A 230,686-nucleotide genomic window follows, 5' to 3' on the forward strand; every position below is an offset into this window, starting at 1 on the left:
TCTTTCTATAATCAGTAAAAAAAATCATGGTAATCAGTATAATCAGCCTAATTCTGGGAAAAACAAAAAGACCGTTTCGAAGTAAATCGAAACGGTCTTTTAATTATTTCTCGGCGGTTACTGCTGTTCCTTTGCTACAAAACTTTCTTTGATCTTCTCCAGCAGTTTGCTTTCTATCATTTGTTGAGCGAGCAATACCATGTTTTTAAAGGCTGTGCTCTGGGAGATACCATGACCAATAATAACTGGTTTGGAAACGCCTAAAACAGGTGTGCCGCCATATGATTCTGAATCAAATTTCTTCATGTAATCATCCTGAATATTACGTCTTAACGCCATTTCATGGAATGATTCGGCCATCTTAAGCACAATGTTACCAGTAAAGCCTTCACATACAATTACATCTGATTTTTCAGTGAGGATATCTCTACCTTCAATATTACCGATGAAATTAATTTGTTTGCTTTCTTTTAACAGGGGATAAGTTGCCTGCGCCAGTAAATTACCTTTACCTTCTTCTTCGCCGATATTCAGTAAGCCTACTTTCGGATTATCAATCTTCAGGATATACTTAGAATATAGGGAACCAAGAATAGCAAATTGCGCAAGGTTTTCAGGTTTGCAGTCGGCGTTGATACCTACGTCAAGCAAGAGGCCGTACGTGCCGTTTTCACGGGGTACCAGAGTAGATATAGTAGGACGTTGCACTCCTTCTATGGCTTTAATGGAATAATAGGTGCCCACCATCATGGCGCCGGTGTTACCTGCGCTGATGAATGCATCTATTTTTTCATTTTTCAATAAATGAAAACCAATAGAAATGGAGGATTGTGGCTTCTCTTTCAGTGCCTTGGTAGGATGTTCATCCATCCCAATAATCTGGGATGAATGAACAACTGAATATTTTGATTGGTCCAGCTGTGCCGCGGCCAATAGCGGAGTTAACTGTTGTTCATCTCCGATAAGGACCAGGTGCACATCAGATGCAACAGTATCTAAATATAATTTTACTCCTTTTACTGCTTCTGTGGGCGCGAAGTCGCCACCCATCATATCAAGCCCGATTCTCATGTAACTCAAGTTTGTTCTTGTTAGCTCGGGTAAAAATAGTAAAATAAATTATTTAGCGCTGCTCTGTTTTTCCAACACTACTTTTCCTTTGTAGTACAGTTTGTTTTCCACCCAATGAGCACGGTGTCTCAGGTGCACTTCACCGGTTGCGCTGTCTGTGCTTAAAGTATCCGCTACCGCCTTATAATGCGTTCTTCTCTTTGCTGATCTTTGCTGAGAATGTCTGCGTTTAGGATTTGGCATTTTATTTAATTTTTAATTGTCCTTAAATTGATCCAATCCTTTCCAGATTGGGTTATCGTTTTCTTTAGCCTGCTGATTCATTCGTTCCAGCATTTCAATCACCTTGGGATTACATCCGCTTTTGCCTTCGGCATTATCCGGATGTATACGTTGCATTGGGATGCTCAGATGGATGAATTCATATATCCAGTCCGCCACATTCATATGGCTTTCTGTTTTTAATATATATGCTACATCTGGATCTTCTTCATCATTATCCAGCTCTTCCGGATTATCTACCAGTTTCACAATCTGGTTGAAGTCATCCCATAACTGCATTTCAAAGGGTTCGCCGCATCGGTCACACGTAACTGTGGCCTTTCCGCCTATCTCAAACTTCAGCAGGAAGAAATTAACCTTCTTGTCCATCGTGAGATTTACGCTCACTTCACAATTACTGAAATCCTTGGGCCCTTCAAAATTATCAAAGAAACTATCTCCGATTGCATACTGAAATGAATGCACCCCTGGTTTTAACCCTACAAAGGCAATATCAAATTCGCGGAGTGGTTTCATATCAATGTCCTCACTTTTAGAGGGATGCAAAGGTAATTAAATATTTGCAATTGCAAAAATTTCATAAATTTGTTCACTATTGATATCCTATTTATATATATATTTATATAGTAAAATATCAGCCATATTGATCTTGTAGCAAACAGGTACGAGCCGCAAAGGTAATCAATTCAACTTTTATCTCATACCTGTTTTTTGCAATGCAACGATAAATTTGAAAACCATATTCCCCATTCCATCAAAAAAGATGAAGGCCACAGGAGAGAACAGCAGGAAAATAATTGCCACTGAGCATACGGGTATGCCACCAAATGGCGCTCCGGACATCTTTTCCTTACCCATCACCGTCTGGCTTAATAATACCAGCGCAGGTATGCTGGTAACGGATGAAAGGCACCGCTGCATTTGGGTTAATGACGTATTTTCAAAATATATGAACGGGATATCCCCCATTCATCTTTCTTATACCGAACTGATCCGCTTTTTTAAACCCATGATCGCCGAACACGTGCCGCTGGAAGAAAAAATGAAGGCACTTCGACAGGAGAAAAAACCCTGGTTTGGTTGGGAAGTACCCTTTGTAAACGGTCAGATCTGGGAAATCAACTACCTCCCGGTGTTCGACGGACGACGTTTTAAAGGCAGCATCTGGCAGGCAATAGACATTACCCGCCGGCATCATGTGCAGGAAGAAATAAAACGCAATGAGGAAAAATTCCGGGTAATCCTCAATAATCTCAACGCGGCCATGTGCGAAACAGACGTAAACGGCAATATCACCCGCGTATACGAAAGCTTCTGCCGCCTCTCAGGATATAATGAGAAAGAACTCATTGGTAAAAATATTACGGATGTGTTTGTACCGGAAGAAAACCGCAAATTCGCCCGGGCCCTGCGTAAACGTCGCCTCGATGAAAATGTGCCGCTGGTGTACGACATGGAAATAGTACTGAAAGATGGCTCCCGCCGCTGGGTACTGGCCAGCTCAGCCAACGTATATGACCGCAACGGCCATATTACAGGCGGTGCCGGTATCCACATGGATATCACCGGGCAGAAAAAGCTGCAAAAGGAGCTGGAAGAAGCCCGGAAACTGGCGGAAGAGGCCCAGCATGCACAAAAGGACTTTCTCGCCAGCATGAGCCACGAAATCAGGACACCCCTCAATGCCATTATCGGCATGGCACACCTGCTGGAAGAAACTACCCTGGATGCGCAGCAAAAGGAATATGTCAACATTCTTAAGCACTCCTCCGGCATACTGCTGGGGATAGTCAGTGATATTCTCGATATTTCCCGGATAGAAGCCGGTGAACTACAGGTAAATCAGCGGGAATTTAACCTCCGGGAACTTATCCAATCCCTGCGGCATACCTTCGAACTGAAGCTGGGCCGGCGCCCTGTTAAAATCATAGCAGAATTGGAGGCCTCTCTCAACACCTGGCTCATTGGCGATGATGTGCTATTGAACCAAATACTACTCAATTTGTTAGGAAATGCAGAGAAGTTTACCAATGAAGGTGAAATTGCTATCAAAGCCATGCAGGAAAGCTGGCAGGATAATAAACTCTGGATCCGCTTTCGTGTGTGTGATACTGGTATAGGTATCAAGAAAGATAAACTGGAGCTCATCTTCCGGAATTATAAACAGGCAGAAGGAGATATTCGTGAAAAATATGGTGGCACCGGACTGGGTTTAGCCATCGCTAAACAACTGGTAGAACTCCAGGGCGGTACTATTGTTGTGGAAGAAATCATAGGATTCAATACCTGTTTTAGCTTTAACCTTCCTTTTATGGACAGCCGTAAGCCTTTATCCGCAATAGGAGGAAAGCAGAGCCGGAAGCTGAAGCAAAGATCATTTGAAGATGCCAGGGTGCTGGTAGTGGAAGATAACCCGATGAACCTCCGCTACATGATGAGCCTCCTGGAAAAATATAAAATCAATTATCAGCTGGCTACTAACGGCCCGGATGCTACCTACTTCCTGGAGTCCCGTCAATACGATCTTATCCTCATGGATATCCGTATTCCCGGTATGAACGGATTGGAACTTGCACAAAAGATCAGGGCCGATGAAAATCAGCCTAATGTAGCCACACCGGTAATAGCCACTACGGCAGTGGCAATGGAAAGTACTGCTACGATGGCAAGAGCCGCCGGTATCACCGATATCCTGACTAAACCTTATACGCCAGATCAGCTATTGCAAATTTTTAACAAATATCTCAACGAAGACGAAATAGAAATAATAATGGAAGAAGTGCAGAACTTAAGCGGATTTGAATTTAATAACGATTTGGATGTACAGTATCTCACAGATCTCTATGAGAATAATATCTCCTATGCTGCCGACCTGTTTGAAATCTTTATCAGAACGATCCGCGATGAAGTGGAAAAATTAAGTGTGCTGGTAGATAACCACGAATGGGAACAGATCAAATTCCAGGTACACAAACTTAAGCCCAACTTCGCCATGGTGGGCCTTACCTGGATCAGTACAAAAATGCAGGAACTGGAAAACTACCTCCGCGTAAACCAGGAATTGCACAGCAACGATATCTCGCGGCTTTTCAATGAAATAAGAGAAGAAGTATATAAATTTTATCCTGTGGTAGAAGAAGAATACAGGAAAATGCAAGGCTTTATAGATGCACCCCATGAAGGTGGTAATGATTAATAAGACTGTAACACTTCCTTGATACTGTTATAATAATTGCCGCCAAATAACAGCATATGCACCAGTAAAGGATATAACTGACAAACACCTATCCGCTGCTGCCAACCCGGGGCCAGTGGATAGGCGTTATGATAAGCATAATAAAACCGCGTATCAAAGCCACCAAAAAGCCTTGTCATGGCCAGATCCATCTCCCTGTGCCCAAAGTACACCGCCGGATCAAAAATACTGGCTTTCCCGTTTGCACCTACAATAAAATTTCCTGACCACAGATCACCATGCAATAAAGCTGGTGGCTCCGCCGGAAACAACTGCGGCAGCTGCCTGCAAAGTGCTTCTACCTGCTGTACCATACCCTTTTCCACTATCTGTTTATCATAAGCCATTTTGATCAGTGGAATCAGCCGGTTGAAGGCGTAAAACACCGCCCAGCTGCTATATGGTGTATTGTACTGTTTTAAGGAACCAATGTAATTAGGAATGGCATACCCGAAATGTTTATTTGTAACACGATGCTGACGGGCCAGTCCGGCAGCAAAATTATCCCAGAAGTCCGGCACTGCCTGCCCCTTGGTCATGAATTCCATGACCAGATAGGAGGTGCCATTCAAACTCCCGTATGCCAGGGGTTTAGGCACATGGAGGGCCTGTACAGACCGCAGTTCCTCGAGTCCGGCAAATTCCTGGGCAAACATATCAGGGTAGCGTGCAGCGTTATTCAGTTTCAGGAAATAATATCCTTCGTTGGTGGCTATACGAAAAGTTTTATTTATATCGCCACCATGCACGCTTTTTGCCTCATTAATATGTATTTTCACTTTAAATTGTTCGGAAAGCGCCGCACTCAATTGTTTTTGTAAAATTTCATCTATCATGTTTCGCCACTTATATGGAAACGAAAGCCCAAATTAAAAAGAAAATAGTCCGTATAGTACTAACACTTACGGCTATACTGTTGTTAAAAGGATTATTTGCCTGGAGTAACCGCTTTAGCGATTTCTACTTTCATAGGTGGTATGATTGGAGTAGTCTGGCTTTTCGACAAATAACAGGTATAGTACCATTTAGTGTTGGCGATGTAATATATACTGCCTGGATTGTTAGCGGGATATTTTATTTGTTAAAACTATGTTATAAACTCATCCGCCTGTCGTGGCAGGATGCTGGTCTGCAAGTCTTGCGGGGCATACATTTTCTGCTCAAAGTATATCTTGCCTTTCTCATTCTCTGGGGATTCAATTACGAACGTAACCCGCTTACAATAGATACAGGTCTGGTATCAGGGCCCTATAATACGCAGCAATTATATCAGCTCTCCGATACATTGCTGCAGCTGGTAAACAAGGACAAAGCCAATACAGGCGATACTTTGGGCGCAATGGTGGCAGATACTTCCGGGGCGCCTATGTTTCAGAAAGCGGTGGGCGCTTATGCGGTTGCGGCTAAAACCTGGCCCGCACTACGTTACAGAGGGGTGAGTGTAAAACCTGCTATGTTTGGCAATTGGCTTAACTATACCGGAACTACCGGCTACCTCAATCCATTTACCAATGAAGCACAGATAAATACTACCGTACCTGCCGTGCTGCAGCCTTTTATTACATGTCATGAAATAGCCCACCAGCTGGGATATGCGCCGGAGGAAGATGCTAATTTTGTAGGCTATCTCGCTGCTACCAGCATTCCGGATAGCCATTTCCGTTATGCAGCCAATTTTGATATGTTTATGTATAGCGTGCGGCAATTAGGGCACCAGGATACTACCCTCGCCAAAGCCATATGGAACAAAACGCTCCCTGGCGTGAAAGCGGATTATAAATCCATTATCACTTTTTATGAGGCATATACCGGTAAAGTAGATGATTATTCCGCCATGCTGTACGACCGCTATCTGAAAGCTAATAAGCAGGAAAAAGGAATCCGCAGCTATAGCGAGGTAACAGGTTGGTTAATTGCTTACTTTAAAATAAAATAGAGCGCTTATAAAATAAAGCGCTTAGCTTTTAGTATTTAGCTTTTAGTGCTGTTGTAAATGGACTTCTTTTGAATAACTAAATGCTAAATGCTAACAGCTAAATGCTAATAGCTCTTACCTAGTTCATCATCAGTACATTCACACTCCGCTGTAAAATATTAAACGCAATCTCTGCCATCAGGTTTTCACGATCCAGTGTGGGGTTTACTTCTGTGATCTCAAAACAACAGATCTTGCGGTGTTGCATGAATTTGGCAATAAGATCTTCTGCCTCGCGTTCGCGCAAACCGTTGCTCACCGGCGTACCGGTACCTTTTGAAATAGAGGCATCCAGGCTGTCTACATCAAAAGAAACGTAGATATACTCACAATCACTGAGATAACGGAATACAGAGCGGGAAATGTTTTCAGGTCCCTTACGGCGTACTTCGCTGGTGGTGATCACCTTCATGCCGTAATGCTTAATGAGATGTTCTTCTTCTTTTTCAAAATCTCTCAGGGAGATGAACACAATATCTTCCGGCAATACTTTAGGAGCTATTTTACCGATGTTTTTCAGGGCGTTCCACATTTTGGTGGTATTCTCATCCACATCGTGCACTTTGCAGTCCATATTATCTTCTGCAATAGCGGTGGCCAAAGGCATGCCATGCATGTTCCCGGAAGGAGTGGTGTAAGGAGTGTGCAGATCTGCGTGTGCGTCTATCCATATTACTCCCAGCTTGGATTTTGGATGTGCCATCTTCAGTCCTGCAATGGTAGCGCCGGCAGTACTGTGATCGCCGGAAAGCAGCACCGGAAACCAGTTAGCCTTTACCGTTTCACAAACACTCTTGCTGATACGCTCATACATATTGAAAGTGCCTTTAATCCTTTTGGCATAGGGCGATTCAATAGGTTCAAACAAAAGTTTGTTCTCCGTTTCAATTGCTTCGGTGGGGAAGTGTACAAAAAAGTTGCTCATGAAGTCCAGCGCCGCAATTTTAATCGCATCTACACCTAAACTGGCGCCACGGGTTCCTGCTCCTATTTCTGATTTAACTTCTATTATTTTAATATTCTTCATAAACACGTCATTATAGGCAAGCTACAGGATTTTATGTGAATGCCCAAAGCAGCAGACCCTGTAATGGTGAAAAAGTTGTATATAATACATAAACCAAATCCAATACAGTAGCGTTATTGTAACGATTTATTCAATAATTTGTCTATTCTGGTGGAGAACGTTGAATTTTAGTAGCACCATTTTTTTAGGTCCTTATTTATAAATAATTTGGGGCTATTACTTTTAAAATTATAACCATGGATTATCAACTTACGGAAGAGCATCTGATGATACAAAAGGCGGCACGTGATTTTGCTATCAGTGAGCTATTGCCTGGCGTAATAGAGAGGGATGAACACCAGAAATTTCCTGCAGAACAGATCAAAAAGCTGGGAGAACTGGGTTTTTTGGGAATGATGGTAAGTCCGAAGTATGGAGGGGCAGGGCTGGATACAATTTCTTATGTACTGGCAATGGAAGAGATATCTAAAATAGATGCATCCGCCTCTGTGGTGATGAGCGTAAATAATTCACTCGTTTGCTGGGGACTGGAAGCATTTGGTACAGAAGAACAAAAACAGAAATACCTGGTGCCGCTGGCATCCGGACAAGTGATAGGCGCCTTTTTGTTAAGTGAGCCGGAAGCCGGTTCAGATGCCACTTCCCAACGCACGGTGGCAGAAGATAAAGGAGATCATTACCTGGTAAACGGTACCAAAAACTGGATCACCAACGGTAACTCGGCCAGTATCTACCTGGTAATCACACAAACGCATCCGGAAAAAGGCAGTAAAGGCATCAACGCCCTGATTGTAGAAAAAAACAGCCCTGGCATTACCATAGGGGCCAAAGAAAATAAATTAGGCATTCGGGGTAGTGATACCCACAGCATCATGTTCCAGGATGTGAAAGTACCCAAGGAAAACAGGATCGGAGAAGATGGCTTCGGGTTTAAGTTTGCCATGAAAACTCTCTCCGGTGGTCGTATTGGTATTGCGTCCCAGGCATTGGGTATTGCCAGTGGCGCTTATGAGCTGGCATTGAAATATTCCAAGCAGAGAAAAGCATTTGGAAAAGAAATATCCCAGCACCAGGCTATCCAGTTCAAACTGGCAGATATGGCTACCCGCATAGAAGCTTCCCGCTTAATGTGCCTGAAAGCCGCCTGGGAGAAGGATATGGGCATAGACTATACACTTAGTGGCTCCATGGCCAAGGTATTTGCTTCTGAAACTGCGATGTGGGTAACCACAGAAGCAGTACAGGTGCACGGTGGATACGGCTATGTAAAAGAATATCACGTAGAACGCCTTATGCGCGATGCTAAAATCACACAGATCTACGAAGGTACCTCTGAAGTACAGCGCATCGTGATCAGCAGGGCGATATTATCATAATATAAGGCCTTCGGCCTTTGTCTTTTCTTTTCCAGGATTAGGCTGATTAGAATGATTTTTCTGATTTTATTTTTTACTTAACAGTATATGCCTCTTTATTCAGTAATGACTGATAAATCAGAGAAAGTTATCATTTAGCAAAAAATAAAATCAGAAAAATCATTCTAATCAGCCTAATCCTGGTAAAGACAAAAGCCGAAGGCTTTCTCCTCCGCACTAATTCGCAATTCATGGTTATCTTTGCCGGATGGCAATAAACATTGACGCATATAAAGGAGTACTCGCTCAACTGTCGCCTTATCACGCAAAACTGGTAGCCGTTTCCAAAACCAAACCGGTAGCCGATATTGAAGCGTTTTATGCAGCAGGACAGCGGATCTTCGGAGAAAATTACGTACAGGAATTAACAGATAAACAGGCTGTTTTGCCGGCAGATATTGAATGGCATTTCATTGGTCATTTGCAATCCAATAAGGTAAAATACATTGCTCCCTTTGTACATACCATTCATGCAGTAGATAGCCTGAAATTGCTGCAGGAGATCAATAAACAGGCAGCCAAACAGCAAAGGGTCATACATTGTCTGTTACAGGTACACATAGCAGCAGAAGAAACTAAATTTGGTATGGACGAGCAGGAGTTACAGCAACTGCTACAAACATATGCCGCTAACCCACTTGATTTTTCACAGGTACGCATTGCCGGTATGATGGGCATGGCTACCAACACCACCAACGAAATACAGGTCCGTAAAGAGTTCCACCAGCTCCGCCAATTATTCGGATCAGTTAAAACAACTTATTTTAACAAGGAAGATTATTTTAAAGAACTGTCCATCGGTATGAGCGCAGATTACACCATGGCCCTGGAAGAAGGGAGTACCATGGTACGTATTGGCAGCCTGCTGTTTGGCGAAAGGAACTATTCACAAATGTAGACTTATGAAAAAACTATTGATCTATTGCCTGGCAGGCATCGGCATGGCCGCCTGCAATGCCGGCAACACTAAAAAAGACCTGGCAAATGGTGTATGGCAGGCAAAGCTGCACCGCAAAGATGGCGCAGACATCGTTTTCAACTTTGAAGTAAAAGATACAGCCGGCAAAAAAGTGCTGTATGTATTGAATGCAACCGATAAGCTATTGGTAGATGATGTAAAGGTAACTGGTGATTCTCTTTTCATTAAAATGCCATTCTTCGATTCTGAATTCAAAGCAAAATTTGCATCAGATAGTGCAGTAGAAGGGCAGTGGATCAGGCATCTGGCAGATAAAGATGTAAGCGTTCCGTTTTCTGCAGTGGCCAATACACCAGAGCGCTTTAAGGTAAATACACCGGCTAAGGGTAATGTTACCGGCCGCTGGGTAACGCTGTTTTCTTCTCCAAAAGAGAAAGACAAAGCGCCATCAGAAGCGATCGGCGAGTTTAAGCAGGATGGAAATGTGGTACACGGTACCTTCTTAACCACTACCGGCGACTACCGCTTCCTGGATGGAGTAGTGGACGGCGATACGCTACGCCTCTCTACATTTGACGGCTCACATGCCTACCTGTTCACCGCTGTTGTAAGTAAAGACTCCATTGCAAATGGCCGTTTCTATGCCGGCATTGGTGATGGCCTGGAAAACTGGACAGCCGTTAAAAATGATACCGCAGCTTTGCCGGACGAAAGAACGATTGCTACTATGAAGCCCGGTCAGCAGCAGCTGGATTTCACCTTCCCCGACATGAACGGAAAGAAGGTTAGTATCAAAGATGACCGCTTCAAAAACAAGGTAGTCGTGATCACACTGATGGGATCCTGGTGTCCTAACTGTATGGACGAAACCGGTTTCCTGAACGGCTGGTACAAAAAGAACAAAGACCGTGGGGTAGAAGTAATAGGACTGGCCTATGAGCGTACAACAGATTTTGAGAAGTCTAAGAAAAGCCTGACTGGCTTCCTTCAACGTTTCGATGTTCAGTATCCGGTGCTTATCACCGGTGTAACGCCCGCTGATCCTGAAAAAGGTGAAAAAACATTACCGCAGCTCACAGCTATCAAGGGTTTCCCTACTACTATCTTCATCGATAAAAAAGGAAATGTGAAAGAAGTACATACCGGCTTCTCCGGTCCGGGCACTGGCGGACACTATCAACAATTTCAGGCAGACTTTAACCGTCTCGTGACTGAAATGCTGGATGCAAAGTAAAATTTAATAATATATTAAAAATAACGCAGATCCTTTCTGGTATTCATTTACGAGAGAGGGTCTTACTTTTTAATAAAATTTATTATTTCATATCTTTCAAAAAGGTTTGAAAAATACCAGAATGTATTTATTTTACTGCTCCGTTTGACTTTTATAAATTCCATTATCTAATACGCTTATCTTATCCACCTGCCGGGGCAATATCAATTCTGATGTTGTCCTGGATAGCGTCTCTCTTAATTTTACATTACTTCCTCCAATCTTCTGCAGGTATTTTTTCCATTTTATACAATAACATTTCTTTAAGAATAACAGCATTATTATCCTGTTATGCAAGCTATTACTGGCCTGATATTTGGAAAATCTGAGAGGCAGGTGCGGATGAACTACGCACACGTATCATTGTTAAACCATAAAACTCCAGTAATTATGTCTACTACCAAATTTTTAGCAGGTGCTATAGCCGGATTAACTACCGGACTAGTAATTGGTTTATTAACAGCGCCTGATAGTGGCGATAAAACCCGCAAAAAAATCAAATCCAAGACAGACGATTGGCGTCATAAAGTAAATGGATTAATAGGACGCAGCAACGAAGATTTGACAGAACTGAAAGAAGTATTTGAGCATGAAATCAGTGGGCTGGGAGATGATGTTCGCGAACGTGTACTGAAACTGATCAATAAAAGTCAGGGTACATTTAACAGGTTTAGAAGAGAAGCATTGTCATAAAGTAATTAGCTATTAGCTATTAGCAGTTAGCTATTAGCAAAATGCAGCGGAGATATTAACGGATGATTGTATTATCCGCTTATATCTCCGCTGCATTTTGCTAATAGCTAACTACTAATTAAGTATTTCCCCTGTTTCCATATAAACTTTGAATCGTTTGATATCCTTGATGATCATATTTTCAAAAGCAGGATTCAGTAACCAGGCCATTCCGGTACCTACATAGCCTGCTGGTGGGCGATATGTAATCATTACATCTATTTCAGTGTCTCCATTAACCGTTTCCCGGAAGGTAACCCTGCATGCCGTGGCAATCGATGATCCGGGTAATGAACGCCATCCAAGCAGTTCTCCGGGTATTTCTTTTACTATTTCAGCATCCCATTCCAGGGTACCTATGCGACCAGGTCCCTTTACAATCCAGTGCGAATGAAAAGGATCCAGCTCTTCTACAGACTGTAAGTGTTTCATAAACACGGGCAGATTATTAAGCTGCCGCCAGAAATAATACACTTCTTCTTTGGGATTATTGATGATTAAAGATGTTCTTATATTCACCGCAGCAGTGTGTTTGTCGACTTTTCTTTTACCAGTAAACCCATTAATAATACAATTGCCAGAGATACCGCGGTAAAGTAAATAGCCAGCTCCTAATAGCTTTAAAAGGCTGCTGACAGGCTTTTTGTCCACCTGGCTAATGGCATTACCCAGTGCCCAGGCGCCGGTAAAAATAGATACAATTCTGCCTTCCGGTGTTACATTAATGATATTGGAGCTTTCATATAATGGCCCTGCTTTAGGTTGATCAGGATGGTGACCGTTTAGTTGTTGTGTTAAGGTATTCATATATACAGTTTGGGGAATAAGCAGCGAAAACCCTGCACTTTTCTGAAAATGTAGTAAATGATTGATTTTTATAAAGATAAATGTTAGGATTCCATTTATATTCCTGTGGCAGGATGGATACGGTGCGTAATTTCTTACACACTATTTGTAGGATGCCATTCATACATCAAATTGTAAAGCTATGTATAGGCATATTGTATTTCTCTCCCTGATTAACTATCTTAACCGGTTAAATAAACGAACACATGAAAAAAGTATTGACCGCGTTATTACTCCTGGCTGGCCTTCACAGTTCAGCACAAAAAGAGGTTGCCCCAAATAAATGGCTGAAACTCTTTAATGGTAAAAATCTCAAAGGCTGGGATGTCAAAATAACCGGGCATGAGCTGAATGATAATTTTGGTAATACCTTCCGTGTAGACAGTGGCATGCTGAAAGTTAGCTATGATCATTACGATGAATTCAAGGAACAATTCGGGCATATCTTCTATAAAAAGAATTTCTCCGCGTATCTCGTGGTAGTGGAATACAAATTTACCGGCGACCAGGTGAAAGGCGGCCCGGGATGGGCTTATCGCAATAGCGGTGTAATGTTGCACGGGCAAACAGCAGCCAGTATGACCAAAGACCAGGACTTCCCCATTTCACTGGAAGACCAGTTACTGGGTGGTAACGGCAAGGACGACCGCAGTACTTCCAATCTCTGTACACCCGGCACCAACGTGGTGATGCACGATAAATTAATCACAGATCATTGTATCAGCTCCACTTCCAAAACTTTTCACGGCGATGTATGGGTACATGCAGAAGCCCTGGTACTGCGTGATTCCGTAATTAAATATATAGTAGATAAAGACACCGTGCTGGTATTTGAAAAACCACAGATTGGTGGCGGCAACGTATCTCATGCTGATCCGGCAGTGAAACAGGATGGAAAATTATTATCATCAGGATCTATTTCGCTGCAGAGCGAAAGTCACCCGGTGGCCTTCAGAAAGGTAGAACTCTTCGATTTATCTCCATATATCAATGATCCCGTGAAGTTGAATAAAATTTTGCTGCTGCTGCAAAAACGTGACTCCTTTGGGCTACCTTTGGCCCCTCGAAAAAAATAGCATGGAAAATTGTACGCTCTATACGCATGAGATAGATATGGGCAAAGTGGTGGCTCGTATGCGCGCTCACTTTGGAGAATCGGCAGTAAACATAACAGGACAGGACAACAACTGGGAGCGTATTACCATCATATCGGGTAAAAAACTATTACGTAAAGGCAGTACACTCTCTATTACTTATCGCCAACGCTCAGTGCCAGGTTATACGCTGATGCACAGTGAGGAACCCATTATCGCCAACCTGTTGGGTATGTACGCTTTTGTACAACAACTACCGGCCGATAATCCAGCACTGAAGGACCTGCTGCTGGCAAAAATCACGACTATCAATACGGAAGTGGTGATATTGGCAGAACCTTCTTTTAACGGAGATTTCCGTGCCGCTGTAATGGAAATGGCGCATGAGCTGGATGGCATCTTCTTCTGCGAAAACAACTTTATCTTCAAAACAGAAGTGCAAGGTTTCTGGGATAAATCCGGTGCTTTATTGCTGGATGTAAACGGTCATTCTACTGCTACCAACCTGGTGGTGAATATCCAGTCCGGTTATTTCGATAGTCCTGCTGAAGCATCCGACGAAGCAGCCACCAGGAGGGATCGTAGTATACAGCAACTGAATGAAATGAGTGTGAAAACCAGTGCCAATCTCCCTGTAATAGCGGATGAAAGCACAGTGGTGATCCGCTCTGCTGCTGAAATAGCTACCAGAACAGCGATACTCTCCGCTGTAAATACAGTAGCTTTTGGCTATCTCGATGGACCTGCTGTAACTACTTATCTACAGCAACACAATCTTTGGGATAGCACAACCGATGCGGAAAAAGCTTTTTTGCAAGACCCGCAGGAGGAACTGAAAACAAAGGAAACCTGGAAGTGTGAAGATATCTGGGTATTGCTATGGGCATTGAATAAGGTGCCTGCATTGGGTTATATGAACGACCTGTGTAACCTGGACATGGTACCGGAAGAGGCTTTCCCTTTCCGCGGACCTGCTTCTGATCCTGCTGTATTTCTTGCAGGTGCCACGCAACTGCGTTCCGCTGCTGAAATCCTCGATGCCAACGATTTGTATTACCGGGCGCATTGGGCTTGTGTAGATGCGCGTATAAAAGGAGAAAAAGAACCCATTCACCCGGGTATTGTATACGAAAGACATTATGCGCTTAACTGGTTGATTAATTATCGTGACCAGCCATGGGATGAGGTTACATGTGATACGTGATAGGAGCATTTAGCCATTGGCTTTTAGCTTTTAGTAAAAATGCAGCGGAGATCAGGCATAATACCTGATCTCCGCTGCATTTTTACTAAAAGCTAAATACTAAAATCTAAAAGCTTATTTCAGCATCAGTTGTTGAATGTACTTGACCGGTGCGCTGCCATAACTCAGGAATTTTTCATGAAATGCTTTCAGGCTGAAACCCTTTCCCAGCTTCTGTTTATAAGCTTCGCGGAGATCAATGATTTCTTTGTAACCGGTAAAATAGCTGGTTAACTGCACACTGGTTACACTTACTCTTTTCCATTTTCCTTCTGCCTCTGCCTGTTGCTGGAATGCTTCTTTTGTCAGCAAACGGATCGCATCTTCTTTGCTCATATCCTTTGCGTGTACGCTGTAATCCAGGATGGTATTGCATACAGCACGAAGGTTCCATTTGTACCACATCAGCCACATTTCAGGAGCATTGTTGCCATAGCCGTTTTCCAGCATCATCTGTTCAGTATATACTGCCCATCCTTCAATCATAGCACCGTTGCCCATCAATGATTTGATCAGGCTGGGCGATTGATTGGAGTATACCAACTGGGTATAATGTCCGGGAATGGCTTCATGGATATCCAGTATCTGAAGGATATACTGATTGTATTCGCGCAGATAGCTTTCGGCTTTTTCTTTAGACCATCCGTCCAGGCTGCCTACATTGTAATAAGTATTGCCACCTTTATCATAGGGGCCAGGGGCGCTGATAGATGCACCGGCCACGCCAGCCATATATGCCGGCTCTTTACGCACTACCAGTGGTTTGGAAGGATCAATATATACCAGGTCTTTTTCTTTGATAAAAGTAATCAGCGATGGTAATAGTTTTTCGATAGCAGATTGAAATTCTTCCGGCTTTACATGTTGCACAGAAAGTGTATCAATCATACGGCCAACCAGTTCCAGTGAATCCGTGGGCATAGGTTTATTACCAAAATATTTAGGCCATAGCTGCTTACTGATCTTTAGCATTTCGCCATGTACAAAACTTTTACGTGCTACTGCTGAATCATAAATTTGAGATGCCGTAAAAGAAGACTGTATGTTGTAGTTAAATTTCTGATCGTATAAAGCTTTTCCAAGGCGGAAGCTGCGTGGGTGCGCGGGTTTCAGCGCTTTTAACCAGGCAGCATAATCTTTGATAGCTTTTGCAGCTGTTTGTGCCTGTGCAGTCATGGCTGCTTTTTCTGCCGCCGGAATACTGGTTTTATGGAGAGAATCAACAAAGTCCTTTTCAAAAACAGACAAGCCACCAGTGTTCTGATCTATCGCCAGTGAGGTGAGCTCAGGAACAGGGTCTTTCACTTGTTTTTTAGCTGCTTCGTAATAAGCAGGAACACGTTGCAACCGGCTGGCAAAGCTGCGCAGCCTGGATTCCAGCGGTGCATAGTTTTCATTCAATATAAAAGCGCAGGTGTTGCTCACATTGAAACCAGATGGATCCCATTCATTGCTTTTCAACTCATTGATGCCCCACCGGGTAGATTGCAGGTAGTTTTCTATCAGTTGAAAATCGATCTTGTTGGCATCAGTAAGATCGGCCAGCTTAAATGACTTAAGTGAGTCCAGCTGTTGTTTGGCAAAAGTAAGTGAAGCCTGTGTGGCAGCGCTATCGGGTACTATCAGTACGGAATCATATTTATGATATCCTACAGAGGTGGCCCAATCCGGATTCTCTTTCCATAAGGCATCAATAAAGCGTTGCTCATAATTGCTGAAAGCATTATTCAGCGTGCTGTCTGAGCCACTACTTTTATTACCGGTGCTGTTGCTGTTACAGGCAGCCAATGCTGCAGCAGCAGTTGCGTAAAGGAGGATTTTTTTCATAACAATAGATTGTTGTTGTTTTCAAAAGCTTGCGTAAGATACTATTTAATTATTTTCTTTACTTTTGCCCTTCATTAATAAAAACTGCAAAATCTTGCGCCATGTAATGTCACAGGCATATTAATTTATTCCTTTCGCCGTTCCTTCCCGGAACCGGCCTGTGATAGTATTGTTTAACTTAAACCCTGATAACATGGCAGTTTCTCAAAAATATGGCCGTACGTATCATTATCCGTTTTCGCCGGGCAATACCAGCGATGACCGCATTCAGCATGAATATTGGCAGGAGCTGACAAAGATCCCGTTGCTGATTCATACAGAAAAGCTGGACGGAGAAAATAATTGTCTTTCGAAACATGGCGTGTTTGCGCGTTCTCATGCCGCACCCACTACTTCTGCATGGACGGAAAGCATACGCCGCTACTGGCAAAGTATAAAGAATGATCTCGGCAACCTGGAAGTATTCCTGGAAAACGTATACGCTGTACATTCTATTGAATATAAAAACCTGGACCATCATTTTTATGTATTTGGTATCCGGGAAGATGATCGCTGGCTGAGCTGGGAAGAAACCCGCTTTTATGCTGCCATACTGGATTTACCAATGGTGCCGGAAATTAAGTGTATAACGCCACCGGCTACACGTCAGGAATTTGAACAGGATACACTGGCGTTGGTAAATGCCCGCGGCACTTTTGAACCGCATGACGTGCATACGGGTGCGCCTACGATAATAGAAGGTATTGTTTCCCGCAACGCAGCTGCTTATGCGGTCAATGATTTTGCTAACAATGTGTTTAAATATGTTCGCAAGGGGCATGTGAAAACAGACCAGCACTGGACCCGCCACTGGCGCCGTGCACGGTTAAATAATGAAGGAGGTAACTATGTGGCAGCTTACTGAAAATAAAGACTGGGCCTACCTGGAAAATACATTTGATTGGGTGCGGGTTATGAAAGATATACCGCAGGATACACAACATCATGCAGAAGGTAACGTGGCTGTACATACGCAGTTGGTATTGCAGGAGCTTGCGGGATTGCCGGCATTTCAGGAGCTATCGTTACCCTTGCAGGAGGTCCTGTGGGCGGCCGCTTTACTCCACGATGCAGAGAAATACAGCACTACTGTTTTACAACCGGATGGCTCCATTACTTCTGCAGGGCATGCGCGTAAAGGAGAAATGAAAGTACGGCAGATCCTGTACCGCGATGTGCCCGCACCATTTTTGATACGTGAACAGATTGCCAAACTGGTGAAATATCATGGTCTTCCGCTATGGGTATTCGATAAACCTGATCCGCGGAAAGCCCTTATCATAGCCAGCCTGGAGGTAGATACAAAATTATTGGCTTTACTGGCGCGTGCTGATGCATTGGGCCGCAGCTGTGCAGATCAGGCGGAGTTGCTATATCGGTTGGATTGTTTTGAAGAGCTGTGCCGCGAAAACGAATGCTGGGGCATACCCCGTGCATTTGCTACTGCAGATGCACGCATACAGTACCTGTTGAAAGAAGACAATGCACCGGATTATGTGCCCTTTGAACAGCCGCTTATGCATGTAATAATGATGAGCGGGTTGCCAGGCGCGGGGAAAGATACTTACGTGCGTCAGCATTATCAACAACTGCCGGTCATCTCCCTGGATGATATCAGAAAGGAAATGAAAATTAGTCCTGCTGATAAAAGTGGCAATGGTAAGGTGATACAGGCGGCTAAAGAGCAGGCCAGGGTGTATTTGCGCAAACAACAATCTTTCATCTGGAATGCAACCAACATCACCAGGCAGATGCGGGAACAGTTGATCAGTTTGTTCTTTACCTATCGTGCTGCTGTAACAATTGTTTATGTAGAAGTACCCGTAGGTAAGCTACTGTATCAGAATAAACAACGGGAAGATATTGTTCCCGCTGCTGCAATGGAGCGTATGATCAGTAAGCTTGAAGTGCCTGTGATCACAGAAGCACACGAAGTGATATACTTTGTCTGAAGAAGATCACAATTTTATTACCTTCGGTAAAGAGAAAAACCTCCTCTCATGGAACCATCTCTTACTTTTGGTCTTACTCATCTCGCGCTCCTGGTAAAACGTATAGACGTCAGCGTCCGTTTTTACCAACAGGTATTTGATATGCAACTAACTTATCGTCATGAAGGTTTTGCCCAACTGGAAACGCCTGGTATGAAAGATGTGTTGGTGCTGGAAGAAAAGGAGAGTACGGAACTCACCGGGAAACGCAGTGGTATTCAGCATTTCGGCTTTCGGTTGAAAAAACCATCAGACATCAGCATCATAAAAGAAAGGGTAATAGCCGCGGGAGGGAGTATTAAAGAGGAGGGCAACTTTTCACCGGAAGAACCTTATCTCTTCCTGCTGGACCCCGATGGATATGAGGTAGAAGTATGGTATGAATAATTTTTATTTAGATATTTTGTTTCAGAAATGGCTTGCCATTGAAACAAAATATCTAAATAAAAAAATAGCTTTAAAACTCATTGCGCCACATCATACTCTCTACAGGCTTGATGGTGCGACCATTATATTTGGCATTTCCTTTTTTATTATAGAGTATTTCCACTTCACCTTCTACTACAAAATAGATCAGCTGGCCAATAGGCATACCTGCGTATATGCGTACAGGTTGTGCGCAGGAAATTTCCAGTGTCCAGGTATTACAAAATCCTACATCTCCTTTACCGGCAGTAGCGTGAATGTCTATACCGAGGCGGCCGGTACTGGACTTTCCTTCCAGGAAGGGAACATGTGCATGTGTTTCCGTGTATTCTTCCGTAACGCCCAGGTACAGGGTGCCGGGATGTAATACATAACCTTCTTCCGGAATTTCAAAATGCTCAATCTCATTGTGTTTGCGCGCATCGAGGATGCGGTCTTTGTAAGTAGCAAGGTACCTGCCCAGGTGTACATCATAGGAGTTGGTTCCCAGATACTTCCGGTCGTAAGGCGCAATCACGATCGTGCCTTTGTCAATTTCCTCCAGTATCCGTTTGTCTGACAGAATCATGATCGGGTGTCGTTTAGTTTTAGTGAGCTGTTTCTTAGCTTTTAGCGGTTAGCATTTAGGTATTAGTAATTAGTTTTTGCTAATACCTAAATGCTAACTGCTAAAAGCTAAAAAAGCTGTTTTTCTGCTTTTTTGCTTTAATTTGGCAAGATATGCCATTAATACGAACGATACAAATTGATCCGGAAACGAGACTGGGAGTGTGGAAGATTACGGAAGAAGAAGCCTTTTTCCGTACCAAAGTAAACATCAGCCCGGATATTCATCACCCGCACAAACGGTTGCAGCATTTTGCAGGCAGATACTTGCTGGTAACACTGTTTCCTGAATTTCCCATACATCAGATTATGGTAACGAACACACGCAAGCCAATACTGGAGTGCGATAGCTACCATTTTTCCATCTCACATTGTGGTGATTATGCGGCGGCTATTGTGAGCACCAAAGCTGCTGTGGGTATAGATATTGAAGAAGTAAAAATGAAGATAGAACTGGTGTCGCATAAGTTCCTGGCGCCGCCGGAACAATCATTTATAGACCCCGTGCATACCCTGCCACATAAAACTATTTGCTGGAGCGCCAAAGAAGCTATGTTTAAATGGTACGGACTTGGAAAGGTTGATTTTAAGGATAATATGCGGCTGCATCCCTTCATTTTTCAACAGGCAGGTTTTATTATGGCCGATTTTAACAAACAGGATTCAAATACCCGGCTATATTTGCAATACATAATGGAGAACGACCTATGCCTGGCATGGACGCATCCTGCGTGAGGAAAGGAATTATTACTAACTGTTAAGTTATTTATGAAAATATTCTTACTCGGCTTTATGGGTGCCGGAAAATCCTATTGGGGCAAACAACTGGCCGACCACTGGAAGCTGCCTTATTACGATCTTGATGAAGTGATCGTTGCAGAAGAAGAGATGGCGATCAGCGATATTTTTGCTACCAAAGGAGAAGACTATTTCAGAGAGAAAGAGAGTATGCTCCTCCGCGAATTATCCCGTCAGGAAAATTTCCTGATTTCCTGCGGCGGCGGTACTCCCTGCTTTCAGGAAAACATGGACTTTATGAACGAACATGGCACTACTATTTGGATCAATCCTTCTGTGGAAGCCATGGTAGAAAGGTTGCAACGCAAAAAGTCTAAACGGCCGCTGATTTCAGAACTGGAAGATGAAGACCTGATGGGATTTGTAGAAAAGAAGATGGCGGAACGCCTGCCTTTTTATCAACAATCCAGGCATATAATTTCATCAGATAATATTTCATTGGATACCTTTACGCAAAATTTCTAGTATGCATAAAAGTTTTTTAGTCTGGGCAGCAGTATTAGGCGCATTGGCAGTGGTTTTAGGTGCATTTGGTGCACATAAACTGAAAGAACTGGTGGACAGTACAGGCATTGAAACATTTAAGACAGGCGTTACTTACCAGTTCTATCACGTATTTGCATTGATTGCTACCGGCATCCTCTTTGCATATGCTCCTGGTAGCCAGTTAGAGTGGGCTGGCAGATGTTTTATTATCGGTATCATTCTTTTCTCCGGTTCCCTGTATCTGATGACCATGCTGAATGTCACTGGTAATGTAGGTTTAAAAGGTATTGGTATCATTACACCTATTGGTGGCGTATTTTTCATAGCTGGCTGGATTTGCCTGCTGATGGGAATTCTAAAGATAAAAGCATAAAGCACATTTCGTATGTATAAAGGATTTTTGGTGTTGTTGGTGAGTGTTTGTCTTTGCACAATGGCTGGGGCACAGGATAAAGCCGGTATTACCGGTAAGTGGTACGGTGTAGCCAAATCTTATTACGGCGAAAAGCAGCGCCTGATAGTAGTGTTGGAGAAAGATGGGGATGGTTATAAAGGAGAAATGCAGAGCCCCGATCAAACAAACGAATCTATCAGCTTTGACAACGTGGTATACCGCAAGGATACCCTGTTGCTGCGTATAGACGAAATTAAATTTACATACACGGGTGTGTGGGACCAGGCTACTGCGCAGTTCAAAGGATTGTTTACCTGGAACGGACAACAAAGTGAATTTGATCTGTCTAAAAAGGTGGTCAATAAAGAAGACCTGTTCAAACGGCCACAGGAGCCTAAACCGCCATACCCCTATTATACAGAGGAAGTAAAATTCGACAATAAAAAAGATAGTGTAACCCTGGCTGGTACGTTTACCCGTCCTGCTACTATGGGTAAATACCCGGTGGTGGTGATGATCACGGGCTCTGGTCCGCAGGATCGTAATGAGGAGATGGCTTCCCATAAAACGTTCCTGGTGCTGGCAGATTATTTTGCCCGCAATGGCATTGCTTCACTAAGATATGATGATCGTGGCGTAGCCGCTTCCACTGGCAATTATGGTGATGCCGGTATCTATGATTTTGCCGACGATACCCGCGCTGCAGTTACGTTTTTGCAGAAACGAAAAGATGTGGATGTACATAGCATAGGTTTGTTAGGCCACAGCGAGGGCGCTGTGATAGCACAGATTGTGGCAGCAAACAATCCAACGATTGCATTTGTAGTATCTATGGCCGGTGTTGGCTTGCCCGGTCGTGAGATAGTAGATCAGAAAATGTTCATGGAAGGTAAAATGGCTGGCGAGTCTGATAGCCTGATCAATGCACGTATAGTACGTCTCAAAAATTACTGGGATGCATTGGCGGGCGACAGCAACCTTACTTCGGCAAAGGCTTCTGCAACAGCAGCATTGCAGGAGGTTTACCGTACTTCTTCTGAAGCGGTTAAACAACATGTTACAGAAGAGGCTTTTGTAGGAGATGTGAGCTTCAGTAAGGAGCAGTCTTCTCTTTTGCGCTACCAGCCTTTAAAGTATCTGAAGCAGATCAAATGTCCGTTTATGGCGATTAACGGGTCCAGGGATATACAGGTGAATGCAGCCACTAATCTGAGTGCCATTGAACGCAGTTTGCGCGAAAATGGAAATTTCCTCATAACAATCCGTAAGTTTGACGGGTTGAATCACCTGTTCCAACGTTGCCAATCCTGTACAGTAGAGGAGTACGGAGAACTGGAACAAACCATTGATCCCCTGGTGCCGGAATTTATAATGCACTGGATTTTACAGTTGCCGCCGACCGCCAGGTAGTCCCAATTTTGAAGCTATATTATGTCCAAGAATAAACTGAAAACCGAAAAACCGGAAAGCAAGAAACCGAAAGGCGTTACACCCAATCCAGACGTACTAAAGAAAGACAGGGAGCCTGAGGTAAAAGTGAAAGAGCTCGTAAAAGATGAACGCACCCATAAAGTATTGGGCGTGGTTTTTCTTTTACTGTCTGTTTATTGCTTTATTGCTTTCACCTCCTATTTGTTCACCTGGGAAGATGACCAGGATAAAGTATTTCGTTACTCCACCAAAGAATTACTCATCGGCGATGTTAAAGTAGATAACCTGCTGGGCCGCCTGGGAGCCTTTGTTTCACATAATTTCTTTTTCAACGGTGTAGGCATCGCTGCTTACCTGTTTTGTTATTTCTTTTTTATAATCGGTATCAATTTTATTGTTGGTCGCCGCGTTTTCCGGATATGGCGCAATGTAAAGTATATCCTCTTTGGATTAGTTTTCATTAGTATGACCATGGCGTTTCTGGCCTACAATGCAGACTTCCCGTGGGGAGGCGCTTTAGGCAATGCATTGAATAAATGGACATCGGGTTTTATTGGTAAAACCGGTACTGCTTTGCTCTTGCTGGTAGCGGGTTTTTCCTGGCTCATCTGGAAATTTAATTTCAATTTCAAATGGCCGGAGAAAAAAATAAAACCACCTAAACCCATTTCTGCAGTAGCGCCTGTGGTAGCTGCACAAACAGCTGCTGGTACACCAGTGGCTGCAAAGGACATTACACCCGCTGCCCGCAAAAACGGATTAAAAGAAGATAACGGCGTAGTGGTGATACCTCCAGCCATGTATAATGAGGAGGAAGAAGAGGACATGCCACCAATGCACCTCGTAGAACGTGATGAGATCTCTGTAATCCCTTCCCACGCGGCGTATATGCCACCTGCAGTGGCGCCGGTAAATATGGCGGGATCAGCAGAAGAGGAAGATGAATTGTCTGAAGAAGAGGAGGAGGAAGACCCTGGTCCATTATTATATATTGAAGAAAGACCGGAGGAAAAACCTGTTAATAAAAAGAAGACTGGTGTAGAAGAAGTAGCATTTGAAATTAAACCTACTTTTAAAGATGAGGAAGAAGAAATAGAAGAAATAGCCGCCATAAGGCCAGTGGGGCCGGTAGATCCTTATGATCCTTCACTGGACCTGCGTGACTATAAGTTTCCTACACTCGATTTACTCGAAAACCACAGTGCAGATAAAGTAATTGTACAGGATACCACAGAACTGGAAAAAAATAAAAACCAGATCATCGATACCCTCAAAAACTACGATATCTCTATACAAAAAATCAGTGCTACAGTAGGGCCTACCGTTACTTTGTATGAAATTGTACCGGCAGCAGGTGTTCGTATCTCCCGTATTAAAAATCTGGAAGATGATATCGCATTGAGCCTGTCGGCTTTGGGCATCCGTATTATCGCGCCCATACCTGGTAAGGGCACTATCGGTATCGAAGTACCTAATGTGAAGAAGTCTATTGTTTCGTTGAAAGCTTTGCTGGCATCAGAGAAGTTCCAGAACAGCACTATGGACCTGCCTATTGCGTTGGGTAAAAAGATCGACAATGAAAACTTCATTGCCGATCTGGCCAAGATGCCTCACTTGCTCATGGCAGGGGCCACAGGTCAGGGTAAATCTGTTGGTATCAATGCTTTGCTGGTGTCATTATTATATAAGAAGCACCCTTCTCAGCTGAAGTTTGTATTGGTAGATCCCAAGAAAGTAGAATTATCACTCTATAAACTCATTGAAAAACATTTCCTCGCCAAATTACCAGGCGAAGACGATGCAATTATCACGGATACTAAAAAAGTGATCCATACCCTCAATGCCCTGTGTATTGAAATGGATTTGCGGTATGATTTGCTGAAAGAAGCCGGCACGCGTAATATCCGTGAGTACAATGTTAAATTCACCCAGCGTCGGTTGAATCCGCTTAAAGGGCATCGTTACCTGCCATTTATAGTGCTGGTAGTAGATGAATTTGCCGATCTGATTATGACAGCAGGTAAAGAGGTGGAAATGCCGATTGCCCGTTTGGCTCAGCTGGCCCGTGCGGTAGGTATTCACCTGATTATTGCCACACAACGTCCGTCAGTAAACATTATTACCGGTACTATTAAGGCCAACTTCCCGGCTCGCGTGGCCTTTAAGGTGTCTTCCAAAATAGATTCCCGTACCATCCTGGATATCGGAGGAGCGGAGCAGCTCATCGGCCAGGGGGATATGCTGGTATCCTTTAACGGGGAGCTGGTGCGCCTGCAATGTGCCTTTGTGGATACCCCTGAAGTGGAAAATGTGGCAGAGTTCATTGGCAACCAGAAAGGTTATCCGGACGCGTTCCTGCTGCCCGAATATGTGGACGACAAGGATGTGGATGGCAAAGAGCTGACCCTGGCAGATCGTGACCCTTTATTTGAAGAGGCCGCTCAGGTAATAGTAACTGCTCAGCAGGGATCTACATCTTTGCTGCAACGTCGTATGAAACTGGGCTATAACCGCGCCGGACGCCTCATGGATCAGCTGGAAGCTGCCAGTATAGTGGGTCCTAATATGGGTAGCAAGGCCAGGGATGTACTGGTAAAAACGGAGAGTGAGCTACAGGAGATCCTTAATAATTTGTTATAATGTGAGGTTATTTGCAAAATTTGCTACACATTTTCGTGAAATATCCGATTTTTGCATACTGTAAAAACCGACTTAGTCATACCGGCATGGCATTTGTCATTTGCCGGTTAAGAAAACAAAAAAAAACTACAATGAAGAAATTTGTATTAACAGGAATGTTGTTGAGTGGCGTTATTTTCAGCGGCATGGCGCAAACGAGGGGTGCCACGGACCCTAAAGCAAAAACAGTACTCGATGGTGTTAGTAATAAATTCAAGTCATTAAAGACAGTAGTAGCTAATTTTATATTAAAGGTAGAAGGCGCAAATAACAGTGTAACGGATTCAAAAAAAGGAGTCGTTTATCTGAAAGGCTCTAAATATAAAGTAACGCTGCCCGGACAGGAAATTATCAGCGATAACAAAACTTCCTGGACATATGCGAAAGATGTGAATGAAGTAACTATCAATAACGTAGATCAAAGTAGCGGCGCTATGACACCCGCCAAACTTTTCACTAATTTCTATGATAAAGATTATCTGTATAAAATGAACGCCGACAGCAACGAAAAAGGCAAAGTTTTACAGAACATCGAACTGACACCTACCGATAAGTCTAAGAATATTTTCAAAGTGATTGTTTCCGTTGATAAGAAGAGCCAGAGCATCGCTAAGATGAAAGTGTTCGAGAAAAATGGTAACCACTACACTTACGAGATCACCACTTTTACACCTAATACTGATCTGAGTGACGCCACCTTTACTTTTGACGCCAAAAAATATCCTGGTGTAGAGGTAGTAGACCTGAGATAAAATAATTACGAATTGCGAATTACGAATTACGGAGTTGTGGGTACATTGGGGTGGATATTTCCACTTTTATCAGCCTGCAACTCCGTAATTCGTAATTCGCAATTCGTAATTATTTATCTACCTTTGGCAAGTTTCAATTAAAATAAAACAATATGGCATACGACGTAATCGTAATTGGTAGTGGGCCCGGCGGATATGTGGCTGCTATTCGTGCTTCTCAGCTGGGATTTAAAACCGCAGTCGTGGAAAGAGAAAGCCTGGGTGGTATCTGTTTGAACTGGGGCTGCATTCCAACCAAAGCTTTATTAAAAACTGCACAGGTATTTGAATATACGCAGCATTCTAAAGATTACGGTATCACTGTAAGTGATGCTAAAGTAGAATTTGATGCAGTGATCAAACGTAGCCGCGGTGTTGCTGATAAAATGAGCAGGGGCGTACAGTTCCTGATGAAAAAGAATAAGATCGATGTATTAATGGGCCATGGTAAAGTAAAAACCAAAGGCCAGGTAGAAGTAACCGATAAAGACGGGAAAGCTACTGTATACGATGCAAAACACATCATTCTGGCTACAGGTGCACGTTCACGTGAATTGCCTAACCTGAAAATTGATGGTAAAAATGTGATCGGTTACCGCGAAGCAATGAACTTGCCGCAGCAGCCTAAATCCATGATCGTAGTTGGTTCCGGTGCAATTGGTGTGGAATTCGCTTACTTCTATGCTACTATCGGCACTAAAGTAACAATCGTTGAATTCCTGCCCCGCATTGTTCCGGTAGAAGATGAAGATATCTCCAAAGAGCTGGAAAAAATATACAAAAAGAAAGGCATCGAAATCATGACCAACGCTTCTGTAGAAGCAGTTGAAGCAACTGGTAATGGTGTTAAAGCTAAAGTGAAAACACAAACCGGCGAAATCACCCTGGAAGCAGACGTGGTACTGAGCGCGGTAGGTATTGCAGCTAATATCGAAAATATCGGTCTGGAAGGAATGGGTATTAAAACCGATAAAGGCCGCGTACTGGTGGATAAATACTATCAAACCAACATCCCGGGCGTTTACGCTATCGGCGACATGGTTCCTGGTCAGGCCCTGGCGCACGTTGCTTCTAAAGAAGCGATTGTTTGCGTGGAAGCCATCGCATACGGCGAAAAGAAATATGCACACAAACCTGAAACTATCGACTACATGAACATTCCGGGTTGTACTTATTGTGCACCTGAAATCGCTTCTGTAGGTTATACTGAGAAAGCTGCTAAAGAAGCTGGTTACGAAGTGAAAGTGGGTAAATTCCCATTCTCTGCTTCCGGTAAGGCTTCTGCTGCCGGTGCTCCTGAAGGCTTCGTAAAAGTGATCTTTGACGCTAAATACGGCGAATGGTTAGGTACCCATATGATTGGTGCTAACGTAACTGAGATCATCGCAGAAACAGTAGTAGCGCGTAAACTGGAAACTACTTACCAGGAAGTGCTGGATTCTATCCACCCGCATCCAACTATGAGCGAAGCTGTAAAAGACGCCATAGAAGTAGCTTACGGCGAAGCAATTCACCTGTAATAACATTTTATTGTAAATACGGCAACAGCCGTTCTGATGTACATCAGAACGGCTGTTTGTTTTATAGCTGTTGAATAACCTGTTATTGCTGTTTTACAAACTGTTTAGAGTAGATCCGTGTTCCTTCCAGGTAAATACTGCAATTGTATATCCCATTAGCCAATTGCTGCAGTGATACTACCTCCTGCATATCTTCCAGGGCGCGCTGCAATACAATACGTCCGTTCATATCCGTTATCAGCATTTTCCTGCTGCGAATTTGCGTATCTAAAATGGTCAGCTGCGTGCTCACCGGGTTAGGGAATAGCAGTATATGGTTATTGAATAATATTTGTACAGATACCGGATCTGAATAAATATTTATACCATCTATTGTTTCGAGGCGTACGCGGTAATAAACGATGCCTTCCCAGGGGCTATTATCGAGGTAATTAAAATGCATCGCATCACCTACCGGCTGTGTGGAGAGCGTTGCCCAGTTTTTTCCGGAAATCCGCTCCCAATAAACGTTTTTGAGATGATAGGTACTCCCCAGAGAGAGCGATAACAATACTTTGTTATCCGTTGTTTTATCTGCCAGCAAATTCTGAATATAACAACCTACGCCTTGCAGGGTATAATTCACGGCATAGCTGCGGGCGCCTGTCCAGCCGGCAGCAGCAACAGGACTCACCGCAAAGTACAACGAGGCCACCTGCGCTTTAGGAACAAAAAGAAAGGTATCACGGGGCTGACTATACGGAATTAAGGTGCTGTTGCCCAGTGTATAAACCTGGTAGGCTGCTGCGCCGGGCTGTGCATTCCAGTAAAGAAGGGCAGTATCGTTACAGTTAAAACCAGTATGTATAGTGAGCATCGGGGAAATGTAACAGGGTGCGCTCACAAACGAAGTATCCGTTAACGTTAGTTTTAATAATATTTTATGGAAGATGTCTGGTACCGGCCAGTTGTACATGCTTTGCGCTATCGCTATATTTTGTGCAACAGGTAACCATGTACTGCCACTGTCCAGGCTATACGAAAGGTCACCGTTACCACTATACGAAGTTTGCCATTGCAGCGGCGTATTCTGCGAAGCATTCAGGATACTGCCTGCTACAGGGTTTTGCCACTGGAAAGTTTGCAGCGGGGTGAATTCATACGCCAGGTAAAAGGATTGGGCCTGCGTTGACAGGCGTGTTCCGCGGATACTGATGTGCAGTTTCCCGGCGATGGGGTGATCTATGCTGATCTGCTCTATGTTATTAAGGCTATCCACACCGCGCCGTGCGATCATTTTAAGAGAGTCTGCTGCCGGGTAGCTGCTGAGCACCCAGGGCAGGTACTGTTTATTGTCGCTGGTAGTTACCACCATGTCCAGGTCATTTACCAGTGCGGAAGGGGCGTTTACAGCCGCTGCCGGGTCGTTCCAGCACAGGGTTACTTTTACCTGCTGCATACCTGCGGGTATGGTAATGTCGAAGGCGGCAGGCGTAGCGGGACTAACAACACCGCTGCGGTAGCGACTTTCCTGCATAGTTTGCAAAGCACCCAGTGCATGCAAACTGCCAAAGCCATGATCATAGCCTGGGAGTACGCCGCGGGGGAGTGAAGCACTGTTAATGATAATGGCTTTGATGAGGGCCGAAGATGCAGGGGTGTTAAACCGTTGCCGCCAGGCGTCCTGCAACAGGGCTGCTACGCCGGAAGTAAGCGCGGCCGCACCGGAGGTTCCATCTTGCCCGTAGACTACTATTTCAGGCTTTATACGGCCATCATAAGCGGGGCCTTTGGAACTCAGTGCCATCACCTGAGCTGCGCCATCGGTGCCCCCTGTAACAATTATATTTTTTGCCTGCTTAAAATTACCGGATAGGTTTGCATAACCACCGATCCCCTGATAGCGGCCACTGGTTGATGTTTGCGTGCCAATATTGCCGGAAGAAAACACATGCAGGATGGTGTCTGCTTCCAAAACATGCTGATCATAAGCAGCTGCTTCTGCACCATAGTAATTCTCAATACCGGTGCCGTAAGAATGATTTTGTACCGTGATAGCATACTGCCTGTAATAGGCATTGTCATCCGGGAACAGGCTAACATTATAATCCGCTGAACTGAATAATACTTCCGGTGCCACACCCAGGCCGTTACTTCCGCTGTTACCGGCGCCACCTATCAATGTAGCCATTATAGTAGCATGCGAACTATTGATGGAAGAAACTCCCGGTGACGGAACATACCTGCCTTTGAGGTCAATATCAGTGGTGTCAAATAAATCTTCCTTAACGGAAACGGTGATGTTTTTTCCACGTATCGCAGGAAATTGTTGTTGTGCTATATTGATACGATTAACAAAAGGATTGATGGTGTTAATAATAATTTCGGGAGAAGGATGTCGCAAAACGTCTGCAATGCGTATGGCTGGTTGATTGATAAAAGCAGTCCAGTCCTGTTTTTTAATGCGTACTACTGCGGCAGCATAGTGAGGCAGCGTAGTTACTATGTTTGCATAGGCAAGTGGTTGTAACAGATCGCCATAAGATACTTGCATAGTAATACTATCGCTGTCGGATAATTTTTCCAGTTGTTGTAGTAACAGCGTAGTTGCTTTCCAGTTAGTATTAGCTGTATAACAGTATACTATTTTTTTCAGAGAAATGCTATCTGTAGGTAACTGCCGTAATATATAATGGTGACTGGTTAGCGCCTTTATTAACCCCCATTCACGCAATGATTTTTCAGTAGGTGCATTGGTGAATTTTATCAACAATGGAGCTGTGGAATGTGTACGTGAAAAAGTATCTGTTGCATATCTCAGTAGAAGAGAATCGGTATAGATTTTTTTTTGTGCAGCCGTTTCGTTGCGGCAGAGTAGCAGCAAAAGTAATAGGGGCCAAATTTTTAAGATGTTTTGCTTCATGTAGGAATGCGGCACAGATAAATGATATTGGGTTTACGATGCTACTTAAAGCTACAGCAATTAATTTTTCAGCGCAATTTTTATATGAATTAAAACAAAATATTTTTTTTAAGTAAAACGAAAGTTGTAATATTGAAAAGAGAAAATCTGAATTGTAGAAGTCAACAAAGTCTGAGCAACGATACGAAAAGCCATTTTACTATTTATTAATCTGAAGAGCAAGTCTGAGTCACCGGAAACTACCGGTATTACTGAATCATAGCCAATCCATTAGAATTTTATGTAATGCTGTAACAAGCATTCGAGCTGTTGTATGTCTTCAAAAACGAGAGCACAGATTTACTGTTGTTTTTGGGCAGAAAAGCATTAGCTGAAGCTATTGTATTTATAATATTATCATTATAAATCAATGCTTGCATTAACTATTGTTAACAGTTGCTTGTTCGCAGGAACAAGCGATAGGGATACCTTTTTCTTAAACCAAAAAACCAAAATCTGAATTATGAAAAAACAAGTATTAAGCGTCATTTGCTGCCTGGCAGTCGCTTTTATGTTCGCTTCCTGTAGTAATAAGAGCGACGAACAAAAAGCAGTTACCCCAGATCCCATTTCAGCAGACGTGTTAGCTCAAATCAAAGCTAATGGCTTCATTACCGATAATGTTGTGAAAACAGAAGATGGTTACCTGGTAGAAGGTGATATTCTGCTTACTGCTGATCAGTTGAAAGAAAAAGTTAGCAGCCCTACTCTTCGCATTGCAAACGATGAACAGTACCGTACCAATTACCTGGTAACTGCTTTACCCCGTGTTATTACAATTAAAGTTACCAACCTGGGATCTGCTTTTATTGCAGGTGCGGATACGGCTATTGCCCGTTATAACAGACTGGGACTGCGTATTACATTCAAACGTATTACCAGTGGTACTCCTAACATTACTATCAAGGGCTTCAACCAGGGACCAAGCGGTGGTTACATCACTTTGGGCTCTTCCGGTTTCCCTACCAGTAGCGGAAATCCTTACAGCACAGTTAAAATGAATACCAACCCGGCAGCGTATGGTAGCAACCCCAACGTGTTGTATGTAGGATCTGTTATCCAGCATGAAGTTGGTCACTGTATTGGTATGCGTCATACAGATTATATGAACCGCGCCTATAGCTGCGGCGGTAGCGCTATAAACGAAGGCAATGGCGGTGTAGGTGCCGTATGGATTCCAGGTACTCCTACCGGTCCTGATGCGAACTCCTGGATGCTGGCCTGCTCCAATGGTGGCAACCGTACCTTTAATGCCAATGATATCATTGCTTTAAAATACCTCTATCATTAAACCCTAAAGAAAACATAGCATGTTGAACTGAATGCAGCAGGTTGCTACTTGGTCAGCGTAAATCTATCTGTCTGATATATCAATTGCTGTATTTCAGTTCATCATCTTACTTCTTCCGGATACATTATTCTATGCAGATATATCGTCTGTTCACCTTCTGTTGCGGTAAGCTACACCGCGATACAGCCATTCTTTACTCTAAACTCAAACAAAAAACCCAAACAAAAAATCCAAACCGATGAGAAAACAAACCCTTAGCGTCCTCTGTTGCCTGGCGGTCGCTTTCACAATTGCTTCCTGTCAGAAAAACAATGCACCAAAGGAAGCACAACCAAATCCTATTGCAGCAGATGTGTTAGCCCAAATCAAAGCCAATGGCTTTAGTACACAGAATGTTGTGAAAACAGACGAAGGTTACCTCGTGGAAGGTGACATCCTGCTCACAGCAGATCAGCTGAAAGCAGGAAAAGTTAAAAGCCCTGTTCTTCGTATCGCAAAAACAGAACAGTACAGTACCAATTATGTGGTAACCGCTTTACCCCGTGTGATCACAATAAAAGTAGTCAATCTGGGAACTGCGTTCATCAATGGAGCAGACCTCGCTATCCAGCGTTATAACGCCCTTGGATTGCGGGTAACTTTCCAGCGTATTACAAGCGGTACCCCAAACATCACTATCAAAGGGTTCAATCAGGGACCTAGTGGTGGTTACATTACCCTGGGTTCTTCCGGCTTCCCTACCAGCAGCGGAAACCCTTACAGCACAGTTAAAATGAATACCAATGCTGCAGCTTATGGCAGTAATCCTGACGTGTTGTATGTAGGCTCTGTTATCCAACATGAAATTGGTCACTGTATCGGTATGCGTCATACTGATTACATGGATCGTTCTTACAGTTGCGGTGGCAGTGCTATTGATGAAGGCAGTGGCGGTGTTGGTGCAGTATGGATTCCTGGTACTCCCAGCGGTCCTGATGCTGACTCCTGGATGCTGGCCTGCTCCAATGGTGGCGACCGTACCTTTAATGCCAATGATATCATTGCTTTGAATTACCTCTACCAGTAAGCAGTAAAAGAAATTAGCATGATGGACTGAATGCAGCGGTTTGTTTATATTAAGCTGAGCAAATCTGTCGTATATAGCAATCGCTGTATTTCAGTTTATCATATTGCTGTTTGTAATCCCCCATTTAATCTCCATCAGCTATACCTGTAATTGTAAGAAAATGGTATAAGCTCCGTTATCTTCATTAATACGCAGCTCATATTTGTCGGGATATAAATGATCAAGCCGTTGCCGTGTATTGGTAATGCCAATACCGGTGTGGGTGGTATCGGGTGGGAAATGAAACAGCTTATTGCTGCAAAAAAAATCGATATGATCTTCCAGTGTATCCAGCTGAATAATAATATCCGATGGCTCATGATTGCTTACCCCGTATTTAAAGGCATTTTCCAGGAAAGGCAATAGCACCAATGGTGCAATACATTTGATGCCAGGGTTGCCGGTAACAGAAAACCTCACTTTTGTTTTAGTGGTCAGCCTTAATTTTTGCAGATCAATATAATCACGCAAACAATCAATTTCACTGTCCAGCAGCACATAATCATCTCTTGTATCCTCTGTTACATAGCGCAGTATATTAGATAACTTCATGATGCTGGCAGCTGTATATTCATGGCGGGTCATAGCCAGCGAATAAATATTATTGAGGGTATTAAACAGGAAATGCGGATTGATCTGTGCTTTTAAAAACGATAATTCCGCCTGCGTTTTACGGGTTTCTGCGTATAGCGCTCTTTTCTCCGTTTGCCGCCACCGGTGTGTAGTTTCAATGGCTATGCTCAATGCAATAGTCAGTAAAAAGAGGAATATGCTTACAATATCTATCCGTACAGACTGGCCTCCCGAAGGCTGCATACCATTCGGGCCTCCGGGGCCTGGAGCCATATGAGGATGCCACCTGCTGTCGGGCAGATGATGTGATAATCGTGTAAACAGATGGTCAAATGGTCGCATATAATTGACCATCAATAGTAACAGGAAAACAGACAGGAAATACAACACATACTGTTTCCGGAAATATAATTGAGGGAAAAGAAAATTAGTATGAAAATAAAAGAGTGATACGTAGGTAACCAGGAATACCAGGTAATCTACTGATAACAGAATAGCGATGGCCTTGTGGTCGCCGGTTTGCCCACTGATAAATAACAGCGGTAAACTCAGGCATATAAGCCACCCCGTGATATGAGCTATGACTACCGAAGATTTGAAGCGGAACATGCAAGACAGATATAGTTATGAAATTCAGGCAATCCAACCGAATAAACACCGGCATCTCTGTAAACAGCTCGTTTATGTCGATGAATGATCAGAAACACCGGCTTATCTTTCCCTGCCTCCTGTAATTGTAGTAAATTGCTGGTTTTATAAAAAGAATATCAGATATGTTGCAACGAATCGTGAAGCCACTGCTGCTGCTAGTACTCATTGTGCAGACAGGGCGCACCTATGCTACGGAAGGAATGTGGCTACCCCAGCTACTCTCCACTCTTAATGAGAAAGAGATGAAAGGAATGGGCATGAAAATTAATGCCTCGGATATTTATAATATCAACAAAGGCAGCCTGAAAGATGCGATTGTGAGCTTCGGCGGCTTTTGTACTGCGGAGGTGATCTCTAACCAGGGGCTGCTCCTCACTAACCATCACTGCGGTTATGATGCAATCCAGAAACATTCCACCCTGCAGAATAATTTCCTGGAGAATGGCTTCTGGGCAAAATCGGCAGTGGAAGAACTGCCTAACCCCGGTCTTACCGCCACTTTCATCGTGCGTATAGATGATGTTACCAAATCTGCCCTGCAGGATGTGAAAGGGGGAATGAGTGAAAAAGAGCGGCAGTCGGCTATAGATAAGCGTTTGAACGAAATTAAACAGACAGTCCGCAAAGAAAGCTGGCAGGATGTAATGGTAAAGCCATTTTTTGAAGGCAACCAGTATTTCCTGTTTGTGACGGAAACATATAAAGATGTACGTTTGGTAGGAGCGCCACCTTCTTCTATCGGTAAGTTCGGCTCTGATACGGATAACTGGGTTTGGCCGCGTCATACAGGCGATTTCTCCATGTTTCGCATCTACGCCGGTAAAGATGGTCGCCCGGCACCTTACTCGGGCGATAATGTGCCTTTAAAGCCTAAATATGCGTTGCCTATCTCCATGAAAGGAGTGAAGCAGAATGATTTTACGATGGTACTGGGTTTTCCGGGCCGTACTAATGAATACCTGCCCTCGGAAGGTGTAAAACAAACCGTGGAAGTATTGGATGCTGCCAAAGTGGAAATGCGTGATGCTGCCCTGAAAATCATGGATGGTTACATGCGCAAAGACGCACAGATCAAAATTCAATATGCTGCTAAATATGCAGGTACCGCCAATTACTGGAAAAAGTGGATGGGTGAGATGCAGGGAGTTAAACAAACCAATGGCATCGGTAAAAAGCAGCAATATGAAGCGGAATACAAGCAGCTGTTGCAAGCCAATCCGGTTTGGAAACAACAATATGCCGGCACACTGGATTCCTTAAATGGCTACTACCGCCAGATACAGCCTTATGCACAAGCCCGCGACTACTACAGTGAGCTCGTGAAAAACGTAGAGCTATTCACTGCAAGCGACCGCCTGATCAGCTTCCTCAACGATGTACACGAAAGAGGAGAAGGCCAGTTTGAAACACTGCGCCAGCAATTCCTTGAATCAATGCAGCCGTTTTATCAGAACTATAATGCTAAAGTGGATCACGATATTTGCATAAGCCTGATGGATATCTACGCGAAAGGTGTACCTAAACAATATGCCGGTAATGAATACCAGCAGATCTGGATAGAAAACAATAAGGACGGCCGTACACTGGCTGATCAACTGTATGCATCATCCGGTCTGACATCTATGGATAAACTGAAATCTTTTATACAACAGCCTTATAATACTGTGGTAGCGCAGATGTGGAAAGATCCTGCTACCCACCTGGTAATGGCTATGCGCAAAGGTTTTGTAGAAAATGTAAGCAAACCCCTCAGCGATATACAATCCAGCATCAATAACCTGCAACGTACTTACATGCAGGCGCAGATGGACGTAATGGCAGGCAAAAAACGCTTCTATCCTGATGCCAACAGTACCCTGCGTGTAACGTATGGCAAGGTAGATGGCTACAATCCGCGGGATGCCATTCATTACGACTTCTACACCTACCTCGACGGGGTAATGGAAAAATATATTCCGGGTGATTATGAATTTGATGTACCGGCCAAACTGATTGAACTCTATAAGAAAAAGGACTACGGCCGCTATGGTGTAAATGGCAAAATGCCTGTATGCTTCATTGGTTCCAATCATAGTACCGGCGGTAATTCCGGCAGTCCTGCACTGGATGCTTATGGCCATTTGGTGGGCCTTAACTTTGACCGTACCTGGGAAGGTACTATGAGTGATATCAATTATGATCCTTCTATCTGCCGTAATATTATGGTAGACATCAGATACGTATTATTTATTGTAGATAAATATGCAGGATGTACGAGATTGATTGATGAAATGAAATTGGTGAATTAAGCGATTAGCTTTTAGTAGTTAGCTTTTAGATAAATGCAGCGGAGATGATGTTATGTGCATCATCTCCGCTGCATTTATCTAAAAGCTAATCGCTAACAACTAAAAGCTATCCGATGATATACTTGCTCATCGGCAAATACGACAGCGCTTTCACAATAATATACGACAATACAAAGGATACCACCGCCACCAAAGGAATTTTAAGCCCCGTAGAAATAGCCAGGGTATTGATCGCAGGGTGCACCAGGCTTTTCACGATCATAGCATGCACCAGGAAGATCCCGAAACTCAGCACTGATACATCTGCCACCACTTTCTGCATAGTATTACTTTTTATGGTCGCAGGCTGAAATAGCAAAAACATACCCACAGTCATCAATACTACATTGATAGTAAGATAACCCCAGCATAATTCCTGCGGCACACCATGTACCCTGGTGGTATAATTAAATCCGTAAAAAGTAGTCAGGAATCCTACTGAAAATAAAACCGCACACAACACGATACGTTGTACGCCGGAGAGTTTTGGTGGATACTGCTGGAGGTAATTACCGAGTAGCAGATATCCGGTAAAACCGGTGAAGTAGTAGAATGTACCAATCGGGTTCCAGTCGCACTCACCGAGGATTTGCGGAAAATAAGTTTTTACATAGGGAAGAAATAAAGTAATGCCCCATATCAGCAGAAAATATTCTTTCATTTTACGGGAAGCTGTTTGCACCCAGGGCGAAAAAATGGGAATGTACAGATAGAGGCCTATCAGCATGTAAATGTACCAGAAATGTTCATTCTTGCTGTTGAAATTCAGCGGAATGTGTGTGAAATTATGCCACATATCCGCTACGCCAAATTCACCGAACAGATAAGGCAATACTGCGTATAATACAGACCAGATCAGGAACGGGATGAGTATGCGGGAAAATCTTTTTGTAAGAAATACGCGGGGTGTATCTCTCATTGGCAGCAGCAAACAGCCGGAGAGCATCACAAATAATGGTACGCAGGGTCGTACCAGCGAGCCGTAAAAGGAACTCCAGAAAGCATCCTCCGGGATGTTCAGGTTACCAATAAAAGCATCGCAGCAATGGGCTATTACTACCATGAAGCAGGCAGTAATACGGACAATATCCATCCAGTAAATATGGTGGGAGAGTGGTTTCATTGTTCGTGGATTTTTTTCACGCAAAGGTGCAAAGCAGCAAAGGCGCAAAGAATGGTTTAATGATATTTGATTAAAGTATTTCTTTGCGCCTTTGCGTGAAAAAACTATATTTTACATTCGTACACAATAGAACTGCAGCGGTCTACCTGTTTCAATCCTTTGCGATAGGAGCGGAAGCCATGGAAGAAACCTGCCAACAGCCGGCTTTTACCGGTTTTATACTTTTCACTGAGCAGGCTTACGTAGAAGCCATCAAACACCATAGGGTGTTTTTTTATCAGCCTGATATGGTGTTGAGATAATAATTTTTCCATAGATGCCGGCGAGAAATGGTAGAGATGACGGGGCACATCATAAGCGGCCCAGTATTCACCATAGTGTGCTGCATCGGAAGAAGTATAGTTAGGAACCGCTATAAGCAGGGATCCGCCGGGTTTCAGCAAAATACGGATATGATCCAGGTATCTGTGCAGGTCGTGCACATGTTCCAGTACATGCCACATGGTAACTGCATCATATTGTTGTGGTGGCAGTGAATACAGCTGCTCAATCGGCAGTGCATCTATATTGTAAATATCCTTTGCATTACGACGTGCATTTTCGTCTGGTTCCAGGCCGGTAACAGTCCAGCCACCGGTTTGCATATAGTGAAGGAAGGCACCGGTGCCACTACCAATATCCAGTAATGCACCCTGTTTAATACCAGCAGCATTACGCACCCAGTTTTGTTTGGAGCGCAGCGTGATCTTTCTAACACTGTGGTATAAGCGGTTGATCAGCCCTTTTTTAGTTTCGGAATGGGAAATATATTCCTGCGACTGATAGTAGCGGCCAATTTGCTCATTGTCCGGCACATCTTGTGTAAAACGGCCTTCGCAGCCACCGCAATGGAATATGGCGAATGGTTTTTTTGATACAGTATAGTCTTTCGCAGTGAGTGCTTCATGTATTTGCGATGAACCACAAAGCGGACAGTTGTTGTAGTGAATTAAACTCATTTGAATGTTGAATACGCTTAGAATTATTTATACTCTCCCCATACATCTCTTAATGCATCGGCTATTTCACCCAGTGTACACAGATGCTCCACCGCTTCCACTACCAATGGCATAAGGTTTTCGGTGGTGCCGGCAGCTGTTGTAATGCGCTGCAGGATAGCCTGTACGGCCACATTGTCGCGACGTTCGCGCAGTGATTGCAGTCGATCTGATTGTATTTTACGGATACTGTCATCAATACGAAAAACCTCCGGAGCAGCCTGCTGCGCGGAAGTAAATTTGTTCACTCCTATGATGATCTTCTCATTATTTTCTATCTCTTGCTGGTATTTATAAGCACTGCGGGCAATTTCATCCTGTACAAAACCTTGTTCAATGGCGCTTACTGCGCCACCCATGGCATCAATTTTATGAATCAGCTCCCAGGCTTTGTTTTCTACTTCGTTGGTGAGGGCTTCTACATAAAAGGAGCCTGCCAGCGGATCTACTGTATCAGCAATACCACTTTCATAGCCTACTATCTGTTGTGTGCGCAGTGCAATACGGGCTGCTTCTTCGGTTGGTAATGATAAAGCTTCGTCGTAGCCGTTGGTATGCAGGGATTGCGTGCCGCCTAAAGTGGCCGCCATGGTTTGAATGGCTACGCGTACAATATTGTTCTGTGGCTGCTGTGCTGTTAATGTGCTGCCTCCTGTTTGTGTATGAAAGCGCAGCATCTGTGCTTTTGGGTCTGTTGCGCCCAGCTCTTTCGTAATACTGGCCCACATGCGTCTGGCAGCACGGAATTTGGCTACTTCTTCAAACAGGTGATTATGAGCATTGAAAAAGAAGGAAAGTCGTTTTGCAAATACATTGATGTCCAATTCTTTTTCCAGGGCTGCTTTCAGATATGCTTTCCCGTTAGCCAGGGTGAAGGCGAGCTCCTGTACTGCATTGGCGCCTGCTTCGCGTATATGGTAGCCGGAAATGGAGATGGTATTCCACTTGGGTACTTCCTTACTGCAGTATGCAAAAATATCTGTGATGAGGCGCATGGAAGGTTTCGGCGGATATATGAAAGTGCCTCTGGCGGCATATTCTTTCAGGATATCATTTTGTATGGTGCCGGAAATCTTTTTCAGATCTGCGCCCTGCCTTTTGGCGAGTGCAATGTAAAATGCCAGCAGTATGAATCCTGTGGCGTTGATAGTCATAGAGGTAGAGATCTTTTCCAGGGAAATATCTTTGAACAATATTTCCATATCTTCCAATGAATCAATAGCCACCCCTACTTTACCTACTTCACCTTCAGACATAGGGTGATCGGAATCGTAACCAATTTGCGTTGGCAGGTCAAATGCAACGCTGAGGCCCATTACGCCCTGACTCAGCAGGTAGTGGTATCGTTTATTGGATTCTTCTGCCGTGCTGAAACCCGCATACTGCCGCATCGTCCACAGTTTATCGCGGTACATAGTGGCGTGTATACCCCTTGTGAAGGGAAAGGTACCGGGTTGTTCTTCCATAGCCACTGGCTGGGTGTACAGCGGAGCTATAGTGATGCCCGAATCGGTTTGAATAATCTTTTCCATGTTGTCTAAAACTAGCGTTGCAATGTTACATAATTATTACGGTACTTCGCCGCAGAGAAAAATATTGATATTTTGTGTTAAAGTTTGACAGGCTATTATGATCATTTATTCCCTATTAGGCATTACACTGGCATTGGCAGTATATAGTTTATATCTCGTGTGGAAAGCCGGGAGCAGGCCGTTGACGGCTACCTTTACCTGGTTGCTGATGGGGCTCTCACTGGGTGTATTCGACTATTTATATGGTACGTGGGTATATCTTTCCATTTATTCCAAATACATTTTTGGTGGACTGCTGGTATTATTTATTGCCGGCTACTTTTTCCGTAAACATAATAAAGTAGCGGCGCCCACCCCAAAATGGAAGCGCGTCAGTAATGGTATAATGACTACTTTTTTTGTATTGGCTACTGCGCTATATTTTGAGGGCACCACTGGTAAACCCCATACAGTGGAGCTTTCTTTTCCCTTTAAATCAGGTAAATACTTTGTATTACAGGGAGGTAAAGGACTTCCTACCAATTTATTTCATTTTAGTTTGCGTGGTGCCGTTTACGCCATGGATATTGTAAAACTCAATAGCTGGGGAGGTCGTGCTAATACCGTGTTTTCACGTAAGCTCGATGATTATGCGATCTTCAATGATACCGTGTATGCACCCTGCGATGGCTTGGTGAAAAGGGCTTACAGCAATAACCCGGATAACATTCCGCCGGCTATGGACCGCGGACCTAAGAATACCAACCAGGTACTGTTGGAAACTGCCAACTATTATGTGTTTATGGGACACCTGAAACAGGGTAGCGTGGTGGTACATGAAGGCCAGTACGTAAAAAAGGGAGATGCCCTTGGCTGTGTAGGCAATTCCGGCTTCAGTACAGAACCACACCTGCACATGCAGGCACACGTAAAACAAGCCGGCATTCCCTGGTATCAGGGAACGCCGCTGTATATGTTGTTTAACGGTAAAGGTTATCTGTTAAATGAAGTCATTAATGCCCGGTAATTATCTCATCAGCCTTTTTGCTTCTGCATTGATAATCTGAGCGGTCAGCTCGGCAGGAGATTCGCCGGCCTGCATAAATACTTCGAGAATTTGTTTATTCAGCTCCATTGCCGGTGCATCCGGTGGCAATTGTATCGCTACCTGGTTGATCACGGAAATGGTTTGCTCTTTCAATGTTTTTACTGCTTCCCAGGTAGTGGCAGATACATAGATCTGCTGCGTTACATTATGCTCATATTCCGCTTTGATATTTTGTACCATCGATATCTGCATATCCACAGCAGAAAATCCTGGCTGATAGATACGCCCGATCAGGCTTTGCGGTGTAATACGATCTGTATACAAAGCCATTCGCTCATATGCCTGTAACTGTAACGGAAGGATAGCAGCATTCACAGGTGCGGGCTTTTCCTCATCAGGCATGGCTTTCGCCTTAGGCTTCTTAAAAAGATCTTTAATTGTTGGATACACAATTGCTATTGCGCCCACCGCAAGAGCAATATACAAGAGGTTCTGCATATTCACATCCATCTTATTCTAAAGGTTTTATGCGCACAAATATATAATAATATTTTATATGTAGGTTACGCAAGTTTCCCTAACCAGGTCCGCAATCTTTCCACACCTTTTTCCAGTTTGTCCATACTTACCGCATAAGATAAACGGATACAGTTTGGCTGCTCGAAAGCAACGCCTGTAACAGCGGATACATTAGCTTTATGAAGGAGATACATACAAAGATCATCTGCATCTTTGATATGAGAATCTTCAAATGATTTGTTGAAGAAAGCACTTACGTCCGGGAACATATAAAAAGCACCTTCGGGATCATTTACTTTCAAGCCTGGAATGGTTTTCAGGGCTTCGTGTATATAAGCACGGCGTTTTTTAAACTCAGCTACCATGGCTACGGCAGTAGTTAATTCGCCTGTGAGGGCGGTAATGGCAGCACGTTGCGTGATAGAGCAGGTGGCAGAAGTAAACTGACTTTGAATTTTATCACATGCTTTAGCTACATCCAGTGGTGCGGCGAGGTAGCCCAGGCGCCAGCCGGTCATAGCAAAGCCTTTACTCAAACCGTTAATGATGATGGTGCGGTTTATCAGATCGCCAAACTGTGCGATGCTTTCATGTTTTCCTTCGTAATTGATATACTCATATATCTCATCAGAAATAATGAAGATCTGCGGATGTTTTGAAAATACCGCAGCGAGGCCTTCCAGCTCTGTTTTGGAATATACAGAACCGGTAGGGTTGCAGGGAGATGAAAACATAAACAGCCTGGTTTTGGGCGTAATAGCCGCTTCCAGTTGTGCTGGTGTGATCTTGTAATTATTTTCAATGCTGCAGGGAACAAATACAACTACACCCTGGCAAAGTCTTACCTGTTCTGAATAAGTTACCCAGTAAGGCGTAGGGATGATCACTTCATCACCCGGATCAACAATGCTCAGTACTGCATTGGCCAAACTCTGTTTGGCACCGGTAGATACTACAATTTGTTCCGGCGTATAGTCAAGACCGTTATCTCTTTTTAATTTGTGTACTACTGCCTGTCTTACATCCGCATAGCCTGCCACAGGAGTATAGTGTGTGTAGCCTTCGTCAATTGCCTTTTTGGCTGCTTCCCGGATATGTACCGGGGTATCAAAGTCTGGTTCTCCAATACTAAGGTCTACAATGTCTATTCCCTGGGCTTTCAACTCGCGGCCGAGTTTCGCCATTTTAATTGTTTGAGGCTCGGAAATCCGTGTCAGCCTTTCTGCTAGTTGATTCATATCTTAACTATTGACCAGAACAAACCTACAGAAAAAAAGTAGAAAAGAGCGGGAAAGATATATCGTTGCTGCTATACAAACGCAGAACGGACCGGCAATACCGGTCCGTTCTGCGTTTGTATAATTTAATGATTTTAGTTGTAGTAACTGTAAAAAGCATCTACCATTAAGGAGTCGCCTGCAGGGCTGCCTGGTTTGCCAGCCATATAAACAGTATACACATTACCCTGCTGGAAGGAAGTTACTTTCAGCTTATTGTTGCTAACCAGTACAGAATCCTTGCCAGCGCGCTTTATAGTCACCACACCATTCATGTTTAAGCTTGGCAGCGGAGAGAATGAGCTGGAAAACGCAGGCGTGAATATCCTGTTACTGTCAACTTTGGTATTACCGATGAATACATCTACCAGACCGGCTTCTTTGCTGAGATTTAAAAAGCGGAAATAGACTTTATCCTGTGTGTAATTGCTGAGATCACTATAAACAGTAGCTGCTTTTATCGGGTTATCATACAGTAAAAAGGTATAAAATTTAGTAGAATCATATGGATAATCCGGGGTGCTGAGAACGAGACTGTCGGCACCCGCTTTCTTAAATGTAAAGTTATGCGGACCGCCATACACAGAATATCTTGCCTGGAAGTTGAAACCGATAGCACTGTTGCTTGTAACTTTGGTACCGTTGTCATAAAAGTCGAGGCCTATACCGTTGGTAGAGGTGTTCAGAAACCATATGCTGGCCTGTGGTCTTGGCGGAGTGCTGATCGTATCGTTTTTCAAGCAGGAAGAAAATCCGATTACTCCGGTTAACAGGGCTACTACGGCCCATACGCGATTTTTCTTGGTAAGCATTTGCTCTCAGTTTTTAATAGTGTGTTATATGACTGTTTGTGTTTTTATAATTTAGTTTGAAACGGGAAAGGTCCGGTTGATATTTTTTATTACGTTGTTGTTCTGCAGTGTAAATAATCTCTCCCAGTGTTTTGAGAAAGGGTTTGCCGATTTCATCAAATACCTGTTGGTCATCTCCTAAAATCCCATCTTTATTCACAAATATGCTGGCTGATAATAAGAACTCTATATTATTGGCGAAATCCACAATATAAGCTGTATCAGTTAAAAAGCCGTATGCCCATCCCGGTTTGTTGAATATCCGGATATTGGCCGGTATCTGCTGATCACCCATTCCCCCGAAAAGCAACAGCTTTGCATAAGTTTGCGGAAAGTGTGCCGGATCATACAAAGGATCAATAGATTCTTCCGGATATTGCGACATGCAACGATACAAAAACTGGTAATCGTCCTCAGTTAAACGGAAACGTTGTTGTTTTGTTACAGCCTCCGGAAAAATTATACTGCGAAGGATATCATGCAAATGGGTGAGAGGTAGCTTGTTACGATAGGAAAAGTCCATGGGCTTGCGTTCCAGCTGCCCCTGGTGGTTGTAATGTGCCTGTCCTGCAAAATCCTGCCGGGCAGGAAATACCAGGTTACTACGAATTGCCGGCTGCTGGTACAGTAAATGTTTACCCTGTTGCAGCCGTATACCGTTGGTATACTTATTTGCTTCCTCATGTAAGGGAAGCCCTACCCGGTGCCTGATATGGGCCTGCTGATAGCCCATTTCCCACAGCCGTCGGTTAAAATGCTCCTGTCCCACAAATTCATAAAGGCGGTTAAAGGCATCGTTATCGCTGACCAGAAATATTTTTTTAATATAATGCGCCACAGATGGTACTTTGTCTGCCGCCGAATAATCGTGTAATACACCCGGATTAACACCCGGCAGGGGCGCTGTAAACATCGGGGTATTGCGGGTGGCACCGGCAATCTGCAGATCATACAGTTTTTCCAGTGCCAGTATAGCACCCGGGAGTTTTACGGTAGAAGCTGGGTAATAATAGGTGCCTGGCGAAACACCGTAGGAATAATCCGTAAAATGCGGATGCTGGCGTGCGTCCCGGTCAATCCGGGTAAAAATAATCTGTAAACGGTAGGCAGCAGGATCGCTGAAAACGGCGCCTAAACGGCTTTTTTGACCTTTCAGCAAAGCATCCAGGAAATTATCTGTTGCCGGATAATGTTGGGTTTGCATATATTTGTCGCTGTTATGAACTGTAAAGCAAAGAAATAATATTAAAAACTAACACCAACCAGGATCGCAGATTTAGAAAAAAGTATGTCAACAAGCCCGCAAACTCAGGCGTAGATTGATTTTGCACCTCTTTTAACAAGGGCTTTAATATATCGATTTTAATTCTATCTTTGCAACTCTTAAAAATTTTTTTTATAAACCCGAAACAAACAGTATGCAACTTAAAGGACTGGTAAGATTTTTTGCCATCGCACTGATCCTTATCTCTTTGTACCAATTGTCCTTCACGTTTTTGGTGCGGAACTATGAGAAGAAGATAGAGCAGCAGGCCGAGAACGATGTGGCCAAACAATACCCTACACCTGAAAAGAAATATCCAGGCAGCCAGGAACTGCAGGGCTTCTACTCAGATACGCTGAAAGGGTTTATTAAACAAAGGAGACAGGAGATCGTGGACAGTACCAGCAGCAAGCAAATTGCAGGTTTCCCATGGTATATCACCTACACTAAGGCCAAAGAGAAAGAACTGAATCTCGGTCTGGACCTGGTGGGTGGTATGAACGTAGTACTGGAAGTAAACGTGGAAGATGTAATCCGCGCTTTATCCGGTCAATCCAAGGATCCTGCTTTTAACAAAGCGCTGGAGAGGGCAAATGAGCTGAGAAAGACAAGCCAGGCCGATTTTGTTACTTTATTCGGACAAGCGTACACCGAAATAGCTCCCCAGGGTAAACTGGCTTCTATTTTCGCGAATGCTTATCAAAAAGACATCACTTTCAATTCCTCCAATCAGCAGGTGCTGGACATGATTCGTAAAGCATCACGTGTTGCCATCAAAAACACCTTTACGGTACTGAGAAAACGTATTGATAAGTTTGGTGTGGCACAACCCAACATCAGCCTGGACGAAAATAAAGGCCTCATTTCTGTGGAACTCGCCGGCGTTGATAACGCTGCCCGTGTACACAAATATCTGCAGGCAACTGCTAAGCTGGAATTCAGAGAGGTATATAAGAACAGTCCGGAATTTTTCCAGAATGTGCTGACCCCGATGAATGAAGCTATCAGAAACTCACTGGGCGGCGCATCTGCTACACCAGCTGTAGATACTGCTAAAGCTAAAATAGCCGCTGCTACACCAACAGATACCAGCAAAACCGGTAGCCTGAGCGATTACCTGGCAAAAGACAGTGGTAAAGGCGCTAAAGCTGATACCGGTAAAAACGCTACCAAAGAACTGCAGATTAAAGAACAGCAGAAACAAAATCCGCTGTTCATGGTATTATTCCCGAACATTGATCCACAATCAGGTACCATCTACCCTGGATCTTCTATCGGTAGAATTTTACCTAAAGATACTGCTACCTTCAGCCGTTACCTGAATTTACCAGCTGTACAAAGCATTTTGCCTAAAGACGCGGTATTTGCATTCGGTCCTGAAAATAAAACAGACAAACACGGCCCAATGGCTGTATACGTCCTGAAAGTGAATCCAACTAATCCTGAACCACGTGTAAGTGGCGATAGGATCATTGATGCACGTCAGGATATGGACCAGAACAACCAACCGGAAATCAGCATGACCATGGACAACGTTGGTGCCCATGAGTGGAAAAAACTGACCGGCGAACTGGCTCCTACCAATCCAAAAGATCCTGCTACCCTGAACTACGTTGCCGTAGTACTGGATAACATCGTTTATTCCGCACCTTCTATCATGGGAGAAATTGCCGGCGGCCGTTCTTCTATCAGTGGTAGCTTTACCATTGAAGAAGCCAATGACCTCGCAAATACCTTGATGTCCGGTAAAATGCCTGCCCGTGCACAAATTGTACAGGAACAGATCGTTGGACCTACCCTCGGTGCTGAATCTATCGCTGCAGGTGCTAAATCATTCATGATCTCCTTCGGAATCATATTCGTACTCATGCTGGTGTATTATAACTCCGCCGGCTGGGTAGCTAACGTTGCACTGGTGCTTAACCTGCTGTTTACATTCGGTATCCTGGCTTCTATGGGCGCTACGTTAACAATGGCTGGTATTGCCGGTATGGTACTGACAATCGGTATGGCCGTGGATACCAACGTAATCATCTTCGAAAGAATCAAGGATGAACTCACGCATGGTAAATCCTACCCGGATGCGGTGGCAGATGGTTACAAACGTTCCTATGCACCGGTATTGGATGGTCACGTTACCTCCTTGCTCACGGCTTTCATCTTATTCTACTTCGGTTTAGGTCCTGTACTGGGCTTTGCTACCACGCAGATCATAGGTTTGTTCCTGTCGCTGTTCTGTGGTATCCTGGTTTCCCGTATGGTTACTGACTTCTGGCTGAAAAGGAAAAAACACTTTGAATACTTTACCCCAATTTCCCGTAAAGTATTTAAACATGCCGCTTTTGATTTCGTAGGTAAACGTAAATACGCTTATATCATCTCTGCTTTCGTAATGGTAGCAGGTGTGTCTTCCTACTTCCATGGCTTTGATCACGGTATTGATTTCTCCGGTGGCCGTAGCTTCACTGTTCGTTTTGAACACCCGATGAACAGAGAGAATGTAGCTACTGAGCTGAAGAAAGAATTCAACTCTGAAGTATTTGTAAAAACAATTGGTTCTACCAACCAATTGAACATTACTACTTCTTACAAAGTTGAACAGCAGAACCTGGCCGTTGATAAAGAAGTAGCTGACAAACTGTATAACGGTTTGAAGAAATTCTACGATGCGTCTGTAACACCTGAAGTGTTTGCATCCCGCTTTGTGATCGGTTCTCAAACAGTATCACCAACTATCTCTGATGATTTACGCGCAGGTGCTGTAAAAGCAACCGTGTTCTCTCTGATAGTGATCTTCCTGTACATCCTGTTGCGTTTCAGCAAATGGCAGTACTCTATCGGTACTATCTTCTCCCTGTTGCATGACGTGTTGGTAACACTGGCCGTATTCTCCTGGTGCAGAAGCTGGGTACCTTTCACACTGGAAATTGATCAGCACTTTATTGCTGCGATCCTCACCGTGATAGGGTTCTCCATGAACGATACCGTGATTGTATTTGACCGTATCCGTGAATACTTCAGAACAGGTAAACATGGCCGCGACAGAAATACTGTTATCAATAAAGCGATTAACGATACCCTGAGCCGTACTATCATGACGTCACTCACGGTATTCCTGACAATCCTGATATTGTTTATATTCGGTGGTGAAGTAACCCGCGGTTTCGCATTTGCGATGCTGGTGGGTGTGATCACCGGTACATACTCTTCTATCTTCGTTGCTGCCCCGGTATTGGTTGACTTTGACAAAAAGAACCAACTGTCCAATGAAGGCGATGCGGTAGCAGTAACTGCTCCAAAAGCAGCTCCCGCTACTAAATAAAGTGAGATAACTGAAAGAATGTTTGATAAATCAGAACCTCCCGGCTTAGCCGGGAGGTTTTTTTATTATAACATGCCACAAGGACAATCGAACGATAGTTTATTTGCTTTAGTGCGGCTGCAACGCAACCGAAAGTTATTTCTTTGCCAATGAAAATAATATGTAAAAACATCATCATGAAAAGAAGCCATGTTCTGCTGTTGTCGTCTGCTATCTTCCTGCTGTGGTTTGCCTGTAAACCAGTTGCCCCGGTTGTATCTGATACCTATACCATCAATGGTAAAATGGACGGATTAAAAGATCCGGTCATTTATTTATCTTATAGTAAAGGAGATTCCAGTATCATTGACACCGCTGTGGTAAAAGACGGAAGTTTTACTTTTACAGGACGCGTAAAAGAGCCTGTAAAGGCGCAGATCTTCCTGAAAGATTATGCGGGTTATTTATCGCTGTACCTGGAAGATACTATCATTGGTATTGCCGGTAAAGCAGACTCGATGAAAGACGCATATATTACCGGCGGACAGGTGCAGCGGGATGCGGCAGCATTGAATGAGCAAAAGAAGCGTATTAACGCGAAGGGAAATGCATTGTACGAGGTTTATAAACTGGCAAAAAATAAAAATGATCAGCCAGGGATGGATAGCCTCACTGCTATATTTGATATGTTGGCAGAACAGGAAGCTACTATTAATAAGGCATTCATCACTGCCAACCCGCACAGCTTTATAAGCCTCAGTAGCCTGCATACTATGACTTATAGCGGCACTTATAATGAAATACACGATCTGTTTATCAAGCTGGATACAACACTGCAAAATTCAGGTGCCGGTAAAAAGCTGGCGGCGAAACTGGTGATCATGGAAAAAGTAGCTATTGGTAAACCAGCTATTGAGTTTACACAAAATGATGTGAATGGTAAACCGGTTAAATTAAGCGATTTTAAGGGAAAATATGTATTGCTTGATTTCTGGGCGAGCTGGTGCGGTCCTTGTCGCGGTGAAAATCCCAGTGTGGTAAAAGCGTATAACAAATTCAAAAATAAAAACTTTACTATACTAAGCGTGTCGCTGGACGAAAGTGAAAGTGCGTGGAAAGCAGCTATCAAAGAGGATGGACTTACCTGGGCACAGGTATCAAGCCTCAAAGGATGGAAAAACGAAGTATCAAAGGAGTATGGAGTAGAAGGTATTCCCACCAATTTCCTGTTAAGCCCTGAAGGAACGATATTGGCTAAAAACCTGCGTGGATTGGCGCTGGAGAAGAAACTCGCTGCAATAGTAAAATAGGTTCAGTACCTCTTTTCTATTATCCCGCAGTTGTCTTGTCATTAAAATACTATCTGATCTAAGCAAAATAACATTTGTTTTGCATATGTTATTTTGCTATTTTAGATATAGTAGTTAATGTAGTATGTTTATTATAATGAGATAAAAATGCTTGATTAACCAATTTTGATTAATTCTACGTCTGAGAGTGAACAGGAAAATCCCATTTTTGAAAGTAAAATTCAATAGTCAATTACGCGTTTCCCAATTAGTATTCCTGGTGTAACAATGCCTTAATTACTGCATAATGCTGTGCTGCATGCAGATTTGATAAATCTGTCGATATCGTGGACTACCCGCTGTTATAAGCTCTGACGATCACCGGTGAGAACTCATCGTCATGCCTTTGTATTTATTAGTTAACCAATATAAATATTACAGGAATGAAAAAATTCAATCTCAGTCAGATCATCCTTATTGCTGTTTTTTTTGCCCTTGCTGTTTCCTGTTCAAAGGAAGTCAGGCAGAACGCGTTACAAAAGCTTTCCACGAAAACATCATCCGTTGTAAACAAAGTTTTGCAGGGCAGCTTCGACAGTTTGATTGCTTATAAAAAGCGCCCGCATCAGTTAATGGCAGGATATTATCGTACCTGGGGAGATCATGTAACAGATAGTAATTATAAAACAAGGATGACAGACCTTCCGGATAGTGTGGATCTTGTAAGTGTTTTTACAGATTATACACCGGTTGGTAATCCATACTGGGATACACTGAAGTATACCTATGTACCTTATCTGCATGCAAGAGGAACAAAAGTGTTTTTTACAGGGGGATACTATGCTAATGCTTCAACAGATGCGGCCGGTTTGAATACCTGGGTACAGGGGATCATGAGTAAAATCAATGAGTATAATTATGATGGTTATGATATAGATATAGAAAGTACTGCCAGTGGAAAAACACTGAAGGACCAAATAGCTACTTTTAAAGCGTTATCGCAATACCTGGGGCCAAAGTCGGGAACAGGAAAGCTGCTTATTTATGATACGAATCAGAATGGCAATGCTTTGATGGCCGGTATTAAAAGTTATGTCAATTATGTTTTTCAGCAGGCATATTGGAGAACTGCCAGCAGTTTAACCGGTACATTTAATACATATGCACCTTACATTAGCCCAAATCAATATTTAGTAGGTGTAAGTTATGAAGACGGTACTGGTTATCAGGCGGGTCAGATGCCTGCTTATGCAAGCTGGCAGCCAACTCAGGGGACTAAGGGGGGCGTTTTTGCTTATGGTATTGATATGGAAGGTCCTAATAGTGGCCGAAATTATGTAACTACCAGGGCTGCCATACAAACAATGAATCCTGCTCACTAGTTGAGCCCTGATAATTAAAAACGAGGCTGACCTTTTGGGTCAGCCTCGTTTTTATCAAAATATTTTATACACCAAACGAACTGCCGCAGCCACAGGTAGAGGTGGCATCGGGGTTTCTGAATACAAAGCCCCGTGCGTTTAATCCATCCTGGTAATCAATCTCCATTCCCATCAGGTACATGCCATGTGCTTTTTTCATAATCACCGGTACTCCGGACACATCAAAAACTTCATCATCTTCCATGAGTGCATCAAAGCCAAGCATATAGGACATTCCCGAACAGCCTCCGCCTTTAACACCTACACGCAGGTAGGGCGCTTCTGTAGCACCCTGCAGCAGCCTTTTCAGTTCTTCCACAGCACCGGCTGTCAGTTGTATGGGTGAATTAATAACGGTATCCATAATCCATCTTTTTATCAAAGTTAGGCAAAACAGTATTTAGTTGAAGGAGTCGCTATACCGGAGGTAACCTTACTGCTCATTTGCCATTTTCAGCAATTGCTGGTGCAATTCCAGTACCTGGGGAATCACCAGTTGCTGTTCATCGTTATGTATAACGTAATCGCATAAACGCATTTTGATCCTTTCATCAATTTGCTTGTGAATGCGTGCCAGCACTTCATTACGCGTTATATTGTCCCGTTTCATTACGCGGTGTACACGCAGTGGTTGCGGGGCATATACGCCAATTATTTTATCGAGGTAATGGAAAGATTCAGTTTCAAAGAGAAGGGCTGCTTCTTTGAGCACGTAGGGTGTTTGCTGCTGTAGTGCCCAGTTTTCAGAATCACGGATGGTGGCAGGATGCACCAGGGAGTTGAGTATATCCAGTTTTGTTTTGTCGTTGAATACAATATTGCCAAGGTGTTTGCGGTTCAGGGCTCCATTGGCATCATATACTTCTTCCCCGAAATGTTTTTTAACCTCCTCCGCTAATGCATGGTCTCTTATCAGGATGTCCTTGGCCCTGTCGTCCGCGTAATATACGGGTACGCCTAATAACTCAAATATTTTGCTGACGGTGCTTTTGCCGGAGCCAATGCCCCCTGTGATTCCAACTTTTAACATAAGTGCCCCCAAGTTATTAAAAAAAATTACGAATTACGAATTGCGAATTACGGAGTAAAAGGTAGATAAAAGCGGATATTATCTTCGCTAAGATCTATATACTACTCCGTAATTCGCAATTCGTAATTCGTAATTTTTATAATTGGCCTATTGCCTGTTGGGCTTATTGCCTATTTAGTTTCTGCCGCTTTTTGTTGCGCTACTGTATATTCCATGCTGATAGCAGAACGTTCAATTGTAAAGTTGGTACCAGGACTAACTTCCATCAGAACAGTGTTATTATCGTTCATTTTTTTCACCTTACCGTGGATACCGGCAATGGTAACGATTTTATCACCTTCTTTCAGGTTATCAATAAATTGTTTCTGCAGTTTTGCTTTTTTAGTCTGCGGGCGGATCATAAAGAGCCACATTACGACAATCATACCACCAAAAAACAGGAACGAAATGTAGGAGTTACCACCACCTTGTGCTCCTGCCTGAGGCGTCATTAATAAAATGTTCAGGATGTTCATCTATAATTGATTTAATAGTTTATGCTATTTGGTAATAATATTACACTGAATTTTCGGCCCCATTACATAACCATCGCCATTGTTGGTTTTGATGGAAATTTCCTTTTCTGTATAGCCTGATTTTCCATGACTGTCAAAAATCACTTTCATAAATCCGGATTGTCCGGGTTTAATCGGCTCTTTAGGCCATTCCGGTACCGTACAACCACAACTGGAAATTGCATCCTCTATCAGCAATGGGCTGGTACCCGTATTGGTGAATTTAAAGGAATACTCCACTTTTTCACCCTGGGCAATCTCTCCAAAGTTATGCACCTTTTCTTCAAAGGACAACACGGAGGATTTTCCATCCGCATTTTTATTACCGGTAACCTGTGTTCCGGCTTCAGATGCTTTGTTTTTACCGTTATTGTTGCAGGCGGCTAAGAACAGGCATCCACAGGTAAGTAAACAGAACAGTTTCTTCATGGTGTTGCTTATTTTCAGTAAAAATAACTTTTCCCACTTACTTTTTTGGACGGTCCTGTTTTTGAACCAACTGTTCTTTTTCCAGGTCTTTCAGTATATTATCAAGGATACCATTGATGAACTGACCGCTTTGTGGCGTGCTGTAAGCTTTTGCCAGGTCTATATATTCATTGATGGTTACTTTAGTAGGAATGGTAGGGAAATAGAGGAACTCACATACACCCATTTCCATCAGTAGCATATCCACGGCTGCAATACGTTCGGAATCCCAGTTTTGTAATTTGGGTTTGATCAGCTCCAGGCAGTAGCCTTTCTTATCAATTACTGTCAGCAGCAATTCTTTCGCGTAATCGAGCTTTTCTTTACTGATCAGCTGTAGAAAATTGAAGAGATGTGGCTTGTTGAAATAGTTGTTGATGAGAATGGTCATCATTTCTTCATCATCGCCCCAGTGAAGGAAGGTATCTTCCATATGCTGAACGAATAGCTCACTTTTCGACAGTACTTCTTTATAGATGAATTCGAGTATTTCCTTTTCGCCGGCTTTGGTACGGTCCCCGTTTGCTATATAAGCTTTATAGGTATCCGTTGCCACCGTTTGGTTATAAAGCTTTCTGAGCAGATCATCGTCTGTTTGCAGCTTCATTTTCCATTGCGCCAGGTTTACCTGGAAGCCTTTGTCACTGATTATCTGGTAAATAAATTCATTGCCTGCAATTTTGGTATTCACCTGCAGATCCTCGGCAGAGGGTAAGTGTTTGGAGGCACGGGCCTGCGCATCAATTTCTGCGTATTGGGCCACCTGTACCACTGAATTAAGTAAGTAGGTAAAGATCTGACAGGTTTGGTCCAGCTTTTCATTTAAAAGTCTGGTGGCCGTGCCCGGCTTAATACTGCTTTCCTCCATCGTTTCCAGGGCGTAAAGTGTTTGCATTACTTTTACCCGGATGTTTCTTCTACTGATCATCGTATAAAAAAGAACTGGTATGAGGGCGCAAAACTAGAGAAAAATTTTCATATTTGGGGATATTTCACGCAAAGGCGCAAAGCAGCAGAGGTGCAAAGAAATGCTTTTATCAGATATTATATAAATATTCTTGCGCCTTTGCTGCTTTGTGCCTTTGCGTGAAAAACCGTCCTTGCGTGACATTCCTGTCATTTTTTCCTGAGGACTGTCATGATTTGTCAGTATCAAATTGCCTCATTACATTTGTAATCTGCAAATTTGACCCGAAAACCGCCTTGGCACAATTCTCGTGGACTGAAGGAGCGATCATAAAATCAACTACTTTTTTAAATAAAAACTACTATGGCTAAAAAATTAAGTATTAAACCTTTAGCTGACAGGGTAATCGTGAAACCTGCAGCGGCGGAAGAAAAAACAGCTGGTGGTATCATTATCCCGGATACTGCAAAAGAAAAACCTGTGAGAGGCACCGTAGTGGCTGCTGGTCCTGGTAAAAAAGATGAGCCGATCACAGTAAAAGTAGGCGATACTGTACTGTACGGTAAATACTCTGGTCAGGAACTCCCTATCGAAGGTGAAGATTACTTAATCATGCGTGAATCCGATATCCTGGCGATCGTTTAATGATATCCTCCCGGATATGTCTAACTTCTAAAAGAAAAATCTACAAGTATTATGGCAAAACAAATATTCTTCAATATAGACGCCCGCAACAAAATGAAGAAAGGCGTCGACACCCTGGCTGATGCCGTTAAAGTAACACTGGGACCTAAAGGTCGTAACGTAGTAATCGAAAAGAAATTCGGTGCTCCTGGCGTAACTAAAGATGGTGTTACCGTTGCTAAAGAAATTGAACTGGAAGACGCTATTGAAAACATGGGCGCTCAGATGGTGAAAGAAGTAGCTTCCAAAACTGCTGATTTAGCAGGTGATGGTACTACTACTGCTACCGTTCTGGCCCAGTCTATCATTGGCGAAGGTCTGAAAAACGTAGCTGCCGGCGCTAACCCGATGGATCTGAAACGTGGTATCGACAAAGCTGTTAAAGCAATTGTTGAAGACTTGAAAAAACAGTCCGAAAAAGTTGGTAACGACAACAAAAAAATCGAACAGGTAGCTTCCATCTCCGCTAACAACGATAGCGAAATTGGTAAACTGATTGCCCAGGCAATGCAGAAAGTAACCAAAGACGGCGTTATCACTGTAGAAGAAGCTAAGGGTACTGAAACTACTGTAGAAGTAGTAGAAGGTATGCAGTTTGACCGTGGGTACCTGTCTCCTTACTTTATCACCAACAGCGAAAAAATGCAGGCTGAACTGGCGAGTCCTTACATCCTGATCTACGACAAGAAGATCAGCACCATGAAGGATATCCTCCACATCCTGGAAAAAGTAGCTCAACAGGGCGCTCCGCTGGTTATCATCTCCGAAGATCTGGAAGGTGAAGCACTGGCTACACTCGTGGTAAACAAACTGCGTGGTACGTTGAAAGTTGCTGCTGTTAAAGCTCCTGGCTTTGGCGACAGAAGAAAAGATATGCTGCAGGACATTGCTACCCTTACCGGTGGTATCGTTATCAGCGAAGAACAAGGCTATAAACTGGAAAATGCTGACCTGACTTACCTCGGAAAAGCAGAATCTATCACTATCGATAAAGACAATACTACTATTGTAGGTGGTAAAGGTCAGAAAAAAGATATCCAGGCTCGTATCGGCCAGATCAAATCGCAGATCGAAGGAACTACTTCTGATTACGACCGCGAAAAATTACAGGAACGTCTCGCTAAATTAAGCGGTGGTGTGGCTGTATTGTACGTTGGTGCTGCAACGGAATTAGAAATGAAAGAGAAGAAAGATCGCGTAGACGATGCTTTACACGCTACCCGCGCTGCTGTTGAAGAAGGTATCGTTCCTGGTGGTGGTGTTGCTTACATCCGCGCTATCGAATCCCTGGAAAAACTGAAAGGTGAAAACGAAGACGAACAAACCGGTATCGCTATCGTTAAACGTGCTGTGGAAGAACCATTACGTCAGATCACTGCTAACGCAGGTATTGAAGGTTCTATCGTAGTACAGAAAGTGAAAGAAGGTAAAGGCGACTTCGGTTTCAATGCCCGCACTGAAAAGTATGAAAAATTACTGGCTGCAGGTGTTATCGATCCTACTAAAGTAACCCGTATTGCACTGGAAAATGCTGCATCCATCGCTGGAATGCTGCTGACTACCGAATGTGTAATCGCTGATAAACCAGAACCTAAGGGATCTGCTCCTGCTATGGGCGGCGGCGGCCACGGTATGGGTATGGATTATTAATCTATATTATTACAAAAAAAACTCCTGCGGGCTTCGGTCTGTCAGGAGTTTTTTTATGCAGAAAATCTGTCAACCTGTAACATTATGAACAGAATCGTCGTTAAAAGAACGAGATGTAAATAGATGCGGATGAATACAATTTTTAAACTGATGATGGCCTGCCTGCTCATATCGCTCGCAGCCTGCCTGAAAAAAGAATCCTCCATGAATATGGTGCCACTGGCAGATGCCAGGGTAGATACCGAAATACAGGCATATCTGCGCGCTCATAATTTAGAAGCAGAGCGGGATGCATCCGGTCTCTATTATAATATTATTACCCAGGGAGATAGTGTTCATTTTGTAAAAGCTACCTCCATTCCTACCGTTATCTATACCAATCAACTGATTTCAGGAGCAATAGTAGGCAATTCCTTTGGTGCTACTGATTTCGATCATCGCCCGCTTAAAGATCATATTCCCGGCTGGCAAATAGGCCTGCAAAAAATTTCACAGGGAGGAAAGATCAAATTATACATTCCGCCCGCTCTGGCATTCGGTTCCGTTGGTATTCCCGGCGTAATCCCCCCAAATGCTATTCTTATTTCTGAAATAGAATTAGTAAATATTAAGTAGGATGTATTAACTTTTGCCATTCGTATTTTTACTTTTTATTTTATAAACAAACTGCAACTGTTACCGTATGAAGAAAGTATTTTTGTTGGGAGGATTATTTTTGGTTGTGCTCGCAGCCTGCTCAAAGAAAGACAACACAACACCTTATGATGCTGTGGCACAATTTAACATAGACTCTGCTAAAATTGATACCTACCTGAAAGCCAATAATATCACAGGTGTAAAGCATGACTCTACCTATGGGATTTTTTACCAGATTGTGAAGAGAGGTGATACAAAAGATACCGCTAAGGCTACCAGCAACGTTAAAGTTGGCTACATAGGTACCTTGCTGGATAAATCTAAATTTGACTCAAATGACTCAACGACCTTCGATTTAAACCGTGTAATTCAGGGCTGGCAGATAGGTATACCCAAGATTGGTAAAGGTGGAGAAATAAACCTCTATTTGCCTTCTTATTATGGTTATGGCCCTACTTCACCAGGTAGCGGTATCCCGGCTAATGCTGTATTGATTTTCAATGTTAAACTGATCGATTTCACTAATAAATAGTGCTGTTCAGCATAAATGGAAAAGCGGTCCCGGTGTAGCCTGGACCGCTTTTTTATGCCTTTTGTTTTATTCGCACGCTTTCCGTTAATTTTACAGATAAATAAAGAAAAACAGTGGCACACGAATGTATTTCCGTATTCGATATTTTTAAGATAGGCGTTGGCCCTTCGAGTTCTCATACCTTAGGCCCATGGCGGGCTGCACAGCGTTTTTTGCAACAAATAGACGATAACGGCAGGCTGGCAGATATCACCAAATTACAGGTGTTGCTATATGGCTCACTCGCTAAAACAGGCCATGGACACGGTACTGATATTGCAGTACAGTTGGGTCTTTGCGGCGACGATCCCGTTACTTTTGACGTAAACCAGATTAATCCTAAAATGGATACTATCCGCCGTAGCCGTAAAATGCTGGTAGCGGGTAAGTATGAAATAGATTTTGACCCCGTTGAAGATATTGATTTTCTCTTTGAAGAATCTTTGCCTTTTCACCCCAATGCACTCACTTTCCTGGTCACTTTTACAGATGGAGAACAACGCGCAGCTACTTATTATTCCATTGGTGGCGGCTTTGTTATACAGGAAGGGGATGCCAATGGTGGTGGCAAACAGGTAGACCTGCCATTTCCTATCGATACCGCCCGTCAGCTGCTGCAATGGTGTATTAAAACAGGTTACAGCATTTCGGAACTGGTCATGGAAAATGAACAAGCCTGGCGTTCTGAAGAGGAAACCCGTCAGGGCATCCTCAATATATGGCGGGTAATGCAGGAATGTACTTTCCGCGGATGCCACACTACCGGTGAGTTACCTGGTGGTCTGAAAGTAGCACGCCGTGCTGCTGCACTCAATAAAAAATTATTGAAAGGCCGTACCTATTCAGATTATAATTCCTGGATTGAAGCCATCAGGGCGGGAGGCGAGCATTTTAGCTATACACTCGACTGGGTAAGCTGCTTTGCATTAGCCGTGAATGAAGAAAACGCGTCTTTTGGCCGCGTGGTAACAGCACCCACCAATGGCGCAGCAGGCGTAATACCCGCTGTATTGCAGTATTTTATCATTTTCTGCGATGGTTTCCGCGAAGATAAGATCGAACAGTTCCTGCTCACTGCTTCTGAAATAGGTAGCATCTTTAAAAAACGCTCCACCATCTCCGCAGCCATGGGCGGCTGCCAGGCGGAAATAGGGGTGTCGTCGGCCATGGCGGCGGCGGCGCTGACGGAATGCCTCGGCGGTTCCCAACGCCAGGTGTTAATGGCTGCAGAAATAGCCATGGAACATCACCTTGGCCTTACCTGCGATCCTATTGGCGGACTGGTGCAGATTCCATGCATTGAAAGAAATACGATGGGGGCTATCAAAGCGATCACCGCTTCCCAGCTGGCCCTGCAAAGTAACCCTGAACTGGCAAAAGTATCACTGGATGCTGTTGTGAAAACAATGTGGGAAACCGCGCAGGATATGAACTCAAAATATAAGGAAACCTCTGATGGTGGCCTCGCAGTAAATATTCCTATCAGCTTGCCTGAATGTTAAGTAATGACGAATCTCGAATTGTGAATTACGGGACTATTAGCGAAGATTTAAGCAGATATTAATTACTGAAATATAACGAAAGAAACATATTTTCGTTTATACGGTATTTACATTCGTTTCGACCCGTAATTCATAATTCGTAATTCGTAATTATTCTATGCGTATTATCCTTGCCATTATTTTTCTTTTTTTCTTCTCTCTTTCGTTATCAGCACAACAATTTGGTGGAAACCCTCCATCGCTGAAATGGCAGCAGATCAATACAGATACTATACGTGTTATATTCCCCCGGGGCATGAGCCTGCAGGGCGAACGTGTAGCTAATATTGAACAATATCTGAATCGTTATTCCAGGCATTCTATCGGTAACCTGGAAAAAAAGGTAAGCATTGTATTGCAGAACCAAACAATGCAATCCAATGGGTACGTACAACTAGGCCCCTTCCGCTCAGAATTTTATTTATCTCCTTCGCCTTCTTCACAGGATCTGGGCTCACTCAACTGGGTGGAACAATTATCCCTGCATGAATACCGGCACGTATTGCAAAATATGAACTTCCGCCAGGGTGTTTCTAAAGTGTTTTCCTACCTGGGTGGTGAACTGGGGCAGGCCGCTGCTACCAACATCGCAGTGCCTAACTGGTTTTGGGAAGGAGATGCGGTAGTAATGGAAACAGCACTCAGTCCGCAGGGAAGAGGCAGGCTCCCGGCTTTCTTTGACGGTTTCCGCGGACTCTCACTGGCGGGTAAACAGTACAGCTATATGAAAATCCGCAATGGCTCGTATGTTGATTTTGTTCCGGATCATTATCCATTAGGTTACCTCATGAATACTTATGGCCGTGAGCATTACGGACAAACATTCTGGAGAGACGTTACCAGCGATGCAGTACGTTACCGTGGCGTTTTTTATCCGCTCTCGCATAGCCTGAAGAAAAGGACAGGCAAGAATGTGACAGGTTTCTATCATGCCATGTTGCAGGAATATCAGCCACTATGGAATAATTACGCGGCCCGCCCGGATACTACACCGGCAGTGCCTTTGATGCCTGTTGCCAAACAAGTGACTAACTACAAATATGTATATGCTGCTGGTAATAATGAATGGGTGGTGTTGAAAAGTGCAAATAATAAAGTACCTGGTATCTACTTGCTGAATGCCGGCGGTAAAGAGCAGTTGCTGGTCAGACCCGGCATTGTATACGACGACTTTTTCAGTTATAAAAATGGTCGGGCGGTATGGGCAGCTGCCCGCTTTGATGCACGTTGGGGCTGGAAAGATTTTTCTGTTATCCGCATCTGGGATAAGGCTACCGGCAGCACTAAAACAGTATCTCCCCGTGGCAAATTCTTTTCTCCTGATATCAGCGCAAACGGGCAGCAGGTAATAGCTACTGCCACCACGCCGGATATGCAGTACAGCCTGCAACTGATCAATACCCAAACCGGTACCATAGAAAAAGTATTGCCCAATCCGGAAAACTGGTACTACACCTATCCTCGTTTTGCGGCCAATGACCAGGCTATCATCAGTGCTGTACGGAACCAGAAAGGAGAGATGGCGCTGGTGCAGCAATCCCTGACTACCGGCGAATCTACTGTGCTCACGCCTTTCAGCTTCACTGTGCTGGGTATACCGGCTGTAAATGGGGATACTGTTTATTTTACTTCCGGTTATAAAGATGTAAATGACGTGTATGCGCTGACGTTATCTGACAAAAAAACTTATGAGGTAACAGACCGGAGCAACAGTGCGTTACATGTAGCCCTGGACAACGAAAAAGACAGTCTTGTTTTCAGTGAGTTCACTATAAAAGGATATAAATTATACCACGCCGCGGTAAAAACTGCGGGTTGGCAGCAGGTAACTATCAGCAAATTAGACCATAGCGCCTGGCTGCAACCGTATTTTGAAGAAGGCGGTAATATCCTGGATAAAGTGCCACACGATTCTCTACCGGTAAAAAAATATCCGCAGTTCACGCGTCCTTTTAACTTCCATAGCTGGGCACCTTCTTTTAATGACCCGGATTATGGTATCTCCCTCATCGGCGAAAACATCCTCAGCACCACTACTACCAGTCTGGGTTATACGTATAACCGGAATGAAGGTAGTTCAGACTTTGGCGCCAGCTTCACTTTTGGTGGATGGTTCCCTTATCTCTCTACCGGTGTTGACTATACGATAAACCGTAACGGCCTTAATCAAAACAGGGAGCGTGTTTACTGGAATGAAATAACAACGCATGTTGGTTACAGCATTCCGCTCAACTTATCTGCCGGCCTTTACAGCCGCAGCTTATCATTTGGTAGCAATTATAACATCAATCATAGCTATCGGGATAAAAAATACAAAGGAAATGATCTGCAATACCTGACCCACACCCTGATCTTCAACAACCAGCGGATAAAAGCCACGCAAAATATCTTCACGCATTTCGGTCAGTATGCTGCAGTGCAATACAGCAGCTCCACCAGCGGATTATACGCAGAGCAGTTGTATGCAAGACTGGATCAGTATCTGCCGGGTTTATGGCAAAATCATAACCTGGTATTACAGGCTGCTTATCAGCAACGGGACAACGAGTTTAATTATAGTTTTACAGATAACTTCGTATATGCGAGAGGGTATAATACACCGCTTTATACCCGTATTTACAAGCTGGGCGCCAATTACCATCTTCCATTGGTATATCCCGACTGGGGCTTTGCACAGATATTATACTTTAACCGTATCAGGGCTAACCTGTTTTATGATTATAGTATGGCTAATTATTTCAGGGGAGATATTAATACCCGTTATGCTTCTGCGGGTACGGAGCTTTTCTTTGATACCAGGATCGGTAATGTCCTGCCATTCACGTTTGGCGTACGTTTCAGCCACCTGTTTGATCAGGATCCTGTAGATAATGCAAAAAACCGGGTGAATTTTATCATCCCGATTCAGCAATTATTCAGCCACTAAAATTATTTAACATCTATTCTGAGCGCAGGTGCTTTGTAGTATTTTTCACCAGCGTATCTGATGATGATCTCATCAAAATATAATATATCACCTGTTTGCAGTAATTCTTTCAAACGGCTGCTCCACAAGGCGGACAAGGAACCTTGTTTGAAATTTTCTCCGGTAAAATCTTTATAAACGGCAGGTTGTCCGGTGGTATCGTTGAGGTAGGGTTCATGCCTTTCATAAGTAAAGGCAAAAGAGATAATGGGGTATTTAACATTTTTTTCGTCACGCACTACCAGGCTGGAATCCAGCAGCTTTATTATTTCACTTTTAGGAAGTGTATCACTTAAAAAAACACCCCAGCTGCTGCGAAGCTTCGTAGGCCTTTTGTTGCTGACAGTAGCGGCAGCAGGCGCCGCTTTTTTCTTTGCCTGTGCTAATACCGGTGTAGCAGCAGTTCCCAATAATAAAATATAAAGTAGGTGTTTTAGCATGATAGTATGGGGATATAAAAAATCGCCCGGTATAGTAACGACCGGGCGATCATAAAAATTATAAGGATTTTAAACTTTCCTCGATCATCAGAATCTTGGCTTCTGCATCGGCCTTCTTCCGGCGTTCTGCGTCTACCGCTTCCGGCTTTGCATTTTGTACAAAGCGTTCATTGGCCAGTTTATTTTCTACTGATGTTAAAAAGCCTTTCAGATAGGTAAGGTCCTTCAACAGTGTTTCCTTTTGTGCAGCTGTGTCCAGTACGATTTCTGTGCCCAGGTAAAATTTATCTTTCTGTATTACCAGCGTAATACATCCGGGCACTGCTTCCTGTACATAGTTGATAGCTGAGGCATTCACCTGTTTTACGAGCATACTTTCAATTCGTTTGAAGGCATTTTCGTGTTTGGTTTCTATATGCAGTACAATCGGATCTTTTGGTTTGATTTGATGTTTGTTGCGTGCATCGCGGATGCTGCTGATCACTTCTTTTGCCAGCAAACCTTCCTGCAGCGTGGCATGTACCGGTGCTGCAGGTGTGGTAAATTGTTTGATCATCAGTGAATCGTCTTCACTGCGCATTGCCAGTTGCTGATATATTTCTTCTGTAATGAAAGGCATATATGGGTGCAACAGTTGCATCAGTTGTTCAAAGAAGCTTACTGTTTTATGGTATACAGAAGCAGGAATAGGTTGTTCAAAACCAGGTTTTGCCCACTCCAGGTACCAGCTGCAGAAATCATCCCATACCAGGCTGTAGATAGCTTTCAGCCCTTCGCTCAAACGGAAATCGTTGTGAAGGGAAGCTACTTCTTTCTGTACTTCATTCAGTCTGCTTTCAAACCATTTCACCGCAAAATTATCTGCAGCAACATTGGAGGCGCTATCATCTTCCTGTCGTTGTTCCCACATCTTCACCAGCTTCAGGGCATTCCATATTTTATTACAGAAATTACGGCCTTGTTCACAGCTGGCATCATCGTATAGTAAATCGTTACCGGCAGGAGAGGAGATCATGATACCGAAACGTACTGCATCGGCGCCAAATGTATGAATGAGTCCCAGCAGATCAGGGGAGTTACCTAACTGCTTGCTCATCTTACGTCCCAGTTTATCACGCACCATACCGGTAAAGTATACATCGCTGAAAGGCTTTACCTGCTTAAATTCCAGGCCGGCCATAATCATACGTGCTACCCAGAAGAAGATAATATCCTGTCCTGTTACCAATACAGAAGTAGGATAATAGTAGTTGATATCTTCGTTATCAGGTTGGGAGATGCCATTGAATACTTCCATTGGCCATAACCAGGAGCTGAACCAGGTATCCAGGCAGTCCTCATCCTGTGTGAGTGCATCTGCAGTAACGGTGATATTTCGAGCAGCAAACTGCGCTACTGCTTCAGCAGCGGTGGCAGCTACTTCAAAAGTGCCATCTGTTGTGTACCAGGCTGGTATTTGTTGTCCCCACCAAAGCTGACGGGAAATACACCAGTCCTTCACGTTTTCCATCCAGTATTTGTAGGTAGCCAGGAAACGGTCGCCGGGATGGATTTTTACATCACCTTCTACCACTGCGTCCAGTGCTGGTTTGGCCATTTCGGCCATTTTTACAAACCACTGTGTAGAGATACGCGGCTCTACTACGGTATCGGGGTTACGTTGACTGTAACCGAGACGGGTAGTATATTCCTGTTCTTTAACCAGTAAGCCGACTTCTGCTAAAGTAGCTACTACTTTCTTACGGGCTACAAAACGATCTTCTCCTACAAATACTACTGCAGCTGCGCTGAGGGTACCATCATCATTGAGGGTATCTACTATTTCCAGGTTGTGTTTCAGACCCAGGTTATAGTCATTGATATCGTGTGCAGGTGTCACTTTAAGTGCACCTGTTCCAAATTCTTTATCTACATAAGTATCGAAGATCACCGGTACACGACGATTTACCAGCGGCACTGTTGCATAGTGGCCTTTCAGGTGTGCGTATCTTTCATCCGCTGGATTTACACAGATAGCAGTATCGCCCATGATGGTTTCAGGACGCTGTGTAGCAATGGTGATAAACTCACCGGTAGCTTTGCCGTCGCCATCTGTGATCGCATATTTTACATGATACAGTTTACCCTGCAGATCTTTGTATTCTACTTCTTCATCACTCAAAGCTGTTTTGGCTTTGGGATCCCAGTTGATCATGCGTGCACCGCGATAGATAACACCTTTTTTATACAGATCCACAAACACCTTTATTACTGCTTCGTAATAATGATCGTCCATTGTGAATGTAACACGGTCCCAATCGCAGGAGCAGCCGAGTTTTTTTATCTGGTGATAGATAATATCACCGTATTTATCTTTCCATTCAAATGCATATTTCAGGAACTCTTCGCGGGAGAGCTGGGATTTTTCAATACCCTTTTCCCGTTTGAGCATGTCTACTACTTTGGCTTCTGTAGCAATAGAAGCATGGTCGGAACCTGGTACCCAGCAGGCGTTGAACCCGCTCATACGGGCACGGCGCACGAGGATGTCCTGGACGGTTTCATTGAGTGTATGGCCAAGATGTAAGACCCCGGTCACATTAGGAGGGGGAATGACTACAGTAAAAGGCTGGCGGTGATCCGGTTTAGAGCGGAAATAACCTTTGTCCATCCATTGTTGGTACCATTTTTCTTCAACCGTTGCAGGCAGGTAGTTTTTCGAAAGTTCCATGCTATTCATAATATAAGGTTGCAAAAATAACGGAGATTCAGCAGAGATGGAAATTAGTTTATGTCTTGTTTGGGGGTGGCTGACCCTTGCAGGACAAATATCAGGGGAAACCTGCCAGATAGGAATTTGTTCACGCCACTTAAACCAGCCCGGTATAAACTCTTAACAGGCTCGTCTATTTTGAGTGATTATTAAACCCCTTGTTAATTATCCAAAACGCTCTGAAATGAATAAATACTCTTTTTTTTCCGGCAGGCTGCCATATCTGGTATGCCTCGTGTTCCTTTCCTTATTCCTTACTAATTGTTCCAAAGAAGGTCCCCAGGGACCTGCAGGTTCGCAAGGTGCAGCTGGTGTGCCAGGGCCGGGAGGCTCGGCTGGTCCACAGGGACCTCCCGGTAATGCGAATGTGGTATCTGGTACTTTTACACTGGTTAGTACTGACTATGTGACTGATTATTGGACAATAGGCACCGGGAACGGAGGTGCACTGGGTATAACTGCAAGAGCAGCGCTTAAGAATATTCCGGCAATAACTGCGGGCATCTTTAATACAGGCACTGTGCTGGTTTATTTAAAAACACCGGTAAGTTTGGGTAGCACAGCTACTGTCTGGTCACCTTTGCCTTATGATATACGTGGTTTTAATGCAGGGTATTTAACCAGTTTCAAGTTTAATTATGAAGCAGGGAAGCTGCGGATCTATTACATGATTGTGCAGACAGATGCAGCGGCGGTAAATGTTCCTGATGTAACTGTTGCCGTGATCCCTTCCTATGACTACAAATATGTGGTGATAGCCGGAACTGCTGCTGCAAGGGCAAGCCAGGCGATTAATCTGAAGGATTATAATGAAGTAGCCAGGTATTTTAACCTGAAGGATTAAGCCAGGCACCCAAAAAAGGGTATTCCGTCTGTAAAATATACAAGTGGACGTACTGTAAATTCTTTGTTAGATTGATATTTACAGTACGTCCGCTTGTATATTTTATGAAGTCGGGAATTGCGGTAAAGTATTTATGCCATTTCAGCAATCACCTCACAGGTTTTATTAACCATTTCCGGTGTTACATCCAGATGTGTTACTATTCTCACCTGTGTAGGGGAGATAGCCATGACAAGGATTCCTTCATTTTTGAGATAGTCAGCGAAGAGCTTTGGTGTCCAATCGCCGGTCACTTCAAAGATGAGGATATTTGTTTCTACCGGCAGCATATGGCCGGTAAATGATTTCTCCAGCAGGGCCTGGGCTATTTGTTTAGCGTGGCGGTGATCTTCTTCCAGCCGTGCTATATTATTTTCCATGGCATAAATACCGGTAGCAGCCATGAAACCGGCTTGCCGGAGGCCACCACCAAGCTTTTTGCGGATACGTCTGGAAGATTTGATAAATGTATGACTACCTAATAATACTGAACCCATTGGGCAGCCCATGCCTTTATTTAGGCAGACAGAAATACTGTCAAATAATTGTCCGTAAGTTCTTGGGTCCTGACCAGTGGCTACCAATGCATTAAACAACCGGGCGCCATCGAGGTGCAGTGCGAGGCCATGTTCCCGGCATACCGCTTGTATCTTCACCATTTCTTCCCAGTCGTAGCAGCATCCGCCACCTCGATTGGAAGTGTTTTCGATGCATACGAGGCTGGTACGTGCTTTATGTACATCGTCCGGGTTAATGGCCGCCGCTACCTGTGTGGCGCGGATCATGCCCCTGTCTCCGATGATGGCGTGTACCTGCGCACCGGCATTGAATGCAATACCACCTCCTTCATAAATATATACATGAGCAAGATTACTGCAAACCACTTCATCCCCCGGCAACGTATGTACTTTGATGGCTATTTGATTACTCATTGTGCCGGAAGGGCAGTACAAGGCTGCCTCTTTGCCAAAATAATCTGCCATCATGGCTTCTAATTTATTGATACTGGGATCTTCACCAAAGACATCATCGCCTGTTTCTGCCTGTAACATGGCTTGTAACATGCCAGGACCGGGACGTGTAAAAGTGTCGCTTCTAAAGTCAATCATTTTGTTAAAAAATTTGCAATGGCTTTGATGATAAATTAGTTAAGTTATTAATTTAATAATGATTCTTTATCAATTGTTAAAATTTGCATAAACCATCGCCTGACAGGGACTAAAGCACTATAAAATTCCGTTATAAAACTGTACTTTGTTATATGGCTGGCAAATATAAGAAGTATTTGGTAGAGTGATTGGTTAGCACGATCTTTGCAGACTTATTTTGAATCAAAAGGATAAAGCGCGGGAAACTTTGTAAGTTAATAATTTTAAAAATTCGAACAAAAAATTTCTTTCGCTGTTATTTTATTTATAAACCAATACAATTTTTCATATGAGGCAACTTAAAATTGCCACCCAGATCACCAATCGTGATTCGCAGGCGGTAGAAAAGTACCTGCAGGAAATCTCGAAGATCCCTTTGTTAACACCTGAGGAAGAGACCGTTTTGGCGCAACGCATTAAAATGGGCGATCAGAAGGCTCTTGAAAGATTGACTACAGGAAACTTACGTTTCGTTGTTTCTGTTGCGAAGCAGTATCAGCACCAGGGGCTCAGCCTCAGTGATCTTATTAACGAAGGTAATCTTGGCTTGATCAAGGCAGCACAACGTTTCGATGAAACTAAAGGTTTCAAATTCATTTCTTACGCTGTATGGTGGATTCGCCAATCCATTTTGCAGGCGTTAGCTGAACAAGGTCGTCTTGTTCGTCTTCCGCAAAACAAAATTGGCACCTATAATAAAGCTAATAAAGCTTACATGGCATTTGAACAGGAAAACGAGCGTGAGCCTTCTACCGAGGAACTCGCAGAAATCCTGGAGATGTCTGAATCAGAAATAAATAATATCTTCCAAAGCAATACCCGCCATATGTCACTGGATGCACCGGTACATGAAGCAGAAGACGTAGCTATGGGTGACTTACTGGAAGGTGGAGATATTACTGATGATGATGTTATGAGAGATTCTCTTCGTGAAGAGATCCGCAGGGTGTTAAAATCCCTGAGCCCTCGCGAAGCTGAGATAGTGAATGCTTATTTCGGTCTGGATGGTGAAAATGGCGCAACAATCGAACAAATCGGCCAGAAATATGATCTGACCAAAGAAAGAATCAGACAAATTAAAGAACGTGCTATAAAAAGGCTGCAAAAAGCTCGCTATAGCGGCGCTCTGAAATCTTACCTGGGATAAGTTCATTCATCCATATGGTTATCCGATTAACCAAATGAATAAATTTACTACTCCTCTTATTCTATAAAAACACCGGCCTTGTAAATACATGGCCGGTGTTTTTATATTGGAAACACCCCGTACTTTTGTAATCTATGCGTAACGTGCCTTTTATCACACTGATTGTCCTGATCTTTTCCGCCTGCGAAAAAGATATCAGTGTTAATCTGCCGCAGCAGCAGCAGCAACTGGTGGTAGAAGGTAAATTTGAAAGTGGTACCTATCCCCAGGTAATACTCACACATAGCCTTAACTATTTTGCTAAAATAGATCCGGTAATCTTGTTGAATTCTTTTGTGCATAATGCTACTGTTACGGTGTCGGATGGTAGTAAAACCATGACACTCACAGAACAAACAATAGATACAGGTGGTGTTCAGTTCTTTGTATACAGACCTGATCCCAATCAAATAGCTTCCGCTTTTAAAGGAAAATTGTCAGGCATCTATACGTTACGCATAAACGCTGACAATAAGGCATATGAATCCGTCACCACTATACCACTCAATTCATTCAAACTGGATTCCGTTTGGTGGCATAGAGTGCAGGTGAAAAGTGACACCAATAAAGCCCGCTTATGGGCACGGATAACGGATCCGCCGGCATTTGGTAACTACGCACGCTACTTCACAAAGCGTAACAGCGAGCCTTTTTTACCCGGACTTAATTCCGTTATTAATGACGAGGTAGTTAACGGCACAACATTTGAAATTCCTGTAGACGCCGGCGTAAATAAAAATAAGTCGATAGATCTGGAAACATATGCATTCTTTAACAGCGGAGATACGGTAACACTAAAGTTTTGTAATATTGATAAAGCTACCTATGACTTCTGGCGAACATTAGATTTTGCATATAACAGTAACGGTAATCCATTTTCGTCACCCACAAAAATACTGGGGAATATACCCGGCGCATTAGGCTACTGGGGCGGGTATGCAGTAACCTATAAGACAATTATTATTAGCAAGTAATTATACAGCAAACAAAGTATGGAAAACAAGCAACAAGAGCATGTGCATTTATTGATCATCGGTTCCGGCCCTGCCGGTTATACTGCTGCCATCTATGGTGCAAGAGCCAACCTTAAACCAGTATTATACCAGGGTATTCAACCCGGCGGACAGTTGACTATTACTACTGAAGTAGAAAATTATCCAGGTTATCCGGAAGGTATTCAGGGTCCTGAAATGATGGTGGATTTTGAAAAACAGGCAACCCGCATGGGCGCTGATATCCGCTATGGTTTAGCTACATCTGTGGACTTTAGCAAACAGCCTTATAAAGTAATCATTGATGAAGAAAAGGAAATTACTGCCGATGCTATCATCATTGCTACCGGTGCTTCTGCCAAGTGGCTGGGACTTCCGTCTGAACAACGCCTGAACGGTAGCGGCGTTTCTGCCTGCGCCGTTTGCGACGGATTTTTCTTCCGTGGTAAAGAAGTGGCTATAGTAGGTGCCGGTGATACCGCTGCTGAAGAAGCATTGTACCTCTCCAAAATGTGCAGCACCGTGCATATGCTCGTGCGCCGCCATGAAATGCGCGCCTCTAAAGTGATGCAGGACCGCGTACTGAAAACTTCCAATATCATCGTTTACTGGAACTCAGAAACTGATGAAGTATTAGGAGATAAAAAAGTAGAAGCAATAAGAATCCTCAATAACAAAACCCAGGAAAAGAAAGAAGTGCCGGTAAGTGCATTCTTTGTGGCTATTGGTCACCAGCCTAATTCCGGTATCTTCAAAGACTACCTGGAACTGGATGACCAGGATTACATTCTGACAGTGCCAGGTACATCCCGGACTGCTGTGGAAGGTGTATTTGCCTGTGGTGATGTACAGGATAAAATCTATCGCCAGGCTGTAACGGCTGCTGGTAGCGGTTGTATGGCGGCACTGGATGCAGAAAGATATTTATCTGCTAAAGAACATAACCAATAATAAAAAGAATTACGAATTGCGAATTGCGAATTACGGAGTAGTGAGGAGATCTTCCCGAAGATCTGTTTATGATCTCCTCACTACTCCGTAATTCGCAATTCGTAATTCGTAATTCTCTTTCTATGTTAACGATTGCTCTCGAACAAGCTACTTTCCACGCTTATCACGGTTTCTACCCTGAAGAAACAATTATCGGGAATGATTTTGTACTGGACATCGCTGTTCGTATACCCGGCACCGTGCCCGTGGATGATTTATCCGAAACTGTTAACTACCAGGGTATTTATGAAGTAGCCAAAACAGTGATGGCGGTTCCCCGTCTTTTGCTGGAAGAGGTAGTATATGAGCTGTCAGATGTGCTGAAGCAGCGGTATCCAGCCATTCAGAAAAGTATTGTTACGCTGCGTAAAATGAATCCACCTATGGGTGCCAGTATCCGTAACTCCCTCGTTTCACTGGAAAAAGAATATTGATTAAACAGAATTTTGCCGATCCTCTGATGTTTTTAATTTGTAATTTTCGTAGATTTATATCTATTAGTTAATCAACAAATTCACACGCTGTAAAAACCTGTCCTATGTTTAAGCGGATCATGGCAGTTTCCTTTTTTGTGTTAGCAGTCTTTTCTGTAAAGGCTCAAAGTGTTAGTGAAATGGTGGAAGAAGCCAAGCAGCTGGAAAAACAGATGAAGGAGACAGAAGCCTTGGAAAAAGATAAAGATATCCTGAAAATACAACCTACCGAAATAGACGCCTTAACACAGGCCAGTCAATTATCTTCCCGGATCGGTAATCGCCAGAAAAGTAAAGACGATAAAATACCTTATTTTAATCAGGCTAAAAATTACGCCCAGCAGGCATTAAAGGTGAATCCTAATAGCGCAGAAGCGAATTTGTCAATGGCCATCGCCATGGGACGTGTAGCATTGATATCAGGTGCCAAAGACAAAGTAGCTGCATCCAAGGATGTAAAACGTTACGCTGAACTGGCCATTAAATTCAATCCTTCGTCAGGACAGGCTTACCACGTTTTAGGTAAATGGAATTTTGAAGTGGCCAACCTCAACGCTTTTGAAAGAGGTGCTGCTAAAATGCTCTTCGGCGGCTTGCCGGATGGTTCTCTGCAAAATGCCATCAATAATTATGAAAAAGCCCGGCAGCTGGATCCCGCCTTTCTACTCAATTATTATGAACTGGCCAGGGCCTATAAAGAAAATGATCAGCAGGATAAGGCTATTGAAGTGCTGAAGAAAGCATTAACACTCCGCAATATTACACAGGACGATGTGAGCATTAAAGTGGATTGTAAAAAGATGCTGGATGATATGCAATAAGAAATTACGAATTACAAATTACGATCACAGCGGAAGATCTTCGCGAAGAGCCGTAATTCGTAATTCTCTATTATATTTCCTTCCCTTTCCATCTGCCACTGCGCAGATACCAGTAACTGATACCAAAGATGATAGTCCAATAGATGAAATCTGCTCCCCAGGCCCACTGCAGCGGACTACGCATTCTTTCTATTACCACGTCGCAATAAAACAGGTAGCCTATAACCGCTATAATTTCTGTTACCAGGTTAATGCGTGTATTACCGGTTCCCAGCACCCCACTCATTACCACGGCTGCAACTGACATCAGTATGGTACTCAGTGTGATAATGCGTATAGACGGAATGGCGGCAGTAATCAGGTCGGCATTGTTGGTGTAAATATGCAGCAACGTATAAGGGAAAAGGTTGACGAGCACACATACAAAGGTGGCACAGCCTACACTGATGACGACTATCTTATTTATAATAGTAAATACCTGGTCCGGTCGTCCTTGTCCTATTATATTGCTGACCATGGTATTACAGGCAGCTGCCAGCGACCAGGTAAATATGCCGAAGAAGCCAAAGATACTGCGCAGCATATTGGATACGGCCAGTGGCCTTTCTCCCAGGTGTTCTATGAAAATAAAAAAAACAAACCAGCTGCCAATGCTGAACAGGAACTGTACAATCAATGGCGCAGATACATTTAATATGCTTTTGATTACCACCCAGCTTGGGCGCAGATAATTGAACAGGCTGTATTCCAGGTGATAGCGTTTAATAAAGAGGATACTAAAAGCCACACTGCAACCGGTAACTTCAGCAATGATGGAAGCGGTGGCGGCGCCATTAAGTCCCATGGCAGGGAATCCCAGCTTCCCGAAAATGAGGACATAGTCGAAGAAAATGTTCATTATTTCCTGGAACATAGAGGTAACCGCCAATACCCGTGAATGCCCGCTGCCAATATAAAACGCATTGGCCATGTTGAGTAGCATCAGGAAAGGCAGGCCCCAGATACGGATACGGATAAACGAAATGGCTGCCTGGTAAATATGATGATCGTGTAAACTTTTGGAAAAGAACCAGGGGGCGGCCAGCAGGGTAATGAATATAGCCAGCAGGGAAAAGAAAGTGCCTACCTGTATTCCGTTGGAAAATAATTGTCCGATACCCGCATACTGCTGCTGCCCGGCTCTGCGGGCTATCAGCACCTGCATGCCATTATTCAGTCCATAGGCAATCATGTACATCACGAGATAATAAATACCCGCTATACCGTTGGCTGCCAGCTCAAATTCCCCCAACCGTCCCAGGAACGCAGTATTGGTGATGTGATTGATCTGCGGAATGATCAGTGCCAGGCATATAGGACCCGCAATTTTTATAATCTGCCGGTTAGTAGCTTCCAGTTGCATGAATCTTATCAGATTATCCCAAAAAACAAAGATATGGCTATATGTTTATCATCTGCCTTATATAAATGAACAAAACACAAGCACCAATTAACTAAAAAGATTATTATTGTATTTCATTTGAAAGGTAAAATATGGCCGTGGCTTACAACATCCATCCTGCATTTACAGTAGACGATGAAACCCTGCTGGAAACTGACCTTACTTCCTGTCATTTATTAGTGCTGGTAGGAAGTGGCACTTTTAGTTATGTGGTATTTGACCCGGCTGTAAAAAAGTTCCTGGCGTTGAAGTCTTATCATTTTGTGCCGCAGAAACTGGCGATGGCCGATCTGGAAATGATAGAAGAAGTATTTGATACAGATAAACTGCTGTTTACTGCTTTTAAATCCATCCTGCTGGCTTTTGATACCGGCGGCGGGGTATTGGTACCTGAAGTGTACTATATGCCTTCCATGAAAAAAGACTTTCTCCATATAACTCAGCCGGAAAAAATGCAGGAAGCTGTACTGTCAGACCTGATACCCGGAGTGCCAATGGTAAATGTTTATAGTGTAGATAAAGACCTGCTGGGATTTTTACGTAAAGAATTTTCTACTGACCTGGTGATCCACGCCAATTCTGCTTTACTGCAATCTTATCCGCTGGATTTTGATTTCCATGCGCAGGAAGGCGTTGCTTTTGTAGAAGTACAACAACATACGTTTACCGTAACCATTTATGTTGGCGGCAAGTTACAGATACAACAGGAAAGTGAGTACCAGACCGGTTTGGATGTGGTGTATACCCTGGTAAATACGTTGCGGCAACTTGGTTTGAACGAGCAGCTGGTAAAAGTAAAGCTGGGAGGGGCAGTGGCCACAGATGCGGGTGTATACCAGGAAATGTACAAATTTATATCGCACCTGGAATGGGTGCAAAGACTACCGGGTTTCAACTACATTACCAAAATGCAGGAAATACCGGGTTATTATTTTCATAATTTATATGCGTTAGCGTTATGCGTATAATCGGAGGAGCTAGTGGGGGCAGAAAAATACAACCACCTGCAAAAATGCCTAATACCAGGCCTACTACAGATATTGCAAAGGGAGGGTTGTTTAATATCATCGAAAATAACCTCGATATTTCTTCTTTAAAAACACTCGATATTTTTGGAGGCACCGGAAGTATCAGCTATGAGCTGGCCTCCAGGGGTGCAACGGATATGACGGTGGTTGAAAAAGATCCCGCTATGGCGGAATTTATTATCAAAACAGCCAAAGCATTAGGTATCGATACCCTGAAAACGGTAAAGATGGATGCTTTTAAGTATCTGCAGCAATGCACAGAAAAATTTGATCTGATTTTTGCTGACCCGCCATACATGATGGAAACACTGGATCAGTTACCGCTGCTGGTATTTGAAAAAGAATTGCTGAATCCCGAAGGATGGCTGGTGGTAGAGCATACACAACATGAGAAATTCAAGGACTATTCCTATTATCGTTCTGAAAGGAACTATGGTTCCACCATCTTCTCTATCTTTATTAACCGGGAGGAATTGAAACGTTGACAGATAATCTTTAAATCGATAAACCGCCATGAGGATTTGTTTATTCCCAGGTACATTTGATCCTATTACCCTCGGACATACGGATGTAATTAACCGTGGACTTGATTTGTTTGATCGTCTGGTAATTGCCATTGGTGTTAACAGCAGCAAAACCCCTATGTTTACATTGGAAGAACGGATAGCATGGATCAGGGAAATTTATAAAGATGATCCCCGTATAGAAGTTGCTTACTATAAAGGGTTGACCATTGATTTTTGTAAGAAGATAGATGCCCGCTTTATTCTTCGCGGTATCCGCTATGTCAGCGATTTTGAGTACGAAAAGGCAATAGCAGATGTGAACCGCACCATTGCGCCACAAATTGAAACTATTTTCTTAACCACCGTACCGCAGTATTCAAGTATCGCATCCACTTTGGTAAGAGATATTCACCGTTATGGGGGAGATGTTGCGCCATTCCTTCCACCACAGGTGATGGAAGGTATTAAACGGTCTCAAAAATAATTTTTAAACGCTGATGATATGAAAACGATCTGGCATTCTACGAAGATTTCACTGGACCAATTAAATGAATACAGCGATTCCACTATGGCCAACTGTCTGGATATGGAATTCACTGAAATAGGGCCGGATTATCTTAAAATGATGATGCCGGTAGACCACAGAACCAAACAACCGTACGGATTACTGCATGGGGGCGCTTCGGCCGCACTGGCGGAAACTGTGGGCAGTATGGCGTCTGCATTGATTATTGATCCGGAAAAACAGATTTGTGTAGGGATGGAAATAAACGCTAACCATTTACGTGGCGTGAAAACCGGTTATGTACATGCCTGTGCAAGGCCATTGCATATTGGTGCTACCAGTCATGTGTGGGATATCCGTATTACAGACGACCAGCATAAGCTGGTATGTGTGAGCAGGCTCACTATGGCCATTCTTGCGAAGAGATAAAAAATATTCAGCTATTTAATGGTTGTTTTTCTGCAACTAAATAGCTGAATAACAATATATTACATATTAGCAGCCCTGAAAACTTCCCGGATATTCTCGTAAGAAAACTTCAGGTACTTCGCTACATTCTCCGGTTTAACCCATTGCAGATCCTGTATATCTTCTTCTATCTGAGGTACTGTTAATTCGGTGCCGGTAAACTGCATCCGGTACCAGTGGGTATGTTTCAACACCTTTTTATTTTTCATCGGATAATAGTGAAATGTTTCCGTGATCTTATGTTCCAGCGCAACCGTATGTAAACCGGTTTCCTCTGCTACTTCGCGCAGCGCACAGGTTTCCAGGTTTTCTCCCGGATCCTGTTTGCCTTTGGGAAGATCCCATTTACCTCTGCGGAACATCATCAGTACTTCTCCTGCCGGATTGGTGACAAGACCACCGGCGGCTACCAGTGTAGTAAAATGCAGCGATACTTTTTTGAATAATTGTTTTACATCCGGGGCGGTGAAAATAGCCGTTTCTTTTTTACCGTCTTCCAGTTTCCGGAGTACACTTTCCATCTTTTCTGTATCGGGATTGGTGTATACTTTGGCAGCTGCTAAGTGGGCTGGTATTGGTTCCTGATCTGAGCACAATAACAGTGGACGTTCGTTGAGATAGATAGTAATATTTGCTTGCATGCCGCAAATGTAATGAGGATCGGTAATTTGATTAAACAAATTCTTTTAATCAATGAAAATCATAGTAATTTTGGCGGTTGTATGAGTACAGTAAGCGAAAAACAAGTTGCAGAAAGATTGCTGCAGGTGCAGGCCGTTAAATTAAGTCCTGCACAGCCTTTTACATGGGCTTCCGGCTGGAAATCGCCGATATATTGCGACAACAGGAAGATCTTATCTTATCCTTACGTGCGCGACTATATTAAATCAGAGTTGTGCAACATGGTATTTGAAACGTTTCCGGATGCTGCAGTTATTGCCGGTGTGGCCACAGCGGGTATTCCCCATGGCGCATTGGTAGCAGATCAGCTGAAACTGCCTTTTATTTATGTGCGTTCCAAGCCAAAAGAACACGGCATGGGTAACCAGATAGAAGGTGTATTGCAACCCGGTCAGCCGGTAGTAGTGGTAGAAGACCTCATCTCAACCGGTAAGAGCAGTTTGGAAGCAGTACAGGCTATTCGTGCAGCCGGTGGGGAAGTAATAGGCATGGTGTCTATCTTCAATTACGGTTTTGACATTGCCGTGAAAGCTTTTGAAGCAGCAGGCGTTCCATTTCACTCGCTGAGTAATTATGGTGCTATGATTTCGCTGGCAGAAGAAAAGGGTATTGTTTCTGCCGATGAAATTGCCACTTTGCAAGCCTGGAGAAGTGCACCTGATCAATGGGGCAAGTAAGTGAAAATTGCATATCACTTTTTTTGTATATTCGGGCATATAATATCTAAACTATGCGTATCCTAAAATTAGTAATGTTGTTCCTGGTAGCCAGTGTAGGCATGGCTATGGCTCAACAGAAAGAGAAGACTATTTTAACAGCAAATATCAGCACGCCTACCGTACAGTGTGAGTCCTGCAAGAACCGTATTGAACGGTACATGAAGCAGGAGGAAGGTGTACAATCGGTAAAAGTTGACTTCAAAAAGCATATCACTACCGTTAAGTATTGGACTGATCGTACCAACATTGAGAATATTAAAACGGGTATTGCCAATGCAGGATATGATGCAGATAATGTAGCTGCCAATCCTGAGTCTTACGCAAAATTGCCGACCTGCTGCAAAAAGCCTGAAGATGGCGGTGGCATGGAAAAAGATAAAAAGAAACATTAATATTGAAGATACAGCCATAATCCACCAGTATGGCGGTTTATGGCTGTATCTTGTCAAATAATCCTTTTATTATCATCAATACAGCAACCACATATCCCATCCTGTTTAATTCGCTGAAGCATCACTTCACTACGCTTCAGTATAATCTTCATCAACTTAATCCGGAAGCACTCCATTTTGAATTACTCACTATTGGCGGATCACAAATGGATATGTATGCAGGTAAACTGGATATTACAGGTATTTTCCGGGAAATTATGGACCAACTGTATGAGGCTGGTATTCATACACGTGGAGCTTATGAGCAATTGCTGAATATAGAAGGGGGATATGCAGAGATGGTATTGTCCGATAGTTCCCGTTGGGTATTACGCCTGGCTGCAAACAAGCCGCAATATATTCATCTGCATCCTGCGAGGTACAGTCCGCATACTTTCCGTGTAAAGGCGGCAACGCTCAAAACAGCGCTTAGTTATCATGTTGCGCAACAGCACAAATTATTGAAAGGAAATTTGCTGGAAGATATTAATCAGCTGCGCAGCGGATTGGAGCTGTCGCCCATCAGAACCGTGGCAGAAAGTAAGCAGTTACTGGAAATAATGACCTTAATTGGTTGCCGGTTATCAGAAAAAATTTAAGGCTTGTTTGGTTTCGCATTTGATTGGAAATGGCAGGTAGATACCACCCTTGCCTACTTTACATTTCCCCGTTGCTTTTATGGTCACCTCTTTATTGGAAAATGCAGTAAATGCATTTTGGAATACATTGGCCATATTTATCTCCAGCTTCACCGGAAAATAGAAAGTGTCTTTTGCGGGAATATAAATCATGCTGTCCTGTAAAGAATGTCCTACGGGTCTGTCATCAATAAACAGATCGAAGTCGGCATCTTTTAATTGCAATTTGTAATTGTTAGGGTTATAATATGCCAGGGTCATCCGTACAATACTTTTGGACATACCTAGCTCATCCATAGTGATTCCGGCTACCCTCACAAACTGAATATCTTTTGTTTTTTCGCATGAGCTCGCAAGTCCCCATATGAGAAAAATTGCCATAAATAATCGGATTGCTTTCATCGGCTGAACAGGTATTTAATTTATGTCAAACCTACTGCAAAGCTTTTAGTTATCAAAAAGCAGGATTTGAATTGGGAAACATTTAACGGGATCGGGTAAAAAGAGGAGGGGAGTCTTCTTTTTAATAACATATAAAACACATATAAAAAAATATATCCTTTATAAAAATCTGTTATTTTCGTGATCCCTCCTGTGCTCGCTAAAAATGAACAAAAAAGCGACTAATTTCTTTAGTATTTTTGCATTTCCATGACCACTTGCGATAGGTATTGCTTTGCTAATTTGTTTAGCATATTATTTATAATGCTATGAATTGTAAACCATTCACTTAAAGTTAATTATTAAGTAATTAGGTCTAAGTGATTGTCAGGTGAAATTAACGGATTTCATACCAGGAACTCAAAAAAGTTGACATTATGACAGAGAATGCAAAAAGTGAAGTGCTATTAATTGAATCTCAATATTTTCCACCAATTAATGCATATAAAACTTTAATTAAGCACGATATATTACAGATAGAAAAATATGAGCACTACCAAAAGCTCAGTTACAGGAATCGTTGCTATGTGGCCGGACCAAATGGCCGTATGATTTTAAGTGTGCCATTGGCCCGCGGAAAAAATCAGCGCACAGTAATGAAGGATGTCAGAATCAGTAATGAAGAAAAATGGCAAGCCCTGCATTGGAAAACGCTTGTGTCTGCTTATCGCCGTTCCCCCTGGTTTGAATATTATGAAGCAGACCTCGAAGTGTTGTTTGAAAAACCATTCGACTTTTTGCTGGATTGGAACCTCGCATGTTTTGAATGGGCGAATAGCAAGCTTGGCCTTATAATGCCTGTCACTTTTACGGATAGTTATCAAAAGGATGTGACCGGTGTTACAGATGCCCGCGAAACTATCTTACCGGGGGCTGTATCTCCCGGTGAACCGGAATATACCCAGGTGTTTCAGGACCGTACAGGTTTCATTCCCGACCTCAGTATATTGGATCTGCTTTTCTGCGAAGGCAAACAGGCCATGGAGATACTAAAAAGAGGTGGGGCAAACACGAAATAATATTATTTAACTTATTGGTTTGTAATAGTTTGTATATTTGCCCGGGTAATTGTACTTTTTTAATCAACACCTCGCGAAAAAAATTAAGGTGGCAATCAACAAAATATTTAGATTTGCAACCTATTTTGCTGGGGTTCGAACTGACGTAGGTGTGTAAACCAGGAGTTTCCCAGTGAGGGAAAAAAGGATTGTTATCCTATAATTTTTTTTCTATTACTAATTCCTAAAATTCATTTGCAGTACTAAATGAACAACACCTACACAGACCTGGTTAAACAGACCTTTGAATTTCCCCAGGAGGGCTTTGAAGTTAAAGACAACTACCTGGAATTTAATGGTTTGGATATTAAGGCATTGATTGACAAGTACGGAACACCGTTTAAGTTGACCTATCTCCCCAAAATCGGGATGCAGATCAATAAGGCGAAGAAGATGTTCCATGACGCCATTAAGAAGAACAGGTACGACGGAGAGTATTTTTATTGCTATTGTACCAAAAGCTCGCATTTCTCCTTTATTATGGAAGAAACGTTGAAGCATGGGGTGCATATAGAAACTTCCTTCGCGTATGATATTGACATCGTCAATAAACTGTATGAGCGGAAGAAGATCAATAAAGAAACCTACGTTATCTGCAATGGTTTTAAAACCAAAGCTTATACCCGGGCTATAGCGCGTTTGGTTAACAGTGGTTTTAAGAATGTTATTCCGGTGTTGGATAACAAAGAAGAACTGGAAGATTACAAGAGAAATATAAGAATAAAAGATAAAGTGAAACTGGGGCTACGTGTAGCTGCAGAGGAGGAGCCTAGCTTTGATTTTTATACTTCCCGTCTTGGTATACCTCCCCGTGATATTCTTGAATATTACGTGGATAAAATAAAAGGCAATGAGAAGTTTGAGCTGAAAATGCTTCACTTCTTTATGAACAAGGGTATCAAAGATGATATTTATTACTGGAGCCAGTTTAACCGTGTAATTAACCTGTATTGCCAGCTGAAGAAGATCTGTCCTGAACTGGATAGTATCAATGTGGGTGGTGGGTTTCCTATCAAACACTCTTTAGGATTCGATTACGACTATAATTACATCGTAAACGAAATTGTTGCCAATATAAAGAGCATGTGTAAGAAAAATAAGGTACCTGTACCTAATATCTACACAGAGTTCGGTTCTTTCACAGTAGGAGAAAGCGGCGCAGTAATTTACAGCGTGATAGGTGAGAAGATGCAGAATGACAGGGAATCATGGTATATGATTGATAGCTCTTTCATTACTACTTTACCTGATACATGGGGTATTGGAGAGAAGTTCCTGATGTTGCCCATTAACAAATGGGACCAGGAATACCAGGAAGTACACCTGGGTGGACTCACCTGTGACGGATATGATTTCTATACATCTGAAGAGCATATAAATGCCGTATTCCTGCCTAAGCAGCAAGCATCCGGAGAACCATTATATATCGGGTTTTTCCATACGGGCGCTTACCAGGATCAGCTGAGTGGTTATGGTGGTATCAAACACTGTCTGATACCTTCGCCCAAGCATGTGATTGTGGGATACGACAAAAACGGTCAATTGAAAGATTGGCAGTATGCCAAAGAGCAAACCGCTCAAAGCATGTTAAAGATTTTGGGTTATTAAAAAAATGGGTTAGTAATCCTACTGAAAGCCCCCCGATTATTCGGGGGGCTTATTTTTTTCATTTTTTCTTTCAGTCTGATAAAAAAAAGGCTTTCATTTTACTGAAAGCCTATCATGGCATAGGTTATAAAAAGAGTCATCAGCATAAGGAAAATAGGAGATGAATTTTGATGACGCAAATATATGGCTACATATCTTCCCGAATAAGACCAAAAAGTTGTAATTTTTTTTAACCCTTATTTTAATCAGGATACCCGTTGGGGCAATAATTTATTATCAAGATGTCCGAAAATAGTGCAAATGGTAATATTTACTTATCAGGTATGATATAAAAGTTATCACGCAAATAATCCCTATATATCACACAGATGTGTAGGTCTATTCTTCCTGCGAATCGTTCAAATAGTCGATAGCGGACCCGCATTGTTTCTCAATTTCGGTAAAACAGGCTTCTATCAGCTCCAGTTCACCCTTCACAAAAGCCGATTTTCCGGAACGGGAAAATCCTTTTACCAGCAGAAATTGTTTCGTCAGATTCTGATTGATGAGGGATAAATGTTGCTTTTGTTTTTCGGCAGTACGCCGTTGTTCCATAGATATGATATTGCGGTAATACTGACCTAATGCCCTGATCAGAAAGAGTAGATATAAACCTACCACAACCGGATTAGCGAGGTACTCAAAAGTGGGAGAATGACCCGGACTTATGAAAATGGGTATATTATTTATTTTGATAGACGCCACTGCAATAAGGTATCCGCAAAGGACTATGCACCAGGTAAGGGCGGTCAGCAAATTCACCGTTATGTAACATAATAAAATGCTCATAACCCATATCAGCACGTATTTGGGCGTTAGGTCCTGGTTATTGAAAAAGGAAGATAAAATAGGAATTGTCAAAGTGCAAAAAGAAGTGAGCATACCTACGAATCCTGCGGAAACTCCTTTTTTCAGTAATAAAAGACAAACTACCAGGATGATCATCATCAGGGGAATGAGGATTATATTCACCTCATTCTGACTTATCATATTCAGAAACAGAAAACTCATTAACAATCCAACATAGAAGAAGATATAATCAAATATCAATTTGATTTTCGCCTGTTCGTAGGTGTCATTTGTATGGAGTATAACTTTTCCTATCACAGCATTTTCTGTGCTGAGATATATGTTTTTTATAAATAACCAGGCTTGCCGGAAGAATTTTACCATTGCTTCGTGCTTAGAAAGGGCAAATTATTGCATTAATACACAAAAGCAGATTCAACGTTCGTGTGAATTATACACATAAAAAAAGAGGTGCCGGTAAAGGCACCTCTTCATTAAATCCCACGTTATGATCAACTTTATTATTTGAAAGCTGACATTTCCCTTATTCCACTACTATTTCTTTTGGCGCTTCCTGTTTGTTTTCCTTTTTAGCCAGGATTACTTTCAGGATGCCATTTTCATATTTTGCATTGATCTTACCGGCGTCTACCACTTCGCTGATAGTGAAGGAGCGCTTGAAAGATTTAAAGTTAAACTCACGGCGTACCTGTTTATCGCCTTCTACCTTTGTTTCTGTTTTCTTTTCCGCGCTGATTGTGATCGCCTTTTCGTCGGCGCTGATTTTAAAATCTTCTTTTGAGAAACCCGGTGCTACTACATCCAGGAGGAAAGCATCTTTCGTTTCAACGATATTTACCGGCGGATGTGTGGTAAAATAATCGTTGGTCAGAAAATCGTCTTTAACATATTTGTTTAATCCACCATTGAGGATGTCTTCAACAATACCAAATGATTTGGAGAGCGGGCTGTGGTTAAATTTAATGTGTGTCATAGTTTTCTATAAGTTTTTTAGTGAAATCAATTTTTGTTTGATACCGGGTACAGATCAAATGGGATACCATGCCACTAAAACTGCTATTTTGTTAGTAAAAAAGTTACAGATTATGACATTGTGTCATTTGTATTGTAGTTATTGTGTCAAAAAGTCTATTTTCTTATCCATTTTTTTTCTTTCTGCTCCCATATATATAACTTTGTGAAAAATCTAAACTGAAAAAATTATAATTATATGTATCCAGCGGAACTAGTAATGCCTATGAAGGCTGAATTGACAGATAACGGCTTTGAAGAATTGCTCACTGTAGACAATGTTGAAAGCACCCTGAAGAAAGATGGTACTACCCTGGTAGTTATCAACTCTGTATGTGGTTGTTCTGCCGGTACTGCCCGCCCGGGTGTACTGATGGCGGTAGCTCACAGCGAAAAGAAACCAGACAGGCTGACAACCAGCTTCGCCGGTTTTGATGGTGATGCTGTTAAACAAATACGTACACACCTGTTACCTTATCCTCCTTCTTCCCCATCTATCGCTTTATTTAAGAATGGTGAATTAGTACACCTGATCGAACGTCATATGATTGAAGGTCGTTCAGCACAAATGATTGCTGCGAACCTCGCAGATGCTTTCGAACAATATTGCTAAATATTCACATTCCGAATTTCCAATTTAGAAATTCGAAATTGCATCGTACTTTGGTGGTTTGATTTTCCTTTTGATTAAATTCGGCTTTGTTCATAGGAAGATTCAGATCACCAATTTTTTTACGGCTATGTATCCTAATTTATATTACGCATTCAGAGATCTGCTTGGTTTAGAGATTCCGTTTCTGAAGATTTTCCAAACGTTTGGCTTTTTTGTAGCTATTGCTTTTTTAGCAGGAGCTTATATATTGACGCGTGAATTAAAGCGCTATGAAGCGCAGGGATTGTTAAAAGGCATTCCGGAAAAAGTAATTGCAGGGCTGCCTGCCTCACCAGCTGAAATAATAGGCAATGCTACTGTCGGTTTCCTCCTTGGGTTTAAAGTATTAGGCATTGCTTTTCAATGGGATAAGGCTTCACAGGATTTTCAGGGATATATTTTTTCCAACCAGGGAAGCTGGATCACTGGTATTGCATTAGGTGCTTTAATGGCCTGGTACAAATATGCTACTAAGAAAAAGGATGCACTGCCTAAGCCTGAAGAGAAGATGGTGATGGTAATGCCTCACCACCGTGTACCGGATATTATTGTAATGGCGGCTATCGCAGGTTTACTGGGCGCCAAAATTTTTCATAATCTCGAAAACTGGAACGACTTTGTACAGGATCCTATCAGCGCCTTGCTGTCGTTTAGTGGCCTCACCTTCTATGGTGGCCTCATTGTGGCTGCTATTGTTATAATTAGTTACGCCCGTAAAAAAGGATTTAATATCCGTGCACTCATTGATAGTGCGGCACCTGCATTAATGCTGGCTTATGCTATTGGAAGAATGGGCTGCCATTTCTCCGGCGATGGCGACTGGGGTATTTATAACAGTGCTTATGGCATTGACAGTAATACCGGACATTCAGTGAAAATGGCACCTGCAGCATTTAATGACGTGGTACAAAAGAACAGCAGCTTTTTCCTGCAGCAATACAGCAGTGTTGATAAAATTCCGCATGCAGCCTTTGAAAAACCAGCTGCGCTGGGCTTTCTGCCCGACTGGTTCTTTGCCTACGGGTATCCGCACAACGTAATTAAAGAAGGCATTCAGCTGGCCGGTTGTGAAGGACAATATTGCAAAGTGTTACCTACTGCCGTATATCCAACACCGTTATATGAAATTATTGTATGCCTGGTTTTATTCGGATTGCTTTGGGCTATCCGTAAAAAAGTGAAGATACCAGGCGTAATATTTGGTATCTATCTGATATTAAATGGTGTTGAAAGATTTTTTATAGAGAAAATAAGAGTGGACACCCGGTATGATATTTTCGGTTTTCATCCAACACAGGCAGAAATCATTTCTACCCTGCTGGTCATTGGCGGTATAGTGTTAATAGGTTATTACCGTAAGAAAAATTCAGCCGCAAACACGCTTTCCTGATAGTATTATATGCAACGCCACACGTCTTTAGTATCCTTGTCGCATGAGCACAAGCGTCTTTTATTTGTATGTCGCTACCTGAAAAAAGATGCAGCGCCATACGAAGGGTTTCCATTGGAAACACAAGCCAAATTTGAATATATAGTGAAGGTATTTCAGGAATTAATGGTGCCTCATATTCAGAAAGAAGAATACCTTTTTGAAAAATGTGCCGGCAAAAATGCTGTTATAGATGCCATGATGCTGGAGTTACAGGAAGAACACCGCCTCATTTCGCGTATGTATAGCGCCCTCACCGTGAGTACTGACCTGGACGCATCTATGGATGTACTGGCTACCAGCCTGGAGGCACACATCCGGAAAGAGGAGCGTGAATTTTTTGAGTTGCTCCAGCAGGAGCTGCCTTTATTACTGGCTGATTTACAGTTGGAGAATTAATATGTTTACGGGTGCTTTAGTATTATCGCATTAACATGTTATTGGACAGCATAAATAAAATAAGTATTTTGCCGGAAGGGTCATCGCACTATATGACTGTAAATTTGTTGTAGCCATTTTTTTATTGTCGTCTGTTACTGGCGTTTATCCATTGTTGTTGAGCTGATAAATAAACCTATGACTATTTAATTAGAGTTATGCGTACTTTTTATTTCAGCTTATTAATTATTTGCTCGTTAGGTCCCCTCAATACCTTTGCCTCCAACAGGGAAGACAGTCTCGGTAAATATGACAAGCTTGATTCAATAGATATGCTTACTTCCTCCTTTACCTATAAGGTAGGAGAGCAGCAGCTTGGTAATGTAGCCACCTTGCAGGTGCCGGATGGCTATCGCTTTTTAGATGCCACCCAAAGCCGGGTGCTGGTAGAGCATGTGTGGGGGAATCCGGAAAATCCGAATTCACTGGGTTTGTTATTGCCGGCCCGGGTAGGGCCGCTCGACAAAGACGTATGGGGATTTCTCGTGTCTTATGAACCATCCGGTTATCTGGATGAGGGAAATGCACGGTTAATAAATTATACGACACTGCTGGAGGAGATGAAAGAAGATCTCAGAAAAGAGAATGTATTGCGCCAGGGCAAAGGATTTGGTATTATAACCAGTATGGACTGGGCTTTCCCACCTTATTACGATAAAAAAACACATGCCCTGCATTGGGCCAGGATACTGCATTTCAGGTATAGCCATCAGTCTATATTAAATTATGAAGTGCGGCTGCTGGGCCGGAGAGGTGCCCTGTGTTTTACTGCTGTTGGTAATCCTTCCCAGTTAAACCTGATTCAAAAGCAGTTGAAGTCAATTACAGGCGTGGCCCGCTTTACTAACGGTAATAACTATACGGATTTTAATCCCCGCACCGATGGAGCCACCATGTGGGTGCCGGAAGCTTCCACGGTAAGTCGTATTTTGTCGCCTGTTAACCTGCTCCTGTGGCTGCGTAACACCTGGTTGTTGCTGATCGTTTCCTGCTGTATGGTGTTATTTGTATATGCTATGCAATATTACCACCGCCGCAAACCTACCTATCGCAAAATGATCCATATAGATGAAAGTTTAAACTAAGGCAGGCATCTTCCTATAATATATAATATAAAAACTGTTTGTTTATCCTGTTATAATACCGGCTATCCGGCATTAAAACCGCTATTTAAGTAACCCGTTTTCCCCGTGCAACTTTATCCTTTCCCATTCGTCTTCTAATCATTCAATACATTATTTACCATTCGTCCCTTTCTAATGACCGTTTGTGTAATGCTATGTACTGTGTAATGCATAATACCTACTTTTACATCGTAGTAGTTAATCTACTGTAGTAGTCTAACTACTGTAGTATAGGAGCTAAAGATCTAAAAAATTTTACCTAAAAAACCAAACAAATAATATTCTAAATCGCCCTTTATATGAAAGCAATTTTTAAAGCCTTAACATTGACAATGAGTGTGTTAGGCGCTACTTTAACCTCACAGGCACAAAATGGTCCAAGTGTGGCAGGACAAATTAACCAGGCAGGCAACAAGCCGGTAGAATTTGCTACCGTTACTTTATTAAAAGCAAAAGACTCTTCCTTAGTAAAAGGTGCAATCGCAGATATCAGTGGTAAATACGAATTTGAACAGGTGAAACAGGGGAAATACCTGGTTGCTGCCGTTTCAGTTGGTATGACCAAAGTATATAGTAACGCTTTTGAAGTTGGTACTACCACCGTTCGCGTACCAGCCGTTTCACTGGAAACTGCTTCCAAAAGTCTGAAAGGTATTGATGTAACCGCCCGCAAGCCCTTTATAGAACAGAAAGCAGACAAAATGATTGTAAATGTGGAAAGCAGCATTACTGCTGCCGGTGGAACTGCCATGGAAGCATTGGAAAAATCACCTACCATTACTGTAGATAAAGATGGTAACATCTCCATGAAAGGTAAAAGTGGTGTAGTAATTATGATTGATGGTAAACAAACCAACATGAGTTCCCAGGATGTTGCCGAGCTGCTGAAAAGTATGCCAGCGTCCAATCTTGATCAGATTGAACTGATTGCCAATCCTTCCGCCAAGTACGATGCGGCCGGCAACTCCGGAATCATTAACCTGAAATTAAAGAAGAATACCAGCTACGGTACCAACGGAAATGTTACCCTGGGCGGCTCTTACGGTATGTGGCCCCGCTGGAACGGCGGTTTAAACCTGAATCACCGTAACGCTAAATTTAATGTGTATGGTTCTTACAACTATAGCTACCGCGAACAGGAAAATGATCTGGGCATTTACCGTACATTAACCGACAATAATCAATTTAAGGTATTTGACCAGACGAACATTGCAAAACGGACTTCCACCTATCAGGCAGGTAAAATAGGTGCTGATTATTTTATCAGTAAAGGCCACACTATTGGTGTGATGGTAGATCTGACAGCAAATGATCACAACGATCCCAGCTTTGCTACTACCCGTATAGGTAACGGACAAGTGATAGATTCTATCTTACACACTAATACTACTGATAACGGTACCTGGAAAAGAGGTGCTTATAATGTTAACTACCGTGGTATACTGGATTCAACCGGAAAAGAACTGAACATTGACCTGGATTATGCGAAGAATACTAACAAACAACTCTCACAGATATATGCACTTACCCGCGATGGTATTGGTAAAAACATAATGGGTAGCGATACTTCCCGTAATAACCAGCCTTCCAACATTGAGATTAAAACAGCGAAAATTGATTATACACATCCGCTGAAAAACCAGGCGAAACTGGAAGCAGGTGTTAAAGTGAGCTTTGTAACAACAGATAACAATGCCCGTTTTGATTCTCTCAAAGGTGGTAACTGGATACTGGATGAAAATCGTTCCAACCATTTTATATACAAGGAAAATATCAATGCCGCTTATCTCAACTTTAATAAGCAATACAAAAAACTCAATGTGCAGGTAGGTTTACGTGGAGAACAAACACATATTTCTTCTAATTCTGAATCTGTAAAAGGACAGAATAACACCGTGATAAAGAATGATTCTACTTATTTTAATCTGTTTCCAAGCGCAGCATTGACTTATGAACTGAATAAGAACAATACCCTGGGATTGAGCTATAGTCGCCGTATTCAGCGCCCGAGCTATGAGGATCTGAATCCGTTTGAATTTTACCTGGACAGATATACCAAGGCAGCCGGTAACCCAAATCTGAAACCACAGTATTCCAATAACTTTGAAATTACACACACCTTCAAACAGTTCCTCATTACTTCTATCGGTTACTCTCATACCAAAGATATGATGGCAAGGATACTGGAAGCTGATGTTGACAAATCTACCGGTGATACTACTGTGCTCAAGTATAAATTTATGAACGTGGCCAAGGCTGACAACTTCAACCTGAATGTGTCCGTACCGATGCCGATCACTAAATGGTGGACAAGTTTTACCACTATCTCCGTTTCTTATGCGATGTATCAGACTATTGTGAATAACAGCACAGTGGATCTCGCTGCTACCGGTTTCTTTGGCCGCACACAGCAAACATTTACCCTGACTAAAAATCTGTCTGCTGAAGCAACCATCTTCTATGTTTCTCCACAGATAGCAGGTCAGGAGTTTTTCAGAATGAAGTCTATGGGTAGCCTGGATCTGGGTTTACAACAAAAGGTAATGAAAGGTAAAGGCACCGTGAAACTGAATGTGACAGATGTTTTGAAGACCAACCATTTCCGTGGTTCCTTTGATAACGGCGGCAGAAATACAGCTGTAACCAGCATGTGGGATGCGCAGCAGGTACGTATGACTTTCACTTACCGCTTTGGTAACAACAATGTGAAGGCCGCACGTAACCGTCAGACAGGACTGGAAGCGGAACAAAATCGTGTAAAACAGGGGGGTAATTAATATATATCCTTACCCTAAAGATGGTTTTTTAGGTATATAAGGATGGGAAAAACGCGGCCTCTCATTGGGCTGCGTTTTCCCTTAATCGACACTTAAAAAACGCTTTAAATAAGGATGTATGTATTTCGTCACAAAAAATGCCTGTTTGGTAGAATTTGATCCTGGCAGGTGTTGGTTTGAATTATTTTTGATAAAAATTTCGAGAAGATATTTTTTTTCATCCATCTCTATAAATATATAATAATCAATCTTTAAGACAATTATTGCCGATTTTCAGCCAGGCAGAGAGAATATTAAACAGGAAAACCTAACAACGAACGTGCAACTTTTTTTACAATTACTGTCTTTATAATGAAAGCATCAGCCAATAACTTGAATCAGACGCAAATAGCAGAGAATGTAGTAGACCGTTGCAAGAAGGGGGATGTTCGCGCATTCCGCGAACTATACGATGCGTATTCAGCTGCTATGTACAATATTTGTTTGCGTATGACCAATAATGTAAGTGATGCAGAAGACACTTTGCAGGAAGCTTTTATGCAGGTACACAAAAACATTCATAAGCTGGAACGTGACAGCAGCGTGAGTGCCTGGATTAAGCGGATAGTGGTGAATCATTGTTTAAATACACTGCGTAAAAAGAAAGTGTATTTTGAAGAAGTAGACGAAGTAGAGGTCGTAGCAGAAGAGGGAGTTGATGAAGCACAATTTACCATGACGGTAGCTGCTGTTAAAACAGCCATCCATGGCTTACCACAAGGGTATCGCACCGTGCTGAATCTCTATCTTTTTGAAGCTTATTCACATCGTGAAATAGCTGATATGCTGGGTATCACTGAATCTACCGCCAAAACGCAGTATATGCGTGCAAAGGAAAAAGTAAGACAAATTGTAAAACAACAAAATGTAATTCGTTAATGCCGGACAATTTTGAAAGTTTTATCCAACAGCATCGTGATGATTTTGATGTGCCAGGGCCTTCACCAAGAGTTTGGGACGCACTGGAGAGAGAATTACAGGAAAGCGGTAAAGGCAAAGTAGTGCGTCTGATGGCGAAGAACTGGTTTAAAGCGGCTGTAATAGCAGTATTGTTGGTAAACGCTGCTGCATTATTCTATCTCACCAAAAACAAAGAACAGCACCAGCAGGAAGTGGCTGCACTGTCTCCGGATATGCAGGAAGCAAAAGGCTACTATACTTCACGCATAAACGAAAAGCTGGAACTGATCAATGCTTATCCCGCTGAAGAACTTGGTCTTGATAGTGCCGCCCGTAAAGAGTTGGAGGTGCGTAACGACACCTATAAAGCACTGGAGAGAGAATTAAAAAACAATCCAGGTAATGAAAGGATACGCGCCGCTATGGTTCGCTATTATCAGTTAAAAATTGATCTGCTCGATAAAATATTAGAAGAGTTGCACGAGAAGCACGTAACTCCCGGCCAAACAAAAAAACGATATGAAGCTGAAATTTAAATGCTTGTTATTGCTGTTGTTACCATTGGTGTCACAGGCCTATAATAATGGAACGACCTACAAAAAAATAATCAACAAAGAATTTGCGGTAAGTAATAATGCTGTATTAAGTATTTCCAACAAATACGGTAAAATTATCCTTCATGCCTGGAATAAAAATGAGATCAAAGCTACCATTACCGTTACCGGCTTTGGAAAAAAAGAATCAGAAGCACAATCGATAGCTGATATCGTTGACGTTGCAACGGATAAAAACAGCCCTACTGCTGTTGCTTTACGCACCGTATACAACCCTTCAAAGCAAAGCTCCGGCTGGTTTTCATGGGGAGGCAAAATAGATTCAAAGGACTATGTAAATATTGATTACGAAGTATATATACCACAAAGTTTGCAGCGTTTGATAATAGATAATCAGTTTGGAGATGTGATTGCTGACAAGTTTACTTTTCCAGCCGATCTGGCGCTTAATTACTGCACCTACGACATCCGGGAAGCTGAAGATCTGTCTTTAAAAATTAACTATTGTGATAAAGGTAAAATAGGAAAAGCCGGTAAGGTAAATGTAAAAGGAAATTACTCTACCATGCGCGGTGAGCAGCTGGGATCACTGGAAGCCAGTTCTAACTACAGCGAATACACGATTACCAAACTGGGTACTTTATCGATCTCTGCTAATTATGATGATTATAAAATAGAACAGGTGGAGCAGGTGAGTGGCAGATGTACTTATTCTGATGTGCGGCTGAATGAACTGCAACACCGGATAGATCTGAGAATGACTTATGGAGATGTTGTGATAAAGAAGACCAGTATGGGTTTCAAGGGTGCCGATCTACAGGTGACCTATGCCGATGTAAAAATAGCATTCCCACGCAAACAACCTTTGTCGCTCGATGTGAATTTGGTGTACGGCGATCTGGGTACTGGCGGCTTGGAGCTTAAAAATGTGAGTTCCAACAAAAAAGGTTCAACGCTGATTTATTCAGCGCAGGCGGGAAGTGGTAGTGAGCCGGCAGCACAGATAAAGATCCGGGGCACTAATACTGATGTGAAGCTGGAAGCTTTTTAAAATATGGCCATTCTAAAACCTCTTTTATAAATTTAATTATTTAAAAGTTACACTATGAAACGATTTGCAATTTATGTTCTTATTGCATTACCATTATTACTGGCGTCAGGTGTATTTATGTCCTTCGCCCAATCCAGTAACGAGAAGATAAGAGGTAACGGGAATGTTAAACAGGAAGCCAGAAATGCTACTCCCTTTAAGGATATCAGCACTTCAGGTGTATATAAGGTGATCATCCTGCAAGGCAATACACATAGTATTAAAATAGAAGCAGAAGATAATTTACTGCCTTATATAATTACAGATATTTCCGGTGGTAAACTGGACATTCACTCTAAGAAAGGGTATAACATCCAGCCTACTAAAGAGATCACCGTGTATATAACGTTGCAGAAAGTGGAAAGGCTGTCGGCCAGTGGAGCTGGTGGTTTTAGCAGTAACGGCCTGTTAAAGAGTGATCTTATCAAATTAGAATTCAGTGGTGCAGCAGATGCAGATCTGAATATCAATACCCATGAACTGGAGGTTAGTATTTCCGGTGCCAGCAATGTAAAATTGAAAGGCAATAGCAGTGAGGCTGATTACCGTATTTCAGGTTCAGCTGATATTGCAGCCCTGGATTTGCAAACAGACAATGTACGTATTGGTATTTCCGGTACAGGTAAAGCAAATGTAAATGCGCAGAAAAAACTGGATATCAGCGTTTCTGGTATGGGGAAAGTGAAGTATACAGGCGAGCCCAGCATTACACAGGCTATATCCGGTATGGGTAAGATCAGTAAGATATAATTAATTTAGATTTAGATATATGTGCGGCAGGTAGTTCTCTACCTGCTTTTTCTTTTTTATATTTGTCGCTCGTATATTAAATCTTATAGTTATGCCGTCCTTTGATATTGTTAGCAAAGTAGATTTACAGACACTGGATAATGCCATCAACACGGTGAAGAAAGAAATCACCAACAGGTTTGATTTCAAGGGTTCACATGTGGAGATTGAGCTGAATAAGAAAGAACTGGTGTTGAATATAGAAGTAGATAGTGATATGAAGCTGGGTCAGGTATTGGATGTATTGGTGAGTCGTACCATGCGTCAGGGACTGGATGCGGCTATTTACGACCAGAGTAAGGAGCCTTATCAGAGTGGTAAGGTGTTTAAGAAAGAAATTCCTATCCGTAACGGGATCAGGCAGGAAGATGCCAAGAAAGTGGTGAAGCTGATTAAGGATTCCGGATTAAAGGTACAGGCGGCCATTATGGACGATATTGTACGGGTAACTGCCAAAAAGATTGATGACTTACAGGAAGTTATACAAGCTTGCAGGGAAGCCAGTCTGGGTATACCTTTGCAGTATATAAATATGAAATCCTGATTTTTTTACGAATAATCTTTGGGTGTTAAAGAAAATTAGTTAACTTTGCACCCTGTATTTACAATAATTTTTGATATGAAACAGGGAATCCATCCAGAAAGTTACAGATTTGTGATATTTAAAGATATGTCAAACGGAGACAGCTTTTTAAGCCGCTCTACAGCTCCTACCAAAGAAACTGCAAAGTGGGAAGACGGTAATGAGTATCCGTTGATCAAGTTGGAAATTTCCAATACTTCTCATCCTTTTTACACTGGTAAGAACGTATTGGTGGATACTGCAGGACGTATTGATAAATTCAACAAACGCTACGCTAAAAAAGCATAGTTTTTTAGTAAAATATTTTTTTAAAGAATCCCATCGGCTTTCGATGGGATTTTTTATTTTTAACCCCTATGGAGCGTAATTACATTCTTTTTGACTCGCCCGTACGTGATTTGTTATATCCCTTTACACACACAAGACCCATTGCCGCCTGCAGAGTAGGAATACTTACCATACAGGAGAAATGGGAACACTGGCTGGGTACGGGAGTTAGTCATTTCACTGTACCGCACCTGCAGGATAAATTCCCCTTGCACCGCGCAGATGGTAATACTATCAATATCCTGTTGAACGGGCATATCTTGCCTGATGCAGGACTGATAGCGGCCATAGCTGCCCTTCAGCCGGATGAGGAACTGTATAAAGACAACCATTTGTTAGCAAAAACCTTTGTGGGACAGGAGGTACATCTGTTGGCGCCGGCCGATCGAAAAAATTATCCGGGGGAAGTAGTAGGAATATTTATGCCATGGGATATCTTTGCGCTCAACGACAAAGCAATAAGGGCAGATTTTACCCTGCTCACTGAAGGGAAAACATCTGCCCCCATATCATCCACCAATCAATTGATCAATGCTACGGATATTTTCCTGGAGCCCGGCGCTACAGTGGAATGTAGCATATTGAACGCAACTACGGGACCCATTTACATAGGAAAGAATGCGCAAATCATGGAAGGCTGCCTGATAAGGGGGGCATTTGCCATGGGGGAAGGAGCGGTTTTGAAAATGGGCACTAAAATATATGGTGCCACTACACTGGGGCCTTTTTGCACTGGTGGCGGAGAGATCAAAAACAGCGTTTTGTTTGGTTATTCTAATAAAGGACACGACGGTTACCTGGGAGATGCAGTGGTAGGGGAATGGTGTAACCTGGGCGCCAATACTTCCTGCTCTAACCTGAAGAATAATGTTTCCCAGGTGAAGGTATGGGTAGAAGCCAAAGGAGAAGCAGTTCCGGCGGGATTGAAATGTGGTGTGCTGATGGGAGATCACAGCCGGTGTGGTATTAATACGATGTTGAATACCGGGACGGTGATAGGCGTATCCTGCAATGTATTTGGCGGGCATTTTCCGGCTAAATTCAACCCTTCGTTCAGTTGGGGTGGCGAGGACACTGAAAGGACCTATCGTTTGCCGGAGGCCCTCCGGGATGCCGGTAGCTGGATGGCCTTAAAAGGCCGGGAACTGCAAGAGGCGGACCGGAATATCCTGGAAGCAGTGTATGAACTGGTAAATTTTAAAGACCTTAAAACTTAATATCACAGTATTTATGAGAAAAAAAATTGTTGCAGGTAACTGGAAAATGAATCTTACGCTGGCACAGGGCGAACAGCTGATCAACGACATTTTACAGGCAGGGCTGAAATTGGAAGAAGGACAGGAAGTAGTAGTTGCTACGCCTTTTCCTTATTTGTTGAAAGCGAAGTCGCTGTTAAAAAATTATCCTGGTTTTTATGTAGCTGCTCAAAATTGCTACAGTGAAAAGTCAGGAGCTTATACCGGCGAAGTATCTGCAGAAATGCTGCAATCAATAGGAGTGGATTATGTTATTTTGGGTCACTCTGAAAGAAGAGAGTACTTCCAGGAAAGCAATGCTATGCTGGCTAAGAAAATTGACCAAGTTCTGGCAAATGGTCTGAAGCCAATCTTTTGTTGCGGTGAGCCACTGGCCATCAGACAGGCAGAAACGCAGAATGATTATGTAGCTAAACAACTGGAAGAAAGTTTGTATCATCTGACTGTGGAGCAACTGAAAAATGTAGTGATTGCGTATGAGCCTATCTGGGCAATAGGTACAGGTCTTACTGCCAGCTCTGCACAGGCGCAGGACATGCATGCTTTCATCAGATCGCAGATTGCTAATAAATTTGGCCGTGAGGCCGCATTACATACATCTATTTTATATGGCGGTAGTGCTAAGCCGGGTAATGCAGGGGAGTTGTTTGGCTGCGCTGATGTTGATGGAGGCCTGATTGGCGGTGCATCGCTGGTAGCTGCCGACTTTGTTGCTATTATTCAGAAACTTTCATAAATGCTTTAGAAATACGCAGTTAGCAAGACTGCGTATTTTTTTAGTAAAAAATGCTAAAAAAATTAGTAATTTCAAATAATGTTTGTATATTCGTATTGTCATTCTAACAGGGAGAATTAAAATATCAGGTTATGAATACGAATTATGAAATTTCGGAAGAGTTATTTGATTATTTGTTGGTGGTGAACCCGGATGTGCTGGTAACAAAAGATGTGACCCGTATCCGTCAGTTTGTTGCAACAGAGTTGAACGATGCTGGTATTTCGGCAGCGCCGGTACATGTGGCATTGTTCCGCTCAGCCTTTCCGGAGCGTTTCCAGGACGACTTTGTAGCTATGCTCGAAGAGGTAGCCCGGAAACAGGCAGGTTTTGCGATCTATACCTCCAAGATAGATGCATTCAAACATGCAGATGGAAACAACAGTGTTTTTATCAATGTGGCTAACCCCAAACCGTTGATAGATTTGCATCGCAGCGTTATGCAGGCTTTTGAATTAAAACCGCAGACGTTTAAACCTCATATTTTGCTGGCAAGAGGCCTGGCAGATGGGGAAGTCAATAAAGTGTTACCGTTATTGGTGCAGCAGTTATTTGTACGCAGCTTTAATTGCCATTGTTTTAGTTTATTGAAGAGGCCTGCTGCCGGTGGTAAATATGAGCGCGTTAAAGATTTTGTATTTGGAGATATTGAACATATGGTAGGATCATTATTTAACTATGCTGCATAAGTAGTAAGTAATTGTCTGAGCCAGGAATTACCGGATGGTAGATTCGCAGGATTGATGAGGAATGAACGAGTATAATAATTTGTAGCCCCTACTTCAGTTTTCATCAATGTTTGTTCCCTCAAGTTAGCCATCCTTTCACATCCGTTGCCGTTGCATACTTGTGCTCATTTGAGTGCGGTTAAAGCGCAGCGTGTTATTAGATTCGTTAGACCACATTTTCATAAAATGCTGCGGATCAATTAAATCCGGTAAATCCTGGTTCAGACAATTTTAATTGTAGTGTTAATTGTTGTTAATTAATGACCCGTTGTTTTGATCATTGGTAGTTGATATTGGCCAATATTGTTTCTATAAATAAGGGAGATGATAGTTAGTTGTTTTGATGACAGGTATTGGGCCCCAGCCAGTTTTGTTTCCATAAATCAGGGAGATGACAATCAGTTGTTTTAATCACTGGTTACGGGTATTATGCAGTTTTGTTATCATAAGTTAATTAGATGTTAGTCTGTTGTTTTGAAGTTCCCTTTATTGGATAATTTATTTAGATGAGTTAAGCTGTTTGTTCCATTGTTTTTATCGAAATTGAGATCATATTTGAGGTAAGCCATATCAATCTACTGTGAGATGCAATCACGATAGGGGCTGTTTAAGATAGTTATTGAGTTAATCATTCGTACTTATGGTAACCAAGTCAATTGTGCACAAAGAGATTATTGTGAAAGGCCGTGTGCAGGGAGTGGGTTTCAGAGCTAATGCTAAACATGTGGCTGATTTAATGGGAGTGCAGGGGCAAGTTAAGAACCTGCCTGATGGTAACGTGTGGATAGTAGCAGAAGCAGAATTACCAGTGATGGAAAATTTTTTGGCCTGGTGCAGAACAGGGCCTGCCGGGTCAATCGTAAAAGAGCTGGAGATCAGCACTAATAGCGTACAACACATCAAGGGATTTGCTATCCTTCATTCATAAACCCTGGTCCGATAACAAGGTGTTCCCCTATGCCAATTAGTCGCGTACAGCGTTATCTGTGACCTAACAATAAGCGCAAAGAAATTTAACGGAGCAATGCAACTGAATACAACCGTAAAAATTTCTTTGCGCTTTTGTTATTTTTAATCTCGCTTTCGCTGCAGGTTGTTCCGTATATCAAATAGTGACTTACGGGCGCAACAAATTATTTGCTACTGTTGCGTTGCCTTTCCTTTTTATTTGGCTAGCGCTAATTTGTCTTTGAAAGATTTGTCCAGCGCAGCTTTAGGTACAACAATAGTTACCGTATTAATAGCAAAATATGCCTCTGACACATTCACGTACCCGCCAAAAGGACCTGCTTTTTCACCCCATGAATTTTTTACCAGGAAGAAAGTTTTGCCTTTAGGGGTTTTCTCAATACCAGTAATATGCATCAGGTGATCATCCTGCGTAACCAGTTCTTCGTATAGCTGTTGACGTGACTCCTGTGAGTAAGTTGGTTCCGCCATTTCCGGATCAATACTATCCTTTTTTAAGGATTGATCTTTGAATGGTAATAATGCGAATCCGCTACCGAAAGCAAATCCGCGGTTAGTAACATCAGCATCCCATGCAACTGTGTAACCCTTTTCCAGGGCCGTTTCCGTAATGCCTATAAGCTCTTTCAGCGGTACGTTGTAGTAGGCACCGTTGGAGAAATTGTCAGGCACTTCTACGATAAAGTTTTGGTAAAACGGGTGATGCGTAAAGGAAGTAAGAAATACATAATCATTGGCATTGAACTTTACCACGTCTTTAGCAAAGCTTTGCGGCGTATAGGTTTTACCGTTATACTCAAATGAAGCTGGTGGTTTGCCCATGTATTCGTCCATGATAGCTGTGAACTGTGCAGCCCAGTTATCCGGGATAGGTGCCTTTATTTTAATGATGCTATCGAGGTATTTTTTCAGAGTGCCTACCATTTCAGCATGATTGTGCATAGTAGCATTGTCTTTTAAGCCACTGTAAACACTATTGGGTACAATGCCATAAAGTGCGATGGCATTGATCACATCGTGTCCAAGTCCGCCTTCATCAAAACGTGCGCTACCCTGGCGGCGTACGTAGTTTTTGGCTTTCTCTATGTAAATATTACGGGCAGTAAACATTTCCGAAAGATCAATTGCCGGCAGTTTTTTTCGCAGGCATTCAGATTCTACCAGTGAAGTGGTGGAGAATGACCAACAGGTGCCTGATGCGCCCTGATTTTTTACAGAAGAGGCAGGGTTGCTTTTTCCTTTTACCAGGTTGGTGATAACCATACTCTTGTCCTGTGCATTTAACGTTGCTACGGCGAATATTGCCAGGGCAATAAAAAATATTCTCATAAACTATCGTATTTAGATTGTAAGCATAAAGATAAGGGAACCATTAAAATAAAAAACCACTACCGGAAGAACGGTAGTGGCCTGAATTTATGCTGCAGTAAGGCAGCTATAATTAATTTTCTGCGTTGATATTTAAGTTATCAGGAGAACCTTTTATAGTGATATTTTTTTGTGTGAGATAGCTATTGTATTTGTCTGCTACATTCGCTGGTTGTTTAACGCCATTGATATACAGACCTGTACTGTTTTTTTCTATGGTATAATTTGTTTTGGTATCCAGCAGGTTGTCTGCAGCCATTTTATTGATCATTTCACGATATTGCTGGCTGCTCGCATGTGCTTTTTCTGCTGCAACTTTTGCTCTTCCTGCTGCTGCCCGTGCTCTTCCTGTTGCTTCTTTCGCTCTTCCTTCCGCTTCTCTTGCATTCCATGCATCTTCTCTTCCTTGTTTTGCTGCTAATAAGCCTTCCGCTCTGCGTTTGCGGGCAAGCTCCATGTTAATCTCTGCTTCTTTTCTTGCCTTTTCTGCCATCAGCTTACCTGCTGTCAGGTCCCGATGCATTTTTTCACTCATATCATTCCAGTCTACGCTTTTATAGGCATTTTTCACTTCCGAGTTGATCTTATCCCAATCAATACTCTTTAATGCTGCTGTAGCTTCCTGTTGTGCTTTTTGTACATCTACCGAAAATGCCTTCCAGTCAATTTTTTCTGTGGCTGCTTTTACTTCTGCCTGCACTCTTTTCATATCTACTTCATGCAGTTGCTTCATAGCCTGCTGTACATTTCTTTGTGCTTCGCAGATTTGTTTTTTTATTTCTTCTTTATTTACCCAGGAATCATCATTGTAGGTAGTTTGACTGCTGATTGTTTGTTGTTTACCTGTCTTAGGATCTTTTGCCACCCTTACATTGATAGTAGACCTGATTTGCTTTGAACGTGGTGCACTACTATCTATCACTACTTCCTGAGAATTGTCCACTACTTCTACGTCCGGGGATGGTTCAATTCGGGTGAGTGGTTCAACTGGTGTAAGCGGTGCAAGTGGTGTGGGTGCTACAGGTAATGTAGGTGGTATAACCGGTTCCGTTGGATCAAGGGTGTCCCGTACAGCAGCTGCCAGGCAATATTTGTAGCTGTTGATTGCAGGTGTAGCGGTTACTTGTTGTGTCGTATTCACCGCCACTACTACTGATGTTTGCGGGGCCACTTGTTTGGTAACTTGTTTTTCCTTCACCTGTGCAGTTTCATGATCTTTCCCTTTTGCAGGATTGAGCCATGCAATGGATACCAGGCCGGTAGCAATGATTAATACTGCTAAAAATTTCTGGCTATAATTAAGATGTTTAGTTTTCATTTCCATGATGCGTTTAATGCGGTGAAACAGATGTTGTCTATTATCTGCAACAGCCATGGTGAGCGGGTTGGCAGTTAACCGGTATTCTTCCAGCGCAACCAGCGCCCGGGCATAATGCAGTGGTTGTACGGTGCTGGTAATAACCAGGTCGTCGCAACAGTGTTCCCTTTCAAGGCGTATTGTTTTAGAAATCAGCCATATAAAGGGATTAAAGAAAAGAATGGTTTCAACTATTGATTGGAAGATATTCAACAGATAATCATTGCGTTTGATATGCGCCAGTTCATGTAATAAAATGGCTTCCAGCTGCTCCTCTGTGAGATTATTCACCATGGCCACAGGCAGGAGGATCAGTGGTTTTAAAAAGCCCATCATCACAGGAACCTGTACGTGTCTGGATATCAGCAGTTTTACCTTGCGGGGAATCTGCAGCTGTGCGGCCAGTTTGTCCAGGTGCTTATCCCATGCGGCTCCCATGGGTTGTACCTTTGTAGTGCGGATTTTTTGGAGTTGAAAAAGATCTGATAGTAGTTTAATTGTCATCACTATCATACCGGCTACATAAAGTGTTACCAGTATGGGAAAACAAACTTCCAGGTTGGGAAACAGCCACATCAGCGGGTCCTGGCTTGCATATACTGCTGGGAATGTTGTTGCTGTACCAGGCAGTTGATGGTCGCCGCTGAGTTGAATAGCAAATGTCCTTGCTTCCTGTAATCGCTGTACATGCATATACAGGGTAATCAGGAACCAGGTGAAAATGCCGGAAAGAGATAACAACGACAAATTATACTTTATACGCGCACTCGCCAGGGGCCATAGTTTTAACACTACCTGCAGGCATGCATATACGAAGAATGCCTGCCACATGGAATGTAGGATAGTCCATCCGAAGGCGCGTACGAGATCGCCGGTAATAGGTAATAAGTTCATGATTTGTGTTTTACCCGTTATCCTTTTTGTTGTTTTTCAATGGCTGCTAAATACTGTCTGATTTTTTCTAATTCTTCATCCGATGAATGATGGTGCCCGAGTGCCTGTAATACCAGTTGTGAGGCGGAGCCACCAAAAACGGTATCAATCATTTTATTCAATAATTGTTGCTGTGTTACCTGTTGTGAAATGGCGGCAGTATATACATGTGTTTTGCTGCTGGTATCGCGATGCAACAGCTTTTTTTCATGCATGATCTGCATTAGTTTAAGGGTAGTGGTGTAGCCGGCATCTTTCGTTTGTGATAAGACATCATGTATCTCGCGAACGGTGCTGGCGCCCTTTTCCCAGAGAACACTTAAAATTTCCAATTCACTTTCTGTGGGCCGTGTATGTTTCAAAGCAATGATTTAAACGATGATGATTATTGGTGTACGAATATCTTCGTAAACGAATGTACGATACTTTTCGTAAATGCAAAAAAAAACTATGATTTTTATGATTTTTGTGATTATCCTGATGAGCGAAGATTTCAGCGGATTTTGTCTGAACCAGGATTTAACAGATTTAAAGGATTACCCTGATGGGTGCCGAAGATATTCGCTTATATCATCTACATAAAACAATATAACACCCATCAGGGTAATCCATTCAATCTGTTAAATCCTGGTTCAGACAAAATCCGCTGTGATCTTCGCTCATCAGGATAATCACAAAAATCATAAAAATCACAGTTCAGACATTTGTTCTTTCCTTAATTGCCGGGTTGTTTTCCTGCTGCCATCAGCACTCCAACCGGGGGCATCAAAAATAAAATGCCAGACTTCCCGCAGGGAGTGCGCATGCCGTACATCGCGCCAGATATCCAGCCATTCATGCGTAGCTATACGTAATGGGTTATAAGTATGTATATTTTTTGTGAGCCCGTATACAGGGCGCTGGCCTTCAGGGGTGAAAGTACCAAACATCCGGTCCCATATAATTAATATGCCTGCATGGTTACGATCGAGATAAGCTATATCGGAACCATGATGAACGCGGTGATGGGAGGGGGTATTGAAGATGTATTCTATGGGCGCGGGCAATTTGTTGATCACTTCTGTATGTATCCAAAACTGGTATATCAGGCTGATGGCCTGCATACTCATCACCATAACAGGATGAAAGCCTATCAATGGCATCCATAGCCAGAAGACGAAGGTGCCGGTAAGATTGCCGGTCCAGTTTTGTCTTACGGCGGTAGCCAGGTTATATTTTTCAGAGGAATGATGAATGACATGTGATGCCCAGAAAAAACGAATGGAATGACTGCTTCTGTGAAACCAGTAATAGCTGAAATCATCTGCAAAAAGACATAAGATCCATGCCCACCAGGTAAAGCCCAATGTAAACAACCGAAGCTGGTAAATGGCAATATAAACACCGAAAATGACTGCCTTGGTAAAGATGCCAATAAACACATTACCCAATCCCATGGCGATACTGCTGAGCGCGTCTTTGGGCTCGTACAGATTTTTTTTATCGATGGCTGTAAAGATAATCTCCAGTAAGATCAGCAATACAAATCCTGGGATGGCATAAGTAATCAGGTTGGGAGGCATATCGTTGTAACTTTCTTACTGAAGTTAAGTTTTTTAGCTGAAATAGCAGAAAGCAAAAAAGCTATTGAAAAGGTGATCAAAGCCAATATTATCAGCTTTCAACTCCTCTTCAATAGCTTTTTTGCTATGGTTTCCGTTTACTTAAAACTCTTTTCTGCCCTGCTCACAGCAGAGGTACCAAACCAGCCCAGTATCCTGCCTTTACCATTTGGTGTGATATTAGTGACGTTGCTTTTTACATTTTCCAGCACCTTGGCAAATAAGCCACCGGCATTTACCTGTTGATCTACCTGTGTTAGGAAATCATAACTGGGGTGAGTAATAGATGATAACCGCACAATTACTTTTTCACCTTGCAGAAAAGGTTTGCTATAATCAGTGATGCCTTGTGCAATAGGTAAAATGAAAGTGGCTCCATCAGATACGCCTTCATCATAAGATCCATCTATTGAAAAAGCATCTTTTAAACGCCTGATAGTATCGTTGCGATAAGAGCGGATCCAGTAATAATCAGTGCCATTAGCGAAGTCTTTTGCGTGGAAGGTAGCATAGTAGCCCTCTTTACCGCTCATCGCCTCTTCCTTCTTTTTAAATTCATAGGTAATGGAATCAATTTGTGGTACTCTTTTGATGCTGTCATATGCTTCAAAGATTTCTCCCTTAAACTCCACGTGCAGCTTGTAAGCATGACCTATCACACCAATCGCTTTGCTGCTGGCATCATAGCTATACATATTATCTTTAAATGCAAATGGGTAAGAGCTGCCACTGGTCAGATCAAATAACGTAATCTTGGCGTCATTGATAATCGGTGCGGGACTGTTATCTGTATAGGGTACAGACATGGTAAACTTTATATTTTGCACGCCTGTTTCTGTAGTAATCCATGCATCCAGCACAGGATAAGATATTCCTTTAGGAATGTCCAGATTGATCTTGTCTTCGCAGGCAGTTAATCCTGCGATGAAGGCAAATAATATGAGGAATGATAACTTTTTCATCTGATCTGAAGTTTTGGACAATTAGAACTTGAAGTTGTATGTGATACCCGGAATGATGGAACCGATGATAGACAAGCGGACAGCTTCCCGTTTGGTAGGGTCATCTTCATTTTGTTTGAAATATATGGTGTAAGCGTTTCTGCGGCCATATACATTGTACAGTGAAAATACCCATTCACCTTTCCAGCGTTTCAGTTGTTTGCCTTTCAGGGTCATAGACAGATCCAGTCTGTGATAAGCCGGTAAGCGATAGTTATTGCGCTTTTCAGTGCTGTTGTAAGGTATATCCCAACCCTGGAATTCCAGCCTGTTATCTGCAAATGTTGCAGGTGTACCAGAAGCAAACACCCAGTTAGCCGACAGGGAAGTACGTTTGGTGAAAGTGTGAGATAACACCACATTCAGGTTATGTGTACGATCGTAACGGTTCAGAAACCATTCGTTCATACTGATGCCCGGTGTTTTCCTTTCTGTACGTGATAAAGTATAGCTGATCCATCCCGTAGTCTTACCAATATCTTTTTTGGCATATAACTCCAGTCCGTAAGCACGACCCTGCGAAGGAAGCAGATCTGCCTCTATCTGGGGGTTCAGTTGCAGATTCGCATTATCAATATAATCCAGCTGATGATCTGTTGTTTTATAAAATACTTCTGCAGATAATTCATAAGCATCGTTAGGAGCATTATAAAAATAACCGGCTGTGTATTGATCAGCGATCATCGGTTGGATGTTGTTGGTGCTGGGTGTCCAGATATCAAGTGGTGTAGGAGAGGCGGTGTTAGACAGCTGGTGCATGAATTGGGTAGTTCTGCTATAAGCTAACTTAACTGCATGTTCGTCTGAAAATGCATACCTGGCGCTGATCCTGGGTTCAAAGTAATAATAGCCCTTGATCAGTTCATTGGCGCCATAAGATTTTGTACCTGTCAGTGTTTTTCTGATACCTGGTGTGGTGTCGTTATAATAGTAGGCGGTTCCTTTTCCTATGAACTGATAGGCAGATAGTCTGGCACCGTATTGAATACCAAATTTCTTAGAGGGTTTGTATTCGTGATCCAGGTAAACAGCTGATTCCAGTGCATGTTTATCGACCAGTTCTTTTACATGTTGTATGCTGCCCTCTGTTCCAATACCAGTACCCGGTTTAAAGGTATAATAGATGCCCTGCACACCGAAATGGAGGCTATTGGAGGAGTTAATGTAGTAGGTAAAAGATGGTTTTAAGCCATAGTTGATAATGTTGGAGGTCCAGTCGTAGCCCTGTGCATCTTCATTTGCTTTTTTCTTGGAGGCGTTACTGAACGCCAGACTGTAATCATATTTACTATAATAGGTTGTCAGGTTGAGGAACAGCCGATTCGTGAAAACATGGTTCCAGCGCACTGTAGCGGTACTGTTACCCCAGTTCATATTTACGTCTTGTCCAAATCCGAAAACATCTCTGCCGAAATAGCCACTTACGAAGAGGGTATTGTTTTTATTGAATTTGTAGTTGGCTTTGGCGGTGATATCGTAGAAGTTGAGTTTGGTATCTTTCATATCTCCTTTTACAAAAGGTTTCATGAGCAGATCTATATATGATCTTCTGGCAGCTACAATGAAGGACGACTGATCCTTTACCAGCGGGCCTTCCACAGAAACGCGGCTGAAGATATTACCAATACCACCGTTTACGTTGAAGTTTTGGCTATTACCATCTTTCATACGAATATCAAGTACAGAAGAGGTACGACCACCATATTCCGCCGGAAATCCGCCTTTGATCAGGTTCAGACTTTTTACTGCATCCGGATTGAATACAGAAAAGAAACCAAGCATGTGGGTAGAGTTGTATACCGGTGCTTCATCCAGCAGGATGAGGTTTTCATCGCTGTTGCCACCGCGTACATTAAAGCCGGAAGCACCTTCTCCCACTGTGTTTACACCGGGAAGGGTTTGAATGGCACGTAATACATCTACTTCACCCATGAAGGTGGGCATTTTTTTCATTTGCGCGATATCCAGCTTATTGATGCTGGTATTGAGTGTGTTTACACTTTTTTCCTGCTTCTGCCCGTTAACTGTTACCACACTTAATTGGCTGCTGGTGGCCTCCAGTTTTATGTCCAGGGTAACATTCTTTTTCAGGCTCACAGTAGCTTTATAAGGCGCATAGCCCATATAAGAAAACTGCAGCTCATTTTCCCCGGCCGGGAGGGTAAGGGAATAAAAGCCGTATTCGTTGGAAACTGTACCTACGCTGGTACCGGTTTTTCCAATGGAGATGCCTACCAGGCTTTCCCCGTTTTGTTTGTCTTTTACATAACCGCTAACAGTATAGCGTTGCTGTTGTGCTATCGTTGTTTGTCCTGCTAAAAGCAATAGCAGAAAGGATAGCAGCATTGTTGACCTGGTTTTCATAAAAGGTATATCCAATTTTAAGTAAGAGGTTCTCGAATTTTGTGACACGCATATAAGACGTGTACCGGATAGGTTACCCCTATCTGCATAAATTATTTTTTTTATGTAGATAATAGCCGGCCGAAGATATGGGGAATAACAAAAAAGGAATATTGAATTATGAAGAGCGGTGATCTCATCATTCAATATTCCCTATAGTTGTACGTTAAAGGGTTTGTCAGTCGAGGATATCGCAGTGGAACCCCAGCCGGGTTACGAAATCAATAATGACTTCTTCTGTTAACGATTGAGGGCTAACGATACGTAATACTTTGTCGCAGTCTTCCAGGTCCACGCTGCAGGCATTTACTTTAAAATGATCAAAAATTGCTTTAATAACGTTGTTTCTCTCCTGAACAGTTGTAATATTGGTACGGAATATTCCCATCATGGCATGTTTATTTAATTATTTCGGAATATTTTTGTGCAAATTTGCCACTGTTATCCCATTTAACTGTTACACGAGAAGGATTAACATTTATACGAAACGGATTTTTTATGGGTGTAATAATAATGAATGATGCCAAAGATGTTTTGTTAACTGAAGTGTCCCCTTTTTATAAGGAGGGGATCCCATCATGTGGCATTGTTGAGGAAACCCAGGAACTGAATCTTGATTTCGGATCGGCAAGTGTGGTGGAATACAGCTTTGACGGTTTTTATATCGCTTCCTGTACTGCCAATGTATACCAAAACATTCATGTTGCTGTGGAGGATATTTCACCCAGGGTGTCGATGTTATTTATGGAGCATGGAGATGTAACTACAAATGTGGCGGGTATTACAGCAGATTTCCGGTTTACTACGCTGGAACATAACCTGATGTACACGCCTTATCAGGAAGAATCTGCGATGATAAAGAAGCAGGCAGACATACAGGTTTTCTCGTTGAGTTTTACTCCTGAACGTTTTTTGGAGTTGGCAGATAATAATGGAAGCGTGTTGGACGGTTTGGCGAATAATGTAGCCCGTAACCGGGCAGCCATGCTGGCCGAAAAGATCAATCCACGTATTACTCCGCGGATGCGGGCTGTGATGGCGGAAATACGTCAATGTCAGTTCCGGGGCGGCCTTAAAAAGTTATTTCTTCAGTCCAAGGCGATAGAGCTGCTGGCTTTGCAGTGTGAACAGATAGAAAGCGATACGTCAACGGGTACGCCTGTACGGAACAAAATCTCTCCCCAGGATTTGGAAAGACTATATCATGCCCGGGAGTTGCTGTTGCAAAACCTGCAACAGCCGCTTAGTTTGGCGCAATTGTCACGTAAGGCAGGGCTGAATGAATTTAAGTTGAAGTCTGGTTTTAGGGCAGTATTTGATAACACTGTTTTCGGCTATATAAATGACCGGCGGCTGGACCTGGCCCGGGAGCTTCTCCTGGCGGGTAATTGCAGCCTGACCGCGATTGCAGAGGAAGCTGGTTATTCCTCTCCACAACATTTCAGTAATGCCTTCCGGAAGAAATTTGGTGTGAGCCCGGGTAAGGTAAGGTCGTAGTTTGTCTTTTCTCCCGATTAGACTGATTATGCTGATTACCCTGATTTTATTTTTTTAAATCAAAAAAAATAAAATCAGGGTAATCAGCATAATCAGTCTAATCGGGAGAAAAAACAATTAATACGCCACCGTAAAGCGTTGCTGTATATGCTGTGGTTGCTCTAATTCGTCGATCAATGCGATAGCATAATCCGCAGTAGAAATTTTGCTTTCTCCCTTATCGTTAAATACTACCTGGTCATTACCCAAACGGTATTTGCCTGTACGCTCACCTGGAGCAATCATCATGGCGGGGCTAAGAACGGTCCAGTCCAGTTCTTTAGTTTGCTTAATTACATGGAAAGCGTCACGGGTAGCGGAGGCGCCGGCTTTCCATTCAGCAGGAAATTCGGGCGTATCCAGTAATTGTACACCGGGGGCTATATCCAGGCTACCAGCACCGCCTACAGCAAGGAATCTTTTTATACCTGCTTTTTTAGCACCGTTGATAATAGCATGTATTGCTTTCACGTAAGTAGCGGAATCGTGGGAGTTGTAAGCACTGATCACAGCTTCGTTACCAACTAACAGCGTAGCTATTTCTGCCTCGTTAGTGGCTTCTCCTTTTTTAATGGTAAGGTGTGCATGTTTGATGTCAATTTTTTCCGGGTTACGAACAATAGCGGTTACCTGATGTCCTCTGTTTAATGCTTCATTTAAGATAGCGGAACCTATGAATCCTGATGCGCCGATGATAGCTACTTTCATGTTTTTAGTTTTATGTGATGTTATTATTACAGCCTTTACTGACTGATTGTTTTAATTGTTATAAAAAATATTACAGTTATTAAGATAAAAAATACAGATCGTTTTAATCTGTAATAAAATTAATTACAGTACAAATGTAGGAAAGATATTTTAATCTCCAAATTTAAAACTGTGATTTTTATGGTTTATATGATGCTCCTGATGTGCGAAGAGGGGGAGCAGAGGAGGTGTTGTGTATTTAAAAGCGAAGTCCCGTAAGGGTTTTAGCCAAACGGGACTTCACTTTTATATTAATAATTTATTTTTTCAGCAGAGAAGCGGTGGCCTTGGCACTGATTGTTTTAGCCGGAGGATTTACCATTTCTGTTTTCGCAGTTGGAGGAGGTACATCCTTGGTATGAAATCTTTCGGCCAGGGTGGGTGCAATTACCAATGATACAATTGACATCAGTTTGATGAGAATGTTCATAGACGGGCCGGAAGTATCTTTAAAAGGATCACCTACGGTATCACCGGTTACAGAAGCTTTATGCGGCTCAGACTTTTTATAAAAGGTTTCACCATTGATTTCTACACCTTTTTCGAATGATTTTTTTGCATTATCCCAGGCGCCACCGGCGTTGTTCTGGAAAAGCCCCATCAGTACACCGCTCACGGTAGCACCAGCGAGGAAGCCGCCTAATACTTCAGGACCTGCAATAAAACCAACCAGTAAAGGAGTGATCAGCGCAATAGCGCCCGGCAGCATCATTTCACGGATAGATGCCTTTGTGGAAATAGCCACACATTTATCATATTCCGGTTTGCCGGTACCTTCCATAATGCCCGGTATTTCACGGAACTGCCGGCGCACTTCTTCCACCATAGCCATGGCAGCACGACCTACGGCTGCTATCGCCAGAGAGGAGAATATGAACGGAATCATGCCGCCGATAAATAAACCGGCCAGTACATTCGCTTTATAAATGTCGATACCTTTGATACCCACTACACCAACAAAGGCAGCAAATAAAGCCAGTGCTGTTAATGCAGCAGAAGCAATCGCAAAACCTTTACCTGTTGCGGCAGTTGTATTACCTACTGCATCCAGTATATCTGTTTTCTCGCGCACATCTTTAGGGAGTTCGCTCATTTCAGCGATACCACCGGCATTATCGGCAATTGGTCCAAACGCATCGATAGCCAGCTGCATAGCAGTGGTAGCCATCATACCGGCAGCAGCAATAGCCACACCATATAATCCTGCCAGTTCAAAAGAGCCGGCAATACCAGCTGCCAGCACCAGGATAGGCAGTGCAGTGGATTCCATCCCTACAGACAAACCACCAATAATATTGGTAGCTGCACCGGTAGCTGATTGACGAATGATGGATTTAACCGGGCGTTTGCCCATAGCAGTATAATATTCTGTAATAATGCTGATAATGGTACCTACTGCGAGGCCCACCATAATGGCGCCAAATACCTGGTCCCTTGTGAAAGCATGATCGCGTAAGACCATCGCACTATCAGGCAGGATCCAGTTTACCAGGAAATAGGCAACAATAGCTGTGAGCACAATAGAGCCCCAGTTACCCATATTCAGGGCTTTCTGTACTACACTTGTACTTAAGCCTGATTTATCGTTAATCCGCACAAACAAAGTACCTATCATGGAAAAGATGATACCGGCACCGGCAATGATCATAGGCAGCAGAATGGGAGCAATACCACCAAAAGAGTCATGGGAAACGGTTTCAGAACCCAGTACCATGGTAGCTAACACGGTAGCCACATAGGAGCCGAATAAATCTGCGCCCATACCAGCCACATCACCCACATTGTCACCAACGTTATCTGCAATGGTGGCGGGATTGCGGGGATCATCTTCCGGAATACCTGCTTCTACTTTACCTACCAGATCAGCACCTACATCGGCTGCTTTGGTATAGATACCACCGCCTACACGCGCAAACAGCGCAATGCTTTCTGCACCTAATGAAAAACCAGTGAGTACTTCAATGGTCTTAATCATTTCCGGTGTATTGGCAGTCGCACCAAAATAAGATTGTAATATGATAAACAAGGAACCCAGCCCCAATACTGCGAGGCCAGCCACTCCCATACCCATTACAGAACCACCTGTAAAAGATACCTGCAATGCTTTTGCCAGGCTTGTACGTGCTGCGTGTGCTGTGCGTACATTTGCTTTGGTGGCTATTTTCATGCCTATGAACCCTGCAGTAGCGGAAAATACAGCGCCTACAATAAAGGCCAGGGCTATAAACCAATGAGAGTTTGCATGTGAAGCGCCCATGTATCCTAATAACAGGGCGGCAATAATTACGAAGTAAATAAGGACTTTATACTCAGCTTTCAAAAATGCCATAGCGCCTTCAGCAATGTGCTGAGCTATTTCTTTCATTTTTTCATTGCCTGCCTCCTGGCGTGTAACCCAGGCGCTTCGGACAGCGGTAAATATCAAAGCCAATACTCCAAAACAGGGAACTAGATAGACTATATTCATGTAAGCGAAATTTATAAATACGTGGTTGACAAAAATAACTTATTAATTAAAATATCAAAAGATTCCAAAAAGTATTTCAAATGAATATAAAACATAAATTAATAATTGTGTGTGTAATAAATAAAATTATTACACACATCCACCATGGATAAGTATTTCAGATTGAAAAAATCACATGCATATCAGAGGCCTTCCTGAAAAGCCTTACCAAGATAGGAGATAATATCACTAGCAGTCATGGCCTCCTGCGAAAGATGCGCAGCGGCAAGGTCCCCTGCAAAACCATGTAGCCAGGTTCCTAACAGTACTGCTGCTTTAGGGGCATAATCCTGGGCCAGCAAACCGGTTAATATACCGGTTAATACATCGCCGCTGCCGCCGGTAGCCATGCCGGGATTACCAGTGTTATTAAAATATACAGCGCCGTCAGGACAGGCAATAGCTGTATATCTGCCTTTGAGTAAAATGTAGATTTGCAGCTTTACGGCTTGTTTCGATAACAGCTCCAGTCGCTCCACATCATTGGTGGTAGCACCAAACAAACGTTCAAACTCTTTGGGGTGAGGGGTCAGGATAGAACCTGCCGGTATCTTATATAACAGGTACGGATATACGGACAATAGGTTCAATGCATCGGCATCTATTACCATCGGGCGCGGAAAGGCTTCCAGCAACAGTTCCATTGAGCGGGCGGTAACAGGTTGTGTACCCAGTCCCGGACCAATTCCTATTGTTTTGTAACTACTGGCATCTATACTACTGTGAAAGTGCGTATTGTAGTCGGTTCCCTCGTCAGTAATGCACATGGCACAGGGCTCACTGATTTGCATGATCTGGTAGCCGGATTGTGGCACATGGCAGGAGAGCAGCCCTACGCCGGCGTGTAAACAGGCTTTGGCACTCAATATGGCTGCACCCATTTTGCCATAGCTGCCAGCTATCAGCAGGGCATGGCCATAGGTACCCTTATGTGCAAAAGGATCACGCGGCTGGTAAATGGTGCGCATCATTTCCTTGTCGGAAAGGTGATAGCGTGCAGGCGTATGCGTTATATATTCCGGATGCAATCCAATTGGCAGAATATGTACCTGGCCTGGAAAAGCAGCGTTTTCCGGTAATAGAAAAGCCAGCTTATAAAATTCAAAGCTCAGGGTATGATGTGCCTGTACAACCGGTGCATGACGGGAACTTACATCTGCCATCAGGCCGGAAGGCATGTCTATGGCTATTATCGGATGCTTGTGGTGTTGGTCGTTTATTTGATGAATGATACCTGCTACCCAACCTTCTATTGGTTTGTTGATGCCGGTACCAATGATGGCATCAACTATTACAGCGTTGGCCGGCAATGCGGGGAAGTCGGTGATATAACCAATTTCGTATAGGCTTGAGGGGGAGTGTTTCTGTAATGCTTGTAGCTGGAGAATATGATCAGGGCTTGCTTTGCTGCTGTTTTGTACGATACCCACACTAACGGTATAGCCTTGTTGCTGGAGCATGCGGGCAATCACCAGTCCATCTCCACCATTGTTTCCTTTCCCGCAAAAAATATAAATGGGATGTTGTTGCGAATAATGTTCTCCAATCCATGCCGCACATTTGCCGGCTGCCCTTTCCATCAGTTGAGGGCTGCTTATTGGCTCATTTTTTATCGTAAAGGCATCCGCCTCTCTGATTTGTGCAGCAGTGAAGATCTTCATGTTCGATAGTTGTACACTAAAATACTCCAAAATAAGGAACATAAAAAAACGGATCATGCTTGCCTCATGATCCGTTTATAATAATGGTGGCTGCCTATTTAAAAGTAAATCTGGCAGACACACCGCCGATCTCTTCACCCATGTAGTTGGTGGGTCCAACAAATTGTACATAAGGCTTCAGATCGGCACTGATGTTTAAAGGAATTTTTTTGAAGGTATACTCAATACCGATGATACCATCCAGTCCGGGAGAAACATAAGCACCCTTACCTTTGTCTACATAACGATCCCAATCGTAATCGCGACGGTCGTAAATACCAACATGTACACCACCACCGGCATACATTGTCAACTCAGGCAAACCTATATTCCAGTTGTATTCGTACAAACCGGTGAAAGTAACGTTGTTGTTGTGTTCGTGGTTGGTAGTTACCAGGCCTTCAATGGCATGAGGGCCCTGTATAAAATGTTTAACAGTGAACCCAACTATCCATGGATTCAGGCGAATACCCAAAGCGGTGTTGTAGTTCGCTGGATCGTTGCTGCTACGGTAATTGCTTCTTTTCTGCGCGTTCGCCTGGATTGCCACCATGGCAATCAGCGTAAAAAGTAACACGACTTTTTTCATAGATGATGCTATTTTGGTACTTAAAAAATATGCGTTAGTAACGTTGGCTGTTCTCTCCAAAGTATAAATGAACGACGAAATTACATTCACGGCAGCTTTACAATAACAATGCCAACCGGCTTCTGCAAGCGCAGAAAAATAAATCCGGCAAGGCCTGCTATCAGCGAAGCGGCAATTACAGAGATGATAGCAATGATTTGTATGTCCCGCTCCACATAAGCCAGTGAAGCAATGAAAATAGACATGGTAAAGCCTATGCCCGCTATTAATCCTACGCCCAATAGCTGTAACCAGCCTGATTTTGAGGGGAGTGTCGCCAGTTTTAGCTTTACTGCTACAAAAGATAAGGTGAAGATGCCCAGTGGCTTGCCTATAACCAGACCAGCAATAACGCCATAGCTGATGTTATTGTGCAATACGCCCCAAATATCCGATGGTAGCTGTATTGCAGTGTTGGCTAGTGCAAAAACGGGCATGATAATAAAATTTACGGGATGATGCAGGCTGTGTACCAGGTCTGAAATTTTTTCCTGAGGGATACAAAAAGCCAGCAATACACCGGCAATAGTAGCATGCACTCCGGAGTTGAAAAGGCAATACCATAGTATGATGCCGGGAATGAAATAAAATATCAGCCGTTGTACTTTAAAAAAATTCAGGAGCAAAGGGATTAAAAATACTGCGCCACCTATCAGCAAATATTTTATTTCCAGGTGGGGAGTATAAAAGATGGCAATTGTGAGGATAGCCCCCAGATCATCGATGATGGCGAGCGCCATCAGAAATATTTTTAAACCTACGGGTACTCTTCTGCCGAGTAAAGATAAAATACCCAGTGAAAAGGCAATATCGGTGGCCATGGGAATGCCCCAGCCCTCTGTATAAGCAGAGTTTTTAGTAAAGAAGGTGAAGATGAGCGCCGGAAATAGCATACCGCCAATGGCTGCCAGCACGGGTAATATTGATTTACGGAAGGATGAAAGTTCACCAACCGTCACCTCGCGTTTTATTTCCATGCCCACCAGGAAAAAGAATAACACCATCATTCCATCGTTTATCCATAACAGGTAGGAGTTAGGGAGATGTAAAGCATGGTATTGATAGTGATGTCCGCCGGCCGGATCAAATAATGTATTCCAGAAGCCCACATAATTTTCCTGCACACCAGCATTAGCCAGTACCATAGATGCAATGGTGCATACAATGAGTACAATACCAACTGCACGGCTATCTTTAATGAAAGTGTGAATCGGAGATAGTAGTGTTTTTCGGATTATTTGGATAGAGCCCTTGATCACAGCGTTTGGTTTAGGTGAGAAAATAAAAAGAGATTTGAATATCCAGGCGTTTAATTATAATAATTAAATGCCTGGATATTCAAATCTCTAAAGTGGTACTATTGCATCAATTCGTACTTGCTCTTGGGTTTTCGTTTGATATCCCATTTGAAATTCTCCAGTTGCAGCTGGTCTTTAGGACGCTGTGTAAATGGATATACCGTGCCTTCCGGATCTTTTATCAATACTACTTTGTCTACTTCTCCTTTCTTGAAATATATATTGATAATAGCGCACAATGCTTTATTCACACTCATGTAAGCACCGCTCTGGTCTTTAATATAATTGATGGTTTCTGCATTCCCTTCCACATGCATCCAGTCGAGGGTTTCACCCAGCACATAACCGGTAATGTTATTTCCTTTGATCTGGTTAAACATGCCCGGACCGGCCTGATTGATGATGAACCCATTTTTATTGAGCAACATCTTATCTGCTGTCTGGTTTTTTGTAAACATCAGGATGGTGTCGCCGCTCAGCTGTGTTGTGTTATTGGACCATAGCACCGGGCTTCCGAAGAAGCGAAAGATAGAGTCTTTGGAAGAGTAGTACACACTATCTGCCACGCCTTGCAGGGAATCCGAAAATATTTTTACGTGATGGTATGCCAGTATATAACGTTGTTCACTGGTGTCTTTAGGTGCTTTTAAAGCTATGCTGTCTGCATGATGTTTGATACCCGGCAGGGAGTCGTGCATCACGATATCCTTTACCGGTGCCATTTTCACCGTTTTTACCAGGGAGGTATCCAGTTTGTTCCTGGTTTTGGCCAGTGCGCTATCTGCCATAAACATCATAACGTTACCGGGTATACTATCTTTTTGTTTGCGGGCAATAGAATCGCCTTTGGCTATGATGGGTATGGTTGCTGTAAACCGCTCGGGTGGCCGTATTGTATTAACTGCCCGGAGGTCTTTGGTAGGTGATGGCGGTAGCCTTTTAAGTCCTGCTACTGATGGAATAGACAAACTGTCGTCTGGCCTGATGACGCCTGAAAACAGCGTATCAGCGGACATATACAGTGTATCCTTATTTTTTTCCATGATCAGCAAAGGTTTCTGCGTGGCCAGGATGGTCTTTTCCCGCTGATTAACGATACCCCGGTTGGCCAGGAGCGACATTTTGCGAGCGGTGTCTTTATATACCATGTTACCGGTGGCATAGGCCATACCAGTGGATTTATCCATCTCTATATTATCGGCAGTAATGGTACCGCTGCTATCTTCAATAGTTGGCCGGTTACCGAAATTTCCGTAGCCTTTGTCTGTATCATAATAACCGCTGGTAGCGTACATTACGCTCTTATCGTTATTATTGATGGTAGTAGGAGCTATGATGGTGGCTATTTTGGTGCCGGTGTTATATAACAGTTCATTTGTACTCAGGGTATATTCCGGATCTACCAGTAATACATTCCGCATGAAATGCATTTCTTTTGTTTCCGTGTAATAATATCCTTCTTCACTGGTCAGCACACTTTTTCCGTTCACCAGTTTACCGCCGTGCAGGTAAGTACCTATTTTGGCGTTCATATCGTACTGTAGTTCAGGGCCGGAGATGGTGACTTTACCATCTGTCAGCCGGGCATCTTCTTTTAGTGTAGCCATGCGCGTATTCGCATCATAATTGAGATAATTCCCATAGATGTGGATACTGTCTGCCTGGTTAATATGAATATGCCCGTAGGCGTCTATGATGTTGGTCTTATTGTTTTTTACCGCGCTGTCACAATTAAAGAGGGTAGTGCCCTGTTTGAAGATGGCATTGCCCATGAATTTGGTTACATTGATTGAATCATGTTCTTTCATGATCAATGAATCCGCGTGTATGATCTCAATAACAGAACCCGTCTTCGGAGCAGGTTTTGCCGGAAACTGAGCGCTGGCGGGTAATATTGCTGCGAGGCATATTATGGCCAGGAGAATTCCTGATTTTATATATCGATGCATTGATGCTTATTATTTGGCCGTTGCTGTGTCTGAAGGTAACGGCTGCGTTTTATCTTTTTTGCCAAACAGAGAGAAGTGTACATAGCGCTTAGGATTGACGCGAAGGTCTTCCAGCAGCTTATTCAGGTTACCCAAAGAATACTGCAGGTTATTGTAAACCTTTTTATCATTTAGTATAAGCCCCGCTGTACCGTCGGTATTATTCAGTTTAGCGATGGTCTGGTTCAGGTTAGTAGCCATTTGCTGGAGTTGTTGCAGTGTTTTATCGATGTTGCCTTTTGCCAGTGCATCGGTTGTTTTCTGAGCGTTGTCCAGTATGCCGTTAATTTTTGCGTTATTATCTTTCAGGTTCCCTGTCACCGCAGCGAGATTGTTGAAAGTCTTCTGAACACTGCCTTTATCAGGATCCATCATCCCGTTTAAAGAGGCGGAGGTATGTGTAAAGTTACGCATTGTAGTATTCAGGTTCCTGATAGCTTCCTGCAGATTACCTTTTGCGGTAGTGTCCAGGATAGCGGTTACTGTTAGTAGTACGGAGTCTATATTAGTCAGGGTACCTTCCAGTTTTTTTACCAGTGGGTTGAGCTGTTCTTTCAGTGCATCTGTCATGGAGCCGTCTACAGCTGCATAGATGGTATCACCGCTTTTCAGCTTTTCGGTAGCGTTACCGAGATCCAGTTGCACCGTTTTAGTACCGAGGAGGTCACTGCTGATACGAGCTACTGAGTTACGGGGGATTTCAATTTTTTTGGTGATGGTAATAGCTACCAGGATTTTGGAAGCATCTTTATCCATTACCTCCAGGTTGGCTACATTACCCACTACCAAACCATTTACCTGTACTGCGTTTGATGGTTGTAATCCGTTTACCTGCTGATATACGGCATAAATGGTTTTATTATGTGAAAAAAGGCTTTTTCCTTTCAGTAAATTAAAGCCCAGCACAAGTAAGGTTATACCCAGTACCGTCAATATGCCTACTTTGGTTTCATTAGATAATTTGAGCATGAGATTCGTATACGTTCACGCAAAAATAATCAAAAAGCATGCACGGGAAGTGATCGTGGAAAAATGTTAGTAATAAAAGAGAGGAAAAGGGGGAATTGTTGTGGGGGTATTGGGGTGGTATAATATTAGCAGGAGGTAACAAAAGCATCTTTAAATCCAAGCTTGCGGGCCTTGCGTAGGGCAGTTGAGGCTTGTTCGTCTGATCTGAACCGGCCCAGGGTATATTTGTTCATTTTTTTTTTATTCATGACTACTTGCTCGCGGGTAACAGCACCATGGAGCTTCCTGAAAATGGAAGCTCCTGGTTTATAAAATTTATCTGTAACGAGTAATTGTACGCAATAGCTGTCGCTTTGTTGAGGTGCTACAGGCTTGCCTTTGCGGGATTTACCTGTTTTGAGGTAGGCATGTGGTCCGCTGCCTGTTCGCTCTTCTTTAGCAGATTGCTGGGTGTTGTTGCGGCTGTTGGTAAACCTGTCCAGTTCATCACGATAACGCTTAATTGCTTTATAGATGCAGTTAGCCAGTTCCTGTTGACCGCTGTTGGAATTGAGGTAATCTTCTTCTTCCGGGTTGCTGATAAAGCCAAGTTCCACCAGTACACTCGGCATAGCCGTTGCCGATAGTACCCAGATTCCTTTTTCATTTCTTTGTCTTGCACCGCGGCTGATACGTCCTACCCTTGTAAATTCATCCTCGATCAGGGTAGAGAGGCGGAGGCTCTGATCAAAGTAAGCATTCCTCAGTGTATTGAGCAAAATGAACGTTTCCGGATCGGAATCATTCATTAACTGTTTGGTTTCCTCTGAGTTGGCGTCCAGTACAATCACCGAGTTTTGTTTCAGTGATTCCATTTTAGCGCTGTTCTTGCTGGTTGCCCATATATACGTTTCCGTGCCTTTTGCGTTGCTTGGGTAGTAGGCGTATATAGCCTGTCTGGTAGCCACTTTCCGTCTACCTTTCTTATGGTATACCGTTTTGTAGCCGGTTACTTTACGGATTTTTCCGGTAGAATTACAATGGATAGATACAAACAGCTCCCCTTTGTTGTCATTGGCAATCTGTGCTTTTTTGCGCGGATCGTCAAAGCGATCAGATTTTCGTGTATACACTACCTTTACATCCGGCATGTTCTCTTCCAGGATCTTTCCCAGTTTCAGTGCTACTTCGAGGGTAACTTGTTTTTCAGTGGAATAGCTGCCTTTCGCACCGGGGTCTTCACCGCCGTGGCCGGCATCAATTACAATCGTTCTGATAGGCTTATCCTGTTTCCTGGAAACTGGATTGTTTTTTGCCTGAATAAAAAAGGTACAGGTGAATAGTGTTCCCAGTCCTAAAATCCAAAATCGGTTCCAGCGCATGATTCTCATTTTAATGGGTGCTGTTTATCGCAAAAAATAAAAAAATAAGTTTATCTGTTAATTTAATAATTCGCTTGCTCCATGGGTGTTTCCACTATCTTTTTATGTGTTGCGGTTCAAACTTTACAAGTTACCATTTGTAATATATTGTATAAAATCTTGTAGGTTTGTGCCCGCCATAACACATGAAGTCTAGCTACAAAAATAATTATAAAAAGTTTTTTCGACAGACATACCTGGTATTTGCCGGTATGCTCATTGCCATTCCCTTTATTATAGATGCAGTTGCAGGCACGAGGCCACACACAACTGTATTTTTTAACAAAAGTTTGGCAGATACCGTTCCGGTTGTTAAAAAAGATACTGCTAAAGTCAAACGTCCACCGGTCATTCCTGCTACAGTAGCCGATACCAATGCGGTATTACGGGGTACTGATACCAGTGGAAGCGTAACTGTTGACACGGTTTTCATCCCAAAGGTATCGAAAGACACGCTGGATGCACCGGTAAACTATAAAGCCAAAGATTCCATCATCCTGATGGTACCTGATAAACGCTTTTACCTCTATGGCACTGCTACCACAAAATATAAAACCATTGATCTGGCAGCGGAAAAAATGAACTTTGATCAGGCTACCGGTGTACTGGAAGCTACAAATGCAAAGGATACCGCCGGCAAAATCTTTGGTCGTCCGGTGATGAACGACGGTGGTCAAAGCTTTGAATCAGATACGCTCCGGTACAATTTTACCTCTCAAAAAGCAAAGATCTACAATACCCGTTCTCAATATGGCGAAGGCTATATTCATAGCGAACAAACTAAAAAAGCCGCTGATAACACCATTTTCGGTTTTAAAAACGGATATACCACCTGTAACCTGGATACCCCCCATTTTAGCTTCCGAGCCCGCAAAATAAAGGTTATCCCTGATAAACTGGTGATTTCCGGTCCGGCAAATCTGGAAATAGAAGGGATTCCAACACCTTTATTCATTCCTTTTGCCATTTTTCCGATCACCCAGGGGCAGCGTTCGGGCATCCTGCCGCCGCAATATGTGGTGAATCAGCAAAAGGGAATGGGACTTGAAAACGGTGGTTATTACTTTGGTATGGGAGAACATTTTGATCTCACCATGCGCGGCGATGTGTATTCTTATGGTAGCTGGAGCCTCACGGCCAGCCCTACTTACCGAAAGCGGTATAAATACAACGGGGGCTTAAATCTCAGTTTTGCCAATACCCGTTTCGGAGACCCGCAGGTGAAGTCGGAATTTAGTACCTCCAAAGATTTTCGTGTTACCTGGAATCATAGCATGGACAGCAAGGCTCGTCCTGGTGTGAATTTTGGCGCTTCGGCAAATTTTGGTACTTCTTCCTATAACAAGTACAATGTATATGATTATAATACCCGTGTAAACAATAACATGGGGACCTCTATCACCTTCTCTAAAAACTGGCAGGGTAAGCCTTATAACCTTTCGGTGGGCTTGAATGAATCACAGAACCTGAGTACCCGGGATATGTCTATTTCCTTCCCGGATGCGACTTTCACGGTGAATACCATTTATCCTTTCCAACCAAAAGAGATGGTGGGCAAGCCTAAATGGTATGAGAAAATAGGCGTTTCGTATAATACTATTCTGCGTAACCAGGCCAATTTCAAGGACTCCCTGTTTGGCCGTCAACAAATGTGGGATGCGATGCAAACAGGTATGCAGCACAACATTCCTATTTCGTTTTCCATTCCTATATTTAAAACCCTGACGCTGTCACCGGGTATTAACTATACAGAATACTGGTATACCAAGAAGTTTGTACGCCATTGGGATCCTAAGAAATTTAATCCCGGTACTGATACTTTAGGCGCTATTGATACTACTTATATTCCGGGATTCTATTCTGCCCGCGACATCAGTGCGAGTGTGTCATTATCTACTGCATTGTATGGGATGTATGCTTTCAGTAAAAACTCCAAGATAAAAGCCATCCGTCATGTGATGCGGCCTACTTTAAGTGCCAGCTACCGTCCCGATTTGTCCAGCCAGTACTATTACGACCTGCAGTATAATAAAGAAGGCGACAAATCACGTGTTTCCTATTTTGACGGGGCAATCATAGGCGTACCCTCGCCGGGAGCGTTTGGAGGGCTTAATTTTGGCCTGGACAACAACCTGGAGATGAAGATATTCTCGAAAAAGGATACTACAGGTAACCATGAAAAGAAAGTGAAGTTGCTGGATGGTTTTGGCATTAACGGCAGTTATAACCTGGTAGCGGATTCCTTTAAGCTATCTACTTTCAGTTTGTATGCCCGTACCAACCTGTTTGATAAACTGAATATTTCGGCCAGCGGTAATATAGATCCGTATCAGACGGATGCCCGTGGCCGCAGGCTGGATAAATATGTTTGGCAGCAGGGAAAGATCAGTTTAGGCAGATTGACCAACGCGAGTATTTCCATGAGTACGTCGTTCCAATCCAAGGATAAGAAGAGTAAGAATAAAGAACAACAAATAGATTCCATTGCGAATGCATCATCTACGGATGCTGCGTTTGCGGCGCAGCAGCGACAGTTGCAAATGGTGCGTAACAACCCGGGAGAGTATGTGGATTTTGATATTCCCTGGAAGGTAGATTTGTCTTATAGCTTATCTTATACCAATACCATTATTCCTGATTCCGGTGGTGTAGTAAAACGTATCACGCAGTATGTTAGTTTTAACGGTGATTTTAGTCTTACACCCAAGTGGAAAATTGGATTGAATTCCGGCTTTGATTTTACCAATATGCAGATTGCTTATACCAACATGTATATCTCACGTGATCTGCACTGCTGGCAAATGTCCATTAACCTGATTCCGTTTGGAACCTTCCGGCAGTTTAGTATTACCATCAGTCCGAAAGCAGGTATCCTGCGGGATTTGCGGATAAACCGATCGCGGCAATTCTACAATTTATAGTTTCACGCAATTTATAGTTTCACGCAAAGTCACAAAGAAAAAAAGTCGCAAACCTGCGACTTTTTTTCTTTGTGACTTTGCGTGAAACTACACTTCATTGTTGGCTGTATAATAATCCCACATCTGCTTAAAAACTTTATCTCTCAATGCAGGTACATCATCTCTTGTCATGCCGGTGGTAGGTACTGGTGGCAGGAAATGATAATCGATATGATGTGGCCATGCGAACATTTTTTTACCTGCCGGGAGGATCTTTTTTGTATGCATCAGGAGCGAAGGAATCAGCGGTAACTGCGTATCTATGGCCAGCGCAAAAGCTCCGTCGTAGAAGGGTTTCAGCGGATTTCCCGTACGATTGCGTGTGCCTTCCGGATACAGCAGCATGTGCATACCCAGGCTCAGTGCGTGTTTCATTTCTATCACGCTGTTTTTTCTGCTTTCTTCACTGCTACGGTCTACCAGGATACCGCCTATGTTGTACAATACACTGAAAAGCGGAATTTTCGCCATAGATGCTTTGGCCAGTGTTTTATTAGGTCCGGGTATACCTGCTGTAGTAACGGGAACATCAATCAGTGAATTGTGGTTGCATACAATTACATAGGTTTGACCTGTTGCAAAATGTTCCAGTCCTTTTCGTCTTACCGGGCATCCAATCAGTGGCATATAGATGTCCATCCATAGGCGTCCGATGGCCAGAAAGCCCTTTGTTTTCTTTGGATCCGGCCAGTAAGAGATAATCCAGATAGGAATAAAAATGACCAGCATGGTGCCTGCAAATAGCAGTAGTGCCCATAGCGCGAATATTCTGCCGAAGATATTTTTAAACATGGCTTTTAGCTTTAGCTTTTAGCACTTAGCTATCAGCATTTAGCTATACTAATTTAAGTTTAATTAAGTTAATGGGGTGACTGAGCGCTAAAAGCTAAAGGCTAAACGCTAATAGCTATTACAGTCGCCAATCTACGGGTGCTATGCCGGCTTTACCGAGTATTTCATTTGTTCTTGAAAAGTGTCTGCAGCCAAAAAAGCCTTTGTCGGCGCTGAAAGGAGAGGGATGTGCTGCCTGCAATATATGATGTTTGGTAGCATCTATCAGGTATTGTTTATCCTGTGCAAAGCGCCCCCAGAGCAGGAATACCACATCTTTTTTCTGATCTGAAATTTTGCGGATAACGGCATCTGTAAAATCTCCCCAACCTATTTTGCTGTGAGAAGCAGGTTCTCCGGCCCTTACGGTAAGGAAGGCGTTTAATAACAATACGCCATGTTCTGCCCATTTGCTAAGATTGCCGCTCGTAGGGATTTCCAGCCCAAGATCTGTTTTCATTTCCTTGTAAATATTTCCGAGAGAAGGAGGAGCTTTTACACCATCCGGAACGGAGAAGCTAAGCCCATGTGCCTGTCCGGCTCCATGATAAGGGTCCTGTCCGAGGATCACCACTTTTACCTGCTCAAACGGTGTTTTATCAAAAGCATTAAAGATCAGGTTGCCCGCCGGATAAATGATTTTTCCCAGCGCTTTTTCATGCTTGAGGAACATAACAATCTGATCGAAATACGATTTGTGAAATTCATCTTTCAACGCTTCCTTCCAGCTTGATTCCATTTGTACATCCATAGTATTCACGTCAATATTTAAAGAAAAATAAATTAAATTTGATTTATTGGAAGAAATTTACATAAATTTGCACTCCCAAAACGAAAGATAAATATAGCAATTTATTTGACATTAACAGGGAAAACAACAACATAAGTCTCGGTAGCTCAGCTGGATAGAGCAACTGCCTTCTAAGCAGTAGGTCATTGGTTCGAATCCAATCCGGGACACTCAAAAAGCTCGCATTCTGCGGGCTTTTTTCATTTTATCCCTGTTTTAGTTGTAGCAATTTTTCAAAAGTTAACAATGTTGGTTAACAATGTTGATCATGCAAAATTGCGACATGAAAATTGATTTTGCTTACTTCTCCGGTGATTGATATTAATAATAAATTATTACTGCTGCAATGCATAACTGCAGCAATGATACACAACGTATAGGCGTTATCGTGAGATCAGGTATAAAACAGGATATCATCCGGTCTTTATTTTTTGTATATTCAACATCACGAAGTCTTTACCGGGATTTATATGCTCACTCACAATAATGAGATACCTGTTAGCACTATGGATGGAAAACTGGTTTGTATTTTTCTCCCGGCTAATCGCTGAAAAACGTGATGATAATGCAGTTAAGCATTAGGATTATTTTTATAGTAGTAAAAAGCAATTGCATTTTCTTTTTTTATATACTTCTTCACGTCCTTCACCGTTTATAAAATTATATTTGTAACGTTTTTCATTACTTCGATAGCAATTATGATCGCATCCATATTAACCAAACTTGAATCATCCCGCAAGGAATTACTTGATTTAGGTCTTCGGAACCCCTTGTTGAATTACAAGCTGCCCGCCAGCAAAGGTTTACATATTGTACAGGAACAGTCTGCCGCCATTTATGAAATACTGGTGAGAGATGGTAAAACCATGTCTTTTTTAGGACGTCCCGACAAGAAAAAGGATGATGCGGAGGTGGTGTACAATGAGCCGGTTTCAAAAGAAGCGTTAACGGATACCCGTTTGCAGACGAATGAAAATGAAGTGAGTCTTCATGCGAAGCTGCTGAATACTTATTATGCCGCCAGGATGAGTATGGAAGAGCAGGGGGTGAATATCCTGTATCTGTCGCTGGGTATGTTGCATTGGTATGAAGATGCAGGGAGCGAAGAAGCCCGGTTAGCACCACTGATCATGATACCGGTATCGCTGGATAGGTCCAGTGCGCGCGAGCGTTTCCGTTTAAAATATTCTTTGGAAGAAGTAGGCGGCAATATTTCGCTGCAAGCAAAAATGAAATCGGAATTCAATCTTTTTATTCCGGATTTACCGGAAACAGAAGATTTTGATGTGCAGGCTTATTTTGCTGCAGTGGCTGAAGCAGTAGAGAATATGCCTAAATGGAAAGTAGATGCGGATGCAATTGAGTTAGGATTTTTCTCATTCGGCAAATTCCTGATTTATAACGACCTGGATGCTTCCAAATGGCAACAGGAAGATGATATGCTTACGCACCCGGTTATTCAAAGTCTTTTTGGTGGCGGGTTTTCGGACAATTTACCACAAGCATCGGAAGATGCGTTTATTGATAACGATACGAATGCACATGAACTCTTCCAGGTAGTAGATGCAGATAGCTCACAGATCATGGCTATGCTGGCAGTGCAGGAAGGCCGCAACCTCGTGATACAGGGACCTCCAGGCACCGGTAAGTCGCAAACCATTACCAACATCATAGCAGATGCTATTGGCAGAGGAAAAAAAGTATTGTTTGTAGCTGAAAAGATGGCTGCACTGGAAGTGGTGAAACGCAGACTGGATAATATTCAGCTGGGAGAAGCCTGTTTGGAATTACACAGTCATAAAGCCAATAAAAAAGAACTGCATCAGGAGCTACGGCGCGTGCTGGAACTGGGACGCCCTTCTATTCAGAAGTTACAGGAAGAAGTGCAGTTACTCGGCGGTTACAAAAAAGAATTGAATGACTATTGCCTGTCTGTAAACGGTGCTATCGAAAAAAGCGGACTGAATGCACACCAGGTGATAGGCCACCTGTTACGGCTAAACGAAGAAATAGCAGGTATTGAATTACCGGTATTACAATTGCCGCAAATTGAAAACTGGGATGCTGCTACTATGAACAGGGCTACGGCACTGGCGCAGCGCATCCAGGCATGTTTGCAGGTAACAGGCGTACCTGCGGAATTAGCATTTCGGGGTAGCCGCCTCACTGTGTTATTGCCGCATGAACAGGAGGCGTTGTCTAAATTATTGAAAGCTGCATTGGCGGCATTAGTTGCCTTGGAGCAAGCCGCTACTGGCATTGCGACAAAGATGGGCATTGCCTCTCCCCGGGAAGCTACCGCTGTGGAGCAGCTGGCTGCTATATGCGACCTGATTGCCCGTCAGCCTGATTTACATGAACTGGATATTACACGTAAAGAATGGTGGCTGAATAAACAGGATATCGATGAGTGGTTGACTGCCGGCTGCCGTGCTACTGATATTCAGCAGCAATACGGAGCTGTTTTTATCCCGGAAGCGTGGGAGCAAAATGTGATGGAGATCCGCCAGGATCTGCTGGCACATGGCACCAAATGGTATAAGTTCCTGATAGGTGCTTATAAGCGCAGCAATAAACAGCTGGCAGCATTATGTAAAAATCCACTGCCAAAAGATAATGATGACAAACTGCAGTATGTAGATACCATCATGGAATATCGCAGGCATGATACCATATTGAAAGAACATGCTGCATTGGCTAAAACACTGTTTGGCAGCCGCTGGCAGAAATCACAAACTGATTGGGCCACATTATCCACCGCTGCAGCCTATCTAACGGAAATGCATCAACGCATTGTAGAAGGTAGCTGTCCGCCGGCCGTGCTGGACTATCTCAGCAAAACGAAAGATCCCGCTGCTGCCCGTGCAGACCAGGAAATATTATTGCGTTTGTTACCGGAACAACAGCAGTGTAGCAGACAGGTGCTGCAAAAGCTGGAAATGGATAATGTTGCGTATCCTGTTTTATTTACAGCGCAGCAACAACAATTGCAAACATGGACGGATAAACTTCCGGAAATATATCATGCTATTTCCTGGAATAATGTGATGGAAACAGCCATCGGGGAAAGGCTGGAATGCCTTATCACGCCGGCCCGCGACTGGAGCGAGGCACACCGTTTGTTGAAAACGGCTCTGCAAAAAACGTGGTACGAATACCTGGTAGAAACAGCGGTGAAGTCGCAGCCGGCGCTGCGCAAATTTGAGCGTGCCGGTCACGAGGAAATGGTACAGCAGTTTCGCAAGGTAGATGTATTGAATTTACAATATAACCGTGCCCGTGCCGCGTTGCAGCACTGGGAGCAGATGCCCCGGGTAGATGCAGGCGGACAGGTAAACATACTCCGTACAGAATTTAACAAGAAAGCACGTCATATGCCTATCCGCAAACTCATGCAGGAAGCGGGTCTGGCTATACAAACCATTAAGCCGGTGTTTATGATGAGCCCATTGTCTATCGCTAATTTTCTGCCACCATCGGTGCTGGAATTTGACCTGGTGATATTTGATGAAGCCAGCCAGGTAAGACCGGTAGAGGCTTTGGGCGCTATTCTTCGTGGTAAACAATTAGTAGTAGTAGGTGATACCAAACAATTACCACCTACCAGTTTCTTTGATTCACTGACTAAAGAAGTGGATGATGAAGATAACGTGACAGCTGACATGCAGAGTATTTTAGGATTATGCGATGCACAGGGTGCGCCGCAACGTATGCTGCGCTGGCATTACAGAAGCCGCCATGAATCATTGATCACATTATCCAATCATGAATTTTACGAAAATAAACTGGTGATATTTCCAAGTCCGGGTTCAAAAGAACGCAAGGGTTTAGTATTTCATCACCTGAAAGATACTGCGTATGATCGTGGTAAAACCCGTACCAATCCTAAGGAAGCGGAGATTGTAGCAGATGCGGTGATGGAGCATGCGTGTAAGAATCCGGCGCTGAGTTTGGGTGTGGTAGCATTTAGTACTTCACAAAGACAAGCCATCAGCGATGCTTTGGAGCTGCGCCGCCGTAAATCTCCGGAGCTGGAATCTTTCTTTATTGGTCACCAGGATGAACCCTTTTTTGTAAAGAACCTGGAGAATGTGCAGGGAGATGAGCGGGATGTAATTTTCATCTCTATCGGTTACGGCCGTACGGAAGAAGGGTATGTAGCCATGTCATTTGGTCCGCTGAATAATGAAGGAGGGGAAAGAAGACTGAACGTATTAATTACCAGGGCTAAAACCCGTTGTGAAGTTTTTACCAATATTACTGCAGATGATATTGATATCAACAGAACAAAAAGTTATGGCATACAATCGCTGAAGAATTTCCTGTATTTCGCGCAGCATGGAAAGCTTTATATGACTGCAGAGACGGGCCTTCCGGCGGATAGTCCGTTTGAAGAAAATGTAGCTGCCAAACTGGAAGCGCTGGGTTATATTGTAAGGAAACAGGTAGGGTCCAAAGGATTTTATATTGACCTGGCCATTGTAGATGCAGAAAATCCCGGTCGTTATCTGATAGGCATAGAGTGCGATGGTGCTGCCTATCATTCTGCCCGCTCTGCCCGTGACCGTGATCGTTTGCGGCAGCAGGTGCTGGAGGGTATTGGCTGGAAGATTCACCGCATATGGAGTACAGATTGGTTCCGTTATCCGGCGCGTGAATTAAACCGGTTGGTAGCGGTTATTGAAAAAACAAAAGCAGCTTTAGCAATAGATGACCAGGTAGCAGCAGATATCGTGAAAGAGGCGCCTCTGGCTTTAACACGGGAGGCTGTGCCTGAAGCAGCAGCGGAAGTGCCTGATTATGAAACAGCCGTATTACCCGATGACATTAAAGAACAGGAATTTCATCTTTCGCCTATTGGAAAACTTTGTAACTGGATAGAGCAGGTAGTAACTGTGGAAAGCCCTGTGCATTTTGATGAAGTAGCGCGGCGCATGGTGGAAGCAGCGGGCATTACACGGGTAGGGCCACGTATTCGTGAGGTATTGCGTCATGCAGTGCGGCATTCTGATGCCAGTAAAAGAATAAAAATAAAAGGGCAGTTTCTCTGGGATACTTCCCTGCCGGACCCTGTTGTACGTAACAGAAGCCTGTTGCCAGCTACAGCGCGTAAGATCAGTTATATTTCTGTAGAAGAAATGGGTGTTGCGCTGGAAAAAGTAGTGAAAGATGCCGTGGCCATTCAACGGGAAGAAGCAGTGCCTTTCATTGCAAAAATGTTTGGTTATAGCCGGGTAACAGAAGAAATGAAAGAAGAGATCCTGAAAGCCATTGATATCAGTGTTGATAATAATCTCGTGCAAAAAGAAGGGGATCTGCTCAAAGCATAATATCGTACAGTACTTGTATCAAAAGCGAACATATTGAAATAAATGAGAATTTATTATAGTTTAGCTGTTAGCGAAAATGTGAATGGCATGTTTTTTCATTTCTTGTAAGCGGAAAGAGAAAGGTGAGGGAGATTTTTTCAACCGCAATCTATCACTATGTTTCGCAATTATCTGCTCATAGCCTGGCGTAATCTCGTCAGATACAAGTATTACACACTGATCAATATATCCGGTCTTGCTATTGGCATGGCTGCTTGCTGGTTGTTATTGTTGTATGTACAACGGGAAACCAGCTACGATAATTTTTATAATCATAGTGACCGCATCTATCGCGCAGTAAATCATGCTACGTGGTCGGGCGGTAATCTTAAACTGGCCAGTACTTCTTCTCCGTTTGCTGCCGTGTTGAAGCAGGATTACCCGGAGATAGCGGCTATTACGCGGGTAGATCCGGAGGGAGGTTCAGCATTGAAGTGTGGTGAAAAGAGGCTGGAAGTAGGGGACCTGTTTTTTGTGGACAGTTCTTTTTTCAGTGTCTTTTCTTTTCCGTTGTTGGCTGGTGATGCCGCTACGGCATTGTCGCAGCCTAATGCGCTGGTGCTAACGCGTACCCTGGCACAAAAACTTATTGGTAACGTAGATGATGCAGTGGGGAAGACGGTGCTGATGGATGATAGTTCCAGTTTCACCGTTACGGCGGTGATGGAAGATGTACCATCCAATTCTCATTTTTCATTCAGTGCATTGCGGGTATTACCACCGGCACATAATGCAAACGGCTGGCAGGATTTTGACGTATATACGTACCTGTTACTGGATAAAGAAGCCAGCGCAAAAGAGCTGGAAAGCAAGCTCCCGGCGTTTTTTGAAAGATATTTAAAACCACGGATGGGGAATGTGAGCTATAAGATGGAGCTGCAGCCGGTGCACGATATTCATTTGCATTCTAATCTCGATTATGAAATTTCTTCTAATGGAAGTATCCAGTATATCTACATCTTTCTTTGTGTAGGGTTACTCATTTTGTTGATTGCCTGTATTAATTATATGAACCTGGCTACTGCCCGTGCAGCGGCTCGTGTAAAAGAAGTAGGGGTGCGGAAATCGCTGGGTTCGGGAAGAGATGATATCGCTCATATGTTCCTTATCGAATCTATGTTGTTAACGGGTATATCGGCAGTGGTGGCAATGGGGCTGGTTATACTGGCATTACCGTTTTTCAATACATTCAGCGGCGGACATTTTATTATCTGGCAATTCGGGATAGCCCGTACACTGGGCACTATTGTGTTTTTATCTTTGCTCACCGGTTTGCTGGCAGGTATTTATCCTGCTATATTCATGTCTGGGTTCAGGGTCATCAATTCGTTGAAAGGCAAGCTGGGCATTGGTAGTCATGCGGGATTCAGGAAAGGACTGGTTACTTTTCAGTTTATTATTGCCATTGTGCTGGTAGCCAGTACACTGGTAGCTTACGATCAGTTGCAATATGTGATGCAAACCAATCTTGGTTTCAATAAAGACCAGGTATTGTCTTTTCATATTCCGGATAATGATATGCGCTACAAGCTCCGTGCGGTGAAAGAGCAGTTGCTTCGTAATCCGCTGCTGCTGCATGCTGCTGCTGCCAGTAATCCGATAGGAGGAAATAATATAGGTGGACATGGATTTTTCTTTGAGCGAAATGGTAGTATCTCTGAAGAATCATATATCGCGCAGAATTTTTTTGTAGATGCAGATTACCTGAAAACAATGGGTATCACGCTGCAGAGCGGACGTAATTTTTCTGACACAGGAGAGGCTGACCGGCGCTATGCCGTTTTGGTGAATGAAACCCTTGTAAAGGAATTGCGGTGGGAGAACCCGTTAGGCAAGCGGTTGCAGTTTAAAATTGATCAGCAGGGTACAAGGGTAGAGCGTGTAGTGATTGGCGTTATGAAGGATTTTCATATTTATTCTTTGCAACATAAAATAGCACCGCTGGTATTGGAAATGTCGCCTTTCCCAAGTTTTGAAGATAATATGTGTGTAAAGGTGAGCAAGACAGATGTGCCTGCTGCATTGGCTTACATTGAGAAAACCTTTCACTCATTTGACCCGAAACATACTTTCGACTATAGTTTTGTAGATGATAATTTTTCGAAACAGTATGCCGGTGAGCAGAAGCAGGAAGTGATATTTATGCTGTTTGCCATGCTGGCATTATTCATTGCCTGCCTGGGACTCTTTGGGCTGGCTGCTTTCACGGCAGTGCAGAGAACAAAAGAAATAGGTGTACGTAAAACATTAGGGGCTTCTACCGGTAGTATTGTGCGCATGTTATCGAAAGACTTTCTGCAACTGCTGATAATAGCGGCGGCGTTGGCATTTCCTTTATCATGGTGGGTAATGGACCGGTGGCTGAGTCATTTTGCTTATCACATTGGCATCAGCATATGGGTATTTGTGTTCACCGGAGGGGCGGTAGTGATAATAGCATTGGCCACTGTCAGTTTCCACGCGGTGAAAGCTGCAATGGCCAATCCTGCAAAGAGTTTAAGAGCTGATTAAGCTGTTTGGAAGCATCGCATACTGATGCTTCCATTTTGTATTTCTTCGTAAGTAAATTTTATCTCTTCGTTTTTATTCACCAATCCCAGGGTGTAGATCATAGGGAGATAATGATCATTGGTGGGGATGGATAATTGTGCCTCCCTGCCCAGGTTATGATAATTCACCAGGTCCATGAAGGCGCCTTGTTCCAGTTTCTCTTTCACGGTAGCATCAAAGGAAACGGCCCAGTCGAATGGTTGGGCGTTGTCAGAGAACACCACCTGTCTCAGGTTATGTACAATATTGCCGCTGCCCATGATGAGTACACCCTTGCTGCGCAGGGCTTTCAGCTCCGCTGCCAGTTTAAAGTGGTATTCCGGTGGCTGTTGATAATCGATGCTCAGCTGAAATACCGGGATGTCTGCCATGGGGTACATATGCTTTAATACCGTCCAGGAGCCGTGATCCAGGCCCCAGTGGTCATCTTCTATTACATTGGTGGAAGTAATGAGTTGTTTGGTTTCGCGCGCCAGTTCCGGTGCGCCGGGTGCGGGGTATTGTACCTGGTACAGTGCTTCCGGAAATCCGCCAAAATCGTGGATGGTTTGCGGTTGTGGTGCTACCAGTACATGTGTACCTTTTGTAAGCCAGTGTGCTGATATCACAAGAATGGCGCTGGGTTTTTGCGGCAGTCCCTGTCCCATTTTCCCTAGTGTACGGGTGAAAGCGTTGTCGGCTATACCGTTCATGGGATTACCGTGCCCGATAAATAACACGGGCATCTGGTTACTGCTTTTAAAATCGCTGGTAATGTTTTTGAGATCGTTGAGTTGCATGCTATTCCTCCTGATGGCAGCAATGCCGTTGATGATGAATGTTATCCGAACTGGCGTAAGAAGTCGGCCAGGCTCATTTTATCTAATTTGTGTAATAGTGCCCCTTCTATATCCTGGTATAGCTTGTCGAGGTGCTGATTAATTTGTTTGCCTACTGCACATGCCGGGTTGGGCCTGTTCTTGCTGTTGCCCAGCAGGGAGGCCTGTTGTACGGCATGATACACATCCGACAGCCGGATTTTATCTGCCGGTTTGGCCAGGGTAGCGCCGCCGTTTTTCCCTTCTTTGCTTTCTATCAGTCCATGATTGCGCAGGTTGCTGATTTCTTTGCGGACCAGTACCGGGTTGATGTTGATACTGCCGGCAATAAGGTCGGAAGACAACCATTCCCCCTCATAGCTGGCCATCAGCGTGAGTATGTGCAATGAGATAGGAAATCGTCCGTTGTTCATTCTGTAATTGACTTTATTACAGTACAAAAGTACGGTAATCGGGGAGAACGGAAAAATTTTATCTATGGGTAAAGAAGAAGATGATGCTGGCAATGATGAGCAGCAGCAGGATCAGGGCAATCACACAGCCGTTTTTATTAGGCTTCTTTATGGCGCTGGTGAGACCCCGGGCTTCTACCATGGCTTCTACTGCCTGTTTAGCTTCTGAGAGGCTGATTTCGTTGCCGGGCAGTTTATGCATCTCCGACAGGTAATACCTGATGCCATAGATAAGGCCCATGTTGAGGCAAAGCTGGATAGTTTTTTCTTCTATGTCTCGTTTTGGTGCCCTGGTAGCTGATGTGGTGTCTTTTCCGGAAATAACCCGCTGGCATTTGTTGCAGATTACCATTACATTGAATGGGTCTTTTTCCGGCACTGTGCGGATAAGGTCAGTACTACCGCACGAGGGGCATGCTTGTTCAGTGATCATTAATGGTGGAACAGTTTTTATTAACTATCGCATAAGTTAATAAAACATTTTCAGATTTTGAGTGATAGATATGTAGTTTCTGATGAATATCTTCCTTAAAAACAAAATGGCTATCTCCCAAAATCTGAAAATCTTACCTGGTTATTGTTTTTTCAGATGATCCTTAAATGCTTTTTTAAATTTATCCAGTTTAGGCCTGATCACAAAGGTGCAATATGGCTGTGATCCGTTCTGCTTATAGTAATTCTGGTGGTAATCTTCTGCTTTATAGAAGGTGGTCATCGGTGCTATTTCCGTTACAACGGGTTTATCATATGCGCCTGATTCCTTTAATTTTTTGGTGTAGAATTCCGCTTTTTCTTGCTGTTCATCATTATTATAGAAGATAACGGAGCGATACTGTGTGCCTACGTCATTACCCTGGCGATTCAGCTGGGTGGGATCATGGCTCAGGAAAAATGCTTTCAGCAGTTCTTCATAATCTATTTTGGCAGGATCATAAGTTATATGGATGACCTCTGCGTGGCCGGTAGTACCAGTGCATACCTGTTCATAGGTAGGATTGGGTACAGCACCGCCGGCATAACCGGATTCTACTTTTATTACACCCTCCAGTTCCTGAAACTGGGCTTCTGTACACCAGAAGCAGCCGCCTCCGAAGGTGGCCGTTGCTGTTTTTACGTTATTACTTACTTCCATATCGCCGGGTACTTTATCTTTTTTATGCTGCGCACAGGCAAAAAGTGCTGTGGCTATTAAACAAATGAATATTGCATATTTTCTCATAAAAATAAAATTTTAAAGATGTATCATTCTTTAATATGTTGTCAAATATAATACTGTAGCCGGATTGCAGGCTGTCTGACCATCTTTATAAAACCTGTATCCTTGATAAATTACGTAATAAATGATGCAGGAGTACGACAAGTTAAGTAACTTTAACATTCTTTTGCAGTTTATAGGAACCCATGAGGCCCCTGAAAGCATCAAGAAAACATACGTCAGCAGCAGCAGGAACAGATATAAAAAGCCGGGAATAACCGGATACGTTTGATAGCATAATGACATCGCCGATGAAAAAGAGATAATTAATTTCCCGGATAATACTTCTCCGCCACCTTGTTGGCAGCGCTTATATGTGCACTAGTAAACCTTTTAACTGGCCATAAACAACTGACGATTGTTTGTGCCTTCTTACTTTAAATAAATATCACTTGAAATATTTTCCTGAATCTGCGTTAATGCAGTTGGAATTCGATAAAGTTCAGGCATTACTGCAAGAGCATTGTAAAACGGAACTTGGCAAGGAAATGGCCTCGGACCTCCGCCTGCATACGCATATAGACTACGTTAAAACCGCCTTGCAACAGGCACATGAATACAAACAGCTTACCCTGTTGCAGGAAAATTTCCCCAATGATTATATTCTGAACCTGAAAAAAGAACTGCGCCTCCTGTCTATTGAAGGAGCCGTTTTATCAGGTGAACAGGCGATGCTTTTGCGCAAACTGGCAGAAAGCATGCATAGCATTGTGCGCTTTTTTGATCACGACAGGCGTACACAGTATGCCGGCCTGTTTGAAGTAATCAAAGACACACATTACGAAAAAAAGATCACCGCCACCATTGACGAAGTGCTGGATGAAACGGGGCAGGTACGTGATAACGCATCTCCGGAACTGGCAAAGATCCGGATGTCGCTTTTCCGTAAACGCTCAGATCTGCGCCGCATCTTTGACCGCATCCTGCAAAAGCTGCAGAAGCTCAACTACCTGGCGGATCAGGAAGAAGCCTTCCTGAATGGACGCAGGGTAGTGGCCATCTACGCTGAAAATAAGCGCATGGTAAAAGGGCTTATTCATGGTGAATCTGATACGCGCAAAACCGCCTTCCTGGAACCGGAAGAAACGATAGAGCTGAATAATGATATACAGTCGTTAGAAAGAGAAGAAGGCCGCGAGGTATATCGCATCCTGAAAGCCATGACAGCCGCTTTGGGCGGTTATTCTTTTTTGCTGAATGGTTACCATGAGATCCTGGGCACCTTTGATTTTATCAGAGGTAAAGCCAAACTGGCACTGGACATGGATGCTAACTATCCCATGTTGTTACCGCAGCCACAGTTACATTTAACACAGGCGTATCATCCGTTACTATTATTGTATAACCGTAAGAACAAGAAGCCTACTATTCCGGTGAATATTAACCTGGATAAGGATGCGCATATTCTTGTGATCAGTGGCCCCAATGCGGGTGGTAAAACGGTTACCTTAAAAACCATCGGACTGATACAGCTGATGCTGCAATCGGGTTTGCTGGTGCCGGTGCATCCTACTTCGCAGATGGGCATCTTCAAACAACTGATGATCCATATCGGAGATACACAGTCGCTGGAGTTTGAGCTGAGTACTTATAGTTCCCATCTGAAGAATATGAAATACTTCATGGAGAACGCCAACGGTAAAACGTTATTTTTTATAGATGAATTGGGTAGTGGTTCTGATCCTAATCTGGGTGGGGCTTTTGCCGAAGTGATCATGGAAGAGCTGGCGAAGAAACATGCGTATGGTGTGGTAACCACGCACTATCTTAACCTGAAAGTGATGGCCAACAAAGTGAAGGGTATCATCAACGGGGCCATGGGCTTTGATGAACAAACCCTCATGCCCATGTATAAACTGATGGTGGGTAAGCCAGGCAGCTCGTACACCTTTTCTATTGCAGAGCGCATCGGGTTGGAACCGGCTTTAATTGCACGTGCCAAGAAACTGGTGGATGAAGGTCACTTTCAACTGGATAAGTTGCTGAATAAGGCGGAACAGGATTTGCAGAAAGTGGAGACCAAAGAAAAAGACCTGCAAAAATTGCTGAAGGAGAATGAGCGGTTGAAGAAAGAGTATGAAATTTTAGCAGATAAAGAACGCAAGCACCAGCAATATACTTTATTGAAATTGCAGAACCAGATTAAGGAAGACGACCTGCAATACCTGAAAGATATGGAACGGAAGCTGAAGCAGATTGTGATAGAGTGGAAGCGGGCGGATGATAAAGAGAAGGTGATGAAGCAAGCAGAGATATTGTTATTCCGTCGCCGTGAAAAGCAGCATACCGACCAACTTGATAAGAAAGTGAAGGATAAATTTGAAGAGATCAGCGGTCAGGTGCAGGTGGGCGACCAGGTAAAAATAATCACTAACAGACAGGTAGGTAAGGTGCTGGAGATACGCGATAAGCGTGCAATTGTAAAGATCGGTAACATACCTATCAATGTGAAGTTGAGTGACCTGGTACTGGTGCAGGAGAAGCCCAAGGAAACCGTTGATTAATGGATTTGAGGTGAATGGTATTTTTTATCTATAGTGATATAGGCATTATCTATATCACTATAGATACAGGACAAAACATAATCATCTAACTTTAAAAGTTATTTGATAGTAACCTGATCATTAATAAACCAATAAACGAACATGGAAATAGCAAGTGTAGCAAGTATACCGGTTTATCGTTTAGAGGACTGTAAAGAAGGCGCGCAGTTTTTCATTGGTAAGTGGGATGGCTGTGAACCAGATGTATCGGAATTATGTGAACCTCATCGTCATAATGGGTATAGTATAGATATCCTGCTTAAGGGCAGTATGACGCAGACGATAGATTTTAAAAGATATGAAGTAAAGGCGCCGGCAATTATGCTGATGGAACCTAACCAGGTGCATCAACATGGGATGTCCGGCGATGCAGAGCTGATCAACCTGGCTTTTGTGGTGGATTTCCTGGTACCGGAAATGCAGGATGTAGTGAGCTGTTGGCGTTGTGTATTCAGTTCAGGATTGATTCCGCTGGATGAAGATCAGCTGGAAGAGGTAATGTCTTATGTAGATTTGATCACCAAAGAATATGAGAGTAACAGATCGCGTAAGGATGCCGTGATCCGTAGTTTGCTGAATGCTTTTGTGATTGCCTGTGGGCGTATTTCTGAACCTACCGGTTACTGGATGAATGCAGAGAGTTCGCAATATAATATAGCCGGTCAGTTTAAGATGCTGGTAGACCGCCATTTTCGTGAAAAGGCGCAGGTATCTGATTATGCAGAGATGTTGTATATATCACCGGGGCATTTGAATGATACAGTGAAAGGATTGCTGGGAAGAAATGCTAAATTCATCATTGATGAGAAGCGTATTATGGAGGCAAAACGGCTACTGTACTGGGGAGAGCACTCTGTTAAACAGATTGCGGCGCAATTAAATTTTGAAGATGATGCTTATTTTAATCGCTTCTTTAAAAAGCATTCAGGATATACGCCTGTCTCCTTTCAAAAGAGTATCCGTGAAAAGTACAATTAAACCCGTAATAATTTAAACGTCCGTTAACTTTAAATATCTATTTTTGCATCGTATTTAATAAATGATGTCGCCCGTGCATCATTATAAATTTGAAAACCGATGAGAATTAATTAGCGGCCAACCGCAAACCTTCATTTTCTTTTTTACAGTAGTAACATATTGCTGTGCTCAGACGTGTAATGTGCTGTAACATTATATCTCCCTGGGTATTGCGGGGCTATCTACCTGTATAACCACAACCCGATTGCTGTCATTGATATTGATTGCTGCGAAGCAAGGCTGCTTTTTATTGGCCTGAGTCGCGACGGGGGATTTTATTTTTAGTCGTCAAAAAAAAATGTAGTATGAAACCATTGAAATCAACATTAACAGCATTGCCGGCAGGCTTACTTTATAGTTTTTTTGTTCTTTCGGTATTGTCTGCCTGTAGTACATCGCAGGCAAAAAATGAGGCACCACCGCCAGCATCTTTACCTGTAATTAAAGCAGTTACATTACCTGCTACAACGTTTCAGGATTTCTCTGCTTCGGTAGAAGGAACCCGTGATGTGGAAATAAGACCACAGGTAGATGGCTATCTAACGAATATTTCAGTAGATGAAGGTGATTACGTTAGAAAAGGTCAAACACTTTTCACGATCGACAGAAGACCATATGTTGAGCAACTCAACAATGCCACTGCAAATTTACAAGCTGCAACAGCGGCATTAGAGAATGCACAAATCAACGTTGATAAATTGAAACCGCTACTTAGTAATAATGTGGTATCGGATGTTCAATTAAAATCGGCCGAAGCAAGTTACAATTCAGCGAAAGCTGGTGTTGCCCAGGCACATGCCCAGGTAGAAGCCGCCCGTATCAATCTTGGGTTCACAAATATTAGCGCACCTGGCGATGGTTATGTAGGTAGTATTCCCTTTAAAACGGGAAGCCTTATTAGCAGAGGAATGGCAGGCGCATTGACTATTATTTCTGAAGTAAAGGATATGCGTGTTTATTTTTCTTTGAGTGAAACCGATTTCCTCAAATTCAAGGAAAAATATCCAGGTAATAGCGTTGCTGAAAAAGTAAAAGGAATGCCTGCGGTAGAATTAATCCTGGCAGATGGAAGTGTTTATCCTGAAAAAGGAAAAGTTGAAATAGTGGAAGGGCAGTTTGACAAAACTATGGGTGCAATTAGTTTACGTGCCAGCTTTCCTAATGCACAGGGAGTACTTAGAAGTGGTAGTACTGGTAAAGTCAGAGTACCTACTTTACATGCTTCTGCATTGGTAGTTCCTCAGGAAGCCACGTTTGAATTGCAGGACAAAGTGTTCGTTTATACAGTGGCCGATAGCAATAAAATCGTTACAAAACCACTCACCATTTCTGGCAAAACGTCTAATTATTATTTTGTTACTGATGGCGTAAAGGTGGGAGATAAGATTGTATTATCTTCTCAATCTACCATGATGATGGGTGGTTTAAAAGATGGCGTTGTTATTCAGCCACAGATGGTATCTATAGATAGTTTGTTGAAAGCAAAGCCGCTGCTTTAAAATAATTAAGCGCGAAAGCACGCTAGTGTTAAGAACGTTTACACAAAACATTATTCAAATTGTGACGCAGGCAGTGTTGTTACACACATGCACTGTTTGCGTTCGTGCGGACATACCGCAACCCATAATTGTTATTTATGTTAAAACGATTTATTGAAAGGCCGGTGTTATCTACGGTTATTTCTATCATATTGGTTATACTGGGAGGGTTGTCTTTATTCTCCCTGCCTACGGCTTTATTTCCTGAGATTGCGCCGCCATCTGTACAGGTTATAGCCAATTACCCTGGCGCCAACGGGGAGGTGATAGCCCGTACAGTTGCTACCCCGATAGAAGAATCGGTAAATGGTGTGGAGAACATGACGTACATGACCTCCAATTCCAACAACGATGGTAGCTACACCTTGACAGTTTATTTTAAACAAGGAACGGATCCTGATATTGCGGCGGTAAACGTACAAAACCGCGTATCTAAAGCTAATAGCCAGCTACCTCCCGAAGTATTACAAGCCGGGCTTTCTACACAGAAAGTGCAAAGCAGCTTCCTGATGTTTGTGGCGATATATAGCGAGGATAGCGTTAAGTATAACGAACTGTTCTTAAATAACTATGCAAGAATTAATATCATCCCTCAGTTGCAACGTATACCAGGGGTGGCACAGGTACAGCCATTTGGTTCAAAAGATTATTCGATGCGTATCTGGTTGAAACCCGACAGGCTTGTTGCTAATAATCTTTCTACAACAGAAGTGATGAATGCGATCAAAGATCAGAACGTAGAAGCTGCACCAGGGCGTTTGGGACAAAGTAGTAAAGAATCTTTCGAGTATATTATTAAATACAAGGGAAAGTTAAATAAGCCTGAAGAGTATGAAAATATGGTGATTAAGGCAAAGAACGATGGTTCTGTTCTTCGCCTTAAAGATTTGGCCAGGGTTGAACTTGGTGGCTATAGTTATACTGCCTCGAATTTGCTCGATGGCAAACCGGCTACTGGTTTTGGTATTTTGCAGACACCGGGTTCCAATGCCAATGAAATTCTTACCGAGCTGGAACGACAGATTGGAGAATTTGGAAAGGCGTTACCCGATGGCATGAAGTTTAAGATAATGTACAACTCGAAGGAATTTTTGGATGCATCTATCGACCAGGTAAAAGAAACACTGATCATAGCATTCATCCTTGTGGCCATCGTGGTTTTCGTTTTCCTGCAAGATCTGCGCTCTACATTGATCCCGGTAATTGCTGTTCCAGTTTCGATTATAGGTACCTTCTTCTTCTTACAATTATTCGGCTTTAGCATTAACCTGCTTACATTGTTCGCATTGGTACTGGCTATTGGTATTGTGGTGGATGATGCAATTGTGGTTGTAGAGGCCGTACACTCAACGATGGAACGTGAGCATTTACCGGCAAGAGAGGCAACAGTTAAAACGATGAGTGAGATATCCGGTGCGATTGTTTCGATCACATTGGTAATGGCAGCAGTGTTTGTACCAGTGAGCTTTGTACAAGGTCCTGCAGGCGTATTCTATAAACAATTCGCCTTTACACTGGCCATTGCTATCGTTATTTCTGCGGTGAATGCGTTAACGCTAAGTCCGGCGTTGTGTGCTTTATTCTTAAAGAATCAGCATATAGGCGAAGGTGGAGAGAAAAAAGGTTTTGGTGCCCGCTTCTTCGATGCGTTTAATACCGCTTTTAATGCAATGACGGCAAGATATATACGGAGCATCAAATTCCTGCTGAAGAACAGATGGGTGGCCATTACCGGATTATTGCTTGTAGTGGTTGCTACAGTTTGGCTGATCAAAACAACACCTACCGGGTTTATTCCAGATGAGGATCAAGGGTTCGTAGTTGGTATTACCCAAACACCTCCCGGTAGTTCACTTAGCAGAACGGAGAATGCAACGAGCCAGATTAGTAAAATTACGATGAAAGATGAGGGGGTGAGCGATGTATGGGCTGCAAATGGGATGAACTTCGTAACAAATGCGAACGCTTCCCCTAATGCTGCGATATTTGTAAGGTTAAAAGATCGTAAGGAGAGAGGTGTTGTAAAAGACCCGACTGCTATTGCAGGCGGTTTGTTAGGCAAATCAATGCAAGTACATGATGCCTTAACTTTTTTTGTTGGTTTTCCAACAATACAGGGTTTCGGTAATGTGAGCGGGGTAGAAATGATGTTGCAGGACAGAACAAACGGATCGCTGGAGAAATTAGCAGGAACGGCATGGGGTTTTGTTGGTGCATTAAGTCAGCGGCCAGAAGTGGCAAGTGCGTTCACTACTTTTAATACGGGTAATCCACAATACACAATTGATATAGATGATGTAAAAGTGAAACAATTGGGTGTATCTGTTGGTGATTTGTTGAATACGCTGCAAACGTATTATGGTAGTAGTTTCGTTTCAGACTTTAACCGTTTCGGGAAATATAGCCGCGTAATGGCGCAGGCCGATATTTCATACCGGATGGATAAAAGTTCGTTGGATGCTATTTATGTAAAGAACAACCTGGGTACGATGGTACCGGTAAGCACAGTGGCCAAATTCACACGTGTATATGGCCCGGAAACAGTTACACGAAACAACCTGTATAGTGCTGTTACCATTAATGCTACACCCAAACCAGGTTATAGTACCGGTGATGTAATTAAAGCCATTGGAGAAGTATCGAAAAAGGCATTGCCACAAGGATATGCCTATGAGTTTACGGGTATTACGAGGGAAGAGATAAGAGCAGGGAACCAAACTGCGTTCGTGTTTTTATTGAGTGTATTGTTCGTATTCTTCCTGCTGGCTGCACAGTATGAAAGCTACATCCTGCCACTGGCAGTAATCCTTACTGTACCTACGGGTATATTAGGTGTATATAGTTTCATTGGCTTTAGCGGCATAGAGGGCAATATCTACGTACAAATAGGTATGATCATGCTGATAGGATTATTGGCTAAAAATGCGATCCTGATTGTGGAGTTTGCCATACAACGGCGAAGGGCGGGTTATAAGCTTGTTGAGGCGGCTTTGGAAGCAGCACAGCTTCGTCTTCGTCCAATATTGATGACTTCCTTTGCCTTTATTGTTGGTATGTTGCCATTAATCTTTACACAAGGCGCATCTGCCAAAGGCAATCATTCGATCGGTTGGAGTACTGTAGGTGGCATGTTTACCGGGGTGGTCCTGGGGGTATTCATCATACCTGTGCTGTTTGTAATTTTCCAGTTCCTGCAAGAGAAAATCAGCCGTAAGCCGATAGTGGAATTGGAAGCAGAACATGAGACAAAGCTGGTACACTAAAATATCAGCATTATCTATTATTAGAATCAGAAAAAAGACAAATGAAAACAAGATATAGCTCATTTTACTTTTTGTTGTTGTCCTTAGTTGTAGGGTTAGCAGCATGCCGGGTTGGCCGCAATTATGAGCGGCCCCCGGTGGCGCTGCCTCAGCAATTTGGCAATGTTGCGCCTTCTGACAGCAGCATAGCAGAAATGGAATGGAAGAAATTTTTTACAGATGCCACTTTGCAGCAGTTGATTGATACCGCTCTTGTGGGTAATTATGATCTGCAGCTGGCGGTGAAAAGAGTTGAAACAGCACAGGCATACCTGAAACAGGCCAAAGTGGCCTGGCTGCCGGCTTTTACGGCATCATTATCTGCTAATACCAATTTTCCTTCTAAGAATAGTTTCACTGGTTTGAACCTGTCCAATAATCATTTGGGAGATCATCTCGAAGACTATAGTGTAGGAGTGGGGATGTCATGGGAAGTGGATATATGGGGTAAGATCCGTCGCCAGAAAGAGGCGGCACTGGCCAGTTACCTGCAATCTTATGAAGGACAGCATGCTGTACAAACAGGGTTGGTGGCTTCCATTGCCAATAGCTATTTTAACCTGCTGATGCTGGATAATCAGCTGAGCATTGCCCGCAGGAATGTGGCACTCAGCGATACGATTGTACAGATGATCCGTTTGCAGAAAACAGCCGGAGAGGTTACAGAACTGGCGGTACAACAGGCCATCTCTCAAAAACAAACAGCAGAATTATTACTGCCGCAGCTGGAACAGGGGATTGCTATTCAGGAGAATGCTATCCGCATTTTAACAGGTAATCTACCGGGAACGATTACACGTAGCCGCAAGCTGAGTGATTTTCAGGTAGCGGATGCCTTGCCAACAGGTATTCCTGCGGCGATGGTGAGTCGCAGACCGGATGTACGTGCCAGCGAAATGGGCTTAGTAGCCGCAAATGCGCAGGTTGGCGCAGCGCAGGGCAATATGTATCCAACGCTGAGTATAACCGCTAACGGGGGCTTAAATGCCTTTAAAGCAAGCAGCTGGTTTAACCTTCCTGCTTCGCTGTTTGGTACAGTGGCTGGTGGTGTAACACAACCTATATTCCAGCACCGTGCACTGAAAACACAGCTGGAAGTAGCTAAAATTCAGCGTGAACAGGCCGTGATACAGTTTAAGCAGTCGGCATTGAACGCCATTGGCGAGGTAAGTGATGCACTCGTAAAACTGGATAAAGTAAAAACACAACAGGAGATAGCTGTAAGACAGGTGAGTACATCGCAACTGGCGGTGCAACAGGCGCAAATGCTGTTTCGCAGTGGTATGGCCAACTACCTGGAAGTAATAACTGCACAATCACGTTCGCTCCAAGCAGAGCTGGGGCAGGCAGATATTGATCGCCAGCGCTTAAGTGCTATGGTAGATTTATACCGCTCTTTAGGTGGCGGCTGGAAATAGCAATTACGAATTACGAATGGCAAATTACGGATCAAAGCGAAGACTCATCAGGCAAATTTTTGAATCAACAGACTAGTATTATCATCGCTTAGGTCCGTAATTTGCCATTCGTAATTCGTAATTATCTGCTCTGGTGGCTGATTTCAAAATATTTCTCAAAATAATTTTTTATTTTGATTTCCTTTTATACTTTTGCGTCCCTGGAGAGTTGGCAGAGCGGTCGATTGCGGCAGTCTTGAAAACTGTTGACTGTAACAGGTCCCGGGGTTCGAATCCCTGACTCTCCGCCACTATGGTATCAAAACCAAGAAAAAGCCTGGAATCGTAAGATTTCAGGCTTTTTTGTTTTTATCAGGCACCAAAAACTCATTAAGAATGGCGAATGGCGCATCTAGTGCGGCACAGTTGTTCTTTTATTGAGGCCCATCCAGGCTCACTGGAGCCACATCACGCGGGACGTAGGCAATCTTTTCTCCCCATATGGCAATACCTAAAACATTCTTCACAAATAGATCATAATCAATCACTTACTTTTAATTTAGCACTATTTCACAAAAAACCGACCGTTTTGTATGGCTGAATCGTCAAAAGATAAATCCAAACAAAATGGAAAATCTAAAAGACAAAGTAGCCGTCGTATTTGCGGCATCGGGAGAAATTGCAGGAGCAGTTGCGCGATCGTTTTCCCGACACGGGGCAAAGGTGTATGTCACCGCCCGGAACCTGGATGCCGTAAAAGCATTGGCCAAGGAGATCAAAGCGAGCGGCGGAAGTGCGGAAGCCGCCAAAGTGGACGCGTTGAATGAGACCGAAATAGACAACTTTTTAAAAAAGGTCGTCTCGGACAACGGCAAACTGGATGTAGTATTCAATGGTATCGGGGTTGGTTATAGCGAGATGGGTGGCCGTCCGCTCACAACGGTGGCTACTTTCGAACAATTTATGGCCCCGATGGAAAAGATCTGTGGTTCACAATTCCTTACTTCGAGGGTAGCGGCGAAATATATGATGCAAACCCGATCCGAGGGAACTATCTTACTTCTCACGGCTGCGTTATCCAGGACCAAGCTTCCCAATTTGGCGGGCATCACGGCCGCCAGTGCAGCTGTTGAGGGATTGACGCGGGTGATGGCCGCTGAATGGGGTGGGGATGGCATAAAGGTGATCTGTATTTGCCCCGGCGCCATAATGGAGACGAAGAGGATCTCCGGATGGATCGATGCCTCCGCAAAAAATCTCGGAATACCTTCTGAGCAGTTGGTTGCACAGTACAAAGCCCTCGACATATTAAAGACGAGTCCGACATTGAAGCAAGTCGGCGAAACGGCTGCTTTCCTTGCCTCTGAAATTGGGGCAGCCTTCAACAGTCATATTGTTGATGTGGATTGCGGCAAGCTGAACATATTATAGTATATTAACGGTTGCGGTCTTCGGGCGGAAGGCTGCAACCTCATTTTTTTATTTATTAATGAATTGAATGGAAAGGGAAGACATCCTCAAATCGGCCATATCCGGCGATATCAATGCATTCCAAACACTGTTTGCCGAATTTCAAAACCAGCTGAAATCTTACCTGTACCGCTTACTTACCGATCGTAATGATGTAGATGACCTGACGCATGATACGTTTATCAAGGCATTTACTAAGATATCGACCTTTAACCAGGATTCTTCTCTGAAAACATGGGTATTCAAAATAGCCACCAACGTTGCCTATGATCATTTACGGAAGTTAAGAAGATGGCAGGTTGATGCCCAGGATCGGGGAGCAGACCTGGCCATAGGTTCGGAGGAGGTCAGGCAGGCCTTCTGGAAGGTTCATGATACATCGGGTGCCGGGGCTTACGAAATGAAAGAGCATATGGACTTCTGTTTCACTTGTATCTCAAAGACCTTACCCATAGAAAATCAAGTCGCGCTGATGTTAAAGGATATTTACGATTTTCAAATCAAGGAAATTTGTCTCATCCTCGGGAAGACCGAAGGTGTGATAAAACACTTGTTAAATGATGCCAGAAATGTTATGACGGATACTTTTGAAAACAGGTGCGCGTTAATCAACAAGAATGGCGTCTGCCACCAATGCAGCCATATAAATGAAATTTTCAATCCCAAACAGAATCAGCAGGAGCAGCTGATGAAGCTGGAATTGGTAAAAGGATCGAAAAAATATAACAGAGAGGAGCTTTTTACATTGCGAACATTATTGGTAAAGGCTATTGACCCCCTGCATGCTTCGGGTACCGACTTGCACGAAGCTATTATGAAGTGTGTCAGAACGGCTATTGGTGAAAAAAGTGATTTTTTCGACCTGAACCGGAATAAGACAGATTAAGATATATTGAAAGGGAAGATCAGAATAAATTATTGATCAGTTCCTATTGCAATTTCAGCATTTGGGGAATCGGATTCCATCGGAAAGCCTTCAGATTCGTTCGAACTGAAGGCTTTTTTTATTAAAATTTCCAGGTCCAAATCGACCGAAACTATGGGAATGTTACACTATCTATTCTATCTTGTTAATTTTTATAAGTCTAACGTTCTGATAAAAGCCTTCAAGTAACAATCAATACGAAAGTTTTTGGCCTTTCCAACCAGTGGTGCGCAGAAATTGTTCCCAACTGAGGCTGCTCGGGTTTATTTGTCGGCTCCACAGCAGGTCGCGATCTTTTCTGAAATATTCATATTCAACTGCGTATTCTGTCATCCCCAAAATCTCACGCACTAAAATCTCATTTGAACTAAATTCCGGGAAATGATGAAGCAAATCCTCCCGTGTGAATGCAGAACTGTATACAGCCTTCTTACCTGTGACACGGATGAAAGTATCGACCATCTCCTGGGGTGAGATAATATCGCCGATTACTGGCAGGGACTTACCAGTATACTGACCTGGATTCGAAAAAATTTCCAAAACAGCAGGACCTGTGGCAGTAAGAGGATCAACAAATGGTGCACGGAAGTCCTTTGGTAAATAAATCGGAAATACAAGCGTATCGCCTTTCATATCAGGCGGATAAAATTCAATCAGATTAGTGTAAAAGAAAGCCATGTAAATAAACGAGCTTGTGACTGGTAGCATACGAATATATTCTTCGATTTTGGCCTTGTCTGTAAAATGGGGAGCAAACATTTTTCCTCCCGTAATTTTATCCACATTTTCCAAACTGCTGAAGATAATATGCCGTACTCCTGCTTCAATCGCCGCATCCGCCAACTGTTTACCCAACTCCATCTCGTGAGTTGCCGGTGGGACAATACTTGGTGTCATCATGAAAACACCATCCGAGCCACGGAATGCTTCCACAAAGTCTTTTTTATATCCCAGATCAAGCGGTAAACGCACAAATTCGGCCCCTTGTTCTGCCAAACTAAGCGCCTCAGGTGAATCAACGCGGCGAGTGATACCGCGTACACGATAACGCCCGCTCTGTAACAAAGTGCGTGCAGCACTGCGCCCTTGCTTACCCAAAACACCAACGATAGTAATGAGTGGTTTATCTTTTTGTGTTATTGTCTCATGTTCTTTTAAATTAAATACCATGCTTTCTGTTATTTAGGTGATTTTTGTAACTATAAAAAATATAGTTGCAAAACTATTTATAGCTCAATAGATTTACAATAACTATCCATTAGGATAGCTTTATCAAATAAATGTTATGGGAATAGAATGTCAAAGTGATTTTATAAAAGTCAATAACAAATTATATCCTTGCACTGTGAGTGTAGCTATGGATTTGGTCGGAGGAAAGTGGAAAGCGGTTATTCTATACCATTTAAAGGATGCACATAAACGGTATAGCGAGCTTAGAAAGGAAATGCCTGGTGTTACTGAAAGGACATTGAGTTTGCAATTAAAACAATTAGAGGAAGATGAGTTGATTTCAAGACAAGTCTATGGAGAAAAGCCGCCCATTAAAGTTGTTTACAGTTTAACTGATTTTGGCAAGTCTTTCACCCCTGTACTTGATGCAATTGTTGGGTGGGGTAATCAGATAGCTACACAAAAAGGCGAATTTGTCAAAAATTCCTTATAACAATAGCTTTAGCGAAGCATCCTTTTCAAAGCGGCTTTGACCAATCCGGTGAAGATCCTGCATTCTGAATAATATAAGACTAATTTCGAACTTCTTAAAAAGCACTTATTTGCAAACCGCCCCGCAAAAATTCAAAGGAACCCGCGCTAGTCGCGGGTTTTTCTTTTTAGTCGATTTCTCTTTAATTTCCCCCAATTATTTTATGCTACCTTATTCAGGTTTGCCTATAGCGCCAGGCCCTGCATGAAAAAGGCCGATAAGCAAGGCGCCTGATGCACAGGAACAAAATGCAACTAATGGGTAAAACTTCAGATGCGCCCAATAAGCACATAAGCAGGCAATAATAAAAGCCAGCCAACCAGCAATCAGATTTGGAATAGGAGCATTCCCTAATAAGCAAGGATAGGGTTCTTTCGTAATGCCTTTTATGAAATGAGGAATGCCATTAGCTCCCATTAACCCCATGAAAAAACTAAGAATGAGTGTCTGCCACATAGATATATTGTTTTTGAAAAGCTAAGTTGCCGTTTTCAAAAGCAATCTGGATGGATTAATCAACATGTTTGCCGGACAAATTCTGCACTTCTTTCACAAACTGCGAAATAGTCTTTCCGGTATTTTTTTTAAATAGTCTGGAGAAATAGTCCGGGTCAGTAAACCCCAGTATATAAGCCACTTCTTTTGCAGCAATGGGTTGATAAAAAAAAATGCGCTGAGCTTCCAGAATAGTCTGCTGAATAACATATACTTTTGGAGAAACACCTGAAAAATATCTCACTACTTTATATAGCTTATTTTCAGAAATACTAAGCTCCCTGGCTATTAACCGAATAGATGGCTGTTGTCTTAGTCTTTGTTCAATCAACTTTCTGAAATCAAGATAGATTGAAAGCATCCCATTTCTATTTCTGTTTGTATTATTGTTGCGGAAGTAGCAATAATTTAATTCTGATAATAATGTATTTAAATGAGCAAGCAGTATTGAGGCAGTATCCGTGTTTTCTGTATTTAAAATTTGCGCGATAGATTGCAGTGTTGGAATGATCCTTGTCTGATCCTCTTCAGTCAGGTTTACAACAGGGGTGTTTAAAGGATTCAACAGAAAATCATATGATTGCGGCAACAGAGACATACACTCATGGTCAAAGGCTAATTTAAACCAGTTTCCTACCTGGCTCCAATCCCGGTGAATACGATGAATCTGATGGGGCAACACGAAAAGCGCACTACTTTCCTTTACTGTAATCTCCTCCAGGTCTATATAATGTTGGGAACTTCCTTTTATTACAAATACAAACAGATATGCAGCCATGCGATGGGGAAGGAATATATTGATATCAAATTCAGCGGGAAGGAGGAGCTTTCCGTGAGGAGTATTGATAACAATATTTAGTTTCCTATGCTGTGAAACCTGCTTTATAAGGTCCTTAGTATCCCACATAATTAGTTTTTTAGCCTGAACCTTCATCTTAGCTACCCCTTACCAGTGAAACTCTTCAAAGAGATAAACTCCCCCGATTCCATCCTCATTCCGGTAATACTTATCCATAAAGTTCGTGATTTTGCTCAAATCAGATACAAATAGGTTCGAACATTGTCCCCTCTGCCCCGCAAAGCGTGATACAAAATTCATTACTGGATTTAGCATCACGCTTTCGTTTTTATTGTCGTGTATATCAGACGTTATTATTTCCACGATTTCTCTGAAACTATTCACTTATTTCCCTGAAAACGAATGAATGGGTATGTTTTGAGTAATTCCTGTGATTTTCTTTAAGAAGGTCATCGAAATAAACACTGATTTTTTGTTGTAGACGCAAGTAAATTCCCTTAGGTTTAATAATTAGCCAATTAAATGAAGTGATTGTCTCTATGTTTGCAAAAGCTATGAGATAGCCTTTTGTTATTTGGGCGTTATCAAATAACTTTACCTGTTACAACTACATAAACATGAGGATAGCAATTAATGGTTTTGGGCGTATTGGCAGAATATGTTTACGCATATTGCTCCAAAAAACAGGGATCGAAGTAATTGCAATAAATGATCTGGCAGATACTCCAACATTGGCACACCTTTACTGTTACGATTCTGTACATGGTCAGTATAAAGGCGAAGTAAAGGCCACAGCCGATGCCCTTGTTATTGACGGGAAACCAATTCGTGTCTTAGCAGAGCGTGATCCGCTGAAGTTGCCCTGGGCTGATATGGGTATCGATTTAGTAATCGAATCGACCGGTAAATTTACTACCAGGTCCGCCGCCGGATTGCATTTGCAGGCCGGTGCCAAACAGGTTATTGTATCAGCGCCATCGCCGGATAAAGATATTCCTACGGTAGTATTAGGGGTTAACGATCATTTAATAGATCTTACATCATCTGTGTTATCTAATGCGTCGTGCACTACTAATAATGCAGCGCCGATGGTAAAAGTTTTAGACGATAATTGGGGAGTTGTAGACGGCTATATTACCACCATTCATTCTATGACCGGAGATCAAAACCTGCATGATGCACCACATAGAGACCTTCGCAGAGCGCGTGCGGCATCGGCATCCATTATACCCACATCTACAGGCGCCGCAAAAGCAATAACCACCATATTTCCGCATTTAGAAGGTAAAATGGGTGGAGCGGGTATACGCGTACCAGTTTTAAATGGTTCGCTTACCGATTTTACCTGCATCCTGAAAAAACGACCCGAAAATGTAAATGAAATTAATGCCAGGTTTAAAGAAGCCGCAGAAGCTTCGATGAAAGGAGTGTTGAAATATACAGAAGACCCCATCGTATCTGTAGATATCATTGATAATCCTTATTCTTGTACCTTCGATGCTTTATTAACTTCCATTGTAGGCGATTTAGTAAAAGTTGTGGGCTGGTACGATAATGAATTTGGGTATTCTAACCGTTTAGCAGATTTAGTAGTACGCATTGCCGAACTTAAACATCAAACTGTAGCGATAGATAAATAGAAATATTATCAATGAGAACCGTAAATGGTTTTTTTGTATTGCTTTTCTACTGGTTGGGCAAAAGCCCCCGAGTTTAATCTGGTTAAGTTATTATGCTAACAGCTGGCTATGTTATTTTTAATCTACTAACAAATTCTAAAATATGAAAGAGGGGTTCGATTGTGATCCCTGACTCTCCGCTAAGAGCGATATAAAATTCAATGTTGGATTTTGTACCGCTTTTTCATTTTAAATATGGTGCGTGTCAGGCGAAATCATTTTTTAAGTAATTTATTTCAGTCATTAAACACCTGATCTATCTGGTATTCTCTTTTACATGTTCTATAATTTCAAGTTTTATTAATTCCCAATGTTTTCCCCTCATACAGATAGGTTCAAAGTCATCGTCAGCAGTTGAGAAGTCTACAAAATTCGACCTGATAATAGCTTCATCATGGCTATATGGATAACGCTGATAATGTAGGTCTATCATTTGCTCAGGAGAATACATTTCTATTACTTCGTGTAAATCCCAAAAATCTTTTTTACGTCCTCCGCGTTGTACCACATCTACCTTCATTGCAATAATCTCTTCTATAGTATCCATTCGAATATTTTCCACTATTAATTCCGGTTGAATAAACTGATCTGTATAATAAAGATCAAGTTTTATGGCTTCTTCCTCGCTGGTTCCAATAAAATAAGATCTTCCTATGGCAACCGGTCCGGGTCCTGGGTCAGTAACATATGGGAATGTCTCACGTAGATAATTATCTATTGCATTAAAATTTATTGAATCATATGCAGCATCGGTAAATAAATCTATATCTACTGATAAACGATGGCCTATTTGAAGGCTTAGCGCAGTTCCTCCTACAAGTCGGAATTGTTCAAACAATTCACAACGCATTAATTGAAGAAGAATTGATTTTAACAATGGAGTAACTATATTCCAGTGTAATTTAGCTGGCATCCTTTTTTTGAGTTTTATTTTTCAATACCTGATTAACTGCGGCCTTACCATAAAAACGATTGACTTCCTCCTTCTCCTGATCATTTCCACGTTCAAAAACCCGTTGAATAACTGCTCGTTTCTGCTGTTGCCAATCGATTTTTTCCATTTTGGTATCCCAAAATAATATAGCCCTCAATTTTGAAAGATCAGGATGCTGATTGCTATATTGTTTTCGTTTTTCTTCTTTGATTTCGTAAAATACCTGCAAGATCATAAAATACCCCTCTTCTATACCAAGAGCATGCTCAATCTTTAGTGCGAGCGCTGTATTCATATTCCTTTTCCCTTTGGCAATAGCTCCCAGGGTTTGAGGAAATTCATTAATTGAAAGAGCAAAGGACCCCTTGGCAAGCTTCCTTTTTTTAAGCTCCCTCTCTAATACTATTCCTGGATGCAATCCTTTTAATATGGATATATCTTCCTGCATACAGCAAAAATAAACAATTTTGCTTATTTTTTGTAATGAGGATTATAAATGAACGTATGGTATCTATTCACTATATAGAATGGAGAAAGAAGTTCCCAAGGTGTTTTAAATTTTCTGTCAGCCACCGACCAATGTGCAGCTATGTAGTACGCTTTAACTCCCTATGATAGCACAATGATGACACTGGGAAAGCACCGGAGCAGCTATCTTTATAAATTTTAATAAAAGTTTTAAATTTATAAAGAAAAGAGATTGTTATCTATTACCCTGAAATCATATCTTATGGTAAGGCTCCGTGATAATTTCCCATTTACAGGTACCTTTTCCGGTTGCTGCATTTATAAAATGGCAGGTAAACATTATTTGCGGGCAAAGAGTTCTCTTACGGGTAAGCGGGTAAAAAAAGATCCCGTTTTCCATAAAACCATGGAAAATGCCGGACTCTTTGGCGCTGCATCAAAGATAGCATCAGCAGTATACCAGCAGCTACAGAAAAAGTATAAGGCACATGCCTTATACAGACAACTTATTGGGAAAGCATTATGATTATTACGTGAAGGAAAAGACAGCGAAACTATCCTGGCTATACTACTGAAAGCATATTTGCCCATACCTGTCAGAGTTGTAGTAACGTCTGTACACAGATCAGTTGTTCGTCCTAAAGAATGGCCTGGTAAAAGAAAATGGTATTCAGATCGATGGAATCAGAAAATAGGAAGACTATCATATGCCAAAGAAGATGCTTTGCATCTTAATCTAACTTTAGACAGCCTCACCGCAAAGACGATAAGCATCAAAAAAGATTTGCTGGATGCGGAAAAGGGAATATTGCTTTTGCAGGGGAAATATGCTAATGCGGCTGACTTTCCGCATGCAATGCTTTCTGTCGCAAAATGTGCAATTTGCTGATATCCGGATCACTGTTTCTGGGCAGTACTATACACCAGGCTGCATGGTGTTCAATCCAGGCTATAGCTTTGTATTGGGCGAAGTTGGTAAACTGGCATACCAGGTAATTGTCCCGGAGTTCAATGCTGCTGATGGTAAATATTTCCAGAGAGGCCGTAAGGCCGGTTTTAATTACTTTAGACATAGCTTCCTTTATAGTCCAGGCCAGCGTCATTGAGGCGTCCAGGCCAAAAGGCAAAGCATGCAGCATTTTGTTTTCTCCGGAAGTAAGTGGAATTAACCTGGAAAGATCATTACCTGATTTTATAATTTCCACATCTGCGGCCACAGGATGTGATTCAGGAAATACAATGGCGATACTCCATTCACCACTATGCGCAATACTCAATTGAACGTTACTGACGTTGCTTCCCTGCAAAACCGGTTGCTGAAATACACCAGGTTTGATTAGTAGTTCCGTAGCAGGAACGCCTGTATATGCCGAGGCGGCTAGTTTTGCCGTATACCGGCCAAGCAGGAAGCTATGTCCTCGTGTCCCCTGGGGCAAGTTGTTTAAATAATCACGCTCCTCCGGATGAAGAAAGTTTTTCTCTTCTTCCAATAATTCCTTCAGCTGTTTATTGGAAATGGCTATATACATCGGAAAGACTCCCTCTTTCCGCCTGATCATAAATGACTCAAAAGGCATGTCAGAAATCGGTTATATTGCTTTATCCCGGGGCAATCACCTGATCTCCCGGGATATATGGTTATACGGTTGCTTGCGATGCATAAGCAGTATCCAGTATTTCCTGCACGTTATTGCTGTATACGGTAGGCTCCTGGTGTTCCGGACGAGGCATTGGTGCCCGTTTGCTTGCCAGGTTTTCCAACAAACAGGCTGCAGTAACTGATGCGTTGCATTTCCCAAAGTCTGCTGCAATTTCTTTTGCATGCTTGTCATAGGAAGGATCATTCAGCAATTGATCTACGGCTGTACGTAATGTTTTGGAAGAAACACGCCAGGAACTAATAGTGATACCCGCTTTACGATCTACAAGCTTACTGCCGGTGATCCTGTGTTCCAATATCTGAGGTATCATTACAATAGGTACACCTGCAAGCAATGTTTGCCCTACTGTTCCAAATCCCCCGGTACAAACTACTGCATTAACTTTTTCCAGTAATGCCAATTGTGGCAGATAAGTTCTGATCAGCACATTTTCGGGAAGGTCTGTCCATTCTTCCGATTGTAGTCCATTACCTAAAGTGATAACCAGTTGCCAGGAGGCTCCCCTCGCAGCTTTTATCATCTGGTTGATTATTTTCCTTTTAATGTATACGGTACCCATCGTGAAAAATACAACCGGCCGGCCATCCAGCCAATCCCACGGAAAATCAACATCTGCACCTACTACTTTCCTGCTGCTGCACGGGCCTATGTAATAAGTTTCCGGTAACAGGTCGGAACGTTTGTACTCAAGCGCCTCAGTTGTATAAGCCATATACAGGGCGGGAGAGTTGTGTTTCCAGAACGCTTCCTGCAGCGGAAGATTATATTGTTTCCTTACCTTATTGATGCCGCGGGTAATTTTGCCAAGAAAAAAAACCATGATGCTTACCAGTGTTCTGTTAAACAGTTTCATAGGCTGCCCTTTTTCCTGCGGAATAATTGCTGTACCCGGCAGCAATATTTGTGTAGGACAACTGATCGCATATGGAATACCGCGTATCTCTGCCGCCAGTATACCGGGATAGAACATGGTATCAAATACGCATACATCCGGTGACCAGGTGTCTATTAACTGCAGAAAATCTCTGACGCCGTCTTCCAGTTTATATATGATACATTCTGCCGGTGTGGTATTCATTTTCTTTTTCAGAATCCATGGCAGTAATAATTTTTTACCGGCTGCAATTGTTTCATTGGAGAAGGCCACTGCATCTCCCCATTGAAAATCTTCCCGATAAGGAATAGCTGCTTTATCGAGTATTGGTTTCATTTTAGGATGACAGGCATACGCAACAGTGTGACCGTCACTTATTAATTGCTGTGCCATACCAATAGTAGGATTCACGTGACCATAAAGCGGCACACTACCAAATAAAAAACGTGACATGAGGATTTTCTTTAGGATGTAAAAGGGTTTACTTGTGTAGCATAGTTCTTTAAAGATAATACAAACCGGAACACGTGCACTGAAATTTTTTCAATATTACTTAGGATGACTGCTATTATTTTTCAGTTGAATAATTAACAGAGATATGATGTAGAAATTTTTACACGCAATTTGGAAATTAGTTTTATTTTGCTAATATTGTAAATATCATCGCCTGAGTAAATTCCACATTTAATTTACTGATTTAGAACCCTGAATAATTAAGTCATTGTGACTTTAGACGGCGGAGCCTTATGCTGTCTGTATACTAATCCACTTGCTTTATTTTATTACTAAATGCAATAATCTGCCGCTTCATCTTACTATGCAGATGAAGGGTTTCTCTTTAACAGTTTCAGCTTAAAAGATTGCTTTCGATGTTGACGGTATTGAATAATTATGCGCATGGCCTGGTGGCTATTCCGGTAATTGACAGCTGCATAAAAAAGGGCCTTTTCCTTATACTGCAAGAGGATGCTTATATTTCATTTGCAGTTCTAACTAAAAAATCAGCGGCTAATGCAGGGCATTTACGCATTGCGCTGCAAATGCTGGAATCCATAGGTTGGGTTTCGAAGAATGAGCAGGACGGTTACCGGCTTCACCGCGAAATCGCTTCCTATCAATATATTCCTCCGGACATTATGGAGTTGATGGATTTTCCTTTCAACGCGTATATTGACGATACGTCAGGTAAATACAGTCTTGATAAATGGATTAATTGTGTAGTAAACCAGTGGAATGCACCCCATACGCTTATCAGCGCATTCCTGGATGGTATGCTGGTAGTACCTTTATTGCTCGCCCTGAAAGAAAAAAAACTGCTGCCGCCTGACATACCAAAGGACGGGATGTTGTTTTCCTCCCTTGCATCTTCCGTTCGTGCAGAGATCATCAGACTTTTTCTGAATAAGGGATGGGCACTGCAAAAGGAAACAGGTGTACATATTTCTGATATGGGCCATTACCTGGCAGACCGGATCTTTATCACTGCCACCGTGGTTTCATACAAACCTATGTTGCGACAAATAGATGAAGTGATTTTTGGTAATTGTGCAGCTGTCTTTGCCCGGGATAATGTGGATAGTGAACAACATGTAGACCGTACATTAAATGTGCAGGGTAGCGGATTTCAGCATGAAAAGTATTTCTCCGGCATGGAGGATATTATCGTGAGATTATTCAACCGGGAACCATTTGAAAAGCAACCCCGTTACATTGCTGATATGGGCTGTGGTAATGGTGCCCTGTTGAAAAAAATCTATGAGATCATCCGCGACAAAACCCTCCGGGGAAAGGTACTGGATACCTATCCTATTACCATGATTGGGGCAGATTTCAATAGTGAAGCGCTGGTTGAAACAGCTATCACCTTAAATAGTATTGATCACAAACTGGTGAAAGGTGATATAGGAGATCCGGCACAAATGATTGCTGATCTCAAAAAAATGGGTATTGAGGATGTAGAGAATATATTACATGTTCGTTCTTTCCTGGATCACGACAGGCCTTATATTCCACCACCGGATAATGCGGAGGATATTTTCCCTCTTTCCGGTAACGGAGTATATGCAGATGCAAAGGGAAATGAAATTCCGGTAAATGAAGTATTACAAAGCCTGATAGCACATCTGCAACGTTGGTCATCTGTTATAGGTAATCATGGACTCATATTGCTGGAGGTTCATTGTCTGGCTCCTGCCGTTATCCGTAATTTTACTGACAAGTGTGAAAGCCTGCATTTCGATGCCTATCACAGGTTTTCACAACAATTGCTGGTGGAAGCAGATACGTTTATCATGGCTGCAGCCCGCGTCGGATTATTTCCGCATCCCGATTTTTTTGCGAAATATCCACGCACGATGCCCTTCTGTCGTATCACCCTCAGCTACCTGGAAAGAAGAGACTATATCGTAAGATATGCGCGGAAGGAAGACCTGCCCGCATTGATAAAGCTGGAAAAGGACTGCTGGCCCGCTTATCTCTGTACTACTGCTTCAGCCCTGGAAAAGAGGCTGGCCCATTATCCGGAAGGGCAGATGGTTTTGCAACTGAATGGCGAAATTGTAGGCGTAGTGTATTCACAGCGTATTGAAAAATTGTCAGATCTGGAAAATGTGGTGGCCGCAACCATTGAAGACCTGCACCGTAACGATGGCTCCATCATTCAGCTACTGGGATTAAATATTTTGCCGGAATGGCAACATGGAAATTTCGGTGACCAGCTCCTGGAATTTATGTTGCAGCAATGCAGCTTACTGCAGGGAGTAGAAACAGTGGCCGGTATTACGCGTTGCAAAGATTATCAGCATCATACTGTTATTGATTATAATGCCTACATCCACCTCGAAAATGAGCGTGGTACACTGGTGGATACTACGCTGAGGTTTCATGCCATGCACGGAGCAGAGATTGTAAAGCCGGTGGCAGGGTATCGTCCTGGCGATCATCACAACAAAGGTTATGGGGTTTTGATTACCTATGATGTGTACAGACGTAAAAGAAAAGATATATCCACCGAAACACAGGCAGATGAAAAGATTTTACAGACAAGAAATAAGGACGCAGTAACAGCATTTGTTACCAATACCATCCTGCTAATCCTGCGTAAGCCTGATGATTATGGCTTTTCTTTGGAACGGCCACTGATGGAAATGGGACTTGATTCTGCTGACCTGCTGGAGTTAAGTGAGAAGATCAGCCACGAATATAAAATCAGACTGGAACCTTCATTTTTCTTTGAACATAGTTCCGGCACACAAATTATCAACTACCTGGCGGTAAATGAAGCAGTAGTTAAAACGATAATGACTGCGCCGGTAAAAGAGGAACAGCAACAAAAAATAACAGCTTCGCAACAGGAGCAACCATCATTTGAACCTCCGCAACTCACCGCTGAAGCAGATAACAAGGCAGTAGCGATTATAGGGGTATCATGCCGGCTGCCTGGCAATATTAATAATAAGGAACAGTTCTGGAAACTGTTACAGGAAGGAAGGAGCGCTATTGGAAAGTTACCGGCAGATAGATGGGAATGGCCTGCAGGCATTGATCCGTTACACACACACAAAGGCATTGATAACGGTGGTTTTTTGCAGGAGATAGATACATTTGATGCCGCTTTTTTCCGGATTACACCAAAAGAAGCGGAGCTGATGGATCCGCAGCAGCGGATCCTGATGGAGATGAGCTGGGAGTGTCTGGAAGACGCAGGTTATCCGGCCAGATCCCTTGCGGGCAGTGCTACCGGTGTTTTTATCGGCGCAAGTGGTACCGATTATAACCGCCTGCTGGATAAACATCCTGAGCATACAGATGCTCACTATGGCATAGGTGCTTCCATGTCTATGCTGCCTAACCGGATTTCTTATTTCTATGACCTGCATGGCCCCAGCATTCAGTTGGATACTGCCTGCTCCAGCTCTCTGGTAGCTGTTCACGAAGCAGTAAAATCTCTTCGTTCCGGTGAATGTGAGCAGGCGCTGGTGGGAGGAATCCACATCATGTGCCATCCTGTAAACAGCATTGCCTATTATAAAGCAGGTATGTTGGCAGAAGACGGAAGATGTAAAACATTTGATAATGCAGCAAATGGTTATGTCAGGGCAGAGGGGGCGGTGCTGCTGTTACTGAAGCCTTTGGAAAAAGCATTGTTGGATCAGGATCATGTATACGCCGTTATTAAAGGATCTGCTGTAAACCACGGCGGACTGGCAGGTGGCGTAACCGTGCCTAATCCGGCCCGGCAGGCTGCCCTGATGACAGCCGCCTTCCGTGATGCGGATGTGCTGCCGGAAACGATCAGTTATATCGAAACACATGGAACAGGTACGCCCCTGGGAGATCCGATAGAAATTACCGGATTGAAAGACGCATTTGGAAATAAAAATATAAGGCCCGTTGCCTGGTGCGGTTTAGGCGCTGTTAAAACCAATCTCGGACACCTGGAAGCTGCTTCAGGTATCACCGGTTTACTGAAAGTATTACTCTGCATGCAGTATAAACAACTGCCTGCCTCCCTGCATTTTCATGAACAGAATACCCGTTTTTCTATCGCTGATTCACCTTTCTATTTCATATCTACTCATCAACCGTGGCACCTGACGGAAAAACAAATGTTGAGAAGAGCCGGTGTGAGCAGCTTTGGTTCTGGTGGTACAAACGCTCACGTAGTACTGGAAGAAGTAGACAGTCCTATAAAAGCAGATGATCATACAACGCCTTATTATCTCATTTGTTTATCTGCAAAAACAGCAACTGCCTTGTTGCAAAAACAAAAAGACCTGCTGTACTGGCTGGAAAATGAAGAAAAGGATAACAGCATTTCCGCTATCAGTGCCGGATTAATGTTGCGCAGACAACATTTTGGATTACGTATAGCCTATGTGGTGCGTAACAAAGAGGCGTTGAAAGAAAAAATAAACGAGGTGTTAACCAAAGGCCATACTACAGCCTTTTTCAAAGAAGATGTGCATGAAAAAACAAAACAGATACAGCCGCTTTTTGTGCAGTTAGGTCAGACTATTATTAAAGAACTGAACAACAACATCAAAACTGACGCAGCATCATACAGTGATAAACTGATGGTGCTGGCAGAATTATATACGAAAGGATATGAACTGGATTGGAAATCCTTTTTTGTCAATGTACCTCCGGTTGCCCTGCCAACATATCCTTTTGATCGTGAACGTTACTGGCTTCCTGAAGTGTTTAAGGCAAATACAGCTAACATATCATCACGGTCAGGGCTACACGAAACCAATGCTGCTTCACGTCGCAGTTATTTTCTGGAAAAGCAATGGCAGATAGCACCGGCAGTGGCAGAGAGCCCTGCTCGCGGGGCTGTACTGATCCTGTCCGACAGGTCAACCAGGTCACTGGCAAATCTGGTCGCTGCTTATTTCTCCGGGAGTAATATATTTTATACAGATGAAGGCCAGCTTCCCACTGTTTTACAACAACCTTATTGCGGTTGTATAAACCTGTTGGGCTGCGGTACGGCATCTGTACAGGACCTTGGTTGGTTAACCCTGCTACAGCAGTTGATAGAACAGGATAACGGTACCGGATTGATGCTGTTGGCAGTAAGCCGGGGACTGGAATCACCGGAAGCACATTCGCAACAGTTGAGCGGTGCTTTATCAGCAGGATTGTTCCGGATGTTGCAAAGTGAATACAAGCAATTACGTTCGCGTCATATGGATGCCGCGATGACCATAGATGAAATTATCCTGGCATCCCTTATCGCAGCTGAATTTAGTTTGGGAAGCCGGGAACCTGAAGTAATGTACCGGCAAGATGGACAGCGTTACAGCACTGTGCTTTCACAGATTACTTTACCTGCAACCAATAGCATACAGTTTGGCCCGGAAGAGGTGTTGCTGATTACCGGAGGCACCCGCGGACTGGGTGCGCTTTGTGCCGTTCATTTTGTAAAGCACTATGGTGTAAAACGCTTGGTGTTGTGCGGCCGGGAGCCATTACCACCCAGGGATACATGGCATAGTTACACAACAGACAGTATTACCGGTGTAAAGATAGCGGGCATTCAACACCTGGAATCGTTGGGAGCGCAGGTAGAAGTGCTGACGGTACCGCTAACAGATAAGATGGCATTTACACAGGCATTGTCAGCAGCGGAATTAAGGCTGGGACCTGTGCGTGGAGTAATTCACAGTGCCGGCATGACGGACCCGCATAACCCTGCGTTTATCCGTAAACGTATGACGGATATAACCGCCGTATTGTCGCCTAAAGTGAACGGTCTGGATGTGCTGTATAATATTTTTAAAGAGAAACCCCTGCACTGTTTTGTGTTATTCTCTTCCGTATCTGCAGCGCTTCCTGTGCTGGGCGCCGGTCAAAGCGATTACGTGATGGGTAATGCCTATATGGATTATCTCAGCACTGTACACCAGGGCCATTGTCCTTTGATTAGTATCCAGTGGGGCAACTGGAAAGAAACAGGAATGGGAGAAGTGAAAGGAGCGGCATATGCAACTACCGGGTTACATGCACTGTTGAATGAAGAAGGACTGAGTTTACTGGACCAGGTGCTGGCAAGTGGTCGCAGGGGCGTATTGCTGGCCGCAGTAGCAGATCCCAATGTATTTGATCCGGCCCGTTTACTGCTGGTACCACAGGTGACAGCTCCCCATACTGTTCCGGCGGTTACCGCTACGAGTAACAATCAATCAGGTGTATTACATTGGTTGTTGAAGTTGTTTGGAAGAGAATTGAAAATACCAATAGAAAAACTGGATGCTGACACACCATTCCACGACTACGGTGTAGACTCTATTTTATTGACGCAGCTGTTGCGCGAGATCAATAAGGAAATACCGGAAGTACTTGATCCTTCTTTATTATTTGAATATCCTTCTTTGTCGTCCCTCGCTGTGTGGCTGGAATCAAATCATGGAACGACTTTGTCTGCTGTGTTCAAAAATACAGTGGTTGAAAATAATCGTATACCAGTTGAGGTTATACCTGTTAAAGCAGTCAATGTTATATCCAATACAATGTTTGCTCCGGTTAATCATCATGATAACGATATCGCCGTAATTGGCATGTCGTGCCGGTTTGCAGGTGCAGATAACCTGGATGATTACTGGAAGTTATTGTCAGAAGGACGTAGTAGTCTGAGTGTCCTTTCCGGCCAGGAGTGGCATGCGGAAAGTTCACCGGTATTCGGTGGTTTGCTGAAGGATAAAGATTTATTTGATCCGGGCTTTTTTTTATTGCCGGAATCAGATGTAGCTGCAATGGATCCACAGGCACTGATACTACTGGAGGAAAGTCTGCGTGCATTGTGCCATGCGGGTTATAGTCATACGGAGTTAAAAGGACACCCGGTAGGTGTGTATATAGGTGGCAGAAGTCAGCATCAGCCATCGGCGGCAGCGTTGTTATCTGCACGTAATCCTATAGTAGCAGCAGGACAGAATTATCTGGCAGCGAATGTGAGTCATTTTTTTGATCTGCGTGGTCCTGCGGTGGTAATAGATACAGCTTGTTCTTCTTCGTTAGTGGCCTTGCATATGGCAGCTCAGGCGTTGCAAACAGGAGCAATTTCCACAGCACTGGTGGGAGGTGTAAATCTGCTGCAGCCGGGAGGAGCGACGGAATTATTTCAGCAGCGGGGTTTATTAAACCATGGAAATGTGTTTCATGTTTTTGATGCACGTGCTGCTGGTGTGTTATTATCAGAAGGTGCAGGTATGCTGGTAGTAAAACGGCTGGCAGATGCACAGGTGGCGGGAGACTGCATCTACGGCGTAATAAAATCAGTAGCTGTGAATAATGATGGCCGTACAGCAGGTCCGGCCAGTCCTAATTTGCAGGCACAGAAAGATGTGATGTTACAGGCGCTTGCACGCAGTGGTTATCAACCAGGTGAAATCAGTTATATAGAAACTAATGGTTCCGGTTCCGCAGTAACTGACCTGCTGGAGCTGAAAGCAATAGAAGAAGTTTATCGCAATGGCAGCAGAAAAAAATGTGTGCTTGGGAGTATCAAACCAAATATTGGTCATCCGTTGAGTGCAGAAGGAATGGCAGGATTGATCAAGGTGCTGCTGATGCTGCATCATGGTGAAATGGTGCCTTTCTTATCTGGTCAGCAACCCATGCAGCATTATGATATAGCTGCTTCACCATTTAGTTTTTGCCGTGAACATGCAGCCTGGGATAGTTCCCCGGCAGTGGCAGGAATTAATTGTTTTGCAGATGGCGGTACCAATGCACACGTTGTTGTAACAACAGCACCAGCTTCAGAGAGCAATAATATCTGCAGACAACCTTTACCAATACCTGCCCTGAACAAACGACTGGTAAAACATGCTGCCATTCCGGTAGTATCCGTGGATAAAAAGAAAAACCCTATACCAGTGAATAGTTTAATGCCAGCACCAATGATCTGGGAAACCTTTTAACAGTATCGAATCATGATAACGGAACATATAAATATATCCCTCAATAATCCGGTAATAGGAAACCATATCGTATACGGACAGGCAATCCTGCCCGGTTTAGCATACATCGATCTCATATATCAGGTATTCCGTAAACATGGGCATGATTACAGGGGACTGGAATTACGTAATCTTACTATTCAACATCCGCTGGCGGTGGATATTGACAACGATATCCTGCTTCATATTGAATGCACAGCAAATGATGAAGGAAAGTGGCAGATCGTGATAGAAGGCAGTGTAGTGCAACAAGGCATAACTGCGCAGGAAAAAAGACGTTATGTTACAGCTGAAATGCATGTTTTGTCATCCAGGGTATTTGATGACAAGATCGATATAGTTACCATCCGGCAAACAGCAAAAGAAACATTCAGTCTGGAGGAAGTATATCAACGTGCCAGAGCGGCTGAACTGATACATCATAGTTTTATCAAGGCTACCGGTAATATTTATAAAACAGGAGATGATGTCTTCATAGATATTGAAGTGGGAGCTGATGCAGCTGATAGTGCTACCGGTTTTATGTTTCATCCTACACTTATTGACGGTGCTGCAATGGGTACCGGGTTATTTCCCTTACAGGAAAATGGGAAGGCACTGCTTTTCCTGCCACTGTTTTATGAATCTTTTTATGCCACTGCATTATTGCAGGACGCGTGCATGGCACGGTATTCCTTCACACGACGCAAAGATCTGCTGGATATTAATATCACCTTCTTCAACAGAGAAGGGCAGAAAGTGGCAGCATTGCAGCATTTCAGTAATAAGTTGGTTCGTGAAGCAGGACTGATCAATCCCCAAAGAATAACTAACGCGGCGGATGCCAGGACAGAAAATATAAAAGAACCAGCGCCAAAGCAGCAAAATTCACGTGTAAGCAGCGCATCTATACAGGCAATACAATATTTACAGCAGCTGATGGCAGAGAGCATCGGTCAGCCTGCGGAACAGATGAATATTAAAGCAGGGTATTATGAATTGGGCCTCAGTTCTGCGTCGCTGTTGGTGATGGTAGAAACGATCAGCCAAAAGCTTAATACCAGCCTCTCACCTGTTTTATTGTTTGAATATACTACCATCGCTGAACTGGCGGAATATCTTTCTGACGTTTTTCCGGATGTATTTGGTGGTACAGCCGAAATAAGATCAGCAGCGGCAAGTGCGACCAATATTCGTGTAGACGTTCCCGTTATAAATGAACAAGCCGCGGTAACACAGCGGTTACCCGACACAACGGATATCGCTGTTATTGGCATTGCAGGCCGTTATCCCGCTGCGGATAATATAGCTGAGTTCTGGGAAAATCTGCTGAACGGAAAGGACTGCATCACAGAAGTACCAGCAGAGCGGTGGAACTGGCATCGGCATGATGGTATGAAATCGCCATCTGGAAAACAGTTTTCCAGATGGGGCGGATTTATAAATAATGTAGATTGTTTTGATCCTTCTTTTTTCAGGATATCTCCCAGGGATGCAGAAACGATGGATCCCCAGGAGCGTATATTCCTGGAGGTGTGCTGGGAAACAATGGAGGATGCAGGGTATACACCAGTTACACTGGCGGGTAATAGCGGAAAAGGTAAAAGAAATAAAGTAGGTGTATTTGCGGGCGTAATGCATAAAGATTATGCGCTGATAGGTGCAGCAGCAGTGCAGAAGGGAGCACAGTTTCCACTGTCACTGAACTATGCGCAGATAGCCAACCGGGTATCCTATTCCTGCAATTTCCACGGCCCCAGCATGGCAATAGATACGGTGTGTTCTTCTTCTTTAACTGCCCTGCACCTGGCGCTGGAAAGCATACGACATGGAGAGAGTGAAGTGGCACTGGCAGGAGGTGTAAATCTTTCCCTGCATCCTGATAAATATTTATCCTATGGTTTAATGGATCTGCATGCAAGTGACGGGTATTGCCATGCTTTTGGAAAAGGTGGTGATGGCTATGTTTCAGGAGAATGTGTGGCGGCAGTATTATTAAAACCGCTGAATAAGGCTGTGGAAGACCATGATCATATTTATGCGGTGATCAAAGGCAGTACCATTAATCATGGTGGTGCCGCCAGTGGTATCTATGTTCCCAATCCGGTGGCGCAGGCAGATATGATCCTGTCCTGTCTGGAAAAAACAGGCATAGACCCTCGTAGTATTTCCTATGTGGAAGCTCATGGCACAGGTACTTCCCTTGGTGATCCGATAGAAATGCAGGGGTTGGTGAAGGCCTATCGCCAATACACTGCTGATAAGCAATATTGTGCTATCGGTTCTGTAAAATCTAATATCGGCCATGCGGAATCCGCTGCCGGTATTTCCGGTCTGTCAAAAGTATTATTACAACTTTATCATAAAACACTGGTGCCTTCCTTACATGCGGGTGAGTTGAATCCCTATATTGATTTCTCCGCTTCTCCTTTTTACGTGCAGCAGCAGGTGGCGCCATGGGAAACATCTTTTCCGCGCAGGGCTGCACTGAGTTCATTTGGAGCTACCGGTGCCAATGCACACGTAATCCTGGAAGAATATATACCATCCGTTTCCTTACCGGAAACAGTTGAACCGGGTTTGCATTACCTGGTGCCGCTATCCGCAAAAAACAAGGAAAGACTGCTGGCCTATGCAGCCAGATTATTGCACGCTTTACAACAGGATGGGCGCCGGGAAATAACACTCACGGATATTGCCTATACCCTGCAAACCGGCAGGGAAGCCATGGAGCAGCGGGTAGCGTTTATTGTGCAGGACATTGCCGGGCTGACTGATCTGCTAAAGACCTTTGTAACAGGTGGTCATATAGATGCGACAGTTTGCCTGGAAGGGCATGTAAAGGCACATCCTGATATTCCCGGAATTTTTTCGGGAGATGAAGATTCAGGAGAACTGATTCTTACATGGCTGAAAAAAAGAAGATTAAAAAAAATAGCAGAACTCTGGGTAAAGGGATTGGATATCAGCTGGAACCTGATGTATACTGTACAGCCTCAACGTGTGAGCCTGCCTGCTTATCCGTTTGCGCGGGAACATTACTGGATACCGGAAGCAGAAAATTTGCCTGTGTCGCCCACATTATCACCGGTTACTATTCATCCTTTACTTCATCAGAACACTTCTGACTTCACCGAACAGCGCTTCAGCACTACGTTTACGGGTAATGAATTTTTTCTGGCAGATCATGTGGCAGAAGGGCGGCATATACTGCCCGGAGTAGCTTACCTGGAAATGGCACGTGCAGCGGCTGCATATGCTACCGGCATTCAGCCACCGGGAACAATGGTGCAGTTAAAAAATATCGTGTGGGCAAGACCGTTAGTGGCTAATGGAGTGCCTCTATCCGTACATATCAGCCTTTATCCGGAAGATAATGGGGAAATATCCTACGAAATATATGACATCCAGGAAGATGCCCCTGTAGAAAAAGTGATTTACAGTACCGGGCATATCCTGCTGTCAGCCGTGCAGGAGACAGTAGTATACGATATCGCCGGGTTACTGGCACTATGCAGCAAACAGCATTTTCCCGGCGACGAATGTTACCGGATTTTTAATACCACAGGCATAACTTATGGTCCGGCATTCCAGGGTATCAGGGAAATATACACAGGAACCGGTCAGTTATTGGCGAAGATAAAATTGCCCGCTGAAGTGAGCAATACAGCGGGTTTGTTTGTACTTCATCCGTCATTACTGGATGCCGCTATGCAAACGGTGATCATGCTCCGCCATATGGATGGGCATACATCTCCGGCGCTGGCTTTTGCATTAACATCCCTGCGCATACATAATACCTGCAAGGGTGAGATGTGGGCGTATAGCCGTTACAGTGAGCATAAAACATCAACCGGCAGCATACAGCAATTTGATATTGATTTGTGCGATGATCAGGGAGCTGTTTGTATCAGCATCGCCGGACTGGCTTCCAGGTCTAAAGATAATGCAGCACCGACTGCAGGCACGTGGCAACTGGCTCCTGTATGGAATAAAACAACGCCTGCATTGACAACCTCCATCCCGGATGTTGCTGAAAAGGTTTTGATCATTGGAAGTAACGCAAGAGAAACGGCAGCTATCAGCAAATATTATCCGCAGGCCACATTGCTGGAAATAAGTGTGGGTGATACGCAGGAAGTACTTGAACAGCAATTAAAAAACATACCTCCCGTAAAAAATATTATCTGGATCACCGCTGCCGGTGCTGATTTGGAATTAACAGATGATGCTATCATACATGGTCAGCAGGAAGGTGTGTTGCAAGGTTTTCGCCTGATAAAAACACTGTTGCATACTTACCGCGATGCCGCATTATCATGGACTGTTATCACGCGCAATTGCGTGGCCGTTACTCCCGGCGAAGAAGTGGATCTGACACATGCAGGTATACAAGGAATAGCAGGTGCACTTGCCAAAGAATGTCCTCACTGGAAAATTGTGTTGGCGGATGTAAGAAAAGAGGAGGATATACCATGGGGAGAAATTTTTACGCTGACACCCGATGCAGAAGGCAGTGGCAGGGCTTATCGTAACGGACAGTGGTATCATCAGCAGATGGACTTATTGGAATTGCCTGCACCAATGGTATCAGGCTATCGTAAAAACGGGGTATATGTGGTGATAGGCGGTGCTGGTGGCGTTGGTGCGGCCTGGAGTGAATATATGATCCGTACCTATAATGCACAAATTATATGGCTGGGACGCCGGCCCAAAGATGATGCTATACAGACTAAGCTGGACGAACTGGCATTAGCGGGTGTTATGCCTGAATATATCAGTGCCGATGCCACTGATCTGACATCATTGACACAGGCTTATCAGCAGATCAAATCAAAATATCCGCGGATCCATGGGGTGGTGCAAGCTGCCATGGTATTACATGGCCGCAATCTTATCAGTATGGAGGAGGAAGGATTTCTAAAGGCCTATGCTGTGAAGGTAGATGCGAGTGTGCGTATGGCACAGGTGTTTGAAAAAGAACCGTTGGATTTTGTGCTTTTCTTTTCTTCGGTAGTTGCATTTATCAGGAATGGAGGTCAGAGTAATTATGCGGCGGGAAGCATATTTATGGATGCTTTTGCAAAACGGCTTCCCCATACATGGGCCTGTAAAGTAAGGATCGCTAACTGGGGCTATTGGGGAAACGTTGGTATGGTGGCTGATTCCGACGCATTGCAGGAATGGGTAATTAAAAATGGTCACGGTCTTATAACGCCGGCAGAAGGAATGCTGGTGCTGGAGAAATTATTGTCAGGCCCTTTTGAACAGGTAGTATTTATGAAAACTACTTCGTCTGCCGGACTGAAAGGATTCTCTTTATCCGGTGAAAAAAGAGGGTTGGTGGATGGAGTGCTTCCTGCCACTTTGGATACTATAAAAACATTGCCATTTTTACAAGTTCTTACAGCTCCGTCACCTTCTTCTTTTTCAGCTGCGATAAATGTTGCTTTGCGCAACCTCTTATGGACACAGTTGCAGGAACTGGAACCATTTCGTCAAAAACATTTTACCCTGGATACTGTCAGTACTGCTGTTTCACTACCGGTTATATATCACCGCTGGTTGCAGGAAAGCCTGGAGATACTGGTAGAAGATGGTTATCTGGAAGCTAACGGAAATATATATACGAAATTAGAGAAACATGCCAATGGCTGGGCGGAATGGGAAAAACAGCGACCTATCTGGTTAGCACAAAGTGGTGAAGCGGCATGGATGATCTTAGCAGAAACAATGTTACGTGCATTGCCGCAGATCCTCAGTGGTAGCACTCCGGCAACAGATATCATGTTCCCTGGTACTTCTGCTAAACTGGTGGCTGGTATTTACAGGGAAAATGCAGTAGCTGATTATTTTAATGAAGTACTGGCACAAACAGTGCTGGCATATACCAGGGAAAGGTTACAACAGGACCCTTCCTCACGGATACGCATATTGGAAATCGGCGCAGGTACCGGTGCCACCAGTGCCACCGTATTTGAACGTTTACGCGGTTATGAGGCACAGATCCGGGAATATTGTTATACAGATATTTCCAGGGCTTTCCTGTTACATGGAGAAGATGCTTATGGTGAACAGGTACCTTATCTCACCTATAAATTGCTGGATGCTGCGATGCCGGTAGCACAACAGGGTTTCCTGCCCGGAAGCTATGACCTGGTAATTGCCGCCAACGTATTACATGCAACAAAAAATATAGTAGAAACCCTTCGTAATGCCAAAACACTGCTGGCAAAAAATGGACTCTTGCTCCTGAATGAAGTAAGTGATAAATCACTGTTTGCTCATCTGACGTTTGGACTGTTAAAGGGATGGTGGTTATACGAAGATCCTGCGTTAAGGATACCTGGTTGTCCCGGCCTGTATCCTGAAACCTGGAAAACAGTACTTACACAGGAAGGAATGAAGAACATATGGTATCCCGCCTCATCTGCCCATATATGCGGGCAACAGGTAGTGGTAGCTGAAAGTGATGGTGTGATAAGTCAACACGTGGCGGCTTCACAGGTTATAGCAACAGCTGTAGCGCGTCACCTTCCGAAACCTCCGGATAAAACGAATGTCAGTGCTCCTGGAAATGCGGAAAATGGGGCAGATCATGTGAAAGAACTGATAATAGAGAAGCTATCTGTTTCCCTGAAATCAGATCCTTCAAAAATAGATAAGGATATACCTTTTGCAGACTATGGTCTGGACTCTATCACCGGTGTACGTATGGTGCAGCTGTTGAACGACAGTCTGAAAATATCCCTGGAAACCACCATACTGTTTGACTATAGTTCTGTAAATAACCTGGCGGCATACATCCTTCAAAATTGTAACCCGGTGATTGCTGTTGCAGATACCAGGGTACTTGTACCGGAAATAGCTCCTGTTGCTTATCTCAAAAGGAAATCACTTGTACAGCAGGAGGTGTCGCGGAAAGAAGTAATACAAAAAGAGCCGGTAGCGATAATAGGAATGAGTGGAAAATTTGCAGGTGCCGACACTGTTAATCAGTTATGGGAGCACCTGTCAAACGGTACCGACCTGGTAGATAAAGTAAACCGTTGGGATCTTTCCGCTTTTTATCAGAAGAGTGAAACTTATTGTGATCAGGGTAGTTTTATAGATGACATTGCTGCCTTTGATCCTGCATTTTTTAATATCTCAGCCCTGGAGGCTACTTATATGGACCCGCAGCAAAGGCTCTTCCTGGAAGAGGCCTGGAAGGCGCTGGAAGATGCAGGTTATGCCGGTAATAACATGCAGCACCGGTTATGCGGAATATATGTAGGATGTAATGGCGGTGATTACCGGCAACTGTTTAAAGACGGAGAAGATATACCTGCACAGGCTTTCTGGGGTAACCTGAGTTCCATTGTACCCGCCCGTATTGCTTATTACCTGGACCTGCACGGTCCGGCTATTGCGGTTGATACTGCCTGTTCAAGCTCACTGGTGGCAATACACCTGGCCTGTCAGGGTTTATGGGGAGGAGAAATTGCTATGGCATTGGCAGGTGGCGTATTTGTTCAGTCTACACCCAACTCCTTTATTGATGCAAACCGCGCAGGCATGTTGTCCCCAACCGGCCGTTGTCACACTTTTGATGATGCCGCTGATGGATTTGTGCTGGGAGAAGGAGTAGGCGTAGTGGTATTAAAAAGATTAAAAGATGCATTGCAGGATGGAGATCATATTTATGGCGTAATCCGTGGATCAGGTATTAACCAGGATGGAACATCCAATGGAATTACTGCACCCAGTGCTGTTTCGCAGGAACGGCTAGAATGCCAGGTATATGATGATTTTAATATTGATCCGGATAAAATACAAATGGTGGAAACGCATGGTACCGGTACCCGCCTGGGTGATCCGATTGAATTTCAGGCGCTTTCCCGTGCTTTCAGGAAGTATACCAGCAGGCAGGCGTATTGTGCTATCGGCTCTGTTAAAACCAATATCGGTCACATAACAGCACCTGCGGGTGTAGCAGGATTGATAAAAGTATTGTTATCACTTCAGCATAAAAAGATGCCGGCTTCACTGCATTATAATACGGGCAATACAAATATTGCATTTGAAGGAAGCCCGTTTTATGTAAATACTACACTCAGAGACTGGGATACAACCGGCTATGAGTCCCGTGTTGCGGCACTCAGCTCTTTTGGTTTGAGTGGTACCAATGCTCATATGGTGATTGAAGAAGCGCCGTTACAATCACGCAAGCACCTGCAAATGCCTGCTTACCTGGTAGTGTTGTCTGCCCGGAGTGAACAACAGTTACAGCAACAGGTGTTACAACTGCTGGATCATTGTGAACAGTTTCCTGATACTGACCTGGGTAATCTCAGTTATACTTTACTGTTAGGAAGAAAACATTTTCAACATCGTTTTTCCTGCGTAGCCAGTCAACTGGAAGTGCTTAAAACACAGCTGCGTAGCTGGCAGGATAAGGGCGCCGGGTTAAATTTGTTTTCAGGCAACCTGTCTGATAGCAATGAAAAAGAACAGGCAACAGCGAAGAAATATGCGGAGGACTGCATACAGCAATGCGAACAAATACCCGTTGTGAAAAATTATGTTGAGCAGCTGGTAGTTGTAGCTGAATTGTTTGTTAAAGGATATGCGTTACCGTTAGATCGCCTGTTTACAGCAGGCAATTATAGCAGAATTTCCCTGCCTGTATACCCGTTTGCCAGGGACCATTATTGGGTAGAAGCAGCTCCTGCTGCACAGGCATTTACACCACCGGGTGTAGCGTTGCAAATGTTAGCACCGGTATGGGAAACTTTCCCGGTTACACCGGTAAACATTGCTCCTGCAGCTACTTCCCGTATGCTGCTGGCAGGTGGTACTACTGCAGAAAGAAATGCACTGCTGACGCTTTACCCGAATGCGCAGTTGCTGCATACGGATAATATTAAAGAGCTGGCAGCTCAGTTGCCGGAAGGACTTACACATATTATCTGGATAGCCACAGAAAGCAGATCGCAACAACAGCATTACAACGCTTTTATAACAGCGCAGGAGGACGGCGTACTTGCCTGTTTCCGGTTGATCAGGGCATTGCTGCAGAAGGGGTATGCTACACAAACACTTGATTGGACGATTATAACAAGGCAATGCATCGTCATTGATAAACAGGAACAAACAGATCCTACCCATGCAGGGCTGCACGGACTGGCCGGCTCGCTGGCGAAGGAATACCCGCATTGGGCGGTTCGGCTTATTGACTTGCCAACGGATACGGATATACGCTGGAAGGAGTTGTTATCTCTTCCGGCAGATAGCCAGGGAAATGCATTGGCTTATCGTCATGGACATTGGTACAGGCAACAATTGGCACCTATAGGGCTATCTCCGGCAAGCACCTCTCTGTATCGTCAGAACGGGGTATATGTGGTAATAGGAGGCGCAGGGGGGATTGGTCGTGCCTGGACGGAGTATATGATCAGGACCTATCAGGCACAGGTAATATGGATAGGTCGCCGCAAGGCAGATGAAGAAATATTGTTCCACAGCAGACAGCTGGGAAAAGCAGGTCCGGCGCCGGAATACATGCAGGCAGATGCCGGAGATGCAGCGGCGCTGAAAGAAGCACGTGAAGCGATCATTCGAAAATATGGGTGTATAAACGGCATTGTGCAATCAGCGATTGTACTATCAGATCAGAGCCTGTCGCAAATGGAGGAACGGGTATTCCAGGCAGCGTTGCATGCAAAGGTGGACGTGAGTGTTTGTATGGCGCAGGTATTTGCAGCGGATAAACCAGACTTTGTTTTGTTCTTCTCGGCCCTGAATGCATTTATCAAAGCTCCGGGACAGAGTAACTATGCAGCAGGCAGCACTTTTGAAGATGCCTTTGCTCAATATCTTTCACAACACTGGCCCTGCGCTGTCAAAACAATCAACTGGGGCTATTGGGGAAGTACAGGCATTGTATCGGGAGATAATTACCGTCGGCGGATGACTGCCGCAGGTATTGGTTCCATAGAACCTCCTGAGGCTATGGCTGCACTGGAACAACTGCTTACCGGTTCCCTCTCTCAGGTGGCACTGATCAAGGCAGTACCTAACCTTAGCCTGCCGGGCATTATCATAAAAGGTACTCCGGCAAAGGCGGAAGAAAACATACTAACGGTATCGGATAAACGCCGGAATATAACAGCGCCGCAAAGCGTCACTCCGCAGCTGCTGAAAAATTACACCAGGAAAATTATCCGGGAAAGTATTACCGGCATACTGAAAACAGCAGATAAACATATCAGGGATGATGATAGCTTTTCTGCGCTTGGCGTAGATTCCATTATTTCCGTGCAATTGATTACGAAGATCAACAAAGCGGCAGGATGTAATTTAAACACGTCTGCATTGTTTGATTACAGTACTATATCGCAGCTTACCCAATACGTAGCTAAAGAGTATGCGGATGTGCTGACGGCGGCCTTGCAGCCGCAGACGGTAATAACGGAAACGCATATACCGGTTATAGCTAACATACCGTTATCATTACCAATTGTTACCCCGGCTCCTGTCGAAAAAGAGCCGGTGGCCATTATTGGGATAAGCGGTCGTTTTCCTGGTGCTGATTCTTTGGATGAATTATGGGAACACTTGTCTAATGGCGACGATCTGGTGAAAGAAGTGAGCAGATGGGATCTGTCTTCCTACACATCAGATGGAAAGTTACCTCCTTGTCATCATGGTGGCTTCCTGGATAAAATAGACTTGTTTGATCCCTGGTTTTTTAACATCACTGCACTGGAAGCTAACTACATGGACCCGCAACAGCGGCTGTTCCTGGAAGAAGGATGGAAAGCACTGGAAAATGCAGGATATACCGGCAATGGAGAAGAAAACCGTTTATGCGGCGTATATGTAGGATGTCATACCGGTGATTACCAGCAACTGCTGGATGAACAGGCGCCTCCACAGGCCTTTTGGGGCAATGCGGATGCGGTGGTTCCGGCACGTATCGCTTATCACCTGAACCTGCAGGGGCCGGCTATAGCTGTTGATACGGCGTGTTCCAGCTCTCTGGTGGCCATTCATCTTGCCTGTCAGGCACTGTGGACGGGAGAAATAAGTATGGCGCTGGCTGGTGGTGTATTTGTGCAGTCCACCCCCAGGTTTTATTTGCTGGCAGGTAAAGCTGGTATGTTATCAGCTACTGGTCGTTGTTACACTTTTGATGAACGTGCAGATGGATTTATCCCCGGTGAAGGGATAGGTGCAGTAGTACTTAAGAAGCTGGCAGATGCCCAGAGAGACGGAGATCATATCTATGGTGTGATCAGGGGATCAGCTATTAATCAGGACGGTACTACCAACGGTATCATTGCACCCAGCGGCAATTCGCAGGAACGCCTGGAATGCCAGGTGTACGATAGTTTTAACATCCATCCTGAAAATATCGGGATGGTGGAAGCCCACGGGACTGCCACTAAACTGGGTGACCCCATTGAATTTGAGGCGTTAACACGCGCATTCAGAAAATATACAGACAAACAAGCGTATTGTGCTATTGGTTCTATCAAATCCAGTATGGGACATGCATCTGCGGCAGCGGGTATAGCGGGACTGTCAAAGATCCTGTTATCACTGCAGCATCGGCAAATCCCACCCAGTCTGCATTTCCGGCAGGGCAACAGCAGTATCCGGTTTGATAAAAGCCCTTTTTATGTAAACACCCAACTGCAGGAATGGCGTATAACGTCAGGGCATACACGACAGGCTGCCTTAAGTGCCTTTGGGTTCAGTGGCACCAATGTACATATGGTTATTGAAGAAGCACCACAAACACTGCGCCGGCATGCAGTAAAACCAGCTTACCTGGTAGTACTGTCTGCCAGAACACAGGGTCAACTGAAATCTCAGGTACAGCAGCTGCTGGCATTCAGTGAAAAAAATCCGGACCTGCATACAGGTGATCTCAGTTATACTTTGCTGATGGGAAGAAAACAGTTTAACCACCGCCTGTCCTGTATAGTAGCTGATTGTAATGAGCTGCAGCACCTGTTCCGCAGCTGGCTGGAAAAAGGCAATGTTCCAGGTATCAACGTAGCGGTTTTACAGGAAGGTGAATACCAGGAACAGGAAGCGCTCAGAAAATATGGAGAGGAATGTATCCGGACATGCGGGCATACACCCGATGCCAGCGAATACAAAGAATGTTTATCAGCAGTAGCTTCGTTATACGTTAATGGTTATACGTTGCCTTTTGCCACGCTGTTTTCAGCCGGGGAATATGGCAGAATACCTTTGCCGGGATATCCGTTGATACGTGAACGTTACTGGATACCGGAAAGTAATACCATCATTCCTGCCGTTACCGTCAAACCGGCCATACAGGCAGATGGCAACAAAATGCCTGTCCTCCGGGCAGTAGAAAAGGAAGTCGCCATGTTGTTATCTGCCATCACAGGCATTGCTTCCGCAAAACTGGATGAAACAGTAACCTTTGAGGAACTGGGGCTGGACTCTCTCATGATCACCCATTTCAGCAAAGGAATTGAAAAGTGGACAGGACATCTGGATACTACTTTATTTTTCAGGTACCATACTATCCGCGCACTGGCAAAATACCTGGTGGACACCTGGCCGGAGGCAATGGTTTTACTGGTGCAAACCGGTTCTACCATTGTTCCGGTGGCGCCTGCAACAGTTAATTCATCTTTAGTAAATAAAACAAACACAGATATTTCATCCCGCAGAACTAACGTAAATGGATATACGGACATCGCTATTATTGGTGTATCAGGAAGATATCCGCAGGCCGAAACGCTGGCCCGGTTCTGGCAAAACCTGGTAGCCGGCAAAGATTGTATAGAAGAAATACCAGCCGACCGCTGGCCGCTGGAAGGATTTTATGAACCGGATATTTCCAGGGCAATGGCAGAAGGCCTCAGTTATAGCAAGTGGGGTGGTTTTTTGAAAGATGTAGATTGTTTTGATCCTTTATTTTTTAATATCTCCCCCCGCAATGCAGCATTGATGGACCCGCAGGAAAGACTATTCCTGGAAGCAGCATGGGCCTGCATAGAAGATGCAGGTTACACGCGCAAAACATTGGAGCAGGAAGGTTACGGTAACCGCATCGGCGTTTTTGCAGGTGCTACCTTCAATAATTATCAGTTACTGATGGCGGAAGCTGCCAGACAATCTGGTAAGGAAATGTATGTGGCCAACAGCCAGATCTATTCCATTGCTAACCGGGTATCTTATGTGATGAATTTTACTGGTCCCAGTCTTACAGTAGATACCGCCTGTTCTTCTTCTCTGCAGGCCCTGCATCTGGCCTGTGAAAGCATCCGGCGTGGCGAATCCAGGATGGCTTTGGCAGGTGGCGTAAATCTCTCGCTTCATAACAGTAAATATATTACGCTTTCGCAGGAACAGTTTGGTGCAACAGATGGCCGTTGCCGTGCATTTGGTGAAGGAGGCAGCGGTTATGTACCGGCAGAAGCGGTAGGTGTGGTTTTCTTAAAACCGCTGAGTGAAGCAGTGGCAGACAAAGATCATATTTATGGTGTGATCAAAGGCACTGCTGCCAGTCACGCTGGTAAAACAAACGGCTATACCATCCCTGGTCCGGCAGCACAATCGCAGGCTATTGAAACAGCCTTGAGAAACTGTGATATGGATGCCAGAAGTATCAGCTGTGTGGAAGCACATGGAACAGGCACGAGCCTGGGAGATCCGATTGAAGTAGCTGCGCTGACAGATGTATTCAGAAAATATACGGCTGATACCGGATTTTGTGCACTCTCTTCTGTTAAATCAAATATTGGTCATGCAGAAGCAGCTGCCGGCATTGCGCAGCTAACCAAAGTATTGCTGCAGCTCCGGCACCGGACACTTGTAAAAAACCTGATGCACGGACAACAGCTGAATCCGAACATATCATTTGCACAAACACCTTTTGTAGTACAAACCAATACCACCCCCTGGATACGGCCGGTAATAAATGGTGTGGAAGTGCCCAGGAGAGCAGGTATCAGCAGCTTTGGGGCAGGTGGTGCAAATGTGCATGTAATTGTGGAAGAATATACACCTGTACCTACTGATTTACCTTTTCCTACAGGGCCGTTTGTGATAGTCTTATCAGCAAAAAATGAAGAGCGGCTTCGCTTAAAAGCAGCGCAGCTGCTGGAGTTTATCAGCACGCAGCAGCCGGAAGAAAATGATCTTGTGAACATAGCTTATACTTTACAAACCGGACGTGAAGCCATGGATGAACGCCTGGCATTTACGGCAGATACGCTCGCTGATCTCAGCATGAAACTGAGCAATTTTATTGCCGGAACAGCGGATAAGAATTTGTGGAGGGGCAATACAAAAGAGCATAAAGCATCCCTGTCCCTGATGGGTAGTACAGCGGATTTGCAGCAACTGATAGATCTGCAGGTGCATCAAAAGAACTACGACAAAATGCTGGATTACTGGGCTAAAGGGGTATCATATGACTGGCATAAATTGTATCCTGCAGGTACGCCCGGTAAAATCGGCCTGCCCACTTATCCTTTTGCGAAAGAGCGTTGCAGAAAAGGAGGAGGCAGTAGCAACAACACTACTGCAGCAGCAACAGTTGCCGCTGAAACATATGAACTGCTCACCTTTGAAGAGGTATGGGAAATAAAGGAACTGACAGGAGAAGAAACAAAACCCGTAAAAATAGTAGTATGTCTGTTGGAAGAACCTGCACAGCAACAGCTGGTGGCAGCGATCCATCCCGGCATAACATTTGTCTTTGTTGCTCCCGGTAATCACTATCAAAAACTAACAACACACCGGTATACTATACAGCCAACAGCTGCCGGCAGCTATGAACAGGCCTTCGCAGAAATTACTACCTGTGTGGGTAAAATAGATACGGTGCTTTACGGCTGGGCACTCACTAATGCAGATTATATAGAAGACAGCACTCCGATAGTGCTGCTGTTGCAGGCATTAACGGCCTGCAAAATACAGGCCGTACGTTGTTTATTAACGGGTCTGTATCAAACGGAGCAGCAGCGTTGTTACCTCGAATCATGGACAGGCATAGAACGCTCACTGGGTATGATATTGCCCCGCATACAGATGGCGGTTGTTTTTAGTAAGGCAGCAGACCATGTATTGCAGGAGTGGCTGTTGAAATGTATGCATGAATTACAGGCATTTAAGATGCAGAGTGCTTATTATGATGGTGGAGTAAGACAAATATGCACTGTCAGACCAGTGGTGTTGGAAGATGTTCCCGCAATGGATTTCAAACCGGGTGGTACCTATCTGATCACAGGCGGCTGCGGCGGACTGGGTTTATTATTTGCCCGCTACCTGGCAGGACTGCATCCGGTTAACCTGATTCTTACCGGGCGCTCTCCGTTGGATGCAGTTAAGCAGGCTGCCATCAGCGCATTGGAAAAGCTGGGCAGTCACATATGGTATATTCAGGCAGATATTTGTGATGAAGAGGTCATGCGCAACCTGTTGCAAAATATATTCATACAAACAGGAAATATTAACGGGGTAATTCATGCAGCTGGTATTGCTACGGATACAAGTGTACTGGATAAATCTCCGGCAGATTTCCGCGCAATACTCTCACCAAAAGTAGCAGGAACAATTATACTTGATCACCTGCTGCAAGGCCATGCACCGGACTTTGTATGTTATTTTTCTTCTTCCTCCGGTATTCTGGGAGATTTCGGTTCCTGCGATTACGCCATGGCTAACCGGTTTCAGAATGCGTATGCGCGTTACCGTTACAGGCAGCAGCTACCAGGCAAAACAGTAGTGATCAACTGGCCTTTATGGAAAGAAGGTGGTATGCAGTTTGAAGCCGGGGAAACTACACATATGTATCTCAAATCCAGCGGACAAAGACTACTGGAAACAGTGGAAGGCATGGCGGTATTCACGAAATTGTTGTCGCAGCCCCGCATCCAGCATATGGTCATTACCGGCCAGCGAGCCAGGGTGCTACGTTTTCTAGGATTGGATAAAAGTACAGTTACAGCTGCATCGTCCTCACAACAGCCGGTACAGCCATTACCTGTTGCCTTTACCACCACAAATACACCGGTTAAAAATAACAACCTGCCACTGGAAGTGTCCATAGAAAAAGATTTGAAGGAGATGGTCAGCCATATCCTGGATATTGCTGCAGCAAAGCTGGATCACAGAGAAAACCTGGCAGACCTGGGTTTTGATTCTGTGCGCTTAACAGCTTTTGCAAATCGTATCTCCACTTATTTCGCAATAGAAATAACTCCTGCATTATTCTTCGGATATCCAACATTGGAAAAATTAACTGCACATTTTATAGCTGCCTTCAACACGGAGATGGTTGCCTGCTATCATAAAATAATAACTCCGGTGGATGTTCCACAACAGGAAAAAACAGATCCGGGCAGCAAAGGCAGCATGGCTGTAACGTTATCCGGTACTCCGGAGCCAATTGCAATAACAGGTATGAGTGGCCGATTCCCGCAGGCCCGTAATACAGACGAAATGTGGGATATGCTTGAAAAGGGAATAAACGCTGTGGAAGAAATTCCTGCAGATCGTTTTGATTGGCGTCAATACAGCGGCAATCCGGAAACAGATCCGGAAAAGACAAAGTGCAGATGGTGCGGTTGCATACCGGGTGTAAAAGAATTTGATCCTGCATTTTTTAATATCTCTCCGAGAGAAGCAACAGAAATGGATCCGCGTCAGCGTTTACTGATGCAGGAAGCCTGGCGTGCGCTGGAAGATGCAGGTTACGGGCCTGAGCAGTTAAAGAACGGCAGGGTGGGCATGTTTGTGGGGGTGGAAGAAGGTGATTACCACCTGCTCAATGGAGACGTACGGAATGTAACGGCTACGCATACGGCTATACTGGCATCAAGACTGGCTTATTTCCTGAATCTGAATGGTCCGGTAATGGCCATTAATACAGCCTGTTCTTCTGGTCTGTCTGCGCTGCATCAGGCATGTGCCAGTCTGCGGAATAATGAATGTGATGCCATGATTGTGGCTGGTGTAAACCTGGTGCTGCTACCGGAAAGATTTGTATGGATGGATCAGATGGGCATGTTGTCTGCTGATGGTAAATGTTTTGTGTTTGATAAAAAAGCCAATGGTATGGTACCCGGCGAAGCAGTAGTGGCAGTTGTATTGAAACGTTTATCCAGAGCAGAAGCTGATGGTGATCCGGTATACGCAGTGATCAGCGGCAGCGGAATGAATTATGACGGAAGAACCAATGGTATCACTGCTCCCGGCAGTATGGCACAGACAAGCCTCTTAAAGGAAACGTATGAAAAGTATGCTATTGCGCCGGAAAATATCAGCTACATCGTAACACATGGCACTGGTACAAGACTGGGAGATCCGGTCGAGATCAATGCACTGCGTGATGTGTTTAAACAGTATACAACAGAGAAACATTTCTGTGCGCTCACTTCCACAAAAACAAATTTCGGTCATACACTGGCAGCATCGGGACTGGTAAGCCTTGTCTGCCTGGTGCAGGCACTGCGCCATCAAACCATTCCTGCCAGTCTGCATTGTGAGGAAGAAAGTGATTATATCGAATGGAGCAACAGTCCTTTTTATGTAAATAAAACAACCCGATACTGGGATAAAAAAGACAAAGCCATACGTACCGGAGCTGTCAGCGCTTTTGGTTTCAGCGGAACCAACGTACACGTAGTAGTAGAGGAGTATCAGCCTCCTGTGATAGTTGCTCCCGTTACGATGAGCTGTTATCCCCTGGCTTTTTCTGCCAGAACCGTACCTGCCTTACAGGAAAAGATCAGGGATATGATCCGCTTCCTGCAACAACCAGCAGCAGTATCTCTTAGCATAGCTGAAATAAGTTATACCCTGCTGGAAGGCCGTCAGCATTTTGAGCATCGCTGCATGATCCTGGCTGCCAGTAAAGAGGAGGTTATCTCCTTATTGCAGCAATGGGACAGGGATGAAAAAAATGCCTACCTGTACAGGGGAGAAGTACCAACAGATTTCCGTGAACAGAAAGTGGAGCTGCAACGGCTGCAGGATCTGACAGGACAGGCTTTTGTATCGAATGATAACGCAAACGACTATATGAAAATATTACAAACACTGGCAACGCATTATTGTCAGGGTTATAATATAGTATGGACGCCACTGTTCGGCAACACTCCGCCACAACGTATCCATTTACCGACCTATCCGTTTGCACGGAAACATTATTGGTTACAGGAGAAACAAAAGCAGGTACTCCCGGCATTGCCGTTGCTGACAAAAGAGCCGGATGCAGAAAGTATGTTATATGAGCAGGTGCTCGATGATATGCTTAATAATTCCATTTCACTTGATATCGCGCTGCAAAGAATCAGGGAGATCTGATCTCGCCGGTTCTCTGGAAATAATCTCATTTCATAACATTATTCCCATCATAAGATGACAGATATTTTTCAATATATTTTGCAGGAATTGAAGAGTGGCCGGATTACCAAAGAAGAGGCCATGGAAATGATCCGTGCTTCCCAGCAGACAACGGAAGTACCACCGGTAGATAAGAAGCCCAGTGGAATTGCGTTGCAGCCGTTATCTGGCAACGGACAGCTAAAGGTAACTGATAACGGAACCAGCGCCAAAGTATCACTTCCTCCTGTATCGTTGCCTTCCAGCCATACAGTACCCGGAGCTGCTGCGGAGAAACCACCGGTTAAGGAAGCCATTGCAAAAGAAGAGGTCCCGCTTATTCCGTTGCAGCAATTGCAGGAGGAACTGACAGCCAGCCTGGCTGATGCCCTGTACATGGAAGTTGCAAGCATCCATCCCTCCAGAAGATTTATTGAGATGGGATTGGATTCTATCGTGGGAGTGGAATGGATCAGAGCTGTGAACAGGAAATATCGTGTATCCGTTTCCGTTACTAAAGTATACGATTATCCTACTATTATTGAGTTTGCTGAAATACTGCAAGCTGAAATAGCTCAAAAGCAAAAAAAATCTGTTCCGGAAAAGACGGTTGATAACGTCAAAGAATATACGATAAACCCGCCGCAACAATTGATCAACGACCCGGGCGAATATTATGGGCTGGTAGTTGACAGTGTGCATACATTAAATGAAGTACAGCTGCAGCAATGGCCTGTTCAGGAGCCGGCTCCTGATGAGGTAATCATCGCAGTAAAGGCTTCCGCTATCAATTTCCCGGATGTGATGTGCGTGAAAGGATTATATCCTACTATGCCCGATTATCCCTTTGTACCTGGTTTTGAAGTGGCCGGTGTTATCACAGCAACGGGCGCTGATGTAAGTGGTTTTGTTATTGGTGAGGAAGTGGTTGCCATCACAGGAAAACAGTTAGGTGGGCATGCAGCTTATGTAAATGTTCCGGCGGCAAATACGGTTCGTAAACCTGTAAATGTATCTTTTGAAGAAGCTTGTAGTTTGCCGGTGGTTTTTGGTACGGTATATACCGCATTTGAAATCGGTGCGCTGGCAAAAGGAGAACAGGTACTGATACAAACTGCCACCGGAGGCTGCGGTCTGATGGCAATACAGCTGGCTAACCTGAAGGACTGTACGATTTATGGAACTGCCGGCAAAACTGCTAAGCTGGAAGTTTTGCAGCAGCTGCAGGTGCCGTATGTAATGAATTATAAAACTAACGCCTTCGATAAGGAAATACTTGATATCACTAAAGGCAGAGGAGTAGATGTGGTGTTGAATATGTTATCCGGCGACGGTATACAGAAAGGGATCAATTGCCTGGCTCCCTCCGGACGTTACCTGGAGTTGGCTGTGCATGCATTGAAAGTAAGTACCATGCTTGATCTGTCGCGGCTCACGGCTAATCAATCTGTTCACAGTATTGATCTGCGCCGTTTAGGTTTTGACAAAGGGGTGTATGGAAAAGAAGTACTGCAACGGATGGTAGACTGGGTGGAAGAAGGGAGGATCATACCCATTGTATCCCGCATCTATCCTGTAAGCCAGTTAAAAGATGCATTGGCTTATGTAGATCAGGGACAGCATATCGGGAAGGTCATTATCAGTCATACGCAACAGGCGATGACTGACCATACGGCCGAATGCATACAGAAGATGATAGCGCATAAACAGTCTGCTGTAAAATATCATAATACGGATAATACACCGGTTCAAAAAGGTGTGATTACTCCTGTCATACCTGCTTATGAAGGCATTGCAGTCATCGGTATGTCTGGCCAGTTTCCACAGTCAGGAAATGCAGATATCTTCTGGGAGAATATAGCGCAAGGCAAAGATTGTATTACTGAAATTCCGCCGGACAGATGGTCGATAGCTCAATATTATGATCCGCAACAGCCACCTGGAAAAACCAATTGTAAGTGGATGGGTGCTGTAACAGATGCCGATTGTTTTGATCCCTTATTTTTTAATATTTCTCCTGTAGAAGCAGAGCTGATGGATCCGCAACAGCGGTTGTTCCTGGAAAACTGCTGGCATTGCGTGGAAGATGCCGGTCTTGATCCCGATGTTTTATCCGGTAGCCGCTGTGGTGTTTTCGTAGGCTGCGGTACAGGTGATTATGGTCAGGTGATGGATCAGCAACGGTTGAGTGCACAGGGATTAATGGGTGTATCTACTTCCATCCTCAGCGCAAGGATCTCTTATCTGTTAAATCTGAAAGGACCTTGTCTGGCAATTGATACGGCTTGTTCATCATCGCTGGTAGCCATAGCAGAGGCCTGTAATAGCCTGGTACTTGGCACCAGTGATCTGGCACTTGCGGGCGGTGTATGTGTATTATCAGGTCCGCTTACACATCTGCTCACCAGTCAGGCAAATATGTTATCGGAAAACGGGCGTTGTTTTACGTTCGATAACCGGGCGAATGGTTATGTACCCGGAGAAGGAGCAGGTGTGATCTTATTAAAAAGATTATCAGATGCTGTGCGGGATAAAGATCCTGTATATGGCGTTATTCGTGGCTGGGGCATCAATCAGGATGGTAAAACCAATGGTATCACTGCTCCCAGCGTTAATTCGCAGATTGCCCTGGAGAAAGAAGTGTATCAACGTTTTAATATTGATCCAGCAAATATTTCTCTGGTAGAGGCACACGGTACAGGTACCAAACTGGGTGACCCGATAGAAGTGGAAGCGCTTATTGCTTCGTTCCGTGCATTTACGGAAAAAGAACAATACTGTGCACTGGGCTCTGTAAAAAGTAATATAGGCCATCTGCTTACGGCCGCAGGGTCAGCCGGGATCATCAAAGTGCTGAAAGCAATGCAGCATAAGCAACTGCCGCCTACTATTCAGTTTCATACACTGAATGAACACATTGACCTGGAAAATAGTCCGTTCTATATTAACACACAGCTGCGCAACTGGGAAACAGCTCCCGGCAAATTACGTCAGGCTGCTGTGAGTTCTTTCGGTTTCAGTGGCACCAATGCACATATTGTAATAGAAGAATATGAGAACGTTGCTCCTGTTAAAGAAAAGAGCAATGAGCCATTGATGTTTGTGTTATCTGCCCAGAGTGCTGCGCAATTAAAAACCAGCGCAGTTAATCTGAGAGCAGCCCTTATTGCTCAGCAGGATCTCCGGCCCGCAGATATTGCCTACACCCTGCAAACAGGCCGGCAGGCAATGGAATACCGGATGGTGCTGTTAGCAGATACGGTGGCAATGCTCCTGCAAAAACTGGAAGTTTTTATACGCGGGGAAATCATGGATGATATGGTAACCGGACAGGTAACCGGTGGTATAGGTCAAACAGCTTTAAAGGAAGCAGCGGAAGAAACGGCATTATGGATCCGCCAAAAGAAGCTGCATAAAATTGCAGCATCGTGGGTGAAGGGAATCCCTGTTAGCTGGAAGCTGCTGTATGAAGGTGAGTTACCGCATATCATACACCTGCCTGTTTATCCATTTGCGAGGGAACGTTACTGGGCAGACAACGGCAGTACCCGCAGTGATAACGTTAACGAGGGTACGAAAAATAATCCGAAAGGTGAAGTGCTTCATCCTTTGTTGCACAACAATGTTTCGGGTTTTGCAGGTATCCGCTTCAGCACTGTTTTTACCGGTACAGAATTTTTTCTGGAAGATCACCGTGTGAAAGACCAACGTTTGTTGCCGGGAACAGCCTACCTGGAAATGGTGCGTGCTGCCATACAACAGGCAGCCGGACAACAACAGGATGGAACGTATCTGCAGTTAAACCGGATTGTATGGGCAAGGCCTATAGTAGCTGATGGCGCACCCGTAACGGTACAGGTACTTCTTCATCAAAAAGATCATCAGGAAGCAGGGTTTGAAATCGATCATATCAAAACAGAGGACGCTGCAATAAACTGCTTTGCAGGAGGGGCAGTATGGATTTCTTCAGGCCCGGTTCCGATAGCAGATATTACAGCGATTCGTGCACAATGTAACGGCTATATATTTTCAGGAGAGGAATGTTATGACTACTTCCGGTCCGTTGGCATTGCTTATGGCAGCGGATTTCAGGCAATCAGCAAATTGTATGCAGGTGATAACCAGGTATTGGCAGAACTGGTATTACCTGGTATAATCAGGAATACGTTTACGGATTTTGTATTGCATCCCACCATGATAGATGCTGCTTTACAGGCATCTGTAGGTTTTGTGTTGCATAATAAGCAAGGAGACAGCAAAACCGTATTGCCTTATGCATTGGATTCACTGGACATTTACCAGGCATGCACAACGCATATGTGGTCGCATGTACGTTTAAGCACATCTTTTACAACAGATGAAAATGTGCGTAAACTGGATGTGGACCTGTATGATCTTTCCGGAAAGTTATGTGTCAGGATGAAAGGTTTTGCCTCCCGGGTAGCCGCCGGAAATGTGGTTTCCCGGCAAGCGATGCCGGTGAACGAAGACCCGCTTTCAGGAACGCTTATGCTCACACCTGTGTGGGAGCCGACACCCATCGTGCCATTACCTTTTACCACCGGAAGCAATATCCGCGTCCTGCTGGCCGGAGGTACGGCAGCAGAACAAAATACATTACTGGCTTATTATCCGCAGGCGCAGGTACTTCATGCCGGATCAGCTGATCTGGCAGCTCAGTTGCCGGACGGACTTACACATATCATCTGGATAGCTGCCGGCAGTGAAGGACAACTACTTAATCATCGTTCTTTGATAAGCGCCCAGGAGGATGGGGTATCATGTTTCCGGCTGATCAGGGCATTGCTGCAGAAGGGTTATGGCAGGCATACGCTGGACTGGACATTTATTACAAGACAATGTATCGCCATCGATAAGCAGGAACATACAGATCCTTCCCATGCAGCATTACACGGCCTGGCAGGTTCGCTGGCAAAGGAATACCCGCACTGGCTGGTACGTTTGGTTGATCTGCCAACGGACATGGATATACGCTGGAAAAACATATTATCCCTGCCCGGAGAAAGTCAGGGTAATGCCCTGGCTTACCGGCAGGGACAATGGTATAAACAGCAGCTGGCACTGGTAGAACAATTTCCTGTAACTGCATCGTTATATCGCAGAGGCGGGGTGTATGTTGTAATAGGCGGTGCAGGCGGTATTGGCCGTGCCTGGACCGAATATATGATCAGGACTTACCAGGCGCAGGTAGTCTGGATAGGGCGTCGTGCAGCAAATGAAGAAATTTTGTTACACCAGCAACAGCTGGGCGCAGCAGGGCCTGTACCGGAATACATCAGCGCTGATGCCGGCAATGTAACAGCATTGAATGAAGCCCGTGCAGCAGTAATACGTAAATACGGACGTATAGATGGCATTGTGCAATCGGCTATTGTGTTGTCTGATCAAAGCCTGTCGCAGATGGAGGAGTCTGCATTCCAGGCAGCCTTGCATGCGAAGGTAGCAGTGAGCATTTGTTTGGCGGAAGTATTCGGAAGAGACAGACTGGATTTTGTACTGTTTTTCTCTTCCATTATCAGTTTCCTTAAAAATGCGGGTCAGAGCAACTATGCTGCTGGCAGTACTTTTGAGGATGCCTTTGCACAGTATCTTTCACAACACTGGTCCTGCGCTGTAAAAACAATGAACTGGGGTTACTGGGGTAGCACCGGCATTGTGGCAGCGAGTGATTACCGTCAGCGTGTAACCGCGGCCGGTATAGGTTCTATAGAGCCGCCGGAAGCAATGACTGCGCTGGAATCCTTGTTGAGCGGACCGTTCAGCAGTATTGCACTGCTGAAAACCACCCGTCCGCTATCAGCTGAAAATATAATGCCGCTTGAAAAAATCAGCGTATATCCGGCACCGTTATACAATGGTATGACTCCTGTATTTTTTACGGGAATGAATAACAAAAATACCATGCGGGATACCGGCATGGAACAGATAAAGAAAGAAAAGGAGCAGCAACTGGTACAGCTGGATGCGTTGTTATGCAATTTGTTGTGGGGACAGTTGCAGCATATGGGCCTGTTCAGCGAAAGGCAGTCAACTTTTGCAGCCCTCAGGGCAGCCATGAAATTACCGGCATCCTATCATCGCTGGCTGGAGGAAACATTATCAATTCTCAACAGCCATCATTATATAGATTATCATGACGGGCATTATACAGTCAACGTTATAGCGCAAGTGGATATGGCACTTGCCTGGCAGCAATGGGAAAAACAAAAAATGGCGTGGCTGGAAGATGCCAGTATGCAGGCTCACTTATTACTGGCAGAACATACACTGCGTGCCCTGTCTCAAATCCTGACCGGCAAACAGATAGCTACGGATGTGATATTTCCCGGTTCTTCCATGGCGTTGGTAGAAGGTATTTATAAAGAGAATAAGATCTCCGGTTATTTTAACCAGGTACTGGCTGATTGTACAATAGATTATATACAAAAAAGACTGGCCGCTAACCCGGCACATAAGATCCGGCTGCTGGAAATAGGCGCCGGCACCGGGGGGACAAGTACTGTATTGTTCGACAGATTACGTCCTTTTACATCCGGCATTGCAGAATATTGTTATACAGATATTTCAAAAGCATTTCTGCTGCATGCGGAAGAAATGTACGGGCCACAGGTGCCTTACCTGCAATGCAAACTGTTTGATACCACACAGCCTGCAGCTTCACAGGGAATAGAAGCGGGCACTTATGATATTGTAATTGCTGCCAATGTATTGCATGCCACCGCTAATATTCAACAGGTGCTTCGCAACATTAAAGCATTGCTGCCTGCACATGGACTGTTGTTGTTACACGAATTGAGCAGGAAAGCGCTGGTAGCGCATCTTACCTTCGGTTTACTGGACGGATGGTGGTTGTATGAAGATGAAATATTACGTATACCGGGATCTCCGATAGTAGCACCGGATACCTGGGAAACAATACTGCGAAGGGAAGGATTCAGTAACATTGTTTTCCCGGCAGCCGTTGCACACGACCTGGGACACCAGGTAATAGCCGCTGCCAGCGATGGCATTGTAAGGCAGTCACTTCGTTTACCGAAGCAGCAGGTACTTGCAGCAGATAGCGCTGTGACACAGGCCCCTCCGCCTGCGCATCACTTACAGGCAGCAGATGTAACGGTATCAGCACAGCAGCTGGTAAAAAAGATTTTGTCTAAAGTGCTGAAGCTGCCGCAGGAAAGGATAGGATTAAACACTGCTTTTGAAAAATATGGTATTGATTCTATTCTGCAGGTAATCCTCATAAGAGAACTGGAAAAGGTGACAGGTGCATTGCCTGCTACCTTGTTCTTTGAATATGTAACAGTACAGGAATTGGCGGATTACCTGGCCACGAATTATGCCAGCTGCTTGTCTGTTCCTGCAGCAGCCAATGTTGATGCACCGGTTCCTGTAACAGATAACGTAGTTGCAGATAAAATTCCTGCATTGGCTGTTCCCCCCGTTCTGCCAACAGACACACGGGAGACGGACGATATTGCCATCATAGGGATGAGCGGTCGTTACCCGTTGTCAGCAGATATCACCGCATTCTGGGAACATCTGAAAGCAGGTGATAACTGTATCCGGGAAACACCTGCTCATCGATGGAATGGGGTAGAGCATCACTATGGTGGTTATCTCGATAATACAGACAAATTTGATCATCATCTTTTTGATATTGACAGCAAAGATGTATTTGCACTATCGCCGGAAACCCGGATGTTCATGGAAGTGGTGTGGGAAGCATTGGAAGATGCAGGCTACAGCAGGCATACATTGCGGGAATGGCAAACCACGCATGGGACCGGAGCTGGTGTGTTTGTAGGTGCCATGTATAATCAATATTCCTGGTGCATGCCATCACCGTCATTGGGAGAGCTTAGCTCTAATGCTACTGAATGGCATATTGCTAACCGGGTATCACATTTCTTTCATCTTACCGGCCCCAGTCTGGTGGTTAATACTGCCTGTTCTGCCTCACTTACCGCCATTCACCTGGCTTGTGAAAGTTTGAGAACAGGTAATTGCAGTATGGCTGTTACCGGAGGAGTGAACCTTACATTGGTTGCCTCCAAATATGCAGCGCTGCAACAAAAAGATTTACTGGGAAATGGAAATGAAAGCAGGAGTTTCGGCATCAATACTGGTTTTATTCCTGGTGAAGGTGCCGGTGTGGTAATATTAAAACCGCTTTCACTGGCACTGAAAGATAATGACCAGGTACTGGGTATTATTAAAGGCAGTTTTATCAATCATAGTGGAGGCCGGCAATTATACAATGCGCCCGATCCCAAACAACAGGCACAGCTCATTATAAATTCTCTTCGCCGTTCCGGTACAGATCCCGCTACCATTGGTTATGTGGAGTCTGCCGCCAATGGTTCTGCGCTGGGTGATGCTATTGAAGTGATCGCCCTGCAACAGGCTTTTGAATCTTTTACCAATAAAAAACAATTCTGTGCATTAGGTGCGGTAAAGTCGAATATCGGACACCTGGAAGCTGCTTCCGGTATCTCCCAGTTAAGCAAAGTTTTATTGCAGCTGAAACATAAAACGTTGGTGCCTTCCATTAATGCAGTTCCACGGAATCCGAATATAAAGTTGGATCGCACCGCTTTTTATTTACAGGAAAGCCTTAGCCCATGGCCTGCCTTACAGGATGATGTTACAGGAAAAATACTGCCGAGAAGAAGTATGATTAATTCTTTTGGTGCAGGAGGCGCTTATGCTAACCTGGTCATTGAAGAGTACATATCGCAGCAGCCAATTGTTGATACGGTATCTGGTAAACAACTGTTTATTTTTTCAGCGAAAACCCCTGTAAGTCTTTGGCTGTATCTGGAAAAGTTACAGCATTTCCTGGAAAGGAATCCTGACTTATCGGCATCAGCTATTGCCTCCACTTTATTAAGGAATAACCAGTACCTGCCTTACAGAGCTGCTATAGTGGCTGCTTCTGTTGAAGAGCTGGTGGCCGGGCTTATATTATTGCTGGAAACAAAGAATACGGTATCGCAACAAGGCGTGTATCTGGCTGCTGAACCACCGGAAGAAGATGCTGCTGATGACGGATTAGTGCAAACTGCAGCAACAGCGAATAGCGATATGCATGAATTAGCCGTAAAATGGATTACCTGGTCGCCTGTTGACTTCAGCAGATTGATGGCAGTTTATAAAGGAGCGTTGATAACGTTACCGAAATATGCCTTCGATCACAGGCTGGTGTTTGATCCCCGTCGCATAAATGAGCAGCAGCCAGTGGCTGATTCCATCACACTTACCTACCGGCAGATATTGGAACAGTTGTCTAATGGCGAATTATCAAAAGAAGAAGCCATGAAATTCATTCAAGCATAGAAAACCCTGGATATGAAAATGAGTAAGCAAATTTTTGAATCTTTATTTGACAAGGTAGAACGCCGGGAAATAAGTGTGGAGGATGCGCTGGCAGAAATAAAAAAAATGAAGGCAACAAATGGTGAGTCTACCGGCAGTACTATTGAAAGATATACTTACGATGAACCCTGCCTGAAAGACCATGTGATCGCAGGTAAACAGATCCTGATCGGCGCTACCCACGCTAGTCTGGCTATCAATGATTTTTTCCGTCAGTATCCATCTGAGAAATGTGTAAGTCTGCAGCGACTGAGTTACTTTCAACCTGTACAGGTTGAAAAAGGAGAGGAGGCAAGAATTGCAATTATAGCTACACCTGACCAGGAAAAAATACCTTTCGAAGCAAAGTTCCGGTTGAACGATACGGATGAATGGAGCCTTGCTGCTGCCGGAATATTGCAACCCTGTATAACAGATCAGCGGACAATCAATATAGAACAGCTAAAACCATTGTTACAGGAGTTTTCTCCCCTGGAGAAAATCTATACACTGAATGCAGATGCACACTGGGGCAATAGTTACAGGACCATTATGCAATTATATACCGGTCAGGATCAGGCGCTGTCAAGGGTTTCTCTGGAACAGGCGCGCTCGGATAACCAGCATGCCTATACGTTGCATCCGCTGATCAGCAACAGTGCCTTATTAACCCTGTTCCCTTTATTAACCACACTGGATATTGCAGGTAGTTTCCTGCCCTTTGGTATTAAAGAAATCCGTTTTAATAATGATAAAGCGCCGGAAAACTGTTGGATACTGGTAAAGCTGGTAAAGCATACCAGTGAGATTATTATTTTTGATGCAGATATCATCAATGACGCTTCGGAAGTGGTGATCAGTTATACGGGGTATTCTCTGAAGAAAGTTCGTATACCCGTTAGCGTGAATGTGCCGGCTGAAGCGCCTCCGGTGGCAGTTCCGCCCGTTGCTGCCGCAACGGCTGCAGTAGCAGGACTGGAAGGTAAAGTGATCACGTATCTGCTGAACAAACTCCGTAAGATCGGCGGGGTAAAGATATCCGGCGCAGAGGCTAACCTGATGGAAGCTGGTATTACATCTGCGCAGTTAGTAAATATTGCTAACATGCTGGCAGATGAAACACAGCTGGAACTGAATCCTACCTTGTTTTTTGAATATCCGAACATTAAAGAACTGGCCATATTTTTCTGCCAGGAATATGAGGATACTTTTATACGGTTGCTGGGAGATATGGGTGGGAAAACGCATGCGGTTAGAAGTGCTGCTGAAACGGCTACTGTACCACCGGTTAAACCAACACCTGAACCACTCGCAGCACCTGCTGCAAAGCCTGCACCACAACGTCAGTATAACCGCGGCGATATGGCGGTAATAGGCATGCATGGCGTATTTGCCGGTGCAAAAAATCCGGAGCAGTTTTGGGAAAATCTGCGTGAGGGGAAAGATCTTATTACAGAAATACCATTGGATCACTGGGATTATCGTCCCTGGTTTGATGAAAATCCGGAGGCAAAAGACAGCACCTATTGTAAGTGGGGAAGTTTTATCAGTGATGTAGATAAATTTGACGCCGGATTTTTTAAGATCTCACCACGGGAAGCAGACTGGATGGATCCTCAGCTGAGATTGCTGTTACAGAGTATTTACAATACCGGAGAAGATGCCGGATATATTAACCAGCTGAGAAGTACTAACACCGGCGTTTTTGTGGGAGTATGTTTTCATGATTATCTGGAGATGATTGCTGAGAAGAGATATCCGGCAGATCCTTATATTGGGACAGGCAACGGGCAAACGGTAACGGCTAATCGCGTTTCGTTTTATTTTGATTTTAAAGGCCCCAGCATTGCTTATAATACAGCTTGTTCTTCTTCATTGTCAGCCTTGCATGCAGCCTGTCAGGCACTCCGCAATAATGAATGCAACATGGCGTTCGTTTCGGGCGTTAACCTGCTCTTTGCATCTTCCCATTACCGTTACTTCTGCAGCATAGGTGCGCTGTCCCCAACAGGGCATTGTTATTCCTTTGATGAAAGGGCGAATGGATATGTACCCGGCGAAGCAGTGACAAGTATACTGTTAAAACCGCTGGAACAAGCTGAAAAAGACGGAGATCGTATCTATGCAGTGATTAAGGGATCAGCAGCTTTGCATGGTGGTTACACGCCTTCTTTAACGGCGCCCAGCGTGGTAGGAGAAGAAAACGTGATTCTGAAAGCATGGGAAGATGCTGGCGTTCCACCGGAAACGATTACTTACATTGAAGCACATGGAACCGGCACCCGCCTTGGAGATCCGATTGAAATCAACAGCCTGAAAAAAGCATTCAGGCGCTTTACCGGTAAAGAACAATTCTGTACTGTTGGTTCTGCAAAAGCGAGCATAGGTCATGTGGAAGGGGCTTCCGGTATGGCAGGCATCCTGAAAGTGATACTGCAGATGCAACACCGGCAGTTACCTGCCATGCCAAACTATAAGCAGCTGAATAGTTACATACAACTGGAAAAATCGGCATTAAAAATTAACCAGGAACTGCAGGAATGGAAAACCGCAGCAGGAATACCACGCCGTGCCGGTGTTAGTTCCTTTGGCTTTTCCGGTGCATATGCGCATGTTGTACTGGAAGAATATATAGCGAAGGAAGATGCCTCCCCGTGTATAAGCGCAGGAGATGATTTTCCTGCTATCATTCCTTTATCTGCCAGAAACGAAGACCGCCTGCGGGCACAGGCAACCCAGCTGCTGGAATATATAAACGGACATGCCCTTTCCGAAACAGACCTGGTAAACATCGCCTATACGCTGCAAACTGCCAGGGAAGCGATGGATGAGCGTGTTGCCTTCATGGTATATTCTATTGATGAGTTGAGAGAAAAGCTAAGTGCGTATATCCATAACAGTGATACCCTGTCGGATATATTCACCGGGCATGCTAAAAGTAATAAGGACACCGTAGCTATTTTTACCGGTGATGAAGATCTGGCGTATGCTATTGATACCTGGATAACAAAAGCCAAGTACAGCAAATTACTGGAGCTGTGGGTGAAAGGTTTCTCCTTTAACTGGCTTAAGTTGTACAATGGATCAAAACCCCGGATAATAAGTTTGCCTGGTTATCCTTTTGCAAAAGAACGTTACTGGGTACCAGAGCCTACCAACCTTCCCGAACCGGAAACCAAAGTGAAAGAGCGCAACACCAATAAAACTGCAGCTGACACTACTAACCTGTTAACCCTGACACCGGTATGGGAAACAACGGTTGTTTCAAAGCTGCCCGCCTCTCCGGCTGCAACGGAAAATGTATTAATTGCAGGTGGCACAGCAGCCGAAAGAAATATTTTATTACAATATTATCCGCAGGCATATCTGCTGAATCCCGCGGAAGCAACTACTGCTGACCAACTGGCCGCTATGTTGCCGCAGGATCCGTTTACGCATATCATTTGGCTGGCCCCGCAGATAGATCCCGTAACGGCAGCTACTGCGCCGGAAACAGGCTTATTCAGCTGTTTCCGGCTTGTTAAGGCATTACTGCAAAAAGGATATGCTGCCACTTCATTAGGTTGGACCATCATCACGCGGCAATGCGCCGCGGTTCATCTGCAGGACAGTATAGATGCTACCCATGCATCGGTGCACGGATTGGCCGGTTCAATGGCCAAAGAATACCCCCTTTGGCGCATCCGTCTTGCCGACATCCCTGCAACAGCAATACTGCCATGGGAGCAGATTGCAGTATTACCTTCCGATGCAGATGGGAATGCACTGGCATATAGAAATGAACAATGGTATCGTCAGGAACTGGCATTGCTGGAACAACCTGCTACCCATGATACACTGTACCGGAAAGGAGGCGTATATGTAGTGATTGGCGGCGCCGGTGGTATAGGTAGTGCATGGACGGAATATATGATCCGTACTTATCAGGCACAAATCATATGGATTGGCCGCAGCGTGAGGGATACGGCCATACAGGCTAAACTCGAGAAGCTGTCGGCACCGGGTATCACCCCGGAGTATGTACAGGCAGATGCAGCCAGTCTTACTGAGCTGACTACAGCTTACCATCATATCAGGTCTGCATATGGAACGATAAATGGGATAATACAATCTGCTATTGTCTTGTCTGATCAGAGCCTGGCCAACATGGATGAATCCATATTTGAGCAGGCCTTACGGGCAAAAGCCGGTGTGAGTGTTTGTATGGCAACTGTTTTTAAAGAGGAACCACTGGATTTTGTGTTGTTCTTTTCTTCTATCATCAGTTTCTTTAAAACGCCCGGTCAGAGCAACTATGCGGCCGGAAGTACTTTTGAGGATGCTTTTGCAAAACAGCTTTCACAACAGTGGCCCTGTGTTGTTAAAACAATGAACTGGGGTTACTGGGGGAGCATCGGTATAGTAGCAGGAGATGCCTACCGCAGCCGGATGGCAGCTGCGGGCATGGGGTCTATAGAACCACCGGAGGCGATGGAAGCGCTTGAACAGCTGCTTACCTTACCTGTGGATCAGATGGTATTAATTAAAACTATCGGGTCTGCCGGTGTGGAAACACAGTTGCCGGTTAAAGAACGTATCGGTGTATTGCGTAATACTATTCCTGCTGTATTGGAAAATATAAGCGCAAACATTTCAGCAGCAACGGGGTTGGTAAAACCTCCCGGAAATGAGCTGCTGGTATCTTACCGCGAAACAGATGTATTGCTTGGTAAGTTATTATGGATGCAGCTACAGTCGCTGGGTTTGTTGCATGAAAAACAGTTTATACTGGCCGCCTTGCAGGCCGGGCTGCAACCGCGGTATCATCGCTGGCTGGAACAGAGCCTGGTGTTTCTCTCCGGTCAACACTACCTGGAACAGGCCGGGGATTGGTTTACAATCATACCACGTTCTGCTGAAAATCCGGATGGGGTATGGCAACAACTTCTTAGCAGCAGTGAGCAGGAAGAGAATAAAAAAGCACAGCTGGCGCTGGCAGCTATTATGCTGAAAGCTTTGCCGGATATTCTTTCCGGCAGGAAGCTGGCTACAGATGTGATGTTCCCGGATGCCTCCATGAAACTGGTAGAAGGTATTTACCGCGGCAACACTGTTTCTGATTATTTTAATGCAGTGCTGGAAAAAACGGTGATAACCTATATAACATCGAGATTACAAAAAGATGCCTCACAAAAAATAAGGATACTGGAAATAGGCGCCGGAACCGGTGGAACCAGTGCCGGTTTATTTGAACAATTACGGCCTTATGCAGCTGTCATACAGGAATATTGTTATACAGATTTGTCAAGGGCTTTTATCATGCATGCGGAAACCGTTTTTGCACCAGCGGTACCTTATCTTAACTGCAGAATATTTGATACAACGCAACCCTTATCAGCACAAGGTTTTGTAGCAGGTACCTACGATCTGGTAATAGCATCCAATGTTTTACATGCTACCGGCAATATTCATCACGCCCTCCGTAATGCCAAAGCCTTGCTGGCCCGGAATGGCCTGCTGATAATGAATGAACTGAGTATTCATTCGCTGTTTGCGCATCTTACTTTCGGTTTGCTGGACGGTTGGTGGTTGTATGAAGATGCCGCTTTGCGTATCCCCGGCAGTCCGGGTCTGTACCCGGAACAATGGGAGCGTGTGTTAAAACAGGAAGGTTTTGCCAATGTGTTGTTTCCTGCTGCAACATCACACCAATGGGGACAACAAATCATTGCTGCAGAAAGTGATGGTATCATAAGACAGCCATTGTCAGCGTCCCCTGTTGTGTTAGAAACAGCACCTGTTCGTATAGCCGTTAACGTAGAAGCACAACCGGTGGTTGCAAAAATCCATGAGCCGCAGGTGGGCATAACAGTGGAAGATACTACAGCTGCTGTTATGCATGATGAGTTGCCGGAAAAAATGTCATTGATTGATATCCGCGAATTAATCATAGAAAAACTGGGAATAGCATTAAAAATTAATGCAGGCAAAATTGATCCGGAGGAACCTTTTGCTGATTATGGTCTTGATTCTATTACAGGTGTTAAACTGGTACAACTGATCAATGAAGGGCTGCAATTGCAACTTTTAACAACTACTATATTTGATTACAGTACAGCCAGCCGTCTTGCGGCACACCTTTTTTCTACCTGTCAGATTGTAGTCAGTCCGGTGGCTGAAAAGCCTGTCCCGCCGCAAGCGCCTATCCGTCCTGCGGCACCAGTGCCACCTGTTACACCGGCGTCACCTGTAGCCCCGATAGCTCCGGTTGCGCATACGCCTTTGCAAACCAATTCGCGGCAGCCTGTCTTTGCAGAGAAAGTAACAGCGCGGGTATTACAAACGAGTGAAAAGGCGCCTGTTAGTGGTAATGAGAAAGAACCGATTGCCATCATTGGTATGAGCGGACGTTTCCCACAATCCGATTCTGTCGGTGAATTATGGGAACATTTACTACATGGAAAGGACCTGGTGGAAAAAGTGACCAGATGGGATCTTGCAGCACATGACGTTGCCTTTGCAGATACGGAAAAAGCGTTGTGCCGGTATGGTGGTTTCCTTCGTAATATAGATCGTTTTGATCCCTTATTTTTCAATATTTCCGGACTGGAAGCTACCTATATGGATCCGCAACAGCGGCTGTTTCTGGAGGAAGGCTGGAAAGCGCTGGAAGACGCAGGTTATGCAGGCAGCAATATGGAAGGAAAGTTATGCGGCGTATATGTAGGATATAACGGAGGCGGATACAATCAACTTTTCGGAAACAATGCACCTGCGCAGGCCTTTTGGGGAAATGCGGCTGCCGTCATCCCGGCACGTATATCCTATTACCTCGATCTGCAGGGACCGGCTATTGCGGTAGATACTGCCTGTTCCAGTTCACTGGTTGCTATACACCTGGCATGCCAGGGCCTGTGGACAAACGAAACAGAGATGGCGGTGGCCGGCGGGGTATTTATTCAAACCATTCCCTGGTTTTACCTGTCCGGTACCAAAGCAGAGATGCTATCACCTACCGGTCATTGTTATACGTTTGATGATCGTGCCGATGGTTTTGTACCCGCAGAAGGCGTAGGAGTAGTAGTACTGAAACGTTTGAAAGATGCATTGGCAGACGGAGATCATATTCATGGTGTGATCCGGGCCTCAGGTATTAACCAGGATGGCACTACCAATGGTATCACAGCCCCCAGCGCCAGATCGCAGGAACGGTTGGAATGCCAGGTATACAATAGCTTTAATGTTAATCCCGCCGACATACAACTGGTGGAAGCACATGGCACCGGAACAAAACTGGGTGACCCCATCGAATTTAATGCGCTGACCAACGCCTTTAGGAAATTTACGGACAAACAATCTTATTGTGCCATCGGTTCCGTTAAAACAAATATTGGTCATGCGGCAGCAGCTGCAGGTATGGCCGGATTAATCAAAGTCCTTCTTTCGCTCAAACATCAACAACTACCACCTTCCCTGCATTATGTAAAAGGAAATGCCAGTATACGGTTTGAAGGAAGTCCGTTTTATGTTAACACAGATCTGAAAGACTGGGAAGTTACTGCGGGAAAGAAACGTACAGCTGTAGTGAGTGCTTTTGGATTCAGTGGCACCAATGCACATATGGTGATTGAACAAGCACCTGAGCTGCAGCGGCAACACGTGGCAAAACCGGCGTACATGATCGTTCTTTCTGCCCACACTACTATTCAGCTGGAAGAACGTGTGAGGCAACTGCTGGGTTTCTGTGAACAGGAGCCGGGTACTGATTGCGGCAACATGAGTTTCACGCTGCTGCTTGGAAGAAAACAATTGCAACACCGCTGGGCTTGTGTGGTCCGTGATATGAAAGACCTGGTAAGCCTTCTCAGGAAATGGCTGGACAGGGGAAATGTAACACAGGTATATACAGCAGCTATTCCGGAAAAAGATCGCAGGGAACAACCTGCACTCAAAAAGTATGGGAACGATTGTATCAGCAACTGCCGGGAGCTTACTAACGTACAGGAATATACGGAGCAGCTGTCTGCTGTGGCAGAACTATATGTACAGGGATATGTGCTGGATTTTGAGATGCTTTTCGCACAGGAAGGATATAACAGAATATCACTCCCTACCTATCCTTTTGGCGGATCGCGGTATTGGGTGAAAACAGATCCGGCTGCTAGCCTGCCCGCTGTTGCAGTGGCAGCTGATTTTATTCATCCGTTGTTACAGCGTAATACCGCAGACTTGTCCGGATTACGATATGCTTCTGTGTTTACAGGAAAGGAATTTTTCCTGGCGGACCATGTTATTAATGACCAACGGATCTTTCCCGGAGCCGCTTATCTGGAAATGGCCCGCATGGCTGTATTACAGGCAATGGGCGGAGTGTTGCCTTCCCGACGTATACTGCAACTGAAAAACATCGTGTGGTTCCGGCCGGTGGTAGTGGATCAGCAACCGCAGACAGTACATATCGCACTGCTGCCGGAAGAGGATAGCCGGATTTCGTTTGAAATTTATACAGAAGAAAAAACAGCAGGTACTGCTCCCGTAATACATAGTCAGGGATATGCGCTTGCCACTGAATCAATACCAGTACCTGACCTGGATCTTCCGCTTATTAAAGCGGCCTGCAACCGCGGAGTATTATCAGCGGCTGATTTTTATGATACTTTTCGTTCATTGGGATTTTATTATGGTCCATCACATCAGTGTATCACAGCAGCGTACATAGGAGAAGAACGTTTGCTGGCATCATTGGTACTGCCCGTTGAAGCACCTGCTATGAAAGCGCCTTTTGTCCTGCATCCTGCGTTACTGGACGCGGCATTGCAGGCATCTGTAGGAATGGCTATACACAGTGGTATATTAAAACCTTCCCTTCCTTTTGCCATTCAATCACTGGAAATACACCGGCCATGCACGGCTGCAATGTGGGCGTTTATACGTTACCGTAATAATGCCGCTGCGGTACAAAAAGTACAGCTACTGGATATTGATTTGTGCGATGAAGCCGGCAGCATTTGTGTGCGTATCACCGGTTTTTCTTCCCGGGTATTGGAAGAAGATAACGGAGAAAAAACGATATCAACCGGACAAAATATTTTTTACTTTCAACCTTCCTGGAAAATACAGGAAGCTGTACAGGCGCCACAGTTATACGATCAACACCTGGTAATATGTTGCGGACCGGATGGTATTACAGCAGAGACGATCGTTTCCCGCATGAGCGGGGTAAAAGGCATAACACTGCTTTCGCAGGAAACGGACACGGCTACACGTTTTAGTGAATACGCCGTTCAGTTGTTTAATACTATTCAATCTCTCCTGAACAATAGATCCGGAAAAAAAGTATTGATACAGTTGTTGACAGATGACCGGCCATCGCAGCAATTAAATGTTTCGCTGTCAGCAATGCTGAAAACTGCAAGGTTGGAAAATCCATTGTTTATCGGACAACTTATTCAAACTACAGTGGGAACATCGTTAGATACGCTGGTGCCATGGATGGAACAATGTGCGCAATCACCTGGTGATACAGAGATTCGCTACCATAGTGGCAAACGTTGGGTGGCTGCCTGGGAAGAGGTAACACTGTCAGCAGCGCCATCATTGCCCTGGAAGGCCGGAGGTGTTTATCTGATCACAGGAGGAGCAGGGGGATTAGGAGAACTGCTGACAGCCGGTATCGTCGCCAATACGAAAGACGTAACACTGGTGCTGTGTGGTCGCTCAGCATTGCCTCCCGACAAACAACAGCGGATCAACGGAATCGCTGCGAAGGTGATATACAAACAGGCAGATGTGAGTGATGCACAACAGGTGCACGCGCTCATCCAGGAAATCCGTGTTTCTTATGGCCGGCTGGATGGTATTATTCATGCTGCCGGTGTAATCCGGGATAATTTCCTGCTGAAGAAAACAACAGCAGAAGTACAGGAAGTACTGGCGCCTAAAGTAGCCGGATTAATTAACCTGGATGAAGCCAGTAAAGATTTGCCGCTGGATTTTTTAATCCTGTTTTCTGCCGGGGCAGGAGCAATCGGTAATCCCGGTCAGGCGGATTATGCCACTGCCAACGCCTTTATGGATTCGTATGCCCGTTACCGTAATGAGCTGGTAAGCAGCGGTCAGCGGCATGGAAAAACATTGTCGGTCAACTGGCCACTGTGGGAGTCGGGCGGGATGCAGTTAAGTGAAACAGCACGCACGATTATGTTACAGCAAACCGGCATCGTTCCTTTGCAGACAGCAACCGGTATAAACGCGCTATACAAAAGTCTGGCTTCCGGATTCCCGCAACTGCTGATACTGGCTGGTAACGCGCCGCAGCTGAGACAATTTTTACAGGTGCCGTCAACTCCGTTGGCACCATTAATAGCACCATCTGATATTACCGGGTTTATATTGCAGGTGTTGTCAACAGCACTGCAGCTGTCTCCGGAAGAAATAGACCCGCATATTTCCTTTGATAAATTTGGGATAGATTCTATCATGCAGATGAACCTGATCCGTGAATGGGAAAAAATAACAGGAGAACTGCCCAAAACAATTTTATTTGAATATCCATCTGTACAGGAGTTGTCGGCTTATTTTGAAAAACATCATCAGCATAAGTTTATTCGTTCCCGTTATAATACAGATACATTGTCTGCGGATACTGTCAGCAGTATACGCACCCGGAAAAAGAAGGAGCCTGATACGCCGGCTGAGCAGAACGAAGATATTGCTGTCATTGGCATCAGTGGGCGTTATCCTTTGTCGGATAACCTGGAGGAATTATGGGCGCATTTAAAAGCAGGAGATAACTGTATTACCCCATTACCCCGGCACAGGTGGACGCGTTCCCTGCTGCATACACTTACCGGAGAAGCGTTATTGCAACCGGCACATAAATATTATGGCGGATTTCTCCGGGAGATCAACCACTTTGATCATCACCTGTTTGATATCCCCCCGGCCCGCGTACCGGAATTATCTCCTGAAATAAGGCTCTTCCTGGAAACGGTATGGGCTACTTTTGAAAATGCCGGTTATAGTAATCTCGCTTTACAGGATCTGCAAACTGCGGCTGAAACAGGCGTGGGTGTATTTGTAGGTTCCATGTATAATCAGTATGCCTGGAATATACCCGGAGCAGAACAGGCCGTACTTACTTCCAACGGAACGGAATGGCAGATTGCCAACCGGGTGTCTCATTTCTTTAATCTTACCGGCCCCAGTATAGCCGTTAATTCGGCTTGTTCCGGTTCATTGACTGCCATACATCTTGCCTGCGAGAGTTTACGCCAGAAAAACTGCGCTATGGCTATTGCAGGAGGAATTAATCTCACGCTGGAACCTTCCAAATATGTGGCATTACAACATGCCGGATTCCTTGGTAGCGGCCATGAGAGTAAAAGCTTCGGCGCAGGAGATGGTTATCTTCCCGGCGAAGGTGTTGGTGCAGTATTATTAAAACCGCTTTCACAAGCATTGAAAGATAATGATAACATCCTGGGAGTTATCAAAAGTAGTTTTGTAAATCATGGTGGCGGAAGACAGATGTATACCGCGCCAGATCCCAAACAACAGGCACAGCTGATCAGCCACGTCATCCGCAGGTCAGGTATTCATCCGTCTACCATTGGTTATGTAGAATCTGCTGCCAATGGCTCTTTACTGGCAGATGCTATTGAGGTAGTGGCTTTACAGCAGGCCTTTGAACAATATACAGACCAACAGCATTTCTGCGCACTGGGTGCTGTAAAATCCAATATAGGTCACCTGGAAGCTGCATCAGGAATGTCGCAGCTCAGTAAAGTGTTGTTACAGATGAAGCATAAAACACTGGTGCCCTCTATTAATGCCAGCCCAAGAAATCCTAATATAAAACTGGAACATACTGCCTTTTATTTGCAGGAATCACTCAGTCCATGGCCGGCAATAGTGGATGATACTACCGGGAAAGTGTTGCCCAGAAGGAGTATCATCAATTCTTTCGGTGCCGGTGGTGCTTATGCAGGATTGATCGTAGAGGAGTATAATATAAACCGGCAAGAGACAGAAACGCCAACTGCACCCGGGGAAAAACAGTTGTTTGTTTTTTCTGCGGGTACATCCCGGAGCCTATGGCATTATCTGGAAAAAATGCAGCAGTACCTGGAGGAAAATTCTGCTGTACAGGTAGCGGATATAGCGCGCACCTTGCAGCAGCGTAATCAAAACCTGCCTTACCGGATAGCTGTTATTACCTCATCAGCAGAAAGCCTGCTGTCTGTGCTTCGTTTGTTATGTAGCCAGCAGGGGGTAAACGGGGATCCGGATGTTTACGTGCGGCTGGAGCCTTCCGGTGCTAAACCGCGTATTGCCGCCATAGCGCTGCAAAAATCCATATCAGAAAAGGATTTTCCGCAATTGGCAACATACTGGATCGAAGGGAGCAATATAGATTTCAGGGGATTATCTCCTGCTGTGGGGCTGCCAGATATTTCCCTGCCTGGTTATGTTTTTGATCATGATCTCTCCTTTGATTTCAACAATACTCCACAGGATAAAACAGAGGATATTTTTTATCAGGAGCTCCTGGATAAAATAGCCGGCGGTACAATATCAGCAGCTGAATTTAATCAGTTGATCACATCGTGAAAAAGATACCAACAATGGACAAACAATTGAATTTTTTATACCAGCAGATTAAAGAAGGTAAGATCAGCACAGCACTCGCAAAAGAGCAGCTGAAAGCCTGGAAGTCGCGCTATCGTGAAGATAACGGCATCGCCGGATTAAAGCCGGAGATATATGTATATGATGAACCATTTCTGAAAGATCACCAGGTAAACGGGGAACAGGTATTGTTGGGCGTTACCAGTGCCAGTCTTGCTATCAATACATTTTTCAGGTTGTTTCCTGATGAACGGCAGGTACAGCTGCATCATCTATCTTTTATCAAACCTTTTATCATAAAAAAAACACAACAGCTGGAAATAACTGTTTTGCCGGTATTGCAGAAAGACCGCGCAGATATACAGGTAAGTGGCAGATATAACACTACAGTTCCGTGGGCACCGCTGGCTGCTGTGCAAATATGTAAGACAGTCTTTAAGCAGGAACATAAAAACATTACTGAAATCATGGCGGGCATGCAGTTGCTGCCTGATTTTACCTATATCTATGACGTTGATCCCGGTATTCAACTGGGAGAAAGTTACCGGGTTATTGCTGCTTTATACGCCAATGAAAATCAGGTGTTGGCAAAGGTGGAATTGCGGAATGAATCGGAAGAGCATTTCTATGATTTACATCCGCTGTTGATCAACAGCGCTTTTCTGGCAATAACTCCTTTATTACAGGAAAAAGAACAAACGGCTTATCTGCCCTTTGGCATAAAAGATATTTATTTCAGTAAGCAAGAACAGCTGAAGAGTGGTTGGGTGCTGGCAAAACTTGTAAAGGATTCAGGAGAGATGTTTCTCTTTGATGCTACGCTGATGGATGATTCAGGAGAAGTGTTGGCAGTGTATAATGGTTGTGCCATGAAAAAGATCCGCCCGGTTTCACCGGTAATAAATGATATGCCGGCAGCAGCGGATCCGGCAGACCGTATTCAGGAATACCTGGTAAACCGGTTGAGTAAAATGGTCAGCAGAGAAGTATTACTGGCCCGTCCTGAAACGAATCTGATGGACCTGGGCCTGACTTCCGAACAACTGGTTGCTATGACAGAAGAAATAGCTGTAGCTGCCAACCTGGAATTGTACCCAACCTTGTTTTTTGAATATCCTAATCTGCTGGAATTAACAGCTTACTTCTGTAAAGAACATCCTTCGATTTTCACAACAGATATGCCACATCCTGTTACAGGTATACAGGATATTCCTGTCCGTGAGGCTGCGCCACAGTTCAGCAATACTGCTACTAATGATAAACAACAAAACATTGAAAAGGATGATATCGCCATTATTGGCATGCATGGCATTTTCGCCGGTGCAGAAAATCTGGATCAGTTCTGGGAACATCTCCGTGACGGAAAGGATCTTGTCGGGGAAATACCGCTGGATCACTGGGATTACCGTCCCTGGTTTGATGAAGACAGGGAAGCAAAAGATAAAACGTATTGCCGTTGGGGTAGTTTCATCAGTAATGTAGATAAATTTGATGCGGGCTTTTTTAATATTTCTCCCAGAGAGGCCGACTGGATGGACCCTCAGCTGCGATTGTTATTGCAGAGTGTATATACTACTACAGAAAATGCCGGTTATATCAACCGGCTGAGAGGAACAGATACGGGTGTGTTTGTAGGTGTTTGCTGTCATGATTACAAAGACCTTATTGCGGAAATGCAGTTGCCGGTAGATCCTTATATAGGAACGGGAAATACGCAACCCATGATGGCCAATCGTATCTCTTTCCTCTTTGATATCACCGGACCCAGTATGGCAATAGATACTGCCTGCTCCTCTTCTTTGTTTGCATTGCACAGCGCTTGCCAGGCATTACGTAACAAGGAGTGCGGAATGGCTTTTGTATCCGGGGTTAACCTGTTGTTATCGTCTACTCATTACCGTTATTTTTCCAGTATCGGTGCTTTATCTGCTTCGGGTCATTGTCATTCTTTTGATAATAAAGCAGACGGATATGTGCCGGGTGAAGCTATTGCCACTATATTATTAAAACCCTTGCAGGAAGCAGAAAGGGATGGAGATCATATCTATGCTGTTATAAAGGGATCAGCAGCTTTGCATGGTGGTTATACACCTTCTTTGACAGCTCCCAGCATAGCAGGAGAAGAAAATGTAATTCTGAAAGCATGGGCCAGTGCAGGCATAGCACCTGAAACATTGGGTTACATTGAAGCACATGGTACCGGCACCAGATTAGGTGATCCTATAGAGATCAATAGTCTTAAGAAAGCATTTAAACGTTTTACAGGCAAGGAGCATTTTTGTGCGGTAGGATCCGTGAAATCCAACATAGGACATACAGAAGGCGCCGCCGGAATTGCTGGTATCCTGAAAGTGGTGCAACAACTGCGGCACCGCCAGATACCTGCTATGCCACATTTTAAGGAACTAAATTCCTATATACAGCTGGATAATTCACCGCTTTATATTAACCGGCAACTGGAAGAGTGGAAAAGCCCGGATGGTATGCCAAGGCGTGCGGGAGTGAGCTCTTTTGGTATTGCCGGCGCTTACGCGCACGTAGTGGTAGAAGAATATAATCAGCCGCAAAAAACGTTGCCACCTGTTACCGGACAACCGGTGATCATTGCGCTGTCTGCCAAACGAACGGATAGCCTGCAGACAAAGGTGCTACAGCTGTTGCAGTATATCCGTCACCAACAATTCAATGATCAGCACCTGCCCGGCATTGGGGCTACTTTGCAGTTATACCGCGAAGAAATGGATGAGCGTATAGCCTTTTCCGTTAGTTCCATAAGTGCGTTGATAGAAAAACTGACAGTTATTGCCACAGGTAAGGAATGGCCATCAGGCATTTACAGCGGCAGGTCTTTGAAGCGTATTTCAAAGGAAGAAAGTATGCGGGAATGGATCAGTAAAGGTGTTTATGATGAGCTGGCCGGTTTTTGGGTGAATGGAGGTTATGTTGACTGGCGCTTGTTATACAATGGTCATGCACCGCAGAAAATTATGCTGCCGTCCTATCCTTTTGCGGGGGAACGTTACTGGATACCGCTGGAAGATGCCAGGACCAGCAACAACAGCAGCCATACGGTATTGCACCCTTTGGTACAGCAGAATACTTCCGGTTTGTCGGGGTTGCGTTTTTCTGCCACCTTCAACGGAACGGAATTTTTTATAGCTGATCACGTGGTATCCGGGCAAAAAATATTACCCGGTGTCGCTCATTTCGAAATGGCACGTGCTGCTATCGCCTTAGCCATCCATGCAAAGGAAAATGAGTATAATATATCCCTGAGAAATGTTGTATGGATTCAACCTGTGCTGGCAGCGAAGGAGCCGGTAACAATACATATCAGGCTATTCCCTGAAGATGCATCCCGGATTGCATTTGAGATTTACAGTGAGCCGGATGCAGGAAAGGAGGATGTTATTATACATAGCCAGGGACATGCCATTATACAGTCAGCTGTAAACCTGCCATCACTGGATATTGAGGTTGCGTTGCAACAATGCAGTCAGCGTATGCTGACTGCAGAGGATTGTTATTCCAGGTTGCAGGGCATTGGTTTTTTTCATGGGAAAAGTTACCAGGCAGTACAAAAAGTATATGTAGGAGAAACAACGGCGCTAGGCGAGCTTGCCTTACCTGAAATGGTGGCAGATAGCTTGTTGGCGTTTGTATTGCACCCTGTTATGATGGATGCTGCATTGACGCCTGCCCTGGGGCTGATGATGGCACCGGGAAGCAATAATTCACTAAGACTGGCACTGCCTTTTGCCTTGGATGAGCTGGAAGTATGTGGTCGCTGTACATCGGCCATGTGGACTTTAATCAGCAGTGGCAGTGCGCCGGAAGACCAGGTACAGAAACTGGATGTACTCCTGTACGATGACAAGGGCAATTTGTGTGTAAGCATGAAAGGACTTTCTTTCAGGGCTACCGAAAACGGAACAACCTCCGTGCTTCCTGAAGCCACCGGTACGTTGCTGCTGGAGCCGCAATGGGTGGAGCAGGTGGTATCTTCCCAAACAAATACAGCAAATGGTTTTGCAGCACATCATGTTATCTTTTGTGAAAAAGAAATGATGTTGCCGGAATACATCATGCAGCGTATGCCAGGTGTATCATGTATTTCATTGTTTGCTGATGAACAACAGCCGGCAGCCAGATTTGAGAATTATGCACAGCAGTTGTTGCTGCAAATTCAGGGGATACTGAAGTCTGAGGAAAAAGACAATGTGCTGTTACAGGTGGTAACAGGCGTGGAAGATGAACAATTATTATTGTCAGGACTTTCCGGTTTGCTGATGACAGCACAACTGGAACATCCCGGCTTTACCGGACAACTGCTGGCAACATCCGCAAAAGAACCCGATGAGATGGTGGTGCAACTGAGGGATAGCAGTCATCAGTTAACGTATAGTCATATCCGTTATATAAACGGAAAAAGGCTGGTAAAAGAATGGTGTGAGATAAATGTACCAGAGGAAGCCATACAGCTGCCATGGAAGAACGGCGGCGTTTACCTGATTACAGGTGGTGGCGGCGGATTGGGGCAATTGTTTGCTGAAGAAATTGCCCGCAACGCCAAAGAAGTAGTGCTCGTTTTTGCAGGACGTTCTGCACCGGAGCATACCATAAAATCGCAGGTAGAAGCATTTTCCACGGAGCATACAACAATGATCCGGAAGAAAGCAGATGTGAGCAACCTGCAGGAAGTGACAGCATTGATCAACGATCTGTTGTCTGCCTATGGCCGCCTGGATGGGATATTGCATATGGCCGGTGTGATACGCGATAACTACCTTATCAGCAAAACAACAACCGTATTACAGGAAGTATTTGCACCTAAAGTAGCAGGTGTGGTAAATCTTGACATCGCCACCCGGGCGTTGCCACTGGATTTTTTTGTATGTTTTTCTTCAGGAGCAGTCATCACCGGAAATGCAGGACAAGCCGATTATACGGCTGCCAATTATTTCATGGATACCTATGCAGCATACAGGAAGCAACTGGTGGCAGTTAAACATCGCTCCGGTATTACCTTGTCTGTAAACTGGCCACTGTGGGAGGCGGGAGGAATGAAGGTGGATGAAGCTACCAGGCATTTGATGACGCAAAGCACCGGCATGATACCCATGCACACAAAAAGTGGTATCCGGGCACTGTACCAATGTATGGCATCCGGCAGGGGACAGGTAATGGTGATGGAAGGTAATGTGCCATTAATGAAAGCAGGAATAGCTGCATTGACACAACATAATCCCACTTCTGTTCAGCAAACAATCAGCCATGGGGAAGATCCGTTGCTGAAAACTAAATTAATGGAAGTGTTGCAAAAACTGACGGCAGATATTATCAGGAGAAATGCCGGCGGATTGGATGTGATGAAGCCATTAAGCAGTTATGGATTTGATTCTATCACGTTCACTGAATTGGCGAATAAACTGAATCAGCAATTTAAACTGCGTCTAACACCCACCATATTTTTTGAACATGCTTCCCTGCAACAACTGACCGAATACCTGATTCAAAGGTATACTGAACAGTTGAATATGTATTTTGGAATAACAGCAAAAAGAACAACGGTACCTGATCCGGTAAAAGCAAAGCCGGCAAATGCATCATGGCAGTATGCTTCCCGTGATACCATAAAACCGCAGGTAGCTTCCACCGGCCCGTATGAGAATCCAACACCAGACCAGGTGGCTGTTATTGGTATGAGCGGCCGTTTTCCGATGGCTGCGGACCTTACTCAATTCTGGAATAATCTGCTGGAAGGTAAAGATTGTATTACAGAAATTCCTGAAAGCCGCTGGGACTGGAAAGCGTATTATGGAGATCCAAGGAAAGAAGTAAATAAAACGAATGTTAAATGGGGAGGATTTATTGATGGCATAGATGAATTTGATCCGCTGTTTTTTGGCATATCACCAAAGGAAGCAGAGATGATGGATCCTCAGCAAAGACTGCTCATGATGTATGTGTGGAAAGTGCTGGAAGATGCCGGTTATGCATCGCATTATTTTGCAGGAACGCAAACGGCCATTTTTGCCGGCACTATGGGTAGCAGTTATAGTTCGCTGGTAGCAGGATCCAATGCGGCCATCGAAGGTTTTTCTTCTACAGGTATGGTAGCTTCTGTAGGCCCTAACCGCATGAGTTATTTTCTGGATCTTCACGGTCCGAGTGAACCGGTAGAAACAGCCTGTTCCAGTTCATTGGTGGCCATACACCGGGCAGTAGAATGTATTAATAATGGTTCCTGTGATATGGCAATTGCAGGCGGCATAAATACCATTGTAACACCGGAAGCACATATCAGTTTTAACAAAGCAGGTATGTTGAGTGAAGATGGCCGGTGTAAAACATTTTCAGCGGAGGCAAATGGTTATGTAAGGGGAGAAGGTGTAGGCATGTTGTTGCTGAAAAGATTGTCTGCTGCTGAAGCAGACGGAGATCATATTTATGGCGTGATACGTGCCACCGCTGAAAATCACGGCGGACGTGCCAATTCATTAACCTCACCCAACCCGGTTGCACAGGCTGCCTTATTAAAAAAAGTATACACAAAAGCAGGTATTGATCCTGCAACGGTTAATTATATAGAAACGCATGGTACCGGCACCGTGCTGGGTGACCCGATTGAAATCAATGCATTGAAGTCGGCCTTTAAAACATTGTACGAAGCTGCAGGCAGCAGGGACGTAAATACTGCGCATTGTGGTCTGGGAACTGTAAAAAGTAATATCGGACATCTGGAACTGGCCGCTGGTGTTGCGGGTGTGATGAAGGTATTGTTGCAGCTGCAACATAAAACACTGGTTAAAAGTCTCCACTGCGATAATATCAATCCATATATTGAACTCAGCGACAGCCCCTTCTATATAGTGCAACAATCGCAGCCATGGCAGGCCTTACAGGATAGTAACGGGAGGTTGTTGCCACGTCGTGCAGGTGTCAGTTCTTTTGGTTTTGGTGGTGTTAATGCACACATCGTAATAGAAGAATATATTCCGCATACTACCTCAAAGTTTGTAGCAGTGCATCCTGCCATCATCGTATTGTCCGCGCTTACAACAGAGGGATTAAAGCAACAGGCAGTACTGCTGCTGTCAGCAATACAGCAGGGTCATTTGGAGAAAGCAGACTTGCCTGCTATCGCCTGCACCTTGCAAACCGGTCGCGATGCCATGAAAGAACGTTTGGGTTTTGTTGCGCGATCAATAGCGGAAGTAGTGGAAAAATTACAGGATTTTATTGATGACAATAACGACACTGCCGTATACAGGGGACAAAGCAAAAGCAGCCGCGAGGCGTTGGCCGTTTTTACTGCTGATGAAGAATTGCAGGAAGCAGTAGATAAATGGATACAGCGTGGTAAATATGATAAGCTGCTCGATCTTTGGGTAAAGGGACTTTCCTTTGACTGGAACAGGTTATATGAAAATGGCAGACCGCGCAGGATCAGTTTGCCCACCTATCCCTTCGCCAGAGAATCTTACTGGATCACTGCAGCAACACCGTCTTCCGTTGTTGCGCCGTCCACGCCATCACAGCAGCTTACAGCAGAAGTACAGGTGAGCAATTTACCGGATGAACTTTATTTACGGAAACTGATTACGCAGTTATTATCAGATTCGCTGAAAGTAAATGCTGCTAAAATAGATGCGGATGATTCGTTTGCTGATTATGGGCTGGATTCTGTAACGGGCGTACACCTGGTGCAGCTGCTGAATGATCATTTAAGTCTGTCGCTGGAAACAACGATCCTGTTTGATTACAGCTCAGTAAACAGGTTGGCAGGTTATATTTATACAGCATGTAAACCAGTGAGGATACCGTCACGTGTCACTACAGCTACAGCGGTTCCGCATCCGTTGTCGGGTGCCGGCGATAATACTGTGCCGGCTTCCGCAGGACAGCAGAAAGGCCAATCGCATGACAGCAGAGAACCTGTTGCCATTATCGGGATGAGTGGCCGGTTTGCTGGTGCCAACAACATAGAAGAGCTCTGGAAGCATTTATCCAACGGTACCAACCTGGTTGAAAAAGTAACGCGTTGGGACCTGGCTGCTTATGCTACTGATGATCAGACCTTTTGCAACCATGGTAGTTTTCTGGATGATATAGCTGCCTTTGATCCTTTGTTTTTCAACATATCAGGAAATGAAGCTGCATATATGGATCCGCAGCAGCGGCTGTTTCTGCAGGAAGCCTGGAAGGCACTGGAAGATGCAGGTTACGCCGGAAAAAGTGAGGATGGACGTTTATGTGGTGTATATGCAGGATGTGGTGCAGGAGACTATCAGCAACTATTCCGCAATAATGAACAGATACCCGCTCAGGCTTTTTGGGGTAACATGAGTTCTGTAATACCTGCCCGCATTGCTTATTATCTTAATCTGCAGGGACCTGCGGTTTCAATAGATACTGCCTGCTCCAGCTCATTGGTAGCGGTGCATCTTGCCTGCCAGGGATTATGGGAACATGAAACAACCATGGCGCTGGCAGGTGGCGTTTTCGTACAGTCTACACCGTGGTTGTATGCATCTGCCGGTAAAGCGGGCATGCTTTCACCTACAGGTACCTGTTATACGTTTGATGACAGGGCCAATGGATTTGTACCGGGAGAAGGGGTAGGCGTAGTGGTACTTAAACGCTTAAGCGAAGCCCTGGCAGATGGAGATCATATCTACGGCGTGATACGTGGTTCAGGAATTAATCAGGATGGTACTACCAACGGAATTACTGCACCCAGTGCCGTTTCACAGGAGCGACTGGAAAGTTCGATCTATGAACGTTTTGATATTGACCCCGCAAATATACAATTAGTAGAAGCCCACGGTACCGGTACAAAACTGGGAGATCCTATAGAATTTAATGCGCTGTCGCGCGCTTTCAGGAAATATACCGACAAGCAATATTTCTGTGCGATCGGTTCTGTAAAAACAAACATCGGACATACACAGCTGGCAGCTGGTATTGCAGGCCTCTTCAAAGTATTATTGTCTTTACAGCACCGGCAAATACCCCCTTCTCTTCATTATGAAAAAGGAAACACAAATATCAGCTTCGACGAAAGCCCGTTTTTTGTGAACACAGATTTAAAGGAATGGCCAGCCACCGGGGATCGCCCACGTTGCGCCGCTACCAGCTCCTTCGGTGCCAGCGGCACCAATGCACATATGGTGATCGAAGAGGCGCCACAGGTGGTACGTACACATGTAATGAAGCCCGGATATATTGTACTGTTATCTGCTCGTACACCGCACCAATTGCAGCAGATCGCCCGGCGGTTAAGCAGTTTTTGTGATGATGCTCCCGGTGCCGACCTGGGTAACATCAGTTACACATTACTGATGGGAAGAAAACATTTTACACACCGCCTGGCAGTAGTAGCAAAGGATACAAATGAACTGGCAACAGCACTCAAAAACTGGCTGGATAACGGAAAAGCACCACAGGTGTATAGTGCCGGGCAGATAACTGAAGACCAGGAATCATTAAAAAAATATGGTGAGGAATGCATACAGTATTGTAGCAGTAATAACAGCAATAATGTTGAATTTCTGGAACGGCTGGCCGTTGTAGCGGGATTATACGTACAGGGATATACGTTATTATATGAAAACTTATATGCAGGAGATACCTATAGCCGTATTTCCCTGCCTACCTATCCATTTTCCACTGAACGTTATTGGGTACCTGCCTTTGTAAGCGCACCTGTTATAACACCGGTACAAAAACAACAGCTGGCGCAGGAAGCCCACGGTACCAGCGATGTAGCTTATGAGCTGATGACATTTGAAGAGGTGTGGGAAGCAGTTGACCTGATAGCCACCACAAATATAAAAGACAAAATATGGGTGTGTATGCTGGAGGAAACCGCACAGCAACATATGTCGGCTACGGCATATGCGGGCGTAACACTTGTCTTCATTGCTCCGGGAAGCAGCTATGAAAAATATGCTGCACATCATTACCGGATAAATGCAGCAGAGAAAGGTACTTATGAACGCGCATTGAATGATATAACGGCTACTGTTGGCAAAATAGATGGTGTTTTATATGGCTGGCCTTTAACCACTACTGTATTTGTGGAAGATAGTTCACCTGTGCTGTTTTTACTGCAGGCGTTGTCTGCCTGTAAAGTAAAAGATGTGCGGGTATTACTGACAGGCCTTTATCATAATGGTATTGAACGTTGTCATATCGAATCATGGATGGGTATAGAACGTTCATTAGGCATGATATTGCCGCAAATACAGATGGCAGTCGTTTTTGGGGAAGCCGGTCATATTGCTTTGTCACAATGGTTGTTGATTTGTCGTGATGAGTTGCAGGCAGCCGTTCTAAAGTCTGCACATTACCAGCAAGGCAGGCGGGAGGTATGCAAAATACATCCTGTTATCATAGAAAATAATCCGGATTCAATGATCCGGGCAGGAGGCACTTACCTGATCACAGGTGGTTGCGGCGGATTAGGTATATTGTTTGCCCGCCACTTCGCAGGTCTGCATCCGGTAAATCTGATATTAACAGGACGTACACCACTGGATGCTGCAAAACAGGCCAGCGTAAAAGCGTTGGAAGATCTTGGCAGCAAAGTATGGTATGTTCAGGCAGATATATGTGATGAGATGTCGATGCAGGAAGCGCTGCAACCGGTACTGTTACATTCCGGCCCTGTAAATGGTGTTATTCATGCAGCTGGTATCTCAACAGATAAAGGTGTGCTGGAAAAGTCACCGGCTGATTTTCAGCAGGTACTGGCACCTAAAGTAACTGGTGTAATGGTGTTGGATAAACTCCTGCAGGATCAGTCGCCGGACTTTGTATGTTACTTTTCTTCCTCCTCCGGAATAATGGGCGATTTTGGCTCCTGCGATTATGCTATGGCAAACCGCTTCCTTATAACGTATGCCCGTTACCGTAGTAGCCTTTCTTTGCCGGGCAAAACGGCTGTGATCAACTGGCCATTATGGAATGGAGAGGGCATGAAGGTAGGAGGAGATGATACAACAAAAATGTACCTGAAATCGAGCGGATTGCGCCTGATGGAAGCAACAGAAGGCATAGACCTGTTTAAAAAACTGTTGTTACAATCCCGGACCCAGCACCTGGTGATAACCGGACAACCTGCAAGGGTACATCGTTTCCTGGGATTAACAGCAGTTGATAAAAAAGAAGCTGCCACTGTGGTAATGGATGCAGGCGAAAAGAAGGTAATGGCACGCAGGGCAGGGATATCTTTACCTGATTGCATTGAGCAGGATCTGAAGCAGCTGGCAGCAGGATTACTACAGATTGGGGCAGAAAACCTGTATATAAAAGATAACCTGGCTGATTTCGGATTTGACTCTATCAGCCTCGCCCAGTTTGCTCAACTGCTGGCATCGCATTATCAGCTTGATATTACACCGGCATTGTTTTTTGGTTATTCTACCCTCGAAAAACTGACACAGTATTTTGCAACAGCACATACCGATATGATGGAAACTTTTTACGGGGAAGAAGAGCCGGTAATAGCTACATCTGCAGTAACAGCTTCATCTGCGGTATTACCTGCTGCATCACCCGTAACAGAAAATATGCAGGAACCAATTGCCATTATAGGCATGAGCGGACGTTTCCCACAGGCCAGAAATATTGATGAGATGTGGGATATCATGGTGCAGGGAAAACATGCTGTAGAAGAAATTCCGGCGGAAAGATTTGACTGGCGCCTGTATTATGATGGTCCACAACCACAACCCGGTAAAACCAACTGCAAATGGTGTGGTTGTATTCCGGGAGTAGCCGAATTTGATCCGTTGTTTTTTGAAATATCTCCCGGGGAAGCTGAAACGATGGATCCCCGGCAACGGCTCCTGTTGCAGGAATCGTGGCGGGCATTGGAAGATGCCGGGTACCTCACCGCTCAGTTAAACACCGGTAAAATCGGAATGTTTGTTGGCGTGGAAGAGGGAGACTATCAGATGCTAACCAGAGAAAAAAGCACAATCACTTCCAATCACAATGCAATACTGGCATCGCGCCTGGCTTATTTTCTAAATCTCAACGGTCCTGTGATGGCTATCAATACGGCCTGCTCTTCAGGCCTGGTTGCTGTGCATCAGGCATGTATGAGTTTGCGCACCGGAGAATGTGATGCCGCGCTTGCAGCAGGTGTAAACCTGGTGCTGGTACCGGAAGCATTTATCTGGATGGGACAGGCAGGAATGTTATCTGATGATGGCAAGTGCGCGGTATTTGACAGGCAGGCAAACGGGCTGGTACCCGGAGAAGCTGTTGCAGCAGTGGTGCTGAAACGCTTATCCCGCGCAATAGCAGACGGTGATCCGGTGTACGCAGTCATCAAAGGCAGTGGCATTAATTACGACGGTAAAACAAATGGAATTACTGCGCCCAGTGGTGTAGCACAAACGGCCCTGCTGAAGGACGTGTATGACCGGTATCAGATTATCCCTGAAGATATCAGCTACCTGGTCACACACGGTACTGGTACACGGCTGGGTGATCCTGTGGAAGTAAATGCATTGTACGATGCATTCAGAAGTTACACGCAAAAACAGGCTTTCTGTGCACTTACTTCCACCAAAACAAATTTCGGTCATACAATGGCGGCATCTGGTCTGGTAAGTCTTATCAGCCTGGTGCAGGCACTCCGTCATGAAACAATTCCTGCCAGTTTGCATTGTGTGCAGGAAAGTGACTATATCAAATGGAAAGAAAGTCCTTTTTATGTAAATAAAACCAGCAGGCACTGGGAACAAACAAACGGACTTCGCACCGGCGCACTGAGTGCCTTTGGCTTCAGTGGTACCAATGCACATATGGTATTGCAAAGTTATGCTTCACCTGCAGTAGTAAACAGGGAGGCTCCTTACTATATGGTAGTATTGTCTGCCAAAACAGAAGATGCCTTACGGAATAAGATCAGGGATATGGTGGTTTTCCTGGAACAGCCGGAAACGGCCGCCAGCAGCCTGTCAGCTATCACTTATACATTGCTGGAAGGCCGGCAGCATTTTGCATGCCGTTGTGCTGTGGTGGTTGCAAACAGGCAGGAGGCAGTACATGGCTGGAAACAGGCAGGACGTAATGAAAGACTTCCTTTTGTATTTACCGGCAAGGTACCCCGCGACTTCCGCATGCAGACAGCGTTACAGCAATATGCTACGCAACTGCTGCAAAACAGTCAGTCTTTACATAACCAGCCTGGTAAATATCAGGAAACCTTATTTGCACTGGCAGAGTTGTATTGCCAGGGTTATGAATTGCCATGGCCATTGTTATACGGCGATGTGCTGCCACAACGGGTACATCTTCCCACTTATCCGTTTGCACAGGAATATTACTGGGTAACACCTGCTGTAGTAACAGCACAGGTTTCAGCAACTGCGGAACGGGTAACGGAAACGGATACACTCTTCCTGCAACCTTACTGGAAAGAACAAGCTGCGGAATCAGCAGTTACAGTTCCTGAATACGAACAGCACCTGGTTATAAGCTGTATTCCGGAAGGTATTCATGCAAAAGAAATCACTGCCCGCATACAGGAAGTACAATATATATGCTTAGCCGGAAGTATAACTGAAACGGATAAACGTTTTCAGCAACAGGCTGCACAATTATTTACCACAGTGCAGTCTTTACTCAACAGCAAGCCAAGGAAGAAGATTTTAGTGCAATTACAGATCGGAGATCAGCCGGAAGAACAATTGTCTGCCGGGTTGGCCGGTATACTGAAAACAGCCAGACTCGAAAATCCATTGTTTTACGGCCAGCTGATACGTACTTCTTCAGCTATCACAGATCCGGAAATCCTGATCAATCAATTACTGGAATGTGCACGGAATCCTTTGGATACGGATGTCCGTTATAAAGATGGGAAGCGTGAGGTGGCCGGCTGGAAAGAAATGACGATGCCGGAAAGTACACCTGCACTCCCCTGGAAGGAGGGTGGTGTATACCTGATTACCGGTGGCGCCGGTGGATTGGGTTGGATTTTTGCAGAAGAAATGGCAGTCGTGAGCAAAGGAATAACGCTTGTGCTTTGTGGACGGTCAGCACTGTCAGGAGAACAGGAGCAACGCATAACTGCGCTTGCTGCACGCGGTGTAAAAGTGCTGTATAAACAGGCAGATGTAAGTGATTTGCAACAGGCTGATAAACTGATACTGGATATACAATCTCTCTGTGGACGATTGGATGGTATCATCCATAGTGCAGGTTTGATACGGGATAATTACATCTTCAAAAAAACAACAGCAGAACTGCTGCAGGTATTATCTCCCAAAGTATCCGGATTGCTGCATATTGATGAAGCCAGCAAGCACCTGCCACTCGACTTTATTGTAGCCTTTTCTTCCGGTGCAGGTGTAATGGGTAATGCAGGGCAGGCGGACTATGCTGCTGCCAATGCTTTTATGGATGCGTATGCCCGTTACCGTGATGAACTTGTTCGTGAAGGAAAACGGTCAGGAAAAACACTTGCTATCAGCTGGCCATTATGGGAAGAAGGTGGTATGGCTGTTGATGACGCCACCCGTAATACCATCCTGCAAAAAGCAGGCATGATACCTTTGCGCCGCCAGACAGGTATTGCCGCGTTTTATAAAAGCCTCCAATATGCGCAGACGCATGTAATGATATGGGAAGGTTATCCCACCACCATGCGTGCATTTTTGCAGGACGCCGGCACAGCTGATAAAAAGCGTATACCTGTTCCCGTTATACCGGCAGCTGCCTCCTCACAGTTGCGTAGAAAAACTACTCATCAGCTGAAGCTATTGCTGGCAGAAGATATTAAACTGGATATATCCAGAATTGATGCCGCAGCGCCCCTGGAAATTTATGGTATTGATTCTTTTATCATTACCCGACTCAATCAGAAACTGGCTGTTATATTTGGTGAACTGTCCAAGACCCTGTTTTTTGAATATCAGACGCTTGATGCGCTGGCGGATTATTTTGTAACTGACCATGTACAGGTATGTATGGAGTGGACAGGACTTACTGCCGCTACCGTAGCAGAAAATATTACAACAACAACAGCATCTGACGATAGTCAAAACACATTTCATATCACTGCACCTTTATCTCCTGCACCGGTAGCTCATGCACCACAGGATGGTCCGGAACCTATTGCTATCATTGGTTTAAGCGGGCGTTATCCGCAGGCAGCCACGCTGGAAGAATACTGGAATAACCTGGCAACCGGGAAAGATTGTATTACAGAAATACCTGCCGACCGCTGGCCGGTAGATGGATTTTTTAATCCGGATGAAGCAGCAGCGATAGAACAGGGCAAGAGCTACAGTAAATGGGGCGGATTTTTAGAAGGTTTTGCTGATTTTGATCCGAAGTTTTTTAATATCTCTCCGCGGGAAGCTATTAATATGGACCCACAGGAACGCCTGTTTATTCAGGCTTGCTGGGAAGTGCTGGAAGATGCCGGATATACCAGGGAGCAACTGGCGTTAAAATATAAACACCGGGTAGGTGTATTTGCAGGCATTACAAAAACAGGTTTTGATTTATATGGACCGGAATTATGGAAAGCCGGGAAACCATTTTATCCGCATACGTCTTTCAGCTCTGTGGCCAACAGGGTTTCCTACCTGTTTAATCTCCAGGGGCCAAGTATGCCAATAGATACGATGTGTTCTTCTTCTCTGACGGCTATTCATGAGGCATGCGGACACCTGCGCTTACGGGAATGTGAACTGGCTATAGCAGGAGGGGTGAATCTCTATGTACATCCTTCCGGTTATATCGGTCTTTGTGCACAGCGTATGCTTTCTGCAGATGGACAATGCAAGAGTTTCGGAGCAGGAGGTAATGGTTTTGTACCTGGTGAAGGAGTCGGGGCAGTGCTGTTGAAACGCTTATCAGCAGCTATTGCAGACAATGATCATATTTATGGTGTAATCCGTAGCTCCGGTATTAACCATGGAGGAAAGACCAATGGTTACACAGTGCCTAACCCTGTACTCCAGGGAATGCTGATCAGGGAAACAATGGACAAAGCCGGTATAGACGCCGGAACAATCAGTTACATAGAAGCCCATGGCACCGGTACTGAGCTGGGGGACCCCATAGAGATCACGGGGCTTACACAGGCTTTCCGGCATCATACCCAGGATCAGCAGTTTTGTGCCATTGGTGCGGTGAAATCCAATATCGGACACCTGGAAGCAGCAGCCGGTATTGCTGGTATCACGAAGGTATTGCTGCAGATGAAACATGGCAAAATAGCACCAAGCCTTCACGCTGCCGTATTAAATCCTAATATCAATTTTGGCAGAACACCTTTCATCGTACAACAGGAATTGAAGGAGTGGAAACGATTAGTAGTGCATACTAACGGTGTAGAAACAACGCTTCCCAGAAGGGCTGGTATCTCTTCGTTTGGTGCCGGTGGTACCAATGCACATGTCATTATTGAAGAATATATATCCGGACAACAGCAAAAAAATACAACAGCATCATTACCTGTTATCATTCTCCTATCAGCCCGTAACGCAAACCGTTTGATAGAAATGGCCGGACGACTACTGGCCTTTGTGCGACAGGCTATTCCGGATGAAACAATGCTTGCAGATATAGCCTACACATTACAGGTGGGCAGAGAGGCAATGGAAGAACGCCTCGCCTTTACGGTGAATAATTTGCAGGAGTTGGAAGAGAAGCTGGTATTGTTCACCGGCAACGTGGAAAACACAGGTGAATTTTACCGTGGGCAGATAAAGGATGGTAAAAGCACTTTGTCCGACTTATCTGTTGAGGACGCACTGCAACCTGCTATTGAACAATGGATGCAGCAAAAGAAATATACCCGCCTGATGGAGCTCTGGATCAAAGGCTTTGTAATTGACTGGAACAGATTGTATACTGATGTAAAACGAGGGCTGATTAGTCTTCCTGCATACCCCTTTGCACGCGAGCGTTATTGGTCGCCGGATAACCTGTTAAAGGTAGCCGCTACGGCACATACACCGGTTGCACCAATTACACAACCGCTGCAGGCTGAAGCAGTGGTGCAACAGGGATTACAACCACTAACAACAACAGTAGTGGCGGAAAATATTATGCGGGATAAACCAACAGGCATTGTCTTGCGGGGGGTAGCTCAGGCCATCGTTGCTACAACACATGTTACTGCTCCGCCAGTTGTAGCTCCGTCTGTGATGCCTGCTGCTGTTATCACAACTACTATCAGCAATAAACAATTGCGGCGGGAGCTGACAGCAAGTCTGGCTGAAGCCCTGTTTATGCAGGTCGAAGATGTGGATGAAGAAAAAAACCTGGTGGATATAGGGCTGGATTCTATAGTAGGTGTGGAATGGGTAAGAGCAGTGAATAAAAAATATGGCACTGCTGTAGCAGCACTCAGGGTATATGATTATCCAACTATCCTTTTATTTGCTGCTTTCATGGAAAATGAATTAAAACAGCTGGAAAAGCCCGCAGTGGCTGGCAATGACCCTTCACTCTTTTCATTACCTCCTGAAGAGCAGCCGGTAAAGGTGGAGAAAAATATCCCGGCAGCTGCTACTATATCGTTGCCAACTGTATCCACACGTGATTTGCAGCAGGGACTGGTGATCAGTCTGGCAGAAGCATTGTTTATGCTACCCGAAGAAGTAGCGACCGATAAAAACTTTGTTGATATGGGATTGGATTCTATTGTAGGCGTAGAGTGGACCCGTGCTATCAATAAACAATATGGAACTGCATTGCCGGCAACAAAATTATATGATTATCCTACGATAGAGGAGTTAGCCCGTTATCTGGCTAAGGTGCTGCAGGATAGCCAGGCCGGAGAACAGGCTGCTGTTACCCTTTCAATGGATGATATCCTGTTAAAGGTAAAGAACGGCCACCTCGATGTGGGACAGGCAGACCAGTTGTTAAATCATCTTTTCGTAAACTAAAGTTATTCCTATGAGTGCACAAGAAGTGTTGAAAGCCTTGCAGGCAGGGGAAATAAGTATGGAGGAAGCCAGATCGGTACTGGAAAAAATGAAACGACAGGCAGCACCTTTACCGGAGATTCCTGTGAAGCAGGAAAATAAAGTGAAGTATAACGTAAACGAACCTACGTCAGATGTTTCGTACCCGGAGCGTATTGCTATTGTTGGTATGTCAGGGCGATATCCTGGTGCAGGTAATCTTCGTCAATACTGGGATAATCTGGAGAAAGGAAGGGATTGTGTACGTGAAGTGCCGGTGGACCGCTGGAATGTAAACGAGTTTTATGCACCACTTCCTTATCAGAAGGGAAAAGTATATTGTAAATGGTTAGGTGCGTTGGATGACATTGCTCTTTTTGATCCCTTGTTTTTTAGTATCACTCCGCTGGAAGCGGAAGGCATGGATCCGCAGCAACGCCTTTTTTTACAGGAAGCCTATAAGTCATTTGAGGATGCGGGCTATACCCGGCAAACTTTAAGTAATAAAAAATGTGCCGTATACCTCGGCATTATGAGCAACGAATATGGACTGTTGCAGTATAAAAGTCAGGCGGCATCTGCTAACATTACGGGCAACAGTTTTTCAATTGCTGCTGCACGTGTGGCCTATAACCTCAACCTGAAAGGCCCCGCCATTTCTATTGATACCGCCTGCTCTTCTTCCCTGGTAGCCACACATCTGGCCTGTCAGGCTTTGCTGAACAGAGAGGTGGATATGGCACTGGCAGGCGGCGTAACGCTTTATCTTACTGCTGAATCATACATGGGAATGTGCAGCGCGGGTATGCTCTCTCCGGAAGGCCGTTGCAAAACATTTGATGATAGCGCCAATGGTTTTGTGCCCGGTGAAGGAGTGGGCGCATTGGTACTAAAAAGATTAACGGATGCAGTAGCAGATAAGGATCCGGTGTATGGCGTAATCATCGGCTCCGGCATTAACCAGGACGGAAAAACAAATGGGATGACTGCACCTAGTGTTAATAGTCAGATTGAACTGGAACGGGAGATTTATGAGAGATATAAGATAGATCCGCAAAGCATCAGTTATGTGGAAATGCATGGTACCGGTACTAAACTGGGTGATCCGATTGAGCTGGAGGCTTTGTCAACTGTTTTTAAAGAGAAAACCAGCCAGCGCAACTTCTGTGCCCTGGGTTCTGTAAAAAGTAATATTGGTCATACTTCAGCAGCGGCAGGTGTAGCAAGCGTACAGAAAGTACTGTTAGCTATGCAGCATCAGCAGCTCGTACCGACCTTACATTTTTCTAAACCTAATGAACATTTTAATTTTGATGATTCCCCTTTTTATGTAAATACTTCTTTGCAACCCTGGGTATCTACTGCTGCCACTCCACGACGTGCAGCTATCAGCTCTTTCGGGTATAGTGGTACCAACGCACACCTGGTCATTGAAGAATATCAATCGCCGGCCACACCTGTTGATACAGGTGTTCCCCTGCTTTTTGTATTGTCTGCCAAAAGTGAGGAACAGCTGAAAGAATATGCAGCAGCACTTTATTTGCAGGTAAGCGCACAGGAAGATATTGTGTTGTCAGATATCGCCTGGACATTGCAAACAGGGCGCCAGTCAATGGAATACCGCATGGCTTTTGTTGCTGATACAAAACCGGCTTTGCTGACATCACTATTGACATTTACGGAGCAAGCCACTTACGCCAGTATTATGACAGGTAAGGTGGGTAAAAAGATAGAAGAAGAGGAGGAGCATATAAAACCATTGCTGGAAACATGGTTGCAGAAAAAAGAATTGCTGAAGCTGGCAGCCTTGTGGATAAGGGGTTTGACGATCGACTGGAACAGATTGTATCAGGAAGTAAAACCCCGCAGAATTAGTTTACCTACTTATCCGTTTGCCCGTGAACGATACTGGGTGCCGGATGTGGCAGTCAGCCAAACGACCGATGAACCACTACGTGCAGGGCTAAACGAAACAGCTTCCCGCCGTAGTTATTTTCTGGAAAAACAATGGGAGCCCGCACCGGCAACCACATCAGGTAAAACAAACGGACCGGTATTAATATTGTCAGACAGTTCAGCTAAAACGCTGGCAGGCCTGGTTGGTGCTCATTTCCCCGGCAGCGATATCTTTTATATAGATGAAGATCAGTTGCCCGTTGTTTTGCAGAAAGTTTACAGCGGTTGTATAAACCTGTTAGGATGCGGAACGATATCCGATCAGGATCTTAGCTGGTTACCCCCATTGCAGCAACTGATAGAACAGGGTGGTGCCGGCTTGCTGCTGCTGGCAGTGAGCCGTGGGCTGGAATCAGCGGAAGTGTCCCTGCAACAGTTAAGTGGCGCCTTGTCAGCAGGATTGTTCCGGATGCTGCAAAATGAATATCGTCAGTTACGTTCGCGTCATATGGATGTAGCCATAATGATAGATGATGTTACACTGGCATCACTGATCGTATCAGAATACAACCAGGAAAGCCGGGAACCGGAGATCGTGTACCGGCAGGATGGTCAGCGGTATCGTGCATTGTTGTCAGCACTTACGTTGCCGGCGGCAACTGCCGGAACTAAAGTGCAGTTTGGCCCGGAGGAAGTATTACTGATCACAGGAGGAACACGTGGAATCGGTGCCTTATGTGCAGTTCATTTTGTAAAAAATTATGCTGTTAAACGGTTGGTGTTGTGTGGACGGGAACCTTTACCGGCCAGGGATACATGGCATACTTATACAACAGATAGTATTACCGGAATTAAAATAGCAGGCATTCAGGCGTTGGAAGCGCTGGGTGCGCAGGTGGAAGTACTGACAGTACCGCTCACCGACAAGGCTGCATTTGTACAGGCTTTGTCAGCAATAACGTCCAAAATGGGTCCTGTAAAGGGCATCATTCATAGTGCCGGTATGACGGACCCACATAATCCTGCGTTTATCCGTAAACGTATGACTGACATATCCGCTGTATTGGCACCAAAAGTAGCAGGACTAAATGTGCTGTATGAAATTTTTAAAGCGCAACCGCTGCATTGTTTTGTATTGTTCTCTTCTGTATCTGCAGCCATGCCCGTGTTGGGAGCCGGTCAGAGTGATTATGTAATGGGCAATGCCTATATGGACTACTTCAGCAGTGCGCACAGGAGTGCTTGTCCATTGATCAGTATACAGTGGCCCAGCTGGGAGGAAACAGGTATGGGAGCTGTGAAAGGCGGCGTATATGCAGCAACAGGTTTACACACGTTGCTGAATGAAGAAGGTGTTGGTTTACTGGACCAGGTACTGGCCAGTGGCCGTAGAGGTGTATTGCTGGCCGCAGTGGCAGATCCTGCAGTATTTAATCCTGCAATCCCGCCGGATAACTATCTGTTAGTACCGGAAACGGCACCTTCCCGTGCCGCTGTAATTACGGAAAATAATCATTCTTTACTGGCAGATGTACGTCAATGGTTACTGGAATTGTTTGGCCGGGAGCTGAGAATACCAATAGAAAAGCTGGACGCGGACACTCCATTCCAGGACTACGGTGTCGATTCCATTTTGCTCGCACAGCTGTTGCGTCAGATCAATAAAGAAATACCGGAAGCGCTGGATCCATCCTTATTGTTTGAATACCCTTCTTTGTCTTCACTGTCTGTATGGTTGACGTCACATTATGGTGCGGTCTTATCTGCGGTGGTTAAAAATACGGTTGCAGCAAATAAACGTATACCCGTTGAAGTTATCTCTGCCGGCACCACTGTAAAAACAGAAAATATAGTAGCGGCGCCGGTTAATAGCCACGACAATGATATAGCGGTAATAGGTATGTCATGCAGGTTTGCAGGTGCAGTTAATCTGGATGCTTACTGGAAACTGCTGTCAGAAGGCCGCAGTGGCCTGAGTGCTCTTTCCGGTCCGGAATGGAATGCCGGAAATTCGCCGGTATATGGAGGCTTACTGGAGGATAAGGGTTTATTTGATCCGGCCTTCTTTTTATTGCCTGCATCAGATGTACCGGCAATGGATCCTCAGGCGCTGATTGTGCTGGAAGAAAGTTTGCTTGCATTGTGCCATGCAGGTTATAGTCATACAGCACTGAAAGGCCAGCCGGTAGGTGTATATATGGGAGGTCGCAGCCAGCATCAGCCATCGGTCGCTGATTTGTTATCTGCACGCAATCCTATAGTAGCAGTAGGGCAGAATTATCTGGCAGCCAATGTGAGTCATTTTTTTGACTTGCGGGGCCCTGCGGTAGTGGTGGACACAGCATGTTCTTCCTCATTGGTAGCCTTGCATATGGCCGCGCAGGCATTGCAAACAGGAGAGATCAGGGCGGCGCTGGTTGGCGGGGTTAGCCTGTTGCAGCCAGGAGGCGCCATGGAGTTATTTCAGCAGCGTGGCTTGTTAAACCGTGGAAACGCCTTTCATGTTTTTGATGCGCGTGCGTCCGGCGTGTTATTATCAGAAGGCGCCGGCATGCTGGTGGTAAAACGGCTGGCGGATGCGCAGGCAGCAGGAGACCGCGTTTACGGCGTAATAAAATCAGTAGCCGTGAATAATGATGGCCGCACGGCAGGCCCGGCCAGTCCGAACCTGCAGGCACAGAAGGAGGTGATGTTGCAGGGACTTATACGCAGCGGGTATCAGCCGGGTGATATCAGTTATATAGAAGCCAATGGCTCCGGTTCAGCAGTGACGGATCTGCTGGAGCTGAAAGCAATAGAAGAAGTATACCGCAGTGCTAAAGGTGCCACCTGTATGCTCGGCAGTATCAAACCCAATATAGGTCATCCTTTGTGTGCAGAAGGAATGGCCGGATTGATCAAGGTATTGCTGATGCTGCATCATAAAGAAATAGTACCGTTTTTATCCGGCCAGCAACCTATGCTGCACTACGATATCGGTCATTCGCCATTCAGTTTTTGCCGCGAGCGTACTTCATGGGATATTTCCCCGGCAGTGGCAGGCATCAATTGTTTTGCTGATGGTGGTACCAACGTACACGTAATTGTTAGTGCGGCACCGGCTGCAAATACGGATGGTGTTACCCGGAATCCTTTACCCTTACCGCTCATGCAACGCAGGCCGGTAAGGAACAGTGTAGTAACTCCTCACGTAAAAGCATATACGGAGAAAAATACAATGTCACAAGATTCCGTCAGGGTTACCAGCGCCTGGAAAAAAACAGCATCCGTGGAAAAGATTGCTTCTCTCCGTAATTAAAAAAAAGAACCATGAAAGATCAATTGCTTATAAATATTCATCATCCCATATTAGGTGATCACCGCGTTTACGGACAGGCTTTATTACCAGGATTGGCTTATATCGATCTGTTGTATCAGTTCTTCCGGGAACAGGGATTTGATTATACCAGTCTGGAATTACAACATCTCAGTATTTACCACCCGCTGATGGTGACTGCCGAAACAGCGGTGTTGCTGGATATTATCTGCACAGAAAAAAAAGCAGGTCAGTGGCACGTGCTGGTGGAAGGCAGAGAAGAGCGGAACGGTGATGTGTCGGAAGATCGGAAACGTTATGTTACAGCTGTCATGCAGGAAACATTACCGATAGTATTTACAGACACGTTGGATATACCCGCACAACTGCAAACAGCCGATGCGCCGGTGCAGCTGGAAGATATTTATGCGGCCTGCAGGATGCGTGATATGGTACATACCGGCTTCATGAAAGCAGATGGAAAAATTTATTCCGCAGGTTCCGTTACAGTCATGGAAATAGCGGTTGGAGCAGCAGCATTACCAACTGTAACAGACTATATGTTTCATCCGGTGTTGATAGATGGAAGCGGGGCGGGAAGCGCCTTACTTTTTGCGCCGCTTATGAACGGCGAAGAACGTTTATTCCTTCCCTTATCATATGGCCCTTTTCGCGCTGCTGCGTTGTTGGAAGACAAATGTTTTACGCGTATATATACATCGTCTGTACAGCGAAAGGAAGAATTATTGAGTCTTACCATGGAGTTTTTTAATGCTGCGGGCCAAAAGGTGGCAGAGCTGCGGAACTTCACCAATAAACTGGTACGGGAGCCGGGAACTATCCAACAGCCGGCTAAAGCGGTTACTGTTAACATGCCCCCGGTGGAAGATATTTATACAGAAGTAGCAAACTATTTACGTTTTTTACTGGCAGAGCGGCTACAGCGGCCTGAGCATCTTATTGATGTGCAGATGGGATATTACGAAATGGGGCTGGACTCTCCCGGCCTGCTGGAGCTGGTACAGGCCATTGAAAAGAAAACAGATACCCTGCTGGCGCCTACACTTTTATTTGAATATACCTCTGTTGCCGCGCTTGCCGCTTATCTGGTACAACATTACAGCCATTGTTTCGGACAACAAAAGGTTGCATTGCCATCATCTGTTGCTGTTCCGGATTTATTGCAGCCTGTTGCGGATAATCGTATAGCCGATACTGTTAGGAAAGAGCATTTAACTGAAACAACAGATATAGCTGTCATTGGTCTGGCAGGACGTTTCCCCGGAGCAGATAACATACAGGCGTTCTGGGAAAATCTTGTAAACGGAAAAGATTGTATCACGGAAGTTCCGTCATCACGTTGGAATTGGCGGCAGCATGAAGGAGTATTATCTCCTTCCGGAAAAAACATATCCAGGTGGGGAGGATTTATTTCAGACCCGGCTTGTTTTGATCCGGTCTTTTTCAGGATCTCTCCCAGAGAAGCAGAGATCATGGATCCGCAGGAACGCCTTTTTCTGGAAGTATGTTGGGAAACAATGGAGGATGCCGGTTATACGCCGGAAACATTGGGAGGAACCGCGAAACACGATAAAAGAAATAAGGTGGGTGTGTTTGTAGGGGTAATGCATAAAGATTATGCATTGATTGGTGCAGAGGCGATGGCTGCAGGAGCTAAATTTCCTTTGTCACTCAATTATGCACCTATCGCCAACCGCGTTTCCTACTGCTGTAATTTTCACGGACCCAGTATGGCCATTGATACAGTTTGTTCTTCTTCTCTGACAGCATTGCATCAGGCACTGGAAAGTATCAGGCATGGCGAAAGTGAAGTGGCACTTGCCGGAGGTGTTAATCTTTCCCTGCATCCGGGGAAATATTTATCTTATGGATTAACGGATATGCATTCCAGTGATGGTTATTGCCACACCTTTGGTAAAAACGGAGATGGATATGTTTCAGGAGAATGTGTAGCAGCAGTATTATTAAAACCATTACATAAAGCTGTTGCAGATCACGATAATATCTATGCCGTGATAAAGGGTAGCAGCATTAATCACGGTGGAGCGGCCAGTGGTATTACCGTTCCAAATCCGGCTGCACAGGCAGATATGATTCTTTCCTGTCTGGAAAAAACAGGTATTCATCCCCGTACCATTTCTTATGTGGAAGCACATGGTACCGGCACATCCCTCGGCGACCCCATTGAAATACAGGGATTGGTAAAGGCTTACCGGCAACATACCACTGATACGCAATATTGTGCGATTGGCTCCGTAAAATCGAATATAGGCCATGCAGAAGCAGCAGCAGGTATCTCAGGATTGTCTAAAGTGCTGTTACAGCTTCAGCGTAAAACACTGGTACCTTCTCTGCATGCCATTGAACAGAATCCATATATTGATTTTACAGCTTCCCCATTTTATGTACAACAGGAAACTACATCATGGCAGCAACCGGAGATACCAGGTGCAAGTGGTAGTGTAACTTGTCCGCGCCGTGCTGCTGTTAGTTCTTTTGGGGCTACAGGTGCCAATGCACATGTGATCCTGGAAGAATATATACCTGCCGTTTCATCAGCCACCGCACCTGTTCCCGGCCGTCAGTTCATAGTTCCATTATCGGCAAAGAATAAGGAAAGGCTGATGGCTTATGCGGAAAAACTGTTGCACACACTACAGGCAGCCGCATCACAACCAACAGCAATATCACCGGCTGATCTTGCGTTTACTTTCCAAACAGGGAGGAAAACACTGGAATACAGGGTAGCATTTATCATACAGGATATTCCTGATCTGATTGACAAACTCCGGGCCTATACTATCGGCGGCACAGGCAGTGCTGTTTACTGCGAAGGGCAGGTGAAAAATTATCAGGATACGGTAAGCATTTTTTCGGGAGATGATGATTCGGGCGACCTTATTATGAAATGGCTGAAGAAAGGCCAGCTGAAAAAGATAGCATCGTTGTGGGTAAGAGGTCTCGATATCAACTGGCTGCTGATGTACAGCACGGCTATTCCACAGCGTATCAGTCTGCCTACTTATCCGTTTGCCCATGAACGTTACTGGATACCGGAAAATGAACAGTTAACACAAGTATCATCCCGGCATACAAAGGAATTTATTCATCCGTTATTACATCAGAATACTTCAGATCTTTCAGAACAACGTTTTACTACTCATTTCAGCGGGAATGAGTTTTTCCTGGCAGATCATGTGATACAGGGCAGGCGCATACTACCGGGGGTAGCTTACCTTGAAATGGCCCGCGCGGCAGTGGTATACGCTGCTGGCCGGGAACGGCCCGCAGGATCATCTGTGATGTTTAAAAATATAGCCTGGATTGTACCACTGGATGT

The 230,686-nt window shown here is 44.1% G+C and carries 140 protein-coding genes and 2 tRNA genes (1 of these 142 only partly in view); 84 read left to right on the forward strand and 58 right to left on the reverse strand.

Features of this window, described 5'->3' with window-relative positions:
- Positions 1–117: 117 nt before the first annotated feature.
- From plsX to CLV51_RS13025, 3 genes are read right to left on the reverse strand one after another with little or no spacing between them, the layout of a single operon-like run.
- Positions 118–1,071, reverse strand: a complete 954-nt coding sequence (gene plsX, locus CLV51_RS13015) for a phosphate acyltransferase PlsX (protein WP_106528458.1) — start codon at positions 1,069–1,071, stop codon at positions 118–120.
- 48 nt (positions 1,072–1,119) lie between these two features.
- Complete coding sequence (gene rpmF / locus CLV51_RS13020; protein ID WP_106528459.1) at positions 1,120–1,314, reverse strand: 50S ribosomal protein L32; 195 nt, start codon at positions 1,312–1,314, stop codon at positions 1,120–1,122.
- Between the two features lie 12 nt (positions 1,315–1,326).
- Positions 1,327–1,869 carry a YceD family protein gene (locus CLV51_RS13025; protein ID WP_106528460.1) on the reverse strand — a complete coding sequence of 181 codons (543 nt, stop codon included), beginning with the start codon at positions 1,867–1,869 and terminating at the stop codon, positions 1,327–1,329.
- 214 nt (positions 1,870–2,083) lie between these two features.
- On the opposite strand from CLV51_RS13025, the gene CLV51_RS13030 reads away from it, so the two are divergent.
- Positions 2,084–4,549, forward strand: a complete 2,466-nt coding sequence (locus CLV51_RS13030) for a PAS domain-containing hybrid sensor histidine kinase/response regulator (RefSeq protein ID WP_146151280.1) — start codon at positions 2,084–2,086, stop codon at positions 4,547–4,549.
- Here the strand turns inward: CLV51_RS13030 and CLV51_RS13035 are convergent.
- Positions 4,546–5,424 (reverse strand): fructosamine kinase family protein, encoded by an 879-nt coding sequence (locus CLV51_RS13035; protein ID WP_106528462.1) that lies wholly within the window; start codon positions 5,422–5,424, stop codon positions 4,546–4,548. The two genes, CLV51_RS13030 and CLV51_RS13035, sit on opposite strands and share 4 nt — an antisense overlap.
- Before the next feature lie 14 nt (positions 5,425–5,438).
- On the opposite strand from CLV51_RS13035, the gene CLV51_RS13040 reads away from it, so the two are divergent.
- Positions 5,439–6,524: a DUF3810 domain-containing protein gene (locus CLV51_RS13040; protein ID WP_106528463.1), complete on the forward strand. Its 1,086-nt coding sequence runs from the start codon at positions 5,439–5,441 to the stop codon at positions 6,522–6,524.
- Between the two features lie 118 nt (positions 6,525–6,642).
- On the opposite strand, the gene CLV51_RS13045 is transcribed toward CLV51_RS13040, so the two are convergent.
- Positions 6,643–7,590, reverse strand: coding sequence for an arginase (locus tag CLV51_RS13045; protein WP_106528464.1), 948 nt, complete (start codon positions 7,588–7,590; stop codon positions 6,643–6,645).
- A gap of 236 nt (positions 7,591–7,826) precedes the next feature.
- On the opposite strand from CLV51_RS13045, the gene CLV51_RS13050 reads away from it, so the two are divergent.
- From CLV51_RS13050 to CLV51_RS13070, 4 genes are all read left to right on the forward strand, one after another.
- On the forward strand, positions 7,827–8,966 hold the full coding sequence (locus tag CLV51_RS13050) for an acyl-CoA dehydrogenase (protein ID WP_106528465.1): 1,140 nt from the start codon (positions 7,827–7,829) through the stop codon (positions 8,964–8,966).
- Positions 8,967–9,213: 247 nt separating this feature from the next.
- On the forward strand, positions 9,214–9,903 hold the full coding sequence (locus CLV51_RS13055) for a YggS family pyridoxal phosphate-dependent enzyme (RefSeq protein ID WP_106528466.1): 690 nt from the start codon (positions 9,214–9,216) through the stop codon (positions 9,901–9,903).
- Between the two features lie 4 nt (positions 9,904–9,907).
- On the forward strand, positions 9,908–11,158 hold the full coding sequence (locus CLV51_RS13060) for a TlpA disulfide reductase family protein (protein WP_106528467.1): 1,251 nt from the start codon (positions 9,908–9,910) through the stop codon (positions 11,156–11,158).
- A gap of 429 nt (positions 11,159–11,587) precedes the next feature.
- Positions 11,588–11,890, forward strand: coding sequence for a YtxH domain-containing protein (locus CLV51_RS13070; RefSeq protein WP_106528820.1), 303 nt, complete (start codon positions 11,588–11,590; stop codon positions 11,888–11,890).
- Between the two features lie 114 nt (positions 11,891–12,004).
- On the opposite strand, the gene CLV51_RS13075 is transcribed toward CLV51_RS13070, so the two are convergent.
- On the reverse strand, positions 12,005–12,736 hold the full coding sequence (locus CLV51_RS13075) for an SRPBCC family protein (protein ID WP_106528469.1): 732 nt from the start codon (positions 12,734–12,736) through the stop codon (positions 12,005–12,007).
- Positions 12,737–12,981: 245 nt separating this feature from the next.
- Here CLV51_RS13075 and CLV51_RS13080 point away from each other — a divergent pair, with 245 nt between their 5' ends.
- The gene (locus CLV51_RS13080) at positions 12,982–13,851 is read left to right on the forward strand and encodes a 3-keto-disaccharide hydrolase (protein ID WP_106528470.1); all 870 of its coding nucleotides are present in this window, start codon (positions 12,982–12,984) and stop codon (positions 13,849–13,851) included.
- Between the two features lies 1 nt (position 13,852).
- Positions 13,853–15,073 (forward strand): DUF4272 domain-containing protein, encoded by a 1,221-nt coding sequence (locus CLV51_RS13085; RefSeq protein ID WP_106528471.1) that lies wholly within the window; start codon positions 13,853–13,855, stop codon positions 15,071–15,073.
- A 114-nt stretch (positions 15,074–15,187) separates the two neighbouring features.
- Here CLV51_RS13085 and CLV51_RS13090 read toward each other — a convergent pair whose 3' ends face one another.
- A complete protein-coding gene (locus tag CLV51_RS13090) occupies positions 15,188–16,939 on the reverse strand; it encodes a DUF885 domain-containing protein (RefSeq protein ID WP_106528472.1) in 1,752 nt (583 codons plus the stop codon).
- 193 nt (positions 16,940–17,132) lie between these two features.
- On the opposite strand from CLV51_RS13090, the gene CLV51_RS13095 reads away from it, so the two are divergent.
- Genes CLV51_RS13095 through CLV51_RS13105 form a run of 3 tightly spaced genes read left to right on the forward strand, consistent with a single transcriptional unit; the run spans position 17,133 to position 19,356 of the window.
- On the forward strand, positions 17,133–17,843 hold the full coding sequence (locus tag CLV51_RS13095; RefSeq protein ID WP_106528473.1) for an RNA ligase family protein: 711 nt from the start codon (positions 17,133–17,135) through the stop codon (positions 17,841–17,843).
- Complete coding sequence (locus tag CLV51_RS13100; RefSeq protein ID WP_245898706.1) at positions 17,812–18,930, forward strand: ATP-binding protein; 1,119 nt, start codon at positions 17,812–17,814, stop codon at positions 18,928–18,930. The genes CLV51_RS13095 and CLV51_RS13100 overlap by 32 nt, the downstream gene beginning before the upstream one ends.
- A gap of 48 nt (positions 18,931–18,978) precedes the next feature.
- The gene (locus tag CLV51_RS13105; RefSeq protein ID WP_106528475.1) at positions 18,979–19,356 is read left to right on the forward strand and encodes a VOC family protein; all 378 of its coding nucleotides are present in this window, start codon (positions 18,979–18,981) and stop codon (positions 19,354–19,356) included.
- 70 nt (positions 19,357–19,426) lie between these two features.
- Here CLV51_RS13105 and dcd read toward each other — a convergent pair whose 3' ends face one another.
- Entirely contained in the window at positions 19,427–19,963 is a 537-nt protein-coding gene (dcd, locus tag CLV51_RS13110) for a dCTP deaminase (RefSeq protein WP_106528476.1), read from the reverse strand.
- A 152-nt stretch (positions 19,964–20,115) separates the two neighbouring features.
- On the opposite strand from dcd, the gene CLV51_RS13115 reads away from it, so the two are divergent.
- From CLV51_RS13115 to lpdA, 7 genes are all read left to right on the forward strand, one after another.
- A complete protein-coding gene (locus CLV51_RS13115; protein WP_106528477.1) occupies positions 20,116–20,736 on the forward strand; it encodes a 4'-phosphopantetheinyl transferase family protein in 621 nt (206 codons plus the stop codon).
- 33 nt (positions 20,737–20,769) lie between these two features.
- Positions 20,770–21,264 (forward strand): shikimate kinase, encoded by a 495-nt coding sequence (locus CLV51_RS13120; protein ID WP_106528478.1) that lies wholly within the window; start codon positions 20,770–20,772, stop codon positions 21,262–21,264.
- A 1-nt stretch (position 21,265) separates the two neighbouring features.
- Entirely contained in the window at positions 21,266–21,658 is a 393-nt protein-coding gene (locus CLV51_RS13125) for a DUF423 domain-containing protein (RefSeq protein WP_106528479.1), read from the forward strand.
- 12 nt (positions 21,659–21,670) lie between these two features.
- A complete protein-coding gene (locus CLV51_RS13130) occupies positions 21,671–23,089 on the forward strand; it encodes an alpha/beta hydrolase family protein (protein WP_106528480.1) in 1,419 nt (472 codons plus the stop codon).
- 21 nt (positions 23,090–23,110) lie between these two features.
- Entirely contained in the window at positions 23,111–25,750 is a 2,640-nt protein-coding gene (locus CLV51_RS13135) for an FtsK/SpoIIIE family DNA translocase (protein ID WP_106528481.1), read from the forward strand.
- A gap of 131 nt (positions 25,751–25,881) precedes the next feature.
- Positions 25,882–26,541, forward strand: a complete 660-nt coding sequence (lolA1, locus tag CLV51_RS13140; protein ID WP_158267003.1) for an outer membrane lipoprotein periplasmic chaperone LolA1 — start codon at positions 25,882–25,884, stop codon at positions 26,539–26,541.
- Between the two features lie 152 nt (positions 26,542–26,693).
- Positions 26,694–28,100, forward strand: coding sequence for a dihydrolipoyl dehydrogenase (gene lpdA, locus CLV51_RS13145; protein ID WP_106528483.1), 1,407 nt, complete (start codon positions 26,694–26,696; stop codon positions 28,098–28,100).
- 82 nt (positions 28,101–28,182) lie between these two features.
- Here lpdA and CLV51_RS13150 read toward each other — a convergent pair whose 3' ends face one another.
- Positions 28,183–30,963 (reverse strand): S8 family serine peptidase, encoded by a 2,781-nt coding sequence (locus CLV51_RS13150; protein WP_158267004.1) that lies wholly within the window; start codon positions 30,961–30,963, stop codon positions 28,183–28,185.
- A 541-nt stretch (positions 30,964–31,504) separates the two neighbouring features.
- Between CLV51_RS13150 and CLV51_RS13155 the strand changes: the two genes are divergently transcribed.
- Together CLV51_RS13155 and CLV51_RS13160 are read left to right on the forward strand one after the other, a co-directional pair.
- Positions 31,505–32,332, forward strand: a complete 828-nt coding sequence (locus CLV51_RS13155) for a M57 family metalloprotease (protein ID WP_106528485.1) — start codon at positions 31,505–31,507, stop codon at positions 32,330–32,332.
- 238 nt (positions 32,333–32,570) lie between these two features.
- Complete coding sequence (locus CLV51_RS13160; protein WP_106528486.1) at positions 32,571–33,398, forward strand: M57 family metalloprotease; 828 nt, start codon at positions 32,571–32,573, stop codon at positions 33,396–33,398.
- 138 nt (positions 33,399–33,536) lie between these two features.
- Here the strand turns inward: CLV51_RS13160 and CLV51_RS13165 are convergent, their stop codons facing one another.
- Positions 33,537–34,619 carry a sensor histidine kinase gene (locus tag CLV51_RS13165; RefSeq protein WP_106528487.1) on the reverse strand — a complete coding sequence of 361 codons (1,083 nt, stop codon included), beginning with the start codon at positions 34,617–34,619 and terminating at the stop codon, positions 33,537–33,539.
- 164 nt (positions 34,620–34,783) lie between these two features.
- On the opposite strand from CLV51_RS13165, the gene CLV51_RS13170 reads away from it, so the two are divergent.
- Positions 34,784–36,949: a S46 family peptidase gene (locus CLV51_RS13170; protein WP_106528488.1), complete on the forward strand. Its 2,166-nt coding sequence runs from the start codon at positions 34,784–34,786 to the stop codon at positions 36,947–36,949.
- A 106-nt stretch (positions 36,950–37,055) separates the two neighbouring features.
- On the opposite strand, the gene CLV51_RS13175 is transcribed toward CLV51_RS13170, so the two are convergent.
- The 3 genes from CLV51_RS13175 to CLV51_RS13185 all read right to left on the reverse strand — a co-directional run bounded on the left by CLV51_RS13175 (position 37,056) and on the right by CLV51_RS13185 (position 40,680).
- Positions 37,056–38,111, reverse strand: coding sequence for an acyltransferase (locus CLV51_RS13175; RefSeq protein WP_106528489.1), 1,056 nt, complete (start codon positions 38,109–38,111; stop codon positions 37,056–37,058).
- A 104-nt stretch (positions 38,112–38,215) separates the two neighbouring features.
- On the reverse strand, positions 38,216–39,109 hold the full coding sequence (locus CLV51_RS13180; RefSeq protein WP_106528490.1) for a class I SAM-dependent methyltransferase: 894 nt from the start codon (positions 39,107–39,109) through the stop codon (positions 38,216–38,218).
- A 23-nt stretch (positions 39,110–39,132) separates the two neighbouring features.
- Positions 39,133–40,680 carry an acyl-CoA mutase large subunit family protein gene (locus CLV51_RS13185; protein ID WP_106528491.1) on the reverse strand — a complete coding sequence of 516 codons (1,548 nt, stop codon included), beginning with the start codon at positions 40,678–40,680 and terminating at the stop codon, positions 39,133–39,135.
- 97 nt (positions 40,681–40,777) lie between these two features.
- Here CLV51_RS13185 and CLV51_RS13190 point away from each other — a divergent pair, with 97 nt between their 5' ends.
- Positions 40,778–41,686 (forward strand): M23 family metallopeptidase, encoded by a 909-nt coding sequence (locus CLV51_RS13190; protein WP_106528492.1) that lies wholly within the window; start codon positions 40,778–40,780, stop codon positions 41,684–41,686.
- Here the strand turns inward: CLV51_RS13190 and CLV51_RS13195 are convergent, their stop codons facing one another.
- The 4 genes from CLV51_RS13195 to CLV51_RS13210 all read right to left on the reverse strand — a co-directional run bounded on the left by CLV51_RS13195 (position 41,687) and on the right by CLV51_RS13210 (position 45,558).
- On the reverse strand, positions 41,687–42,217 hold the full coding sequence (locus CLV51_RS13195; protein WP_106528493.1) for a DUF7935 family protein: 531 nt from the start codon (positions 42,215–42,217) through the stop codon (positions 41,687–41,689).
- Positions 42,218–42,270: 53 nt separating this feature from the next.
- On the reverse strand, positions 42,271–43,410 hold the full coding sequence (locus CLV51_RS13200) for a pyridoxal phosphate-dependent aminotransferase (protein ID WP_211301988.1): 1,140 nt from the start codon (positions 43,408–43,410) through the stop codon (positions 42,271–42,273).
- A 188-nt stretch (positions 43,411–43,598) separates the two neighbouring features.
- Positions 43,599–44,315: a DUF4397 domain-containing protein gene (locus tag CLV51_RS13205; RefSeq protein ID WP_106528495.1), complete on the reverse strand. Its 717-nt coding sequence runs from the start codon at positions 44,313–44,315 to the stop codon at positions 43,599–43,601.
- A gap of 13 nt (positions 44,316–44,328) precedes the next feature.
- On the reverse strand, positions 44,329–45,558 hold the full coding sequence (locus CLV51_RS13210; protein WP_106528496.1) for a serine hydrolase: 1,230 nt from the start codon (positions 45,556–45,558) through the stop codon (positions 44,329–44,331).
- 214 nt (positions 45,559–45,772) lie between these two features.
- Between CLV51_RS13210 and secDF the strand changes: the two genes are divergently transcribed.
- The 3 genes from secDF (at position 45,773) to CLV51_RS13225 (ending at position 51,590) form a co-directional block, all read left to right on the forward strand.
- A complete protein-coding gene (gene secDF / locus CLV51_RS13215; RefSeq protein WP_106528497.1) occupies positions 45,773–48,940 on the forward strand; it encodes a protein translocase subunit SecDF in 3,168 nt (1,055 codons plus the stop codon).
- Between the two features lie 176 nt (positions 48,941–49,116).
- Complete coding sequence (locus CLV51_RS13220; RefSeq protein WP_158267005.1) at positions 49,117–50,229, forward strand: TlpA disulfide reductase family protein; 1,113 nt, start codon at positions 49,117–49,119, stop codon at positions 50,227–50,229.
- Positions 50,230–50,651: 422 nt separating this feature from the next.
- The gene (locus CLV51_RS13225; protein ID WP_106528499.1) at positions 50,652–51,590 is read left to right on the forward strand and encodes a glycoside hydrolase family 18; all 939 of its coding nucleotides are present in this window, start codon (positions 50,652–50,654) and stop codon (positions 51,588–51,590) included.
- A gap of 64 nt (positions 51,591–51,654) precedes the next feature.
- On the opposite strand, the gene CLV51_RS13230 is transcribed toward CLV51_RS13225, so the two are convergent.
- From CLV51_RS13230 to nusB, 5 genes are all read right to left on the reverse strand, one after another.
- Entirely contained in the window at positions 51,655–51,993 is a 339-nt protein-coding gene (locus CLV51_RS13230; protein WP_106528500.1) for a HesB/IscA family protein, read from the reverse strand.
- 69 nt (positions 51,994–52,062) lie between these two features.
- Positions 52,063–52,659, reverse strand: a complete 597-nt coding sequence (coaE, locus tag CLV51_RS13235; protein ID WP_106528501.1) for a dephospho-CoA kinase — start codon at positions 52,657–52,659, stop codon at positions 52,063–52,065.
- A 170-nt stretch (positions 52,660–52,829) separates the two neighbouring features.
- Positions 52,830–53,174 (reverse strand): preprotein translocase subunit YajC, encoded by a 345-nt coding sequence (yajC, locus tag CLV51_RS13240; RefSeq protein ID WP_245898708.1) that lies wholly within the window; start codon positions 53,172–53,174, stop codon positions 52,830–52,832.
- Positions 53,175–53,198: 24 nt separating this feature from the next.
- Positions 53,199–53,642: a DUF1573 domain-containing protein gene (locus CLV51_RS13245; RefSeq protein ID WP_106528502.1), complete on the reverse strand. Its 444-nt coding sequence runs from the start codon at positions 53,640–53,642 to the stop codon at positions 53,199–53,201.
- Positions 53,643–53,679: 37 nt separating this feature from the next.
- Positions 53,680–54,609: a transcription antitermination factor NusB gene (gene nusB / locus CLV51_RS13250; protein ID WP_106528503.1), complete on the reverse strand. Its 930-nt coding sequence runs from the start codon at positions 54,607–54,609 to the stop codon at positions 53,680–53,682.
- A gap of 342 nt (positions 54,610–54,951) precedes the next feature.
- Here nusB and CLV51_RS13255 point away from each other — a divergent pair, with 342 nt between their 5' ends.
- From CLV51_RS13255 to CLV51_RS13280, 6 genes are all read left to right on the forward strand, one after another.
- The gene (locus CLV51_RS13255) at positions 54,952–55,233 is read left to right on the forward strand and encodes a co-chaperone GroES (RefSeq protein WP_106528504.1); all 282 of its coding nucleotides are present in this window, start codon (positions 54,952–54,954) and stop codon (positions 55,231–55,233) included.
- Between the two features lie 51 nt (positions 55,234–55,284).
- Positions 55,285–56,922, forward strand: coding sequence for a chaperonin GroEL (gene groL / locus CLV51_RS13260; RefSeq protein ID WP_106528505.1), 1,638 nt, complete (start codon positions 55,285–55,287; stop codon positions 56,920–56,922).
- 129 nt (positions 56,923–57,051) lie between these two features.
- Entirely contained in the window at positions 57,052–57,537 is a 486-nt protein-coding gene (locus CLV51_RS13265) for an FKBP-type peptidyl-prolyl cis-trans isomerase (protein ID WP_158267006.1), read from the forward strand.
- Positions 57,538–57,604: 67 nt separating this feature from the next.
- The gene (locus CLV51_RS13270; protein ID WP_106528507.1) at positions 57,605–58,090 is read left to right on the forward strand and encodes an FKBP-type peptidyl-prolyl cis-trans isomerase; all 486 of its coding nucleotides are present in this window, start codon (positions 57,605–57,607) and stop codon (positions 58,088–58,090) included.
- Positions 58,091–58,203: 113 nt separating this feature from the next.
- A complete protein-coding gene (locus CLV51_RS13275) occupies positions 58,204–59,631 on the forward strand; it encodes an L-serine ammonia-lyase (RefSeq protein WP_106528508.1) in 1,428 nt (475 codons plus the stop codon).
- Between the two features lie 157 nt (positions 59,632–59,788).
- Positions 59,789–62,596, forward strand: coding sequence for a TolB family protein (locus CLV51_RS13280; RefSeq protein ID WP_106528509.1), 2,808 nt, complete (start codon positions 59,789–59,791; stop codon positions 62,594–62,596).
- A 2-nt stretch (positions 62,597–62,598) separates the two neighbouring features.
- On the opposite strand, the gene CLV51_RS13285 is transcribed toward CLV51_RS13280, so the two are convergent.
- Both CLV51_RS13285 and CLV51_RS13290 read right to left on the reverse strand, forming a co-directional pair.
- Entirely contained in the window at positions 62,599–63,075 is a 477-nt protein-coding gene (locus CLV51_RS13285; RefSeq protein WP_146151282.1) for a hypothetical protein, read from the reverse strand.
- Between the two features lie 58 nt (positions 63,076–63,133).
- Positions 63,134–65,785: a valine--tRNA ligase gene (locus CLV51_RS13290; RefSeq protein ID WP_106528822.1), complete on the reverse strand. Its 2,652-nt coding sequence runs from the start codon at positions 65,783–65,785 to the stop codon at positions 63,134–63,136.
- A gap of 226 nt (positions 65,786–66,011) precedes the next feature.
- Here CLV51_RS13290 and CLV51_RS13295 point away from each other — a divergent pair, with 226 nt between their 5' ends.
- A complete protein-coding gene (locus CLV51_RS13295) occupies positions 66,012–66,671 on the forward strand; it encodes a hypothetical protein (RefSeq protein WP_106528511.1) in 660 nt (219 codons plus the stop codon).
- Positions 66,672–66,802: 131 nt separating this feature from the next.
- Here the strand turns inward: CLV51_RS13295 and CLV51_RS13300 are convergent, their stop codons facing one another.
- Positions 66,803–67,819, reverse strand: coding sequence for a threonine aldolase family protein (locus tag CLV51_RS13300; protein ID WP_106528512.1), 1,017 nt, complete (start codon positions 67,817–67,819; stop codon positions 66,803–66,805).
- 328 nt (positions 67,820–68,147) lie between these two features.
- On the opposite strand from CLV51_RS13300, the gene CLV51_RS13305 reads away from it, so the two are divergent.
- The 5 genes from CLV51_RS13305 to CLV51_RS13325 all read left to right on the forward strand — a co-directional run bounded on the left by CLV51_RS13305 (position 68,148) and on the right by CLV51_RS13325 (position 72,320).
- A complete protein-coding gene (locus CLV51_RS13305; protein WP_012793808.1) occupies positions 68,148–69,005 on the forward strand; it encodes a sigma-70 family RNA polymerase sigma factor in 858 nt (285 codons plus the stop codon).
- 134 nt (positions 69,006–69,139) lie between these two features.
- Positions 69,140–70,018: a DUF4249 domain-containing protein gene (locus tag CLV51_RS13310; protein ID WP_106528513.1), complete on the forward strand. Its 879-nt coding sequence runs from the start codon at positions 69,140–69,142 to the stop codon at positions 70,016–70,018.
- An 18-nt stretch (positions 70,019–70,036) separates the two neighbouring features.
- The gene (trxB, locus tag CLV51_RS13315) at positions 70,037–70,987 is read left to right on the forward strand and encodes a thioredoxin-disulfide reductase (RefSeq protein WP_106528514.1); all 951 of its coding nucleotides are present in this window, start codon (positions 70,037–70,039) and stop codon (positions 70,985–70,987) included.
- A 122-nt stretch (positions 70,988–71,109) separates the two neighbouring features.
- Positions 71,110–71,460 (forward strand): dihydroneopterin aldolase, encoded by a 351-nt coding sequence (locus CLV51_RS13320; RefSeq protein WP_158267007.1) that lies wholly within the window; start codon positions 71,110–71,112, stop codon positions 71,458–71,460.
- A 104-nt stretch (positions 71,461–71,564) separates the two neighbouring features.
- On the forward strand, positions 71,565–72,320 hold the full coding sequence (locus CLV51_RS13325) for a tetratricopeptide repeat protein (protein ID WP_106528516.1): 756 nt from the start codon (positions 71,565–71,567) through the stop codon (positions 72,318–72,320).
- Between the two features lie 70 nt (positions 72,321–72,390).
- Here the strand turns inward: CLV51_RS13325 and CLV51_RS13330 are convergent, their stop codons facing one another.
- Positions 72,391–73,722: an MATE family efflux transporter gene (locus CLV51_RS13330; RefSeq protein ID WP_106528517.1), complete on the reverse strand. Its 1,332-nt coding sequence runs from the start codon at positions 73,720–73,722 to the stop codon at positions 72,391–72,393.
- 137 nt (positions 73,723–73,859) lie between these two features.
- On the opposite strand from CLV51_RS13330, the gene CLV51_RS13335 reads away from it, so the two are divergent.
- The 4 genes from CLV51_RS13335 to CLV51_RS13350 are packed head-to-tail and all read left to right on the forward strand — an operon-like array spanning position 73,860 to position 76,229.
- Positions 73,860–74,729, forward strand: a complete 870-nt coding sequence (locus tag CLV51_RS13335) for a DUF3822 family protein (RefSeq protein ID WP_158267008.1) — start codon at positions 73,860–73,862, stop codon at positions 74,727–74,729.
- On the forward strand, positions 74,720–75,274 hold the full coding sequence (locus CLV51_RS13340; RefSeq protein ID WP_106528519.1) for an RsmD family RNA methyltransferase: 555 nt from the start codon (positions 74,720–74,722) through the stop codon (positions 75,272–75,274). Before CLV51_RS13335 ends, CLV51_RS13340 begins: the two co-directional genes overlap by 10 nt.
- Before the next feature lie 28 nt (positions 75,275–75,302).
- Positions 75,303–75,779, forward strand: coding sequence for a pantetheine-phosphate adenylyltransferase (gene coaD, locus CLV51_RS13345; RefSeq protein ID WP_106528520.1), 477 nt, complete (start codon positions 75,303–75,305; stop codon positions 75,777–75,779).
- An 18-nt stretch (positions 75,780–75,797) separates the two neighbouring features.
- On the forward strand, positions 75,798–76,229 hold the full coding sequence (locus CLV51_RS13350) for a hotdog fold thioesterase (protein WP_106528521.1): 432 nt from the start codon (positions 75,798–75,800) through the stop codon (positions 76,227–76,229).
- Positions 76,230–76,288: 59 nt separating this feature from the next.
- Here CLV51_RS13350 and CLV51_RS13355 read toward each other — a convergent pair whose 3' ends face one another.
- Positions 76,289–76,909, reverse strand: coding sequence for an NUDIX hydrolase (locus tag CLV51_RS13355; protein WP_106528522.1), 621 nt, complete (start codon positions 76,907–76,909; stop codon positions 76,289–76,291).
- 81 nt (positions 76,910–76,990) lie between these two features.
- Between CLV51_RS13355 and pyrE the strand changes: the two genes are divergently transcribed.
- The 3 genes from pyrE to CLV51_RS13370 are packed head-to-tail and all read left to right on the forward strand — an operon-like array spanning position 76,991 to position 78,698.
- A complete protein-coding gene (pyrE, locus tag CLV51_RS13360) occupies positions 76,991–77,626 on the forward strand; it encodes an orotate phosphoribosyltransferase (protein ID WP_106528823.1) in 636 nt (211 codons plus the stop codon).
- A gap of 53 nt (positions 77,627–77,679) precedes the next feature.
- Complete coding sequence (locus CLV51_RS13365; protein ID WP_106528523.1) at positions 77,680–78,060, forward strand: heavy-metal-associated domain-containing protein; 381 nt, start codon at positions 77,680–77,682, stop codon at positions 78,058–78,060.
- Between the two features lie 29 nt (positions 78,061–78,089).
- A complete protein-coding gene (locus CLV51_RS13370; RefSeq protein WP_106528524.1) occupies positions 78,090–78,698 on the forward strand; it encodes a hypothetical protein in 609 nt (202 codons plus the stop codon).
- On the opposite strand, the gene CLV51_RS13375 is transcribed toward CLV51_RS13370, so the two are convergent.
- Entirely contained in the window at positions 78,684–79,118 is a 435-nt protein-coding gene (locus CLV51_RS13375; protein ID WP_158267009.1) for an LEA/WHy family protein, read from the reverse strand. The two genes, CLV51_RS13370 and CLV51_RS13375, sit on opposite strands and share 15 nt — an antisense overlap.
- A 437-nt stretch (positions 79,119–79,555) precedes the next feature.
- Here CLV51_RS13375 and CLV51_RS13380 point away from each other — a divergent pair, with 437 nt between their 5' ends.
- A complete protein-coding gene (locus CLV51_RS13380; protein WP_106528526.1) occupies positions 79,556–80,197 on the forward strand; it encodes a WbqC family protein in 642 nt (213 codons plus the stop codon).
- 246 nt (positions 80,198–80,443) lie between these two features.
- Positions 80,444–81,844: a type III PLP-dependent enzyme domain-containing protein gene (locus CLV51_RS13385; protein ID WP_106528527.1), complete on the forward strand. Its 1,401-nt coding sequence runs from the start codon at positions 80,444–80,446 to the stop codon at positions 81,842–81,844.
- A gap of 378 nt (positions 81,845–82,222) precedes the next feature.
- On the opposite strand, the gene CLV51_RS13390 is transcribed toward CLV51_RS13385, so the two are convergent.
- Complete coding sequence (locus tag CLV51_RS13390) at positions 82,223–83,056, reverse strand: hypothetical protein (RefSeq protein WP_106528528.1); 834 nt, start codon at positions 83,054–83,056, stop codon at positions 82,223–82,225.
- Between the two features lie 160 nt (positions 83,057–83,216).
- Positions 83,217–83,666: an Hsp20/alpha crystallin family protein gene (locus CLV51_RS13395; RefSeq protein ID WP_106528529.1), complete on the reverse strand. Its 450-nt coding sequence runs from the start codon at positions 83,664–83,666 to the stop codon at positions 83,217–83,219.
- A gap of 237 nt (positions 83,667–83,903) precedes the next feature.
- Between CLV51_RS13395 and CLV51_RS13400 the strand changes: the two genes are divergently transcribed.
- The 15 genes from CLV51_RS13400 (at position 83,904) to CLV51_RS13470 (ending at position 98,093) form a co-directional block, all read left to right on the forward strand.
- Positions 83,904–84,317, forward strand: a complete 414-nt coding sequence (locus CLV51_RS13400) for a BrxA/BrxB family bacilliredoxin (protein WP_106528530.1) — start codon at positions 83,904–83,906, stop codon at positions 84,315–84,317.
- A 127-nt stretch (positions 84,318–84,444) separates the two neighbouring features.
- Positions 84,445–85,746, forward strand: a complete 1,302-nt coding sequence (locus tag CLV51_RS13405) for a prolipoprotein diacylglyceryl transferase (protein WP_106528531.1) — start codon at positions 84,445–84,447, stop codon at positions 85,744–85,746.
- A gap of 9 nt (positions 85,747–85,755) precedes the next feature.
- A complete protein-coding gene (locus CLV51_RS13410; protein ID WP_106528532.1) occupies positions 85,756–86,184 on the forward strand; it encodes a hemerythrin domain-containing protein in 429 nt (142 codons plus the stop codon).
- Positions 86,185–86,381: 197 nt separating this feature from the next.
- Positions 86,382–87,308 carry a DUF2167 domain-containing protein gene (locus CLV51_RS13415; protein WP_106528533.1) on the forward strand — a complete coding sequence of 309 codons (927 nt, stop codon included), beginning with the start codon at positions 86,382–86,384 and terminating at the stop codon, positions 87,306–87,308.
- A 338-nt stretch (positions 87,309–87,646) separates the two neighbouring features.
- A complete protein-coding gene (locus tag CLV51_RS13420) occupies positions 87,647–90,124 on the forward strand; it encodes a TonB-dependent receptor domain-containing protein (RefSeq protein ID WP_106528534.1) in 2,478 nt (825 codons plus the stop codon).
- Positions 90,125–90,475: 351 nt separating this feature from the next.
- Positions 90,476–91,042: an RNA polymerase sigma factor gene (locus CLV51_RS13425; RefSeq protein WP_106528535.1), complete on the forward strand. Its 567-nt coding sequence runs from the start codon at positions 90,476–90,478 to the stop codon at positions 91,040–91,042.
- Positions 91,042–91,599 carry a hypothetical protein gene (locus tag CLV51_RS13430; RefSeq protein WP_106528536.1) on the forward strand — a complete coding sequence of 186 codons (558 nt, stop codon included), beginning with the start codon at positions 91,042–91,044 and terminating at the stop codon, positions 91,597–91,599. The genes CLV51_RS13425 and CLV51_RS13430 overlap by 1 nt, the downstream gene beginning before the upstream one ends.
- Positions 91,583–92,668 (forward strand): DUF4097 family beta strand repeat-containing protein, encoded by a 1,086-nt coding sequence (locus CLV51_RS13435; RefSeq protein WP_106528537.1) that lies wholly within the window; start codon positions 91,583–91,585, stop codon positions 92,666–92,668. The genes CLV51_RS13430 and CLV51_RS13435 overlap by 17 nt, the downstream gene beginning before the upstream one ends.
- Positions 92,669–92,722: 54 nt before the next feature.
- On the forward strand, positions 92,723–93,457 hold the full coding sequence (locus tag CLV51_RS13440) for a head GIN domain-containing protein (protein ID WP_106528538.1): 735 nt from the start codon (positions 92,723–92,725) through the stop codon (positions 93,455–93,457).
- A gap of 91 nt (positions 93,458–93,548) precedes the next feature.
- The gene (locus CLV51_RS13445) at positions 93,549–94,040 is read left to right on the forward strand and encodes a YajQ family cyclic di-GMP-binding protein (protein ID WP_106528539.1); all 492 of its coding nucleotides are present in this window, start codon (positions 93,549–93,551) and stop codon (positions 94,038–94,040) included.
- A gap of 75 nt (positions 94,041–94,115) precedes the next feature.
- Positions 94,116–94,367 carry a type B 50S ribosomal protein L31 gene (locus CLV51_RS13450; protein ID WP_106528540.1) on the forward strand — a complete coding sequence of 84 codons (252 nt, stop codon included), beginning with the start codon at positions 94,116–94,118 and terminating at the stop codon, positions 94,365–94,367.
- Positions 94,368–94,435: 68 nt separating this feature from the next.
- Positions 94,436–95,623: a putative sugar nucleotidyl transferase gene (locus CLV51_RS13455; protein WP_106528541.1), complete on the forward strand. Its 1,188-nt coding sequence runs from the start codon at positions 94,436–94,438 to the stop codon at positions 95,621–95,623.
- A gap of 13 nt (positions 95,624–95,636) precedes the next feature.
- The gene (gene tpiA / locus CLV51_RS13460) at positions 95,637–96,398 is read left to right on the forward strand and encodes a triose-phosphate isomerase (RefSeq protein WP_106528542.1); all 762 of its coding nucleotides are present in this window, start codon (positions 95,637–95,639) and stop codon (positions 96,396–96,398) included.
- Positions 96,399–96,529: 131 nt separating this feature from the next.
- Complete coding sequence (locus tag CLV51_RS13465; RefSeq protein WP_106528543.1) at positions 96,530–97,126, forward strand: 2'-5' RNA ligase family protein; 597 nt, start codon at positions 96,530–96,532, stop codon at positions 97,124–97,126.
- Positions 97,127–97,805: 679 nt separating this feature from the next.
- Complete coding sequence (locus CLV51_RS13470) at positions 97,806–98,093, forward strand: acylphosphatase (protein ID WP_106528544.1); 288 nt, start codon at positions 97,806–97,808, stop codon at positions 98,091–98,093.
- A gap of 236 nt (positions 98,094–98,329) precedes the next feature.
- On the opposite strand, the gene CLV51_RS13475 is transcribed toward CLV51_RS13470, so the two are convergent.
- The 7 genes from CLV51_RS13475 to CLV51_RS13505 form a co-directional block, all read right to left on the reverse strand.
- Positions 98,330–99,463, reverse strand: a complete 1,134-nt coding sequence (locus CLV51_RS13475; RefSeq protein ID WP_106528545.1) for a C1 family peptidase — start codon at positions 99,461–99,463, stop codon at positions 98,330–98,332.
- Positions 99,464–99,575: 112 nt separating this feature from the next.
- Complete coding sequence (locus CLV51_RS13480; protein ID WP_106528546.1) at positions 99,576–101,753, reverse strand: M56 family metallopeptidase; 2,178 nt, start codon at positions 101,751–101,753, stop codon at positions 99,576–99,578.
- Positions 101,754–101,770: 17 nt separating this feature from the next.
- Positions 101,771–102,154, reverse strand: coding sequence for a BlaI/MecI/CopY family transcriptional regulator (locus tag CLV51_RS13485; RefSeq protein WP_245898711.1), 384 nt, complete (start codon positions 102,152–102,154; stop codon positions 101,771–101,773).
- 327 nt (positions 102,155–102,481) lie between these two features.
- Positions 102,482–103,354, reverse strand: a complete 873-nt coding sequence (locus CLV51_RS13490) for a sterol desaturase family protein (protein ID WP_106528548.1) — start codon at positions 103,352–103,354, stop codon at positions 102,482–102,484.
- 137 nt (positions 103,355–103,491) lie between these two features.
- The gene (locus CLV51_RS13495) at positions 103,492–104,355 is read right to left on the reverse strand and encodes a DUF4249 domain-containing protein (RefSeq protein ID WP_106528549.1); all 864 of its coding nucleotides are present in this window, start codon (positions 104,353–104,355) and stop codon (positions 103,492–103,494) included.
- Between the two features lie 21 nt (positions 104,356–104,376).
- On the reverse strand, positions 104,377–106,758 hold the full coding sequence (locus tag CLV51_RS13500) for a TonB-dependent receptor (protein ID WP_106528550.1): 2,382 nt from the start codon (positions 106,756–106,758) through the stop codon (positions 104,377–104,379).
- 217 nt (positions 106,759–106,975) lie between these two features.
- Positions 106,976–107,188, reverse strand: a complete 213-nt coding sequence (locus CLV51_RS13505) for a hypothetical protein (protein WP_106528551.1) — start codon at positions 107,186–107,188, stop codon at positions 106,976–106,978.
- A 107-nt stretch (positions 107,189–107,295) separates the two neighbouring features.
- Here CLV51_RS13505 and CLV51_RS13510 point away from each other — a divergent pair, with 107 nt between their 5' ends.
- Positions 107,296–108,294: a helix-turn-helix transcriptional regulator gene (locus CLV51_RS13510; protein ID WP_106528552.1), complete on the forward strand. Its 999-nt coding sequence runs from the start codon at positions 107,296–107,298 to the stop codon at positions 108,292–108,294.
- Positions 108,295–108,411: 117 nt separating this feature from the next.
- Here CLV51_RS13510 and CLV51_RS13515 read toward each other — a convergent pair whose 3' ends face one another.
- The 8 genes from CLV51_RS13515 to CLV51_RS13550 form a co-directional block, all read right to left on the reverse strand.
- Positions 108,412–109,041: an NAD(P)-dependent oxidoreductase gene (locus tag CLV51_RS13515; protein WP_106528553.1), complete on the reverse strand. Its 630-nt coding sequence runs from the start codon at positions 109,039–109,041 to the stop codon at positions 108,412–108,414.
- Positions 109,042–109,339: 298 nt separating this feature from the next.
- The gene (locus tag CLV51_RS13520) at positions 109,340–111,547 is read right to left on the reverse strand and encodes a sodium-translocating pyrophosphatase (protein WP_106528554.1); all 2,208 of its coding nucleotides are present in this window, start codon (positions 111,545–111,547) and stop codon (positions 109,340–109,342) included.
- 182 nt (positions 111,548–111,729) lie between these two features.
- Positions 111,730–113,247 carry an NAD(P)H-hydrate dehydratase gene (locus tag CLV51_RS13525; RefSeq protein WP_106528824.1) on the reverse strand — a complete coding sequence of 506 codons (1,518 nt, stop codon included), beginning with the start codon at positions 113,245–113,247 and terminating at the stop codon, positions 111,730–111,732.
- Between the two features lie 94 nt (positions 113,248–113,341).
- Positions 113,342–113,875 (reverse strand): hypothetical protein, encoded by a 534-nt coding sequence (locus CLV51_RS13530; protein ID WP_106528555.1) that lies wholly within the window; start codon positions 113,873–113,875, stop codon positions 113,342–113,344.
- Between the two features lie 86 nt (positions 113,876–113,961).
- Complete coding sequence (gene nhaA, locus CLV51_RS13535; protein WP_245898713.1) at positions 113,962–115,173, reverse strand: Na+/H+ antiporter NhaA; 1,212 nt, start codon at positions 115,171–115,173, stop codon at positions 113,962–113,964.
- Between the two features lie 98 nt (positions 115,174–115,271).
- A complete protein-coding gene (locus CLV51_RS13540) occupies positions 115,272–117,161 on the reverse strand; it encodes an OstA-like protein (RefSeq protein WP_106528556.1) in 1,890 nt (629 codons plus the stop codon).
- A gap of 9 nt (positions 117,162–117,170) precedes the next feature.
- Entirely contained in the window at positions 117,171–118,169 is a 999-nt protein-coding gene (locus CLV51_RS13545; protein WP_106528557.1) for an MlaD family protein, read from the reverse strand.
- Between the two features lie 125 nt (positions 118,170–118,294).
- Positions 118,295–119,530: an N-acetylmuramoyl-L-alanine amidase family protein gene (locus tag CLV51_RS13550; protein WP_158267010.1), complete on the reverse strand. Its 1,236-nt coding sequence runs from the start codon at positions 119,528–119,530 to the stop codon at positions 118,295–118,297.
- Between the two features lie 185 nt (positions 119,531–119,715).
- Between CLV51_RS13550 and CLV51_RS13555 the strand changes: the two genes are divergently transcribed.
- Entirely contained in the window at positions 119,716–122,490 is a 2,775-nt protein-coding gene (locus CLV51_RS13555) for a putative LPS assembly protein LptD (protein ID WP_106528559.1), read from the forward strand.
- Between the two features lie 87 nt (positions 122,491–122,577).
- Here the strand turns inward: CLV51_RS13555 and CLV51_RS13560 are convergent, their stop codons facing one another.
- Together CLV51_RS13560 and ung are read right to left on the reverse strand one after the other, a co-directional pair.
- Positions 122,578–123,321, reverse strand: coding sequence for a lysophospholipid acyltransferase family protein (locus tag CLV51_RS13560; protein WP_106528560.1), 744 nt, complete (start codon positions 123,319–123,321; stop codon positions 122,578–122,580).
- 118 nt (positions 123,322–123,439) lie between these two features.
- Positions 123,440–124,111: a uracil-DNA glycosylase gene (gene ung / locus CLV51_RS13565; protein ID WP_106528561.1), complete on the reverse strand. Its 672-nt coding sequence runs from the start codon at positions 124,109–124,111 to the stop codon at positions 123,440–123,442.
- A 135-nt stretch (positions 124,112–124,246) separates the two neighbouring features.
- Here ung and CLV51_RS13570 point away from each other — a divergent pair.
- From CLV51_RS13570 to CLV51_RS13580, 3 genes are all read left to right on the forward strand, one after another.
- Positions 124,247–124,320, forward strand: a tRNA-Arg gene (locus tag CLV51_RS13570).
- Positions 124,321–124,848: 528 nt separating this feature from the next.
- Positions 124,849–129,480, forward strand: coding sequence for a DUF3320 domain-containing protein (locus CLV51_RS13575; protein ID WP_106528562.1), 4,632 nt, complete (start codon positions 124,849–124,851; stop codon positions 129,478–129,480).
- Positions 129,481–129,636: 156 nt separating this feature from the next.
- Positions 129,637–132,030, forward strand: coding sequence for an ABC transporter permease (locus CLV51_RS13580; protein WP_106528563.1), 2,394 nt, complete (start codon positions 129,637–129,639; stop codon positions 132,028–132,030).
- On the opposite strand, the gene ygiD is transcribed toward CLV51_RS13580, so the two are convergent.
- The 4 genes from ygiD to msrA form a co-directional block, all read right to left on the reverse strand.
- Positions 132,027–132,848: a 4,5-DOPA-extradiol-dioxygenase gene (ygiD, locus tag CLV51_RS13585; RefSeq protein WP_106528564.1), complete on the reverse strand. Its 822-nt coding sequence runs from the start codon at positions 132,846–132,848 to the stop codon at positions 132,027–132,029. The two genes, CLV51_RS13580 and ygiD, sit on opposite strands and share 4 nt — an antisense overlap.
- Before the next feature lie 41 nt (positions 132,849–132,889).
- Positions 132,890–133,300: an Rrf2 family transcriptional regulator gene (locus CLV51_RS13590; RefSeq protein WP_106528565.1), complete on the reverse strand. Its 411-nt coding sequence runs from the start codon at positions 133,298–133,300 to the stop codon at positions 132,890–132,892.
- 58 nt (positions 133,301–133,358) lie between these two features.
- Positions 133,359–133,772 (reverse strand): hypothetical protein, encoded by a 414-nt coding sequence (locus CLV51_RS13595; protein ID WP_106528566.1) that lies wholly within the window; start codon positions 133,770–133,772, stop codon positions 133,359–133,361.
- Between the two features lie 141 nt (positions 133,773–133,913).
- Positions 133,914–134,558, reverse strand: a complete 645-nt coding sequence (gene msrA, locus CLV51_RS13600; RefSeq protein ID WP_245898715.1) for a peptide-methionine (S)-S-oxide reductase MsrA — start codon at positions 134,556–134,558, stop codon at positions 133,914–133,916.
- Between the two features lie 428 nt (positions 134,559–134,986).
- On the opposite strand from msrA, the gene CLV51_RS13605 reads away from it, so the two are divergent.
- The 8 genes from CLV51_RS13605 to CLV51_RS13640 all read left to right on the forward strand — a co-directional run bounded on the left by CLV51_RS13605 (position 134,987) and on the right by CLV51_RS13640 (position 146,747).
- Positions 134,987–137,098, forward strand: coding sequence for an endonuclease MutS2 (locus tag CLV51_RS13605; protein ID WP_106528567.1), 2,112 nt, complete (start codon positions 134,987–134,989; stop codon positions 137,096–137,098).
- A 141-nt stretch (positions 137,099–137,239) separates the two neighbouring features.
- A complete protein-coding gene (locus CLV51_RS13610) occupies positions 137,240–138,115 on the forward strand; it encodes a helix-turn-helix domain-containing protein (protein ID WP_106528568.1) in 876 nt (291 codons plus the stop codon).
- Positions 138,116–138,459: 344 nt separating this feature from the next.
- Positions 138,460–139,653, forward strand: a complete 1,194-nt coding sequence (locus CLV51_RS13615; RefSeq protein ID WP_106528569.1) for an efflux RND transporter periplasmic adaptor subunit — start codon at positions 138,460–138,462, stop codon at positions 139,651–139,653.
- Between the two features lie 137 nt (positions 139,654–139,790).
- Positions 139,791–142,955 (forward strand): efflux RND transporter permease subunit, encoded by a 3,165-nt coding sequence (locus CLV51_RS13620; protein ID WP_106528570.1) that lies wholly within the window; start codon positions 139,791–139,793, stop codon positions 142,953–142,955.
- Between the two features lie 41 nt (positions 142,956–142,996).
- Entirely contained in the window at positions 142,997–144,412 is a 1,416-nt protein-coding gene (locus tag CLV51_RS13625) for an efflux transporter outer membrane subunit (protein ID WP_106528571.1), read from the forward strand.
- Positions 144,413–144,614: 202 nt separating this feature from the next.
- Positions 144,615–144,702, forward strand: a tRNA-Ser gene (locus tag CLV51_RS13630).
- A 316-nt stretch (positions 144,703–145,018) separates the two neighbouring features.
- Entirely contained in the window at positions 145,019–145,822 is an 804-nt protein-coding gene (locus tag CLV51_RS13635; RefSeq protein WP_106528572.1) for an SDR family NAD(P)-dependent oxidoreductase, read from the forward strand.
- 67 nt (positions 145,823–145,889) lie between these two features.
- Complete coding sequence (locus CLV51_RS13640) at positions 145,890–146,747, forward strand: RNA polymerase sigma factor (RefSeq protein WP_106528573.1); 858 nt, start codon at positions 145,890–145,892, stop codon at positions 146,745–146,747.
- 231 nt (positions 146,748–146,978) lie between these two features.
- Here the strand turns inward: CLV51_RS13640 and CLV51_RS13645 are convergent, their stop codons facing one another.
- Positions 146,979–147,956 carry an NmrA/HSCARG family protein gene (locus tag CLV51_RS13645; protein ID WP_245898717.1) on the reverse strand — a complete coding sequence of 326 codons (978 nt, stop codon included), beginning with the start codon at positions 147,954–147,956 and terminating at the stop codon, positions 146,979–146,981.
- A gap of 115 nt (positions 147,957–148,071) precedes the next feature.
- On the opposite strand from CLV51_RS13645, the gene CLV51_RS13650 reads away from it, so the two are divergent.
- Entirely contained in the window at positions 148,072–148,449 is a 378-nt protein-coding gene (locus CLV51_RS13650; protein ID WP_106528574.1) for a winged helix-turn-helix transcriptional regulator, read from the forward strand.
- A 210-nt stretch (positions 148,450–148,659) separates the two neighbouring features.
- Here CLV51_RS13650 and CLV51_RS13655 read toward each other — a convergent pair whose 3' ends face one another.
- Together CLV51_RS13655 and CLV51_RS13660 are read right to left on the reverse strand one after the other, a co-directional pair.
- The gene (locus tag CLV51_RS13655; RefSeq protein ID WP_106528575.1) at positions 148,660–148,944 is read right to left on the reverse strand and encodes a hypothetical protein; all 285 of its coding nucleotides are present in this window, start codon (positions 148,942–148,944) and stop codon (positions 148,660–148,662) included.
- Between the two features lie 55 nt (positions 148,945–148,999).
- Positions 149,000–149,890 carry an AraC family transcriptional regulator gene (locus CLV51_RS13660; protein WP_158267011.1) on the reverse strand — a complete coding sequence of 297 codons (891 nt, stop codon included), beginning with the start codon at positions 149,888–149,890 and terminating at the stop codon, positions 149,000–149,002.
- A 509-nt stretch (positions 149,891–150,399) separates the two neighbouring features.
- Here CLV51_RS13660 and gap point away from each other — a divergent pair.
- Entirely contained in the window at positions 150,400–151,422 is a 1,023-nt protein-coding gene (gap, locus tag CLV51_RS13665) for a type I glyceraldehyde-3-phosphate dehydrogenase (protein ID WP_106528577.1), read from the forward strand.
- A 295-nt stretch (positions 151,423–151,717) separates the two neighbouring features.
- On the opposite strand, the gene CLV51_RS13670 is transcribed toward gap, so the two are convergent.
- Together CLV51_RS13670 and CLV51_RS13675 are read right to left on the reverse strand one after the other, a co-directional pair.
- Positions 151,718–152,374 carry a nucleotidyl transferase AbiEii/AbiGii toxin family protein gene (locus tag CLV51_RS13670; RefSeq protein WP_106528578.1) on the reverse strand — a complete coding sequence of 219 codons (657 nt, stop codon included), beginning with the start codon at positions 152,372–152,374 and terminating at the stop codon, positions 151,718–151,720.
- Positions 152,364–152,843, reverse strand: coding sequence for a helix-turn-helix transcriptional regulator (locus CLV51_RS13675; protein WP_106528579.1), 480 nt, complete (start codon positions 152,841–152,843; stop codon positions 152,364–152,366). The genes CLV51_RS13670 and CLV51_RS13675 overlap by 11 nt, the downstream gene beginning before the upstream one ends.
- Before the next feature lie 282 nt (positions 152,844–153,125).
- Between CLV51_RS13675 and CLV51_RS13680 the strand changes: the two genes are divergently transcribed.
- A complete protein-coding gene (locus tag CLV51_RS13680; protein ID WP_106528580.1) occupies positions 153,126–153,389 on the forward strand; it encodes a hypothetical protein in 264 nt (87 codons plus the stop codon).
- 304 nt (positions 153,390–153,693) lie between these two features.
- Here CLV51_RS13680 and CLV51_RS13685 read toward each other — a convergent pair whose 3' ends face one another.
- Positions 153,694–154,440, reverse strand: coding sequence for a 4'-phosphopantetheinyl transferase family protein (locus CLV51_RS13685; RefSeq protein ID WP_146151283.1), 747 nt, complete (start codon positions 154,438–154,440; stop codon positions 153,694–153,696).
- 61 nt (positions 154,441–154,501) lie between these two features.
- Complete coding sequence (locus tag CLV51_RS13690; RefSeq protein ID WP_106528582.1) at positions 154,502–155,851, reverse strand: glycosyltransferase; 1,350 nt, start codon at positions 155,849–155,851, stop codon at positions 154,502–154,504.
- Positions 155,852–156,267: 416 nt separating this feature from the next.
- Between CLV51_RS13690 and CLV51_RS13695 the strand changes: the two genes are divergently transcribed.
- The 7 genes in view from CLV51_RS13695 to CLV51_RS13725 are tightly spaced (at most 54 nt apart) and all read left to right on the forward strand, a layout consistent with a single transcriptional unit that may run on beyond the window.
- Positions 156,268–163,824, forward strand: a complete 7,557-nt coding sequence (locus CLV51_RS13695; RefSeq protein WP_106528583.1) for a beta-ketoacyl synthase N-terminal-like domain-containing protein — start codon at positions 156,268–156,270, stop codon at positions 163,822–163,824.
- Positions 163,825–163,836: 12 nt separating this feature from the next.
- Positions 163,837–182,187, forward strand: coding sequence for an SDR family NAD(P)-dependent oxidoreductase (locus CLV51_RS13700; RefSeq protein WP_106528584.1), 18,351 nt, complete (start codon positions 163,837–163,839; stop codon positions 182,185–182,187).
- Between the two features lie 54 nt (positions 182,188–182,241).
- The gene (locus CLV51_RS13705) at positions 182,242–191,562 is read left to right on the forward strand and encodes an SDR family NAD(P)-dependent oxidoreductase (protein ID WP_106528585.1); all 9,321 of its coding nucleotides are present in this window, start codon (positions 182,242–182,244) and stop codon (positions 191,560–191,562) included.
- A gap of 18 nt (positions 191,563–191,580) precedes the next feature.
- The gene (locus tag CLV51_RS29790; RefSeq protein ID WP_158267012.1) at positions 191,581–204,171 is read left to right on the forward strand and encodes an SDR family NAD(P)-dependent oxidoreductase; all 12,591 of its coding nucleotides are present in this window, start codon (positions 191,581–191,583) and stop codon (positions 204,169–204,171) included.
- Complete coding sequence (locus tag CLV51_RS13715; RefSeq protein ID WP_158267013.1) at positions 204,168–222,116, forward strand: SDR family NAD(P)-dependent oxidoreductase; 17,949 nt, start codon at positions 204,168–204,170, stop codon at positions 222,114–222,116. Before CLV51_RS29790 ends, CLV51_RS13715 begins: the two co-directional genes overlap by 4 nt.
- 10 nt (positions 222,117–222,126) lie before the next feature.
- The gene (locus tag CLV51_RS13720; RefSeq protein WP_106528588.1) at positions 222,127–227,328 is read left to right on the forward strand and encodes a type I polyketide synthase; all 5,202 of its coding nucleotides are present in this window, start codon (positions 222,127–222,129) and stop codon (positions 227,326–227,328) included.
- 11 nt (positions 227,329–227,339) lie between these two features.
- Positions 227,340–230,686, forward strand: partial view of an SDR family NAD(P)-dependent oxidoreductase gene (locus tag CLV51_RS13725; RefSeq protein ID WP_106528589.1) — the 5' portion only. 7,495 nt of this gene lie beyond the right edge of the window; only the first 3,347 of its 10,842 coding nucleotides appear in the window; its start codon is at positions 227,340–227,342; its stop codon lies off the right edge, out of view.

This window comes from Chitinophaga niastensis, assembly GCF_003014755.1.
Taxonomy (GTDB): Bacteria; Bacteroidota; Bacteroidia; order Chitinophagales; family Chitinophagaceae; genus Chitinophaga; species Chitinophaga niastensis.

Coding starts and splice junctions, on each gene's coding strand:
- CLV51_RS13660 (WP_158267011.1), bottom strand. CDS start 149,890: ATGTGGGATACTAAGGACCTTATAAAGCAGGTTTCACAGCATAGGAAA.
- CLV51_RS13625 (WP_106528571.1), top strand. CDS start 142,997: ATGAAAACAAGATATAGCTCATTTTACTTTTTGTTGTTGTCCTTAGTT.
- CLV51_RS13490 (WP_106528548.1), bottom strand. CDS start 103,354: ATGCCTCCCAACCTGATTACTTATGCCATCCCAGGATTTGTATTGCTG.
- CLV51_RS13135 (WP_106528481.1), top strand. CDS start 23,111: ATGTCCAAGAATAAACTGAAAACCGAAAAACCGGAAAGCAAGAAACCG.
- CLV51_RS13295 (WP_106528511.1), top strand. CDS start 66,012: ATGAATAAATACTCTTTTTTTTCCGGCAGGCTGCCATATCTGGTATGC.
- CLV51_RS13480 (WP_106528546.1), bottom strand. CDS start 101,753: ATGAACTTATTACCTATTACCGGCGATCTCGTACGCGCCTTCGGATGG.
- CLV51_RS13115 (WP_106528477.1), top strand. CDS start 20,116: ATGCCATTAATACGAACGATACAAATTGATCCGGAAACGAGACTGGGA.
- rpmF (WP_106528459.1), bottom strand. CDS start 1,314: ATGCCAAATCCTAAACGCAGACATTCTCAGCAAAGATCAGCAAAGAGA.
- CLV51_RS13685 (WP_146151283.1), bottom strand. CDS start 154,440: ATGCCTTTTGAGTCATTTATGATCAGGCGGAAAGAGGGAGTCTTTCCG.
- CLV51_RS13200 (WP_211301988.1), bottom strand. CDS start 43,410: ATGGCGAAACTCGGCCGCGAGTTGAAAGCCCAGGGAATAGACATTGTA.
- CLV51_RS13430 (WP_106528536.1), top strand. CDS start 91,042: ATGCCGGACAATTTTGAAAGTTTTATCCAACAGCATCGTGATGATTTT.
- CLV51_RS13700 (WP_106528584.1), top strand. CDS start 163,837: ATGATAACGGAACATATAAATATATCCCTCAATAATCCGGTAATAGGA.
- CLV51_RS13270 (WP_106528507.1), top strand. CDS start 57,605: ATGAAGAAAGTATTTTTGTTGGGAGGATTATTTTTGGTTGTGCTCGCA.
- CLV51_RS13340 (WP_106528519.1), top strand. CDS start 74,720: ATGCGTATAATCGGAGGAGCTAGTGGGGGCAGAAAAATACAACCACCT.
- CLV51_RS13500 (WP_106528550.1), bottom strand. CDS start 106,758: ATGAAAACCAGGTCAACAATGCTGCTATCCTTTCTGCTATTGCTTTTA.
- CLV51_RS13510 (WP_106528552.1), top strand. CDS start 107,296: ATGGGTGTAATAATAATGAATGATGCCAAAGATGTTTTGTTAACTGAA.
- CLV51_RS13450 (WP_106528540.1), top strand. CDS start 94,116: ATGAAACAGGGAATCCATCCAGAAAGTTACAGATTTGTGATATTTAAA.
- CLV51_RS13230 (WP_106528500.1), bottom strand. CDS start 51,993: ATGGATACCGTTATTAATTCACCCATACAACTGACAGCCGGTGCTGTG.
- CLV51_RS29790 (WP_158267012.1), top strand. CDS start 191,581: ATGAGTAAGCAAATTTTTGAATCTTTATTTGACAAGGTAGAACGCCGG.
- CLV51_RS13225 (WP_106528499.1), top strand. CDS start 50,652: ATGAAAAAATTCAATCTCAGTCAGATCATCCTTATTGCTGTTTTTTTT.
- CLV51_RS13395 (WP_106528529.1), bottom strand. CDS start 83,666: ATGACACACATTAAATTTAACCACAGCCCGCTCTCCAAATCATTTGGT.
- CLV51_RS13075 (WP_106528469.1), bottom strand. CDS start 12,736: ATGAATACCTTAACACAACAACTAAACGGTCACCATCCTGATCAACCT.
- CLV51_RS13425 (WP_106528535.1), top strand. CDS start 90,476: ATGAAAGCATCAGCCAATAACTTGAATCAGACGCAAATAGCAGAGAAT.
- CLV51_RS13435 (WP_106528537.1), top strand. CDS start 91,583: ATGAAGCTGAAATTTAAATGCTTGTTATTGCTGTTGTTACCATTGGTG.
- CLV51_RS13120 (WP_106528478.1), top strand. CDS start 20,770: ATGAAAATATTCTTACTCGGCTTTATGGGTGCCGGAAAATCCTATTGG.
- CLV51_RS13525 (WP_106528824.1), bottom strand. CDS start 113,247: ATGAAGATCTTCACTGCTGCACAAATCAGAGAGGCGGATGCCTTTACG.
- CLV51_RS13035 (WP_106528462.1), bottom strand. CDS start 5,424: ATGATAGATGAAATTTTACAAAAACAATTGAGTGCGGCGCTTTCCGAA.
- CLV51_RS13105 (WP_106528475.1), top strand. CDS start 18,979: ATGGAACCATCTCTTACTTTTGGTCTTACTCATCTCGCGCTCCTGGTA.
- CLV51_RS13705 (WP_106528585.1), top strand. CDS start 182,242: ATGACAGATATTTTTCAATATATTTTGCAGGAATTGAAGAGTGGCCGG.
- CLV51_RS13205 (WP_106528495.1), bottom strand. CDS start 44,315: ATGCTTACCAAGAAAAATCGCGTATGGGCCGTAGTAGCCCTGTTAACC.
- CLV51_RS13370 (WP_106528524.1), top strand. CDS start 78,090: ATGGCGGTTTATGGCTGTATCTTGTCAAATAATCCTTTTATTATCATC.
- CLV51_RS13675 (WP_106528579.1), bottom strand. CDS start 152,843: ATGCAGGAAGATATATCCATATTAAAAGGATTGCATCCAGGAATAGTA.
- CLV51_RS13060 (WP_106528467.1), top strand. CDS start 9,908: ATGAAAAAACTATTGATCTATTGCCTGGCAGGCATCGGCATGGCCGCC.
- CLV51_RS13130 (WP_106528480.1), top strand. CDS start 21,671: ATGTATAAAGGATTTTTGGTGTTGTTGGTGAGTGTTTGTCTTTGCACA.
- nusB (WP_106528503.1), bottom strand. CDS start 54,609: ATGATCAGTAGAAGAAACATCCGGGTAAAAGTAATGCAAACACTTTAC.
- CLV51_RS13090 (WP_106528472.1), bottom strand. CDS start 16,939: ATGAAAAAAATCCTCCTTTACGCAACTGCTGCTGCAGCATTGGCTGCC.
- CLV51_RS13080 (WP_106528470.1), top strand. CDS start 12,982: ATGAAAAAAGTATTGACCGCGTTATTACTCCTGGCTGGCCTTCACAGT.
- CLV51_RS13555 (WP_106528559.1), top strand. CDS start 119,716: ATGAAGTCTAGCTACAAAAATAATTATAAAAAGTTTTTTCGACAGACA.
- CLV51_RS13645 (WP_245898717.1), bottom strand. CDS start 147,956: ATGGTATTTAATTTAAAAGAACATGAGACAATAACACAAAAAGATAAA.
- CLV51_RS13220 (WP_158267005.1), top strand. CDS start 49,117: ATGAAAAGAAGCCATGTTCTGCTGTTGTCGTCTGCTATCTTCCTGCTG.
- CLV51_RS13365 (WP_106528523.1), top strand. CDS start 77,680: ATGCGTATCCTAAAATTAGTAATGTTGTTCCTGGTAGCCAGTGTAGGC.
- coaE (WP_106528501.1), bottom strand. CDS start 52,659: ATGTTAAAAGTTGGAATCACAGGGGGCATTGGCTCCGGCAAAAGCACC.
- dcd (WP_106528476.1), bottom strand. CDS start 19,963: ATGATTCTGTCAGACAAACGGATACTGGAGGAAATTGACAAAGGCACG.
- CLV51_RS13410 (WP_106528532.1), top strand. CDS start 85,756: ATGCAACGCCACACGTCTTTAGTATCCTTGTCGCATGAGCACAAGCGT.
- CLV51_RS13310 (WP_106528513.1), top strand. CDS start 69,140: ATGCGTAACGTGCCTTTTATCACACTGATTGTCCTGATCTTTTCCGCC.
- CLV51_RS13160 (WP_106528486.1), top strand. CDS start 32,571: ATGAGAAAACAAACCCTTAGCGTCCTCTGTTGCCTGGCGGTCGCTTTC.
- CLV51_RS13070 (WP_106528820.1), top strand. CDS start 11,588: ATGTCTACTACCAAATTTTTAGCAGGTGCTATAGCCGGATTAACTACC.
- CLV51_RS13125 (WP_106528479.1), top strand. CDS start 21,266: ATGCATAAAAGTTTTTTAGTCTGGGCAGCAGTATTAGGCGCATTGGCA.
- CLV51_RS13590 (WP_106528565.1), bottom strand. CDS start 133,300: ATGAACAACGGACGATTTCCTATCTCATTGCACATACTCACGCTGATG.
- CLV51_RS13610 (WP_106528568.1), top strand. CDS start 137,240: ATGGAAATAGCAAGTGTAGCAAGTATACCGGTTTATCGTTTAGAGGAC.
- CLV51_RS13550 (WP_158267010.1), bottom strand. CDS start 119,530: ATGCGCTGGAACCGATTTTGGATTTTAGGACTGGGAACACTATTCACC.
- CLV51_RS13325 (WP_106528516.1), top strand. CDS start 71,565: ATGTTTAAGCGGATCATGGCAGTTTCCTTTTTTGTGTTAGCAGTCTTT.
- CLV51_RS13505 (WP_106528551.1), bottom strand. CDS start 107,188: ATGATGGGAATATTCCGTACCAATATTACAACTGTTCAGGAGAGAAAC.
- groL (WP_106528505.1), top strand. CDS start 55,285: ATGGCAAAACAAATATTCTTCAATATAGACGCCCGCAACAAAATGAAG.
- CLV51_RS13210 (WP_106528496.1), bottom strand. CDS start 45,558: ATGCAAACCCAACATTATCCGGCAACAGATAATTTCCTGGATGCTTTG.
- CLV51_RS13415 (WP_106528533.1), top strand. CDS start 86,382: ATGCGTACTTTTTATTTCAGCTTATTAATTATTTGCTCGTTAGGTCCC.
- CLV51_RS13380 (WP_106528526.1), top strand. CDS start 79,556: ATGACAGAGAATGCAAAAAGTGAAGTGCTATTAATTGAATCTCAATAT.
- CLV51_RS13575 (WP_106528562.1), top strand. CDS start 124,849: ATGATCGCATCCATATTAACCAAACTTGAATCATCCCGCAAGGAATTA.
- lpdA (WP_106528483.1), top strand. CDS start 26,694: ATGGCATACGACGTAATCGTAATTGGTAGTGGGCCCGGCGGATATGTG.
- CLV51_RS13520 (WP_106528554.1), bottom strand. CDS start 111,547: ATGAATATAGTCTATCTAGTTCCCTGTTTTGGAGTATTGGCTTTGATA.
- CLV51_RS13560 (WP_106528560.1), bottom strand. CDS start 123,321: ATGTTTAAAAATATCTTCGGCAGAATATTCGCGCTATGGGCACTACTG.
- trxB (WP_106528514.1), top strand. CDS start 70,037: ATGGAAAACAAGCAACAAGAGCATGTGCATTTATTGATCATCGGTTCC.
- plsX (WP_106528458.1), bottom strand. CDS start 1,071: ATGAGAATCGGGCTTGATATGATGGGTGGCGACTTCGCGCCCACAGAA.
- CLV51_RS13545 (WP_106528557.1), bottom strand. CDS start 118,169: ATGCTCAAATTATCTAATGAAACCAAAGTAGGCATATTGACGGTACTG.
- CLV51_RS13290 (WP_106528822.1), bottom strand. CDS start 65,785: ATGGAACTTTCGAAAAACTACCTGCCTGCAACGGTTGAAGAAAAATGG.
- CLV51_RS13445 (WP_106528539.1), top strand. CDS start 93,549: ATGCCGTCCTTTGATATTGTTAGCAAAGTAGATTTACAGACACTGGAT.
- CLV51_RS13350 (WP_106528521.1), top strand. CDS start 75,798: ATGAAAACGATCTGGCATTCTACGAAGATTTCACTGGACCAATTAAAT.
- CLV51_RS13465 (WP_106528543.1), top strand. CDS start 96,530: ATGAATACGAATTATGAAATTTCGGAAGAGTTATTTGATTATTTGTTG.
- CLV51_RS13390 (WP_106528528.1), bottom strand. CDS start 83,056: ATGGTAAAATTCTTCCGGCAAGCCTGGTTATTTATAAAAAACATATAT.
- CLV51_RS13185 (WP_106528491.1), bottom strand. CDS start 40,680: ATGGAAAAGATTATTCAAACCGATTCGGGCATCACTATAGCTCCGCTG.
- CLV51_RS13245 (WP_106528502.1), bottom strand. CDS start 53,642: ATGAAGAAACTGTTCTGTTTACTTACCTGTGGATGCCTGTTCTTAGCC.
- CLV51_RS13440 (WP_106528538.1), top strand. CDS start 92,723: ATGAAACGATTTGCAATTTATGTTCTTATTGCATTACCATTATTACTG.
- CLV51_RS13055 (WP_106528466.1), top strand. CDS start 9,214: ATGGCAATAAACATTGACGCATATAAAGGAGTACTCGCTCAACTGTCG.
- CLV51_RS13385 (WP_106528527.1), top strand. CDS start 80,444: ATGAACAACACCTACACAGACCTGGTTAAACAGACCTTTGAATTTCCC.
- CLV51_RS13655 (WP_106528575.1), bottom strand. CDS start 148,944: ATGTGGCAGACACTCATTCTTAGTTTTTTCATGGGGTTAATGGGAGCT.
- gap (WP_106528577.1), top strand. CDS start 150,400: ATGAGGATAGCAATTAATGGTTTTGGGCGTATTGGCAGAATATGTTTA.
- CLV51_RS13255 (WP_106528504.1), top strand. CDS start 54,952: ATGGCTAAAAAATTAAGTATTAAACCTTTAGCTGACAGGGTAATCGTG.
- pyrE (WP_106528823.1), top strand. CDS start 76,991: ATGAGTACAGTAAGCGAAAAACAAGTTGCAGAAAGATTGCTGCAGGTG.
- CLV51_RS13455 (WP_106528541.1), top strand. CDS start 94,436: ATGGAGCGTAATTACATTCTTTTTGACTCGCCCGTACGTGATTTGTTA.
- CLV51_RS13690 (WP_106528582.1), bottom strand. CDS start 155,851: ATGTCACGTTTTTTATTTGGTAGTGTGCCGCTTTATGGTCACGTGAAT.
- CLV51_RS13540 (WP_106528556.1), bottom strand. CDS start 117,161: ATGCATCGATATATAAAATCAGGAATTCTCCTGGCCATAATATGCCTC.
- lolA1 (WP_158267003.1), top strand. CDS start 25,882: ATGAAGAAATTTGTATTAACAGGAATGTTGTTGAGTGGCGTTATTTTC.
- CLV51_RS13375 (WP_158267009.1), bottom strand. CDS start 79,118: ATGGCAATTTTTCTCATATGGGGACTTGCGAGCTCATGCGAAAAAACA.
- CLV51_RS13670 (WP_106528578.1), bottom strand. CDS start 152,374: ATGCCAGCTAAATTACACTGGAATATAGTTACTCCATTGTTAAAATCA.
- ygiD (WP_106528564.1), bottom strand. CDS start 132,848: ATGCAACTCAACGATCTCAAAAACATTACCAGCGATTTTAAAAGCAGT.
- CLV51_RS13280 (WP_106528509.1), top strand. CDS start 59,789: ATGCGTATTATCCTTGCCATTATTTTTCTTTTTTTCTTCTCTCTTTCG.
- CLV51_RS13100 (WP_245898706.1), top strand. CDS start 17,812: ATGAAGGAGGTAACTATGTGGCAGCTTACTGAAAATAAAGACTGGGCC.
- CLV51_RS13175 (WP_106528489.1), bottom strand. CDS start 38,111: ATGAAACCACTCTCCCACCATATTTACTGGATGGATATTGTCCGTATT.
- CLV51_RS13635 (WP_106528572.1), top strand. CDS start 145,019: ATGGAAAATCTAAAAGACAAAGTAGCCGTCGTATTTGCGGCATCGGGA.
- CLV51_RS13095 (WP_106528473.1), top strand. CDS start 17,133: ATGGCAGTTTCTCAAAAATATGGCCGTACGTATCATTATCCGTTTTCG.
- CLV51_RS13615 (WP_106528569.1), top strand. CDS start 138,460: ATGAAACCATTGAAATCAACATTAACAGCATTGCCGGCAGGCTTACTT.
- tpiA (WP_106528542.1), top strand. CDS start 95,637: ATGAGAAAAAAAATTGTTGCAGGTAACTGGAAAATGAATCTTACGCTG.
- CLV51_RS13515 (WP_106528553.1), bottom strand. CDS start 109,041: ATGAAAGTAGCTATCATCGGCGCATCAGGATTCATAGGTTCCGCTATC.
- CLV51_RS13420 (WP_106528534.1), top strand. CDS start 87,647: ATGAAAGCAATTTTTAAAGCCTTAACATTGACAATGAGTGTGTTAGGC.
- CLV51_RS13165 (WP_106528487.1), bottom strand. CDS start 34,619: ATGTTCCGCTTCAAATCTTCGGTAGTCATAGCTCATATCACGGGGTGG.
- CLV51_RS13085 (WP_106528471.1), top strand. CDS start 13,853: ATGGAAAATTGTACGCTCTATACGCATGAGATAGATATGGGCAAAGTG.
- CLV51_RS13045 (WP_106528464.1), bottom strand. CDS start 7,590: ATGAAGAATATTAAAATAATAGAAGTTAAATCAGAAATAGGAGCAGGA.
- CLV51_RS13695 (WP_106528583.1), top strand. CDS start 156,268: ATGTTGACGGTATTGAATAATTATGCGCATGGCCTGGTGGCTATTCCG.
- CLV51_RS13620 (WP_106528570.1), top strand. CDS start 139,791: ATGTTAAAACGATTTATTGAAAGGCCGGTGTTATCTACGGTTATTTCT.
- CLV51_RS13580 (WP_106528563.1), top strand. CDS start 129,637: ATGTTTCGCAATTATCTGCTCATAGCCTGGCGTAATCTCGTCAGATAC.
- secDF (WP_106528497.1), top strand. CDS start 45,773: ATGCAACTTAAAGGACTGGTAAGATTTTTTGCCATCGCACTGATCCTT.
- CLV51_RS13355 (WP_106528522.1), bottom strand. CDS start 76,909: ATGCAAGCAAATATTACTATCTATCTCAACGAACGTCCACTGTTATTG.
- CLV51_RS13285 (WP_146151282.1), bottom strand. CDS start 63,075: ATGCTAAAACACCTACTTTATATTTTATTATTGGGAACTGCTGCTACA.
- CLV51_RS13475 (WP_106528545.1), bottom strand. CDS start 99,463: ATGAGAATATTTTTTATTGCCCTGGCAATATTCGCCGTAGCAACGTTA.
- CLV51_RS13650 (WP_106528574.1), top strand. CDS start 148,072: ATGGGAATAGAATGTCAAAGTGATTTTATAAAAGTCAATAACAAATTA.
- CLV51_RS13025 (WP_106528460.1), bottom strand. CDS start 1,869: ATGAAACCACTCCGCGAATTTGATATTGCCTTTGTAGGGTTAAAACCA.
- yajC (WP_245898708.1), bottom strand. CDS start 53,174: ATGAACATCCTGAACATTTTATTAATGACGCCTCAGGCAGGAGCACAA.
- CLV51_RS13405 (WP_106528531.1), top strand. CDS start 84,445: ATGTATCCTAATTTATATTACGCATTCAGAGATCTGCTTGGTTTAGAG.
- CLV51_RS13640 (WP_106528573.1), top strand. CDS start 145,890: ATGGAAAGGGAAGACATCCTCAAATCGGCCATATCCGGCGATATCAAT.
- CLV51_RS13530 (WP_106528555.1), bottom strand. CDS start 113,875: ATGAAAAAAGTCGTGTTACTTTTTACGCTGATTGCCATGGTGGCAATC.
- CLV51_RS13320 (WP_158267007.1), top strand. CDS start 71,110: ATGTTAACGATTGCTCTCGAACAAGCTACTTTCCACGCTTATCACGGT.
- CLV51_RS13305 (WP_012793808.1), top strand. CDS start 68,148: ATGAGGCAACTTAAAATTGCCACCCAGATCACCAATCGTGATTCGCAG.
- CLV51_RS13265 (WP_158267006.1), top strand. CDS start 57,052: ATGAATACAATTTTTAAACTGATGATGGCCTGCCTGCTCATATCGCTC.
- CLV51_RS13595 (WP_106528566.1), bottom strand. CDS start 133,772: ATGATCACTGAACAAGCATGCCCCTCGTGCGGTAGTACTGACCTTATC.
- CLV51_RS13195 (WP_106528493.1), bottom strand. CDS start 42,217: ATGGATGTGAATATGCAGAACCTCTTGTATATTGCTCTTGCGGTGGGC.
- CLV51_RS13720 (WP_106528588.1), top strand. CDS start 222,127: ATGAGTGCACAAGAAGTGTTGAAAGCCTTGCAGGCAGGGGAAATAAGT.
- ung (WP_106528561.1), bottom strand. CDS start 124,111: ATGGATGTACAAATGGAATCAAGCTGGAAGGAAGCGTTGAAAGATGAA.
- CLV51_RS13040 (WP_106528463.1), top strand. CDS start 5,439: ATGGAAACGAAAGCCCAAATTAAAAAGAAAATAGTCCGTATAGTACTA.
- CLV51_RS13470 (WP_106528544.1), top strand. CDS start 97,806: ATGGTAACCAAGTCAATTGTGCACAAAGAGATTATTGTGAAAGGCCGT.
- CLV51_RS13330 (WP_106528517.1), bottom strand. CDS start 73,722: ATGCAACTGGAAGCTACTAACCGGCAGATTATAAAAATTGCGGGTCCT.
- CLV51_RS13050 (WP_106528465.1), top strand. CDS start 7,827: ATGGATTATCAACTTACGGAAGAGCATCTGATGATACAAAAGGCGGCA.
- CLV51_RS13190 (WP_106528492.1), top strand. CDS start 40,778: ATGATCATTTATTCCCTATTAGGCATTACACTGGCATTGGCAGTATAT.
- coaD (WP_106528520.1), top strand. CDS start 75,303: ATGAGGATTTGTTTATTCCCAGGTACATTTGATCCTATTACCCTCGGA.
- CLV51_RS13400 (WP_106528530.1), top strand. CDS start 83,904: ATGTATCCAGCGGAACTAGTAATGCCTATGAAGGCTGAATTGACAGAT.
- CLV51_RS13170 (WP_106528488.1), top strand. CDS start 34,784: ATGTTGCAACGAATCGTGAAGCCACTGCTGCTGCTAGTACTCATTGTG.
- msrA (WP_245898715.1), bottom strand. CDS start 134,558: ATGAGAAAATATGCAATATTCATTTGTTTAATAGCCACAGCACTTTTT.
- CLV51_RS13680 (WP_106528580.1), top strand. CDS start 153,126: ATGGTAAGGCTCCGTGATAATTTCCCATTTACAGGTACCTTTTCCGGT.
- CLV51_RS13300 (WP_106528512.1), bottom strand. CDS start 67,819: ATGATTGACTTTAGAAGCGACACTTTTACACGTCCCGGTCCTGGCATG.
- CLV51_RS13180 (WP_106528490.1), bottom strand. CDS start 39,109: ATGAGTTTAATTCACTACAACAACTGTCCGCTTTGTGGTTCATCGCAA.
- CLV51_RS13155 (WP_106528485.1), top strand. CDS start 31,505: ATGAAAAAACAAGTATTAAGCGTCATTTGCTGCCTGGCAGTCGCTTTT.
- CLV51_RS13495 (WP_106528549.1), bottom strand. CDS start 104,355: ATGAAAAAGTTATCATTCCTCATATTATTTGCCTTCATCGCAGGATTA.